At 38.4% G+C, this 230686-nt stretch carries 218 protein-coding genes, 1 other RNA gene, 5 pseudogenes and 1 riboswitch (2 of these 225 cut by a window edge); of the genes and pseudogenes, 46 read left to right on the forward strand and 178 right to left on the reverse strand.

Features of this window, described 5'->3' with window-relative positions:
- The 25 genes and pseudogenes from dnaX to J3U91_RS07415 all read right to left on the reverse strand — a co-directional run.
- A protein-coding gene (gene dnaX, locus J3U91_RS07295; protein WP_002820792.1) for a DNA polymerase III subunit gamma/tau crosses the window boundary here: on the reverse strand, positions 1-1145 show its 5' portion. It extends 640 nt beyond the left edge of the window; the window shows 1145 of its 1785 coding nt (coding positions 1-1145); it begins with the start codon at positions 1143-1145; its stop codon lies beyond the left edge, outside the window.
- A gap of 20 nt (positions 1146-1165) precedes the next feature.
- Positions 1166-1261: signal recognition particle sRNA small type (gene ffs / locus J3U91_RS07300), an RNA gene on the reverse strand.
- Positions 1262-1284: 23 nt separating this feature from the next.
- Positions 1285-3672, reverse strand: coding sequence for a Xaa-Pro dipeptidyl-peptidase (locus J3U91_RS07305; RefSeq protein ID WP_002820793.1), 2388 nt, complete (start codon positions 3670-3672; stop codon positions 1285-1287).
- A 65-nt stretch (positions 3673-3737) separates the two neighbouring features.
- On the reverse strand, positions 3738-6479 hold the full coding sequence (locus J3U91_RS07310) for a cation-translocating P-type ATPase (RefSeq protein WP_002820794.1): 2742 nt from the start codon (positions 6477-6479) through the stop codon (positions 3738-3740).
- A gap of 148 nt (positions 6480-6627) precedes the next feature.
- Positions 6628-7098, reverse strand: a complete 471-nt coding sequence (locus J3U91_RS07315; RefSeq protein ID WP_002820795.1) for a nucleoside deaminase — start codon at positions 7096-7098, stop codon at positions 6628-6630.
- Positions 7073-7687: a class I SAM-dependent methyltransferase gene (locus tag J3U91_RS07320; RefSeq protein ID WP_002820796.1), complete on the reverse strand. Its 615-nt coding sequence runs from the start codon at positions 7685-7687 to the stop codon at positions 7073-7075. Before J3U91_RS07320 ends, J3U91_RS07315 begins: the two co-directional genes overlap by 26 nt.
- Entirely contained in the window at positions 7680-7916 is a 237-nt protein-coding gene (locus tag J3U91_RS07325) for an acyl-CoA carboxylase biotin carboxyl carrier protein subunit (protein WP_002816842.1), read from the reverse strand. Before J3U91_RS07325 ends, J3U91_RS07320 begins: the two co-directional genes overlap by 8 nt.
- Positions 7917-7994: 78 nt before the next feature.
- Positions 7995-8360: a 50S ribosomal protein L7/L12 gene (rplL, locus tag J3U91_RS07330; protein WP_002820797.1), complete on the reverse strand. Its 366-nt coding sequence runs from the start codon at positions 8358-8360 to the stop codon at positions 7995-7997.
- A gap of 34 nt (positions 8361-8394) precedes the next feature.
- Entirely contained in the window at positions 8395-8988 is a 594-nt protein-coding gene (gene rplJ / locus J3U91_RS07335) for a 50S ribosomal protein L10 (RefSeq protein WP_002820799.1), read from the reverse strand.
- Positions 8989-9180: 192 nt separating this feature from the next.
- Complete coding sequence (gene rplA / locus J3U91_RS07340; protein WP_002820800.1) at positions 9181-9873, reverse strand: 50S ribosomal protein L1; 693 nt, start codon at positions 9871-9873, stop codon at positions 9181-9183.
- Between the two features lie 173 nt (positions 9874-10046).
- Positions 10047-10463, reverse strand: a pseudogene (rplK, locus tag J3U91_RS07345) (50S ribosomal protein L11); the annotation flags it as partial.
- Between the two features lie 121 nt (positions 10464-10584).
- The gene (locus tag J3U91_RS07350; RefSeq protein WP_002820802.1) at positions 10585-12084 is read right to left on the reverse strand and encodes a gluconate:H+ symporter; all 1500 of its coding nucleotides are present in this window, start codon (positions 12082-12084) and stop codon (positions 10585-10587) included.
- A 34-nt stretch (positions 12085-12118) separates the two neighbouring features.
- Positions 12119-13675: a gluconokinase gene (gene gntK / locus J3U91_RS07355; protein ID WP_002820803.1), complete on the reverse strand. Its 1557-nt coding sequence runs from the start codon at positions 13673-13675 to the stop codon at positions 12119-12121.
- A gap of 309 nt (positions 13676-13984) precedes the next feature.
- Positions 13985-14542, reverse strand: a complete 558-nt coding sequence (nusG, locus tag J3U91_RS07360; RefSeq protein ID WP_002816367.1) for a transcription termination/antitermination protein NusG — start codon at positions 14540-14542, stop codon at positions 13985-13987.
- Between the two features lie 71 nt (positions 14543-14613).
- Positions 14614-14790: a preprotein translocase subunit SecE gene (gene secE / locus J3U91_RS07365; protein WP_002816368.1), complete on the reverse strand. Its 177-nt coding sequence runs from the start codon at positions 14788-14790 to the stop codon at positions 14614-14616.
- Between the two features lie 128 nt (positions 14791-14918).
- Entirely contained in the window at positions 14919-16637 is a 1719-nt protein-coding gene (gene argS / locus J3U91_RS07370; protein ID WP_002820804.1) for an arginine--tRNA ligase, read from the reverse strand.
- Between the two features lie 252 nt (positions 16638-16889).
- Positions 16890-18323, reverse strand: coding sequence for an arginine-ornithine antiporter (gene arcD / locus J3U91_RS07375; protein ID WP_002820805.1), 1434 nt, complete (start codon positions 18321-18323; stop codon positions 16890-16892).
- Positions 18324-18979: 656 nt separating this feature from the next.
- A complete protein-coding gene (arcD, locus tag J3U91_RS07380) occupies positions 18980-20407 on the reverse strand; it encodes an arginine-ornithine antiporter (protein ID WP_002820806.1) in 1428 nt (475 codons plus the stop codon).
- A gap of 485 nt (positions 20408-20892) precedes the next feature.
- Positions 20893-21834, reverse strand: coding sequence for a carbamate kinase (arcC, locus tag J3U91_RS07385; protein WP_002820807.1), 942 nt, complete (start codon positions 21832-21834; stop codon positions 20893-20895).
- A 109-nt stretch (positions 21835-21943) separates the two neighbouring features.
- Entirely contained in the window at positions 21944-22999 is a 1056-nt protein-coding gene (argF, locus tag J3U91_RS07390) for an ornithine carbamoyltransferase (RefSeq protein ID WP_002820808.1), read from the reverse strand.
- A 16-nt stretch (positions 23000-23015) separates the two neighbouring features.
- Positions 23016-24263: an arginine deiminase gene (gene arcA, locus J3U91_RS07395; RefSeq protein WP_002820810.1), complete on the reverse strand. Its 1248-nt coding sequence runs from the start codon at positions 24261-24263 to the stop codon at positions 23016-23018.
- Positions 24264-24364: 101 nt separating this feature from the next.
- Positions 24365-25054 carry a Crp/Fnr family transcriptional regulator gene (locus J3U91_RS07400; protein ID WP_002820811.1) on the reverse strand — a complete coding sequence of 230 codons (690 nt, stop codon included), beginning with the start codon at positions 25052-25054 and terminating at the stop codon, positions 24365-24367.
- A 244-nt stretch (positions 25055-25298) separates the two neighbouring features.
- Complete coding sequence (locus tag J3U91_RS07405) at positions 25299-25700, reverse strand: competence protein ComX (protein WP_226489933.1); 402 nt, start codon at positions 25698-25700, stop codon at positions 25299-25301.
- Positions 25701-26015: 315 nt separating this feature from the next.
- Positions 26016-26717, reverse strand: coding sequence for a 23S rRNA (guanosine(2251)-2'-O)-methyltransferase RlmB (gene rlmB / locus J3U91_RS07410; RefSeq protein ID WP_002820814.1), 702 nt, complete (start codon positions 26715-26717; stop codon positions 26016-26018).
- A gap of 28 nt (positions 26718-26745) precedes the next feature.
- A complete protein-coding gene (locus tag J3U91_RS07415; protein ID WP_002820815.1) occupies positions 26746-27150 on the reverse strand; it encodes a Mini-ribonuclease 3 in 405 nt (134 codons plus the stop codon).
- 69 nt (positions 27151-27219) lie between these two features.
- On the opposite strand from J3U91_RS07415, the gene J3U91_RS09950 reads away from it, so the two are divergent.
- From J3U91_RS09950 to J3U91_RS07430, 4 genes are read left to right on the forward strand one after another with little or no spacing between them, the layout of a single operon-like run.
- Positions 27220-27696, forward strand: coding sequence for a transporter substrate-binding domain-containing protein (locus J3U91_RS09950; RefSeq protein ID WP_004164912.1), 477 nt, complete (start codon positions 27220-27222; stop codon positions 27694-27696).
- Entirely contained in the window at positions 27684-28073 is a 390-nt protein-coding gene (locus J3U91_RS09955; RefSeq protein WP_004164913.1) for a type 2 periplasmic-binding domain-containing protein, read from the forward strand. Before J3U91_RS09950 ends, J3U91_RS09955 begins: the two co-directional genes overlap by 13 nt.
- Entirely contained in the window at positions 28073-28768 is a 696-nt protein-coding gene (locus J3U91_RS07425) for an amino acid ABC transporter permease (RefSeq protein WP_002817325.1), read from the forward strand. The genes J3U91_RS09955 and J3U91_RS07425 overlap by 1 nt, the downstream gene beginning before the upstream one ends.
- The gene (locus tag J3U91_RS07430; RefSeq protein WP_002817324.1) at positions 28761-29525 is read left to right on the forward strand and encodes an amino acid ABC transporter ATP-binding protein; all 765 of its coding nucleotides are present in this window, start codon (positions 28761-28763) and stop codon (positions 29523-29525) included. Before J3U91_RS07425 ends, J3U91_RS07430 begins: the two co-directional genes overlap by 8 nt.
- 39 nt (positions 29526-29564) lie before the next feature.
- Here the strand turns inward: J3U91_RS07430 and J3U91_RS07435 are convergent, their stop codons facing one another.
- From J3U91_RS07435 to J3U91_RS07460, 6 genes are all read right to left on the reverse strand, one after another.
- A complete protein-coding gene (locus J3U91_RS07435) occupies positions 29565-30557 on the reverse strand; it encodes a tRNA dihydrouridine synthase (protein ID WP_002820816.1) in 993 nt (330 codons plus the stop codon).
- Positions 30558-30560: 3 nt separating this feature from the next.
- Positions 30561-31808 (reverse strand): NlpC/P60 family protein, encoded by a 1248-nt coding sequence (locus tag J3U91_RS07440; protein ID WP_002820817.1) that lies wholly within the window; start codon positions 31806-31808, stop codon positions 30561-30563.
- A 65-nt stretch (positions 31809-31873) separates the two neighbouring features.
- Positions 31874-32986 carry a COG3942 and LysM peptidoglycan-binding domain-containing protein gene (locus J3U91_RS07445; protein WP_002820818.1) on the reverse strand — a complete coding sequence of 371 codons (1113 nt, stop codon included), beginning with the start codon at positions 32984-32986 and terminating at the stop codon, positions 31874-31876.
- A 304-nt stretch (positions 32987-33290) separates the two neighbouring features.
- Positions 33291-34196, reverse strand: a complete 906-nt coding sequence (locus J3U91_RS07450; RefSeq protein ID WP_002820821.1) for a S1C family serine protease — start codon at positions 34194-34196, stop codon at positions 33291-33293.
- Between the two features lie 88 nt (positions 34197-34284).
- On the reverse strand, positions 34285-34869 hold the full coding sequence (locus J3U91_RS07455) for a nucleoside/nucleotide kinase family protein (protein ID WP_002817319.1): 585 nt from the start codon (positions 34867-34869) through the stop codon (positions 34285-34287).
- A gap of 73 nt (positions 34870-34942) precedes the next feature.
- Positions 34943-36514, reverse strand: coding sequence for an ABC-F family ATP-binding cassette domain-containing protein (locus J3U91_RS07460; RefSeq protein WP_002820823.1), 1572 nt, complete (start codon positions 36512-36514; stop codon positions 34943-34945).
- A 50-nt stretch (positions 36515-36564) separates the two neighbouring features.
- Here J3U91_RS07460 and J3U91_RS07465 point away from each other — a divergent pair, with 50 nt between their 5' ends.
- Positions 36565-36885: a VOC family protein gene (locus J3U91_RS07465; protein ID WP_002820824.1), complete on the forward strand. Its 321-nt coding sequence runs from the start codon at positions 36565-36567 to the stop codon at positions 36883-36885.
- Here J3U91_RS07465 and pta read toward each other — a convergent pair.
- Both pta and J3U91_RS07475 read right to left on the reverse strand, forming a co-directional pair.
- On the reverse strand, positions 36882-37871 hold the full coding sequence (pta, locus tag J3U91_RS07470; protein WP_002820825.1) for a phosphate acetyltransferase: 990 nt from the start codon (positions 37869-37871) through the stop codon (positions 36882-36884). The genes J3U91_RS07465 and pta overlap by 4 nt on opposite strands.
- 45 nt (positions 37872-37916) lie before the next feature.
- Positions 37917-38597 carry a uracil-DNA glycosylase gene (locus J3U91_RS07475; RefSeq protein ID WP_002820826.1) on the reverse strand — a complete coding sequence of 227 codons (681 nt, stop codon included), beginning with the start codon at positions 38595-38597 and terminating at the stop codon, positions 37917-37919.
- A gap of 33 nt (positions 38598-38630) precedes the next feature.
- Between J3U91_RS07475 and J3U91_RS07480 the strand changes: the two genes are divergently transcribed.
- A complete protein-coding gene (locus J3U91_RS07480; protein WP_002820827.1) occupies positions 38631-39155 on the forward strand; it encodes an LURP-one-related/scramblase family protein in 525 nt (174 codons plus the stop codon).
- Here the strand turns inward: J3U91_RS07480 and smpB are convergent.
- The 3 genes from smpB to helD all read right to left on the reverse strand — a co-directional run bounded on the left by smpB (position 39149) and on the right by helD (position 44182).
- Complete coding sequence (gene smpB / locus J3U91_RS07485) at positions 39149-39616, reverse strand: SsrA-binding protein SmpB (protein WP_002817314.1); 468 nt, start codon at positions 39614-39616, stop codon at positions 39149-39151. The two genes, J3U91_RS07480 and smpB, sit on opposite strands and share 7 nt — an antisense overlap.
- Complete coding sequence (gene rnr, locus J3U91_RS07490) at positions 39616-41796, reverse strand: ribonuclease R (protein WP_002820828.1); 2181 nt, start codon at positions 41794-41796, stop codon at positions 39616-39618. Before rnr ends, smpB begins: the two co-directional genes overlap by 1 nt.
- A 97-nt stretch (positions 41797-41893) precedes the next feature.
- On the reverse strand, positions 41894-44182 hold the full coding sequence (gene helD, locus J3U91_RS07495) for an RNA polymerase recycling motor HelD (protein WP_002817312.1): 2289 nt from the start codon (positions 44180-44182) through the stop codon (positions 41894-41896).
- Between the two features lie 70 nt (positions 44183-44252).
- On the opposite strand from helD, the gene J3U91_RS07500 reads away from it, so the two are divergent.
- Positions 44253-44948 (forward strand): histidine phosphatase family protein, encoded by a 696-nt coding sequence (locus J3U91_RS07500; RefSeq protein WP_002817310.1) that lies wholly within the window; start codon positions 44253-44255, stop codon positions 44946-44948.
- 16 nt (positions 44949-44964) lie between these two features.
- Here J3U91_RS07500 and J3U91_RS07505 read toward each other — a convergent pair whose 3' ends face one another.
- From J3U91_RS07505 to rfbD, 4 genes are read right to left on the reverse strand one after another with little or no spacing between them, the layout of a single operon-like run.
- Positions 44965-46233, reverse strand: coding sequence for an aminoacyltransferase (locus J3U91_RS07505; RefSeq protein ID WP_002820829.1), 1269 nt, complete (start codon positions 46231-46233; stop codon positions 44965-44967).
- A complete protein-coding gene (locus J3U91_RS07510) occupies positions 46233-47087 on the reverse strand; it encodes a class A sortase (protein WP_002820830.1) in 855 nt (284 codons plus the stop codon). The genes J3U91_RS07505 and J3U91_RS07510 overlap by 1 nt, the downstream gene beginning before the upstream one ends.
- Positions 47084-48103, reverse strand: coding sequence for a lipid II:glycine glycyltransferase FemX (locus tag J3U91_RS07515; protein ID WP_002820831.1), 1020 nt, complete (start codon positions 48101-48103; stop codon positions 47084-47086). Before J3U91_RS07515 ends, J3U91_RS07510 begins: the two co-directional genes overlap by 4 nt.
- Positions 48103-48933 carry a dTDP-4-dehydrorhamnose reductase gene (gene rfbD, locus J3U91_RS07520; protein ID WP_002820832.1) on the reverse strand — a complete coding sequence of 277 codons (831 nt, stop codon included), beginning with the start codon at positions 48931-48933 and terminating at the stop codon, positions 48103-48105. Before rfbD ends, J3U91_RS07515 begins: the two co-directional genes overlap by 1 nt.
- Before the next feature lie 130 nt (positions 48934-49063).
- Between rfbD and J3U91_RS07525 the strand changes: the two genes are divergently transcribed.
- Entirely contained in the window at positions 49064-50011 is a 948-nt protein-coding gene (locus tag J3U91_RS07525) for an AEC family transporter (protein ID WP_002820833.1), read from the forward strand.
- Positions 50012-50243: 232 nt separating this feature from the next.
- Here the strand turns inward: J3U91_RS07525 and rfbB are convergent, their stop codons facing one another.
- Genes rfbB through rfbA form a run of 3 tightly spaced genes read right to left on the reverse strand, consistent with a single transcriptional unit; the run spans position 50244 to position 52683 of the window.
- Positions 50244-51233, reverse strand: a complete 990-nt coding sequence (gene rfbB / locus J3U91_RS07530; RefSeq protein WP_002820835.1) for a dTDP-glucose 4,6-dehydratase — start codon at positions 51231-51233, stop codon at positions 50244-50246.
- 4 nt (positions 51234-51237) lie between these two features.
- Positions 51238-51807, reverse strand: a complete 570-nt coding sequence (rfbC, locus tag J3U91_RS07535) for a dTDP-4-dehydrorhamnose 3,5-epimerase (protein WP_002820836.1) — start codon at positions 51805-51807, stop codon at positions 51238-51240.
- The gene (gene rfbA / locus J3U91_RS07540; RefSeq protein ID WP_002826699.1) at positions 51808-52683 is read right to left on the reverse strand and encodes a glucose-1-phosphate thymidylyltransferase RfbA; all 876 of its coding nucleotides are present in this window, start codon (positions 52681-52683) and stop codon (positions 51808-51810) included.
- A 181-nt stretch (positions 52684-52864) separates the two neighbouring features.
- Here rfbA and J3U91_RS07545 point away from each other — a divergent pair, with 181 nt between their 5' ends.
- Complete coding sequence (locus tag J3U91_RS07545; RefSeq protein ID WP_002820837.1) at positions 52865-54097, forward strand: Fic family protein; 1233 nt, start codon at positions 52865-52867, stop codon at positions 54095-54097.
- Positions 54098-54099: 2 nt separating this feature from the next.
- Here J3U91_RS07545 and J3U91_RS07550 read toward each other — a convergent pair whose 3' ends face one another.
- Positions 54100-54972 (reverse strand): glycosyltransferase, encoded by an 873-nt coding sequence (locus J3U91_RS07550; protein WP_002820838.1) that lies wholly within the window; start codon positions 54970-54972, stop codon positions 54100-54102.
- Between the two features lie 117 nt (positions 54973-55089).
- Positions 55090-55953, reverse strand: a complete 864-nt coding sequence (locus tag J3U91_RS07555) for a glycosyltransferase family 2 protein (RefSeq protein WP_002820839.1) — start codon at positions 55951-55953, stop codon at positions 55090-55092.
- Between the two features lie 159 nt (positions 55954-56112).
- Here J3U91_RS07555 and J3U91_RS07560 point away from each other — a divergent pair, with 159 nt between their 5' ends.
- A complete protein-coding gene (locus J3U91_RS07560; protein WP_002820840.1) occupies positions 56113-56382 on the forward strand; it encodes a hypothetical protein in 270 nt (89 codons plus the stop codon).
- A gap of 533 nt (positions 56383-56915) precedes the next feature.
- On the opposite strand, the gene J3U91_RS07565 is transcribed toward J3U91_RS07560, so the two are convergent.
- Both J3U91_RS07565 and J3U91_RS07570 read right to left on the reverse strand, forming a co-directional pair.
- On the reverse strand, positions 56916-57356 hold the full coding sequence (locus tag J3U91_RS07565) for a helix-turn-helix domain-containing protein (protein WP_226489934.1): 441 nt from the start codon (positions 57354-57356) through the stop codon (positions 56916-56918).
- Complete coding sequence (locus J3U91_RS07570) at positions 57266-58090, reverse strand: hypothetical protein (RefSeq protein WP_004164918.1); 825 nt, start codon at positions 58088-58090, stop codon at positions 57266-57268. The genes J3U91_RS07565 and J3U91_RS07570 overlap by 91 nt, the downstream gene beginning before the upstream one ends.
- 144 nt (positions 58091-58234) lie before the next feature.
- On the opposite strand from J3U91_RS07570, the gene J3U91_RS07575 reads away from it, so the two are divergent.
- From J3U91_RS07575 to J3U91_RS07595, 5 genes are read left to right on the forward strand one after another with little or no spacing between them, the layout of a single operon-like run.
- Complete coding sequence (locus J3U91_RS07575; RefSeq protein WP_002817298.1) at positions 58235-59311, forward strand: ABC transporter ATP-binding protein; 1077 nt, start codon at positions 58235-58237, stop codon at positions 59309-59311.
- 3 nt (positions 59312-59314) lie between these two features.
- Positions 59315-60271: a carbohydrate ABC transporter permease gene (locus tag J3U91_RS07580; protein ID WP_002820842.1), complete on the forward strand. Its 957-nt coding sequence runs from the start codon at positions 59315-59317 to the stop codon at positions 60269-60271.
- Positions 60271-61101 (forward strand): carbohydrate ABC transporter permease, encoded by an 831-nt coding sequence (locus J3U91_RS07585; protein ID WP_002817296.1) that lies wholly within the window; start codon positions 60271-60273, stop codon positions 61099-61101. The genes J3U91_RS07580 and J3U91_RS07585 overlap by 1 nt, the downstream gene beginning before the upstream one ends.
- Positions 61098-62471 carry an ABC transporter substrate-binding protein gene (locus J3U91_RS07590; protein WP_002820843.1) on the forward strand — a complete coding sequence of 458 codons (1374 nt, stop codon included), beginning with the start codon at positions 61098-61100 and terminating at the stop codon, positions 62469-62471. The genes J3U91_RS07585 and J3U91_RS07590 overlap by 4 nt, the downstream gene beginning before the upstream one ends.
- A 28-nt stretch (positions 62472-62499) precedes the next feature.
- On the forward strand, positions 62500-63189 hold the full coding sequence (locus J3U91_RS07595) for a glycerophosphodiester phosphodiesterase family protein (protein WP_002820844.1): 690 nt from the start codon (positions 62500-62502) through the stop codon (positions 63187-63189).
- A 212-nt stretch (positions 63190-63401) separates the two neighbouring features.
- Here the strand turns inward: J3U91_RS07595 and J3U91_RS07600 are convergent, their stop codons facing one another.
- Genes J3U91_RS07600 through J3U91_RS07625 form a run of 6 tightly spaced genes read right to left on the reverse strand, consistent with a single transcriptional unit; the run spans position 63402 to position 69795 of the window.
- On the reverse strand, positions 63402-64313 hold the full coding sequence (locus J3U91_RS07600) for a nucleoside hydrolase (RefSeq protein ID WP_002817293.1): 912 nt from the start codon (positions 64311-64313) through the stop codon (positions 63402-63404).
- A complete protein-coding gene (locus tag J3U91_RS07605) occupies positions 64310-66013 on the reverse strand; it encodes an adenine deaminase C-terminal domain-containing protein (protein WP_002820845.1) in 1704 nt (567 codons plus the stop codon). The genes J3U91_RS07600 and J3U91_RS07605 overlap by 4 nt, the downstream gene beginning before the upstream one ends.
- Before the next feature lie 15 nt (positions 66014-66028).
- Entirely contained in the window at positions 66029-67093 is a 1065-nt protein-coding gene (locus tag J3U91_RS07610) for an ABC transporter substrate-binding protein (protein WP_002823575.1), read from the reverse strand.
- Positions 67094-67115: 22 nt separating this feature from the next.
- A complete protein-coding gene (locus J3U91_RS07615; RefSeq protein WP_002826701.1) occupies positions 67116-68168 on the reverse strand; it encodes an ABC transporter ATP-binding protein in 1053 nt (350 codons plus the stop codon).
- 14 nt (positions 68169-68182) lie between these two features.
- Positions 68183-68971 carry an ABC transporter permease gene (locus tag J3U91_RS07620; protein WP_002817287.1) on the reverse strand — a complete coding sequence of 263 codons (789 nt, stop codon included), beginning with the start codon at positions 68969-68971 and terminating at the stop codon, positions 68183-68185.
- Positions 68968-69795: an ABC transporter permease gene (locus tag J3U91_RS07625; RefSeq protein ID WP_002817286.1), complete on the reverse strand. Its 828-nt coding sequence runs from the start codon at positions 69793-69795 to the stop codon at positions 68968-68970. The genes J3U91_RS07620 and J3U91_RS07625 overlap by 4 nt, the downstream gene beginning before the upstream one ends.
- Positions 69796-70198: 403 nt before the next feature.
- Here J3U91_RS07625 and J3U91_RS07630 point away from each other — a divergent pair, with 403 nt between their 5' ends.
- The 4 genes from J3U91_RS07630 to J3U91_RS07645 all read left to right on the forward strand — a co-directional run bounded on the left by J3U91_RS07630 (position 70199) and on the right by J3U91_RS07645 (position 74223).
- Positions 70199-70891, forward strand: coding sequence for a GntR family transcriptional regulator (locus J3U91_RS07630; protein WP_002820847.1), 693 nt, complete (start codon positions 70199-70201; stop codon positions 70889-70891).
- Positions 70892-70900: 9 nt separating this feature from the next.
- Complete coding sequence (locus J3U91_RS07635; RefSeq protein ID WP_002817284.1) at positions 70901-71899, forward strand: ADP-ribosylglycohydrolase family protein; 999 nt, start codon at positions 70901-70903, stop codon at positions 71897-71899.
- A 75-nt stretch (positions 71900-71974) separates the two neighbouring features.
- Positions 71975-73333, forward strand: a complete 1359-nt coding sequence (locus J3U91_RS07640; protein WP_002817283.1) for a purine-cytosine permease family protein — start codon at positions 71975-71977, stop codon at positions 73331-73333.
- Positions 73334-73347: 14 nt separating this feature from the next.
- Entirely contained in the window at positions 73348-74223 is an 876-nt protein-coding gene (locus tag J3U91_RS07645; RefSeq protein ID WP_002820848.1) for a carbohydrate kinase family protein, read from the forward strand.
- Between the two features lie 128 nt (positions 74224-74351).
- Here the strand turns inward: J3U91_RS07645 and J3U91_RS07650 are convergent, their stop codons facing one another.
- The 11 genes and pseudogenes from J3U91_RS07650 to J3U91_RS07700 all read right to left on the reverse strand — a co-directional run bounded on the left by J3U91_RS07650 (position 74352) and on the right by J3U91_RS07700 (position 86193).
- Positions 74352-75890, reverse strand: a complete 1539-nt coding sequence (locus tag J3U91_RS07650) for a TIGR03766 family XrtG-associated glycosyltransferase (RefSeq protein ID WP_002820849.1) — start codon at positions 75888-75890, stop codon at positions 74352-74354.
- 69 nt (positions 75891-75959) lie between these two features.
- Positions 75960-76329 (reverse strand): annotated as a pseudogene (locus tag J3U91_RS07655) (6-carboxytetrahydropterin synthase).
- Positions 76330-76352: 23 nt separating this feature from the next.
- Positions 76353-77672 (reverse strand): TIGR03111 family XrtG-associated glycosyltransferase, encoded by a 1320-nt coding sequence (locus J3U91_RS07660; protein ID WP_002820851.1) that lies wholly within the window; start codon positions 77670-77672, stop codon positions 76353-76355.
- A complete protein-coding gene (gene xrtG, locus J3U91_RS07665; protein ID WP_002817279.1) occupies positions 77669-78271 on the reverse strand; it encodes an exosortase family protein XrtG in 603 nt (200 codons plus the stop codon). Before xrtG ends, J3U91_RS07660 begins: the two co-directional genes overlap by 4 nt.
- Entirely contained in the window at positions 78271-78984 is a 714-nt protein-coding gene (locus J3U91_RS07670; RefSeq protein ID WP_002820852.1) for a Firmicu-CTERM sorting domain-containing protein, read from the reverse strand. The genes xrtG and J3U91_RS07670 overlap by 1 nt, the downstream gene beginning before the upstream one ends.
- Positions 78985-79326: 342 nt before the next feature.
- Entirely contained in the window at positions 79327-80463 is a 1137-nt protein-coding gene (locus tag J3U91_RS07675) for a glycerate kinase family protein (RefSeq protein ID WP_002820853.1), read from the reverse strand.
- A gap of 28 nt (positions 80464-80491) precedes the next feature.
- Positions 80492-81793, reverse strand: coding sequence for a GntP family permease (locus J3U91_RS07680; protein WP_002820854.1), 1302 nt, complete (start codon positions 81791-81793; stop codon positions 80492-80494).
- A gap of 156 nt (positions 81794-81949) precedes the next feature.
- Entirely contained in the window at positions 81950-83989 is a 2040-nt protein-coding gene (tkt, locus tag J3U91_RS07685; protein WP_002820855.1) for a transketolase, read from the reverse strand.
- Positions 83990-84025: 36 nt separating this feature from the next.
- On the reverse strand, positions 84026-85396 hold the full coding sequence (locus J3U91_RS07690; protein WP_002820856.1) for a PTS ascorbate transporter subunit IIC: 1371 nt from the start codon (positions 85394-85396) through the stop codon (positions 84026-84028).
- Between the two features lie 18 nt (positions 85397-85414).
- Positions 85415-85714, reverse strand: coding sequence for a PTS sugar transporter subunit IIB (locus J3U91_RS07695; protein ID WP_032821233.1), 300 nt, complete (start codon positions 85712-85714; stop codon positions 85415-85417).
- Positions 85711-86193: a PTS sugar transporter subunit IIA gene (locus J3U91_RS07700; RefSeq protein ID WP_002820858.1), complete on the reverse strand. Its 483-nt coding sequence runs from the start codon at positions 86191-86193 to the stop codon at positions 85711-85713. Before J3U91_RS07700 ends, J3U91_RS07695 begins: the two co-directional genes overlap by 4 nt.
- Positions 86194-86301: 108 nt before the next feature.
- Here J3U91_RS07700 and J3U91_RS07705 point away from each other — a divergent pair, with 108 nt between their 5' ends.
- Complete coding sequence (locus J3U91_RS07705; protein WP_002826703.1) at positions 86302-88368, forward strand: BglG family transcription antiterminator; 2067 nt, start codon at positions 86302-86304, stop codon at positions 88366-88368.
- A gap of 33 nt (positions 88369-88401) precedes the next feature.
- Here the strand turns inward: J3U91_RS07705 and J3U91_RS07710 are convergent, their stop codons facing one another.
- The 38 genes and pseudogenes from J3U91_RS07710 to J3U91_RS07890 all read right to left on the reverse strand — a co-directional run bounded on the left by J3U91_RS07710 (position 88402) and on the right by J3U91_RS07890 (position 127393).
- The gene (locus J3U91_RS07710; protein WP_002820861.1) at positions 88402-90723 is read right to left on the reverse strand and encodes a GW dipeptide domain-containing protein; all 2322 of its coding nucleotides are present in this window, start codon (positions 90721-90723) and stop codon (positions 88402-88404) included.
- Between the two features lie 158 nt (positions 90724-90881).
- Positions 90882-92399 (reverse strand): amidase family protein, encoded by a 1518-nt coding sequence (locus J3U91_RS07715; RefSeq protein ID WP_002819275.1) that lies wholly within the window; start codon positions 92397-92399, stop codon positions 90882-90884.
- Between the two features lie 41 nt (positions 92400-92440).
- On the reverse strand, positions 92441-93109 hold the full coding sequence (locus J3U91_RS07720; protein ID WP_002819276.1) for an APC family permease: 669 nt from the start codon (positions 93107-93109) through the stop codon (positions 92441-92443).
- A gap of 14 nt (positions 93110-93123) precedes the next feature.
- Positions 93124-93753 carry an APC family permease gene (locus J3U91_RS07725; protein WP_226489935.1) on the reverse strand — a complete coding sequence of 210 codons (630 nt, stop codon included), beginning with the start codon at positions 93751-93753 and terminating at the stop codon, positions 93124-93126.
- 237 nt (positions 93754-93990) lie between these two features.
- Complete coding sequence (locus J3U91_RS07730) at positions 93991-94632, reverse strand: energy-coupling factor transporter transmembrane component T family protein (RefSeq protein WP_002819279.1); 642 nt, start codon at positions 94630-94632, stop codon at positions 93991-93993.
- On the reverse strand, positions 94629-96005 hold the full coding sequence (locus tag J3U91_RS07735; RefSeq protein WP_002820862.1) for an ATP-binding cassette domain-containing protein: 1377 nt from the start codon (positions 96003-96005) through the stop codon (positions 94629-94631). The genes J3U91_RS07730 and J3U91_RS07735 overlap by 4 nt, the downstream gene beginning before the upstream one ends.
- Complete coding sequence (locus J3U91_RS07740; protein WP_002819281.1) at positions 96002-96301, reverse strand: thiamine-binding protein; 300 nt, start codon at positions 96299-96301, stop codon at positions 96002-96004. Before J3U91_RS07740 ends, J3U91_RS07735 begins: the two co-directional genes overlap by 4 nt.
- Positions 96298-96876 carry an ECF transporter S component gene (locus J3U91_RS07745; protein WP_002819282.1) on the reverse strand — a complete coding sequence of 193 codons (579 nt, stop codon included), beginning with the start codon at positions 96874-96876 and terminating at the stop codon, positions 96298-96300. Before J3U91_RS07745 ends, J3U91_RS07740 begins: the two co-directional genes overlap by 4 nt.
- A gap of 160 nt (positions 96877-97036) precedes the next feature.
- A riboswitch (TPP riboswitch) is annotated at positions 97037-97126 on the reverse strand.
- A gap of 437 nt (positions 97127-97563) precedes the next feature.
- Entirely contained in the window at positions 97564-98421 is an 858-nt protein-coding gene (locus tag J3U91_RS07750; protein ID WP_002819284.1) for a M55 family metallopeptidase, read from the reverse strand.
- Positions 98418-99506, reverse strand: coding sequence for a M42 family metallopeptidase (locus tag J3U91_RS07755; protein WP_002819285.1), 1089 nt, complete (start codon positions 99504-99506; stop codon positions 98418-98420). Before J3U91_RS07755 ends, J3U91_RS07750 begins: the two co-directional genes overlap by 4 nt.
- 42 nt (positions 99507-99548) lie before the next feature.
- Positions 99549-101210, reverse strand: coding sequence for a peptide ABC transporter substrate-binding protein (locus tag J3U91_RS07760; RefSeq protein WP_002819286.1), 1662 nt, complete (start codon positions 101208-101210; stop codon positions 99549-99551).
- Between the two features lie 455 nt (positions 101211-101665).
- Entirely contained in the window at positions 101666-101923 is a 258-nt protein-coding gene (locus tag J3U91_RS07765; protein ID WP_226489936.1) for a hypothetical protein, read from the reverse strand.
- Between the two features lie 19 nt (positions 101924-101942).
- Entirely contained in the window at positions 101943-104531 is a 2589-nt protein-coding gene (locus J3U91_RS07770; protein WP_002819288.1) for a glycoside hydrolase family 38 N-terminal domain-containing protein, read from the reverse strand.
- Between the two features lie 5 nt (positions 104532-104536).
- Complete coding sequence (locus J3U91_RS07775) at positions 104537-105478, reverse strand: PTS fructose transporter subunit IIC (protein ID WP_226489937.1); 942 nt, start codon at positions 105476-105478, stop codon at positions 104537-104539.
- The gene (locus tag J3U91_RS07780) at positions 105468-105665 is read right to left on the reverse strand and encodes a hypothetical protein (protein ID WP_002819293.1); all 198 of its coding nucleotides are present in this window, start codon (positions 105663-105665) and stop codon (positions 105468-105470) included. The genes J3U91_RS07775 and J3U91_RS07780 overlap by 11 nt, the downstream gene beginning before the upstream one ends.
- Positions 105666-105678: 13 nt before the next feature.
- On the reverse strand, positions 105679-105999 hold the full coding sequence (locus J3U91_RS07785) for a PTS fructose transporter subunit IIB (RefSeq protein ID WP_002819294.1): 321 nt from the start codon (positions 105997-105999) through the stop codon (positions 105679-105681).
- A complete protein-coding gene (locus tag J3U91_RS09875) occupies positions 105996-106283 on the reverse strand; it encodes a PTS sugar transporter subunit IIA (RefSeq protein WP_002819295.1) in 288 nt (95 codons plus the stop codon). The genes J3U91_RS07785 and J3U91_RS09875 overlap by 4 nt, the downstream gene beginning before the upstream one ends.
- Positions 106284-106318: 35 nt before the next feature.
- Entirely contained in the window at positions 106319-106456 is a 138-nt protein-coding gene (locus J3U91_RS09880; RefSeq protein ID WP_002819296.1) for a PTS sugar transporter subunit IIA, read from the reverse strand.
- On the reverse strand, positions 106450-108390 hold the full coding sequence (locus J3U91_RS07795; protein WP_002819298.1) for a BglG family transcription antiterminator: 1941 nt from the start codon (positions 108388-108390) through the stop codon (positions 106450-106452). Before J3U91_RS07795 ends, J3U91_RS09880 begins: the two co-directional genes overlap by 7 nt.
- A gap of 807 nt (positions 108391-109197) precedes the next feature.
- A complete protein-coding gene (locus J3U91_RS07800) occupies positions 109198-110481 on the reverse strand; it encodes a glycoside hydrolase family 1 protein (protein WP_002819299.1) in 1284 nt (427 codons plus the stop codon).
- The gene (locus J3U91_RS10010) at positions 110444-110539 is read right to left on the reverse strand and encodes a family 1 glycosylhydrolase (protein ID WP_129559113.1); all 96 of its coding nucleotides are present in this window, start codon (positions 110537-110539) and stop codon (positions 110444-110446) included. The genes J3U91_RS07800 and J3U91_RS10010 overlap by 38 nt, the downstream gene beginning before the upstream one ends.
- Before the next feature lie 30 nt (positions 110540-110569).
- Positions 110570-111748 (reverse strand): PTS sugar transporter subunit IIA, encoded by a 1179-nt coding sequence (locus tag J3U91_RS07805; RefSeq protein ID WP_002819300.1) that lies wholly within the window; start codon positions 111746-111748, stop codon positions 110570-110572.
- A gap of 160 nt (positions 111749-111908) precedes the next feature.
- Positions 111909-112196: a hypothetical protein gene (locus J3U91_RS07810; RefSeq protein WP_002819301.1), complete on the reverse strand. Its 288-nt coding sequence runs from the start codon at positions 112194-112196 to the stop codon at positions 111909-111911.
- Positions 112197-112399: 203 nt separating this feature from the next.
- Positions 112400-112609 (reverse strand): hypothetical protein, encoded by a 210-nt coding sequence (locus tag J3U91_RS07815; protein ID WP_002819302.1) that lies wholly within the window; start codon positions 112607-112609, stop codon positions 112400-112402.
- Positions 112610-113418: 809 nt separating this feature from the next.
- The gene (locus J3U91_RS07820; protein WP_226489938.1) at positions 113419-113865 is read right to left on the reverse strand and encodes a hypothetical protein; all 447 of its coding nucleotides are present in this window, start codon (positions 113863-113865) and stop codon (positions 113419-113421) included.
- Between the two features lie 64 nt (positions 113866-113929).
- The gene (locus J3U91_RS07825; protein ID WP_002819304.1) at positions 113930-114187 is read right to left on the reverse strand and encodes a hypothetical protein; all 258 of its coding nucleotides are present in this window, start codon (positions 114185-114187) and stop codon (positions 113930-113932) included.
- A gap of 796 nt (positions 114188-114983) precedes the next feature.
- Entirely contained in the window at positions 114984-116516 is a 1533-nt protein-coding gene (locus tag J3U91_RS07830) for a lipopolysaccharide biosynthesis protein (RefSeq protein ID WP_002819305.1), read from the reverse strand.
- A gap of 373 nt (positions 116517-116889) precedes the next feature.
- Entirely contained in the window at positions 116890-117744 is an 855-nt protein-coding gene (locus J3U91_RS07835) for a glycosyltransferase (protein ID WP_002819306.1), read from the reverse strand.
- On the reverse strand, positions 117745-118047 hold the full coding sequence (locus J3U91_RS07840) for a hypothetical protein (protein WP_226489939.1): 303 nt from the start codon (positions 118045-118047) through the stop codon (positions 117745-117747).
- Positions 118048-118739: 692 nt separating this feature from the next.
- Positions 118740-119939: a glycosyltransferase family 2 protein gene (locus J3U91_RS07845; RefSeq protein WP_002819310.1), complete on the reverse strand. Its 1200-nt coding sequence runs from the start codon at positions 119937-119939 to the stop codon at positions 118740-118742.
- 1 nt (position 119940) lies between these two features.
- On the reverse strand, positions 119941-120942 hold the full coding sequence (locus J3U91_RS07850; protein WP_002819311.1) for a glycosyltransferase family 2 protein: 1002 nt from the start codon (positions 120940-120942) through the stop codon (positions 119941-119943).
- A gap of 123 nt (positions 120943-121065) precedes the next feature.
- Positions 121066-121785 (reverse strand): glycosyltransferase family 32 protein, encoded by a 720-nt coding sequence (locus J3U91_RS07855; protein ID WP_235043612.1) that lies wholly within the window; start codon positions 121783-121785, stop codon positions 121066-121068.
- Between the two features lie 8 nt (positions 121786-121793).
- The gene (locus J3U91_RS07860; protein WP_002819313.1) at positions 121794-123212 is read right to left on the reverse strand and encodes a hypothetical protein; all 1419 of its coding nucleotides are present in this window, start codon (positions 123210-123212) and stop codon (positions 121794-121796) included.
- A gap of 24 nt (positions 123213-123236) precedes the next feature.
- Positions 123237-123719 carry a glycosyltransferase gene (locus tag J3U91_RS07865; RefSeq protein WP_002819315.1) on the reverse strand — a complete coding sequence of 161 codons (483 nt, stop codon included), beginning with the start codon at positions 123717-123719 and terminating at the stop codon, positions 123237-123239.
- Positions 123719-124192, reverse strand: coding sequence for a PssD/Cps14F family polysaccharide biosynthesis glycosyltransferase (gene pssD / locus J3U91_RS07870; protein WP_002819316.1), 474 nt, complete (start codon positions 124190-124192; stop codon positions 123719-123721). Before pssD ends, J3U91_RS07865 begins: the two co-directional genes overlap by 1 nt.
- A 2-nt stretch (positions 124193-124194) precedes the next feature.
- Positions 124195-124773, reverse strand: coding sequence for a sugar transferase (locus J3U91_RS07875; RefSeq protein ID WP_002819318.1), 579 nt, complete (start codon positions 124771-124773; stop codon positions 124195-124197).
- 113 nt (positions 124774-124886) lie between these two features.
- Positions 124887-126692: pseudogene (locus J3U91_RS10015) on the reverse strand (polysaccharide biosynthesis tyrosine autokinase).
- Entirely contained in the window at positions 126692-127393 is a 702-nt protein-coding gene (locus J3U91_RS07890; protein WP_002819322.1) for a YveK family protein, read from the reverse strand. The pseudogene J3U91_RS10015 and the gene J3U91_RS07890 overlap by 1 nt, the downstream one beginning before the upstream one ends.
- A gap of 127 nt (positions 127394-127520) precedes the next feature.
- Here J3U91_RS07890 and J3U91_RS07895 point away from each other — a divergent pair, with 127 nt between their 5' ends.
- Positions 127521-128633, forward strand: a complete 1113-nt coding sequence (locus J3U91_RS07895) for a helix-turn-helix transcriptional regulator (protein ID WP_002819323.1) — start codon at positions 127521-127523, stop codon at positions 128631-128633.
- Between the two features lie 44 nt (positions 128634-128677).
- Here the strand turns inward: J3U91_RS07895 and J3U91_RS07900 are convergent, their stop codons facing one another.
- The 6 genes from J3U91_RS07900 to gnd all read right to left on the reverse strand — a co-directional run bounded on the left by J3U91_RS07900 (position 128678) and on the right by gnd (position 140277).
- The gene (locus J3U91_RS07900; RefSeq protein WP_002826706.1) at positions 128678-134596 is read right to left on the reverse strand and encodes a SpaA isopeptide-forming pilin-related protein; all 5919 of its coding nucleotides are present in this window, start codon (positions 134594-134596) and stop codon (positions 128678-128680) included.
- Between the two features lie 315 nt (positions 134597-134911).
- On the reverse strand, positions 134912-136378 hold the full coding sequence (locus J3U91_RS07905; RefSeq protein WP_002819328.1) for an amidase: 1467 nt from the start codon (positions 136376-136378) through the stop codon (positions 134912-134914).
- A 93-nt stretch (positions 136379-136471) separates the two neighbouring features.
- Positions 136472-137365: an LppW family protein gene (locus J3U91_RS07910; protein WP_002819330.1), complete on the reverse strand. Its 894-nt coding sequence runs from the start codon at positions 137363-137365 to the stop codon at positions 136472-136474.
- Between the two features lie 59 nt (positions 137366-137424).
- Positions 137425-138306: a DegV family protein gene (locus tag J3U91_RS07915; protein ID WP_002819331.1), complete on the reverse strand. Its 882-nt coding sequence runs from the start codon at positions 138304-138306 to the stop codon at positions 137425-137427.
- A gap of 1 nt (position 138307) precedes the next feature.
- On the reverse strand, positions 138308-139195 hold the full coding sequence (locus J3U91_RS07920; RefSeq protein WP_002819332.1) for a DegV family protein: 888 nt from the start codon (positions 139193-139195) through the stop codon (positions 138308-138310).
- 176 nt (positions 139196-139371) lie between these two features.
- Positions 139372-140277, reverse strand: coding sequence for a phosphogluconate dehydrogenase (NAD(+)-dependent, decarboxylating) (gnd, locus tag J3U91_RS07925; RefSeq protein WP_002819333.1), 906 nt, complete (start codon positions 140275-140277; stop codon positions 139372-139374).
- Positions 140278-140368: 91 nt separating this feature from the next.
- On the opposite strand from gnd, the gene J3U91_RS07930 reads away from it, so the two are divergent.
- Entirely contained in the window at positions 140369-141217 is an 849-nt protein-coding gene (locus J3U91_RS07930) for a MurR/RpiR family transcriptional regulator (protein ID WP_002817598.1), read from the forward strand.
- A gap of 82 nt (positions 141218-141299) precedes the next feature.
- On the opposite strand, the gene J3U91_RS07935 is transcribed toward J3U91_RS07930, so the two are convergent.
- From J3U91_RS07935 to J3U91_RS07950, 4 genes are all read right to left on the reverse strand, one after another.
- Positions 141300-142523 carry a DUF2075 domain-containing protein gene (locus tag J3U91_RS07935; RefSeq protein WP_002819334.1) on the reverse strand — a complete coding sequence of 408 codons (1224 nt, stop codon included), beginning with the start codon at positions 142521-142523 and terminating at the stop codon, positions 141300-141302.
- 131 nt (positions 142524-142654) lie between these two features.
- Positions 142655-143020, reverse strand: a complete 366-nt coding sequence (locus J3U91_RS07940; protein WP_002819335.1) for a hypothetical protein — start codon at positions 143018-143020, stop codon at positions 142655-142657.
- Between the two features lie 55 nt (positions 143021-143075).
- A complete protein-coding gene (locus J3U91_RS07945; RefSeq protein WP_002819336.1) occupies positions 143076-143999 on the reverse strand; it encodes an alpha/beta hydrolase in 924 nt (307 codons plus the stop codon).
- A 104-nt stretch (positions 144000-144103) separates the two neighbouring features.
- Positions 144104-144754, reverse strand: coding sequence for a DUF6198 family protein (locus J3U91_RS07950; RefSeq protein WP_222101850.1), 651 nt, complete (start codon positions 144752-144754; stop codon positions 144104-144106).
- Positions 144755-145004: 250 nt separating this feature from the next.
- On the opposite strand from J3U91_RS07950, the gene J3U91_RS07955 reads away from it, so the two are divergent.
- Positions 145005-145433 carry a helix-turn-helix domain-containing protein gene (locus J3U91_RS07955; RefSeq protein WP_002819342.1) on the forward strand — a complete coding sequence of 143 codons (429 nt, stop codon included), beginning with the start codon at positions 145005-145007 and terminating at the stop codon, positions 145431-145433.
- The gene (locus tag J3U91_RS07960; protein WP_002819343.1) at positions 145423-146220 is read left to right on the forward strand and encodes a hypothetical protein; all 798 of its coding nucleotides are present in this window, start codon (positions 145423-145425) and stop codon (positions 146218-146220) included. Before J3U91_RS07955 ends, J3U91_RS07960 begins: the two co-directional genes overlap by 11 nt.
- On the opposite strand, the gene J3U91_RS07965 is transcribed toward J3U91_RS07960, so the two are convergent.
- From J3U91_RS07965 to J3U91_RS07980, 4 genes are all read right to left on the reverse strand, one after another.
- Positions 146207-147073: a fructosamine kinase family protein gene (locus J3U91_RS07965; RefSeq protein WP_002819344.1), complete on the reverse strand. Its 867-nt coding sequence runs from the start codon at positions 147071-147073 to the stop codon at positions 146207-146209. The two genes, J3U91_RS07960 and J3U91_RS07965, sit on opposite strands and share 14 nt — an antisense overlap.
- A 265-nt stretch (positions 147074-147338) precedes the next feature.
- Positions 147339-148583, reverse strand: a complete 1245-nt coding sequence (locus tag J3U91_RS07970) for an ABC transporter permease (protein ID WP_002819345.1) — start codon at positions 148581-148583, stop codon at positions 147339-147341.
- Positions 148576-149505 (reverse strand): ABC transporter ATP-binding protein, encoded by a 930-nt coding sequence (locus tag J3U91_RS07975; protein WP_002819346.1) that lies wholly within the window; start codon positions 149503-149505, stop codon positions 148576-148578. The genes J3U91_RS07970 and J3U91_RS07975 overlap by 8 nt, the downstream gene beginning before the upstream one ends.
- Positions 149506-149615: 110 nt before the next feature.
- Complete coding sequence (locus tag J3U91_RS07980; protein ID WP_002819347.1) at positions 149616-150050, reverse strand: hypothetical protein; 435 nt, start codon at positions 150048-150050, stop codon at positions 149616-149618.
- Positions 150051-150178: 128 nt separating this feature from the next.
- Between J3U91_RS07980 and J3U91_RS07985 the strand changes: the two genes are divergently transcribed.
- Together J3U91_RS07985 and J3U91_RS07990 are read left to right on the forward strand one after the other, a co-directional pair.
- Positions 150179-151573 carry an MFS transporter gene (locus J3U91_RS07985; protein WP_002819348.1) on the forward strand — a complete coding sequence of 465 codons (1395 nt, stop codon included), beginning with the start codon at positions 150179-150181 and terminating at the stop codon, positions 151571-151573.
- A 44-nt stretch (positions 151574-151617) separates the two neighbouring features.
- Entirely contained in the window at positions 151618-152295 is a 678-nt protein-coding gene (locus J3U91_RS07990) for a YczE/YyaS/YitT family protein (protein WP_002819350.1), read from the forward strand.
- A 13-nt stretch (positions 152296-152308) separates the two neighbouring features.
- Here J3U91_RS07990 and msrA read toward each other — a convergent pair whose 3' ends face one another.
- From msrA to purR, 6 genes are all read right to left on the reverse strand, one after another.
- A complete protein-coding gene (gene msrA / locus J3U91_RS07995; protein WP_002819351.1) occupies positions 152309-152851 on the reverse strand; it encodes a peptide-methionine (S)-S-oxide reductase MsrA in 543 nt (180 codons plus the stop codon).
- Positions 152852-152862: 11 nt separating this feature from the next.
- The gene (locus J3U91_RS08000) at positions 152863-153699 is read right to left on the reverse strand and encodes an energy-coupling factor transporter transmembrane component T family protein (protein ID WP_002817612.1); all 837 of its coding nucleotides are present in this window, start codon (positions 153697-153699) and stop codon (positions 152863-152865) included.
- Positions 153696-155384, reverse strand: coding sequence for an ABC transporter ATP-binding protein (locus J3U91_RS08005; protein WP_002819352.1), 1689 nt, complete (start codon positions 155382-155384; stop codon positions 153696-153698). Before J3U91_RS08005 ends, J3U91_RS08000 begins: the two co-directional genes overlap by 4 nt.
- A 5-nt stretch (positions 155385-155389) precedes the next feature.
- A complete protein-coding gene (locus tag J3U91_RS08010; protein WP_002819353.1) occupies positions 155390-155956 on the reverse strand; it encodes an ECF-type riboflavin transporter substrate-binding protein in 567 nt (188 codons plus the stop codon).
- Between the two features lie 99 nt (positions 155957-156055).
- Positions 156056-157336, reverse strand: a complete 1281-nt coding sequence (locus tag J3U91_RS08015; RefSeq protein WP_002819356.1) for a bifunctional UDP-N-acetylglucosamine diphosphorylase/glucosamine-1-phosphate N-acetyltransferase GlmU — start codon at positions 157334-157336, stop codon at positions 156056-156058.
- Positions 157323-158177 (reverse strand): pur operon repressor, encoded by an 855-nt coding sequence (gene purR / locus J3U91_RS08020; RefSeq protein ID WP_002819357.1) that lies wholly within the window; start codon positions 158175-158177, stop codon positions 157323-157325. The genes J3U91_RS08015 and purR overlap by 14 nt, the downstream gene beginning before the upstream one ends.
- 121 nt (positions 158178-158298) lie before the next feature.
- Here purR and J3U91_RS08025 point away from each other — a divergent pair, with 121 nt between their 5' ends.
- Positions 158299-159678 (forward strand): aspartate kinase, encoded by a 1380-nt coding sequence (locus J3U91_RS08025; protein WP_002819358.1) that lies wholly within the window; start codon positions 158299-158301, stop codon positions 159676-159678.
- Here J3U91_RS08025 and thrC read toward each other — a convergent pair.
- Positions 159675-161138, reverse strand: coding sequence for a threonine synthase (gene thrC, locus J3U91_RS08030; protein ID WP_002819359.1), 1464 nt, complete (start codon positions 161136-161138; stop codon positions 159675-159677). The two genes, J3U91_RS08025 and thrC, sit on opposite strands and share 4 nt — an antisense overlap.
- Before the next feature lie 54 nt (positions 161139-161192).
- Between thrC and J3U91_RS08035 the strand changes: the two genes are divergently transcribed.
- Both J3U91_RS08035 and thrB read left to right on the forward strand, forming a co-directional pair.
- Positions 161193-162491 carry a homoserine dehydrogenase gene (locus J3U91_RS08035; protein ID WP_002819360.1) on the forward strand — a complete coding sequence of 433 codons (1299 nt, stop codon included), beginning with the start codon at positions 161193-161195 and terminating at the stop codon, positions 162489-162491.
- Positions 162484-163374 (forward strand): homoserine kinase, encoded by an 891-nt coding sequence (gene thrB / locus J3U91_RS08040; RefSeq protein WP_002819361.1) that lies wholly within the window; start codon positions 162484-162486, stop codon positions 163372-163374. Before J3U91_RS08035 ends, thrB begins: the two co-directional genes overlap by 8 nt.
- A 25-nt stretch (positions 163375-163399) precedes the next feature.
- Here the strand turns inward: thrB and J3U91_RS08045 are convergent, their stop codons facing one another.
- The 6 genes from J3U91_RS08045 to J3U91_RS08070 all read right to left on the reverse strand — a co-directional run bounded on the left by J3U91_RS08045 (position 163400) and on the right by J3U91_RS08070 (position 167756).
- Complete coding sequence (locus J3U91_RS08045) at positions 163400-163654, reverse strand: Veg family protein (RefSeq protein ID WP_002819362.1); 255 nt, start codon at positions 163652-163654, stop codon at positions 163400-163402.
- A gap of 69 nt (positions 163655-163723) precedes the next feature.
- Complete coding sequence (rsmA, locus tag J3U91_RS08050) at positions 163724-164602, reverse strand: 16S rRNA (adenine(1518)-N(6)/adenine(1519)-N(6))-dimethyltransferase RsmA (RefSeq protein ID WP_002819363.1); 879 nt, start codon at positions 164600-164602, stop codon at positions 163724-163726.
- The gene (gene rnmV, locus J3U91_RS08055; RefSeq protein ID WP_002817622.1) at positions 164595-165149 is read right to left on the reverse strand and encodes a ribonuclease M5; all 555 of its coding nucleotides are present in this window, start codon (positions 165147-165149) and stop codon (positions 164595-164597) included. Before rnmV ends, rsmA begins: the two co-directional genes overlap by 8 nt.
- Positions 165134-165934 carry a TatD family hydrolase gene (locus tag J3U91_RS08060; RefSeq protein ID WP_002819364.1) on the reverse strand — a complete coding sequence of 267 codons (801 nt, stop codon included), beginning with the start codon at positions 165932-165934 and terminating at the stop codon, positions 165134-165136. Before J3U91_RS08060 ends, rnmV begins: the two co-directional genes overlap by 16 nt.
- Positions 165935-165958: 24 nt before the next feature.
- Positions 165959-166903: an L-lactate dehydrogenase gene (locus J3U91_RS08065; RefSeq protein WP_002819366.1), complete on the reverse strand. Its 945-nt coding sequence runs from the start codon at positions 166901-166903 to the stop codon at positions 165959-165961.
- A 1-nt stretch (position 166904) separates the two neighbouring features.
- Positions 166905-167756: an aldo/keto reductase gene (locus tag J3U91_RS08070; protein ID WP_002819367.1), complete on the reverse strand. Its 852-nt coding sequence runs from the start codon at positions 167754-167756 to the stop codon at positions 166905-166907.
- Between the two features lie 52 nt (positions 167757-167808).
- Between J3U91_RS08070 and msrB the strand changes: the two genes are divergently transcribed.
- Positions 167809-168234, forward strand: coding sequence for a peptide-methionine (R)-S-oxide reductase MsrB (gene msrB, locus J3U91_RS08075; protein ID WP_002817626.1), 426 nt, complete (start codon positions 167809-167811; stop codon positions 168232-168234).
- A 14-nt stretch (positions 168235-168248) separates the two neighbouring features.
- On the opposite strand, the gene J3U91_RS08080 is transcribed toward msrB, so the two are convergent.
- The 11 genes from J3U91_RS08080 to J3U91_RS08130 form a co-directional block, all read right to left on the reverse strand.
- Positions 168249-169226, reverse strand: coding sequence for a lipoate--protein ligase (locus J3U91_RS08080; RefSeq protein WP_002819368.1), 978 nt, complete (start codon positions 169224-169226; stop codon positions 168249-168251).
- A 29-nt stretch (positions 169227-169255) separates the two neighbouring features.
- The gene (locus J3U91_RS08085; protein ID WP_002819369.1) at positions 169256-169480 is read right to left on the reverse strand and encodes a hypothetical protein; all 225 of its coding nucleotides are present in this window, start codon (positions 169478-169480) and stop codon (positions 169256-169258) included.
- Positions 169481-169508: 28 nt separating this feature from the next.
- On the reverse strand, positions 169509-170303 hold the full coding sequence (locus J3U91_RS08090) for an alpha/beta hydrolase (protein ID WP_002819370.1): 795 nt from the start codon (positions 170301-170303) through the stop codon (positions 169509-169511).
- Positions 170304-170370: 67 nt separating this feature from the next.
- Complete coding sequence (locus tag J3U91_RS08095; protein WP_002819371.1) at positions 170371-170838, reverse strand: HAD family hydrolase; 468 nt, start codon at positions 170836-170838, stop codon at positions 170371-170373.
- Positions 170839-171228, reverse strand: a complete 390-nt coding sequence (locus J3U91_RS08100; protein ID WP_002819373.1) for an HAD family hydrolase — start codon at positions 171226-171228, stop codon at positions 170839-170841.
- A complete protein-coding gene (gene cysS, locus J3U91_RS08105) occupies positions 171225-172628 on the reverse strand; it encodes a cysteine--tRNA ligase (protein WP_002819374.1) in 1404 nt (467 codons plus the stop codon). Before cysS ends, J3U91_RS08100 begins: the two co-directional genes overlap by 4 nt.
- Before the next feature lie 12 nt (positions 172629-172640).
- The gene (locus tag J3U91_RS08110) at positions 172641-173459 is read right to left on the reverse strand and encodes an SDR family NAD(P)-dependent oxidoreductase (RefSeq protein ID WP_002819375.1); all 819 of its coding nucleotides are present in this window, start codon (positions 173457-173459) and stop codon (positions 172641-172643) included.
- Between the two features lie 37 nt (positions 173460-173496).
- Positions 173497-174318, reverse strand: a complete 822-nt coding sequence (locus J3U91_RS08115; RefSeq protein ID WP_002819376.1) for a D-alanyl-D-alanine carboxypeptidase family protein — start codon at positions 174316-174318, stop codon at positions 173497-173499.
- A gap of 99 nt (positions 174319-174417) precedes the next feature.
- Entirely contained in the window at positions 174418-174891 is a 474-nt protein-coding gene (locus J3U91_RS08120) for an S-ribosylhomocysteine lyase (protein WP_002817632.1), read from the reverse strand.
- A 77-nt stretch (positions 174892-174968) separates the two neighbouring features.
- A complete protein-coding gene (locus J3U91_RS08125) occupies positions 174969-175913 on the reverse strand; it encodes an AEC family transporter (RefSeq protein ID WP_002819377.1) in 945 nt (314 codons plus the stop codon).
- On the reverse strand, positions 175913-177538 hold the full coding sequence (locus J3U91_RS08130) for a malolactic enzyme (RefSeq protein WP_002819378.1): 1626 nt from the start codon (positions 177536-177538) through the stop codon (positions 175913-175915). Before J3U91_RS08130 ends, J3U91_RS08125 begins: the two co-directional genes overlap by 1 nt.
- 82 nt (positions 177539-177620) lie before the next feature.
- Between J3U91_RS08130 and J3U91_RS08135 the strand changes: the two genes are divergently transcribed.
- Positions 177621-178514 (forward strand): LysR family transcriptional regulator, encoded by an 894-nt coding sequence (locus J3U91_RS08135; protein ID WP_002819379.1) that lies wholly within the window; start codon positions 177621-177623, stop codon positions 178512-178514.
- 8 nt (positions 178515-178522) lie between these two features.
- Here J3U91_RS08135 and J3U91_RS08140 read toward each other — a convergent pair whose 3' ends face one another.
- From J3U91_RS08140 to J3U91_RS08150, 3 genes are read right to left on the reverse strand one after another with little or no spacing between them, the layout of a single operon-like run.
- Positions 178523-179104, reverse strand: coding sequence for a PH domain-containing protein (locus tag J3U91_RS08140; protein WP_002819380.1), 582 nt, complete (start codon positions 179102-179104; stop codon positions 178523-178525).
- A complete protein-coding gene (locus J3U91_RS08145) occupies positions 179101-179991 on the reverse strand; it encodes a PH domain-containing protein (RefSeq protein WP_002819381.1) in 891 nt (296 codons plus the stop codon). Before J3U91_RS08145 ends, J3U91_RS08140 begins: the two co-directional genes overlap by 4 nt.
- Positions 179984-180451 (reverse strand): PH domain-containing protein, encoded by a 468-nt coding sequence (locus J3U91_RS08150; protein WP_002819382.1) that lies wholly within the window; start codon positions 180449-180451, stop codon positions 179984-179986. The genes J3U91_RS08145 and J3U91_RS08150 overlap by 8 nt, the downstream gene beginning before the upstream one ends.
- Before the next feature lie 190 nt (positions 180452-180641).
- Between J3U91_RS08150 and J3U91_RS08155 the strand changes: the two genes are divergently transcribed.
- Entirely contained in the window at positions 180642-181190 is a 549-nt protein-coding gene (locus tag J3U91_RS08155; RefSeq protein ID WP_002819384.1) for an SOS response-associated peptidase, read from the forward strand.
- A 126-nt stretch (positions 181191-181316) separates the two neighbouring features.
- Here the strand turns inward: J3U91_RS08155 and J3U91_RS08160 are convergent, their stop codons facing one another.
- The 4 genes from J3U91_RS08160 to J3U91_RS08175 all read right to left on the reverse strand — a co-directional run bounded on the left by J3U91_RS08160 (position 181317) and on the right by J3U91_RS08175 (position 186382).
- Positions 181317-183530 (reverse strand): glycoside hydrolase family 3 C-terminal domain-containing protein, encoded by a 2214-nt coding sequence (locus tag J3U91_RS08160; RefSeq protein ID WP_002819385.1) that lies wholly within the window; start codon positions 183528-183530, stop codon positions 181317-181319.
- Between the two features lie 90 nt (positions 183531-183620).
- Positions 183621-184832, reverse strand: a complete 1212-nt coding sequence (locus J3U91_RS08165) for an MFS transporter (RefSeq protein WP_002819386.1) — start codon at positions 184830-184832, stop codon at positions 183621-183623.
- Between the two features lie 110 nt (positions 184833-184942).
- A complete protein-coding gene (locus J3U91_RS08170; RefSeq protein WP_002819387.1) occupies positions 184943-185842 on the reverse strand; it encodes an alpha-L-arabinofuranosidase C-terminal domain-containing protein in 900 nt (299 codons plus the stop codon).
- Positions 185843-185878: 36 nt separating this feature from the next.
- Positions 185879-186382, reverse strand: coding sequence for a hypothetical protein (locus J3U91_RS08175; RefSeq protein WP_002819389.1), 504 nt, complete (start codon positions 186380-186382; stop codon positions 185879-185881).
- A gap of 155 nt (positions 186383-186537) precedes the next feature.
- Between J3U91_RS08175 and J3U91_RS08180 the strand changes: the two genes are divergently transcribed.
- Positions 186538-187701, forward strand: coding sequence for a helix-turn-helix transcriptional regulator (locus tag J3U91_RS08180; protein ID WP_002819390.1), 1164 nt, complete (start codon positions 186538-186540; stop codon positions 187699-187701).
- 122 nt (positions 187702-187823) lie between these two features.
- Here J3U91_RS08180 and J3U91_RS08185 read toward each other — a convergent pair whose 3' ends face one another.
- Both J3U91_RS08185 and J3U91_RS08190 read right to left on the reverse strand, forming a co-directional pair.
- The gene (locus J3U91_RS08185) at positions 187824-188735 is read right to left on the reverse strand and encodes an alpha/beta hydrolase (RefSeq protein WP_002819391.1); all 912 of its coding nucleotides are present in this window, start codon (positions 188733-188735) and stop codon (positions 187824-187826) included.
- 55 nt (positions 188736-188790) lie between these two features.
- Positions 188791-190002 carry an MFS transporter gene (locus J3U91_RS08190; protein WP_002819392.1) on the reverse strand — a complete coding sequence of 404 codons (1212 nt, stop codon included), beginning with the start codon at positions 190000-190002 and terminating at the stop codon, positions 188791-188793.
- 243 nt (positions 190003-190245) lie between these two features.
- Between J3U91_RS08190 and J3U91_RS08195 the strand changes: the two genes are divergently transcribed.
- Positions 190246-191130, forward strand: a complete 885-nt coding sequence (locus tag J3U91_RS08195) for an AraC family transcriptional regulator (protein ID WP_002819393.1) — start codon at positions 190246-190248, stop codon at positions 191128-191130.
- Positions 191131-191199: 69 nt separating this feature from the next.
- Positions 191200-192048 (forward strand): YihY/virulence factor BrkB family protein, encoded by an 849-nt coding sequence (locus J3U91_RS08200; protein WP_002819394.1) that lies wholly within the window; start codon positions 191200-191202, stop codon positions 192046-192048.
- 60 nt (positions 192049-192108) lie between these two features.
- Here J3U91_RS08200 and J3U91_RS08205 read toward each other — a convergent pair whose 3' ends face one another.
- From J3U91_RS08205 to fabZ (J3U91_RS08290), 18 genes are read right to left on the reverse strand one after another with little or no spacing between them, the layout of a single operon-like run.
- Positions 192109-192891, reverse strand: coding sequence for a tyrosine-protein phosphatase (locus J3U91_RS08205; protein ID WP_002819395.1), 783 nt, complete (start codon positions 192889-192891; stop codon positions 192109-192111).
- Between the two features lie 45 nt (positions 192892-192936).
- On the reverse strand, positions 192937-193566 hold the full coding sequence (gene upp, locus J3U91_RS08210) for a uracil phosphoribosyltransferase (RefSeq protein WP_002819396.1): 630 nt from the start codon (positions 193564-193566) through the stop codon (positions 192937-192939).
- A 29-nt stretch (positions 193567-193595) separates the two neighbouring features.
- Positions 193596-194609 (reverse strand): L-threonylcarbamoyladenylate synthase, encoded by a 1014-nt coding sequence (locus tag J3U91_RS08215; protein ID WP_002819397.1) that lies wholly within the window; start codon positions 194607-194609, stop codon positions 193596-193598.
- Positions 194610-194613: 4 nt separating this feature from the next.
- Positions 194614-195441 carry a peptide chain release factor N(5)-glutamine methyltransferase gene (gene prmC / locus J3U91_RS08220; RefSeq protein WP_002819398.1) on the reverse strand — a complete coding sequence of 276 codons (828 nt, stop codon included), beginning with the start codon at positions 195439-195441 and terminating at the stop codon, positions 194614-194616.
- 15 nt (positions 195442-195456) lie between these two features.
- Complete coding sequence (gene prfA / locus J3U91_RS08225; protein ID WP_002819399.1) at positions 195457-196530, reverse strand: peptide chain release factor 1; 1074 nt, start codon at positions 196528-196530, stop codon at positions 195457-195459.
- A 41-nt stretch (positions 196531-196571) separates the two neighbouring features.
- Positions 196572-197342 carry a carboxyltransferase subunit alpha gene (accA, locus tag J3U91_RS08230; protein ID WP_002819400.1) on the reverse strand — a complete coding sequence of 257 codons (771 nt, stop codon included), beginning with the start codon at positions 197340-197342 and terminating at the stop codon, positions 196572-196574.
- Complete coding sequence (locus tag J3U91_RS08235; protein WP_002816346.1) at positions 197332-198201, reverse strand: acetyl-CoA carboxylase carboxyltransferase subunit beta; 870 nt, start codon at positions 198199-198201, stop codon at positions 197332-197334. Before J3U91_RS08235 ends, accA begins: the two co-directional genes overlap by 11 nt.
- Complete coding sequence (gene accC, locus J3U91_RS08240; protein WP_002819401.1) at positions 198198-199580, reverse strand: acetyl-CoA carboxylase biotin carboxylase subunit; 1383 nt, start codon at positions 199578-199580, stop codon at positions 198198-198200. The genes J3U91_RS08235 and accC overlap by 4 nt, the downstream gene beginning before the upstream one ends.
- Before the next feature lie 10 nt (positions 199581-199590).
- Positions 199591-200028, reverse strand: coding sequence for a 3-hydroxyacyl-ACP dehydratase FabZ (fabZ, locus tag J3U91_RS08245; protein ID WP_002819402.1), 438 nt, complete (start codon positions 200026-200028; stop codon positions 199591-199593).
- Positions 200025-200531 (reverse strand): acetyl-CoA carboxylase biotin carboxyl carrier protein, encoded by a 507-nt coding sequence (gene accB / locus J3U91_RS08250; protein WP_002819403.1) that lies wholly within the window; start codon positions 200529-200531, stop codon positions 200025-200027. The genes fabZ (J3U91_RS08245) and accB overlap by 4 nt, the downstream gene beginning before the upstream one ends.
- Positions 200532-200533: 2 nt before the next feature.
- Entirely contained in the window at positions 200534-201766 is a 1233-nt protein-coding gene (gene fabF, locus J3U91_RS08255; RefSeq protein WP_002819404.1) for a beta-ketoacyl-ACP synthase II, read from the reverse strand.
- Positions 201767-201793: 27 nt separating this feature from the next.
- Positions 201794-202525 carry a 3-oxoacyl-ACP reductase family protein gene (locus J3U91_RS08260; RefSeq protein ID WP_002819405.1) on the reverse strand — a complete coding sequence of 244 codons (732 nt, stop codon included), beginning with the start codon at positions 202523-202525 and terminating at the stop codon, positions 201794-201796.
- Positions 202526-202548: 23 nt separating this feature from the next.
- On the reverse strand, positions 202549-203496 hold the full coding sequence (locus J3U91_RS08265) for an ACP S-malonyltransferase (protein WP_002819406.1): 948 nt from the start codon (positions 203494-203496) through the stop codon (positions 202549-202551).
- A complete protein-coding gene (locus J3U91_RS08270) occupies positions 203477-204433 on the reverse strand; it encodes a nitronate monooxygenase (RefSeq protein WP_002819407.1) in 957 nt (318 codons plus the stop codon). Before J3U91_RS08270 ends, J3U91_RS08265 begins: the two co-directional genes overlap by 20 nt.
- Positions 204434-204438: 5 nt before the next feature.
- Positions 204439-204690, reverse strand: a complete 252-nt coding sequence (locus J3U91_RS08275) for an acyl carrier protein (protein ID WP_002819408.1) — start codon at positions 204688-204690, stop codon at positions 204439-204441.
- 52 nt (positions 204691-204742) lie between these two features.
- Positions 204743-205714: a ketoacyl-ACP synthase III gene (locus tag J3U91_RS08280; protein ID WP_002819409.1), complete on the reverse strand. Its 972-nt coding sequence runs from the start codon at positions 205712-205714 to the stop codon at positions 204743-204745.
- On the reverse strand, positions 205701-206171 hold the full coding sequence (locus J3U91_RS08285) for a MarR family winged helix-turn-helix transcriptional regulator (protein WP_002819410.1): 471 nt from the start codon (positions 206169-206171) through the stop codon (positions 205701-205703). Before J3U91_RS08285 ends, J3U91_RS08280 begins: the two co-directional genes overlap by 14 nt.
- Before the next feature lie 57 nt (positions 206172-206228).
- Positions 206229-206672: a 3-hydroxyacyl-ACP dehydratase FabZ gene (fabZ, locus tag J3U91_RS08290; protein ID WP_002819413.1), complete on the reverse strand. Its 444-nt coding sequence runs from the start codon at positions 206670-206672 to the stop codon at positions 206229-206231.
- A 260-nt stretch (positions 206673-206932) separates the two neighbouring features.
- Here fabZ (J3U91_RS08290) and J3U91_RS08295 point away from each other — a divergent pair, with 260 nt between their 5' ends.
- Together J3U91_RS08295 and J3U91_RS08300 are read left to right on the forward strand one after the other, a co-directional pair.
- On the forward strand, positions 206933-207922 hold the full coding sequence (locus J3U91_RS08295; RefSeq protein ID WP_002819414.1) for a biotin--[acetyl-CoA-carboxylase] ligase: 990 nt from the start codon (positions 206933-206935) through the stop codon (positions 207920-207922).
- Positions 207915-208448: a biotin transporter BioY gene (locus J3U91_RS08300; protein ID WP_002819415.1), complete on the forward strand. Its 534-nt coding sequence runs from the start codon at positions 207915-207917 to the stop codon at positions 208446-208448. Before J3U91_RS08295 ends, J3U91_RS08300 begins: the two co-directional genes overlap by 8 nt.
- Before the next feature lie 36 nt (positions 208449-208484).
- Here the strand turns inward: J3U91_RS08300 and J3U91_RS08305 are convergent, their stop codons facing one another.
- A complete protein-coding gene (locus tag J3U91_RS08305; protein ID WP_002820885.1) occupies positions 208485-209123 on the reverse strand; it encodes a thymidine kinase in 639 nt (212 codons plus the stop codon).
- A 27-nt stretch (positions 209124-209150) separates the two neighbouring features.
- Between J3U91_RS08305 and J3U91_RS08310 the strand changes: the two genes are divergently transcribed.
- Together J3U91_RS08310 and J3U91_RS08315 are read left to right on the forward strand one after the other, a co-directional pair.
- Positions 209151-210512: a MurT ligase domain-containing protein gene (locus J3U91_RS08310; protein WP_002819417.1), complete on the forward strand. Its 1362-nt coding sequence runs from the start codon at positions 209151-209153 to the stop codon at positions 210510-210512.
- The gene (locus J3U91_RS08315) at positions 210512-211246 is read left to right on the forward strand and encodes a type 1 glutamine amidotransferase (protein ID WP_002819418.1); all 735 of its coding nucleotides are present in this window, start codon (positions 210512-210514) and stop codon (positions 211244-211246) included. The genes J3U91_RS08310 and J3U91_RS08315 overlap by 1 nt, the downstream gene beginning before the upstream one ends.
- A 108-nt stretch (positions 211247-211354) precedes the next feature.
- Here J3U91_RS08315 and J3U91_RS08320 read toward each other — a convergent pair.
- From J3U91_RS08320 to J3U91_RS08335, 4 genes and pseudogenes are all read right to left on the reverse strand, one after another.
- Positions 211355-212430: pseudogene (locus J3U91_RS08320) on the reverse strand (FAD:protein FMN transferase).
- 176 nt (positions 212431-212606) lie between these two features.
- Positions 212607-213380 (reverse strand): annotated as a pseudogene (locus J3U91_RS08325) (SDR family NAD(P)-dependent oxidoreductase).
- 196 nt (positions 213381-213576) lie between these two features.
- A complete protein-coding gene (locus J3U91_RS08330) occupies positions 213577-214275 on the reverse strand; it encodes a type I pantothenate kinase (protein WP_002819424.1) in 699 nt (232 codons plus the stop codon).
- A gap of 52 nt (positions 214276-214327) precedes the next feature.
- Positions 214328-215161, reverse strand: a complete 834-nt coding sequence (locus J3U91_RS08335; RefSeq protein WP_002819425.1) for a metallophosphoesterase — start codon at positions 215159-215161, stop codon at positions 214328-214330.
- Positions 215162-215509: 348 nt separating this feature from the next.
- Between J3U91_RS08335 and J3U91_RS08340 the strand changes: the two genes are divergently transcribed.
- The 4 genes from J3U91_RS08340 to J3U91_RS08355 all read left to right on the forward strand — a co-directional run bounded on the left by J3U91_RS08340 (position 215510) and on the right by J3U91_RS08355 (position 220342).
- The gene (locus J3U91_RS08340; protein WP_002819427.1) at positions 215510-216595 is read left to right on the forward strand and encodes a BMP family lipoprotein; all 1086 of its coding nucleotides are present in this window, start codon (positions 215510-215512) and stop codon (positions 216593-216595) included.
- Between the two features lie 65 nt (positions 216596-216660).
- On the forward strand, positions 216661-218244 hold the full coding sequence (locus J3U91_RS08345; protein WP_002819428.1) for an ABC transporter ATP-binding protein: 1584 nt from the start codon (positions 216661-216663) through the stop codon (positions 218242-218244).
- Positions 218244-219389, forward strand: coding sequence for an ABC transporter permease (locus tag J3U91_RS08350; RefSeq protein WP_002819429.1), 1146 nt, complete (start codon positions 218244-218246; stop codon positions 219387-219389). The genes J3U91_RS08345 and J3U91_RS08350 overlap by 1 nt, the downstream gene beginning before the upstream one ends.
- A complete protein-coding gene (locus J3U91_RS08355) occupies positions 219386-220342 on the forward strand; it encodes an ABC transporter permease (RefSeq protein ID WP_002819430.1) in 957 nt (318 codons plus the stop codon). Before J3U91_RS08350 ends, J3U91_RS08355 begins: the two co-directional genes overlap by 4 nt.
- 35 nt (positions 220343-220377) lie before the next feature.
- Here J3U91_RS08355 and J3U91_RS08360 read toward each other — a convergent pair whose 3' ends face one another.
- Complete coding sequence (locus J3U91_RS08360; RefSeq protein WP_002820887.1) at positions 220378-221979, reverse strand: peptide ABC transporter substrate-binding protein; 1602 nt, start codon at positions 221977-221979, stop codon at positions 220378-220380.
- 179 nt (positions 221980-222158) lie between these two features.
- Positions 222159-222857 (reverse strand): ribose-5-phosphate isomerase RpiA, encoded by a 699-nt coding sequence (rpiA, locus tag J3U91_RS08365; protein ID WP_002816560.1) that lies wholly within the window; start codon positions 222855-222857, stop codon positions 222159-222161.
- Positions 222858-223057: 200 nt separating this feature from the next.
- On the opposite strand from rpiA, the gene rbsK reads away from it, so the two are divergent.
- The 3 genes from rbsK to fucP are packed head-to-tail and all read left to right on the forward strand — an operon-like array spanning position 223058 to position 225826.
- The gene (gene rbsK, locus J3U91_RS08370; RefSeq protein WP_002820888.1) at positions 223058-223993 is read left to right on the forward strand and encodes a ribokinase; all 936 of its coding nucleotides are present in this window, start codon (positions 223058-223060) and stop codon (positions 223991-223993) included.
- 57 nt (positions 223994-224050) lie between these two features.
- A complete protein-coding gene (gene rbsD, locus J3U91_RS08375) occupies positions 224051-224446 on the forward strand; it encodes a D-ribose pyranase (RefSeq protein WP_002819433.1) in 396 nt (131 codons plus the stop codon).
- Between the two features lie 33 nt (positions 224447-224479).
- Positions 224480-225826: an L-fucose:H+ symporter permease gene (gene fucP / locus J3U91_RS08380; RefSeq protein ID WP_002819434.1), complete on the forward strand. Its 1347-nt coding sequence runs from the start codon at positions 224480-224482 to the stop codon at positions 225824-225826.
- A 182-nt stretch (positions 225827-226008) separates the two neighbouring features.
- Here the strand turns inward: fucP and J3U91_RS08385 are convergent, their stop codons facing one another.
- The 4 genes from J3U91_RS08385 to J3U91_RS08400 form a co-directional block, all read right to left on the reverse strand.
- A complete protein-coding gene (locus tag J3U91_RS08385; RefSeq protein WP_002819435.1) occupies positions 226009-227799 on the reverse strand; it encodes an oligopeptide ABC transporter substrate-binding protein in 1791 nt (596 codons plus the stop codon).
- A 117-nt stretch (positions 227800-227916) separates the two neighbouring features.
- A complete protein-coding gene (locus tag J3U91_RS08390; RefSeq protein ID WP_002819436.1) occupies positions 227917-228864 on the reverse strand; it encodes an ABC transporter permease in 948 nt (315 codons plus the stop codon).
- A gap of 13 nt (positions 228865-228877) precedes the next feature.
- Positions 228878-229837 carry an ABC transporter permease gene (locus J3U91_RS08395; RefSeq protein ID WP_002816400.1) on the reverse strand — a complete coding sequence of 320 codons (960 nt, stop codon included), beginning with the start codon at positions 229835-229837 and terminating at the stop codon, positions 228878-228880.
- A protein-coding gene (locus tag J3U91_RS08400) for an ABC transporter ATP-binding protein (protein WP_002819438.1) crosses the window boundary here: on the reverse strand, positions 229837-230686 show its 3' portion. 119 nt of this gene lie beyond the right edge of the window; the window shows 850 of its 969 coding nt (coding positions 120-969); its start codon lies beyond the right edge, outside the window; its stop codon occupies positions 229837-229839. Before J3U91_RS08400 ends, J3U91_RS08395 begins: the two co-directional genes overlap by 1 nt.

Genomic DNA, 230686 nt, shown 5'->3' on the forward strand with positions numbered 1-230686 from the left:
GCCATGCTTTCTGCCGAGCTTGCATTGCTATTAACAAGCACAGCCGAAGAACTCATCTCTGTTTTCGCTGGCGATGGAGTCTGAGCTTGTATGGCTTTCTGATCGACTTTTTTTAAACGAGAAGCGATTTTAACGGCAAGAATTTCCAAATATAATTCAGGACGAGTTGTTTGCTTCATTTTCATTAAATTATCGGAAACATCGTCGATTGCCTGTTCGAAAACTGAATTAGAAAACTCTTTGGATAAATTTTCAATCTGATTAAAAGCATTTTCAGAAACCAACTCCGGTGCGATTTTAATCAACATTAAATTCTTCAAGAGAACCAGTAAATCTTCCGCGAAACGAATCGGATCTTTACCATCCAATAATAATTTGTGAATATCTTTAAAGGCTTTGGCTGTTTGTTTCTCCAAAACATGTTGCAAAAACCCAATTTGTTGATCGATTGGACTGGTGCCGGTTATTTTAAAAACGTCGTCTAATTCGACACGGCCGGTTTTTGTGATTGCAACTGCCTGGTCAAGAATAGAAAGTGCATCGCGCAAACCGCCATCAGAGGCGTTGGCGACTATTTTCAAAGCCGCCGGATCATAAGCGATTTTTTGATCATCCAAAACGAATTCAAGCCGCTTAACGATTTGGTCGACATCGATCCGATGAAAATCAAATCGTTGAACCCGGCTTAAAATTGTTGCCGGAATTTTTTGCGGTTCGGTAGTTGCTAAAATGAATTTCACCTGGGCCGGAGGTTCTTCTATTGTTTTCAAAAGGGCATTAAAAGCTCCCGTCGAAAGCATATGTACTTCATCAATGATATAAATTTTAAATTGATATTCGATCGGTGCGTAATTAGCAGCATCGCGAAGATTTCTAATTTCGTCGACTCCATTATTCGAGGCGGCATCAATCTCGATAATGTCGGAAAAACTTTCACGATTATTGTCGTCCGGGATTCCCTCGATCTCGCGAGCAAAAATTTTTGCAACCGAAGTCTTCCCAGTACCACGCGGTCCGGCAAACAAATAAGCGTGCCCGACTTTATTAGACTTGAGAGCATTTTCCAGAGTTTGTGCAATAACTGTTTGGCCGACCAAATCACTAAAAGTACGCGGCCGATATTGTCGATAAAGTGCTTTATACATTATTAAAATTCTAACATTGAGATAAAACAAAAACGAGCACAATACCTGACTAGCTTAAGGCTGCTACATTCCTGTCCTGACCTGATTCACTAGTGGCATCTGCCCGCTTCTATATTGTAACGAATTTTACAAAAAACTGTCAAAGAATGGGCAAAATAATTTTGCTTTCTTTTAAATCAACAGTATATTCCTGGATTTTTTGAGGATGCAATGTATATTGCATATCGCTGGCAAAAATAAACAAAACTATTTTCGAAGATGCTGTTAAACGATATATCGTTGGCTGAAGCAATAGCTTTAAATCAAGAAACTGATTCTCATATACCTGATTAACAATATTTGGTCCCTGAATATTTTGCAAATTAATGTGGCCGTTAGTAATCAGGTGCTCGTCTGTTTTTTTGGAATAAAAATCGCGTAAAGGAATCGCGTGATCCTCAAAATTAATCTTAAAATTACGGTTTAAAACAATTTTGGTAACTTTGCTGGAATGTTTCCCGGCATTCATTTCGACCAGAGCCGCTGTTAAAAGACCTGTCCGGGAATTTGTTTTAATTCTTAAATTTAATTGAATGCGCCCATTAATTGTCGAATCAGCGATTGTCGGTAAATTTATTTTTAAAAGGGAATTATCGAAAATTTCCTTAGCAGAATAAAAATCCTTCTCGTAATTTTCATAGTTTGAATAATGATTATGATAAATTTCTGTAAGATTATCTTTATAACTGGCCAGTTTTTCACCGGCTAATCTGGCTAAATTAAATTCACTTTTGCGTTCTGTTTGAGTCCAGTCGGACTGGCCATGCCAAATTTCCGGATCGATATTATCTTCGACAATGACTTTCGGAAGGGTCTTTTGAATAGAATTTTCCAATCCAAATAATTCATGAGTCAGCCAGGCGTTGCAAATATCAAGATAGTCAAAAGAACGAATATCATGGGGACTGATATGTTGTCCTTGATGAAGAATTACATTCACGCTTTGACCACTATGCTTCGATAATTTGGCAAGAATATTAAAAACATTTATCGGTTTAACATTCCAATCGTTTAAGCCATGGACGTATAAACAATCAATCTTGATTTTTTCTGCTTGATTTAAATAATTTCGTTGATCCCAAAATTCGTTGTAATTTCCGGTTTGGCGGTCTTCGGCCTTTTTCATTTCCGACAAACTTTTTTCAAAAATCGATTTAATTTTAAAAAACTGTGATCCATCAAACCAACGAGAAAAGGTATCCAAAGCCAAAACGTCCGCATCTTCGCCCTGAAATCCTCCCGGAGCAACTACCAAACCGTTTTCACGATAATAATCGTACCAAGAAGAAATCGCCGACTCGGAAATAATCGTTTTCAAACCAAGTGGATTACGAGTGGCGCAGGCCGTTGCGAGCGTGCCAAGATAACTTCGGCCAGTCATGGCAACCGACCCGTTTGACCAGGCTGCCCGAATCGAATTAGAGGCAGCTTTATCTGTAAATGCTAACCTGTGCCCGCTTAAATACTCAATTGCCGCACAACAAGCCGTTGTCTCATCGGGACCGCCAGATGAACGCAGTCCATCTGAACCACGAGTTCCCAAACCACCATAATACGCAACCGCAAAACCACGAGCCAAAAAATAATCGTTTAACGGAAAGGTCGACGCGCCGGTCTTACTGCTTCTTTTAAAAGATTCTTCCTCAATGACTTCTTGTTTTTTTAAAGCCGGTAATTGCTTTTCGGTCTCGGACGAACTGCCAATTTGAAAATTAAAATCGTCTTTAATCGATAAATCTCCTTCTGGGCTGTGAACATCTTCCTGCATATCATTTGTTCCGTAAAAATAGGGATTGGCCGTCAAAATTACCGGAACTTTAAAATCGGCAACTTCCTTTTTTGGTCGGCTAATCGTCAATAAAAGCAGATCATTTTTCCGATCTTGATCTGTGTCGATTCGTGTATCGATATATACCCTTTCATGAAGAAGATCTTTTTTCTGAAAAACTGCCAATGATTTACCGGCAAAAAAGAGTGGTTTTGGAATTTTATTGGCAAAACTTTCGATCAAAAAGCCATCGCTGACTAAATTATCAATCAAACTTAAACCGTTCGCTGATCGGAGAATCAAAGCATTAAAAAGAAAATCGGCCAAATTAGTCGAATCGATCTTCACTGCTGACAAAACCTGTTGGCCACTGTCGATCAAGAATTGCTTCCCACTGCCAAAATCAATTTCCAAACCCAAATTAAAATCAAGTAATTGATCTATCACTAAATAAAAATCTTCAGCCGAAATCGACTGGAAATCTCTTTCCAAATAAGTTGATAAATCATTTTTCCCGTTAACTAAAATTGCTTTTTCTGCTTCTTTTTTAGCTTCAAAAGAGTGACAATTGGGAAACATTCGCTTAAAGAAAATTTTCAAATTATCATGAAAACTATTTTCAAAAAAACTATCATCAAATAAATTAATTCTCTTCAATTCATCAAAAGGATCAAAAAAAGAATCATCAGTAAAAGCATTGTATTTAAAATTATTTTTCAAAACATCATTCCTTTTATTTAATGATTTAAGTATAGTGAAAACTAGATAATTAGCATAATTTTAAACTAATCATGCTTTCTAACCCAGGCTTTTCGCCCTTCTTCGAGCAAAATCATTGGTAGCGGAACACAGGCCAGAAGAAGCCACTCAAGCGGTTTTAGAGGGGCTGTTTCAAACAAATTCTGCAAAAAAGGAACGTACATTAATACAATTAAAAGTAAAATTTCGAAGAAAATCCCAAAATCGACATGGTGATTGGAAAAAATCCCAATTTTAAAGACTGAAATTTTTTCCGTCCGGGCATCAATTGCAGCCGAAATCTGAAAGAAAACAATTGCTGCTAAGGTCATCGTTGTCGCTTCACGATAATTTGCCCCGGAGGAAACAAGTGCTTGCCCAGGCCAGCCAAGTGTCCAGTTAATAAAGAAGTACGCGGCGGTCGAAATAATTGACCCCCAAAGTCCATACCAGCCAAAAGCTTTGACTAAAAGATTTTTTGTTAACAAGTGGGCCTTGCGATCCCGCGGCGGCTGTTCCATGACGCCAGCCTCGATCTTCTCGGCTCCCAAACCCAAAGCCGGCAACATATCGGTTCCGAGATCAACCGTTAAAATCTGCATAACCGTTAGTGAAAGCGGAATAATTCCTCCGGAAAGCAAGAACAAAACCGACGGAATGGCTTCCGGCATATTAGAGTTCAAAATATAAAGCAGGAATTTTTGAATATTGGAATAAACCGCTCGTCCTTCTTCAATCGCTGATACGATCGAAGCAAAATTATCATCGGTTAAAATCATATCAGCAGCATCTTTAGCAACATCAGTCCCGGAAACACCCATTGCAACACCGATATTGGCTTGTTTTAAAGCAGGAGCATCATTCACTCCATCACCGGTCGAAGCAACGATATGACCCATCGATTGAAGAGTTGTGACAATTTGATATTTTTGTTCCGGAGCGACCCTTGCAAAAATAATCTCACCGCTAAGGGCTTTCTTCAATTGATCGGTATTCATCCGGCTGAGTCTCTCTCCGGTAACAACCTGCACCTTTTTTGATACCAATCCAATTTTCATAGCTACCGACTTGGCCGTCAGTTCTGAATCACCGGTTACCATAATAATCTTGATTCCGGCTGAATGAGCCTTTTTAACTGCCTGATAGACTTGTGGACGAGGTGGGTCTGACATTGACGCCAGGCCAACAAAAATTAAATGTTCTTCCGTATTATCAATTTTGTATTCTTTTGGATCAACCTTATTATCAGTCTCGCGATAGGCAAAAGCCAAAGAACGCAGACCATCGCTGGCATATTTTCGATTGGCATCGAGGATTTCTTTTTTATCGTTTTCCGTGATCGAACGAACTTTTCCATTATCTAAAATTCTATCGGTAACTTGAAGAACAAAATCCAAAGCCCCTTTCGTAAAAATAACCCTTTTATTGTCAGCAAGTTGATGAATGGTACTCATTCTTTGACGACGAGAATCAAAGTGAACTTCGTGAATTCGAGGCATTTTCTTTTTCAAAGCAACAAAATCGATTCCTGATTTTTCAGTCAAAATCGTCAAAGAAGCCTCGGTAGGAGTGCCAATTATTTTCGGACTGTCTTTTAAAGATTTTGGTGCTTGAACTTCTGTGTCGTTATCAAGACTGGCAATTTTAATTAATTGTTCTAAAGATGAATGTTCACTTAAAACAACCGGCTTGTTTTTCTCCCGAATTTCACCATTATTAATGTAGCCTTCGCCCGAGACCTCATATTCGGATTCTTTGGTCCAAATATGATTAATCGTCATCTGATTCTGCGTTAAGGTACCGGTTTTATCTGTCGCGATAACCGTTGTTTCACCCAGGGTCTCAACCGAATTAAGATTCTTAACCAAGGCATTTTTATGAGCCATCCGTTGAACAGCTTGTGCCAAAGAAAGTGTGACTGTCGGTAAGAGACCTTCCGGAATAAATGCAACAATCATTCCCAAAGAAAATATAAAGGACTTGGCAATTGGATTTTTAACCAAAAAGACGGCAGCGAAGAAAAAGACAACTCCGATCGAAATGGCAATGATTGACAACTGCCGAGTCAAACGATTCAGTTCGATCTGCAGAGGGGAATCAACCCGTTTAGCTGTCTGCGTTAATTGGGCAATTTTTCCAAACTCTGTTTTCATGCCGGTTGACAAGGCAATTGCCAAACCAGTTCCAACGGAAACAGTCGTTCCGGCATATATCAGATTTCCGTAAGCAAACTTGCCCTGCCCTTTTGAATAGTCGGGCGATTTACTGATAAGTGTCGATTCGCCAGTTAGTGCTGATTCGTCGACTTGCAATTCATCAGTTTCGATCAAACGAGCATCGGCCGAAATTGAATTGCCAGCCTGTATCGAAAAAATATCTCCCGGAACCATTTTCGTTGCTTCAATTTTTGTTAATTTTCCGTCGCGATAGACGCTGGCATATGTTGGGAGCATTTTCATTAAAGAATCAGTTGCTTTTTTAGCAGCGAATTCCTGCCAGAACGAAAAAAGGCCGTTTATAACGTTAACAGCCCAAATAGCAATTCCCAGTTCGGTAATTCCGGCAAAAATCGCAATAATACCGGATACCCAGAGCAAAATTGCCATCATGCTGCTAAAAGATTTAAAAAAAGTTTTTATTTGAGATTCACCGCGTGCGCGGGTAATAATATTTGAACCGAATTTTTTTAATTTTTGTTCGGCCTGCGATTGTGTAAGACCGTTCTTGTTCGAATCCAGTTGCTTGTATAACTCTTTTAAATCGATTTCAGCAAAATCTTTGTCATCCATATTAAATTAAAACTCCTCAAACAGTAAAGACTATCGCTGCTAATAATAGATACCAAAATGAGACAATTTATCGAGATCAGTATTCAGCTACATTATATATCTCTTCCAGGGAATGGATTCTTTCAATCAACAATGCAGTTCTGCTTTCTTATTGATTTTTTCTTAGCTTTCTGAAAAAATCCTGCATTAAATTAGCCGATTGTTTGGCCAAAACATCCGGATATACCTCGACAAAATGATTTGAGCGACTATCTTCCAACAAATGATAAAGTGAAGAAACACCACCAAATTTCGGATCGGCGGCTCCATAAAATAATCTTGGAATTCGACTTTGAATGATAGCTCCACAACACATAACGCAGGGTTCGATAGTCACGAATAAGGAGCAATCATTCAAACGCCAGTCACCCAGAGAACGATTAGCCCCTTCGATTACTAATTTTTCGGCATGAGCCGTAGCAATTCCGGATTGTTCTTTTCGATTATGGTCGGCTGCAATCACTTGGTTATCTTTAACCAAGACCGCCCCAATTGGGACTTCTCCTTCATCAAAAGCCGTCTGGGCCTGCTTTAAGGCCAATTGCATGAATTCTTCAGTCATTGATTGATTGTAAGACATAGTAACCTTTATTGCGTTTTAGAATTTCGACATTTTCAAATGTATTTTTAAGATTCCTTTCGGCTGAAGGCGCTCCCTGCTTTTTCTGGAGAACAGCTAAAATTATGCCTCCGTTGATTAAATGCTTTTTACTTTCTACAAGCATTTTGGTAACAACGGTTTTCCCGGCTCTGATTGGTGGATTAACAATGATCGCTGCGTAACTGCCAGTAACATTTTCATAAATATTGGACTGAAAAACATTCGCTGAAAAATCATTCAGTTCCAAATTATTTTTTGCCAAATTTAAAGAACGCTGATTGACATCAACCATATCAATCTTCAAATCTGGCTTAAGCGCTTTGAGACTGATACCGACTGGTCCGTAACCGGTACCGAGATCGAGAATTTTTCCGTCTGGAAGTTCTTGAAAATGGCTATGAATAGTTTCCAAAAGAACCTTCGTACCAAAATCCACTCTTAACTTTGAAAAAACACCGGCATCTGTTTTGAAAATAAGTTCCCTGCCGGCAAAATTAAAATTAATTGTATGCAAATCATGTGCCGAAGTCGGCTGATTTGTAAAATATTGTTCCTGTTTTTTATTCATCGCTCGCTATTTCAAACAAAGTATCGGTTGCAATTACTCGATCTCCAACATTGACATTAATTGAAGAAATAATCCCGGTCGTTTCACTCAATATTTCGTTTTTAACATTATTAACACTCAATGTGCCAATAACATCACCAGCATTAACCTTCTCTTTTTGCTTAACTTGAATATCAGTAATTCTGCCTGCAACCGGAGCCAGAATTCTAATCGATCTTTCTTCTTTCATATCTCTTCATTATATCCTGAGGAAAATTGAAATTAAGAGACAAAAAAACCGCTTAAGCGGTTTTAAAAAAATCTTAAATTACTTAAGGGTAACAGTAGCGCCGGCTGCTTCGAGCTTTGACTTCAAGTCATTAGCATCAGACTCGTTCAAGTCCTTTTTAATAACTGATGGTGCACCGTCAACCAAGTCTTTAGACTCTTTTAAACCAAGGCCGGTTGCGTCACGAACGGCCTTAATAACACCGATCTTAGCCTGTCCTGGTTCAGTTAACTCAACATCGAATGAATCTTTAGCTGCAGCATCGTCGCCAGCAGCGCCGGCTGCTGCGACTGGAGCAGCAGCCGAAACACCGAATTCGTCTTCGATTGCCTTAACTAAGTCGGCTAAATCGAGGATTGAAGCTTCTTTCAAAGAAGCGATAATTGCATCTTTATCAAATGCCATGTTTTTCCTCCAATATGCAGATTAATTCTGCGCTTTATTTGTTTTCAGTAGTCGAAGCATCGGATGCTTCAGCCTTTGTAGATTTTGAATCGTCACTAGCTGTTTCCTGTGCTGGAGTCTCAGTTGTTTCACCATCTGCTTCGCGCTTTTCGGCAACAGCTTTAACTGCGTACATAAAGCTGCGGAGCGGTGACTGGAATTCGGCAAGTAATTGCTGGAGCAAAGTCTCCTTGGAAGGCAATGCAGCATAACGATTAATTGTGTCAAGATCCGCAACTTTGCGATCGATGACTCCACCTTTTAATTCCAAAGCATCAGCAGTACCACTGAATTTCTTTAAAATTCGAGCAGGGGCAACCACATCCTCTTTAGAAAAGGCAATTGCTGAAGGTCCCTTGAACAAATCATTTAACTCTTGGTAACCAGCTTTTTCAGCTGCACGAGTTAAAATCTTGTTTTTGATAACCTTGAGTGAAACGCCTTCGTCACGAAGCTGGGCCCGCAAATCATCAGCCTGGGCAACAGTCAAACCACGCACGTCAGCAACAACCGCCGATACGGAATTTGAAAACATATCAGCAACTTCGTCAACTTTTTGAGCTTTGACTGCAATCGTTTTTTCGCTCATGAGATATCCTTTCCGTAAATAGTTCTACACATAAGAAAACCGCGCAATAGACGCGGCCATAAAAAAGCTTAGCTTTCCTCGGCAGGAATTACACCTTACGGCAACCGACGTCTTAGGTAAAAACGATATTTACTTTAATGATGATACACAAAACGACTCGATTTCTCAAGTCGTTCGGAAAATACTTGCTAATTATAATGAAGAAACATCAAGTTCAACACCAGGTCCCATTGTTGAAGCCAAGTGAGCACTTAATACATAAGTTCCTTTAACAGTGCTTGGACGAGCGCCAAGAATCGTTGAAGAAACACTTTTGATATTTTCAGCTAACTTATCACTATCAAAAGAAACTTTTCCAACCGGAACGGCAACATTACCATTTTTATCAGTCCGGTAAGTTACTTGACCACCCTTGGCATCACTAACGGCTTTTGTAACATCCATCGTTACAGTGCCTTCCTTAGGGTTTGGCATCAGGCCTTTAGGACCCAAAGCGCGACCAACTCGACCGACTTTGGCCATTTGATCAGGAGTTGCGATTGCAACATCGAAATCAGTCCAACCGCTCTGAACTTTTTGGATCAAATCATCAGTACCAACGAAATCAGCACCGGCTTGAGTAGCATCTTTGGCTTTTTCACCATCGGCAAAAACAACAACCGTTTTTGGATTACCAGATCCATTCGGCAAAACAATTGCACCACGTAATTGTTGATCCGCTTTAGTTGTATCGACATTTAAATCAAATACAACTTCAACATTGGAATCAAAATTGGTAAATGAAATATCTTTTACCAAAGTTGCGGCATCGACAAGTGAATACTTTTTGGAATGGTCGATTTTCTCGGCGGCAGCTAAATATTTTTTACTGTGTTTCTTAACCATTATTCAGCGCTCCCTTCCGCTGGAGTATCAGTTGCATCAGCATCTTCATCATCTTTTTTGACCGTAACGCCAGCTTCGGCAGCAGCACCTTCAGCTTCAGCTTCAGCTTCGGCTTCGGCAATTTCAGCACCGGTTGCCAGACGGGCAGCACCTTGATCAAGGGATTTGCCATCAACAAGAAATCCCATTGAACGAGCCGTTCCCTTAACAATGTTAATAGCTGCTTCAAGGCTGCCGGCATTCAAGTCAGGCAGCTTGGTCTTAGCAATTTCTTCAATTTGTGCTGAAGTCACGTTAGCAACTTTCAAAGTATTCGGTTGTCCCGAACCTTTGTCGACCTTAGCTGCTTTCCGTAATAAGTCAGAAGCCGGTGGGGTCTTTAATACAAAAGTGTATGAACGGTCTTCGTAAACCGAAATTACGACTGGAACGATTGATCCCACCATATCCTTTGTCTGTGCATTAAAACTCTTGGTAAATTCACCAATATTAACACCAGCTTGTCCTAAAGCTGGTCCAACCGGTGGGGCTGGAGTAGCTTTAGCGGCTGGAATTTGTAATTTAACAATTTTTACGACATTTTTTGCCACGATAATGTCTCCTCTCATAAATCTAGCGGTGGAAACGTAGCCGTGACGCTACTTCCGCACATGATCGTTTAAAACATGCAGAGTTAATAATACGCTGACTTGATAATTTAATCAACAATAATCAGTGGAAAATCGTCGACAACAAAAGAACCATTAATAATCCAACTACGGAAATCAAAGTCTCCAATACAGTCCAGGTTTTCAAAGTTTCTTTAACATCCAAATCAAAGAATTCCTTGAACATCCAGAAACCAGCATCGTTAACATGGCTGGCAGCTAGCGAACCGGCACCGATAGCCAAAACAACAAATGCCGGGTTAATAGCTGTTTGCGAAGCTACAATCGGAGCAACAATACCAGCTGAAGTCATTCCGGCAACAGTCGCCGAACCAACTGAAACACGAATTATTACAGCAACCAACCAGGCAAACAGAATCGGCGACATTGACGAGTGAGCAAAGGCCTGAGCAATTGTGGTTGAAATTCCACCGGAAGTCAGGACACCTTTAAAGGCAGCTCCACCACCAATAACCATCAGCAAATTCGCAATCGATTTGATAGCATCGGTTAATGTATTATTAACATCTTTAATCGAACGCCCCTGAAGCGGTCCCATTGACCAAAGAGCAAACAATAAAGCAATTACCATCGCAATTAAAGGATTGCCAAGAAAAGCAATGATTTTCTGAAAAGTTGTTGGATGAAGCAGATAACCTTTTTGGTCCGCAGTTCTCATTGCCTTCCATGCAGCATCACCGATCGTACCGGTGTAAACCTGTTTTCCACCATTAACAACCATCGTAATAATTGTTGTAATAACCATAAAGATAACTGCCATCAAGGAAGTCAAAATAGAAATTCCAAATGACGGGGTATCCTCTAATTTAAATTCCTTAACTGTTCCCAAAGCGTCTAGATGCTTGGTAATTTTAAAAGCTTTTGGTACATATTTTTGGGCTATTCTCGTAAACACAGGACCAGCGATAATCATCGCCGGAATTGCCACGATAATTCCATAAATCAAGACCATTCCCATGTTGGCACCAAGAAGATTGCTGACCGCCGTCGGTGATGGTTGAGGAGGCAGAAAGCCTTGGGCCGCCGACAAGGCGGTCGCCATTGGAATACCCAAATAGAGCAAAGGAACATCGGCTTCCAAGGCGATCGTAAAGACGATTGGAATCAAAACAACTAATCCAACTTCAAACAGCAGGGAAATTCCAATAATAAACGAAGCAAAAGCAACCGCCCATTGGAGCCTTTTCCGTCCGAATTTAGCAATCAAAGTTTTGGCAATTCGATAAGAACCACCGGAATCGGAAACCAAGCGGCCGATCATAGAACCAAATCCGAAGACAACAACCAATTCGCCCAAGGTTCCACCAATTCCGTTTTGTATTGCCGCAGCAATCCCGGCCGGATTCATTCCCAAAGCGAAAGCAACAATAATTGAAACAAGGATCAAAGTAACAAAAGTATTGATTTTAAATTTTAAAATCAAAGTTAAAAGTAAAGCGATTCCTAAAACTAAAATCAGGAAAGGCCAAATATTAAACCCGTTAACCAGCCAAGAAAAAAAGCCGGTTTTCGGATCGACAGTAATAGCTGCAAGTGACGACATATTTCCTCCAAAATCCAAAAAAATTAATAAACGATTACTTTTCCGTTAGTTTAATGTGAACATGTTCACGCTGGAAATTAGCAATGTTTTCGTATTCCGTCTGTAATTGACGACTCAAGCGAATAAAAATTGGTGTAAGTTCACGATAAGTCTCGTAATTTTCTGGATTTGGTTTGTACGTTTCAGCACCGCCAAGCATGCCAGATATGTTTTCAATTTTGTCCGTTAAGCCTAAAGCTTTTTGTCCAACAACCGTCGCTGCCAAAGCACCGGATTCGATCTCCTGCGGAACGGTCACGGATTGTTCGAAAATGTCGGCCAGCATTTGCCGCCATAAAGCCGAATGAGCGAATCCACCAGTTGCCTGAACCGATTTCAACTCGCCAACTACTTCTTCCAGGGCTAAGGCGACCATATAAATATTGAAGATAATTCCTTCAAGGACCGCCCGTACCATATGAGCACGAGTATGATAATGCGTCAGGCCAAAAAAGGATCCGCGCGCATTGGCATCCCAAATCGGTGCTCTTTCACCACCGAGATAAGGATGAAAAAGCAAACCATCAGCACCAGCCGGAACTTTCGAAGCTATTTCAGTCAATAAATCATAACTATCGATACCTAAAAGCGCAGCCGTTGATTTTTCGGCATCAAAAAGATTGTCGCGAGCCCAACGAAAGACATCACCGCCATTGTTAACCGGACCGCCGACAACCCAATGATTGCGATCAAGGGCGTAAGTAAAAGTACGTCCTTTTGGATCTATTTTTGGTTTGTCTGTAACAACCCTGATCGCACCGGAAGTACCAATCGTAACGGCAGCAACCCCTGGCTGAATAGCATTCACGCCAAGATTTGATAACGGACCGTCACCAGCGCCATAGATAAATGGAGTATCAACCGGAATGCCGATCACCTTAGCGTATTCTTTGCTCATACCACGTTCGATTTCATAAGGTTCAACCGGAGTTGGCAACTGATCTTTAGACAGTCCGGTAATTTGTAAGGCCTGTTGATCCCAATCCAAATTGAAAATATTGAAAAGGCCGGTTCCTGAAGCAATCGAGATATCCATTTTATTTGTTTTAAACAAACGATGGAATATATATTCCTTGATGCCAAGGAAATGCTTGGACTTTTTATAAATATCCTGTTGTTCGTTTTTGAGCCACAAAAGTTTACTCAAAGGTGCCATTGGATGAATCGGCGTGCCGGTCTTGCTGTATATTTCCTGGCCGACGCCGCTTTCTTTTAATTGTTCGGAATATTTAAAAGCTCGTCCGTCGGCCCAAGTGATCACGCGAGTTAACGGCTTCCAATCTTTATCAAAAGCAATCAGCGAATGCATTGCAGAACTAAAAGAAACGCCGAGAATCTTATCGTCATTCTCTAATTTTCCAGCGCGAACAACATCCGTGAGAGAATCAATCAAAGCTTCAAAAATTTCGACCGGATCTTCTTCGGCCATATCCGGTTTGTCGCGATAAAGCGGATATCCCTTACTCGAAGAGGCGATTATATGGCCCTTTAGATCAAATAGTACCGACTTTGTACTAGTTGTTCCGAGGTCGACGCCAATCATGTAATCCATATCTTCCTCCTAATTTTTCAAAAATAATCTAAATTAAAAATTTGAAACTATTTTCATTGACGCAAAGCAGTTAAAAAAGATTCAAATTATTAAAAGGAAAACCGGATTCCGAAAGGACGATCAAACAAGAAATCCATTGTAGCGATTCACTCGGAAATATTTTGGTTAAATTTTCATAATCAAGTTTAAGAAAAATCGTCAAAATAAAAACTTGCAAGCAAAGATTATAAGTCGATGACTGAAGTTTTATGTAATTTGAAATTATTTCTTCCTTTGGCAGGAAAACGGTTTCCTTAATTGATTATACTATCAATATATTTTATCGATGTCATTAAATGGAACTTCTGTTTCGGTTTCACGCCCAAACATGTCGACAAGTACTTGGACTTCTTGCTTTTCCCTATCAATGGCAGTAATTTTACCTTCCATGCCATTCATGGCGCCACCGATAATCGAGACAGTTTCTCCGACTTTAACATTAAGATCATCGACTTTGCGCTCAATCAAGCCCATTCGATGCATAATCCGATCAATTTCGTCTTTTGTAACAGGATTTGGTTTTGACCCTTGACCATGGGAGCCCAAAAATCCGGTTACTCCCGGAGTATTACGAACAACGTACCAGGACTGATCGGTCATTACCATTTCCACCAAAACATAACCAGGGAAATCATTTTCAACAACTTTTTTTAATTCGCCATTTGGGCCAGTTTTGATCTTTTCATTTTCAGGCACGATAACTTGAAAAATAAAATCAGTCATTCCCATCGATTCACGACGCTGTTCCAAATTTTGTTTAACTCGATTTTCATAACCTGAATAGGTATGAACAACATACCAATCTTTTTGTGGTTCTTCTTCAGCCATAATTACCTCTTTTAGTTCAAAATAAAAACCGCGGTCCCCCTCGGTTTCTCTATACTCAATATAACTGATTTCTATTTATTCATCAAGAACTTTATGCCAATACCAACTAATAAATCAACCAAGGCCAAAAATCCCGAAAAGAATAAAGAAGTAATAATGACATAATTAGTATCCCGGCTGGTCTCATCGCCATTCAACCAAGTAACATTTTTCATTTCTTCGATTGTACCTTTTATATAACGAATCATACTGCCAATATCTTAACAGATTTAAGCGGTAGTGTCATTGTCATTTTTTAAACCATAAATAATGATTTTTCCAACAAAGCATAGTCACTCTAAATTAAAAAAACATAAGAGACCGTAAAAAAATAATTTCACATCTGATCAGGGGCTTGTACATCAAGCAATTCAAGACCTTTTTTTAAAACAATTGCAACTGCATCAACAAGAGCTAAGCGTGAACTCAATTGTTTGTCTTCTACCAAAATATGAACTTTAGAATAATAAGAATTAAATTCATGCGCTAAATTCAATAAATACTTCGCAATAATAGATGGTTCGCGCAAAATCCAAGCACGTTTGACAATATCAGGATAAACTGAGAGTTTTGAAACAACAGCCCAAGAATCATTATCAAGTAATTTTATTGCATCATTTATATCGATTTTTATGCTAGATTTACGCAATATACTAACAGCCCTTACATGAGTATATTGAACATAGGGTCCAGTATCCCCTTCAAATTTAACTATTTGATCTAGATCAAAATCAATAGACAGAGTTCGATCGTTCATTAAATCATTAAATATTACTGCACCAGTACCAACTTGTTCAGCGACCTTATCGGAATTAGATAAATTAGGATTTTTTTCTGCAATCTGATTTTTTGCTAATTTATGAGCTGAATCTAAAACTTGTTCAAGCTTAACTACGTTGCCCTTTCGTGTAGACATTTTTTTACCATTGAAAGTAATTAAACCAAAATATATGTGTTCCATATCGTCTGACCAATTGAACCCAGCAAGTTTCAAAATGGCTTTAATTTGTTTAAAGTATTCCTTTTGTTCGGCACCAACCACATACAAACATTTGTCAAAATGATAAGTAGTTTGACGATAAAATGCAGTTGCAAGATCGCGGGTAGCGTACTGAGTAGCACCATCCGAACGTAAAATGATTGAAACCGGAAGATTATAAGCAGGCAATAAGCTCGGTAAATCTACAATTTGTGCACCCCGGGATTCTGTTAAAATACCTTTGTTTTTAAGAAGATCAATTATCACACTCATCTTATCTTGATAAAAAGATTCGCCATTCATAGAATCAAAAGTGACCCCAAGGCGTTGATAAACTTTATTAAATTCTCTTAACGAAACATTTTTGAACCACTTCCAAAGTTCTCTGGCTTCTGGATCCCCGTCCTCAAGTTTTTTAAACCAAGATCGTCCAGCCTCAGACAATTCAGGATTAGTCTCAGCTTCTTTATTTATGCGAACATATAATTTGACCAATTCATCAACTGGATTCTGCTCAATGATATCTTTGTTTCCCCACAATTTATATGCTTCAATCATTAAACCGAATTGAGTTCCCCAATCCCCTAGGTGATTAATTTTAATTGTTTTATAACCATTTTCATTAGCAATTCTGCTTAGCGATTCCCCGATCATTGTCGAACGTAAATGTCCCATTGACATCGGCTTTGCAATGTTTGGAGAAGATAATTCAACAATAATAGTTTTTTTATTTCCAGCATTATTTTTGCCATATGAATCGTTGTTAATAATGTCTGATATTAGTGTTGAAGCCTCTCTTTTCCTGTCCAAAAAGAAATTAATATATGCACCATTATGTTCAATTTTTTCAAAATTGGTATCGCTTTTATTCAGTCTGTTATAAATAGAAAAAGCAACTTGGTCAGGAGAAAGATGAAAAATTTTAGATAAACCAAAAACCGGAAAAGCATAGTCACCATTTTTGAGCATCTTAGGTTTCTCGACCAATTTTTTTAAATTAAAATTCATCGGTAAATCATAACCTGATTCCTTAATTGCAATTGATAGTTCATCCACGATTTTTTCTTCGTTAGTCATAATACCCTAATTATACAAAGACTAGAGTAATGGAATCCTTAAAAATTAGAGTTCAAGTAAAAATATAATATTGATTAAACAAAAATTTAATAATTAATATTCTTTAACAATTCAATACTGTTTTGCTATGTGCTGTAGAGATTTGCACTGGCTTCCACTAATAGGTGTCTATGCATAAGCCTTGTAAAAGAATTTCAATCCCTCATAATTTTCCTGGTCTCAGAAAATTATAAATTTCTATTTTCTATTTTTTCAAGTTTTAATAAATCCAAGTGCTAATAATCCAATTGCCACAAAACCAAAAAAAACAATTAGAGTTGCAATTTTTTTTTCGTTATTAGAAAAACCGTATTTCCCTTGTTCTTTCCTTGCTCTAACATAGCAATATATACCAGGAATATAAGCGATTAGACACAATAACAAATACTGAATTCCAGCCAAAATGATTACGTTAACTTGAAATACAAAAGCAATAATTCCATAAAAAAACTGTCTCTTATTATTTAACTCTTTGTCCAATAAAGAAAATTTTATTTGATAAGCCGCTACAAAAACGTAGGTAACAATCGTTGCAACAGTACAAAGCGAATATGCAAAAATATAAGCTTTGTCTGTTACAAGGAGAGTAAGAAGAAACAACTGAAATAAACACTCAGTAGAGAATAAAGCAAAAGTTGATGCGTTACGTTTATTCGTCCTTCCGAAAATTTTCGGTAACAAGCCTTCATTTGCCATATCGCTCATTGTTTGAGCTGGAATCATTGTCCAAGACAACCACGAACCTGTAATCGATATGACTACTCCCAAACCAATTAAAGTTCCGCCCCATTTTCCAACCATGCGTTGAAAAAGATATTGCATAGAAGGGCTACGCAATTGAGAAAGCTTAGCTTGGCTTAGTATTCCATAAGGCAGAATTGAAACAAGCACATAAATTGCAAGCAAACATGATAGTCCGAGTACTGTAGCGAGGCCGACATCTCGCTTAGATTTAGCGTGTTTCGCCATCACCGAAGCGCCTTCAATCCCCACAAAGACCCACATGATAACCATGAGACAGCCTCTAATTTGATTTGCTACATCACCAAAATGAAAACCAGAAGAAATGTTGCTATTAAACGTACTCCAAAAATCGGAATCAAAAACATTAAATTTAAAAAGAATAAAGGAGAAAGTAATAAAAATAAATATAGGTATTAATTTGCAGATTGCGATAAATGTGTTTATAAAAGAAGCCGATTCAATTCCCCGATTTACAAGAACGGTTAAAACCCACGACAAAATAGAAGCAGCTACAACCGAAGGAAGGTTCTGTCCGTTACCAAACACTGGAAAGAAAAACCCAGTTGCTGACATTAGCATCGTAGCAAAAGCAATATTGCTTAGCCAAGAAGATAGCCAATAACCCCAGCCAGAAATAAAACCAGCGAATGGCCCAAAACCTTCCTGAGCATAAACGAAAATACCATTCAATTTAGGTTTCTTTAATACCAAATTATTAATCGAGAGAACAAGCCCTAGAATGCCGATACCGCAGATCATCCAAGCTATAAGTGCTGCTCCTGGAGAGGCAGAACTTGCAATTCCAGAAATTAAACCAAAAATACCTGCTCCAATAGATGAATTTATAACAATAGCAATTAAAGAAATTAAGCCAATTCCAGATTTTTTTGTCCTTTTTTTCATAAATTAATGCTCTTTTCCTACTTACAAATAAAATTGTCCTTGTAAATAGATTACTTTTAATTTCAACAAACTAATTTGCTCAACTAATTTATAAATTGAAATCTAAGATTTAGCTAATTAATAATTCTATAAAGATTCTCAATTCAGTCTAACCACAGTTATAAGTAATAACGAATATTACATAATATTTATATTATGTAATTAAAAATTTTTGCAAAGTACTTTCGATTACAGTAAATGGCTTTGGCCACATAGAACTCGGCCAAAGCCATTTAAAAGGTTAAATCAATTTAAAAATATCTAAATGTCAACGTATATACATCTACTCTAATGATCTTATAATTTAGATTGTTCAAAACATGCTAGTTGAAAAAACAACACATTAAATTATTTTTTGCCTCAAATAATCATATGCACAAAAAAGTTCAAACTTCGTTGAGTATTTAATTTCAAAATGCAATTAAAGCAATAAAAGTTGCACTAGCAAATACACACAATAAAGAATTGAAAAATTTATAGTACTCCTTCGTTATTAATATGCTACACATTAAATTTTCAAGTTAATTATGATCATTATTTTTGAGTAAACGATTAAACAAATATGAAATCTAATTATAATAATTTTCATTCAAAAAATGCTTACATCTATAGCAAAATTAAAAAGTAATCGAACCAACAATTAAACCATAAATAGCATAGATGGCAGCTAGAACTGTCAAACCCGCAACAGCTAATTCAATAGGACCAAAAACTTTAGTATGATTGTCGTGCTTCTGTAGATAACAATAAACAGGAATTCCAGCTGCAAATAAAAGCATTAGTAAAAGAAGATAATTTTCACCAGCTGCAAACACAAGCCAACAAGCATATATACTGGCAATTACTCCAATTACGACGTTCCTGCTACGTCCTGGATCATCTTTATTTTCATTAAGCGAATATTTAAGTTGATAAAATGCTGAAAAAGCATATGGAATTAAAATTCCAGCACTAGAAATTGAGTAAAAGAAATTATAAGCTGAAGCAGTAATTAAAAAGGAAAACATAAAAAGTTCTACACAAACATTCGTAAAAATAAGTGAATTTATTGGAGCACCATTTTTATTTTCTTTTGCGAAGAGTCTAGGAAATGAACCCTTTTTCGCAGCTTCGTATGGTAATTGACCGGCAAACATGGTCCAAGAAAGCCAGGCTCCTACAACCGAAACAATTAATCCTAAATTAACAATCATTGCTCCCCAAGAACCAACAACGCTCTTTAATAGATAAGCCATTGCTGGTTGGCTTAGATTAGCTAAACCGCTACGACGCATAACACCTAAAGATAGCAACGTGACTAGCATGTAAATTAAAGTAACAATAATAATGCCTAAGACAGTTGCTCTGCCAACATCTTTGCGACGATTTGCTCTGCTTGAGAAAACAACAGCTCCTTCAATTCCAATAAACACCCACACCGTAACAAGCATCGTTGAACGAACTTGGCTCATAACGTCTGTAAACTGAAATTTTCCATTTGGAGTGTACCAGAAACCATGCGTGAAAATACCCATTTTAAAAGATATAATCATGATGACCGTAAAGATAAAAATTGGAATTAACTTTGCAATCGTTATAATGGTATTCACAAATGATGCTGATTTTGCACCATGCAAAATCATAAAATGGCATCCCCAAAGAATAACCGAGGCCATAACTATAGAAGCGAGATTTTGTCCATTTCCAAAAACTGGAAAAAAATACGCTGCAGCACTCATTAAAAGCGTTGCATAACCAACATTTCCTAACCAAGCAGAAAGCCAATAAGCCCAAGCTGAATCAAATCCCATATAACTTCCAAAACCAGCTTTCGCATAACTATAAATTCCAGCATCAAGATCTGGCCGCTTCATTGTCAAATTCTGGAATGTAAATGCCAACATAATCATTCCGATAGCGGTAATTATCCACCCAATAATTATGGCTCCAGCTCCAGCTCCAGCAGCCATATCATGCATTAAGTTAAAAATTCCACCACCAATAATTGAGCCCACCACAAGACCGATTAATTCTATTAGGTTTAATTTGCCCTTTGAATTGTTCATATAAAATCACCTCTTTTCATTAAATACTAAGTTCACATAGACTAATAAGGATAAAATCGTTTACAAGTGCAAATTAACAACATTTCATTAAGCAATTAAGCTATTACACAAACAAGTCATAACAGTTTAGTAACCAATGGGATTACCAAATATGAATTAATCAGAATTATTGAGGAATCATTATTTAATTAGAGAAGTAAAACCTTGTTCCCGATCTATGTATTGATATTTATAAGAAAAAACTTGAATTCCTAACATTACTAAATTTGAGAAAGATATTTAATATTCTTAATAATTTAAAAATTTGTTTTATTTAAAAATTGTATCCATATTCATCTAAGAAAATTTAAACGCTTGTTTAATTAAAATCCTGGTTTGGAAGTATTTATTTTCTAAAATTTGTTTTACCGAAACGTATATTAAATATTCCGTTAAACAAACAATTGCAAAAATTTTCAATATAAAATAAATGTATAGAAAACAAGCTACTTTGTGATAATCGTTCCTGAACCTTTTTGCAAAAAGTTATTAATATTTTTAAGCGAAGTTACCACAGCCTCTCCACAACCATTATTCACAAAATTAATTGCAGCTTGAACTTTCGGTAGCATGCTGCCCTTTGCGAATTGGTTTTCATTAATATAATTTTCGAGTTCTTCAACGGTTACATTTTCCAATTTCTTTTGATCCGGCTTATTAAAATTAATATAAACATTATCAACAGCAGTTAATATAATTAATAAATCAGCTTTAATAAGTTCTGCCAATTTTTCAGAAGCAAAGTCTTTATCAATTACAGCTTCGCACCCAATCAAATGATTTCCTTCTCTAACGACCGGAACGCCTCCTCCACCAACAGAGATTGGAATCACGTTATTGTCTACTAAGCTATTAATGACTTGATATTCTCTAACATTAACTGGTTTAGGTGAAGGAACAACTCTACGGTAACCTCGACCTGCATCCTCAACGTAGATATATTCGGGATGTAATTCCCTTATTTTATTAATATCTTCCTTTTCGTAGAAAGGACCAATTGGTTTACTTGGATTTTGAAAAGCAGAATCATTTGCATCCACCTCAACTTGTGTGACAACGGTTGCAGCACTTTTATCAATTCCTTCGTCTTCCAATACGTCATCCATGGCATTTTGCATCCAGTAGCCTATACTTCCTTCAGTCATTGATACAGCTGTATCAATCGGCATTGCAGGATTACTTTTTGTGCTACCAATCATTTGTTGCAATAGCAAATTACCGACTTGAGGACCATTTCCATGAGTGATAATTAATTTTTCATTTTCTTTTACCAGACTGACTAACGATTTTGCTGTTTCACGTAAAGCTGCCTGTTGAGCTTCAGCTGAGGCATCTTTGGATAAGATAGCATTGCCACCAAGCGCCACCACAATTTTTCTATTTGCCATAGATCATAATCCACCTTTGAATTTTATTGCTTAACAAAAACAGTTAATTGAGAATGCCAATTTTTGCTTTATTTTTTATCGCAATCATTATTTTCTATATTCAAATTAATTAAACATGCGGAATAAACAAATTTCCAAGAGTAGCTGCCATGATAGCTTTAATACTATGCATACGATTTTCTGCTTCTTCAAACTGTCGAGCGTATATAGAACGAAAAACCTCATCGGTCACTTCCATTTCTTTTATTCCATATTTCTCAAAAATTTCGTGCCCATAATCAGTATTAATATCATGAAAAGCAGGTAAACAATGCATAAAGATTAATTGATCATCAGGGGTAGAAGTTTTCCTTATTGTCTCCATATTCACCTGATAAGGTTTCAATAATTTAACTCGATCCTCCCAGTCACTTTCTCCCATCGAAACCCAAACATCCGTATATAAAACATTAGTTTTAGAAACACCCTCATCGATATTATCTGTAATTAAGAATCTTGAACCAGATTTCTCAGCAAATTTTTTTGCTAGTTCTGTTGTTTTTTCAGATGGCTGTAATTCTTTTGGAGAAACAATACGAATATTAGCTCCAAGCATTGACCCTGTTATAAGTAAAGAATTAGCTGTGTTATTTCGTCCATCTCCCATATAAGATAAGTTAATATTTTTAATATGACCGAAGTTTTCTTTGATTGTCATAAAATCAGCTAACATTTGAGTCGGATGCCATTCATCAGTTAAGCCATTCCAGACTGGGACACCAGAATATCTTGCAAGATCATCAACTACACTTTGTTTGAATCCTCTAAATTCAATTCCATCAAACATCGATCCAAGGACCCTTGCTGTATCTTCTACCGATTCCTTTTTCCCAAGTTGAATATCATTTGAGCCTAAAAATTCTGGATGAGCACCCAAATCAATTGAGGCAGTTGTAAAGGCAGAGCGGGTACGTGTAGATGTCTTTTCAAATAGCAAGGCTATATTTTTTCCTTCTAAGTATCTATGAGATATTCCCAATTTTTTTAAAGCTTTCAAATGTAATGCGAAATCTATCAAATATTCTAATTCCATAGGAGTAAAATCTTTTTCAGCCAACAAACTTCTACCTTGAAAAACTGAATTAACTACATTTTTCTTTACCAAATTTCCTAACTTTTGTTCCATTTAATTTTTGCCTTTCCTATTTTTTAATATCATCACGATAAATTGGCATAGTCATACAACGCGGGCCACCACGGCCACGAGACAACTCACTTGAAGGAACTTCCAAAACCTTTATCCCGTGTTTTTTTAAAGTGGCATTCGAAACATAGTTCCTGTCATAAGTTACAACAACACCTGGCGCAATAGCTAAAGTATTAGATCCATCATTCCACTGCTCCCTAGCAGAGACAATTGGATCTCCGTTTCCGGTGGGAATTAAATCGAGTTCGCTAAGATTTAATTGGTCTTTTAAAACTGCTTCAAGATTATGATAATTTTCAATTCTTATTTGATTATCTTTATCCTTGTGCAAAACAAAAATTGGAATATTTCCACCAGCTCCCATGATTCCTGGATGAACTGTAAACTGGTTTAAATTAATCATTGTAAAAACAGTATCCAAATGCATCATAGCGTGATTATGAGGTATTAGAACAGTAATAATCGTGTCATAATTGCTATCTTTAAATAACTTATGTGCAATATCTTCAATAGCATCAGCCTGAGTTCTTTGAGAAATTCCAATAGCAAGTACATGATCATTTAAAATAAGTTCGTCTCCACCTTCAATGTGAGTAGAGTGATTTCGGTCGCGCCACACATGCAACTTTTTGTTTGCAAAACGCGGATGATAATTAATAATTGTTTGCATAAACAATGATTCACGCTGACGAGCCTGAAATGTCATGCGATTAATACTAAGCCCTTCGCCAATTGACGCCTGAGGATCACGTGTAAAATAAAGATTCGGCATCGGGTCCAAAAAGAACTGATAATTCTTTTCTTCAGAAAGACTAACTAAGCCTTTTTGTACAAAATTAACTTCCTTTTTTTGAACACCCTCAATAATTTTATTAACCATAGATTTGGTATCAAAATCTAGCAAATATTCTTTTAAAGCGTCATGAACTATGCCTGAAGCATACCCAGATTCTGTTAACATTTGTTTTACAAATTGATCTTTGATCTCACTGCCACCGGTATCAAGCGCTTTTACTACAAGATCTTCTAGGTATAAAACTTCTGCACCATTTTTTTTCAATGTTTCAGCAAAGACATCGTGCTCATGTTGAGCAACTGGTAAGTATGGAATATCATCAAATAACAAACGTCGCATACTATCTGGTGTTATATTCTCAATTTCATGTCCTGGACGATGGAGAATTACAGTTTCTAATTTTCCAATTTCAGAATACACATGAATTGGAACTTTCTTATCCATCATTTTTTACTCCAATCCGTAACTATCATTGAGCTACAGTTTTATCTTAGAATAAAAAAAGAAATCCCTTATATTTAAAATAAACACTAAAAAAGTGATATTTATCACATCTTTTTTTCAAAATGAAAATGTGTGACAATCACTCCATCATGATTATGATTTATATAACCATTAATAAATCTGCTAGCTGTTTCACGAGTAGTACCAGATAATTTGGCAATTAAAAATATCGGAATTTTATAAGGAATTACAATAAATTCATTTTCAGGGCCATTCGATCTACCTAATTCACAAAAAAGCCAGGAAATTGTTTTTCTAATACGCTCGGATGCATTAGTTTCAAGAGAAATACTTAGTTGCTTTTCATAACGATTCATAGATTCGCTAACATGTTTAAGAATCCCTAACGCAAATTCATTATTTTGACGTAAAAGCTGTTCAAAATCTTTCCTTTGAAAAGTCACAAAAGAAATATTTGTAATAGCTTCGACTGTATAATTAAAATAAAAATTTTTATCTAACAGCCTATAAAGGGGGAATAATTTATGTGCGGAAATTAAATTAACATATTCTTGGCCATCCTCGTCAATCCTAGTGGCTTGAACCAAACCAGATATAACAAAAAAAAGACGCCATGCTGTGTCCCCTTGTTCAAAAATAATCTGTTTTTTGGTTGCAGTTCGATACTTCATATTTTTTGTCAAAAAAATAAATTGATCATTACTTAGCGATTTAAAAATTTCTGATGCATGAATTTCTAATAATATATCAGATTCTACTTGATCAAAAAGCATTTTAAGAAACAGCCTAGCCTTTCTAATTCATAGAAACGAAATTGTCTGTATATGAATTACTAATAAGAACGCTTACATAATCATGTTAGTTCTTTTTTGGCATTACAAAAAATAATTTAAGAAGTAGTTTTTAATTCCTTTAATTACTTAAAATAATAAATTATGTCGCAGGCGTTTTAACAGATTTAAGCGGCAGTGTCATTGTCATTTTTTAAACCATAAAAATATTTATAGGTCTCATTAATCAAACGTTTTTGCCGATAATCCAAAGAATGTGCCTTGGTTTGTTTCTCAATTTTTCAGATAGTTCGGCATTGCCAAATAAGTGCTGAACGGCCATATTTTCCTGCTTGCAGCTATGAAAATTCGTTTGGCTAATCGCATCTTCAAAATCCAGCTTTGTTTGTGCATGGTTCCAACTATGGCCAACTGGATCAAAACCATCAATTGCCAGCTTATCAAGTGAAAGATGCTGGCGTCTACTTTGTTCTTTTTTTGAATAAGTCTTTCTTAAAAGATCCATTGCTTTATGTTGCAAAGCCGAAAAATAGTAAGTGGTAAATTTACTGTCGAAATTATTTTGATACTTATCGACCGAACGCATTAGTACATCCAAGGCTTCGCTCTTCCACTCGTCAAAATCCAATACACTCTTTAAATAGCGATTATGTATTTTTCTAAGGAAACCTTCGGTTTCTTCTATTCAGAAATAAATAACCCATTGATCCCCTTTTTTAATCATTTTCAAAGCTGATTCGGCCCTCATATTTCCTCCACTAATTTATCAAACAGCTTATAGTGCTTTATTTTCGAAAGATAGCGAACATATGTTCTTAAAATTTAAAAGATATCAAATATTTGTTTTGAGATAAAAAAATCCACATATATCAACGATTTGACTCAATTGAAATAAATATGGATTAAAGATAAAAAATATTTTATAAAATATACCAAATATTCTTTATTTATTTTTTAAACGACGGCTGTTAAAACCCTGGTAAATCAATAAAGCCGCTGCGACACTAGCATTCAATGATTGAACATGACCAACCATTGGAATCGTCAGCATTTGATCAACTTTTTTTTTGGTTTGAGCCGAAATTCCTTTTCCCTCATTACCAATCACAATTGCTACCGGACCATCAGCATTCCAATCATTATAGTCTGCCCCTTTCATATCTGTACCAAAAATCCAAAAATTTGCTTTTTTTAATTTATCGATCGTATTGTTGATATTGACCACTCGCGCAACCGGAACATATTCAATCGCTCCAGTTGAAGTTTTGGCAACCACTTGGGTCAATTGAACGGCTCGTCTTTTAGGAATAATTATTCCATCGACGCCGGTTGCATCTGCTGTTCTCAAAATCGAACCAAGGTTATGTGGGTCCTCTATTTCGTCCAAAATAACCAGAAAAGGGTCATGGCCTTTGATTCCATTTAAAATATCGTCAAGTGGGACATATTCGTAGGCGGCAATCGAAATAGCGATCCCTTGATGATTGCCGTGATTTGTCAATTCGTCGAGGCGTTGATTATCGACTTCCTGAACGACAATTTTATTTTTTTCGGCTGTCTGCCTAAATTGCTGAGCTCGATTTTTTGCCAACGACTTGCTTAAATAAAGCTTATTGATTGTTTGATTATTTTCCAGAGCTTCCATCGAAGCATGGACTCCATAAACTATTTCTTCACTCACGCGTCTGCCCACTTTCAACTTTCTCAATCATCCAATCAATAATTTCATTCAAACGACTGCTTTCTTTATTTAAATAAAGGTAACCCAGCAAAGCCTCCACCCCAGTCGATATTTGGTAAGTTGCAATATCGGTGTTTTTAGCTTTGGTATGAGGGTGAGAATTACGGCCGCGCTTAAAAATATTGCTCTCCTCTTCGGTTAAAAATCCTTCTTTTTCCATCAAAAAAAAGAGTTTCGCATGAGCCTTTGCCGAAACGAATTCTTTTGAACGACGCTGGAGATCGTTAACTTTCGTCAAACCCGTCGACAACAAATAAGTCCGAATTTTTAGTTCATCAACCGCATCCCCGATAAAAGCCAAAGAAAGTCCATTAAAAGTCTTGACATCTTCAATCATGCTATATATTATAGTTTGCAATTCACTTAAAATCTGTGAAGGATAAATTATTTAGGAGAAAGTTTCAAAATGAAAAAATTGATAAGTAAGTTTTTTAGTGGTTTAGTGTCGGCAATTGCAGTAATTGCTATTTTCGCGATAACCGGAAATCAGGTTCAAGCAGCGGGAAATAAGCAGGATGTGCTGTACTCGAAGATTAAAGCCCAAGGAAAGTTAATTGTTGGTACATCTGCTGATTTCCCGCCGTATGAATTCTTGATTTCAAAAGATGGAAAACAGACTCCAGTTGGAGCCGACATGTCTTTGGCGAAAAAAATAGCCAAGAATCTTGGAGTAAAACTACAAATTAAGAACATGTCTTTTGACTCTCTGCTGGTTGCTCAAAAAGCCGGCAAAGTTGATATATTGATAGCCGGAATGGGCTCAACGCCGGAACGTAAAAAAGAAGTCGATTTTTCTGTACCATACTACACCGCCAAAGAAACCCTTGTAATTCGGTCCAACGAAGCAAAAAAATCAAGTCCTATAAAAACTTGGCTGGTTTAAAGGTTGGTGTCCAAACGGCTGCTCGGCAAAAAGATTTAGTTAAGAAATCTCTGGCAAAATTAGGTAAAAAAGCTCAATACAGTCAAATGCAGGCAACAAATGACTTGGTTTTGGCTCTAAAAACCAACAAAATTGACGCAATTGCTCTTTCAGGTGGTGTTGGCCAAGCCTATGCCAACAGTGTTTCCGGACTGAAATATGTCTATGCGGATTATCCAAAGGGCGTTCAGGATGAAGAAGGAATGTCGGTTGTCATTCCAAAAAACCAAAAAACCTTAAAAACAAAAATCAACAGTACTATTAAAAAGCTGAATAAAACAAAGACATTTGCATCTTGGATTAAAAAAGCCGGGACACAGGTTAAAAAGGCCCAATAATGCAATCGATAATTTTAGACGTAAACCTTTGGAAATTTCGTTCCGAACTTATTTCCGGAATCGAAGTCACTTTGCTCATATCCATTTGCGCTGTTGTTTTAGGTTCGATTATCGGCCTGTTTATTGCAATCATGCACATGTCCAAAAAAAGAGTGGTCAATGTGATCGCTACAACCTATGTCGAAATTCTCAGAGGGACACCGCTAATAGTCCAACTGATGTTTGTCTACTATGCTGTTCCATTGATTCTCCAAGCGATTCTTAGCAATTTCGGATCATCGATTGAAATCAATATCCCAACGATTCCAGCAGGAATTATTGCTGTTGCCATCAACTCATCGGCCTATGTTTCCGAAGCAATTCGGGCTGGTTTCAATTCAATCGACAAGGGCCAGACTGAAGCGGCCCGCTCGCTTGGTCTTCCGAAAAAATTGACTATGCGTTACGTAATTATTCCCCAGGCTTTAAAGAATATATGGCCGGCTTTAGGCAATGAATTCGTTGCCCTAATCAAGGAGTCATCGATCGTACTGGTTATCGGAACTCCTGATATCATGTACCAAATCAATAATATTAGAGCAGTGACCTTTGAACCAGTCGCTCCTTTGATTCTGTCAGCAGTAATCTATTTTGTGCTAACTTTCGGTTTGACCAGAATAATGAAACATTTCGAAGGGAAGATGCAGCATGACTAAAAAAAATAGTGAAGACATCATCATTGAACTAAAGGGATTAACGAAAAAATTCGATGAAAACCTTGTTCTCGATCACATTGATGCCAAAATAAATCGTTCAGAAGTAATTACCCTAATTGGCCCTTCCGGGACCGGAAAGTCGACTTTAATCAGAAATCTAAATATGCTTGATACGCCGACTTCCGGATCGGTAATAGTCGAAGGTCAGGATATTACCAAAATAAAAGACAAACAGCTTGATTCGGTCAGAGAAAAAATGGGAATGGTTTTTCAATCCTTTAATCTTTTCCCACATTTAAACGTCGAGCAGAATATCTCTCTTGCCCCGATAAAACTAGGCAAGTGGAAAGAATCGGAGGCCCGAAAAAAAACTGAAAGTCTGCTGGAAAAAGTCGGTTTGACTGAAAAAATCTCTGCTTTTCCAAAATCTCTTTCAGGTGGGCAGGCCCAACGTGTCGCTATTGCGCGGGCTTTGGCCATGAATCCGGATGTAATGTTATTCGATGAACCAACTTCGGCCTTGGATCCGGAAATGGTTGGCGAGGTTTTAAAAGTCATGCAGAAACTGGCAGCTGAGGGAATGACAATGGTTGTCGTAACCCACGAAATGGGTTTTGCAAAAAATGTCGCTGATCGGGTTTGGTTTTTGGACGAAGGAAAGATTGCGGAGGATGCAAAGCCCGAACAATTCTTTTCACACCCGAATAATCCGCGAGCTCAAGAATTCTTGGGCAAACTACTTGAAGTTAACGTTTAAATTAAAACCGCCTTTCGGCGGTTTTTTTAATACGATAATTCAGTTGTTTAGCGTTCTTAATTCATTGATAATCTTTCGTGCCTCATCGGTTGAATGGGTATTAATTAAAAGATCACGATACTTGGCAGCATCTCGAATACCACGGATATAAATTTTGAAGAAACGTCTCAAAGTCTCAAAACGTTTTAGGCCAACTTCCTGAACATACTGATCGTAAAGATCCAACTGCATTTCAAAGAGATCCAGACAATCATTCAGTGAATGAGTTGCCGCTTTCGTTTCAAAGCAGTAAGGATTTTCAAAAACGCCGCGGCCGATCATGATTCCATCAATACCCGGATGTTTCTTTGCCAATTCAATTCCTTCACTGCGATTTTTAATATCGCCATTGATTTGCAATAAAGTTTCCGGAGCAATCTGATCCCGCATTTTAATTATTTCATCAATCAATTCGAAGTGAGCCGGAACTTTACTCATCTCTTTTCGTGTGCGCAAATGAACTGTCAATACTTGAAGATCCTGTTTTAAAAGCCAAGGAAGCCAATCATACATCTCATCGATTTTTGAGAAGCCAAGCCGGGTTTTTGCCGAAATCGGCAGTCCCGCTTCTTTGGAAGCTTGAATAACTTCGGCAGCAGCACTTCGGTGACGAATTAAATCGGAACCTCCCCCATTTTTAACTACGGTTGAATCTGGACAACCCATATTAATGTCAATTGCCTTAAAACCTTGGTTTTTAACCGACAAAGCAGCTTTGGCAAAGTCACTCGCATGATTGCCCCAAAGTTGAACAATCGGCCTCTGTTCGTCCTTTTTAACATATAAACGGCCCATAACCGAGAACTTGGCTTTAGGATGTGTGACACTGATGGCATTTGTAAATTCAGTATAAAAAAGATCTGGAGGAGCTGCTTTAAAAACAACCCGCCGAAATACACTGTCGGTCACGGCTTCCATTGGTGCAAGACTAAAAAAAGGTTCTCCCTTTTTTTGTGACGCATCTTTAATTGACTTCCAAAATTCACTTATCATAGATTAAAAAATAGCCTCGTAAGCAACCGGGGAACCAGAAATTGGCTGAATCGCAACTTTACTGTCAGGTCCCTTTAAACCGATGTATTGACCACCGCCAATATACATGGCGACCTGGAATTCAGCCCCTCTTTGGCCCCAAAAAAGTAGGTCTCCCGGCAAAGCTTGTGAAATACGCGCCTTTAATTTGCCGGCCTGTCGCAATTTGGCAGCCTGAATATAAACTTTATCACCAATTGCTGTCAGACCGGAAATTGCCCGTAAATACTCGATAAATCCCGGTATATCAAATCCTCTTTCATCATCGCCACCCCAAACAAAGGGTTTTCCAATCAAAGATAAAGCATTAGAAATAGTACGTTTGACCGAGATTGGTTGATTGGTCATATATTTATTAGGTAATTTTATTTGTGCTTTACGAACAGAATGATACTGATCAGAACTGGATCTTGCATCGTCTTTTTTGATCTGTTGAAGATTTTTAAAGATATCGGCCTTGTGTTTAAGGGTTGCCAGCGTCTGATTGGAAACGTGATTAAACAAACCACTAATTTTTGACTGCACATCAAATCCATTTACTTTATCCAGTTGAGCGGCGCCAGACTTTTCCCAATTGTCAAAGTCAGTCGTCAAGCTAACCGCCAAAAAACTCGGTGATTTTTCTGCCTCTATTTTTCTGATAATCAATTCCTGATTATTTAACTCATCGATATAAGGTTGAGCCAATTTAAAAACATCGGACGGCTTTCCAGCTAAACCGGTTTGTAGATTACGAAAATTAAGAAGGTCGTCGGTTCGAGAAAAGTAATAATTAATCTCCTCAAAACCGCTCACTTGATCATCAAGCCATTTACCGTGTTTAACCAAATCAATGATTGACTGATTACGAAAAATCTGGAAAGTATAACTTAAATTCCTACCTCGACTGCCGTCCTCATTCTCAAAAGGAATAATACCAATATTCAGAGCAAAAAGCGCCTTGTTGTCAGCATACTGGTCCCGACTATGACGCCATTTTTTTTCATCCAACATTTTTTTTGAAAGCAGTTTTGTCAGCTCATCCAAAGCTGATTTAACGGTTGAAAAATGTTTTTCGCGTGCTCTGATCGTATCAATCAATTCATCGGAAATAAAACGGCCCTGAAACTGAAATGTTCTCATGTCTGGAAAAAACTGACTAACCTCGCCAATAGAAGTATTTGGAGAAAACAGCCATTTATTTTCATTTGTAAAATAATTACGAAATTGCATATCTCTAATTTACCGTAAAAAAAAAGACCGGAGTCTTAATTTCCAAAACTAATTTATTTAATTTATTACGCGTGGATATATTGATAACTTGAAGCAGATGTAACAGTTCGAGTGTTTGTTGCAAGACCGGCGTAGTTCCCTTCAGAAATACGGATAGATCCGTCGCCATAAACAGCAGTAACAACAGCAACGTGACCCAGGCTACCGGCATATGCCTGACCAGCTTGGAAAACAACAACTGAACCAACAGTTGGAGTGTTATTGACAGTATAACCTTCGGCTGCAGCTGCAGAGGCCCACTGATAAGCATTCCCTAGGCCATTTGGAACCCATGAAAGCATATTCTTAACATACCAAGTGCATTGGCCATAAGTATATGTGTTAGTACTGGAAGAGGTTGTTGCATAATTGGAAGAAACTCCGCTATTGCTAGTGGTACTTGAACTCGAAGATGTCGATGTAGTTGGATATGTGCGACGAGTCGAATATGAAGTAGCACTGCTTGAAGCTTGAGAAGTATAAGAACTTGAAGCTACAGAAGAAGCAGTCGAAGCTGGCGCGCTAGTAGCTACGGAACTCGTAGCAGAACTCGCTACAGGTGCTTGGCTAGAAGCTACAGAAGAAGCAGCTGAAGATACAGCAGCCGATGAGGTAGTCGTTGCGACAGCAGGACTAGCAGTCGTTGCTGCAGCACTGCTTGTGGTTGTAGCGGCACTAGTTGTCGTAGTGGCTTTCAAAGAAAGTTTCTGACCAGCAACGATAAAAGTAGATCCATCGTTATTGGCAATCAAAGTTGAAACAGAAACACCATAGCGTTCGGCAATTCCGTAAAGGGTATCGCCGGAAGCAATCGTAACAGTTCCATCAGCATTCTCAGCAGAAATACTCGTAGCAGCTGTTGTAGAAGCCGAAGAAGCTGTCTCACTAGTAGTTGTAGCAGCAGACGAGCTTGAAGGAATGTTCAAGCTGGAACCACTTAAAATCAAAGCGGGATTTGATAATTTATTTGCCTTAGCGATCGCACTAACACTCGTATCGTACTCTTTAGCTAAGGCCCAGACACTGTCACCCTGCTTAACGGTAACAGTATCAGCATTTGCAGAAACGGCACCTACCGCAAGAGCGGCAGCGGCACCGGTAGAAATAAGAAGCGCATTTTTAACAGTTTTTGTAGTCATTAATAATTCTCCAACGTGCAAAGTATCCGATTTTTTAAAAATCTATAAGGATTTCTAAAGCACGGTTTCTACAATAGGGGGCTTTCTTGACAGCATAATTAATACTTTTTTAAGGTTATTTTACATTGTTACAAAAAGATTACATAAATAAATTAAAAGCCCGGTATAACAGCCTTTATAGCAGCCTTCACCGAAGCTTTAAATGATTTTTTTTATTCCATTAATTGAAATTTTGTAAAAAAGAATTTGATTTGAAAAGCACTTTTCTGTTTAAACCATCTTATATATTTCTTAAAAACTTCCCTTAATTCCCGGAAGCCGAACTAATGATTGATTTAATCGTTGCAACCACTGTATTGGAAGGAATTGAAAAACTCATTCCTTCGACGTCCTCGCTGCCGTCCTCAGTCGAACTGATTTTCATCGAATTTATGCCGATAACTTCACCAGCCATGTTAATCAAAGGGCCACCCGAATTACCGGGATTTAGTGCAACATCGGTTTGAATAGCCGACAATTTGATTGGGCTGTCATCGATTTGCCGATTGGTTGCCGAAACAATTCCGGAAGTTAATGAGCTGGCATAATCCGATCCCAAAGGAGAACCGATTGCCAGTACCTGCTGACCAGCCTGAACTTTGCTGGAATTAACAAAAGTTCCCGTTGTCGTGACGCTTGCCGAACTGATCCTTAAAACAGCAATATCTTTAGTCGCATTTTTCCCAATTAATTTTGCTTTGACCTTAGTACCATTGGCCATAATTATTTCAATTTCGTTAGCCCCTTTAATCACGTGATTATTCGTAACAATATAAGAATAGTTCCCGTCTGTTTCGTAAATCAATCCGGTCCCTTCGGCCGCCAATTGATCCTCTGTCGAAGAACTGCTGCTACTGCTGCTACCACCGGACTGGCTGCCGAACCATTCAAAAAAATAGTCGCTGGCCTCGGTAGACGGTTTCTGATAATTCTCTACCGTTACAACCGCATTCTTAACTTTGTTGTAAGCTTTGGTGGCTTGAGAGCTTGAAGTCCCGGTCAGATTGACAACTTTCGTCATGCCGGCTGCAATTGACGAGCTCTTCGCCGCTTTATTTTGTGCCGGTGCCAAATAAAACAGATAAAAACAACCCAAAACAACCGTCGCTCCGATGATGGCACTCAACAGCCCAATTAAAAAATACTTGAAAATGTGGTCTTTATTTTTCATGCTTATATTATTATCTCTAAAAATAAAATTAAAGTTAACTATTTATTTCAAAAAGCAAAAACAAGCCTTGTTTCAAGCTCTTTAAAAACTACATGTAAAATAGTTTATTAATAAATTTATCGGCCCCTTCTTGAGTCAATTGCCAATTATCGTTAATAATGACTGTTGCTCGATTTTTAAGTTTTTCAGGAAGATGCATATCGCGCTCGAAGTCGTTGGAACTAGTTCGTTCGACGACACGTTTTGGATTATCTCCACGCGCAATCAAACGATTTCTCAAACCAGCGACATCACTAACTGTTACAAACCAGATAATCGCTTGGTCTTTTAAGGTTTCCTTGTATGTGATTGCCCCAATCGTATCAACAACCAGGCTTATAACACCCGGATGATTCGATCGTTTCGACTTGGCCCAGGCCCGTTCGAGTCCTTCATAAGAGGAACCATACTTGTAACCAGAATAATTAACCTGTTCAATAAAGTGATTCTTGCCCCATGAATCTTCGGTTTCAAAGTAATAGTCGACACCGTCGATTTCACCTTCTCTTGGCTCGCGGGTTGTATGAGTGATCACCCGCGGAACACTGTATTTAGCACGAAGATAACGAGCAACTGATGTCTTACCAGCTCCGGAAGCCCCAGTGATTACGATTACGCGATTTTCGTTTTCCATATTGATTAAATATTATAAACTGAATTAACTTTTTCAAGTTTAAAATAAAATAATTCCCAAAAATATTCGGGAATTATTCTTCAACTTCTCCGGGCTGCATATTCGACATAGAGGCGATATCAATAACCTTATCAATCCAGCCTTCATAAAAACTCCGTTCGTGAGTGACAAGAATCAAACTTCCGTCAAATTTTTGAATCGCCTTTTTCAAAGAATTTTTGGTTGCTTCATCCAAATGATTGGTCGGCTCGTCTAAAATCAAAAAATTCGACGGTGTTAGTTCCATTAAGGCTAATTTAACTTTCGTTTGTTCCCCTCCAGACAATAAACACATTTGTTTAGTCGCATTGTCGGCATTAATCCCGGCCGCGCCAAGCCTTTGACGCAATTGTTTTTGTTCTTCCAAAGGATAGGCCGCCTGCATAATTTGTAAAGGAATCTTTTTATCATCATCCCAAATCAGATCCTGGTCAAAGTAATTTGTCTTTGCCGATGGCGAAAATTTCGATTTACCGGAAATAGCCGGCAGAATGCCAAGCAGAGTTTTAATCAAAGTCGATTTACCAGCACCATTAAAACCCGTAAAGACGATTTTATCGCCCGAAGACATGCTGAAAGTAATCGGATTCAAGACGGGTTTTTTAGGATCGTAACCAACGACTAAGCGTTCCGCTTTCAAAGCATCGGTTGACTGCGATTCGATATAAGGAAATTTAAAAGTAGCCTTCGGATTTGTTTGTGGCGGCTCGATAATATCCATATGAGCCAGCATTTTCTCCCTCGACTTGGCTCGTCCGGTTGTCGAGGCTCGTGCTTTGTTCTTTTGGATAAAAGTCTTTGTTTTTTTGATAACTTCCTGCTGCTTGTTATAGGCCCGCAATTGCTGCTCGGTTTTTTCCGTTTTCTGCCGCATCGCTTGGTCGAAATTACCACGGTATTTTGTCAAAGTATTAAAGGATACATCCAAAATGACATTGGCAACATTATTTAGAAAATCAAAATCGTGACTGATGATCAAAGCAGCTCCATCGTAATTTTGCAAGTATCCTTCCAACCATTTAATGTGGGAAACGTCGAGATAATTGGTCGGTTCGTCAAGAATAATAACGTCATTGCCCTCTAAAAGCAGCTTTGCCAAAATAATCTTCGCCCGCTGGCCACCCGACATCTCGGAAATAATATGGTCGCGGCCGATCGAATCCAAACCCAATCCGGTGATAACTTGCTCGACATTGTTGTCAATCGAATAAAAATCGGCTGCATCCAATTCGTTTTGAAAACGGGTTGCCCGTTCCAACAACTTGTCATCGACAAGCTCGGCGTACTTCGAGTATAAATCGGTCATCTTCTTTTCTTTGTCGTAAAGATCGCTATAAGCGGTATGCAAAAAATCGATCAGACTCATTCCCGACGGTATATCGGCGTACTGATCCAAATAACCAATCTGAATTTTTTTCTTCCACTCAACCCGACCGGCGATTGGTAAAACTTTCCCGGTCAGAATTTTAATCAGTGTCGATTTACCGGCACCGTTTTGGCCAACAATCCCTAAATGTTCTCCTCGTTCCAGTGTAAAACCGGCATCCGTATACAATTTTTTATCGGCATAGGCCATCGTTAACCCAGTCACATCTAATAAAGCCATCAGAAACAGTCTAGCATGTTAGAATATTTGCTGAAATGAAACCTCGTAAAATGCGTCCAAAAATAATTCCGGCCGATGATACAAAACGTGCTTATCGCTTTTACCGGGATGTTTTCGAATTCCTTCGTAATCCAAAGGACCAAACAACATTAATTGTCGACGGCCAGCCAATAAAATTTATCAAGAGTTCGAAAAGAATCGAGCTGGAATTGCTGGTACGCGATCATCTTCATGAAATCCGTGAACATTTAGCCAACAATTTTTTAACTGAAATAGCCGAACCAGAACATCGTTTTAATAAAAAAATTGCCCTGAGAATCCATGATTCGGAAGGCAATACGGTTATTATCGAAGGAAACGAAGATAACTAATTTTTTAAAGCCTGAGCAGCAGTAATAATTGCAACTTTATATACGTCTTCTTGACTTGCTCCACGCGACAGATCGGAAACAGGTGCTGCCAATCCTTGCAAAATAGGACCAATTGCTTCGTATCCACCCAAGCGTTGGGCAATTTTATAACCAATATTTCCTGCTTCCAAACTTGGAAAAATGAAAACGTTCGCATGACCGGCCACTTTTGATCCCGGAGCTTTTAATTTGGCAACCGATTCGACAAAAGCTGCATCGAATTGTAATTCACCATCAATATTATCAGCTAAATCCGGTGCCATCTCCTGCGCCAGCTTAGTTGCCTGAGCAACTTTATCGACCAATGCATGTTTTGCCGATCCTTTGGTTGAAAAACTCAGCATGGCAACTTTTGGATCGATTCCAAATATTTTAGCCGTATGGGCTGATTGAACGGCAATCTCAGCCATGGTTTGTGCATCAAGTTCGATATTAATTGCCGAATCGGCAAACAGATAGCGTTCATCATTTTTTTGCATAATAAAAGCACCGGAAATACGACTGACACCAGGAGCTGTCTTGATAATCTGCAAAGCGGGACGAACCGTATCGCCGGTTGGATGAACAGCACCGGAAACCATTGCGTCGGCCTTGCCGGTATAAACAAGCATGGTACCGAAATAATTTACTTCCTGCAGCCACATAGCTGCCGTTTGCGGGTCAGTTTTCCCTTTTCGTCGGGTAACCAGTTTATCGATCAATTGATTGAACTGCTTCTCATCGAATTTAAGCGGATCGATAAGCTTGATGCCACTCAGGTCGAAATGATTATCTGCAGCTGTCTTTTCGACCGCTGCCTGATCTCCCAATAATATCGGCGTTAGTAAACCATCTTTTTTTAAACGGATGGCCGCCCCCTGGACTCTTGAATCATCGCCTTCCGGAAAAACGAGTCTCAGTTTTTTTTCCTTAATTTTATCAGCCAACTCAGTAAATAAATTTGTCATTTTTCCTCCAACCCCGTTATTATAGAAAGGGTTTTCATTTACACCTTATTTTAACCAATCAATTGCTGTTCGGTCGTGTGAAAGCAACCAGCTGTTCGTCTGACTGAAAGGTTTGCTGCCAAAAAAGCCTCGATTTGCCGAAAAACCCGAAGGATGAGCCGATTGAATTATCAGATCCTTTTTTGGATTGATTAAAACCGCTTTTCTCCGAGCAAAGTTCCCCCACAAAATAAACACCTTCGGCTGGGGTTCGGCGCTCGCCAGTTGAATGACTGAATCGGTAAATTTTTCCCAGATCATTCCGGCATGCGAATTTGCTTTATGTTCTTCAACTGTCAAAACAGAATTCAAAAGCAGAACACCCTGTTTGGCCCAAGGTATCAAATCATGTGAGTTACGCGTTTTTCCAAGATCGCTGGCAATCTCTTTATGAATATTTTGAAGGCTGCTTGGAGCAGGAAAATTGTCTGGAACACTAAAACTAAGACCCTGTGCCTGGCCTAATTCGTGATATGGATCCTGACCAACAATCACAACTTTTGTGTTCGCCAGGCTCGTATAAAGCATTGCCGAAAAAATCTTGTCCTCCGGCGGAAAAACCCGAAGCGGTCCAGTATAAGCCTTATTAAGAAAATCATTAATCTGATTTAAATAGTCTAAACCCAGAACCGGTTTTAGATGTTGATACCAATCAGTCTTTTTTAAGTTAACCAAATAATCTTTCACGGTTAAAATTATAGTATGAGTCGCTACTTTTTAATGCAACAACATAATACAAATCAACGAGAAAATCGAGCTTATAACGAAGATTTTTCGATTGCTTTCAATATTTCCGGAAAAATCGGAAGCAAAAACGACGTCCTTTACGTATACGATACCCAAGGTGTAGAACAATCGAGAATCAGACAGGTATCTTATGGAATATTGCCGCGTTTTCAGCTGCTCTATCAGGACAAATACGTTGGTTCAATCGGTTTCAACTTTGCCGGTTTCAACGATGTGATTTTCGTTCGTTATTTAAATTGGGTAATTACCGGCGAAATAGTTTCGGGAAAGTACCGCATTAGACACGGCCGAAAAAAACTCCTGGAAGTCAACCCGGTTGAATTTCCCGATGGTCTTTTTTACCAACTAGATGTGCAAAACGACGCTCAAGCTTCTGTTCATGTCGCAATCGCCGCTCTTTTGGATCGTTGGGGAATGAAAAAAAATCGTAGTCTCTTAAAGCTGCCGACCAGATCGACTAAATATAAATACAAGATGGCAACAAGAATTAATCAATGAAAATTCTTCAGATTCTTGCCTAATTCCCGTTTTAAATCACGTTCTTTGATTGTTTGCCGTTTATCATAATTTTTCTTACCGGTCCCAATCGCAATTAATATTTTGGCGAAACCTTTAACAATATATACCCGTAAAGGAACGATTGTTTTTCCTTCTTTGGAAACGGCTCGATCCAGTGCAAGGATTTCTTTTTTGTGCAAAAGCAGTTTACGCCGTCGCAAGGGATCGACATTAAATTGATTGCCTTGTTTGTAGGGAGAAATATTCGCGTTGTTTAAAAAGGCCTGTTGGTCGCGAACCGTAATATAAGCATCTCCGATCGTAATTTGGCCAAGACGAACCGATTTAATTTCGGTACCCGTAAGCTGAATGCCAGCTTCGTAAGTTTCTCCAATAAAATAGTTGAAAGATGCCCGCCGATTTCTTGCCAGGGCATCATCATGTTTGTCTTTTTTGGCCATTAACGACGTCCTCCACGCAAACGATATTTGCCGGTTGATTTATAAGCTCCCTTTTGATGACGATTGTTTTGCCGATTTTCCTGATGCTGGTGATTATGGTGGTCCCCATTATGGTCATGATGGAAACTGTGCCGTTCCGGTTCGGCAGCTAAACGAATCTTGGTTACCGGCGCTGATTGCGGATCGATTAACTCAAAATCGATCTTGCGGGTTTCTTTATTGGCATTGATAACCCGTACCTTAACTTTCTGACCAATCGCGAAAATCCGGTGCTTGGTCCGGCCGATCAAAGCTTGACGGGTTTCATCATATTGATAAATATCATCTTTCATGGTACTTATGTGAGCAAGTCCTTCGATTGTGTTCGGTAAACTGATGAAAAGGCCGAATTTCAAAGCTGAATTAACAACTCCGTCATAAATATCACCGATATGATCCTCCATATATTCGGCAAATTTCATATCGTTAGTCGCTCTTTCGGCGTCCACAGCTCTACGTTCCCGCTCAGAGGTATCGATCCCAATTTGCGGTAGTTTTCCCCGCACAGCGTCAGTTGAAGAAGGACCAGTCCCGAATTTGGCATAATGTTTGATCAAACGGTGAACAACCAGATCGGGATAACGACGAATCGGCGAGGTAAAATGAGTGTAAAATTTTGCAGCAATGCCAAAGTGTCCAATTGGTTGCGGTGAATAATGAGCTTGTTTGGTTGCTCTAAGCATCATCGTTTGGATCATCATTTCTTCCGGCAACCCGGCAACCGCATCCAGCGCTGCTTGAAAGTCCTTTGGCCGCAGATTTTTCGGATCGGCTTTGATCGGATGGCCGATAGCCCGCATAAATTCGAAGAAATTAACAACCTTATCACCTTCCGGCACTTCATGAACACGGTACAAAAAAGGAACGTGCAAATGATCAAAATGCTCGGCAACCGTCTCGTTGGCAGCCAGCATAAAGGATTCAATCATTCGTTCACCAATTCCACGATCGCGAACCAACACATCAGTCGGGTGTCCTTTGGCATCGACGATAATTTCCGCCTCATCGGTTTCAAACTCGATTGCTCCACGTTTTTTTCTCATTGCCGCGAGAATTTTGTGCAAATCACCCATCTGATGGATCATTTCCGATAAATCAGCATATTTAGCTGTTTCCGCCTGATCGCCGTCTAGAATTTTATTAATCGAATCATAAGTCATTCGTGCATGCGAACGAATAATGCTTGGTTGTATCTTATGTTTGACAACTTGTCCTTCTTGATTAATTTCCATTTCACAGGACATTGCCAAACGATCTTCATTAGGATTCAAAGAAGCAATCCCGTTGGATATTTCCGTCGGCAGCATTGGGATAACCCGGTCAGTTAAATAAACCGAGGTTCCACGTTTATAAGCTTCGGCATCCAAAGACGTTTTCAAAGGCACGTAATTTGAAACATCGGCAATATGAACCCCTAGATGATAATTGCCGTTTGGCAGTTTCCAGACAACTACCGCATCATCGATATCCTTCGTGTCGGCTCCATCAATTGTAATTAAGGGCTGATCGCGAAAATCCGGTCGTCCCTCTGCTTCAGCGGCCTTTACATCAATCGTTTGTGGAATATTTTTTGCCTGTTGGGCAGCATCTTCCGGATAGTTGCTGGGAATTTTCAAGCTGTAGACAATCTCCAAAATATCAACTCCCGGAGCATCCGAACGGCCGATAACATTAGTAACCGATCCAATTAACAGATTTGGACGATCGCTGGTTGGAAACTGACTGGTTGTCGCCGTGACCGAATCGCGGTCCTGGGGCTGCAAACCTTTTTTATCAACGAGGTATTTGTATTCCTGAAGTTTTTCATCGTTAAAGGTGATCGTGCCGATGTAGTCATTTGGATTTAAATTACTTCTATTCGGCAAGTCGTTTTCGTTAACACCGGAACGAAAAATACCAACTACCTCTTGATTGGCATGGCTAAGGATCTTTTCGATTTTTCCTTCCGGAACCCGACCATCTTTGCCCGGGTGAATAATTGAAGCAAGAACTTCATCGCTTTGCATGGCCAAATTGGTATTGCTGTGACCGATGAACAAGTCATCCTGGCCTTCATCAGTTTTGACAAAGCCGAATCCCTTTGGATTAGCAACGAAGGTACCGTTAATAAAATTTTCAGAAGCGAATTGAGTAGCAGACATACTAATAATTATATCGGTTAATAAAAACGCCGCGATAATTAAATCGCGGCGGGTAGGTAGATAGATAAACTACCTCAGCTGGTCGCCTACCATTATATCAAATATTTTCATAAAGTTGCTGATCGATTTGATCAAACAGGCTGCTGAATGAATCGTCGGCAAGAACTGTCAAACGGTGCATAGCACGACTGGCGATTGTGTACAATAATTCCCGATCGTCTTCACTACCGTAATTTCGATTGTCGGCCTGCCAAAGAATAACAGCATCGAATTCGAGCCCTTTGGCTAAATAACCGGGAATAATAATTGTCCCGGGAACCAAACGCTGGTTTTCCAAGGTAATCAAGGTCGCTTGATAATTCTTTTTTTGTAGTTCTTCATAAACATTTTTTGCCTGAGCGGCCGTCTTCGTAATGATAGCGGTCGTTAAGTCAGCTTTAAGGTTGCGAGATAGACTATCAGCAAGATTTTTCAAGGAATCGCCACTTCGAAAAAGCGGTTTTTCACCCTCGCGGGCAAAAGCTTCGATTGTTTCAGAATCTTTCAGCAGAGCACTTGTAAAATTAGTGATTTGTTCGGTCGAACGGTAAGTTTTTGTTAATTTGATCGTCTTTGATTTCTTTGGATCGAACAACTCATACATTGCCGATTGCAAAGTTCCCGCATTTGTTCGGGTAAAAATCGCCTGATTCAAATCACCCAGCAGGGTAAATTTGGCTTTCGGAAATGAAAACTTCAAAAAAGCCAGTTGGAAAGCCGTATAATCCTGAACCTCATCAACGAATAGAAAACGAATTGTTCGATCCCCATGATGTCCATTGACTAAATCAAATAAATACAAGTAAATCGCCGTATCGTTCAAATTAAGTTTTTGAGTACTTAAATCAGATTTTGATCCTTCAAAAGCAGACTGCCATTCCTGATCGGAAATATCGAAATCGGCGAGATTGATTAATTGAGGTAGTGATTTTAGAAAACCCAAAAACAATTTGTTTGGATTCATAAAAATTCCATGACGGATTCGTCGAATAATTGGTTTTAAAGCATTCCGAACAATTATTCGTGCCAGTTCATTACGCTCTTTTTTCTCCGATTCGTATTGGCGTTTATCAGGGTCGCCAAGCATACTTTCCAATTCATCGGCTTGGAGATTTTGAATCGCAATGTCAACCCAGTCTTTTTTCATTTCTGAAGAAATTCGGCCGAAAACTTTTCTTAATAAAGCCTGTTTCGTTGCTTCTAAACGCTGATTGAGCGAATAATTGTCATTGAATGAATAATAGATTTTTTCGATATCTTCGCTTTTAAAGAAAGGTTCTCCCCGAAAAGCGAGACTGCGAAAACTCATTCCGCTGCGGCTAATTTTTTGAGAATAACGACCAACAGCCTTGAAAAAAGCCAAACTGCCCTTTAAATTGGTCATTTTAACCGATTCCGGGTCGTTTTCACTCTCGAATCGCTCGGCAAGGGTCTGCACTTGAATTTTTGGCAAACGATAATTAGCGTACTGATAAAAAGTCATCTGGATCATGTTATTTTCACCAAGATCCGGCAAAACTTCATTCACATAATCGTTAAACACCTGATTGGGCGAAAAAAGGACTACCTGTCCAGAAGTTATCTTCCCGCGATAACGATACAAAAGATAAGCAACCCGCTGTAAAACAGCTGCTGTTTTCCCAGATCCGGCCGCTCCTTGAACAAACAACAAATCCGAATCGGTATCCCGAATAATTCGATTTTGTTCATGTTGAATCGTAGTGACGATCGATTTCATTTTTGTCGAAGAATCAGAAGACAGAGCATTTAGCAAAAGCTTATCGCCGACCGCTTCTTCGGTATCGAAAACCGTCAGAATAATTCCGTCGGCAATTTCGAACTGACGCTTTAATTTAACATCCGCCGTTTGTTTGCCGACCGGAGTCTGATAATCAATTTTCCCAAGGCCGCCATCATAATATATTGAAGATATCGGAGCCCGCCAGTCATAAACATAAAAATGACCATCATTGTCGGAAAAAGATGCCAAACCGATATAAATCGTTTCTGTTTGGTTGGACTGATTACTGATATCGGTAAAATCAATCCGGGCGAAATAAGGCCTTCCCCGCAATTTTTGCAATGTCTCAAACTGGACTTCAGCCTGAGACATATCACGCTCTTTTTGTGCCAAGACCTGTTGCTGTGCGTGAACCGAAGCTCCAGTCTCGACCACTGCATTGAAATCAGAGAATTTAACTCTAATATCGCGCCAGCCCTTTTCAGCTTCTTTTAAATTGTCATTGGCCCGGTCGATCCGTCCTTGAGTTTCGCTAATTCTTTCATCAAGTTTTTGCAAAACCAAATCGAGATGCCGCTGTTCTTGTGCCTTAATATTATCTTTCATAAATCGTCATAATATTATACGCCAGATTTTTGCGATTAGATAGCGTTCAGCTGCGTGCTAGAATTAAAACATGACACAAAAGGGTATTAATGTATTTTTTGTTCGACACGGACAAACTTATTTTAATTTGATGAATCGTTTTCAAGGCTGGTCGGACATCGATTTAACAGAAAAGGGAATCGCCGATGGACAAGCGGCTGGTAAACGCTTAAGCAAAGTTCATTTCACCGCTGCCTATGCCTCCGATTTGCCAAGAGCTTATAAAACAGCTCAATTCATCCTTGATGAAAATGAAGCTGCTTCCCCGGCCAAGGCAACTTTAAATCGGGACTTTCGAGAGATTTTCTTTGGCAGTGCCGAAGGATTGACGATCAAACAGATCGCCGAGGATTTCGACCATGATATCGATACTTCAATGGTTGACGGGGCAATTGGTTATGGTGACACAATTAAAAAATATGGTTTTGACGGCCTGATGGATTTATTCAAGAAAAATGATCCATTGAGCCTGGCTGAAAATGCCGATGAATTTAATTCTCGTTTACAGCATGGCCTGAATATGATTCGCCAAAACTATGAGATTGGCGATAATGTTCTCGTTGTCACCCATGGAAGCTTAATGCGAGCCTTGGCAAACAAATACAAGTCCCCGGAATTAGCCTCCAAAAGCTTATCAAATGGCGCTGTTTCAAAACTTACTTTCGAAGCAAAAAAAGATGGCGATGTAACAATTGACCTATGGAACGATACAGAAAAAGTCTGGTAAATATAACCAGACTTTTTTATTGGCGATGAAGAATTTTTTTAAATAAACGATAAAAGTAATATTTTGTTTTCTGGACCGGGAAATCAAAGCTGCCGACCATTTCTCTCGTATAACCATTGAAGTGGGTCTTAAAACCAAGAACCCCATCAGATCCGTCGAATTTACCGCTGACACCGTAAAAATTGTAAAGAGGAATCCTCTCTTTAACCGCTTCGGTAATCATCGTATCCTGAATTTCGTAAGGAGCAAAAAGATGTTCGTATTTCTCATCGCTGCCGGAATAAAGATAGACAACTTCTTGATTTTCAATTACAAAAAGCGCAACCGAAACCAACACGATGTCGTGTTTAGCTTCTTGGTGCATTTTTTTGGCTTCCTGCAAACGCTTCTGCAAAGCCGTTTCGGTTTTTATCCCCTCGGATAAATGCCGCTTGGCAGAAGCGGAAAAATCACTTAAATCACTTATATTATGGTAATCCGCTCCAGCAATTTCAGTTAATTTTTTTTGAATATCGTTTAAATCCTTTTCAATAGATTCTGAGTATTCTTTAAAATTAATCTCGGCAAAAATAAATTTTGCTTTTTTGCCATATGTATCGAACAAAGTTTCATAAAAGTCTAAACTTTTATCGTGATAATGCAAACGATCAGCGGTTTGTTGAGTAATTCTCTTAAAGGCCGGCAGTTCATCCCTGCCGATTTTACGTAATTTAATACAAAACTGTTTATTTTTGTTCAAATGGTACTTCGCCTGTCGGTTATAAGATTTGACGACATGTTCTGGATCAACTTCAGTCAAATCTTTAACAAATTGCCATTCCGGTTCAGAAGAGGTTGAAAAACCAATTTGTGGTAATTGATGATCAGCCGCCAATGAATTTAATTTTTCGACAAACGTGGTATTTTTATCGCCAATCAGTTTGCCTCTCTCTGTGTATTTAGCATAGGCGATATTCGGACGGATTCTGATGAATAAGCCATCACGCTTTTTAGAAAAGACTGTTAGGCCACTGATAAAAGCTTTAATAAGCTGTTCATTTGAATAATCCAGTAAAGGGCCGCGTTCAATTGAAAATAAATTCCCCAATTTTACTTTCGCCCAAGTCACTAGCGCACCGGCAACAACTTTTCCAGTATCGTCTTTCAAACCAACCAGAGCAGCATTTTCGCCGCGCTTTTCCAAGAGACTCTTCTGTTCGGCCGACTGGACAAAGTTCCCTTGTGGATGATTATTCTCAAAATTTGCATACTCTAAAACAGATAACTCGCTGAAACGATAATTCATTAATTCTTAAATCCTCCCATAGCTCCATTTGATCCTTCTTCTTGTCCGGGATTCCACCAATTGACATGCGCATTGGTTTGATTAATTCGCATATCAAAAACTTTCAGCAAATCCTTCGGAGCTTTTAGGACTGGATATTTAACCAATAATGTTGCTCTTGTAATAATTCGATAATTAATATTAGGAAACAAACAGGAAATAATCGTCAGCGTCGGCTGGCCATTAATCGTATTGTTCGAGTCCATAACAGATACTTTTGTTTTATAAACGGTATTTTGAACTTTTACTTTATAAACATACAAATATTTTTTATCAATCGTGTAAACTTTCGTATTTTTCAGTGCCTGAACACTGTGAGTTCCACTCGAGGTCAAATAAGGCGCGTTTTTGTTCTCGGTGAGCTGCAGAGCAGAAAATCCGGTTACATGATTATTAAAATTATGAGCTGCCAAAGTGAAGTTCGTCGCCTGTCCCATTTTTTCGCCCTTAATCGAAGCGGCGCCTAAATTCAAAGTACTGCTGCTGTATGGATTGACGTAGATCGGCAGTAAAATATGACGGCTCGGAATACCGACATAACCGATTTTCGTTTTGCCTTGATCAGCGTGAGGATTCCATTCAACCATTTTTAAAATATCTTTTGCGTAGTCTGTGTCACTTTCGGACTTTGATATTTTTGAAGAAGTTTTTTTAGGCTGGCAAACTTTTAAAGGTTCGACTTTGGCAAGAAGCTCTTGATAATGCTGATAGCCCCAATAACTAAGCAGGCCGATCGAGAGCAAAAACAGGCTGATTGTAATTAGCCAATGTTTAAAAGAACGCTTCTTGTTAACTCTGGTTTTCTTTTTGCTCATTTATTAAATGTTAGCAAATATTTATCATAGGCATCTTTATCAAGAACTTTATCAACCTCGCCAATATATTCGCGCGGTGCGTCTTTGTAAGTAAAACCGTGTTTAAAACGATAAAGACCGTCAGAAGGATCAAAAACGCCAACACCACCAAAATCATATTCGGCTTTTTGTAGAGACAGACCCCACTTTGTCATTTCCCATTGCAACAAATAAGGCCCATAGTGTTTGGAATATTTCCGGTCGGAACCGGCATACATATACCAAATTTCATCCCCATGAGCAAAACCGATTCCCGATGCAACGATGTGGCCTTGAAAGTGGGCCAAAAAAATCTTGAACAAACCGGTTGAAGCAAATAAATCACTCATCCGATAAAAATATTCTTTTGGACGATAAGTAATTTGTTGGGCGTTGGCCATCATGACATAAGTCTCGTAGAAATCATCGACAAATTCACGCGAATGGCCAAAATCAACCGTCATACCGTCTTTAATCGCATGACGAATCTGAGTTCGGTAATTACGCTTGAAATGAGTCATCAAATCATCCTCATTTTTTATATCCTTATAGCTTAGGACCATATTTTTCCGCGGTTGAATATTTCCGTGCATGCTTTTAATCTGGACGTTTCTCGTTTGATAACCAGCTGCCTGATATCTGTCATTTAGATCCTGATCGTAAATAACCTCTGGATCCATCCGCAAAAGAAAAACATTATTCGGCAGGGCTTCAAGTGCCTCATTAACAAGGCTGTCAACAAGCTCGATATTTTCAAAATCGGCAATTGGCCCCCGCGGCGAATAAGCCAAAAGTTTTCCGGGAACCGCTTCAATTGTCAAAACGGCCATCGCGGCATCAATCTGGCCGCTTTCATTCTCATGGTATACGTAAAGGTGTCCCCAATTGGCCTTCAAAGCGCCCCAGAGAGTATCTTGGGTTGCTTGACCACGCCAGTTGGTCCGCACGAAATCGTTATACTTTTTTACTGCTGCTTCATTGTTTAAATCTAATATCATTACTTATCTATCATACCCGACATTTTCAAAGCTTCCTGCCAAGTTGGGATTATAAAACCTGTTTGTTGAGATTTTTTTAAACTTAAAACCGAATGCCGCGGGCGATAGGCTTTTTGAGGAAACTGATCTGAATTAACCGCTTTTATTTCAAGCGAATAGTTGTTTAAAATTTCTTTGGCAAAATCATACCAGCTGGCCGTTCCCCGATTAGATAAATTATAAGTTCCGTAAGCTGCCTGATGATCGATTAAATAGAGTATGAATTCAGCTAGTGTTTTTGTCCACGTTGGTCTTCCGACCTGATCGTTAACAACCGTTAATTTTGGATGCGTTTTAGCTAATTTTTGCATCGTATAAACAAAATTATTTCCGTATTTTCCAAAAACCCAACTGGTCCGAATAATATATGCATCAACAGCAGCATCCAAAATCGCTTTTTCACCGGCTAATTTCGCTTTACCGTATTCGTTTTTAGGATTAGTCGGGTCATTCTCTGAATATTCGTCGCTGGAAGTACCATCGAAAACATAATCAGTTGAAATATAAACCAATTTACTGGCAAAAGCTTTAGCTGCTTGTGCTAAATTCTTACTGCCATCTCGATTAACCTGCCAGTTGATCTGTTTTCCCTCGTCTTCGGCCGCATCGACTTTGGTATAGGCTGCTGCATCCAAAACAACATCCGGTTTTTGAGCTTCGATTGCTTCAAAAACCAATTGTCGGTTAGTTATATCTAAAGTTTTTGAATCGTAAGCAACAAAATCAAGACCACGATCCTCTAATAATTCATGGAGTTCTTGACCAAGCTGCCCATTAGCGCCGGTAATCATATATTTCATATTTCTAATCATAATACTGAAAACAGGCAAAGCTCTTTAATGAATAAATATTTTTCCATTGAGTTATAAAATAGTGCTAAGTTAGAGATTAAATAATTCTTTTTAAGGCGGTTTATTTTTTATGCAGGTTTTCCTTGAAAGCGGTTCAGGCATTCTAATGATTATTTTGATGGTGGCGGTCGGTTATTTTTTGGCGACACGCGACTGGTTTTCCGAGGATTCAACCAAGCTGATTGCTAAATTGGTCACCCAGGTGGCTTTGCCTCCCTATATGATTTCTTCGATTACAAGCGACTTTTCTAGGCAAGAACTTTTGAACATTCTCCCTGATCTCCGTTTTCCGATTTTATCAATGATGATCCTTTTTATTATTTCGATTATGATTGTTCGCCTGATTAAAGTTCGTCCAATCCACAAAGGACTTTTTGAGTCGATGTTTTTTAATTCAAACACGGTCTTTGTTGGTCTGCCGATTAATTTGGCGATTTTTGGATCAAAAAGCCTGCCTTACGTGCTTGTTTACTACATGGCAAACACGATGATTTTTTGGACTTTAGGTGTTTATTTAATTCAAAGAGATGGCGAGACGGCCGAACGTATGAGCCTCCAAGCAATTATTAAGAAAATTTTTTCGGCTCCTTTAATCGGCTTTATTATTGGAGTTGTTTTGGTTATTCTTGGAATTCATCTGCCTACTTTTTTAATGGAAGGCTTTAGCTATATGGGTGGATTAACAATTCCGCTTTCAATGATTTTTATCGGCATCTCAGTTCATACAGCCGGAATTAAAAATATGGAATTAAATCGTGATAGTCTTGGGGTTTTGTCTGGACGTTTTATTTTTGCCCCACTTTTGATGATGCTTTTGGTTCTGCCATCATCAATGCCAATCCTGATGAAACAAGTCTTTATTCTGCAATCTTGCATGCCGGTTATGACAAATGCTCCGGTAGTTTCGAAAATTTACAAAGCCGATGCCAATTTCTCATCAATCATGGTAACCGAGACTACTTTGCTGTCCCTATTGATCGTTCCGATTATGATGGTCATCATAACTCATTTGGCTTAAAATTTTTTTGGAAATTGTTTGATAACTTTTAACCTGATTTTTGTGGTCACGATTTAGTCTCGTGAACAAATATCAGTTCCCATTGGAACCACCTCGTTTCTTTCTCAATCAGTTTTAATTTTCCTAACTGACTATGGAAGAATAATATAGGCGTATTCGATTAAAAGGAATATAAATAGAAATTAAGTAAAAATAAAAAGCATTCCATTTTTCGGAATGCTTAATCGATATTTTACTTCAGCGCTGCCTTACTTTTAAGTGGCTTCCACCAGTCTTCGTGTTCCTTATACCAATCAATCGTCTTGATAATTCCCTTATCAAACATAATCGTTGGTTCCCAGCCTAATTCACGTTTGATCTTGCTTGGATCGATTGCATAACGACGATCATGACCAAGACGATCCTTGACATATTTGATTCGGTCTTTGGAAAGACCAAGATTTTCGACAATCAAATCAACAATCTGGTTGTTGGTTTTTTCGTTGTGGCCACCGACATTGTAAATTTCACCAGGTTTTCCTTGGTGAAGAACCAAATCGATTGCCCGACCATGATCCTCGACATACAACCAATCACGAATATTTTCGCCGTCTCCGTAAATCGGCAGATTCCCCCCGGTCATTCCATTGGTAACCATTAAAGGAATTAACTTTTCCGGGAACTGGTAAGGACCATAATTATTGGAAGTACGGGTGATATTGATATTCAGGCCATAAGTCTCGTAAAAAGCCCGTGTTTCCAAATCAGCCGCCGCCTTAGAGGCCGAATAAGGAGAATTGGGTGCCAAAGGAGATTCTTCGTTAAAATACCCTTCCTTGCCCAGACTTCCGTACACTTCATCGGTAGAGACCTGCAAATATTTTTTGATGCCATACTTTCTAGCTGTTTGCAATAGATTTACCGTGCCTTCAACATTGGTCTGAACAAAAATTTCCGGATGAAGAATCGAACGGTCAACATGCGATTCAGCGGCAAAATTGACAACTGCATCGAAGTCGTAGGTCTTAAATAAATAATCGACCAATTGCGCATTGCGGATATCACCGTGAATAAAAATATGGTGTGATTCATTTTTAATATCATCAAAATTATGCAGATTACCGGCATAAGTCAACAAATCAAGATCGATTAAATTATAATCCGGGTGTGCTTTCAACATATAATGTACAAAATTAGAACCAATAAAACCGGCTCCACCCGTAACAAGAATATTCATTGCCATTTAATCAAATCTCCCCATAAACGAAATTATTTTCAGCATCCTTGAGCAGTGGATGCTTTAAATCCTTATCGGACATAATTGCATGTTCGACATTGGTTGGCCACTGAATACCAACATCGGGATCATCAAAAGCAATTCCTCGGTCGGCTTTTGGCGCATAATATCCATCAACCTTATAGACAAAATTGACATTCGGAGTCAATGTCACAAAACCGTGGGCAAATCCCTTTGGAACCAATAATTGACGATGATTATATTCGGAAAGAATGTATCCTTCCCATTTGCCGTATGTCGGTGAACCTTTGCGCATATCAACCAAGCAGTCCCAAACAACTCCGGTAACAACCCGAACAATCTTCGTTTGCGCGTATGGCGCCAATTGATAATGCATGCCTCTTAAAACACCTGCTTCGGCCGAAAGAGACTGATTATCCTGAGTAAAATCAAATTTTAAACCAAGTTTTTCAAACTTTTCTTTCGTCCAGGTCTCCGTAAAGAAACCCCGTTTATCACCAAAAACCTCTGTTTCAATCAACTTGACATCCTGCAAGCTCGTATCGATTAATTTAACCATTCATTTATTCTCCTCATCGGCAATTCGTAAAAGATAACGACCATAATCATTTTTTTTCAATGACTGGGCTAATCCGCGCAACTGCTTACTATTTATATAACCCATTCGAAAAGCGATTTCCTCAAGAGCGGCAACCTTCAAATTTTGCTGTTTTTCAATCGTAGCAATAAAATTAGCCGCATCGAGCAAAGAATCGTGCGTGCCTGTATCAAGCCAGGCAAACCCTCGTCCCATGACTTCGACTTCCAGGCTTCCGCGCCGCAAATATTCGGCATTGATATCGGAAATCTCAATCTCGCCACGACTGGAAGGCTTGATTCCCTTGGAGATTTCAACAACATCGTTGTCATAGAAATAAAGTCCTGTCACGGCATAATGTGATTTCGGCTTTTTCGGCTTCTCGACAATCGAAAGCGCCCGTCCATCTGCATCGAAATCAACGACTCCAAAACGTTCAGGGTCCTTTACCCGATAGCCAAAGACCGTCGCGCCATTCTTCTTTGCTGCAGCTGTTCGCAAAAGCTTTGTTAATCCGGCTCCGTAATAAATATTATCCCCAAGCACTAAAGCAACATTATCATTGCCAATAAAATCAGCTCCCAGAATAAATGCTTCAGCTAAACCATTTGGTTTTTCCTGAACCTTATAGGAAATATTCAAGCCTATCTGCGATCCGTCGCCAAATAGCGCTTTAAATTGATCAACAAACTCCGGAGCACTAATTAAGAGAATATCTTGAATACCGGCTAACATCAAAACCGACATTGGATAATAAATTATCGGTTTATCGTAAATCGGTACCAATTGCTTGCTGGTGGCTTTCGTAATCGGATAAAGCCGAGTACCGGAACCACCCGCTAAAATAATACCTTTCATAAAATTCCTTTCATTTATCTAACAATAATTAGTATACTAATTTTTTTGAATATATAGCTGTTTATGCAAAAATTATAAAGAAAATGAAATTTTAATTTTGTAATTTATCGTATTTTGAGCAAATATAAATGATACTATTATGTTGATTTTTAAAATTTATTGAATTTTGGGAAAATAGAAAATGCCGTATAAAACGCTAAAAACAATTGACTATGAAGCACATCACGACAGCAAAACAGTCGGAACAGAATACGAACGGCGGATTCACAATTATGGTATTTTCAAAAGCGGTCTTTATCCTTTTCTGATCGATCATCAAGAATTGTCACAGGATCGTCGCGAGCTGTTCATCACCCCTTTAAGAGAGATTGCAATTGCCTGTGAACGAATCGAATATAATTCGGCCGAATTGAAATCCAAGCTAAAAGAACTTCCTCCAATTGCCGAAGAACTATATTTAAAAAAATCCCTCATTAATGAAATAACTACCAGCAATCGCCTATCAGGAATTGCAGTTAGAAGAACGGAAGTCAAGGCAGCCCTTGACTCGATCAATAAAGACAATCAAGAACAGGTTCGCTTTGCCCCGATGGCAAAAATGTATAACAAAATTCTTGAGGATGACTTCCAAAGAATCGAAAGTTTTGTCGACCTTCGAAAGGTATACAATCAGCTCCTCTTCGGTTTAATTGAAAAAGAACAAATGCCGGACGGTGCCTTCTTTCGTAATCGACCGGTTTCGATCAAAAATGATCAACAGAAAATTATTTTTCAACTGCCCGGCAACGAAAACGATCTGGAACAACGGCTGAGTAATTGGTTGAAATTTATTTCCAACAAAAATATTCCTTTCATGATTAAAGGATTATTGGCTCATGGCTATTTTGAGAATATTCATCCATTCTATGACGGAAACGGCCGAACAAGCCGCTATATTCTTTCTCTTTACTTGGCCAGAAAATTAGACCTTGTTACCGGCTTGAATGTTGCCCAGGCAATTTACGAAAATCGGGAAAGTTATGAGAAGGCTTTGCTTGCACTCGGTGATCAGGGAAATTTCGCCGAAGGAAGTTTTTTTATCAATGATTCACTTTCGATGATTGAAAATCGGCAGCGCAAGATCATCGAAGATCTCGATGTAAATATTAAACAGTTGTCCCGAACCAATAAAAAAATCCAGCAAATTTATCAAATAAATTCACCGGAGTATTTTGTTTTAAATCTTTTATTACAATCGAAAATATTCACTGATAATCAAGCAGACGGACTCCTTGATCGTGAAATTGTCGAAATTTCGGAAAACAGCAAGCATTCCAAACGGGCGATAAACCTGGCGATCAAATCTTTAGAGCAAAAAAAACAAATTACTACCCTCAAGAAAAATCCATTCCAGCATTCAATCGATATAAACTAAAATCAAACAGGATTGGCTAAAAGATCAATTTCTTCGGCAATAACTTTCTCTAATTTCTGCTGTGCCTGCTTTGAAAAACGGGAATAAGAATAACTATGTAAGAGAAAGTTCTGAATTGATTTTAAAAAGACAATATAGTTCGGTCCTTCTTCAGGCAGGCCAACGAAAAGACTGCGGTTATTTTTCCTAACCGTTTGCCAGGTACTGTCCAAATGAGCTCGATGAACCATTAATGGTTGGTTTACATGATAAAGAGACTCGCGCATTAAACCCGCCAACCAGGTTGCTTGATCGTGAGCCTGGTCCAAACCGTTCGAATCAGATCTGATTCCCGCATAAACTTCTTCAAGCGGTCCAATAATTGATTTCTTAAAAGCCATTGAACAACCGTCACGACGAATAATCAGATTATGGAGGTCAGGAATAACTTGGCCTACATCCCCATTTCCGACTTCGTCAATTGTGTCTTTTGGAAGGATCTTTTGATCAGCCGGAAGGAAATTGTAATCGGATACCAAAACTTCCATATCATCGTTTTCAGAAAAACATTTCATTGATTCAGAAATTTTGTTTTTATTCCAAATGTCATCTTGGTCGGCAAAAAAGACAATATCGGTATCGGTTTGATCAACCATATCCATAAAGTTGTCCCGCCAGCCTTTCCTTTCGGGATTAACCTGAAAATCCCAGCTATTCTGTAAATCATGTTCAAAAATAAAATTTTTAACAATTGTTTCCGTATCATCGGTTGAACAATCATCGCGAATAATTACTTTTGTCGGTTTAAGCTTTTGATTGGCAATCGAATCGAGTTGATCGTAAATATATTTGGACCCGTTGAATGCCGCCATAATCACTGTTGATGTTAATTTCATAACCACCCCCTAATTTAATTGTAATTTTTTCTGACAAAAGTACAAATCAGGGTTAAGTTTGTGCACTCATTAAAAATAAATCGTATTTAAGTGTGCATTGAATATCAGAAAATGAATTCAAGATAGTTCATCAACTGAAAAACTGCGAATTTTATTCTTGATTTCTTCTTGAAAATTCCGCTGTAGGAAATATGGATAGGACTGATTGCCGGCAAAAAATTTTTCAACTGCCTTCAAATAAACAACGAAACTAAGACTGTCACCATATAAATGATCTTTATGCTGCTTTTTTTCAGTTTGCCAAGTGCTGTCTGAATGAATCCGTCTAATAAACAAAGGCTGGTGAAGATGATAAAGCGTTCCGCGGGCAACTGCCGCCAACCAAGCAGCCTGGTCGTGAGTCTGGGCAACCGCATTAAAATCGACTTTTACACGACGAAAGATTTCGATTGTCGAATCAATAATCGACTTTCTTAAAGCCATGCCGCACCCAGGACGGTATACGGCCAAATTCGTCAGTGTCAGATCGACTTTATAGAGTTGACTGGAAACAGGTGTCTCTTCAAGTTGACGAACAACCAACAAATTTTGTTCTTTGGGAATAATTACATAGTCGGAAACCAACACTTCCATTTCCTCTTCGGCCTCAAAGGCAGTTAAAGTAGCTTCCACTTTGTTTTCCTGCCAAATATCGTCCTGGTCACTATAAAAAACGACATCGGTTTCAGTCTGCCTCAACATTGAAATAAAATTTTCCCGCCAGCCTTTTCTTTTTTGATTGACTTTAAAATCCCAACTAGCTCGCAAATTATTTCCGTCAATAAACTGGTTGACAATTTCAGCCGTATCATCACTTGATTTGTCATCGCGAATAATAACTCTGGTCGGCAAAATACTTTGATTAAAAATTGATTGAAGCTGATCATGAATATACTTGGAGCCATTGAACGTTGCCATGATCACAGTGGACGTTAATAACATATATCACCTCTTACATACATTGTAAAGCGTTTTCAAATCTTCTGCTGAGGTAAGACTTTCCCAATCTACTGGAGATCCTTTAAAATTCAAAGTAGAATGACTGTATCGTAAAAATTGTCATAGTAATATAATTTAAGTCATAAAGGAGAATAAACGAATATGAGCTTAAATTTGGGTGCCGGCGACTTAACAAAAGCTACCAAATCAAATTATGATTTGGTAGTCGAGAAAACAAGCATTCTGGTTCAATTTAAGGAGGCTGCTTACACAGGGGAAGGAAACAACAATCTACTCATATTAAAAACATCTTTTAGCAATCTGAGTTTCGATGACAAAATTATCGACGGCATTGAAATCTTGATTGGTAAAATTTCCAAAAAGCAGGAGCCAAGTTTTCAGGGATTAAAACAGCGGCTTACGAGGCATTAATTGATTTCGGGGAAGAAAAAAAGAAAACTTCGATTCTGCCCCTTGTCGTAAAGGCCAGGGAAAGCAAAACGGTCTTTCTCATTTTCGAGCGAGCAAATGGATTGGACGAGTGGCCAAGAAAAGCAAACCATTACCATTTCCTCGTTTCAATTGATTATAAAAAATATAAAAAAGTTTATTTGGAACTCCAAGAAGATCCAATCAGTCTTAAAGAATTCAAGAGCAGAGAGGGATTAGTTATTTGAATCAATTCAATAAAAAAACGCTTCAATAGGAGCGTTTTTTTATTATAAATATTAAAAGTAAGAACCCTTCTGAAAAAATCGAAAAATAACAAAAATCAAACAAGCCAACAATTTATTCTTTTTTAAGAACCCTCTTCTTTGATAAATAGAAGGAATTAATTTTCTTAAAAACTGATCTCATAAAGAATAAAACGGCTATTGTGATCATATCTGTCCCCTCATAGCAGAGAACATCGTAATTCATAAAGGATGCCAAAAATATAAAGAAAGAAAGTAATGGTATAAAAACTATTTTTTATCAAAAAGTTCATGGCGATATTTATTTGGAGTAACACCGGTTATCGAATGAAAAATTTTTACAAAATAACTTTTATCAACAAAGGACAAGTAATTGGAGATTTCCTGCAGATTTTTCTTATTATCAGCCAGCATTTTTTTCGCTAATTCGATTTTCTTATTATTCACATACTGTTTGACGGTCACGCCATACCTTTTTTTGAAAATTGGATTAAGGGTTTGTTTAGAAACATTTCCCTTTTCGGCGATTTCATGTAAGGTTAGCTTTTTTTCAAGGTTGCCATCAATGTAGTTGCGACAAATAAAAGCAACACCGGCGCCGTCTTCGCGATTATGGTTTTTCAGTTTATCAAAATATGCCCAAACAATTTTTTTGATTTCACTATAAAAATTAACAATCTGCTGCTGATATACCCGATTGATAAGTTCCATTCTAATTTGGCAGATTCATTCAGCGACAAACCAGAATCAATCGAATGATCGGCCATGCTGCAAATAAAAGAAATTAACAGTTCCTTTAAATAACTCTGATCAGCCGGGACGATCAATTGATTTTTCTGATGTTGATAATTCGGAAAAAGAGATTTCAACTCATTCATATTTTTGATGATATTCTTTTGATCCAAGGCCTGTAAATTATTCGCAATTTGTTCCTGGTAAAAAAAGAAAAGCGATTCTTTGGAATCTTTTTTAAAATTCAGATTTTCAACCTGTTCCACAAATTGTTTTTGTTCCAGCCAATAAACCATAACTTGGCGGGTCGGCGGTTTCTTTTGCGTATAAAGAGAAAAAACAAGTTCAGCAAGTTGTCCGGCATCAGCAATCGAGTGGACATCGCTTTGGGACTTGTCACTAAAATCTCTTTGAATATATTCATTTGGAAGCAACAAAATATGCGTTTCCAAATTAATCGGCAATTCGATCATGACCTTGCCTGCTCCGCGAATCAGAACATAGTTGCCCAAGTTGGCCAGGCGAAAAACCCGCTGCAGATCGTCTTTCCCAATTGCCGGTAAAACAAATTTATTGGCGTCGAATAGAAAATCGAGGCTGCCTTTTTTTACAAAAAAAATCTCCTGATCGGAAATATCACTGAAAAATTTGAGTTGTTGATTAGATTCATTCATATCGCAGACAAAAATAGAAACAAAAACAACTTTATACAAATTAATTATAACGTTACATAAATAAAAGCTTTCAGTTGCTAAGATACGGGCGTTTATTAAAAAAAAGAACGGGGATGATTAATTTTTTAAAAAAGAAGTTGGAATTTTTAATCGAAAAATAAGGGAAATTTACGGAGAACTACTTTGTCAATCGAATTTAAGAATATTACAAAAACTTATGATCAAGCACCGGTACTTGAAAATATCAATGCCGAAATTGAAAACGGTGAATTCTTTGCAGTTGTCGGACCATCAGGATGCGGAAAGAGTACCCTTCTAAGAATGTTGGCTGGCCTGATCGATATAACCGACGGAATTATAAAGATTAATGGAAAACAAATTAATGGACTGGCCGCCAAAGACAGAAATCTGACGATGGTTTTTCAGGATTATGCGCTTTTTCCTTTTCTCAATGTCGAGGACAATATCGCTTTTGGATTAAAGGCCAGAAAAATGCCCGAAGAGGAAATTAAAAAGAGAGTTGCTCACGCGCTTGAAATGGTTGATCTTTCCGATTATAAGGAAAGAAAACCGAGGGATCTTTCCGGTGGCCAAAGGCAAAGAGTTGCATTGGCCCGGGCAATCGCCAGCGATGCCAAAATATGTTTAATGGACGAGCCTTTATCCAATCTGGATGCCCAATTAAGAGTAAAAATGCGTTCCGAAATTCGCGACTTGCAGCAAAAACTAGGTTTAACGCTTATTTATGTCACCCATGATCAAATCGAGGCAATGACGATGGCTGATCATATCATGGTTTTAAACGACAAACATGTCCAACAAATCGATACGCCGTTGGGAATTTATAATCAGCCGGCTAACGAATTTGTTGCCAATTTTTTTGGCTCCCCAAAGATCAATATTCTGTCAGGAAATTATCAATCGAACAATCACGAGATTACAATCGACAAATATTTAAAAATAAAAGTCAATAAAAAACTTGATAAGAACGACTATGTGGTCGGAATTCGACCGAATCAAATGGACTTTGAAACAATTGATAATTTAAAGGAGGGAAATGCAAGCGTAAAAAATGTTTCCAATTTAGGTTCGCAAACGATTGTATCGGCTTTACTGGATAATGGCCAAACAGTCAGAATCGTAAAAGAAAATCAGCTATCGATTGCCCCGGGAGAAAGAATAAAAGCCACTTCAAGAGGCGACGCTTTCGTTTTCGATCCTGAGAAAAGAAACTTGGCTGCCATCAGCGTGGGAGTTTAATCAATGGAAGAGGAAAAGAATTTACTCGATGCAAAAAAACAAAATATTCTTGAAAATTCAAAAAAATCAATATTGGCGAATAAAATCAGCGTCAAAAAAAATGACAAATTTTACGCACTGCTGTTTTTAGGGCCGTCGCTGCTCCTTCTAATTCTTTTTATTTTTTATCCAATGCTGAAAACAATCTATCTAAGCCTGTTCTTGACGAATGGGAATGGACAAAACACAGTCTTTGTTGGTTTGGAAAACTATGTTTCCCTTTTAACATCCAGCACTTATCTTGCCAGCTTAGGATCCACTTTCGTTTATGTTATTGGTGTTTCTGTTTTGACGATTTTTTTAGGTCTTTTACTAGCAAGTACAGCCAGCAAAAACGTTAGAGGGTCCGGTTTTTTTCGAACAATTTTTTCTTCGACGATGGGCGTTTCCATATCGGTCTCGGCAATCTTTTGGCTATTTATTTTTAATCCTTCAATTGGAATTTTAAACCAGGTCGCAGCCTTCTTTCACCTGCCGATTCTAAACTGGTCAACCGATCCGAACTTGGCGATGATTTCCGTGATAATTTCAACTGTTTGGATGAATTTGGGCTTTGCGTTCCTGGTACTTTTCAGTGCCTTCGAATCTTTGCCGCTAAGTCTCTATGAAGAAACAGCAATTGAGGGAGTTGGCCCGGTCTACCGATTTATGCACGTGACAATTCCACTCATCTCACCAACTCTTTTCTTCGTTTCTATCATTACATTAATCGAATCATTTAAAAGTTTCGGCCTAATCGATCTAATGACAGCTGGTGGGCCAAACAATGCAACCAATATGCTGGTTTACCAAATTTATCAAAATGCTTTTTTGAATGGTAATTATTCGCAAGCCAGCGCTGAATCGGTCATCCTAACGATTATTATCGCTATCTTAACCTTTATTCAATTCAAATATTTGGAAAAGAAGGTCAGCTATTAATGGAAAATCTAAATCAGTGGACCGGAAGCAAAAAAACTTGGCATTACCTGTTGCTGATAATTTTGTCGCTTCTAATCCTTGGTCCTTTTATAATCGGCCTTTGGACAAGTCTTCTACCGACTGCCGACATTTCAAGCGGAAAACTGTTTATTGACAATATTTCCCTGGACAACTATTGGGCAGCCTTGACGCAAACACCAATAATTCGCTATTTGTTCAACAGTTTGTTTATCTCGATTTTAACAATGATCTGTCAGGTATTTTTCTGTTCCCTGGCTGCGTACGCTTTTGTCTTCATTGATTTTAAGTATCGGAATTTTTATTTTTATCTGGTTCTTTCAACAATGATGCTGCCATTTGAAGCAGAAGTAATTCCTAATTTTCAAACAATCAAATCATTAGGATTACTGAACAGTTACTTGGGAATGGTCATCCCCTTCATGACTTCGGCTTTTGGTATTTTTATGCTGCGGCAGTCTTTTATGCAAATGCCTTACGAATTAAAGGAAGCCGCCGACGTTGAAGGGTTGAGCCATTGGCAATTTTATCTAAAAGGAGCTTTGCCCTATAGTAAATTAAGCGTTTATACATTAGCAGCCTATAGTTTCCTTTCTGCTTGGAATCAATATCTCTGGCCCTTGTTAACAACTTTCAGTGACGACTACCGGCCAGTTCAAGTAGGCCTGCGCGAACTTCAATCCCAGGAAACTTTCAACAACTGGGGGATGATCCAGGCGAGCGCGGCAATTATCGTCATTCCAACCCTGATCGTTCTATATTTTGGTCAGCATTACTTTAAATCGGGTCTCAATGAAGGTGCCGTCAAATGAAAAATCAGAAGAGAGTTATTTATAACTTAATCATCGTTCTTACGGTTGCGTTTTTATCTTTGCTCCCAGTTAGTTTGTTGGGCAACAAGCAGGCCTCTGCAGCCGACAATTCCAAAAGAATTAAAATTGTTTTTTGGCATGAGATGACCGGACCGGCACAAACGCAACTCAACGAATTCGTCAAACAATTCAATAAATCGCAAAGCAAATATCAAGTCGTTTCTCAATTTGAAGGAACTTACGAAGAAGCCGTTCAAAAAATCTTAAACACACATGGAAGCAATACTTCTCCGGCCGTTTTTCAATCAGCTGATATTTCAGTCAGCCAACTTTATCACAGCGGCTATATCACGAAGGTCCAAAAGTTCATCGATAAAGACAAGAGTTTTAACGTAAACGATATATCCTCGGTTGCCCGAGCCTTTTATAGTCAAAAAGGAGAGCTATTGGGGATGCCCTTTAATACATCGCAACCAGTTCTTTACTACAATGCGTCGTTATTAAAAAAATATAATATCACTCCGCCGCCAATGAATCCAAGTTATAGCGATATCACTCGCGTGGCAAAACAGCTCTATCAAAGATCAAACAAAAAAGTCAAAGGAATGACAATGGAAGTTTATGGCTGGCTATTCGACCAATTGATTGCAAATTCCGGCAACTATAGCGTTAACAATCAAAACGGTCGTCTAGCAACACCAACAAAAGCTTCTTTCATTAATTCCGGTTCGCTGAAAGCGATGGAATGGATCCAAGAAAACGTTAAAAGCGGCGACTTTATAAATTACGGTTCCGGTACAAACGCCTCAGCCAATGAAATGGCAGCCTTTTTATCCGGAAAATTGGGTATATTCATGGAATCATCAGCCGATATCGGCCAGTTGATTCTCGGCATGAAAAATCAAAAACTTGGTGTAACCTACTATCCTCATGCTGACGGCCAAAAAGCCAACGGCGTCGCAATTGGTGGTGCCGCTCTTTGGATCAGCAACGATAAAAGCTCAGAAGTCCAGCAAGGCGCCTGGAATTTTATTAAATACCTGGAAAGCGCCAAAAATCAAGCTACCTGGCAAAAAGCAACCGGCTATCTGGCTTTGAATAAGAACTCGAAAAAGACAAAAACTTTGAAAAATCTTTATAAAAAGAATCCAGCGCTAAAGGTTCCCAGCGAACAATTAGCCAAGACCGTTCCAAACAATTCCAACTCGGGAATCTTTGTCGAAGGAATTGTCCAGGAAAGAATAATTCTCAACACAGCCCTTGATCAAATTTATAACGGCAGCAATATAAAAAGCTCTTTGACTCAGGCTGAGGAAGCTATGAATAGTTACATTAAAAATAATAATCGAGCCAACGGTTGGCGTTATTAAAATCATCATTTAGGGAGTATATAAAGAAATGTCAGATCAGAAAACTTTAATTTTTGCCCATCGTGGAATTCCAGCCCGCCTTCCGGAAAATTCATTGGCAGGTTTCCAATATACAATTGACCATTCGGCCGATGGAATTGAATTCGATGTTCATTTAACCAAAGACCGGGTTCCAGTGGTCATGCATGATGAAAGAATAGATCGAACAACAAATGGAAACGGCTTTATTAAAGACTATCAATTCGCTGAACTTAAAAAATTCAAATTAGCCGACGGGCAGACAATCCCTTCTCTAAAGGAGCTTTTAAAATTAGTCGAGAATAAATCAATTAGGTTAAATCTTGAGTTTAAGACCGATTTATTCCACTATGAAAATATCGAAGCCATCGTTATGGAAATGGTCAAAAAAACAAATCTCAAATATCAAATTATCTATTCGTCTTTTTATCTAAACTCTTTAAAAAAATGCTATCAAATGGATAAGAATGGCCAATACTGTTTTTTGACTCCTAAATACCTTCATAATGCCCACCATTTTATGAAGATTAATCATTTGGCTGGTTTGCACTTAAAGCACTATCAAAAATTGGCAAACACAACCGAAAGAATCTGGACAATCGATGATCCATTAGAAGAGAAAAAACTGTTAAAAAAGCATGTTGCCGGCATTTTTACGAATAATTTTCAAAAAGCCGCCGAAATATTGAACGAACAATAGGCAAACTGTCAATTGCCAAGATTGCAATTTTACCGATAAAGATAAGCAGAAATATTCATTTTAGAAACAAAATAAAATCTTTTAAATTTATTCAGTATTCATTTTTCAAAGTGCAGAATCATTAAATAATCAAATATAGGAATATAAGAAAAGAACGTTGAATCATTCAACGTTCTTTTTTATGCCCTATGAAAAAATCCAAATATTGAATTCTACCATTGCTTTTGAAACCAATTGGAGAATGCTTCAACATCGACCTTCTTTGCAACTTTGGCATTAAAAGGTTGTTTTAATTTACCACGATCATCAATAACTGTAGCGCCACGCGTATATTTGCCGCCAATTTCGACAGCAACAAAGGCCGACGCAAGCGTAAAGAATTCCGGATGAAGCAAATAAGAAACCGTCAGAGCATCGTAAATATTAAAAGTATTCCTATCAGGACCACTATGGTAACCGCCAAACATTAAGGATATGGAATATCCAATTATTCCAGAAGCTTTAATCGATGTTATCGTGTTCTTGTTTATCTGTGCCATCCGTCCAATTTCTAAAGGAATAATCGTTAATGGTATCGTGCTTTGAAAGATAATGTTTGCTGCTTCCGGGTCATTAAAAACATTAAATTCCGAAAATATGCCAGCGTTTCCTCTGCCCCAAGATCCACCCATCATAATGATCTCTGATATTTTTTTTCGATCTTCCGGATATTCTTTTAATAAAATTGCTAGGTTTGTCAATGGTGCAATCGCCAAAATTGAAATCTTGTGATCAGAGTTACTTAACAATTTATGAATGGAGGAAACTGCATTTGTATTTAAAAGCAGTCCTTTGTCTGGAGCAGGAAACTTCGCATCTCCAAGACCATTGTTTCCATGGACCGATCGCGCCTCAAAATTCCTTCCCAATAGAGAAGCTTTGGAACCAGCGGCAACGGGAACTTTTTTACCCCAAAATGTTAACAATTTTAGCGCATTATTAGTAGACTGTTTAACGCCAATATTCCCATGAACAGTTGTGATTAAATCGATCTTTAAGTTGCTGTTCCTAAAAGCAAGCGCTAAAGCCAAGGCATCATCAACCCCCGGGTCGGTATCTACAATTAGCTCTTTGAGTTTATTCATTCTTCCCCTGCCAGCAATAAAGGTATTTTAGTTTGAGTTTTAACATCAAAAATACCTTTATCTGATACCTTAATCGAAGGTGACACCAATAAAGAAAGAGTCGACAAAGACATGATTTCATTGGTATTGACATATCCCAAATCTTTCATTGCCAGTCTTACCTTTTTTAATTTATGACCAATAATATCAATGGGTTCATCACTTATGATGCCTGCTATCGGCAGTTGGACATTGGCGACAATTTCTTTATCCTTAACAACTAAATAACCACCCTGCTGACTAGCAACTTTATCGTAAGCAATCGCCATTGAATCAGGATTCGTTCCCAAAACCATCAAATTATGGTGGTCGTGAGCCCAAGTCGTTGCTATTGCGCCACTTTTATTAATAGATTTAGAAACCAAAGCAAGAGTCAATTGACCTGTTTTGCCATATCTTTCCTGAACAGCTAATAATGCCAGACCAGCTTTTTGCCAGTCGACAATACCATCCTTAACAAGCAACTCTTTTTTGACTGCTTTCGTAAATGTTCCTTTAGCAGCTATTTCAATAACATTAGCAGTAATTTTTTTTAGATCTTTTGAAACTCTAAGTGTAAAATCTTTAGCTGATCGATTAGGAACATGAATCGAATGATACTCTTCACTAGCAAACGGTTTCTCATCATCAATCGACAATTTATCTATTGGGACGCCTCTCTTGTATACATTTTTGATAGAGAAACCATCTAAGTTGTTTAAAACGACAAAATCAGCAATTTTGCCGGGAGAAATCACGCCACGATCTTGAAAATGCATGTGCTGCGCGGGTGTATAAGTTGTCATATATATTGCCCACTCCAGCGGTAAGCCACATTTCACTGCCAGTTTGATAATAGAATTAAGGTGACCGTTGATCAAATCGTCGGCCATTGTATCGTCGGTAACCAGGGCCGAATAATCGTAGAAATGGTTCTTAACGATTGTTTCTATATTTTCCTTATTGAGAGATTTTTTCTGGAGCTGAATAAACATGCCATTCTCAATTTTCTCTTTAATTAAGGCAGGCGTTTGCTGAGTATGATCAGATAAAATACCGGCAAAAATGAACTTAGCCAAATCTTCTTTACTAATGTTTGGTACATGGCCTTCAAGGGGCATTCTTGGACGTTTCTTTTGACATAAAGCAATAATTTTTCTGATTAAAGAATTAGGCTCAGAAGTGATTCCTTTAAAATTCATCGCTTCTCCCAGACAAATAATTCTAGGATCTGCCAATAATTCCTTAACTTCCTCTAAATCAATAATTCCACCTGTTGTTTCCAGTTCGGGATTTGTAGAAGGAACAGAAGAAGGAATCGCGAAAAAAGTATCTATCAAAGAAGGCTGATCCATAAAACGTTTAAGGCCTTTAATGCCGCTCGTGTTAGCTATCTCATGAGCATCGGCAATAACGGTTGTCGTTCCAAAACGAATCGCAGTTTCGCTAAAATTAGTTGGCGTGGCCATAGAACTTTCAATATGCATATGCGAATCAATCAAACCAGGAATAACATAAGAACCTTTGAGATCCAGTATATCTTTAAATTTAAAATCATCGGATAGTTTATCTGCTATTTGAAAAAATTTCCCATCGACAATCGCAACTTCTTTTGCAGCGAACTGACGTGTAAAAGTGTTATAAATTTGGCCATTGATTATTTTTAGATCAGCTTTAATCAATTTATTGTTGTCTCCTTAATTATTAATCAGCGAATTCCAACGGGTAATCCAATTCTTTAAATGAGCGTTCACATATTTAAAATCAATTGTTTTAGCCCGATCGGCAATTTTTCCATAAGTTTTATTTTTAGCATTAGCTGCACTTAATTTGACTTTTGTATTTACTGGTGCATTGTTAAGGGAACTTGTTTTAGCGACTTTTTTCTGAACACTTTTAGAAATACGGTAATCCAAATACTTATAGGCGGCTTTCAAATTCTTGGTTCCTTTAACAATCGAAACTGTATCATAGTTTGCATAAGTACCACTGTTGGGCACAACGTAACGAAGATTAGAATTAGAAGTTTCCAACATTCCAACAGCATAGTCACCGACAACGGCAGCTTGAATTTCCCCAGAATTAAACATATTTGCCAAATCAGATGACTGCGTATATGTTTTAACTAGGTTTGGCTTTAATGATTTCAAAGCAGAAAAAGCCGATGCTCCACTTTTGCTAGTGATGCTCTTTCCGGAATCATCTGCCGCAATATATAACATCGCCGGACCAAAGGTTGTTGTAACATCAGGAATCGAGATTTTGTTTTTTAATTTAGAAGACCACAATTGATTCCATGATGTTATTTTGCCAACCTTTTTTGCATTGTAGACAATTCCAACACTATTGATCGTATAAGGAATACTGTTAGTCTCTTTGGCCAGTTTTTGTTCACTTTTCGATAAATATTTAAAGTTTTTCAATTTGGAAAAATCCAATTTCTGAAAGACTTTCTCGTTATTTGCAGTTAATGCATTATTTTGCGATAACTCAACCACGTCAACGTTACTGTTTTTATTTTTTTCAATCTGAGTTAATCTAGTAGCACTATCGCCAAATTGGGTGTTTATTTTAACATTTGTCTTTTTAGAAAACGGAGTTAAAACATCGCTCTGCATTTGTTTGGTACTTAATCCAAAAGTCGAAACCGTCAAACTTCCTGAACTTTTAGCCTGTACATTTGTGTTTATTAATGAAACAAATGTTAATAAGGCTCCGGTAATAATTGCCGCACGCATAAAAATACTTTTTATTAATCCCATTTTAATTCCCTTTTAAATAAATTTATTTGCTAAATCCCAAAACCTTTTGGCTGGGAAAGTTTAAAACAATCGACTGTCCGGAAAGATATTTTTTATCCGTTCCAGAAACCGCAATCACAATCCCTAAAGGTGTATCAATTTGATAGCGATAGCTATCACCCAGATAGGTGGAAAATAATATTTTTCCTTCTAATTGATTATGATTATCCGAATTTTCCGTTTCTTTTTCGATTATTTCGATATCCTCTGGACGAATCGTCAAACTGATCACATTCGGAGATGAGTCAGCCGCTGTAAACTCAAGATTATGATCTAATAAATATTTTTGATTTTTTAAGAACTTTTTTACTTGGAAAAAGTTTTCATAACCAATAAAATGTGCAACGAACTCCGTTAAAGGATGATGATAAATAGATTCTGAACTGTCAAATTGCTCAATCACGCCCTTATTCATCACAGCTACATGATCAGAAATAGCAAAACATTCTGACTGATCATGTGTTACGAAAAGCATTGTTAATTTTAAGCGTTGTTGAATTTCGCGAATCATTTCTCTCATTTCAACCCTTAACTTCGCATCAAGATTACTTAAAGGTTCATCCAACAGAAGAAGACTGGGATGGGTAACTAAAGATCTTGCTAATGAAACACGCTGCTGCTGTCCGCCGGATAATTGGCTTGGAAATCTCGCCGCGTAATCCAAAAGACCAACTATATCCAACATTTCATTTACTCTCGAACTCAGATCGGGCTCACGAATATGCTGATTTTTAAGACCAAAAGCAACATTTTCTCTCACCGTCAGTTGCGGAAAAAGTGCATAACTTTGAAAAACCATCCCAAAATTCCTTTTATAAACCGGAATCCTACTGATATCTTTTCCCTCAACCAGAATTTGACCCTGGTTGGATCGAATAAGCCCTGCAATTGATCTTAGAGTAGTTGTCTTCCCACATCCGCTTGGTCCAAGAAGCGAAACCAACTCACCATCTTCAATCGTTAAATTTATATCATTCAATATTTTATTTTTTCCGTTATAGCTTACTGCCAAATGTTTGACATCTAATCTAGCCATCTGATCCCCTTTTTTTAATTGATTAAGCTTTTCAGGCCTAATTTCTTTTCAGCCATCAGCATGAATATAAGTGTTAGCAACATCAAGCAGGTTGAAATTGCCGAAACAGTCGGATCGTAATTGTTTTGCAGATAATTTAGAATTGACGTCGGCAACATATTCACGTTTGCTCCGCTTAAAAATACAGATACCGGAATGTTATTAAAAGAATTGATAAAGGACAAAAGAAATCCGGAAATAATACTGGTGGAAATATTTGGCAAAACCATTTTGAAAAATCCAGATAAACGAGAAGTTCCCAGAACCCAACTTGCCTCTTCTATACTTGAATCAAATTGCTCCAAACCGCCAATAAGCAGCCTAATCGTATACGGCATACAAATTAGAAAATGTCCAAAAAGGAGGCTGAGAAATAATGGAAAACGGGCATATATAACAAGAGACGAATACAAGGAGAAACCAAGAACAACCTCAGGAACCATAACCGGTGCCAAGAAAACACTTTCTAAGAAATGACTGAACTTTGTCTCACCCCTTGTCAAAGCATAAGCAGCTGGAAGGCCAACCAAGGCAGAAGCAAGCGATGCCAATAATGCAATCACGACACTGGTTATAAAACCTTGAGTAAAAGAATCCTGAGAAAAAATGTTTGCATACCAAGCAAAAGTAAAGCCTTTGATTGGAAAAGAAATAGTTGGTTCAGTTCCAAATGATGTTACGACTATCAAAATCAGTGGAAAAACAAGGAACACAATCGTCACAATCCCAATTATTTTCGTAAGTAAGTGCTTATTCGTTGTCACAATGTTTTCCTCTTATCTACCTTTTTTTGAAATTTCCTTAACAGAAATGTCACAAACAAAGCAATAACAATCATTATCGTTGCGATAACGCTCGCAGCTTGCCAATTCCCGAGGGTCATAGCCTGCTGATACAAAAGTGTCGACATCACCAACCGCTGATTACCTCCCAAAATTTGTGGTGTTGTATAGGCCGTTAACGCTCCGACAAAAACCAGAGTTACTCCAGTAATAATCCCAGTTGTCAATTGAGGAATGGTTACTTTCCAAAATATTTTTGCCGGTCGAGTGCCCAACATCAAAGCTGCGTTGTCCAACTCAGGATCAAGCTTTTCGGATTCGCCAATTAGAGTAATTATCATAATTGGCAAAAATAGATAAACAATTCCGGCAATAATAGATCCATCAGTATAAAGGAAAGACAAAGGACTATTAATAATATGTAGAAATTTCAATAAATTGTTTAAAATTCCACTATTCCCCAAGATCGTAATCCAAGCGTAATTCCGGACAACACTATTGGTTAGGATTGGAAAGACAACTAAAGTCAGTAGAAAAGTCTTTTTGAAACCGGATAGTTTAGAAAGCCAAATGCTGGTTGGGATCCCTAAAAGTACAATAATAAAAGTTGAAACCAAAGCAATTGATACCGTTCTTAAAATTACCAGTTGATTTTGTTGATTGGATAAAAATCCAAAATAACTATTAGCCGAATCTTCGCTGGAAGAAAAAGTCGGCAATACCATCATTATCAAGGGGTAAAAAAAAGTAATAAGCAGAACAACAATCCCAGGAATAATCAATCCGAATTTATTTTTCTTCGACAAAGAAATACCAGCCTTTCAATCATAATTTGCGTCCCTCCAAAATGACGACTAATTCATAATATCACTATTTTACGAACTATATTAGAGTAATTTCCATAATCATTCATAAAAAAGTATTAAAAAAGCCTTAAAAAATATTTTTATTCGTTTTTGTTCGTCTTTAATCGTGATTTACTTGTTTTGTGATTTATGCTTGTAAGACAATTTTTTAAATCCATCAAAATAAAAAGCATCGATGCTTCCAATGATAAATTTTTATTAATATTTTTTTGATTCTCAATATCTATCTGAAATAATTTATAAATAAATAGTTCCCATAAAAATTATGTAATCGCTTGCAAATATTACCATAAAGATTTATTATCTACTTGAGTACTCAAGTACTCAAATTAGGAAATTATCTATGGAATCTTATAAAGGAAATAAAACAACTAGAAAACAAATTGTTTCTAGCATTCAGATGGACATTATAAAAAATAGAAAAATTGGAGAAAAACTGCCATCAGAAAGTGAGTATGCGAATCTCTTTGGAACAGCAAGATCGACAGTGCAAAAGGCTCTAAGAGATTTGGAAACAATGCAGTTAATCGAAAAAGTTCAGGGAAAGGGATCGTTTGTGATATTTAAACATCCAAAAATAGAGATGTTTAATTTTAAAGGATTTTCAGAGTATGCACATCAAATTGGGGCAACTCCAATAACAAAATTAATTAAAAAAAAGAAAATTGACAATGGCCACAAAATGCTTCTCAAGCGCTTACGCAGTATCAAAATCAATGATGAGATAGCTCCTTTGACATTCGACGAATCGATTTTGAGTTTAGATGATTTTCCAGGATTGGATCAATATAATTTTGAAAAGGGTTCTTTATATGACGTCCTAAGAAATAAGTACAACACTTATCCAGCGATAGCTAATCTTGAAGTCATACCAGTTGCTCCAGAAGAAGAAATCAGTAATTTATTGAGGGTCTCAAAAGGTAATCCTTTATTGAAAGTAAACGGTTTTGTATATGACTCCAATTCTGAAATCATGGAAAAAGTCGGCATAATATACAGTGACCAAGCGCGCTTTAAATTCACTCTTGGAATTTAGGAGAAATCGATGAGAGATAAAGACAAAATTTTAGGAACATTATACGGTCAGGCAATCGGTGATGCAATGGGAATGCCGTCTGAGCTATGGCCAATTCAAAAAATTAGAAAAAAATTCGACGGAAAAATAACTGATTTCATGGATGGCACACAAGATAATGAGATTGCGCTGAATTTCAGTCGAGGTGAATACACCGATGATACAAATCAAGCCTTTGCGATTCTTGATGCTTTAATAGAAGCACATTGGGAACCCAAACAAGAAATTCTGGTTAAGCACATTATGGAATGGGCTAATAAAGTTGGGGCGTGGAAAAATAATATTCTAGGACCAAGCAGCAAAGCCGCTCTCACTCTAATTAAAGAAGGAAAAGATCCAACTGAAGTTACAAAAAAAGCGTTGACTAACGGGGCTGGAATGAGAATAGCTCCAATTGGATCTCTTTTTGAAACAAATCAAATAGATAATTTGGTAAAAATGGTATATCAAGTCACAAAAATAACTCACTCAAGTGACGTTTCAATAAGCGGAGCAAGCATGATCGCTGGTGCAGTAACAGCCGGAATTGCCAATTATTCATGGGATGACATTATCAATTATGCAATTAAAGCAAACAACAAAGGACTAAAACTTGGGTCCCCCACTTGGGCTGCCAAAAACAAAAATCGTCTGGAAATAGGAATTGATATAGCGGACAAATATGCGAATAACGAAGACGAATTCAGCAAACAAATCTATGAAACTTTAGGAACTGGGACTATGATTTCGGAGAGCATTCCAGCAGCAGTTTCAGCGGCATATTATACAAAAGATGTTCAAAAATGTGCGATCCTATGTTCAAATCTTGGTGGCGATACAGACACAATCGGAGCGATGGCCACAGCAATCTGTGGTGCTAAAAATGGAGCGTCAAGCATTCCAATTGAATGGAAACAATTGATAGACAAAAAAAATCCGCAACACAACATTGAGGAACTTAGCGACAAAATAATTTCATTTAAAAACTAAATAAAAAAATTTTTTATGAATAACAGCGCAAGAATTTTTGAAATTATTTTATAGATTCCGAAAAGGAGCTAGAAAATGAATGAAGATTCAATCAGGATACAAAATTCAGAAAAAACACTCACGCCGGGTAAGCTTTTTTACAACTGGTTTGCTGCGAACATCGGAATATTAGGATTCGTCTACGGAGCTATAATTGTTAGCTACCATTTATCATTTATACAGTCAACTATTGCAGCTTTAATTGGAGCCCTCTCATTCACAGCACCTGGTTGGGTGGCAATGATCGGGCGAAAAGAAGGAATTACAACTTTTAAACTTAGTCGGGCCGCCTATGGGACCCGCGGAAACAAAATTCCGAATTTCATCGCCTGGATAAATATGATTGGTTGGGTTTCGGTGAACGTTTTAACCGGAACGCTATTACTTACGGCTATGTTCAAAACAATTAATATTCCTAAAACTACTTTGTCTGATGCAATTGCTTTGGCTATCTTTGGTGGATTAGTCATTGCTTCGGGTCTTCTTAAAGAAAACGTCTTGGCCAAAATTCAAACTTGGTTAAGTTGGATTTTTGGAATATTAACACTAGTTATTTTATTTATATTCCTCTTTAAAGCTAATTGGAACGAAGCTTTTCAACTACCATCAGGAAGTTGGGTCAAAGGTTTTTTGCCAGCGATAAGTATCGTAGCTGCAGGATCAGGCATTTCTTGGTCTATGGCTGCAGCTGATTGGGGAGCCTATGTAAAGACTAATACTAAACCTTCCGCCACATTTTGGAATACAACTTTAGGTGGATCAATTCCACTTTTTATCCTAATGTCCGGAGGCGTCTTATTAAGTACAATTTCCCCAAACTTAGCAAACGCAAGTGAACCATTTTCAGTTATGTATAACGTATTGCCAAGTTGGTTCGGTTTTACTTATTTTCTTGTTGCAGTGGGTGGTTTGATCCCGCAATGCATAATATCGCTGCGCTCAGCAAGAATTAATCTATCAACCGTCGGAATAAATATATCTCAAAGATCATCACTTGTAATCCATGGTGCGATCGTTATATTAATTCCGATTTATGTTTTATTTGTTTCCGGAAATTTTCTCAGCAGCTTCGAACTCTTCCTTAATTTCCTCGGTATTTGTTTGGCATCTTGGGTTGCCATATTCTTGTGTGACAGCGTTATGTATAGAAAAAAGGGATATGACATTAAATTAATGGAAAACCGTTCACCAATACATTATAAATGGGATGGAATAATTTCTTGGATTTTGGCTACTCTTATAGGGCTATTATTCACAAATAATGCAATTTGGAACGGGCCGTTCGCGAAAGGTATATTCCGAAATAACAGTTTGGGAGTATTCATTTCCGGAATTACTGCAATTTTATTTATGTTTATTTTTTATTTACTTAAAAAGATGAACAAACGTGATTAGAAGGAGCGTTAATTATGAATAAAACACTAGTAATTGGAGCAGCTTTCGTCGACGTAATAGTTGATGTGCCAAAATTGCCAAAGACAGGTGATGACATTCCTGGAAAACTCAAATCATATGTAGTAGGTGGTTCGGCATTTAATGTTTTTGGAACTCTAAAGCACGAAAAAATTAATACTGATTTATTTGTACCTGTTGGTGAGGGAAATTATGCAAACCAAATCAAAGAAAAAATGAGAGAATTAAAAATTCCAATAAAATTACCAGTTAGGGGAAATGACAATGGATGGGATATTTCCTTTATTGAACCAGGAGGAGAAAGAAGCTTTCTAACAATACAGGGCATTGAACAAGATTGGAAAACGGAATGGTTCAAGACAATTAATATTAATGAATACAAATATTTTTATTTAAGTGGATATGAAATGGAAAATGAAAACGCAGGCAAGGTAATTCTTAAAGAACTGCAGAAACGTATCCCAGAATCATTACTATTATTTGATGCATCCCCTCGCATCTCTTCCATATCTAAAACAATAATTCAAAAAATAATGAAAAAAAACGTGATTATAAATTGCAACAAAGAAGAAGCAAATTATTTCATGCCCAAAGGCCACTCACTAGAAGAAAAAGCGAGAAGGATTTATGCAAAAACAGAAAGTCCCGTTATTGTAACTTTGGGGTCAAACGGAAGCTATTATTATGATGGAAATGATCACATAATTCCTTCTGAAAAAAAGGATAAGATAATCAACACAATCGGAGCTGGCGATACTCATTGTGGCGGTATTTTAGCGGGGTTAAACAAAGATATGTCATTCAAAGATTCTGTAATACTAGCAAACAGGCTTTCCGGTTTAGTAGTTGAAAAAGAGAGCGGCAGTTTGTAAATATAAATATAATTAGGTTCTTTAATTTAAAGTGATAAAAAGGAAAACAGCCCAAGATTTAATCAAATCAGAATTGAATCTTAGTTGTTTTTTAATTTATTTCATGAAAAAAATAAAGTTCTATAAAATCACTCTTCCTTCAGCCAACTCATTTTTTCTCCAATCATTTCAACAACATCGTTTAAAGCAAGTGAAGCAACGATTATGTAGACTGGTAAAAATTGGATCATGTATCTGCTTCTTCCTCCTTCGAAAATGAGCAGGTACAAAAATCCACCAACGATTGCCAACCGCAGCACTTGTGAAAACTTTGTTCTGTATCGCCATCCAAAAGCTATTATAAAGAGCCAAATTATCCACCAAAATTGCGCAATATATCTAAAATCCGCTAAATGTTTGCCATTCGGATATACAAAACTTTGAACAAAAGCCTTAAGACCCTTAGAAGCAACCTTTGCTGACATAAAATGCCCTTCTATCAACCAAGCAAAACTACCATCGGATGAGTTCTTATTTTGTTTATGAAATAAAAACTTTATATATCCAAAAATACCCATTCTTGCTAAACGCTGATTAATCTTTCTTTTAGAGTATTCAACTTTTTCCTTTTTACTTGGTCGAGCAGCCATGGCCAAATTATCCTCTTTGTTATAGCCGCCATCTCCAGCCATCCCCATGCTAATAAAATGAATTGCCGGCATCGTCCTGCTTCTATCTATTTTCATATAGGTTTCAGAATTATTTGCATTTTGCAGATAACGGTAAGTAATTCCAGTTGAAACAATGAAAAAAAGAGAGGAAATTAAAATAATAAACGCGTATTTTTTCTTTCTTCGATCATCTTTTTTAAATAGATAAAGTATTTCAACAAGGAAAATAGCAATAAAAGGAATAATAGCCGACGGTTTGATAAAGTATGATGCACTTAAAACACTCCCGCCAATAATCGCTAAAAATACTCGAAGGATACCATTAAATTTTGAATGGAAAACAATACAATAACTCAACAAATAAAGCGAAACAAATGGCAAAACCCAAGTATCAGAGTAAGGAACCAAGATCATTGGAAATAGAGCCAACCAAATCGACTGAATATACAAAACATTGCTTATTTTTCTTCTATCCAGAACCGCGACAATCAAAGTGTTGAAAACTGCCGATAAATCAACCAAAAAGAGATTAATATTATCAAAAAGCAACCATGAACTATTGGAGAAGAATTTCGCAAGATAGTGTTGCTGTAGCATCAAATTAATGTTGTTCGTGCTCAAACTATAATAGGCTTGTAGTTCTCGACTTTTAGTATCCGTCAATGCCGAATGAATGGCACCTGCATCGAAACCAATCGAGGGATGAGTCAGCTCGACAAAAATAATTTGCAACAGGATCACTAGAACAAAAATAACAATCGAACTGAATAAAGCGCGTTTGATAAAAATATACCGAAAAACATTGCGTAACTTTTCATTTACGAAAATCGCAAGACTGATTGTCAACAGAAAAAGTAAAAAGACAACTGAAATCCATGTCGTTCGATTTCCGGCAGGAGTATCGCCAAGTGTTAAATTGGGAGATGCGATAGCAAAATAGAGCGTTAAAAAAATAAAAAAATTGAAAATATAAAAAATAATTCTATTTCCCAAAGAAAATAGTCCCTTTCTTTTCATCAATTCATCTCCTCTTTAAGCAATTCCACGATAGGAAAATTAACCATACTTTTCCCGCTTTCTTGATAATCAATCTAAAGATATACAGTAAAAACGTGTCGGGGATTCTCCTACTTCAATTCTTATCAATTTACAGTTTATTTTTTTCAAGGAATCAGTGATCATATCGAAGAGATAATTTGTTAAATTTTCCAGTGTCGGATTGATTTTGTCGAAAGGGGCGATTGTATTGAGAAATTTGCCTGATAAGCCACTGATTGTCTCAGTAATAACTTCCTCAATATCTTCAAATTTAATCATATGATCATTAGAACTAACGATTTCACAAATTATCTCCCAAGTGTGGGGGGTGCTCAGAACCAATCCCGGCCTCCCAACGAATTGCATGGCTGGCATTAATGTAAGATCTCATTTTGTAAGTATATTTTTTACGTGTCATTTATTTGTTTCCCTTTTTGTCTTTCATTCCCTTAAAATCACTCCGAACAACTTTTTTATATCCGCGCATTCTTCTTTAAACGTTTTGGATTTCCATTTGATTGGTAGAGTGATACTGTTTATAATTCCAATTAGCCTGATAAAAGAACAGATTAAGTTGTATAAAGGCATCGTAAACATAATCCACCATTTTCTGCTATAGAACGATCGCTCTTCGTCAAATTTTTTTAGAAACATTCTAACGTTGATAAAATTCAGAAATGAATCAAAGACGTATAGCAAATACATAAAAATAACTGATAAAAGCAAAACAATTGGTGAGTAACCAAGGTAGGCCAAAACAAAAATTCCGAACATCCAAATCATTCGTGGAAAAACAAAGGTGTGGTCAATCATTAAGCGTCGAACCATAAAATTTTTAAAAAACTTATCGAGATGCAGCTGGTCGCTCATAAAGGAACGCGAGACTTCGATTTCGCCACGCTGCCATCTTTGTCTTTGAATATACAGCTGATCGAGACTTTCAATCGGGTCTACGTAGAAAAAAGAATCAGTACACAAAGCCACCCGCCCTTTTAATTTACTGCGAATTTGAAAAGTCATATCTGTGTCTTCACCCACTGTTTGAGTATTGTACATATAGGTTTTTAATAATACTTCTTTTCTAAACGCCGAGAAAGCACCCGACATCGTGAAGAGCCTATTAGCCGATGATTCGATACTTCTTCCTGAAAGAAAAGCCTGAGCGTATTCGAAATATTCATTATTTTGTAATAATCTCAATAACGGTTTTTTGTTATTTTGAATAATTGCTTTTTCGGTTAAAATGGTGCCAGTCATTGCATCAATATCAGAGTTATTTTCAAAACCAAGAACCATCCGCATTAGTGCATTCTTTTCCAAAACACCATCACTGTCCAAATTAATAATATATTTGCCAGAACTATTATAAATAGCCGAATTCAAGGCAGATGCTTTCCCTTTATCGGTGTTCATCCATTGAAGCCTCAAATTGGAGAAAGACTGTTGAACCTTATTGAATACTTGAAAGCTATTATCAGTACTTTGATTATTAGCAACGATAACCTGCATAAGTTTGTTTGGATAGCTTGAATCACTGATTGATCCAAGGCATTTAAAAAGTGTCTCCTCGGAATTATAAACAGGGACAATAATCGAAATAATCGGCAATTTCGCCGGTTTCTTTAAGTCGTTTTTTTTTCTGCTTTCAAATGTTAATTTGACAAAGTAAAGACATTCCGGGACTATCTCAAAAATAATCGGTATCAGCATCCAAGTTATCCAAAAACCCATTTGAGCAAATGCTTGATCCAAGAAACTCATTTTTCGTCTCCCTTATATATCAACTTTCCTGTAAAGTTTTTTATAATATGAGCACGGGTAAAAACATTGTAATATAAGGCTATAACCAAAATATAAAAGAAAAGTCTTCCTAAAACAGAATGCGCCAGGAAAAATATTTTATTTCCGTTAAAAAAGACAATTGTCGCGACAACAAAAAGACGTAAAATATTTGCAGCATAGATCCACAAAGCTCCAGCGACGCCTATAATAGTTCTTTCTTTGCGACTGTAAACAGGGTAAAAAGCTATCAAACTCCAAAAAGCAGTCGTTTCAATGATTCCGGAACATTCATAATCGACAAACATCAGAATTGTATCGTGAGTATTTTGTATCTCGATTAAATTTTCTCTGTAAAAAGCAGTAAACATTCCACTTAAAGACCCGAAAAGACCAATGCCTCTTGTCACAATCGTTGAAAAAAGCCAGATTCCATATGGCCGGCTTAAGGCCATCAAAATTAAGAAAAGACCGACGCTTCCAGTTATAAAATAGAAAGCCGATAACTTGGCGCGTTTTAAAACTGACAGGATATAAACCCATATAATGGTCCCAATCAAAATTATTGTCGTAATCAGCATTAATGAAATCCAATCTTTTCGTGATTATTTTTCTTCTTATAAGTAATTCCAAAAAATCCAAACAAAGCAAGCAAAAAACCAATTCCCACAATAATATAAGGTCCCGTGCTAGTACCTTCAATCGTAATATGTTGATAACCCAAATTCGAATTAGCAAGTGTTATCGATTGACCTGAAATTGTGCTGAGATTGAAATCCGTTATGGGAATTTTGACTTCAGCTACACTATTGGTATATGTTCCTTTTCGATATAAAGATGTGTCTGCAGGGAAAGTCTCACTATATGCGTTTACATAGCCCACTCCGTTGGTTTTATATGTGTAACTTGTCTCATCCCACACACCTGCACTGAAGCTGGCCGTCTGACCAGCTGATAAGTTGCCTGGAACATTAAGAAAACTTATATCGTATTTCTTATTGCCGATAGTAATAACATATCCAGCAGTTTGTAGACCGGATTGATGTCCGCCGTAAGGAATCATATTAACGTATAAATACAGGTATTGATCGTCTGACAACATAGACAGCTTATAAGTAACGTTTCCATTCGTTCCTTCTTCGTAAAAATCCGTCATCGGCTTACCAGACCAATCGTCGAATTTTCCATCAATTAAAATTCCAGAACCGCTCGAAATACTGTCAGCGTGAACTACTACAATTGGAAGCAAAAAAAATCCGAAAAAACAAGTTATCAATACAATAATTTTTTTCATATTTTTTCTTTCTCGTATATAAATAAGATAATTTTTCCTACAGGAAAAGAACTTAATCTCTATTTTCTTCTATTGAGTCTTAACATATTAATAATTTTTTGTCAATAGTTAATAAATAATAATATTTCATTGTCTATTTTCTTAAACAAAACTTATGAGTCAAAAAAATCAATTATTAAGATAAATTTCATAAAAAGCTACAACCGGATAATAATTTTATATTTAGTCAAATAGGGATCCTTTTTAGCCTAAATAGTATTTTCAAAAAATAATTAACGATATTAAAAAACGCCAAACTGATATTTTGGCGTTTTTTATCTGCTTTTTAATGTGATACCTGGATTATTGTTGGCTGATTAACCGACCGACATTTTCTGCGGTTTGCGTTAAGTTTTTCTTGGCATTCTTAATTGCCTGATCCAAGCTGACCACCCCCGGCAAAATACAAAAGATCGAATCAATCCCAAGTTGATACAATTGATCGATTCCATCGCCGACATTCCCGGCTAAGGCAACCACTTTCACATTGGGAACAGCTGCCTTAACAGCCTGTGCAGTTCCCATCGGAGTTTTGCCGTACTGAGTTTGAGAGTCGATTGCTCCTTCGCCAGTAATAACATAGTCTGCCCCTTTGGAACGTTCTTTTAAACGCGTCATTTCGACAACAATTTCAACTCCTTTTTCCATTTGAGAATTGGTGAAGGCCAATAAGCCGGCTCCCAAGCCACCGGCGGCTCCGGCTCCAGGAAAATCAGCCAATTTTTTGCCAAGATCATGTTGAATAATATCGGCATAGTGTTTTAAATTTTTATCCAAGATTTCGATTATTGATCTTGTTGCGCCTTTTTGCGGACCGAAAACCCTAGCTGAACCTTTCGGTCCAACCAAAGGATTTACAACATCCGAAGCGATTCTGATTTTTGTTTGAGCAACCAGTGGATCGACTTTGGAAAGATCAATATGGTCGAGTTCAGCCAACCCAGCTCCACCGCGCTTGATTGGATGACCGTCTGCATCCAGAAATTGAACCCCGAGTGCCTCCGCCATTCCTTGTCCGCCATCGGTCGTTGCACTGCCTCCAATCCCGATAATAATTTCTCTGGCACCCTTATGCATGGCGTCCAGGATCATCTGACCCGTACCAAAAGTTGTTGTGATCAAAGGATTTTTCGTCTCCTCATTAACAAACTGAATACCACTGGCGGCAGCCATTTCAATTACAGCTGTTTTTTGATTACCGAATAAGCCATAATGAGCTTTTGCCTTTTTTTCCAAGGGATCCAAAACGTCAATCGTCTCAAAATCGCCATTGGTCGCATCAACCAAGGATTGAACCGTACCTTCGCCTCCGTCGGCCATTGGAATAATTTCATATTCGGCATGGGGAAAAATGCGCAGCAGTCCCTCGTGAATTGCGTCTGCAGCTTCCTTTGCCGTTAGACTTCCTTTAAATGAATCTGGTGCGATTACGAATTTCATGTTTCACCTCACGCTTATTTAATATTTTTTAAAAAAATCCATATATCAAAGTACCGACGATTGTCATTGTCAAACCGACTGCCGTTTCATAAGGAACCGAACCCATTCGTTCCTTTAAATTCATATTCATCGCATTGGCAGTAACATGAAAATAATTTCCTTGAGGAAGATGATCGATAACTGTTGCGCCAGTATGGACCATTACAGCTGCTGCTAATGGAGCTGTTCCAAACGAAAGGATTGCTTTACTGAATGATCCGGTAGCGAGAATAACTCCTGTCGAAGTCGAAGCGGTCGCTGCGGCCATTAAAATCCCAGAGATCGGGGCAAGGAAGGTCCCAGAAATGCCCGACACTTTGATCAATGAAACAATCTCAGCCGGCAGCGTCGAAGAAGTTATCAAACCTCCGATAGCCCCGGCACCAATCAAAATCAAAACAACATCGGTCATTCGCTCCATTCCGGCTTTTGTATACTCCAAGACCTTATTGCCTTTATGCATCGCCAGCATGCCGACGATTCCGGCAAAAGGAAGAATGTACATCGCGTCGACTTGAAATTTTTCTAAAAAAGAAACATGCAAAATGCTGCCAATCGGATTTATCAATAACAAAATAACCGCCAGCAGTGGAGCGACAATTGCAGAGCGGAGCGAAGGTGTTTCAAGCTTAGTCTGGCCGGTCTGCTTTTGATTGACTTCAACATCAGCCATACTGGCAATCGCCCCTCTATGTCTGAGAAAAGTCGCCAACAACACAGCCATTGCCAAACCGAAAAGTGCCGGAATAAAATCAGCCACCATTAATTGGCTAAGCTCTAAATTAAATCCCCGAGCAGCGGCAATTGTATTAGGGTTCGGTGAAATGATATTACCAGCTTTGCCACCCCCGGACAGAGCAACCAACAATGCCAATTTAGAAATTTTCATGCGGCTGCCAACCTCAAGAGCAATTGGAGCAACAATCAAAACGGCAACCGGAATAAATACTCCGACAGCAGTGATGATCATTGTTGCGAGCGCCAGCGATAAAATTGCCCATTTTTCACCTAATTTGGTAACGATCGCCCTTGCAATGGCATTCGCGGCTCCCGATTCCATCATGACGCCGGCCAAGACACCGGCTGCCAGCACTCTAACAACCGTCCCCATTACACTTTGTGTTCCGGCAACAACTATATTAACCGTTTGGCTAAGACTGGAGCCGCCAATAATGGCACCAAAAATAGTTCCAAGCAATAATGAATAAACTGGATTTAATTTCCATAAAATTAATCCAATTGCCAGGGCTAAACCCAATAAAGCCCCGACCCAACTAACTGAATTTGACATTCTCTTTCCTCCCTTCCAAGAAAATTCAAATCTATCCTAATTATAAATGATGGCTATAATCGAATTACTATTGCAAACAAAAAGGCGCCGCAGCTATTAACCGACGCCTTTTCAATATCACTTTTCATAATCCGACTGTAAGATTGAAAAATAAGTTTATTTGACTATTTGCAAGTTTTTATTTTCGTCGATCATCTTTTTGACCATCCGGGATATATGGGCAAGATTGAAACCGTAATCGTCGATTACATCATTTGCCTTGCCAGATTTGCCAAAAGTATCGACGGCAAGATTCTTTCCAAAAATTCCGGTATAGCGTCCCCAAGCCAAACTCGATGCCATTTCGATCGACAAACGGTTAACGACCTGCTTGGGCAGGACACTTGCTTGATATTCTTCACTTTGCCTTTGAAAAGCCTCCATGCTGGGCATCGAGACAACTGAAAGATCGTAACCTTCTTTTTCAAGTTCTCTTTTAGCTTCCAGAGCCAAATGGAGTTCTGACCCGCTGGCAATCAGAATCGCATCGGGAAGATCTTTTTTGGCTGAGGAAACAATGTAGGCTCCTCTTTCTACTGGAGCGTCCTTTGTTTCTCTTAATACAGGCAGCTTTTGTCTTGAAGTAACCAAAGCCGTTGGACGATTCGTTGTTTTGGCAATGGCCTTCCAAGCGGCCAGGGTTTCGTTTTGATCGGCAGGACGATAAACATCGATTCCCGGCGTGGTCCGAAGCGTCTCTAACTGTTCAACCGGTTGATGAGTCGGCCCGTCTTCGCCGACAGCTAAGGAATCATGAGAAAAAATGAAGATCGAAGCGAGTTTTTGCAGGGCGGCCAAGCGAATGGCCGGCTTCATATAATCGCTGAAGATAAAGAAGGTCGAAGCAAAGGCGCGACTATTGCCATGGAGGAGAATGCCATTGGTAATTGCGGCCATCGCAAATTCACGAACTCCATAAAAAACGTTTGAACCCTGAGGCGTTAAATCGGTAAAATCGCCTTGATCTTTCAGATAGGTCTTGTTAGATGACGAAAGATCGGCCGAACCGCCCCAGAAAGTCCTGTTTTGATCGGCGATTTGTTGCATGACCTCAGAACTGCTTACACGGGTTGCTAGTTCTTGATCATTATTTTCAGCCAATTTCAGATTATCGGTATTTAAAGTCGAATCATTATTTTCCAGCTGCTCTGCTAATCGAGGAAAAGCTTCGGCGTAAAGCTGAAAGGATTCTTGCCAACTTTTATAATACCGGTCTTTGGCTTGATGACTGTCGTTAAAAAGATCGTAAACATCTTTTGGAATTTCAAAGGGCTGATAGGGCCAGTGATAGAAATCCCTGGTCTTGGCCACGTTCTCTTCGCCGATTGCCGCCCCGTGGACTTTGCTGCTGCCCTGAAGCGGCGTGCCGTAGCCAATGATTGTCTTTATTTCGATAAAGGATGGTTTGTCGCTCTTTTTCGCTTCTCTGATTGCTTCATCAATATCAGACAAATTATTGCCATCGGCGACAAACTGGTAATCCCAGCCGTTGCCGATAATCCGATCCTGAATCTTTTCGCCGGTCGAAAGCTTTAAGGGGCCATCTAAGGAGACATCGTTGGAATCAAAGAGAACGATTAATTTACTTAATCTTTTCTCACCGGCAATTGCCATTGATTCTTGACTGATCCCTTCCATTAAGTCCCCATCGCCGACGATCACATAGGTCTCGTGATCGAAGATGTTAAAACCAGGGCGATTATAGATGGCCGAAAGATGTTTTTCGGCCATCGCCATGCCAACAGCCATCGCCAGCCCCTGACCCAAAGGACCGGTTGTCGCATCGATTCCCGGGGTGTGTTTCCACTCCGGGTGACCCGGGGTTAGTGAATCCAACTGACGAAACCGTTTTAGATCATCGATCCCGACTTTAAATCCGTTCAAATGAAGCAGGCTGTAAAGCAGAGCCGAGCCATGGCCGGCACTTAAAACAAAACGGTCCCGGTTGATCCAATATGGATCGCGATTGTTAAAATTAAGGAACTTTTGAAAAAGCGTATAGGCCATCGGGGCAGCGTCCAAGGGCAGGCCCGGGTGGCCGGAATTAGCCTTTTGGATCATATCGAGACTGAGAAAACGGATCGCATTGACTGCCTGCTGTTCGTCTTGACGGTTCAATTCTTTAAGTGGAATATTTTCAAATTGAGTATCGATCATTTGTCCTCCTCTTTAATAGATTGATTATTTAAAAAATTATTTAGCAGGAACCACTTTTGAGCGGTCCTTTGCATTTAATACGATTGAGGTCAAAACAACTACAAGCAGGAAAATCAATATTCCGGAAACAAGTGTTATTGCTCCATAGCTACCTAATTTACCGACCAATATTCCTGGAATCAGGTAATCCGTATCGGCAAAAGTCGATGCAGCTAATTTGAGAGTTCCAAGAACCGGAAGAATAAATAGTGGTAACCAGGAAATCAGCAAACTATTAAATGTTGCTCCCAAAACAGCCCCACGTCTTCCGCCAGTTGAATTTCCATAAATACCTGAAGCTGCTCCACAGAAAAAGTGGCCAACAACTCCTGGAATAATAACAGTCGTTCCAAGTGCAATCATTGCAAACATACTTAGAGTTCCAACAAAAAAGCTGACAAAGAAACCTATCAAAACAGCATTTGGTGCGTAGGGAAAGATAATCGGGACATCAAGTGCAGGCTTTGAATTTGGAACAAGTTTCTTGGCGATTCCCTGAAAGGCAGGAACAATTTCTCCAAGAATCATACGAACACCTTGTAAAACAACAACGAACCCGGCAGCAAATGTTCCTGCCTGAATAATTGAATAAACAATGTAGTTAGTGCCACCACTTAATTTGCTTTCAATATAGCTCGGACCGGTGGCAATTGCCAAGATTACATAAACAACACTCATTAAAAGAGCAATCGAAACAGTAGAATCTCTCAAGAACCCTAAACTTTTGGGAATATTAAGATCTTCAGTACTCTTACTTTTATCCCCAAAAAGTTTTCCAATCAATCCAGCTGATGCATAGCCGATATTACCGGTATGGCCCATCGCAACTTGATCACTTTTTGTAATCTTGCGCATAAAAGGCTGGCAAAGAGCTGGTGTAATAGTAAGCAATGTTCCTTCGAATATTCCACTGAATAAAATTGTTTGCCAGCCATCACCCATACCTGCAGAAATTAAAATAACTGCAGATAGGCAAGACATATAAAGCATCGCTTGACCGGTCAGGAAAATATATTTAAATCTTGTAAATCTGGCTAACAAAATATTCACGATCATTCCTGTTAGCATAATTAAAGCAGTTGGAGTTCCGTATTTTACTAAAGCAATCGCAACGACTGCTTCATTGGACGGAACAACACCTTGAACATGTAGGGCGAATTGAAACATTTTTGCAAAGGGTGCCAAGGCAGTTTCCAAAATAGTTGCACCACCGGTTAATACAAGAAAACCGGCGAAGGTTTTAATTGTACCTGCGACAACTTCATTAGCCTTTTTCTTTTGAAGCAACAATCCAACCATTGATATCAAGGCAACAAGGATGGCGGGTTGGCTCGCTATTGATACAAATAATTCCAGTATTTTTTTCATGATTAACGACTCCTGTTTTTATTTATGATTAATTTTGTTTTTATCAAGGATTTCATTAACTTTTTGTTTGGTTTCGTCTGCATCGATAATGGATTTAAGCAGAACTACTTTCTCCTTTGGCAAATTTCCCAAAGCCGTTTCAAGTGTACTTTCGATAAAAAAGTAATCCGCCGAATCAGGTGTTGCTGAACCGACATCCATATGGGAAAGCTCGAAATTGCCTGTATCGACCCCCTCATCATTAAGTACATTTTGAATATTCATCTGTACCATAAAACTAGTACCCAGACCTGATTGACATACAGCGACAAGTCTCATTTTTTATCCTCTTTTCTTTTGACAGCGAAATTTAAATCGACATTCTTTATTACATTGAGAAGATCACAAACACTATTGGCGGATAGTAGCTTTTCAACATTATTTGGATCAGTCAATAACTTAGTAAGTTCCTTGATTGATTCCAAATGACTGTTAGAATCAACTGCAGCCAAGACAAACCAGATGTTTATCATGTGGTCTTTAGAAGTCAAGGCAATTGAATCTTTAGTCTTTAATAGCGCCATACCAACACGATTAACAAAACCATTCGGTTGAGCATGGGCTAATGCAATTCCCGGTCCGATATTTATGTAGGGACCCTCTTTTTCAACAACATCAATCATTGAACTTACGTAGCCATTTAGAATCGTTCCATCCTCTAAAAGCGGTTTTGACGCTTCTTTAATAGATGTTTTCCAATCTAATTTTTTTCCATCAGCGATTCTAACTGTTTTCTCATTCAATAAATTAGAAAGCATATATTCACCTCTCTTCCCAAGAAATAAGACTATATCTTGCTGTAAGCGCTAACAAGTGCAAAAATAGCAATATAGGCAGTGCAAAAAGTGCACCAAAGGAATTAAGCGATGTACACTTCGAAAAATAAACGTGTTAACCAGATGTTGAACTTGTTTCTTAGTTCAAAAGATCTAATCACAATCCCGGAACTTGAAAAACAGTTATCGATATCCCGTCGATCTGTTTATTATTCAATCGAAAAAATGAACCAATTTCTGGATGAAAAAGGTTTCGACAAAGTAATTAACGTTAAAAATTTGGGATTTTATTTAAACCAAGAAACAATATCCGCGCTAGAAAAATCAAAAAGATTTAATAACGAAAAAAATGAAGAATTTTTTAATTTCTCGGGAAAACAAAGAATTGAAACTATTATTTGGTTATTAATCAACAGGGAAAAAGTCTCGTTGACACTAATCGAAACAAAATTCGATGTAAGCAGAAATACAGCCGATAAAGATTTTAAGAAAATCAGTTGTATTCTAAAGGATTATCAGCTTTCTTTATCGAAAAACAGCGGCGGCCATACGATCAATGGTCCTGAAATTCAAAAAAGAAATTGGATATACGAACAGTTCTCAAAAGGAAATCCAATTTTATTTTCTTTACTTGCAAAGCGAGTCAAATCAGTTCAAAACATCAACCCTCTTTTAAAAGAGTTTGAAAGAATGACCGGGAATTTTTTTACTGATGATGCTTTTATTTGTTTGAGTGCCTATTTGGATTGGTATATCGACAGAATTCAAAATCCGGTGAATAGATTGGAAAATACAAATGTTATTCCGAGCAATCTAATTGCTTTGGAATGGGCACAAAAATTTTTATTTAAAAATCATGTCGTCAATTTGGGCGAAGCAAGTTACTTGATCAATACAATTCATTCAAGCCAATTCGATAAAGCAAATAAAGAGTATGGCGGAATTCAAGAGATATTGCCAATCGCAAAGAAAATAATTTTCCGTTTTAATCGAATAGCCGGTGTTAACTTAAGGCTGGATTCTCTGCAGGTTAATCTTTCGACTCATTTATTAGCCACCTATTATCGAATAAAATACGGTATATCCTACAAGCACCCAGATTTGGATTTAATCAAGCAAAAATATGAACAGCTATTTTCTTTTACAAGGTTTTCCGTAAGACCATTTGAAGAGTTCGTCAAAAAAGATATTCCGGATGATGAACTTGCTTTAATCGCACTTTACTTTGGAGGTGAAATTAAAGCAATCGAAGCCGAGAATTTAAAAAAACAAAAAAACGATGTCATGATTGTCTGTTCGAGTGGAATTGGAACATCACGAATATTAAAGCAGCAATTAGATGACAGATTTCCCGAAGTTGCTTTCTCAAAACCCTACAACACATTAAGCTATGAGAATTCATCTCTGGAAGATATTAAACTAATTGTTTCAACAATAAAAATTAAAAATCGTAAAGGAATTAATGTTTTAAAAGTTTCAGCAATCCCAGGTAAGCAGGATTGGAAAAATATTGAATCGGCTTTAAAAAAAGAAGGCCTGGTTAAAACAAAAAATCCCAAGATGAATATCGAGGGACTTTTAGACATTATTTCCGAATATGCAAGGATTGAAAATGTTAACGAACTAAAAAAAGCTTTGAAACAATACATTGAAAATTCTTCAACGAACTTTCTGAACAATAAAAGCAAAATTACAAACAATTCGCATACTAAGCTTGAAGAGATTTTTACTAAATCAAATATATCTTTTGTAGATCACGCAAATAATTTTAGAGAAGCGCTGTCTTTAGCTTTCGAGCCCCTAATAAAAAACAGATCGATTGAAACAAAATATATTGATAAAATTGAATATCTGACAAAAAAATATGGGCCTTATATGATGATTGAAAAGGGCGTTCTACTAGCTCATGCAAAACCTGGGGATGGAGTAAACAAAACGGATTTCTCATTTTTACTTTTAAAAAAACCGGTTCATTTGGTCAATAATAATGACAGTGAGGCTATAAAAATAATTATTGGTTTCGCAACCGTTGACACGAGCAGTCATCTGGAAAAATTAAACGACATTATGAAAATATTGCAAAATGGAAAGGCAATGAACAATATTTTATCCGTTTCCAAAAAAGAACAATTGCTAGAAAATAGTTTGATTAATTAATTCAAATGAATAATTATTGACAAATATCTACTTTTAATTTTCCGGTTCAAGAGAGATTCCATTTATAGTACTTGTCAACAACTCACCAGTGGTCAAAGTAATTGTGCCCGTGGAATTATCGCCGTGGCCAGTACCAAGATCCAAACTAACAGTACCATCATCGGTATACAAATAACCCTCTCCCAATACATCTGCTACTTGATAGTTTCCAGGCCGAATATCAACGCCGACTTCATAAATTCCTGCACCAAGGTCTTGAAAACTACTTGGGATTGGACTTTCAGGATCAATCAGGCTGGTCGCTGGTCTAGTTGAAAGAGCTTCTAAATGAAGGCCTTGTCCAGCTGCGGCATCGGTACCGTTATCCTGCATCTCAATCACTTGTCCAGCTGTCAGATAAGCTTGATAAGAAGATATTTCTCCAGCAGAGCTGTCACTACCAAACCAAGCTCCACTAATGTCATTGGCCAAGGGAAGATCTGAACTATCACTTCCTTCAACATTTAAGACAATATTATCATCTGTTCCCAGACCGATTGGCGTTATTTTGTACCAACCAGGTTGAACGTCAGTACCAACGACCCAACGATTACTATCAGTATCTTGGCCTTGGCCACTAATCAAGTCAGTGGTTGTTGCAGTACTTTTTTCATAGATATAAGTGATAGTTTGTGTGGTTGAGGAATAAGTTAAATCGATTGAACCTGTTTTTGCCAGATCAACACTATATCCAGTAATTGCTTTAGGCTCAGGTTGATAAGTTGATCCAATCTTACCAGTATATTCAATTGGGCTTGCAAGTTGATTGCCATTTTCATCTTCAAAGTTAACCATAATAGCACCTGAATAAGTACTATTATTCAAAGCTCTAGCATCGACCCAATAGGTCTTGCCGTTGTAAGCGATCTTGGCATATTGATAAGTATTGCCGTTAGAAGCTCTTTTAGTTGTATCGATTTCTAAAATCGTAACCGTTTGGCCATCAAGATCTTTAGCCGAACCAGTTGAAGTTAAAGAACTAGGACTGGTTAAAGCTGGGGCATTATATAGGCCATCCGAACGACTGCCTTCGTTAATCGTGGCTGTTTCATTAACTGTCTGTTGATTGGTAATGCTATCAAAGTTATAAGCTGTCACAGCACGGCTATCGATCCAGTAGGTATTACTGCCGTCTTTTACTTCCAAGTAAGTGTACTGGCTGCCATTAGACCTCGTCGTAGTATCTAAAGCAATCACTTCTACTTGATCGCCGTTAACTGTCTTAGCTAAAGCCGAAGCCGTTAGAGTCGTAGGACTGGTTAAGGCCGGTCCATTATCATAGATACCGTCCTTTCGATTAGCTTCGTTAATATAAGCCGAATAGTCTTCGGTCTTAGAACTAGTGATCTTGGCAAAACCGCTGGTATTTAGAGCCCTAACATCTACCCAGTAGGTATTAGTACCATTAGTAACTTTTGCATACTGATACTTTTGGTCGTTGGAATTTCTAAAAGTCGTATCGATCTCAAGGACCTCAACAGAATCTTGATCAAAGGTTTTAACTGAACCCGTCGAAGCCATCGAAGCTAGACTGGTTAAAGCTGGTTCCTCGTATATACCATCATTACGATTAGTCTCGCTAATTGTTGCATAATAGTTCAAATTAGTCTGTTTACTGGTAATCGAATCAAAGACGGCCCGAGCATCGACCCAATAGGTCTTGCCGTTGTAAGTGATCTTGGCGTACTGATAGCTAAGACCAGTTGAAGCCCTTTTAGTCGTATCGATCTCAGATACCATAACGGATTTTTTGTTTAAGGACTTGCTGTAAGCAAGTGGTGTTAAAGAACTGGATGTTGTCAGAGCTGGGGCACTATACAGACCGTCGTTTCTTGTATTGCCATTGATATAGGCTTGGAAGTTAACTGTTTGCGTAGAAGTTATCTGAGCAGAGTCATTCAAAGCTCTAAGATCAACCCAATAGCTTTTATTGTTATCGGTGATCTTGGCATACTGATAGCTAACGCCGGTTGAAGCCCTTTTAGTCGTATCGATCTCGGATACCGTTACCAAATGTCCGTTTAGGCTTTTAGCCGATCCGGTTGAAGTCATCGAAGCAACATCAGTTAAGGCCGGAGCCGAATATAAGCCATCGTTTCGGTTGTTTTCATTAACATAAGCCGAATAATTAACGGTCTGTTTATTGGTTATCTTGTCATAGCTAACTGCCTTAGTTTGACTACTAGTAGTCGCACTGGCAGTCTGCTGGTTTAGGCCAGCCGAATAAAAACTCAAGACAGCAGCTGATAAAAGCAGTGCGGCAACCCAATTTTTGCCAGACTTGTATAACTTCTTTTTGCCCTTTTTTAAAAACATCTCTCTACTCCCACAAAATATCTCAAACGAAAGGAAAAAATCATTTCGAAACCTTCTGAATTATTTCACTAAATTATTGAAATAACAAGAAAAAAAGCCATGAAAATATGACTTTTAAAAAGATATTCAGAAAAAATTAGAATAAAATCGCCCCTTACTCAAGCTATCATTCTTTCATAAGCATAAGCAAAATCAAGTAGCTGTTGATCTTGGCCAAAAGGTGCGACCAGCATCATGCCGATTGGCTTTTGTCCTTCATCTAATTTGCAAGGGATGCTAATAGCTGGGCAGCCAATAATATTAAAAGGGTCATCGTTATGACCAGCTCCAACGCCACTATCTATCTGTTCTTTTATATCAGCTTTAAGCGGCGGTAATTTTCTTGCAGTGAAAGGAACCGTTGGTAGAGCCAGAATGTCAACCTCTTTAAAAGCCGCTTCAAAAGCTTTTTTAACTAGCGGGATCATATTCTGAGCACGACCATAGTAATCTTCAATTTGGCCATCCGCCATTTCACCGCCGTATAACATCAGTTGAACAAGCGGCGCTAAAGATGTGACCGTTTTACTATTGATCCTGCTTTTAAAGGTCTCGCTAAGATCAATTGGATAATAAGTATCAGTTCCAAAACTGCTGCCACCATATCTAAGCTGCTGTCGAGAAGTCCCGAGTGTGTTAATAACATCAGCAATGTTTCTCGCTAAATCGAATTCAGGAACAGATATATCTTGAACCGAAACACCGAGTTCTTTGAAATAACCAACATTCTTTTGAACTGTTTGATCAACCTCAGGATCAGAAACACCTTCAATCCTAAATCCTTGTTGGAGAAGACCGACTTTTTTACCGGAAATTTCAGAAGACAGTTGTTCAGCAAAGGAAAAACTCTGCCCCATGCTCAACCAGGCTTGACGACCGTCCAATCCATCTTTACCGGCGATTGCATCTAAAAGCAAAGCCAGATCAGAAACCTTGTTAGCCATTGGTCCAACAGTATCAAGCAATTGATCGACCGAACCGATTCCAGTGTAGGGAACCAATCCACGCGTTGGTTTGAGACCATAGATACCACACCAGGCACTTGGAATTCGAATTGACCCGGTTTGATCGCAACCTAAAGCCATATCAACTTGTTGGCTGGCAACCAGAGCACCCGAACCACTCGAAGAACCACCAGCTGAATATCCTGGTACTTTTGGATTCTCGACTGGACCGCTGTCGGCTGTAAAACTGCTTCCGGAACAGAATAAATTTTCACTAACGGATTTTCCAAGAATATCGGCTCCATGATCCAAGAGTCTGCTAATAACAGTTGCGTCTTCCTTTGGCTTATAACTTTCCAGCAGTTTCGTTCCCATACTCATTGGTACGCCGGCAATCGAAATATTGTCTTTAACAGCAATTTTCTTTCCTAATAAGGAGCCACTTTCAGCGTGCTCGATTTTGGTTTTGACATACCAGGCATTATATCGATCGTCAGCATAAGGCCGGCTTTGGAAAGTTCTCCTATAGACCGGCTTTTTTACCGGCGATTGGTAATGTTTAGAAAGCTCTTCAAAAGAAGAGAAAAAACCATTCGAGAGCTCTTTCCAATAAACAGTTTTCTCTTTTTCCGTCAGATCAAAATCATTAACAAGCTGATAAAATTCTTTTTTGTTTAAAATTTCTCTCGCCATAGACCCATCCAATCTAAAAATCTACAAGTAATACAAAGCAACTACAAATTCAAATCTATTGTATCGGCTTTTTTAAATAGGGAAACATAAATAAAAGAAACCGCCAATATAACCAAAGAAATTAACAAATTAATAAAAGTTTGTCTAGAAAGGACATATACAGACGCAACGATCGTAATAATTGGTGCCATGATACCAAAGGTATTTTTATATGGGAAAGAAACTTTTTTACTGCGAGCAATAATATCGCAAATTCCAATCAACGCATAAAGCAAAACAACCAAGACAGATGTAAAGGAAATCAGATCGCCAAGATTGGAAACGAAATTTAAGAAAATATCAACTACGCCAAGAAAAAGGGTTGCCTTCCAAGGAGTTTTGAATTTCGGATGAATGCTTTGAAGAAAATGATTAATTGTTTTAGGCCACATATTATCCCTTCCACTGGTATAAAGGACACGGGAAAACTGCAACAAAACTGAAATCGTGCAGGCAAACATTGCTAAAGATATTCCCAAACTTAAGAAATCATGCATTGTCGGCCCAAGAACATCATTAGACACATAAAGAATTGGATTCGATGATTTCAAAAAACCTTTTAAAGACGGTGCTGCCAGCAATATAACTGCTAAAGGAATCAATTGGGCTATAATTCCGATCGAGGCCGCACCAAATACTGAACGGCCGATGCTTTTTTGATTCCCAGACATTTCTTCAGAAAAATTTAAAGCAGAATCAAACCATTAAATGAAAAAAGCATTACGGCGATAGTCGAAAAAATGGTTGGCCAAGACACATTTGAAAAAGAATTTCCATGAATAACTTGTGTTGAAAAAAGTACCGAAACCGGCTGCTTTAGATTTAGCAAACAAGCAATTGTAATTGTGAGAACAACTAATAATTCCAAAGCAAGCAAAAAAGTCGTAAATTTTCCAGTCGAAGAAATATTTGCAATTGAAATAAGCATTGCAATCAACATCAATGCCGGCGCAAGCAGATTAACTTTCAACGCTGGAATTACTGCAGCTAAATAAGTAGCAGAACCCATCGATGTCACAGCAGGGATAAAAACTCCCTCGACTAAATAAGCGACAAGTGCGAGGAAACCAATTTTCTTACCCATAACTCTGTGGATTACCGAGTAAATTCCACCAGATTTAGGAAAAGCCGAACCGACTTCAGCCATAGTAAGAGCAACACAAACTGCAATAATTCCGGCCATTAAAGAAACTAAAAAAGAACCGGTTCCGACCATTACAATCGCAACCGGCATATTTAAAAAAACACCCGAAGTAGGAGAAATATCAGAAGCAGCCAGTGAAACCGTTTCAACAATATTTAAAGTCTTCGACAAATGCATCCCTGAGCACTCGAAACCGAAACATCCCTATTTTTCATTACAAACCCCTCCAACTATTATTAAGACCAGATTAAAACTTCACATTACAATTAATTTAAAAATGTCAGGAAAGATGACAAATTTTTGTGACATTATTCAGCTATCAAAAATGGGGTTTCTATATAGTTGGTTAGATCGTGACATTATGTTTATTAATATTCAAGAAATTAAATATGATAAATTCAAGAAAACTCAAAAAAATAAAAGAGAGAACTGCATCAAAAGAATCAAGATACCGGCAATAAAGATATCGCTCTTTTTAATTGATATCTCTTTAAAATGAGTCCGTGGTGCATTTTCGGTAAAGCCATGGGAGATCATCGCCGTTGACAAACGTTCGGACCATCGCAATGAAATCAGAATGGATTTAAGAAATAATTGCGGCGAGTAAGGAGCTATCTTGACGACACGCATCAAGGCCGCAACTCGAATCGTTTTTATTTCCTGCTTGACTCGGGGCACAAAAGAAAGAGCTCCGCGCAGACCATAAATAAAAACAGTCGGCAAATGAAAATTTTGTTCCAAAGAATCCAGCCACAAATCCATATCAGTTGTAAAAGAAAAAGCGGCGCCAAGATAAATATAGGAAAGGATTCGGGTAACCATAACCCAGGCAATCCCTGGGCTACTGAAAGTATTAAAAGAAGTCCAGGCGCCAAGCATCGGAATCACAGGAAGAAAAATCAGCAATAAATAACGACGCCAAGATAGCTTTGATAGCAAAAGATAGATAAATGCACATCCGGCAACTAATAAATTAACGCGATAATCCAAAACAAAAGTAATTTCCAAACTGACAAGCAAAATTAAGATAAATTTTATACTGGGATTCATAATAAATGCTCCTGATACTTTAAAGTCTGATTTTCCAAACGTAGATAAAAATCGACTTTAGGCAATAAACGATCAAGTTGATGGCTGATAATTACAAAACGTTGACGTTTGCGATCGGCGATTTCGCGTAAAATCTTGGATACCTGCTCAACAGACTGAAAATCCAGGCCAGCCAAAGGTTCATCGAGTAATAAGATCGGTGTTTCCATAATCAGCATCACAATTAACTGCAATTTTTTCTTTTGCCCACCGGAAAGTTGATAAATAATCTGATCACCGAGCCCGAACAGGTTGAGGCGCTGCAAATATTCATCAACCACTTCTGCTGGCCAGTCTACTGGATGACGAGTCTGTTCCAGACTCAAGGCCAGTTCCTCACTAACTGTCATACGCAGATATTGTTTTTCTGAATTTTGAAAAACGAGCGCCACTTCCTTCATGTATCGGGGAATCTTTAATTTAGAAATATCTTTACCGATGTAAGCAATTTTGCCTTCATAATCCTTTAAACGAGTCAAGGCACTAAATAAAGTCGATTTGCCAGTGCCGTTATCTCCGGTTAACAGAGTGATTCCAGATTCCGCCAAGGACAGGTGGTTAACGGAAAAAAGTTTCCTATCTCCAACCTTGATCGTTACATCATCACAAACGAGTCTGCCTTTTTTAGGAATCGCAAAATCAAAACTTTGATGAGTCGGTAAACGTTTTTTAAACTCTTCCTCGCTGATCGGTTTAATTTTTCTGTCTGCCATCAACCAAACCTGGTCGGCCAGTTTTTCATAAGCGGATAAATCATGGTCAACGACTATAATTGTCGTACCGCTTGATTGAAGCTGCTTAAGTTTTTTCAGTAAATATTCTCTCGATGCTTGATCGATATTTGCAAAGGGTTCATCAAGAAGGAGTAACTTACTTTCCATTGCCACAATCACAGCCAGAGCGACCTTTTGCTTTTCGCCACCCGAGAGATAATTTATTTTTGAATTGGAAAATTGATTAATCCCAACGAAATCGATTGCTTTTTGAACCCTTTCTCGAATTTCGTTTCGGGGAGTCTGCAAATTTTCCAAGGTAAAAACAAGTTCCTCAAAAGCCGTCGTCATGACAAATTGAGTATTTGGATCTTGAAACAGAAAACCAACATATCGAGCCCGTAGATTGGCCGGCAAACTATCAATCGCGTTATCAGCAACAATGACTTTTCCTTTTATTTGCGGATAAAACCCGGCTAAAATTCGTAAAAAAGTTGATTTTCCAATACCTGAAGGACCAATCAATAAATTAAAACTAGCATCTTGAAACTCGATATTGAGATCATTGATAATTTTTTTGTCGCCGTAAGAAAGGCTGACATGACACAAACTCGTAGTCATTTATCCCGATATTTATCCGTTTTCTTTGCGATCGTCAGAACATCTGATTTGGTTGCCATATTGATTTTGCTATAAACCATCACCGGAATATCCGAGATTTGGGCGGCAACTTTTGGCAGTTCTTTTAAAATATTCATCAACTGATCATAGTCCCCTTCCAAGGATGATTCGAATGGACCTACTTGGTAATTAACACCACTTTTGTCGATATAAGCAATCACATAATCAACAATTCGAATTACTTCGTCCGTATCCGTGGTCATGGGTAATACTTGAACTGCAATACTGGAAATCATTTAACTACCTCCGATTTATTATTTGAAAGGATCGCTGATTTTGAAATCAGTTTCTCTGTAAAGTAAACAATCACGCCGGAAAATACAGTCACTGATATCAATCGAGTGATAAACAAAGCAATCAAAAGCAAGAGTGTGTAATGTGAATAACCATTTCTGAACAAATCCCAAATGAAAGTAACAATTGTAGAAGTCAGAACCGATAAGGAAAGACTTGTCTTATCCCAACGACGATACCTAAAAGCAGCAAAACCAATTTCTGTCCCAAGTCCCTGAATAGCTCCGGCAACAATATCCATGATGCCCCACTGGGAACCAAAAACCATTTCAACAATTCCGGCAAGCGTTTCTCCGATGATCGAAGCGCCTGGACGGCGCAGGATATATCCTGCCATCGGCCCGGCCATCAACCAAGGACCAAGCGTTGCGTCGTTGGCAAAAGGACTCAAACCGAGTGGAGTGAGAACGGCCGCAATAGCGTTATAGGCAAATGCCCATATCCAAAAAATAAAACCAAAGAAAATACTAATCAAAGCCAAAAAAATAAAATCAAGCAAAGACCATTTCGTGTGCATAAAACACCCTCCAAAAATATATTTTTAAACATCTCCAAGGGGGCACGCCATTAAAAAAGCCAGTCCCCGTGAGGAAACTGGCTTGAAAAAAATCTATTACTGCCGAACGCAATATATTCATAAATCCGAACAACGGATGCAATATAAATAATAAATCGACAAATCTCTCAAGTAATCTCCCTACGCTAGTACGAACTAGATCAGGTTATGTGGGTATAGTCTCAGCCCTTGGGCACCCCAGATTTTGATGTTTGGTTATTTGTAATCAAATAACACTAAAAGTGTAGCATAGCTAATTACTACAAACAAACAGTAAATACGTCAGAGATCTTTTAATGTTTTAAGTTTTTATAACTGCGAGGACCACAATTCTATACTCCAAGAAAATTAGGCCAGATCTCCGGCAACACGTAATTTGACACGAGTCGTATTAATAGGTGCATAAACTAATTAAATCTCTTCAACATCGACCATCTCGCTTGAACCTGACTTAGCTCCAACGGTAATAGCTTTTTTAACCAGGATCGTGACGTCTGTTATTACTTTAGTTCTATTAGCTGCTATCCTTGGTCCCATACTCAACAGAAATAAAATTAATTAATAAAGATTCATCAATAACAATAAAATGCTATTTCACATAAAAATGATAATTTATACAGCATTTGATCATTTAATTTTACTAATCCATTAAGCACCATTAAAGCGTCCTTGAGTACCACCTATTGCTACAATTGCTAAAATCTCGTTCATTAGATCATGTATAGAATTAGCTGTCGTTTCGATAGTTCTACCATCTATTCGATTGATATCCTGTAATTGGGATATCGCATCGGCTTGGGCGGTATTGTACACCTGTACTTTAAGCCTAGCCGGCAATTTAGGTATCGGAAGTGTCGAGTAAGGCGCAGGATTTTGTAAAACTTCTTTAACAGCGTCAATCGTAGCTGTACGAACTTTTTTTCTCGGAAAACTCAAAGCGGCATACCTAGCTAACGATTTTTTTGTTGTGACATATTTAGGGGAATCAAACATATGCTCATCAATTAATTGCTCCTTAAGTGCAGAATCACCAATCACTAAAGTCACCGGAACACCTACCTCAGAAGCATAAGCCACATTAATCGTTGTCTCATTTTGATATTTATTGTTGATCCATATTTTATAGGCGGATCTCGCACTATATCCGTGATCCATATTGCCGCCCTGCTTACCGATACCAGCATGATAACCAACAAAGACAACCTGATCGAAACTATTATCGAGGCAACTCATCATATAATCTTCTCGCGGCCATCCACTCAGCAAGCTAATGCGATCATCAAAATCTGACAGTCTATCATAAGACAAATTGTTTCCTTTAGCATGTGAGTCAACCAAAAGGATATCCGTGATCTTTTCATTAACCGAAGATTTTTGTATACCTTCCAACACCCATTCTAATTGTTCGTTATACAAGTTACGGAATATTTCTGTGTCACCACTTTCCATATCCCAGTCGACAATACCTGCCAGCCCTTCGATATCGGTAGATATATATATTTTCAATGTGTTTGCCCCCTAAAGCTCTTAATAGTTACCATATCCATCTTTTCAATTATTTTTGTAACCAATTTTACAGCATTTTGAAAATCTTCCAGATTAGCCCAATTGTAAGCCGTGTGTTCATAACGAACTGGAATTCCAACAACAATCGTCGGCGCGCCTTCGTAATATTCCACTACTGCCCCATTGACACCACCACCAGTTCTGACAGAACGAGTATGCGGGATCTGATATTCATTAGCAATAGCATCAGCGAAGTTCTCAAAGATCGGATTGGCGATAAAAGAAGTATCCATATCCCGAAGCATAGGTCCACGTTTTAAACCAGTTTGTGCCAACCAGTCAGGATAAAAAGTATCATCACAGGGGCAACCCTCAAAAACAATTCCCAGATCAGTGTTAATTTTTCTCGTAGTAGCATGTACACCTCTCAAACCAACTTCTTCTTGCGTTGATAAAGCTGCAACCACGTCCACGGACAATGGAAGACTGTCCAAATTATCTATCATATTCACTAGTGCAGCAGCTCCCAAACGATTATCAAAATCTTTTCCAAAAAACATTTTGTTTTTCGGATTATACTCGCATTCTACGTCTGGCACAATTGGACATCCGGTATCGATCTCAAATTCATTGATGGTCTCCTCCCTACTAAGAGAACCAATATCAATAGACATATCTGAAATAACCGGCAAAGCTTTTTTCTCGAAATCAGTCATAAAATGTGGAGGTTTCGTTGCAACGACACCGGTCACATACTCGCCATGCTTATTACGGACACGTACTTTCATGGCCGGAATATTGGTTGGAATCCAACCACCCAAAGCTACAAATTTTAACAGACCATTTGGTCGAACAGCTTGAACAATAAAACCGACTGCATCCGCATGAGCATCAAGCTGAACAACTGGCCGATGACCCGTATTGCTCTTCAAGCTTGCATAGGAGTTAAAAATACCATCAATATCCGTGTCACTTTTCGACGATGTTTTATTAATAAACAAATTAGCAACTTCCTGTTCAAAACCAGGCGCACCATTTGCATTAGAAAAGTCCTTAATTAAATCAATTTGATCTTTATCTTTCAAAAAAACCTCCTTATTTTATCCAATTATTTTAATTAAATAATTTTATTTAACACGATATGCATGCATATAGTAATACCAGACGCCAGAAGAGAAATATTGGACTCCTTTAACTTTAGGATTAGTTAAGGTCGCGGCATTCATCCAGTAAATTGGATCTATAGCTGAATCCTTATATAACAGTTTTTCAGCTGTAATTTCATTGTCCGTTCTTGCTTTATCGCTAAGGGCATTTTTGTTGGAAGCAGATGCGATCAATTTATCATAAGTTTTATTGGTATATGAACCATCGTTATTTCCACCGCCACTGATGAACATGTTGAGGAATGTCAATGGTTCAGCATAATCTGCGCTCCAACCACCCAAGACAACTTCGAAACTGTGATTCTCCTGGTCCTGCATGCGCTGCTTAAAAGGAACGAATTTTTCTTTAACAGTCAATCCGGGAAGTTCTTGCCAAGTTTGTTGGAGCGTATCAAGGGTCGGCTTTGAAGCCGAAGAATCAGAACTAGCCTCTATTGTCAAAGTCAATTTCTTTAATCCAATTTCCCTCAATCCTTGAGCAAACAGTTTTTTAGCTTTCGAAATATTGTAGCTGTAACCTGTTGATTTGGAGGCAGCTTTTGCAAAATCCTCACCACTTGAAGTTTTCGAAAGACCAGCAGGTGTTATACCACTGGCAGGTGAATCTAATCCTTCAGAAACCTCTTGAGAAATCGTGCTGCGATCAGTAGCCAAATTTAAAGCCTCTCGAATTTTTTGATTGGTCAATCCGGCAACTTTTCCTGTTTGATTGTATTCAAGATAACTAGTTCCCGATTCGTTATATATTTTTAAATTTTTCGAATTTTTATATTTCTTTATTTGTGCATTCGTACTTAATGTCGTCTGGTCAAGTTTCTTTTTATTATACAAACCTAAACCAGCGATTGGATCAGTAACAACTTGAAAATTAACACCGTCATTTTTAACGGCTTTTTTATTCCAATAATTCGAATTTGGTATTAATTTAAAGCTTTTATTGGAACCATTCCACCCAACAAGTTTGTAAGGACCGTCATAAACCTGATCAGCAGCACTAGTACCAACTTTTTTGCCCAATTTACTTTCAAATTTTTTATCTTGAGCAAAAAACGCAGGCGTAGCCATTAAATTCTCAAATTGGGGCATTGGGTGTTCCAATGTAATCACAAGTGTGTGAGAACTAGGTGCTTTAATTCCTAAAGAACTTAAGTCCTTATTCTTGCCGGAATTAATTGCATCAGCATTTTTAATACCAGAATAGAGATAGACATTCTGGCTTCCTGTTTTTGGATTAACAGTTCTTTGCCAGGCATAAACGAAATCGGAAGCTGTTAAAGAATCCCCATTTGACCATTTAAGACCCTTTCTTAAATGAAAGGTCCAGGTAAGTCCATCCTTTGAATGAGACCAAGATTTTGCCAAGCCGGCTTTAGCTGTTCCACTTGCAGTCCTTGACAAAAGCCCTTCTTGGACATTTCCTGCAATTTGAGACGAATATTCATCAATAACCTGAGACAAATCCTGCGTTGTTAGATCAGTTGCCAATGGCTCATTTAAAACGTTGCTACTCGAAGATTTGCTACTTAATGTGTCATAAGCGGCAAATCCACCAGCCAAAATAACGACAGCTAAAACTGTAATACCAATCCTTTTGCCTAAGGAAACCTTTCTCTTTTTTACCATAAAAAAATCACTCCTTGTCCCTTTCAATTGATCCCACATCAACGAAAGTAAATTTAGAGTAATTATAGAAGCTTTTATCTACTAAAATCAAGAAATTAATGAATAATATTCAATAATTTTTTGAAATAGTTCGTAAATTAGAGAAAAATTCAACAATATTTGTTAGATAAGTCTATATCAGTGTCCAATTATTCGTAAAAACGAAATTATATTTTTAAAAATGCTTTACTCAAAAAAATCCCCTTAGTCATTCCCATAAGTATTTCGTCATTAATTTTTAACAAATTTATTTGTACTTGATGACATCTATTTTTAATATTAGAATAAATATCTCTTATTTAGTCGCAATCAACTTATTTTTGTAAAAGTCAAAGATTGATAGATTGAAATAATAACAAGATTGTCTTAAAATGGCTACTCACGGATTTCACTACGATTTTTTTAACCAATAAGCATTAATTCTGAGGTATCTTGGCAAGAATTTTCGCCTGCTTCTTGTCCGATATCAAGAAATTGCTTCCGAATGAAACAACTTCTTCCAAGAGAATCGTTTCCGTAATTATTTTTTCAAAAGCACTTCCTCTAACATAGTGAAAAGTAATAGGCAGATTCCCCAGATAAGTCCAGGAAAAAATCCGACAACTAAATATGACATGTTTAATGAGACCTCGCTTTATCAAAAAAAGATAGGCCACTTGAGACCTATCTGTCATTTCAAACGTAGCTTAAATATCAAAATTGAATTTTAATTGATAACAAATCATATGCAGCAATAATACCGTGATACTCTCGCGAATCTTCCAAAGCGTTGACAGCTTGAGCACCTGACGGTAATTTAAAAGCGACTGCTAATTTGCCAGGATTAAATAACCGTAATATCGTTGCATTGTTTCCAAAATAAGACGGGTAACAGGCACTAACACACAAGCCATTCGGAAGATCCATTAAATTAAATTGAGTTGGAAGTCCGGCAATCGGGACTAAATCATCCTGTAATTTATTATCGAGGCGATTGAGGAACAGATTTTTGTTTTGAATTTGATAACTCATCGCCTGAAAATTGATCTTCTCCTGAATCTTTGCAACGACTAATTTATTAAAAGTTTTAGCAAAATAGATTTGTACATCATAATTGTGTTTGCCAAGCAATTCGGCTCCAGGAGTAGGTATATAGGGATGACCCACTTTGGTCGTGTCGCCAGATGCTCTACCCGGTCGATTAATTAAATCAGCCTTACCAAGTTGATCTGTACTTGCTAATAAAGTAAATAGCAAATATTTGCCATGTTGCTGGTATTCTTTGATCATTTTGGAAAAAATAGTGATGCTATATTTTTTATTTTCTACTGTAACGTTATTGTCGAGTGGCCAAATAGATACAGTTTTTTCAACAAAATGTTTCTGCCAGTCCTTTACAGATTGCTGGCTGCGCGTTAAATATCCAAAAGGTACTGAAGCAATGTTCTTATCATTAACACTACCCGTGTTAATAGCCAGAACAAGTTTATGATCGAAGATTTGATTGTCCACGCTAACGTGAATCTGCAGCAAATCAGCAATATAGCTGATAGTCATTGTAAAACGGTATTCGGTATTAGATTCACCATTTCGACGATCACTCAGGGTACGTGGCAATTTAAACTGTCCTGCTAACTTCATTTCTTCATAATGTCCACGTTTGAAAACACTTGCAGATCGGAATAGCATTGTGACGGCCCGGTCCTGTTCAGGCGGAGAATAATCATAGGTATCACCTGCATTGCCACTATCTTTAAGACAAATAAAATCATGAATAACCGTACCATCATTTAATTTCAAATCAACATGTCCTGAATCGAAAACCACGGTGAAATGTTCAGTTTGCAATTGTTTGATTGGGGTCGTTTCCAATTTCAGTTCTGAATCAGCACGAAAATTCAAAATCTTATAACCCATGGCAGGTAGTGCCATCTTAACTAAATAATCGCTGATAAAGTATCCGGGCTCGTTAGTCTGCTGATCGCCACTTCTGGTTTGTTGCAAAAGATGATCACGACCATGAATTCGTTTATTAGCAACAAGGGCACTGTCATCAACACCATCGAATGCGACACTCTCTGTAGGACTAACAATTCTGACTGAACAATAATCAACGGTATTTCTTGGTAGAGGATTGAAAACAACAACCTGATTCGAGCTTAGCTTCAGTCTTAAACTGATCAAACGTTTTATCGTGTTTAAAATACCATCAGCTAATTCATTGCCTTCCTTCAATCGATGCAAAATATCTTCAGCAACCGAATCAACAACGCTACCTGCGAGACTATCATGTGCTTGACTATCCAACAGTTTCTTCCAAGCATCAGTCAAAATACAATCTCCTAAGTTGATGGCAAATTTTCTGCCAATAACCATTAGAGGTTCCACCTGATGAACTAATTTATCTTCCAATGCCGTAGCTGCCAATTTAATATCCATTCGGCTTGAGCCACAAGTTCGATGAACCCGGGCTAAGACTGGATCTAAAAATTCTCTCATATAATCAGACAATGACGTTTCATGAGAAATTTTCTCTATAAAATCTTCGTAATTACTAATCTGATAATGATATTTCCCAATTTCATTTATTTTCGCCACTTGATCACTGAAGTTAGTGATAATACTCATCTGATCATTGCCCGTAGGAATTAAGATATTTGGTTCAAAACGGTTTGATTGATCCTCAATAAAGGTAACTGCAGGATCTAATCGCTGATTTACATATTGATTTGAAGCATCCAGCAGCATTCCAATACTATATCCCTGCGGCATATTAACAGCGATAACCTTTCGACTATTGCCTAAACTATGACAGATAAAATAACAGCTACCGGTTTTCTTTATGTCAATGCCTCGCCAAAACACGAAACTTTTTAATCCAAGTTCATCAAGAATAAATGGTAGTTGACTATTAAATCCAAACGTATCTGGCAAATAGCCTACAGACATTGTCTTGCCATACTTTCTACTCAACAATATGCCAATCATGCCATTGCGTAATAACGAATCTCCCTGTACATGCAACGCGTCAGGTTGGGTATACCACGGCCCAATCTGAAGTTGATTCTTACTAACTAAATGTTTAATCCGTGCCTTTGTTTCCGGGTGAACGGCAACATAATCGTCCAGAATCGATATCTGGCCATCTAGCGTAAATGATGCTTCCGGATGTTTTTCCAATTCCTTAATCATATTTGTGAATAATAAATCGCTTAAAATCAAAGAATCCCGATGAGAAAAATACCATTCTCTATCCCAGTGGGTGTGATTAACCAGATAAACATTTACTTTTTTTAATGGCATTTAAATCAGTTCTCCCATTGATTTTCTGTAAAATATGAATCATCTGTCGTTTGTTGGTCGCTTGGTGTTTCCGTCTCTTGAATAACCGGTTGCTGTTTTCTAAATAATAGTGTCAATCCAGTGACAGTTAATGTACCGACAAGAATGCCCAAAACATATACCCACCATTTTTCGACAGCCAACCAACCATAAAATCCAGAAATTGGGGCACGGTTAACGGCTCCTAAACCAACTGCTACAGAGCTGCCAATCGCCGAACCAATCACGTTTGCTGGTATTACTCGCAGCGGAGACTCAACAGCAAATGGAATTGCACCTTCGCTGACACCTATTAGCCCCATGACCAATGCAGCATTACCAGCTTCCTGAAGTTCTTTATTAAATTTTCTTTTATTAATAACAGTTGCCAACCCCAAACCAAGTGGTGGGATAATGATGGCAACTTGGGCAGCGGTATTTGGATCATATACACCACTCGTCAATAAAGCCATTGCAGTTGTTACAGCAGCTTTATTAACGGGACCTCCCAAATCAAAACCTACCATGCCGCCGACGATGGCGGCCAATAATATCTTATTAGTTCCGGTTAATCCCTTTAACCAGGAAGCCAATCCAGTGTTTAGATCAGCAAAAGGCACGCCAATCACATACTGTATTAATATCAAAGTAATCAAGGATCCAAGAACCGGCACGATAAAAACAGGCAATACGGACTTAGCCACATTCGGAAGATGTATATGTGCAATCATAAATTTAACTGTGTATCCAGCTATTAAACCAGAAGCCAATGCTCCTAGAAAGCCAGCATTCATATTCGAAACTAACATTCCACCAATAATCCCTGGTGCAATCCCGCCTTTATCGGCTATGGAATAAGCTATATACGCCGAGATAACAGGAAACATTAGCCCCAAAGCTGTTCCGCCCCAGCCGTCATCAGTATTCAAAAAAACGAATGATAACATTGGCACTTTTTGCCCATTTAACATCCCAAATATTTGAAATACCATAAAATGATGCGCCTACACGACTTATAGCCATAAGTACCGCTCCAGCAATCACAATTGGAATCATATAAGAAATCCCGGTCATCAGATGCCGTTCAAGCTCTCGGCCAATTTTTTTCCAATCCATAACGAGTGTCTCCTTAATTTGTATCAGTCAATGCCAAAGCATTGTTGATCACTTTTTCTGCATTCTTAATTGGATCGCTAACACCCACTTGAAAAATTTTTTTGCCATCAAAACGATCCGAATCACGTATTTTTGTATCGGTAGCCAAAATCACCACTTCACCAATTTGCACATCTCTTGGAGTTAAATAATGTCCAATGCCAGTAGCCCCTTGAGTTTCTACTTTTATTAAAATGTTCATTTTCTTTGCAGCTTGTATTAAGGCTTTTTCCGCCATATATGTGTGGGCAACGCCAGTCGCACAAGCTGTAACTGCAATTAATTTTCTTGTCATATTTCATTACCTCGATCTTTGAAAATTGCTTGAATATCCTTAGCCGACTTAGATTGCTTTAATTTCAAGCGCACATCATCATCCATCAAAATTCCTGCCAGCTCTGATAGTAATTTCAAATGTTCAACATCTCCACCCTCTGGAATTGCCAGTAAAAAAACATATTTTACTGGATTATTATCCAAAGACTGCCATACAACCGGATTAGACAATTCTGCAATAGCAACTGCTGATCGAGTAACAGATTTTGATTTACCATGAGGAATTGCAATACCCGCTCCCACACCAGTAACGCCTTCCTGCTCGCGACCATCAACAGCTAAGATGTATTTTTTTTGTTTGTAACAATGCCATTTCTAACATACAAATCGGCAAGTTGATCTATAACTTCATCCTTGTTGTCGACTTCTAAATTAAATTTGATTAAATTTGGTTGAACAATTTCATTTACTACCATTTATTGATTGCCTCTTCTATTTTGTTAAATAATTCATCATTAGAAGTACATTTAACCAGCGAGTTCAGTGTTTGCTGATTATGCACAATACCGTAAAAATCATCAAAAATTAGATCAATCTTTTTCTGGTTAATATTTTTTGTCATTGCCAAAAAGAAAACTATTGATACAGCATTGTCTCCCCAATCAATCGGGTTATCCAAAGTACAAACCATAATAGCCGGTCTTTTAATTAACTCCGGTGAAGCATGAGGAACAGCATAACCGCCAAAGCTCGTATAAGATTGCTCTTCACGTTGAATAGCACTTTGCACGACACCGGAGATCGCATAATTATACGCAATTAATTTTTGACCCATCATGTCCAAAAGCTGAGGCCATTCTGTCAAAGACGATTTTGCTATTGTTAATTTAGGGTCTATTAAACTCAGAAACGCTTCATGTGGATTCTGTTGGCCACGATATCTTTTGTGGATTGCATGCTTGATAAAGTCAATCTCGTTATTTCTTAATAAAGGCGATACAACTACCGTGTGCACGCCATTAATCTGGATTTGAATCTTGCTGATAATCAAATCAATATTTTCCAGATGCTGGTGCTTCAAATCCTGTAATGACCAAATTCCGATGATATTAAATTGTGGAAACTCTTTGCGAACTTTAGCTGCCAATAACTGAGCCGAACCCAATCCGGTACTGCAAACAATGCCAATGTTGATTTTTTGCAAATGCATTCTCCTGCGTTCCAAATAAGCTTCCAAGTACAATGCAAAATAAGAAATCTCATCATCGTTCATTTGAATGTCATATAATTTTGCATAATAGTTACCGATTTGCAGTGCTTTGTCGAAAGCTTGCGTATAATTTTGCTTAATGCTTTTAGTGTAGGGATTTGCGATCGTTGCATTTAATTTCAAACGTTCGATCGTCGATTGTAGATGAATTGTCAGCCCCGACAACAATTCTTGGTCTGAACCAAAATCCGATAATAGTTTTTGTAATGGTAAAGAAATTTCCTCATAGTCCTGTTTTAAATTCAAATTTACTTGCCCAGCTATCGCGGCGATAAGATGAATTTGAATATAGGCAATTTCGCTACTTGGAAAATGAATATCAAATTTTTGTTCAATCATTTTTGTTAGAAATTCAGCATTATTCAGTTGTTGTTGGCCTATATCTTGTAATAAATATGTGTTCGATGAAATAACGTTCCCTTTTTTCACTCGCTGAATAACAATAGCCAAATGAATAACCAGTGACTGGAATGAATAGTCGCTCAACTTAATTTTTCTTTTCACGGCAAATTTATTTACTAAAGGAATTAATTGGTGAACAGTTGAATCAGAAAGAAGCGAATTACTTTGGATACCCTGATAGCGAATCGCATCTTCTGGATCAGCATAATCAGCAGACCAATTGTCATTCCAATAATTATTCAGTAACAAGAAGAGCATTTTTCTTTTTTGGTCTTCGCCTGCCCTTAAGCACACTCCTTCTCGTGCACGGCGTTCGATCTTTATGTGATACGCTGCAAGATATTTGCTAAGTTGTTTGATGTTTCCTTCTACTGTCTTGACACTAATAAATAATTCTTGAGCAAATGTCGAAATCTTATAAAAATCATCAGTTTGCAAAAGTTTTGTAAGGATAAAAATAATACGATCTTGGTCTTTGTCAGGTATCGGCTGATGTTGTAAAACATTTTTAATTAATCCTTGAGCGTTTTCAGTATTTCCCTGCAAGGAAATTCCGATTCGCGGTTGAACCTTGATCGTTAAAAAAGATTCCGCTAAAACCGGTCTAAGAATCTGTAAATCGTGATAAATGGTTTTGGCAGAGACACCAAATTCGTAAGCTAAACGATTGGCAGTTGTTTTATCAACATTAAGTAAGGTTTTGACAATTGCTAATTGGCGAGCATTTAAATTATTCATAACCGGCCACTTCCTTTCGGACTTTAGCTTACAACTTCAGTATAATTCTAAAGATAACGCTTACATTTTCTATTATGTATACATTATTGTGGAAGAAATTTCGTTCAATCACGTTCAATTCTTTATAACTTAGCTTGGATAATGCAGCTTGAATCCAGGAATTTTATCTGAGTAATGCCATTGATCATTGGATAGCGATACTTAAACAACAACTATTGATATAGCTGATACAGTTCTTTAAAGCCAGGTGTTTTTCTTTAAACCCAATCAATCATTTGCACTTTCTGAAAAAATCGTTTGAAGAAAACCATTTTCACAAAAAACGTTGCCTGTCAAAACATTTTTATCTTTTCGCTTGAATGGCTGGATGATATCATATCCATGAAAATTAACTCAATTTAACTAAATATGTTCATCTAATACACAATTTCGATATTAGTAATAATTTGGTTCAAGTTAGTGCGATTCGATTCTTTTAACACGAAATCTATTTCTCGTAACCCGTAATTAGTATGTAAAAAACATTCTTCCGACAATAGCGTTTACCGAGGCTCTGGCCACATTGTTGGAAAAGATTAAAAAGTTTTAATCACTCTCTCAATTTCTTTAAAACTAAAATAAAAAAAGTTTGGAATATAAGAAACTGCAAGCTGTTTTTTATTTGGCTGTGGAATAAAAAACTAATTAAGGTCAATATTACAAGTCATTACCGTTTGTATTAATAACTTTTTGGTACCAATAATAGCTAGCTTTTGGTATTCTTCTTTTTGTTCCATCTCCTAAATCATCAATATCAACATAGATATACTACCCATACCTTTTACTCATTTCCGCTTGGGAATAACTGACAATATCTATTGGTCCCCATGATGCATAACCTAAAATGTCTACACCGTCTTTTAAAGCTTCCTTCATCCGTTTAATGTGTTCGCTTAAATAAGAAATTCTATAACTACCATTAATTTCCCCATTTTCGATTTTATCAACGGCACCAAGACCATTTTCAGCCACGAATAAAGGCAAATGATATCTATCCCAAAGAACATCGAAAACATATCTGAAACCTACAGGATCATCGGCCCAACACCAAATAGATTTTTTAAGCGAGGGATTAGGAATAACTGTATATGGATGTCGATGATCAACAATTGCACTGTAATAATAACTAAATGAAAGATAATCAATAGTATTCGATTTAATTAGGTCCAATTCGGCCGGGGTTGTATCTATACTTACATTATTTTCACTGAAATATCTAAGCATATAACCAGGGTATGATCCAGTCGATAAAACATCTGAGAAGAATAAATCATGAATTCTCCATAAATAGTAAGCCGCGGCGGCATCTTTTGGATTGCTAGAAGCACCGTACAAAGGTGTCATACCAAGCATTCCACCTATTTTCAAAGACGAATTCATTTCGTGGGCATACTTCACTATCATGGCATTAGCGACAAATTGGTTATGAACAGCTTGAAACTTTTTTGACATATTCGTTCTGGAATCATCTGTTTTATTTTTAAGAATTCCTAAACCGGCAAATTCTCCCCAATCATAAACGTCATTTATTTGATTAAACACAATCCAATATTTAACCTTGTGTTGGTAACGTTTTAGTAATGTTTGAGCAAAACGATAAAATAGAGAAATAATTTTTTTATCCTGCCATCCGCCATATTTTAAAATTAAATTAATTGGCATCTCGTAATGAGAGATAGTCATAATCGGTTCCATTCCAAGCTCAAGCATTTTATCAATCAACTTGTCATAAAAAACCAATCCTTTTTCATTAGGCTCAGTTTCATCACCGTTTGGGAAAATCCTGCTCCAGCTAAAGGATGTTCTAAAACACTTAAAGCCCATTCGACGCATTAATTCTAGGTCTTCTGGATAAGTGTGATAAAAATCAATACCTCTTCGTCGAGGATAATTCCCCTGCTTATCATTTAATGCTCTTATGATATCTTGGCTTGTAACGTTTGCGCCAAACGAACCAAGCCGGCTATATTTCTCAGGCAACAGCATAATATCGGCTTGGCTTGGTCCCCTCCCGTCAATAATTCCAAGCACCCTCTGCCTGGTTTGCAGCAATAGAACCTCCCCATAAAAAATCATCGGGAAACTTATTTAGTGTTAGTGATTTTAGCATAATTATTTTCCTTTCATAAAAGGTATTAAATTAATCGAAAGACTTATTTTTCATTAAATTGACAATCTTGGTATAAAAAATATTGTAATTATTACTGTTAATCAAAGATTGAACGTTTTTTCTAATAGACAATTCATCGATCAATGCCTGCAGTAAATCTTCAAAGATATCCCGATCATTTTTGTTAACAGAAATTAAAATAATAAGTTGGCTTTTGTTATCTACGGACCACTTAATTGGTTTGTTATTTATCATGACTACCATTTGCGATTTTTTGGCATTTAACTTCAAAGAATGCGGCATTGCGACAGTGTCAAAGAGAGTTGGCGCCATTCTTTCCCTTTCGCAAATTTCATTTAAAAAATCCTTACCAACGTATTGGTATTGAAGTAATTTATCCGCTGCGTAAACTAAACATTGTTTCTTATTTTTAAAATTTAGATCATTAAAAAATAAATTTGGCGATGTAAACTCGTGTAGAAATTTAATTATTTTGTCTGTTTGTACATCATGCCTAATTTTATTTATCATCTTTTTAATTTTTATAACGTCAGTATCCGTTAAAAACGGAGTAATTTTTACAACATAGTTATTATCTTTAACATCGATATTATCTTCCGTGGTTAGAATTAATTTGGAATTAATATCTTCATTACTGAAATTTGTTTTTATTTCAGAAATGCTAATGTCGTCACCAAAGTGTTTAGATAAACTCGTTAACAACGAATCTGCATTATTGTAATAATTTACTGTAATAATGACTGTATTTATTAAATTCTGTTTCCTGCTTATTAAATACGATCCAAAATGCAACAATAGATAAGTTGTTTCCGTATAACTTATCGAAATATTCAAGTGTTTGCTTAAATCTTCAGCTGTATATAGTGACAGGTCGTAAATAAATGGGTATTGCAAGGCCAAACCTGTCAGCATGGTATCTTCTGTTTCCTGCTTGGAAAATTTCACTCGATCAAATAAATTATTAACATGAATGATGAACCGGACCAAAAAATTGGGGTCGTTCAAAAATAATTTGTAATCATTTTTAATATCTTTAACCGTTTCCAAGCATGCTTTAAAAACTTTGTCCGGAATAAAAGTCTTCAAATCGGAAATGTTTAACTTACGAAATTTTTTCGTAAATGTTTTTTCAATTAAAGCTAAAGTTAATGCTTGAATTTCGAAGTCATTGAAATATATATTAGACAACTTGGATATTTCTTGAGTAATTTTCTGGGTTATTTTATATTCTGGACGTTTTTGAATATAAGTACCATTAAGGGAGGACTTATAGCTATTCCCTTTTAAGTTAATTGTCTAGACAATAAAAATCGTCCAAAAAATCAAAAAAATAATTGTATTTCTTTTTTCACATGAAAAACATTTTTCGCAAAAACTGCACGAATTTATCCAAAAAACAGCCAGGAATAAATACCTGTTCGCTATTCATGATTCTCGGAAAAGCAGTCAATAAGATTGTAAGGAGCTCCATTGAATCGAAAAAAACTAGTAGATTAAATATTTGATTCCAAAAATGCTCCTTTTTTATCGCTTGATAATCATCCACCCAATTCGGATTATTTTTTCGGCTCTTATAAAAATCCCAAGCGTGTTCGCTCCCACTAGTCGGTGATTCATACAATTTCCCAGATGGCATTCGATCCCTCTCCCATAAATTGAGATAATTATATTGCAAAAATTAATAAAAATTACTTTAATACAATAAAAACAACTCGATTTAAGTCTTCTAATTAAAGTTGACCTTTTCGAATGACTTTTATCGATAAACACTATCAGTATTTTAATAAGTAAAAGCTTTAATGATGGTGATTTAATTATTTCAGAAACGCTGTTTTATTATCACTCTTGTATATCTGTTTTCCGATCTTCAGGGTGACTGTCATAGTAACGACTGAGAAGCCAGATCTTATCCCTGTCTTCAAGTTGGTGGATACCTGAAGAACGAAATCGAAGAGCTTCAATATTCGATATGGTGAGATTTGTGGCGGCTTCAATTATTTCAGGCCTTTCATTAATCAAAACATCTTTAATTTTTTCGGCTGCGTTCATATCGATGTTAATTTCCTTTCAATTGATTATCTTAATAGGATAACAGAAAATAATATGACATATAGAGACTTAAAAATATTTAAAAAAATGTCTTGAAACGCCATTGTTTCAATAGCAATCCTTTATTAGAAGGATCGATAATCACATATAAAAAAACGACCAATATACTTGTTGGTTCTTCAAAGGCAACGATTTCATAAAAAGATCATCGGATAATGTATTAGATAAATTATCATGAAAGGTATCATTACGATTTTCCCTAATTTATTTAACTATTTTAAGAAACTAGCTCTTGCATACAGAGACTCGTTTCTCTTCAGGTACAAACTGGTAATAGTATTTGATAATTTGATCTATAGAGGGCACTCCATGTGGAACTAATCCATTTTTTAAGCTCGTCAAATATTTTCTCATTGATAAGTCCATTTACTAGAAAATCTTGTACAATATATATCTCTTCAGAAAAAGTCATCTAACACATCTTTATTCTAAAATCGAAATAATACTTAAAAATAATTTTCGAAGGCATTATTGAGAACAATAATAGACTCACAAATTTTGTCAACTAATAAATAATTTCTCATGATCATTACCAACATCAGACAAATATTTTTTAGTTGGTCTATTTTTTATCATGCCTCTTACAAAACTTGAGCTTTAGTCTTTATCAAGCTGAATTCCACATGAAAAATTCTTCTCAAACTCAATTAGAATTATATAGAAAATACTGTCTTCAGTGACAAAAATAAAGTTAAAAAGCTTTTTTGATATAAGAAAACGACCAGACTTAGATGGTGGACATCACTCAGTCACTCCACAGACACAATCGCCTTTTGTGTTTCTATGATCTGCTGGCCGTCAGCCCGCATTGTCTCGGAGAAAACCTTGATCAATTTTTTACCCATGGGATGAAAAGTCAAAAAAGTCAGGCCGCCGGAGGCGATGCCGCCAATAATCGGAACCGTCTTAGTAACCAAGCTGGAAGCTGTCTTTTTAGTCACCTGCAAGCCAATCGCAGTGCCGATTTTTTTCATCAGCGGATACCAGGACGTCTTGGTCAAAGCTGCCTGCATGATTTTTTTACCCGCAGTATCGGCCAAAACTCTCGATACAAAAATTAAGCCCGAATTGGCTGCGGCGACCCCCAGCATCGCGCCTAGATACAGCATCACTTCTCGTTCTCCGGCTTCGGTTAAAACACCATCCTCATCAAAAATGTTCGGCCGGCCAAAAACATAGGCTACTTCTTGAGCCATGCGGATGGTAAAAGCAAAATACTGCAGGATGTCGGCCGTTGCCGTTCCAGCCATCATCACAGGGTTAGACGGTAAACCCAGCAGCAAAAGAAAAAGCCGTACTTTTTTCTGTATCATTTAATACCACGCGGTTAGCGATTTTAATCAAGTACTTAGTTTGATACAAACTTTGTGGATCTTGATCCACAAGTTGCGCCAGCTCAGCACTCTTTAGATGATTAAAAATCTTCGCCAGAAAAGCCTTTCGAGCTACTTTGACTTCCGGTAGTTTAATCGCTTTTGAAACAATCTCAGGTAAAAGCCTGTCCTCTTCCTCGTCCATTACTCTCTCCAAATCTTTCATTGAAACTAAACTTAAAAAAATATGTAACAAAAAACTCCTTATTCACGAAGTTTTGCATAAAATAAAATTCACTTAGTTAATAATAATGGAATTGCACAATTGCCTAATATAATTAATGCACTATCTGAAACATGTAGAAGCAGGCAGTGTGAATGGTTCCCATTCATTTTATTTAGAGAACTCTCAATACGTCATCATCTTGGGATTAAAACAGGTTGTCGGAATGTTGACAGAAAAGTCAACGTTTTTCTTAAAATTATTTGCATATGTATTGTGCAGACCATGCCACACAAAAACAACTACCCTGACAGTTTCGAATCATTTGGCACTGCCCAAAATCCCTCACTGTATCCATTTCAATGCTGGCTGACTTTAAAACTTTCGTTTCAAGTGCCTGACACAAATGCTGGTAGGAACTGCCCTGGGCCTCTTGAGATCCAATTTGCTCAGACGAGAAATCTTTCTAGTGGCATAAACCGTTTTTATGATCCTCTTAACCCTATAGTTTTCATAACATAGATCTGGGTAAAAAGAAATCGATTTCAGGAACGCAGGGCAAATTTGCTTAACCAAGACACTCCATGCTGACGCAGCACGAAGCGCACCAATACCAGCATTAACGGCTTCGCCGCCTCCCTGTCTCCTCATCAAGAGGCTGTTAGAACAAAGACTAAGGCTACTCATCTCATTCTGTGTAGTTTGTAAATTCTCTTGGGCGCTAAAGGCATTAATCATTTCACCCTAGTGGGCATAAAAATCAACTCGTTCTAGCCCTCTAGATTTTCTTTAGTATGCGCATTAGCAGTTCCAACAAAAAAGCAAACTCTTTTTTGTGCCAAAATAGAAGCACGAAAATAAAAATATTGGCCGTCAAGGAAACTGCCGCGATCAAGAACAAACCAGCAAAGCCATGCCAATCCAAAACGGTTGATAGATAAAAATTTGATGTCAAACTCAAGCACAATACCATCATGTATGTCAAGTAATCTTCGAGGTATGAACCAGGCTTCTTTCCGATAGCATATTTTAAGACGAGACCCGGTTCCCACCAAGCATTAATTAGCACATTAGTCAGAATTGTGCCTAAAAGTGTGCCTGCAATACCAAATTTCAGCACAGCAATAAAAAATACTGAGAGTAATAAGTTAAATAAAGCTTCTATAATTGATTTCCAACCAATCTTGCGATACAAGCCGTAAGCGGCAATGAAATTCAGCGCCGGTTGCCGCATCTGATTGATTGCAAAATTAATGATAATGACAAAAACCGTAGTCATCGACAAAAGGTATCGGCTGCCAATCCAGACTTTAATAAATGGATCGAGACAACTTGCCAGCATTGAAACAATAAAAAAAGTCAAGGCAAAATTTAGGAAAACGTAACGTTGAAAAATTTGGTAAACATGTTCTTTTGACCCATTTACGGCCAAATTACCTAAGCTCGCTGTGACTGCACCCCCTGCTTTATTTAAAATACCGCCGAGGGCATTAGTAATAAGCGAATAATTAGTATATAAACCGACCGATACCAAACCCAGAAAGCTAGAGATCAAAAGGTTATCAGTTCCAAAGACAACAATGCCACCGATTTGAGATCCAATCAGGCCCATGGTGTTGTGTACAATATCGTCTAAATCTTTTTTTGGGAGCCTTCTAGTCTTGGACAAATTCTTCAAGTAAGGATAGCGACTATTCACCTGCATAGAAATCACAAGATTGGATAACAGCGTACAGATAACTTGGATTATCAGAAAAAGAAAATAATTTTTCCAAACAAGAAGAACCGCAACCTGCACAATTGACTGGAATAGCATGAATATAAACTGATTGGTTAAATTCACATAATCTTTTTGGTCAGCTGTAAGAACGGACCGCTTATAAGCAAATAGATAGCTGACGATGGTATTGGCTAAAAAGAGACAAAAATAGATTCTAATATATGGCACTGAGCCATTCTTAATAAATAAATCAATAAAGGGCAGAATAATGAGCCCAAGTATACTAACTGTAGCTGCAATACAAAAATAAGCTTTTCGGTAAAAACTCAGCAAAGCAGCAATTTCGCCTCGTTGGTCTGTTGCCAATGGCCGGTACATCGAAAAAACAATCGCCGAACCCAAACCTAGTTCGCTAAAAGAAAGTAGCATCAAAATATTGCTAAATAAACCATTGATACCCAAATAATTCAAAGCCAGTTCATGAATAAATGTAGTTTGTACAATAAATTTGGCCAAAATGGTTGCCAGTTGAGTTAAACTAGCAACGCTTGAATTGAGAATCGAGTTTTTTAATCGGCTTGGTTCTTCCAATACGCTGGCCTCCTAAATATAAGATGATAATAATTTACTATTTTTCTGGCAAAGAATTGACAGAATTATTTCAGAAAAACTAAACGTATTTATTTAGCCGCATTCATAGCAATTTCAACAACCTGATTTTTGTTGAGTAACTTCCGCTAGCCATTAAAATTTATTGAACAGATACATCTTCTAAATACTAACAAATAATACGAATTACCGAACTATTTTTTCTTACCTATTCCTCAAGTTTTGTTATGTCTCAAACATTGCCTAATGAATAATAGTATCAATTGGGCGTTGCAATAACATTTGGCAATTCCTCGTTTTGTTTTCCATGAAATCATACAATTTTCCTTCGAGGATTTGATCAAAAATGATAGGCTCAATAGTCTACTGTGTTAAGCTTTTCCAACAATCTATTCCATTTCTCCATAATCTTTGTAGGATTGAAGTCTTTAGCTCTTTTCAAAGAAAGTCGTTGATACCGCAGCAATTTTTTATCATTATTCATTAATTGATTGACCCTCTTCGCAAATTCTTGAACCGCGCCTTGTTCTATAATACAACCATATTTCCCGTTGTCGAGCAAGTATCTAGCGCCCGCGGTAGAAAAGGCCACAATTGGAAGCCCAAGTGACATCGCCTCAAGGATTGTTAAGGAAAAGGATTCAGATCGAGATGTCGAAATAAATAAAGAACTATTCACATAGTGATGTAATAATTCTGCATCATGAAGTGGCCCTTCCAAGATAATTCTATTCGAAACACCCTCATTTTTTTCTATTCTATTAAGTTTTTTAATCTCTTTTTCCGAACCAGAACCCGCGAATGTAATGTTGTATTTGGAGGAAATAAATTTTGCAGTCTCGACAAGAACATCAATTCCCTTGATCCCAAGAAAAAAACTGATTCTACTTGTCGCCGATATATTGCGACTACTTAAGTCAGAAATTTGACTATTGCCAGGCAAGTGAACAAAATTAGGTATCAGAACACAATTGCTATTTAATTTAGAGAAATAGTTATAACTATCTTGGGTAAGACAAACGATACAGTCTGCTTCTTTAATGCCTTGATTAAATAATTTCATGTAGTTTTTCGAAGTTTTTTGGAGGGACTCATATGACTCATGAATCCAAAGAACCACTTTTAAATTGGGATTTCGCTTAAATATATGTACCGCAGCAAACTGATAATCTGAAGTAAGTATCAAAATCCTCGTTTTTTTCTGCAACATCTATTTCGACAAGTCCCGTATAAAGTTTGATTGAACAAAGTTGATGTTGTACTGCTGTCCCCCGAGGGCAGCAAGATGCTTATAAACTTTTTTAAAAAAAATAAAAAAATTATTATCTTTCGCATGGCATAGAATATGATCCCGTTTTTTAACTGACCAAAACGGGGCAACATTCTCAATCGGATAATAATAGACCTCATTATCTTTACCGAGAGATTCTCCAACAAGCGTCACAATTCTCGAAACCCCACCCAAACCGAAATTACCTAAGCAAAAAAAAATCACCACAGCGCGTGCCTCCAACACAAATTATATCATTTTCAATTCTTCTCACCCAAGAAAAGGTCAAGGCATCCAAAACCTGAATCGGACATGATCGTATCCTATTTTCTTATTTCCAATTAGAAAATATCCGTCGGGACTCGTTTTATCTGAATTTCTTGCTTCAATTGGAAGATTCAAAGAATCTTCATTTTTTTCTCTAAATTAAATGTTTGTCAAATAGTAAATCTTGATATGTGAGTTTTTATAGTTTAATTTAAAAAATTTCCATAAGTTACAAAAGTTTATTTGGAAATTTCATTAATTAAATTACCATATTTGACCAGATTTTTTTACATCGAAATTCGAAGTATTAAAGTCGAATATCTGTTTAAAATGTTTGTTCTTTAAGGCAGATACAAGTATTTTAATCAAGTCCATTTTGAGACAAGGTATGACGCAACACTGTATACGGACAAAATGAATGAAAAAAGATCTCATTTTCGTTATCATTGGTTCTATTCACAAACTCATTCTCCTTCAAAAATTTGTACCCTATATAATATTGGTAAAATATATTTTTTGATTAAAAAATTTAGCTCGAACTTCTTCTTTGAAAACAGTACCGAGATTCACTTACTAATATTTTCATTTTTTCTTCTCATTCACCATAAAGTAGGGCATCAGAACCTATTTATCCTATTTTTCGATCAATTTCTACAGTACCACTGAGATTAGATTCGTAATTTAACCAGTAAATTCCACACTTGAAAATTCTGTAACGTGAACACATGGAAAATGAAGCGGTCCTGCCTCTTTATTTGGTCCTGATGTAAATACTTTTTTACGATAAAAGAAGCGTAAAGAAAGGCATAGAACCGAATATCCTCAGGCAGGCTATTCAGCCTCGACATTCTAGCCGAAAGCTGAAACAAAACCAAATGACTATACTTAACGTCAATACTTATTTTTCTTGCCGTAAGTTCTTTGAGCATATACTCAACTATATATAGTGTATCCAAGTTCTTTATTTTACCCTTAGAGGATTGAGTGATACCCTTTGGGTTTACCAAGTACGCATAACAAATCTCATCCACAGCTGCATATACTTTAACCTTAGGAATTATAAAAAAATTAAGAATCGTATCTTCAAACCAATAATTTTGTGGAAAATAAATATCTTTCCACAGTTCTACTTTCATCACTCTCCCCCATGCATAACCTAGTACGATATCTTCGTTGCTGATACCGTTTTTTTTAATTACATGATTGAATTTGTGATAAGACTTCTCGTATCCTCTGATTTCTGCATAACTACCATCGACTAAATCTGCATTTACCCTCAAAGCCTCGGTAAGTAGGCAGTCGATGGAATTATTGGAAAATAAATAATCATCACCATCTAAAAAAAATAAATATTTTGCATACTTTTTTGCTAATTGGATTCCAATATTACGAGCACCAGAGAAACCTTGATTTTTTTGTTTGATAAGAAAAAAATTATCAAATTTTTTAAACTCTTCCAGTGTCTCAGCGCCGTGATCTGTTGAACCATCATCAATTGCCAGAACAATAAAACTAAAGGTTGTTCGTTGTGCTAAAGCACTGGAGACACATTTTTCAATAAAGGCAGCCTCATTGTAAAACGGTACAATAATAGCCAATTCAACTTTATCACGTAAACTTAATTTTATATCAGCACTATTTTGAACAAATTTCTTTTTGCTTGATGGAGGGCTGTAAATGTTGAAAAGTTTAGCTCGAACTTCTTCTTTCTGTATCAATAAACTAGGACTTTTTTTGAAGATATTTGAAAATTCAAAATAGATATACACAATCATACAAAGCAGAAAGAGGAAAAAATCAGCTATCCATTTGGACAAAAAAACAGGGAAATATATGCTACGAAACTTCTTAAAAATAAAATTGTGCATATCAATCACCGCCTATTAATTTCAAATAATATTTGAAATTAATTAAACCCTTTTCAAGCCTTGAAAGTATATAAATTCTCCGAGTCTTCAACATTGTTAATAAAATCAAGTTATCAATAGGATTTTTTAATTGTAAGTATTTTCTGTGTACGTACAAATTATCTAATATTTTTTGTATTTCTTGGTTATTTAGCACTATATCTCGTTTCTTCATCTTGTTTATAATCGACATGGTGGTTTTTGCATATCGCGAAAAAGCTAGTGGCTTCATTTCTTCATCGTCTTCTGCTAAACGAATCATTGTGTATACATAATCTAATGATTCGAGATCCGACTTCTTAAAACTTCGATTTACCGAACTATTAGCTCTTTGCCTATAATGATACAAACTGGCCGCCCGATAAGAAAGAATATGAACTTTGACAATGATTTGATTGATTAAAAAAATGTCTTCCATATAATCTGTATGAGCGAACTTAATATGACAAAAAAGTTCTTTTTTAAACATTTTGTTCCATAAGAAACCCCCTATAGCATCACAAGACATCCATGCTTTCAGAACATCTTTGCCTTCAATAATAGAAAAAGAACCCTTAGTATTCATCTGGACAAATTTGCGTTTACCATTCCTTTTAACAAAGAGCAAATCAAACCCTACAGCCGACATATCGGCGTTACTAGATATTAAATCATCTACTAAAGTAGCTAACCATTGAGAGGCAACAACGTCATCACTATCAAGAAACGCTAGATACTTTCCTTTCGAGTGGTCTAAGCCAATTTTACGAGCCCTCGACTGGCCAACATGTGTAGTCTCATATACATGAAATCTGACATCACTTGAAACAAAATTATTAATTATATCTGAACTGTGATCTACAGATCCATCATTAATTAAAATTACTTCAAAATTCTGTAGGGTTTGCTTCGACAATGACTGCAGACACTCAAACAAATAATCCTGCATATTATGTATAGGAACAATCACAGAAACCAAAACCATTTTCGTCCTCCTAATTCTATTAAAACCCAACTGTAGTTATCCCAACCGAACTAAATTAATGAACATCAAGTCATCGAATTAAATTTTGTCTTCAGCCCAGGTCTACAAACCAAAGCATCTAAACTAGAGTCGTTTTCTTTTGAGTGCTTCAATTAATTTTTCACCAAAAATAAAATTTAATATCAAAAGCAAGAAATCTTTGAATTTTGCAGCAGGCGTTTTCCAACTCCCAGCATAATGATGAATAGCAATTGTTTGACTAGAGCGTGTTCTCTTGTGAGTCGCGAAATTAATCGGGGAAAAATACGTGGACGGCAACAATAGAACATCGTTAACTGTTTGTGGCCTGAGATATTTGGAGTTCTGGAATCCGTATGCATGCTCAAAAAAATAGAGAATATACTTTGAATTTGGAGTCTTGTCGATAATGCCATTCTCTTTTCGGAAAACTCTTCGATGATAATCCGTTAAGAGGTCCTTCAGCCAAGGCAGATGAGCCTCACTTGCGATTACCGCGGTACTAAATGCATACTGAGATTCTCTTCCAATAAAAGCTTTGTGACTTAATAAATCATCAAAAGAAGCAATCAATTCTACATCAGTATCTAGATATATTCCACCTTCTTTATTCAAAATATCAAGTCTCACATAGTCACTCACGAAAGCCCACATTTTAGTTGCCACGGCCTGTTGAACATATTTAGATTTCACCCGTGTTAAATCATAATTTGTCTCATTCCATTCTTTTATTTGATAGTCTGGCAACATTTTTTGCCAACCCATAATTTGTTTAGTAACTTGAGATGGTTTTGCTTGTTTTCCGAACCAAATATAATGTATCACCTTAGGTATCATATTGAGCGTCTCTCCTTATTGCGACTATCAAATCCCGCTAAACTACCTGCAATAAACATAAAGGGTACTATAGCCTGGGGTGTATAAGTATTTAATTGAAAAAGGGAAACGGCAAATAGAGCAAATGGAATAAATCCCAAAACCATATGCTCTTTATCAAAATAATTGGAAATAGTCATTTTAGTCATTTCGTAAAAGCATAAAAACAAAGCTATTAGACCCTGTATACCTAATTGATATCCAAAACTCATTAGTGCCGACTCTGCTCCAGTACTCTCCATATCCGAAAAACTCGCATCAGTTTGATCAAATCCTCCTTGTGCAAGGCCATGCCCAAAAGGTTTTTGAACAATGGTTGTCCAAGTCTGGCTTATAGTATCAAAGTGTGCCGCTGAAGGACCAGCATATTCTTGCCCATAAAAATTAGAAAAAACCCCAATAATTAAGAAAGATAAAAAAGCAGCAAGCCAAAAAGACGAAATCATTCTAAAATGTATAAATTTTGATGAAAATATTTTAAAAAACAAAGTAGAGATAAGAACAGAAGCCAAAACAAGCATGCCCCCTTTACCACCAGTTAGTAGAATCGCAACCCCCATCAACAGTGTCATGGTAACTGACAAAACTATAGACTTAGTCCACTTGATAATATACGAACATACAAAAGCTGCTGAAAAAAAATAGCTTAATGTTACAGGTTCAAAATACAAAGAACCCATACGAACTATAGGAATATTAAAAATATCAGTCGTAAATCTTCCTGGCATCCCCGTTATTCCTTCATTGGATAATCCCTTGGCAAAATATACGTTTCTAATACCAATATAACTATACAATTGAAAACCACCAATTAATAAAACTATGCCGCTTAAAAACATAACTATAGCTAAAATCAAAAACATTCTAATAAATTTTTTAAGCAAAAGGGGAGAATCTAAAGAATATCTTCCAACTTCAAAAGCGAAATAAAAAGTTGTCAAATTTCTAACTTGCAATACCATATTTGACAATCCACCGCCTTCTGTCGCAGCAAAAAGAACTGTAAGTAATAATAGTCCAATACAAATCGTTAATTTTGAAAAAAATATTTTTCTTTTTAATATCAGAAACGAATATGTAAAAAAAAGAAATAAGAAGGGTACTTGAGTCAAAATTACCAAACTCTCAAATTGATTGCCTAAATGTCCAAAAATACCAATGATTAAATTTTGTAAACTTAAAGATAAAAGAATGGAAAAAGCTATGTATTGCTTATTTACATTAATTTCCGTAATTAAAAATGCACCAATAAAAGCTCCAAATATACCAAAATAATTAAAACCCGTCAAAGAGGCAATGGAAAAAGTTCCTAGCAAAAAGAATAAGCATGCTATGTATTGAAGTGGCTGAGCTGATCTATTATCGTAAGAAAGCATTATTTCCTCATCAATCTAAACAAACTAGAACAAATCATGCACAACATTCTCAAAACTATCCATAAATTGCGAATTATGTGATTTATAACTTTCAGCATGTTTATCATATTGTTTTATAGTATCTCCAAGATTATCTATTGGATTAACCAATTTTATGTCGTAACCACGATCTATCAGTTGTTGCACAAAAATCAATTGATGATCATTCACATGTTCATGAAACTCTGAGAGTCTGGGAACAACGATTGGTGTTTTCCCTTGAGACATAACATTTAAAAAACTAGCCGGGCCACCATGACTAATAACTATGTGGGAACTAACAATCATTTGATCCATTTGGTCATAGGACAAAAAACTTTTCCACTCAGCATTTTTAGGAGTATATTTAGAAAACCCTGTCTGCATAATAACTTTTTCTGTTATCACTTTTTTTTCAATCAACTTATCAACTTCTCTTAATAAACGATCAAACGGTTGTTCATGCGTTCCAACGGTAACGAAAATCATTAAAAAATCCCTCCCAAGTTTATAGCTTTAGGATAAATCTTTTTCATTTCTGGCCATTGAACGATAAATTTATCTGTAACCGGATAAACTAATTTTCCAGTTAGAGTTGGTCTATCTATACGGTCAAAAACTTCAATATAAATTGTCTTAGCTCCAAACAGTTTCCCCAAATAGAAAAAAGGAACAGCAACGGCCGCACCGGAAGAAATAATAATATCCGGTTTTTCTCGTTTAAGAACCTTAAAGGCTAAAAAAGTATTTCTAATTAAATTCTTTATATTACGATTAGTCGGATAAAAAGCCGGAATCATTCTTTCATTTTTCAAAACGCTTTGTGCGTCTTCTTTATTAAAAGTCACCCAAAAACGGTCTTTGTCTTTCCAAAATGGTTTGAGTAGATACAGATGAGTTAAATGTCCACCACTAGAACCGACTAATGCGACTTTTAAATTCTTTTTATTTGAAATGTTCATTATTAGTAAGCCCCCGGATCTTCACTAAATAAAACTATTCCAATTGTTTTAAAACAAATTTTTAGATCCATTTTAATTGAACGCTTTTCTATGTATTGCAAGTCCAATTTAATCATGTCGGCAAAATCGAGATTTGATCGGCCAGATGTCTGCCAAAGTCCGGAAATTCCCGGTTTAACCAATAGACGCTGTTTATCATGTTCCGAGTATTGAGCTAATTCTCTTTTCAGGCAGGGACGCGGTCCGACTAACGACATATCTCCCTTAACAACATTCCAGAATTGTGGTAGTTCATCCAAAGAATAATGGCGAATCGTTCGACCAATTTTTGTCACGTGAGGATCTTCTTTTATTTTAAACAGGCCGCCATGCAATTCATTTTTCTCCAACAATGTGTCTTTTAAATCATCAGCATTCGTTACCATACTGCGTAATTTATACATTGTAAAAGACTTACCATTTTTCCCAATTCGTTCTTGGGCATAAAAAACCGGTCCACCGTCTTTTTTAATTCGAACTGCCAAAAAGATAATTGGAATTATACTGAGAATCAAGCCAAAAAGACCGCCAAAAATATCCATGATTCTTTTATTTATACAATAAAAAAAAGATTTACGATGAAACCCATTAAAATCGTTCCCATTGCATTCGTCAAATCTCATCATCTTCATTAATAACTACCCCCTATTACTAATTAAAACTCTCTGATTGTCGTACCGTCCACTGGTTCTCCCTTAACAATTCGAACCGCATTCTGTTTAATAATATTTGTCTTACCCTCGCCGATTAATTTGTTGGCAATTGAATAAGCGTCCACTAAATGATAATGCTGATCACTAGTAATTCCGTGAGTTTCGCTAGCAATCGTTGTCACAAATCCTCGTCGCAGCATTGCTAGTGAAAAATCAGCAATTTGTTTGCCAAAAAAACCATTAATTGAAGAACTAGTTACTTGATATAAAGCTCCCTGCCTGGCTAATCGATTCAATTCTTTTGGGTCATTTAAAAAAGTCAAGTTACGTTCTGGATGAGCGATTATTACCGTAATACTGTGTTCTCTCAATTTACTAATCACCTGATTAATAATTTCAGGAATAGAATTATTGGGTAATTCAATCAACATATATTTCTTTGAATTTGCCAATGTCAAAAGGCGTCCCTGATCAAAGGCTGGCAGAAATTGGTCGGAAAGATGAATTTCCTGACCGGGCAGGATTTTAAGATCAATTTGAGCTCTCTTTAGAACGTTATTGAAATCTTCAACATCTGAAAGAACTTTATCGGCATCATTGATATAGCGCCCATCCATTTGATTGGGAGTAGCAATAATTGTATGAATACCCTCTTTAATGGCTTCTTTGGCCAGCTGCAAAGAGGTCGTCATGGAATCTGAACCATCGTCGGCTCTTGGCAGCAGATGAGCATGAATATCAACTAAATAAACTTCTTAAGCGCCGCTAGGCCCAGGCTTCTCAGTCTCCTTTGGAATCTCTGATTTTTCAGATCCACTACTTGTATAACTAAAACTTGACCAAGAAGCCTGTGGTTTTTTAACTCGCGGTGCCCTTGGAGTCTCTTGAACGGTTTCTTTATTAAAAAAACGTCCTGATTTAGGAGCTTGTGCTTTTGGAGATGGCGAAGATTCCTTCGCCGCCGCATGCTTCAATTGTTCGGTATTTTTTAAACTAGTTGATTGAGTTTCCGCTTTTACTGGGGTGGAATGACGCGAAGCATCTTTGGAAACATCATCCGTCTTCATCATGTTGGTAGAAGCATAATCATAGCGGTAGTTATATCCATAGCCCTTATCAGCCCGATGAGGATCTCTAGAAACGACACCGAGAACATTTGCTTTGGCTAATTTAAGGATATGAGCAGCTGAAGCCATGCTTTTTCTTTTAGTCTTGCCAAGCATAGCAGTTAAAACAATTCCGTCAGAACGAGGAATTAAAGCTTGGGAATCGGGAACCAATAAAAGTGGAGTCGAATCAATCACGACCATTTCAAACTGTTCTTTCATCCAATTAATAACTTTCAACATCTTATCAGAGGATAATAGTTCTGAAGGATTGGGCGGCATCGGACCAGAAGCCATCACATAAAGATTAGGAACTTCAGTCGAATGAATTAAGGAAGCTGGTTGATCATGCATCGCTAAAACAGTTGTCAGGCCACGCTCATTGGAAATAGCAAAAGTCTTATGTACAGTCGGACGGCGAAAATCGGCGTCTAATAAAAGAACCCGTTTACCATTTTGGGCCCAAGCAACCGCTAAATTTTGAGCGACAGTTGATTTACCATCAGACATTTCCGCGCTGGTAAAAAGAACTGTTTTGAAATTTTTTAAGGAAGCTGCGGCAAAGTCAATGTTTGCTCGCAAAACCCTAAACTGTCCGGCGACAACATCTTGTGGGTCCTGAACAGTAATCAAAGGAACTCCATAACGAGAAGACCTTAAATCGTTTGCTGATAATTTTTGCGGATTTTTCTTTGAAAACATTAATTATTTCTCCTTTTATGAAAGGCTGCATAATTAACAGTCCCAAGATTATTAAAACCGAGTTGGTCAATGTAGTCCGGTTCACGGTAAGTGTTATCGGAAAGTTCCTTAATTAAGACATAAGCAACTGCCAAAAAGCCGCCAATTAGAAAACCTGCCAAAGAAAATAACTTAGTATTCGGGAAAACCGGCGTATTATCTTTAAGGCCACTAGAGACAACTGTTACGTTGGAAATCGTTTTACCCATTAGTTTAACGGCTTCATTTTTAAAAACCGAAGCCGTCTCATTAGCGATGTCCTTGGACTCTTGCGAATTAGTCGAACGGACGGCAATCGAAAAGATTTGCGAATTGGTAGTACTGGAAACGGTAATCATTTTCGACAAAGCGGTCGAAGTCAAACTTGGATAAGTCGATTTCAATTCTTTGGCAACTTTATTTAAAATAACTGGTCGGGTGACCAGATCTTTATATGTATAAATCAACTGAACATCGGCTTGCTGATCGTTTAGAGCCGTGGCAGCCGTATCATCCTGACTACGATTAACCAATAAAGCAGTCGTCGATTGATATTGAGGCGTAATCACAAACTTGCAGACTGCAAAAGCCATAAGCGCAAAAATAAGCGCCGAAACAAGCATAAAGAAAAAGTTCTTCTTAAACAGTTGCCAAAGGCGTTGATAAGAAATCGTTGTATCCATTTAATCTCCTAAAAATAACTTCCATATTGGTTACCTAACATAAGGATATCGTCTATTCAATGTTATCACATATAACATTTAACAAATACAAATTAAATTAATAGATCATAGATATAATGAAAAGCATATGTACGAAGATAAATTAACTTTTTTAGAAAAAACTGCTTCAGTAGATATTTTTAAATACAGCAAGCAGGGAATTAAAACAATTTTGGATAGTCCAAAGCATTATAATCACGAACTAATGATCAGAGCCGGCAAATTATCCAAAGAAGGCTTTTATTCTCTGGTTAAATATAATGGTGGCTACATGCTCTTGGTGCCATTAACAAAAGATGAAGGATTGATATTATCGCCAAAGATCGATAGTTTAAACAACTCGGAGAATAGTTTTTCGAATATAGATTTTATTAATCATTCAACAAGTTTGGCGAAGCTGACCTATTTTCTCTATACAATGAAATCCGCACCAAATTGGAATTTAGTCATTTTCAATCTTAACGAAATCAGTGATCCAGTTAAACAGATTCAACCAATGAAAAATCTCAGTGATTTTCATCGCTTTGCAAATAAAATGGTTGATTTCTTTGCCCGTTTAGATGAAAAAAATTTTAAGATCTACATTAATAAAATGAAAAAATGCCAAGTCTTTGGCAATGCCCTTACTACCGATAATATAATCCGTGGTGAAAAAGATATTTTGATAGATATTATCAGTAAGCTAACTGATCGAGCGGCAAAAGAAGGTCTGCCCTTTGAAAGAGACGTCTATATTCAATCAATTTCGGTTCAGAAAATAGAACTACAAGCAAATATTTTGAACTTTAATGGTTGGTTAGAAGAAATACCATATGCCTATTTCAACGAATTAAAAAAATGGCGTGAAAATTTATTCATTGATAAAGCCGATAAAATCGAGCATTATTTAAAAATCAATTCCAGAGAAAATATTAAGTTAAAAGATATTAGCAGTGAATTAGAAATATCAGAACAAAGTTTGAACGCGATTTTTAAAAAGAAATACGGCACAACAATCAAACAATATTTGACCCAATTAAAAATCGAAAATGCCAAGGAACTTTTAACAACAACTCAATTAAAGATTCATGACATATCCGAATATTTATCTTTTGTAGATGAAAGCTATTTCATATCAACTTTTAATAAAGCATGTGGAATGACGCCTTCCAAATATCGCCAAAAATACATTGAAAAACTTCTGAACAAAAAAAGCGTATGAATATTATTCATACGCTTTTAAAATAGCTGAATTTATTTAATTATTTATTTATTTTCGCGCTTACGCTTGAGAATAGCTGTTCCAGCTGCTGACACAGATACAATCGTCCCAGCCAGAGTCGAGAATAACAGAATACTCTCTCCGGTATTCGGTAATTCTTTATGACCATTTTTATATCCGGAAGCACTTGCTCCCTTATGATGATCTGCATGCCCATTCTTATTGGCAGATGCAGAAGCTTGACGATGGTCGGTAACCTTAACTGTTTGAGATTGTTTTTGATTACCAATTTCAATCGCAAAATTATAATGCTTATTTCGATCAAAAAGATATCCTGCCGGAGCTTTAGTCTCGACAAAGTAATAACTTCCCGGCTTCAAGCCACCAACGAGAATTGTGCCGTTTTTGCCGGTTACAAGACCTGTCTTAAGCCTATTCCCATTGGCCTTGTAAAGGTCAAAGACCGCGCCGGCTAACTTTTTACCAGTATTAGCATCTGTTTTTGTCAGAATCACTGAACCGGTTTTTTCCGAGTTTTCAGCCTTCACCACCACCGGAGTCTGTTGATTGAAGATAACTGTGAAAGCGTATTTCTTTCCAGAATTAAAGTTGTAACCATTTGGAGCCTTACTTTCAACAAAGTAATAACTTCCCGGTTTCAAATCACTAACCTTAATCTGACCATTGGCATCAGTCGTTAGATTCGAAGCTACTTTGGTTCCGTCTGATTTATAAAGATCGAAGACAGCCCCCTGCAAAGGATTTCCGGTATCAGAATCTATCTTGTTAAGAAGAACCGAACCAGTAATCTCTTGATCGCTTACGGCAACTTTAACTGAACTTTCAGAATTCATCGAAACCGTAAAGTCAAAGTGCTTGGTTGAAAGCTGATATCCTTCTGGAGCTTTAATCTCGACAAAGTAATAGTCTCCAGCTGTCAGATTTTGATTTTGATACTCGATCTGACCATTGGCATCGGTTGTTAGATCCGAAGCTACTTTGGTTCCGTCTGATTTATAAAGATCGAAGACAGCCCCTTGAAGGACTTTGTTAGTTGAACTATCACTATCGGTCTTGGTTAGAACAACGGCGTTTTCTTGATCATCAGCAGCAACCGTCACCGCTGAAGTTTGATTATCAATGATAGTAAAGTCAACATGTTTTGTTGATAACTGGTAGCCATCAGGCGCGCTGGTTTCAACAAAGTAGTAATCACCAGGTTTCAAGCCTTTGTAATTAATTTGTCCATTACTATCAGTCGCCAGGTCCTTGGCAACCTCGGTTCCATCCGTTGAATAGATGCTGTAAGTAGCTCCTTGAACAGGATTCTTGCTTGATGAATCACTATCAGTCTTGGTTAGAACAACTGAGGTTTCTGTATCACTGGTGCTTACAGTAACAGCACTTTGAGAATTACTTGTGACTGTAAAGTCGTAATGCTTGCTGGATAATTGATATCCATCCGGAGCTTTAGTCTCGACAAAGTAGTAATCACCGGCCTTCAAGCCCTGACTTTGATATTCGATTTGACCATTAGCATCAGTGGTTAGGTTGTCTTTAACGAGTTTCCCATCGCTGGTATAAATACTATAGACAGCGCCTTCCACTGGGCTGTTATCTGAGCTATCGCTATTAGTTTTCGTGAGAACCACTGCGTTTTCTTCATCATCAGCGCTGACTTTAACCGTCGACTGAAGATTCTTCGAAATCGTAAAGTCATAATGCTTGCTGGATAGTTGATAGCCATCCGGAGCACTGGTTTCAACGAAATAATAATTACCCGAGGTCAAATCCTGACTTTGATATTCGATTTGGCCATTAGCGTCAGTCGTTAGGTTATCTTTAACAAGTTTCCCGTCGCTAGTATAAATGCTATAAGTAGCACCCTTAACAACACCGTTAGCGGAACCATCAGTTTTCGTTAAGGTAACTGAATTTTCCTGATCACTCGAGTTGACCTGAACAGTCGCCTGTTGATTATCAGAAACCGTAAAGTCATAATGCTTTGTTGACAATTGATAACCATCTGGGGAATCGGTCTCGACAAAGTAGTAATCACCAGCCGCCAGGTCCTTGTTTTGATATTCGATTTGGCCATTAGCGTCAGTCGTCAGACCAGAAGCAACTTCTGTCCCATCGCTGGTATAGATACTATAAGTAGCTCCTTGAACAGGATTATTGTCGGAACTATTGCTATCGGTCTTTGTCAAAACAACTGAATTCTCATCATTGGAAACATTAACCGTTGCGCTGATGTTATCAGAATCCAAAGTAAAAGCGTATTGTTTGTTCGGATCGAAATGATAACCAGCCGGAGCACTGGTTTCAACAAAGTAGTAATCACCAGCATTCAATCCACTATATGAGAGTTCACCATTTTCGGTAGTTAAACCTGATTTAACCAAAGTGCCATCTTTTTCATATAGGGAGAAGACCGCACCATCAAGTTGGTTACCAGTCGAACTGTCGGTCTTTTTCAGAGTTACACTGCCCTGTTGGTTTGTCTCGACATCCGCAACAGTATCATTATCGGCAGCACTACTTTCAGATAAGGTAATTTGTTTGCCAGCAGCCAAAGTCGGTGAAATGATATAACCGTCGGGAGCTTGTGTTTCAACAAGAATGTAGTTTCCGCTCTTCAAGTTCTCCCAATTAATTTGTCCATTAGAATCAGTCGTCCCAGTGCGAAGCAATTGCCCTTTTTGCCCATTAGAGACGGAGTACAAAGCAAATTCTGCTCCAACGATAACTTTTCCGGTACCTTGCTCATTCTTTTGAATTACCAGATTCAGATTGCTTCCAGTTGCAGAACCACCGTTATTAACGACTTTCGTCGATGAAGTAACATCTTGATTAACTGTTTTTTCTCCATTACCTGTGATCGAAACAGTATTGCTTAAGGTATCGTTAGTCAGCGAAGAATTAATAAGAGCCTTGTAATCAATCGAATAGGCTGCCGAAATCTGATTTAGGAAACTAATAGTTAAGGTTTGGTCGCCAGTCGTTTGATTAGTATCCAAGTTGACTGTGTAATCAGTTCCTTCAACTAATTTATCCGCAGTGTTTTCAGTAACATTACCCTTAGAATCAATCGTTGTGCCATAAATAACTATCGAGTCCGGATCAACAATTTGGTTGCTGGAAGGCTGATCAGTCACAACAACATCCTTTAAAGTTGATTGAGATTTATTAACGACAATATTCCAATCAGCATAGGCAGAATTAGTAGGATCCTGCTCGCCTGACTTAGTGGCAAAACTTCCACTATTCGGAACACTGACAGAAGCAGTTAGATCCTGCTCTTTAGAATTATTTGTATATTTAGCTGTATTTGTATAACTGCTTTGATCAATGACTTTGCCAGCCAGACTAGTTTCATAGGTCAGGACATAAGCTTTCGTACTGCCTTCCGGCAATTTCGCTGTTAAAGTATTCGAGTCACTGTCGAAAGTAATATCCGGAGAACTGACTTGTGTACCCAAACTATAAGAACCATCAGAATTGATCGTTGCTTCATTAAGTTTTGCACTACCGGAAACATAATCCTGGTCACCGACAATTTGATCGGAAATTGTTGCATCAGTTAATGTGCGTTGATTGTAATTGGCAACGACTGTCCAGGTAATTGTTTTATTTGTGGCATTGTAACCGCCTGATTTGCTACCATCGTTGTCAAATTCAACTTTTGGTGTAAAGTCGGCGCTTCCGCTATTTTCATGAGAATCGCCATTGACATCGGTCCATGTCGCTTTGGCTGAATTTGTCCAAGTACCATTGGAAGGAAGTTCATTAGTATCAAAACTGGTCTTATAAGTTAAAGTGTAATAATCCTTGGCACTTGTTTTCAAAGCACCGATAAATTCAATCTTAAAACCAGTACTCGTCTCGGTAATCTGATAATCGGTTCCCTGCACCAAAGTCTGTTTAGTATCATTATCAGTTAAAACAAAGGAACTAGGATCAAGTGTCAAGCCATTTGGAATCGTATCATTAAGCACCCAATCCGACATGGCTTGTCGGCCTTCATTTATATCAAGTTTCCAAGCTACTGTCTTCGCGTTGTAGTCTACAGCACCAAGTGATTTTGTTAGGCCTTCTTCGTCGACTGATCCACCAGCGGTAGTCGTTTTATCATCACTTTCGACAGTATTGTTCAAATCAACCTTGCCGTTGATAGGCGAAGTGACTTGAGAATCATAATTAATCTTGACACCCTGATCAAGCCCATCAGGGAAAGTAATCGTCATTTTCTTATTAGTAGAATCATAGGAAACAATGTATGAACTGGCAGGGACAGTCGAACCATCTTCGTAAGTCAAAACCGGATCACCGGAAAATACTTGGCTGCCGTCCAAAGTATCGGTTATAGATGTACCGGCAGGAAGACTTTTTTCACCAAAATTATAATCAAGTTCCCACTTATATTTCTGGCTGCCACTACTATCCGCACCGAGAAAAGACTTGTTTAGAAGTTTGCCATAACTCGCTGTAACAGTGGCACTTGCTGGTGAAGTCTTGCCATCATTATCGAGTGTTGCCGTATTAGTAAAGGTTACATTTCCGCCATCATCAGGGATTGCATCAGCATCGATATTCGTCGTGTACTCTACCTTAAAGGTTTGGTAAGTATCAGCATATTTGCCGATTAAAGTGACTGTACCATCACTGTCAACTGTATAATCGGTTCCTTCAACCAAAGCTGCTCCGGTAGCAGTAACATTTCCGGACATATCAATCGTTAACGGATAAACAGCCGTACTCGCCAAAGTTGTTCCGGAAGGCATTGAATCAGAAATTTTTGCGTTCTTTAATTCGTTGCCATTGGTATTAACAGTTACATCCCAAATAACTTGCTTAGGATTCGAACTAGAGGAAGTGTGTCCGACTTTAGAAATATCGTCACCACCGGTTGGGTTAACAACTATATTAGTTGTTACCGGGCCCTCTTTGGTTGGAATCACAATAGTTGTTTGTCCAGGGGTCGTGACATTAATTTGCGTCTGATTATAGTAGAAATCTCCGGAAATATCGTCATGATCGGTCACATTATCATTAAAAGTAAATGTAACTGTTCCATCGGCAGCGATCGAATAAGTTCCATAATCTCCTAAGCTGCCAGTTCCTGGACGGTAATTAACATTCGAGGGCAATTGAAAAGTAAAGTAATCTCCTGCTTTAAGTTGATAGCCATCTTCTAAATCATTTGGAATCGACCATTTGTAATCAAAAGAAATATTTGTATCTGCAGTCACTTGATCAGGATCAACCGTATTACCATCCTGGTCTGTGAAAGTAATATCAGCACTGTCGATGATTGTGCCATTATCTGAAGACGGCAAGTATTGCGAGATATCGTTGCCAGTCGTCGTATCATCTGCAGCAACAGCCGCCTTGATCGTCGACTTCGTCGTCGTCTTTGAAGAACTTGAACTTGCCGCACTCGAACTTGAAGAGCTGGAAGATGCCGAAATGCTACTTTGCGCCGAAGACGAAGAAGCAGATGCTGAGGATGCTTCTTGGGCAATATCTGCCGAAACAGCCTGATTTTCATAAGTCAATTGAATCTTATTAGTTTGACCAATTTTAGAACTATCCAAATTTAACGAAATTGAAATATCGTTATCGGCACCAGATTTAGCGTTAATTTCAATATCCTGTTGTTCAATAGTATAATTCACTAAATCTGTTTCTTTACTTTGTTGTTCAGCAGCAGTTTTAAACTCCAGTGGACTGTTTAGAGCAATTTTATAGTTGCTATTGCTGTCTGCCGTAACATGAACTTTTAAAGTAAAGTCATTCGTACTGTTACTACTGTCGGTAGCTTTAACACTCTCCAATTTAAGGCTATTGCCTGATGAATCCTCTGTAGTGGAAGAGAATGCTTGCGCACCTGCAGCAACGTATTGCAGAGAAATGGTCAATGCCATTAAAACCGCAAATAATCTTCGAAACCATTTACCCATAATATTTTAAATCCTCCGAATAAAATATCCTCGCACGTACAACAATTTTTATTTGCGATAAAAATGTAATGTTCTCAATTAATCCCAATAATTGCGTCTTAATGAAACATTTCCGTCATAAAAAAAGTCCAACTACGTGAAGCTATACCGAAATATATCATTTTAGAGAACGCTTGCAATGTAAAAAAATAGTAGTTTTATATAATTTTCTAATAAAATTTTTTTTTTGATAAATATTTCGATATTATCAATAAAAAGCCAATTGATGTAACACCAATTGGCTCAAAAAATTGTTCAAAAAATATATCAATTACCTCAAAATACTGTTTTATGCAGGAAATGGAATAAATTATGTTTTTCAAATAGACGGGCAATTCTTAAAAGATCAATCTCGCGACCTTTTGCTGCTTGAAATTGAATACCAAGCGGTAGGCCGGCCGCGGTCAAATGAGTCGGCAAAGAAATGGCTGGTTCACCAGTCAAATTAGCTTGTTGAGTGAAAGGGGTTAAGGCCAGACTCGGCAAAAAAGCATCATAGATCAATTGTTGACGCTCAAACGACGAATTCAGCGAAGTGACTTCTTTCATCCGACCGAGCAATTCCGGACTGACCAACTCATCCGTTAATTTAGGCGCCGGATAAGCAGTTGTCGGTGTTAAATAAAGATCATAGTTTTCGTGAAACTGATTCATTTGGTAACTGGCTATATCCCATTTACTAAGGGCTTGACTGTATTCTCCAGCGGTGACGAGTTTGCCGGCTTGATAAATAACCCAGGACATCAATTCCATATCCTGCATATTTGTAGGTCGTCCAATCCCCTCTTCGATGTCGGCAAACATTGCAGCCGTTTCCCCGGCATTCATTAGATAATAAAGCTGCATAATTTCTTTTCCGTCCAAAGGATTTTCCTGTTCTTCAACCTGAAAACCTTCCGAGCGAATAAAGTCGACGGCGTTTTCAACTGCTGTTTTTGCTTCATCGCTAACCTCTGTTCCGACTGGAGATTTAGTCGTATAAGCAATTGTCAGATTTCTATCAAGTTGATCGATCCCGGCAAAAAATCCTGCTTCATAAAGCGGCGTAGTAAAAGCTGCTGCTGGTTGAACCGTTTGGATGGCGTCAAGTAGCCGAGCATTGTCCCGAACCGAACGCGTCAAGGCAAAACTAATCGAGGCCCCCTGCCAGGTTCGCCAGTCAGTCGGGCCAACCGGAATCCGTCCGCGGGTCGGCTTCAAACCAATCAAAGAAGAAAAGGAGGCCGGAATCCGAATCGAACCACCGCCGTCACTTCCGCTGGCAATGCTGACAAAATCAGCCGCCATGCTGCTGGCCGCGCCTCCCGAAGAACCACCAGAATAATAATCAATATTCCATGGATTGCGTGTTGGCCCATAAAGAGTCGGGTCAGTGATATTTTTGAAACCGAATTCCGGGGCATTGGTTTGCCCAATAACAATGAAACCGGCTTTTTGTAAAGCTTGAACATAAAAATCAGTCTGGTCGGCAACAAGTTTCTTTAACAAACGCGAACTGGCAGTCGCCGGTTCACCAGCTAATTTTTGGCCAAGACCTTTCAATAAAATCGGAACTCCAAAAAAAGGCTGACCATGGTCGTTTATCCGTTTTGCTTCTTCTAACGCTCTGTCGGCTCGCAAATAAGTAACCGCATTGAGCCGGGAATTACCTTTTTCGATTTTGTTTAAGGACTGTTCGACCAAATCACTACTGCTGGTAATACCTTCTCTCACCAATTCAGCTTGTCTGCTTGCATCTTCCATGTTTGCTCCCCGAATTTCTAAAAATATTTCTTATTTAATTCTAAATTTAAAAATGAATATTTTAAATAATAAAAAAACAATCAAGCCAACAGCCTAATTGTTTTTACTTTTTGGAATAATATAACCGGCAATCTTGCTGACAAGCGCTTCGCCGCTATCCTGATCAGTGTTGTTCCTTGTCAAGATCGCAACCAGGTAGCGTTCGTGATCCGAGTAGCCAATCGTGTTAACATGCCAAGTACCATTATCAGCGTTCAACCAACCGTTTTTAAAGGCCGGGTCTTTCATCACACCGATTCCAAAACGCTGGCTAGAAGTAATATTGGACATCAGATTTAAGATATAATCCTTGTCGCTACTCGGCATCGTCAAAATATATTTCAGTAATTTTATTTGATCAGCAGCTGTCGAGGTCGACAAACCAAAACCTTCAGTATTGGCAACCGTCGAGGTCATCCCCAAGTTCTTCCACAGCGACTCAAGTGCCGGATAACCACCAATATCGTCAAACAAATCAATCGCTGATTGATTGTCGGATATTTCAACCATTTCCGTTGCTATGTCATTCAAGTCGCCCGTTAAAGGGCCATCGTCTTTGACAATCTGTGTCAGGATTGAAGCCTTCACAGAACTGGCCAGCCAGAAATCCTTATTGCTATTTGAATAAGTTAGTTTGGCTCCGGTTTTTGTATCCAAAACATAAATATTGGCCTTGGAATTACCGATAATTGCATTAATTTTTTTCGTAAATTCAGCCTGAGAAATCATCGGGCTGGCATTGCTTTGCGTTGTCGTATTCGTACTGCTATTCGTACTGCTGGAAGTTTTTTGATTAAATATTTTACTCCAACCTTCTTTGAAGTCTGTTTGAATACTTTTGAAAGAGGTTTTTTTTGAATTCGTTGCGGTGGTTTTACCACTGGTATGGTCACTCCAAACGAAAAATACTAGGCAGACCGCTGCAAGAGAAAAAAATATTAAAAACAACCTCTTACTTCTCATTAGTATATATAGTAACAATTCAAAATTAAAATAATATTAATATTTTAATGATGGCGAGCGATATCTTTCCAATCATCCATATAAACGAAGCCAACCGCTTTCTCACCAGTGTGAACGCCGATTAATGGCCCAATTGGAATAAAATCGGTAATGACATCGGGATATTTTTCATGGAAATCAGCCTGCCAATTTTCCGTTAAAGCTCGATTATTCGCATCGGCGAACAGGACTCTGATTGGCCGATCAAAGTCGGGAGCATCAATAGCATACTGTTTTAAAAGCCAGTTCCAGGCACGTTTCATTTGTCGTTCTTTACCAATCGCGACAATTTTCGATGCCTTATTAAAAACCAGAATCGGTTTAATATTTAAGAGGCCGGCAACCAAAGCCGCTCCTCCGGCCAAACGGCCGGTGCGTTTCAAATGACTAATATCGTCAACGACAATAAAGACTCTTGTCGAATCACGAAGCAAAGCCACTTTTTTCATAATCTCCTCACGCGTAATCCCTTGAGCCAAAAGCTCAGCTGCCAGTAAAGCCTGGACTCCGGAAACCATTAAAGTAAATTTGGAATCCCAAACCTGAACATCAAGTTCCTGATAGTCGTTGGCCAAATTAACCGCCATGTTGTAAAACCCGGAAATACCGCTGGCCATCGTCATCAAAATCGCCTGTCTATATCCATCGGCCCTAACTTGCTCAAAAGCCTTTAAAACATCAGCCGGACTAGCCATTGAAGTCGAAGGCATTTTTTTTGCAGAATTCATATCCTTGAAAAACTTGGCTGCCGAACTCCAATCGGAATCATACTTGATCCGCCCGTTAAAAATAATTGGAGTCGGAATGACATAGATATTGTATTTTTGCTGTTCTTCTTTGGGAATATAAAAAGAACTGTCGACGATCACTGCAACATTTTTTACCATTTCAATCCTCCAATCTTTTATAGTCCTCTGCCCAGATCAAACCAACTGCTTTCCCACCAATATGAACACCGACCAAAGGACCTATAATACCACGTTCAAAAATAATTTCCGGCCAACGCTTTTCGGCCCTTTTAAGCCAAGCATCGGCCAATTCAGGATTATCCGCATCGAGAATCGAAACACGCATCGGCCAGCCGGCTCGTTGGTAGTTATCCGCGATTTTGGCAAAGTGTTTTTCAATATAGCGCCAAGCGCCGGACATTTTGCGTGTTTTGGCAACTGCATCGATTTTCCCTTGTTTATTGGTATTGATATTCAGAATCGGTTTAATATTCAAGAGGCCAGCAACCAATGCCTGGCCACCTGACAAACGTCCGGTTCGTTGTAAATGGCTAATCGAATCAACCACAAAGAAAACACCGGTCCGACTGCGAAGAATCTGTAATTTACTCAAAATCTCGTCAATGCCAATCCCTTTTTCGGCCAAATAGGCGGCCAAAAGGGCTTGGTTCCCAGCACCAAGGCAGGCAATTCTCGAATCCCAAACATGAATATCGATATCGGAATGACTTGAAGCAATCGCGCTTGTATTAAGGAAGGTCCCGGAAAAGCCGGAAGACAAAGTAATGACAAGTGCTTGTTTGTAGCCATCGTCCTTGGCTGCCTGGAAGGCTGCTTCAAAGTCGCCGGGAGCTGGTTGGCTTGTTGTTGGTTGGATGGGAGTAGTTGCCATCTGCTGATAAAAATCCGCGTTGACCGGCCAATTAAACTCATGATAAATAGTTTCTCCAAAAATGATTGGATTGTCAATAACATAAATATGATGTTTTTTTAATTGGTCCTTAGGAATGTAACTCGAACTATCAACGATAATGGCAATTTTGCTCATCTAAAACAACTCCGTCCTGACAATCACCGCACCCGCGCGGTACTGGGTTGATTTAAAACCAGTCAATCCATATTTTATCTTACTATAGAGAAGTTTTAGCCAATGATAGACAAACATAGGAAAATAAAAAGACAGTCCACAAAGATCAATTGTTAAACTGCCCAGTTGTATTTAATTTAATTGTCGCATTTGTCGACGGCATGGCCACCAAATTCATGGCGGAGTGCTGCAACAACCTTACCGGTAAAAGTGTCATCCTGCATCGAACGATAACGCATCATTAGTGAAAGAGCAATGACCGGTGTTGGAATCCGCATGTTCATCGCCTCTTCGAGTGTCCACTTACCTTCTCCGGAAGAATGCATTCTTCCGGCTATCTGATCAAGTTTTGGATCTTTGGAAAAGGCATCCTCCGCTAATTCCATTAGCCAACCACGGATAACAGAGCCATGATTCCACAATTTTGCAACAGCTTCATAATCATAGTCGAATTGTGAACCTTCCAAAACTTCAAAACCTTCGGCAATCGCTTGCATTTCGCCATATTCAATACCGTTATGAACCATTTTAAGATAGTGACCCGAACCAAGTTTGCCGGTATAAAGATATCCATCCTTTACCGAAATAGCTTTAAATAATGGCTCGATTGTTTTCCAGGCCTCAGGGTCATCCCCTCCAACCATGAAGTTTCCGCCTTCCAAAGCTCCTTCCATTCCGCCAGAAGTACCAGCATCGAAGAACTTGATACCGGCAGCCGTCGTCCGCTTATTTTGTTCGAGATTATCCTTATAATTCGAATTTCCACCATCAATCAAAATATTACCGGCATCGAGTTTTTCAATCAAATCATCGATTGTTGAATTGGTTGGTTTTCCAGCAGGTACCATTACCCAAACAATTCTTGGCGAATCGAGTTTGTCAACCAAATCCTGAGTATCAACAGCAGTTTGCGCACCATAAGAAGCTGCCTTATCAATGGAATCACTATTTAAATCAAATCCCACCACTTCAATTTTGTTGTCGATCATATTTTTTACTAAATTAAGGCCCATTTTACCGAGGCCGATCATTCCAACTTTCATCTCTGCTCCTTCTTAACGTTATTATTTTATGTAATTTTTTTACTCATATCAAGTTTTTACGTGTAAAATATTTACATAGAGGTAAATCCTAGTGCAAAACGTAACAGAGACAATCAGATCATATTATGAAAAATTACATCCCGGAGAAAAAAGAATCGCTGATTATATTCTTTCCCATCAAGATTCAGTAATGGATGCAACGATTCAAAGCCTGTCGGATAAAATCGGTATTTCAACAGCTTCGATTTCCCGTTTTACCCGGCACCTCGGTTATCCAAATTTTCGTGATTTTCTGATCGCTTTATCGGCTAGTAAAAAAAACAGCAGTTCGGATTTCTTCACGGAAATCAAACAAAGCGACCAAAGTGAGCAAATCGTTAAAAAACTTTTTTCAGCCGGCATTGCCGCCTTAACCGCAACAGCTGCCAACCTTAATATGAAAGATTTGGATCGGGTCGTTGACTGGCTGGTATCGTCAAACAAGATCGGCTTTTTCGGGATTGGTGGTTCGTCAATCGTGGCCTTCAATGCTTACCATAAATTCTTGCGAACTAATTTAAATATTGTCAGCCACCCGGATTACGACATCCAAATTATGCAGGCGGCTCATCTAACAAGTGAAGATCTAGGAATCGTTATCAGTCATTCCGGTCGAAATCAAGATACCCTTTTGGTTGAAAACAAACTACGAGAAAATGGATCAAAAATTGTGGCGATCACGGCTTTTCCGGAATCACCAATTGCGAAAAATGCCGATATTGTTTTGAATTCTTATTCCGAAGAAGTTAATTTTCGTCAAGAATCAATGAGTTCCTTAGTTGCACAAATTACAATTATTGATACTCTATTTACTTTAGTTGGGCATCGTCTGAACGAACAAACTGACCAGGTTATCAATTCAATGCGGCGGGTAATCGAACAAACTCGTGTGAGAAAATAATTTTCAACAAAAGAATAATAAGAACACGCAAAAGAAATTATTCGAAAAATAAAAAAACCTAAGAAGGTCTTTTTTACATAAATTAATCATTAACAATTGTGACTTGTGCCAAGCGACGACGCAGCTTTTCATCACAGGCGTATATATACAAGCCCTTGCGGCCGCGTTTTAATAAAACATTCAAAGCATTCAACATAATTCGTTGTTGATCATCGGTAGAAATATCGCGGTCTTTCGGGGTGCGAAAAGCAGCGTGGTCTTCATAGCCGCTAGGATCGACAGTCAACTCTTTTTTTCTTTTGTCATAAGAGATTGAAGGGCCAATAATCAAGCCGACATAATTCAAATCAAAGCCCTGGATTGTATAAATTGAGCCAACTTCGTTAATTGTTTCATCGCGTAAAGCCCACGGTTCGTTGCCAACGTCCAATTGATCCCAAGGAAGACGAAAATCTCCTGCTTGAACGTACCAAACTCCCTTGCCGACTGTGTAAGGAAAATCGGTTGTTGCCAACATTCGAGAAAGACCAAATTGTTGATTATGCAATTTAATTTGTTGAAACATCAATCGGGGATTTTCAAAAAACTTCAAATCAAAATGTCTGCTTTCAACCGAGGGAACAATTTTGCGTTTTCGCGTCAATTGGTTAATCCAGTTTGCCAGGCTATTCCCAGCATCCTCAATTCGATATTGCTGCTGTAAATGAAAAATTTCGTGCGGATAAGCAGCTATTAAATCAGCTAATTTCCCTCTGCTCCAAAGACTCTTGAATTTAAGAACCTGATAAGGATCGAAGACAAGTACAAGAATACGACTGCGTTTAATGATTTCCAATAATTGATTGTTCTGATGAAATTTATTGTAATTATCACTTTGGGTCAACAACAAGTGAGCTTCATCAATCAAAACGATATCGCCATTCCGTTGAAGTTTGTCCGATTGGTTGATATAAGAGGTCGGTTTCATGAAACTATTTTTCTTTAAATGAGGATTTTCTCCGGCCAACTTACGATAAATTTTTAGCATCTCAGCATGATTAACCAGCAAAAAATTCTTTGTCCGATATAGAGGAGACTGACGATCCTCTTCAGCTATTTGCTGGATTTTTGTGAAAGCTTGCTGAAGAATCAAACTTTTTCCAGTTCCGGCATCTCCCTCGATTACCAAAATGCTCGTCTTGTCTGACGAAATATTTTCCTGACTGAAAGTAATGATTTTTTCAATCAGTCTTTTTTGTTCTAAAGAAAGTTTTTCGTCTTTATCAAGCAAAAAAGTTCCTTTGCTTGAAATTAAATTTTGTTCCAATGCAGATCCTTTCGTCTTTTAAATAATCTTTTATATGGTAAATATTTAAAAATAAAAGTGCAAGTTTTATCCAAATATACAAAAAAACACCCGCAAAAAAACAGGTGTTTTTAAAATCTCCAAATCATTAATTAATAGCTGCTTGTACCAGAAGATGAGCTTCCACTAATAAATAGAGAAACCAATGAGAAGATTACCTGATACATAATGAAGTAACCACTCAAAATCCACATACCGATGTAAAGCCAAGCATATGCCTTGTATTGACCCTTAATCTTGGTAACAGTCTTCACAGCAGCCTTGGCAGCTGTTTTGGCCGTCGTTTTAGTAGCTGGTTTCTTGTCTTTAACATCGCTTGTTGTGTTAAGCAGACCGCCGAGACCGTGATTCTTGATGAAAAAGCCTCCCCAGATCAACATGACACTCAAAGCAAGGAATAAGATTTGTTGAAGAATTACGTAAACGTAATCCAAAATTTCTAACCATAAAGTAGACATTTATTATTTTCCTTTCGAACAACTTCTTTATTCTAACAAACAAATGAAAAAAATATTACTTAAAATATAGATTAAGAAACTTCTTAATCTGAGCCGTATAAGCACTTGGATGGTCGCCGAAGCCTTGTACATGACCAGAATTTGGAGCTATCCAAAGCTGTTTTTCCGGATCTTTATCGGCATTATAAAGCTGATAAACCATTTTTGTCGGTACATAACTATCGGCCCCGCCATGCATAAAGAGCATCGGTCGGGTGTTTTTCTCAACCTGTTTTATAGAGCTGGCCTCGGTATATGAATAACCAGCAAATAATTTTGAAATTAAGCTAACGGTTGATACAAAGGGTTTTTGCGGCAAATTATACATTGCTTTGGCCTCATAGGTAATCTCTGCCTCGACGCTGGTGTAACCAGAATCTTCGATCAAAGCTTTGACGTTCGAAGGCAAAGAATCTCCCGACATCATCGCGACGGTCGCTCCACCCATTGAAATACCAAAAGGAACGATCTCGACATTTTTATTCTTCGAGATCAGATAACGGATCCAAGCTTCAACATCGCCTTTATCCAACCAACCAAAACCGACATAATGGCCCTGAGACTTCCCATGACCACGATTGTCGACTGTTAGCGTATTGTAGCCTAAATTGGCGAACATATCGGTATAAGCTTTCATGCCGGTTTTGTTACGACGAAAACCGTGAATGATAATAACCGTCTTATTGGTGGCCTTTCCAGCCGGCAAATAATAAGCGTCCAATTTCAAACCGTCATTTTTAATTGTCACTCTTTCGCCGGAAGCCTGATAGCGTTTTTGAAAATCCTTCACATAAGGCTTGAGGCTAGCCGGAACACCGGTGTAAGTATAATTTTTATCGTTTTCGGAATTCCGAAGCTCGGCAACACTAAAGAAATAAGCGCAGGCTGCCAAATAAACAACAAGGATAAAAACAACAATTCTAATTAACCAACGCAACATCTTTTTTAATATACCCTTTCTTCGAATTTTTTGCTCCTGAAAATTTGTCAAAAATGTAAAACAAAAAATAAGTCAAAAGGATAAGTTCGGAATAATCCAAAAAGTTATGTTCTAAATTTATTTATTGCTTGGGGACCGACTTTTTGACGAAAATTATGTTCCAAATGCGGCCAAAGAAATTCGTCGGCCGTTCGAATAATGAAGCCGTTGAATAAAATCGAATATAGAGTCGCGATGCCAACTGAATAAAGATGCCGAGTAAAAATAAAGGAAACGATCATGACTAATATAGGCGGAACAAAATCAATCAATTGAGACCTGGTCGCGCTCCCTTTTAAATATAGAAAACGAAGAATATTAGTCGTGTCGTCATTAGGATGCATAACAATATTTGCACGTTGATATAAAGAAATACCCATACAAAAAAAGGTAATTCCCAAACAGGAGATGGCGGCTCTTAAAATGATTGGCAAACGGCCGATACCAAGAAGATCAAAAATTTGAACGAAGAAATCAATAAAATAACTGAAGAAACATATGAAAATCATTTCATTCAAAAAACGTTTCCAATCAAAACGACGAATCAAAACTTGATTGGTCAAGGCATTTAAAAACCCATTAATAAATAAAAAGATTCCAATACTAAGTCCGGTCCATTTACTTAGATTAACGGCAGAAGCCGTCCAAACTCCGCTCCCCATGTTTCCGGAAACCGATAGTGCATTCCCCAAAGCATTCAAGAATAATCCCGATATTAAACCGAACCAACGTTCGATCGATGTATTTTTAATTTACAAAGCCTCCGCGGAACTGTAACAGTTTTACTTATACATATGTAGAATAGCACTGGGTAATCCCGAAAATTGGCAAAAGCAATTGAAAATAGGAAGAAAGATTTTAGAAAACTGTTTTAAAAAACTTACTATTAGATTAAAAATCATTTTAAGCAAAAGACGAACAGAGGTGCGCGTTTAATAAAATCCTCGTTCCTGATAAGATAGAGGCATGTTTCCAGAGAGATTGAGGGCATTACGGCGAGGCAAGGGAATTACTTTAAAACAACTTGCCAAAGCTTTGAACAAAAACATATCAAGAGGCGAAGCCAAGAATACCGAATCCCAGATCGGTAATTGGGAACGCGGCGAACGAAACCCAAATTATTTAGAGGTCAAGAAATTGGCCGATTATTTTGATGTTTCAATTGATTATTTAGTCGGACGTTACAATAATGATCAAGTCGATTTGGCCAAGGCAATGATTACTTCGTCAAAATTGACTTATAACGATACTCCTTTGGATAACAATGACAAATATGAAATACTTCAATTAATTTCCGGTTATCTGCATGCGAGAGGACGTCGATCGACTGGTGATTTGATTAATATCAATCATCAAGAATCACTCGATCTTTTTAATAATCAAAATGACTTTTAATCTCGAAACCTACATTCCCCGCTTAAAAGCCTGCCGGGATTATTTTGCAAAACTTTATTCAGTCAGCGATCTAATTGATGCGCTGCTTTTTTCTGATCTGGCAATCAGCAAAAAACGATTGCCAGATAAGCTGCCAAAACTGGAGCTTTCCGATTCAATGATTATTGAAATTCAAGATTTTTTGTCCAAAGAAATCAGACCGGGGATGTCTGAATTGGAAATTCAGCAAAAAGTCCGTCCGGCCGAAGAACTGGATGGACTTTTACACGATTACCGCGATTACCTGATTGAAAAATATGGAATGTTTGCCTATATCTCAAAAGAATGGGTTCGTGATTTATTAAAATTTTTGAATGGGCGGCCAACGCTTGAAATCATGGCTGGAAACGGCTTTTTAACGGCTGGGATTCGAGAACTAAAAAAAGGCTACCCGATCAAGGCGACTGATAACTTCGATTGGCAGGTCATGAACCATCCGCTATCGCCAGTCACAAAGGTTGTTAAGATGGAAGCCAGCGCCGCGATTGAATATTATTTAAAAGATATTGAGGTTGTGTTGCTGGCCTGGTCGCCACAGCATTCTAACTGTGACTGGCTGATATTAAATTATTTGCGCGTCAATAAGTTTTTCGAGCATGGTGGCCAGTTGATTGTGATTGGCGAAAAAAACGGTGCTACCAACTCAAAAAAATTTTGGAAACAGGCTGAATTATCAGCAGCAAAAAATTTAAATAAGAATTGGTCGCGTTTTGATCTAATAGAAGATCAAGTCTTTATTGTTGAATGATTTGTGCAAGCTTCCCACGATAAGCCTGAATATAAGAACCGGCAAACAAATGAGCATGAACCATCAAATAATAAAGCTGATAAAACATTAAACGTCTTTCGGCACCGGATTGAAAGGGCTTGGTACTCTGATAACCAACATAAAAATCTTGATTGAAACCACCAAAAACAGTCGTAATTCCAATATCAAACTCCGGGTCGCCATAATAAACATCCGGATCGATAAATATCGGTTGGCCACTGTCTGCATCAAACATAAAATTCCCTGACCAAAAATCACCGTGAAGCAGACTTGGTCGACTGTCATGTTTTTCCATTAACGATTGAAAAATTTCAATCGCTTTTTTATAATTTTGGTCATCGTTCCACTTACCTTCATTGATCAACAGCTCACGTAAAACATTCAAACGCTGTTTAACAAAAAATTCGTACCAGCTGGATTGCCAGGTATTTATTTTGCTGGTCTTTCCAGCTTTAAAATCCTTATCAAAACCGAACTGCCCGTTAGGACTTGTAATCGAATGAATTTTCGCTAAATCCTGACCAAGCGAATATTGATTGCCATAATTCGTCGCATTTAAATACTCTAATAAAAGCCATTGGTCCTGGCCAACGTGGCCTAATGCAATAACTTTGGGAACTCGAGCCGCCTGACCAAGCAGTTTCAAGCCATCAGCTTCGTGTTGAAAGAAAGCCAGGACAGAATTAGGCTGAACTTTTAAAAAGTATCTCCCGCCTTGAGCATCGGTTAGCGAATAGGCTTTATTGATATCACCGCCATGAACCTCATGAAAATCCGTGACTTCGGCATTCGTTGGAACTTCTTTTAAAAAAGCCTTCGTTAAATTGAACATACTTTCATCTTAATCGTTTTTGAAAACAAAAAAAGAACGGCTATGAGGTCGCTCTCAGTTTGGCTTTGCAACTTTTACGTTAGTTGGCTAACGGCAACTGTTACCAATTGCGTCCACGTACCAATAGTCTGGCAGTCCGGGAAGTTCCACAACGACCCAAACGACAGCGGAAAATGCGTTCCCTGAGATTAAACTCAGCTGTCCGTGTTTAAAAACGCGCCGTAGCTGACGTTTCCTCGACTCATCGCATCAGCTACTAAGTATATCACGAATTTTTACTTTGAAAATATTTTAGAAGCTTTTTTAAAGGTTTCCCATCGCCATAGTCCAAAGAATTTCTTGCATAGATACCCGAAGCAAATTTAACCAATAGAAGAATTATCAAGATTTGCAATGCAAGAGCAATCAAAGCATCAAAGGTTGTTGCCGAAGAAACTGCCATCCGAATCGGCATTATTGATTGACTGATTAGAGGGATAAAAGACAATACTTTGAAAACCGGTGCATTGGCCGAAGAAGCAACAGCAAAGCTGAGAAAATACGGAACCATTGCAATCCACATGACTACCGAAGTTGATTTGGCAACATCTTCTTGCCGACTGACCATCGAAGCAAAAACCGCTGCCAAAATAATATAAATAATGATTGCTCCTAAAGTTATCAAGGCAGTTAATACAATGAAGGAAGTTCCCAATTGGGACCAATCAACCAAATTCAAATATTTTGAATAATTAAATGGTTTCGCCAAAGCAAAAGCTATCAGAGCAATGAAAATATAGGCAATCAATTGAAAAATAAAAAGTCCAACAATCGCGATAATCTTACCGGGAAAATGCTGACGGGCTGGCACAGCGGCAAGAATACTTTCAAGAATTCGCGAACCTTTTTCGGTACCGATTTCACTACCTGTCATTTGAATATAAATAGCCAGGAACATAAAAATTATAATTGTTGCTCCCTGAGCGAAAAGATAACGAACGCTGCGACCACCATTGTTGCTGTTTTGGCTGACTTTTTTATTCTCGACCGAAACATACTTTGTTTTGACACTGGCTGGCGCAGTGATACTTTTAACCTGTTTTGCCGAGAGACCCAATTTCGCGACGGCAGACTCTGTCTTCAGGCTACTAATAATTTGAGAAATTGAACTGCTGTCGAAATTAGCTGAAGACTTCGAATTAGCGACAATTTCCGTTTTTGTATAACCGGCATTGGTCTTAACATATGCATCAATTTTTTCGTTACTTAATGCATTTTTAGCTGCTTTTAAGCTGCTCTCGGACTTAACGCTGGCTTTGGATTTCAAAGCCGTCTTAAGAAGGGAAACCTGTTGAGGCTGACCAACGATTCCAATTGTCGGCTGATTCCCGGAAACAGCTTTATTAATAAGAAAACTGGCACCGATACCAATTAAAACAAAAACAAAGGGAGCTAAAAGCATCCAATAATAAGATGGACTTTTTAAATTTTTTAAGAAAACATGTTTGGCGACAATCCAAGTCTTATTCATGGGTTAATCCCTCGCTTTCCGCCTCTTTGATTGCATCGGAACCGATCTTCATTCTAAAAATCTGGTCAAGGGTCGGTGGTTGTTGATCGAAGGCCGTAATATAACCGTTTTTGGTGGCCAATTTAAAAATCTGTTCGCCAACCTTAGGATCACTCAAAGAAATTTGAAGACCACCAGCAAACTTTTCGACTTTTTCCACACCTTCAATTGCCGATAATTCAGCGGCAGTCAAAGGCGATTCCAAATAAACTCTAGTTCGACCAAAGGATTGACGGACTTGGTTCGTTTGACCATTCAAGACAACGTGGCCACGATTAAGCATGACTATTTTGTCGGCAATCGACGAAACATTATTCATGTCATGAGAAGAATAAATAATTGCTGCTCCCTTTTCTTTTTGCTCAACAATAATATCCAAAAGAATTTGTGCATTAACTGGATCCAAGCCACTGAAAGGTTCGTCTAAAATAATCAGTTTCGGCTCATGAATCAAAGCAGTGATCAATTGAACTTTTTGCTGATTTCCCTTTGACAACTTCTTAACTTTATCGTTAAGACTTCCCTTAACGTCGAAACGATCCATCCAGTCTTGAAGTTTCGGCTTAATTTCGGCCTTTGAACGACCATGCAATTCGGCAAAATACATTATCTGATTGCCAACCTTAACATCCGGATAAAGCCCGCGCTCCTCCGGCAAAAAGCCAATCATATTCATTGTTTGATTATCGATCGGCTTTTGGTTCCAGGTAATTTGTCCGGAATCGGTCTCGATAAAATTTAAAATCAACTTAAAAGTCGTCGATTTGCCGGCACCATTCTGGCCAATTAACCCCAAAATTTGGCCTTCATCCAATTGCCAGGATTCGTCGACAAGTGCGCGAAGATTATCGAAACTTTTGCTGACATGCTCGAGTTTTAACATATACTTCTCCCTTTTCTCCCCTGCTTCTTTAGTAACTATTAAAGTTAATACAAGAAGTTTTAAAACACTTAATCAATTTTCGCATACTCACCAAGCAATTATAAAAACCTTCACTTTTTCGTGGAGGTTTTTGCATCTTTTTCAATTGTTTTATTGTCTTCTTCTGGAGCTTTCCAATTTTTTTCAATCTCATAAAAGTTTTGAATTTGTGAATCCAAATCCTTTAAATCCGGAAGCTGGACAATTTTCAGTTTGGATCGGCTGATTTTATTTGATTCAAAGATCAAATAAGAGAAAACTTCAATCTGCTGATCGACATGAATTAACTTTTTATATTCATTGATATAACGAAGGGGCAAAGGATAAGGGGCCAATTCCAAAGAAATGGTCTGGCCATCATTTTCAATCCCGCCATTAATCTTAACTTCGCTGCGATTAATCTTGCCTAAATCAAAATTTCCTTCCAAAGTATCAGCTACTGCTTGAGAATACTTTTCGGCAGGAAAACTTGCCAGCGGAAAATTTTGATCGACAATTTGATCCAATATTGTTTGTCCTAAAATTTCAGTCATCCAACTTATACTAACAAAATGTTAGAATGTTGGTTGTGCAAAATTCAAACTTTACAAGTTCAAACAAATTAGATAGAGATCACATATGGATATTAGTCGCTTTGGGCATGCTGACTTTTATGAGCGTCCTTGACGGTTCGATCGTCAATATCGCTCTGCCCTCAATTTCAAAAGACTTAAAAATACCTTTAAACCAGGCAACTTGGACTGTCATCGTGTACTTGATTGTTATTTCTGGATTATTGCTTTTGTTCGGTCGTATGGGCGATGTCTACGGGAAAATTAAAATCTTCAAAATCGGAACAATCATTTTTACAATTGGTTCCTTTTTAGCCGGGATTTCCAAATTTGGTCTAATTTTCCTCTTGGCATCCCGAGCAATTCAGGCCGTCGGCGCCTCGATGGCGATGTCAACAAGCTTTGGCATCACCACTTCAAATTTCGCGCCGAACATTCGTGCAAGGGCGATGTCTGTAATCGGAATGTTCGTCTCTCTCGGAGCGATTGCCGGACCAGCCCTCGGCGGAGCTATTCTAAATTTTCTCAGCTGGTCATATATTTTTTGGGTTAACGTACCAGTTGGGATTTTGGCAATTTTTATTGGCTTTAAATATTTTCCGAAAGATACAATTTCCCAACCTGATGGAAAAATAGACTACATCGGCTCAGCTTTGTTTTTCGGTTTCATCGCCTGCTTTTTCCTGGCGATCAATGCAGCCGAATCAGTTGGTTTTGGAGACTTCTGGGTAATCGCCGGTTTGATCATTTCCATCATTCTCCTAGTTGCCTTCCTAAAAGTCGAACCAGCCTTTAAAGAACCGATGATCAAACTAGAAATTTTTAAAAATCAATTATATTCGATTTCGTTGATAACCGCCTTTCTGGTTTTTGCAATTAATTCCTATACAAACATTTTGATGCCCTTTTATCTGCAGGATTTGCGCAAATTAACCCCCGGTCAGGCCGGTCTGATTCTGATGGCCTTTCCAATTACCAACTTCATTTTTTCGCCAATTTCAGGTTGGGCTGGAGACAAATTCGATAAAGAAATGATTACTTTAATCGGTTTAGCCGGTTTAACGCTCAGCCAAATCGGTTACCTTTCGATCGGTGGTAAATCGCCTTATATACTGCTGATAATTACCCTGATTGCCAATGGGTTGGCATCAGCTGTTTTCCAATCGCCAAACAATGCTTTGACAATGAGCACTGTGCCAAAGCCATTATTGGGAATCGCCGGCTCGGTCATGGCTTTGGCGAGAAATGTCGGCTTCATTGTTGGAAATACTTTCGCAACAACCATGCTTTTTCTCAGTATGAGTCGCTTAGCCGGCCGGCAGGTTGTCAATTATCTGCCAAGCCATCCGGAATACTTTATTAAGTCGATGCATTTCTGCTTTATTTTCGCCGGTATTCTCAGTTTGATCGGACTGATGCTGACTTTGTATCGAATGCTCAGACGTCAGGTTTTGAGCAAATATATCGCCAAGAATTAATTTCTTGGCTTTTTTGAATAAATGATTAGTGCTTTAATAGAAATATGTATTATTTGAACGGGGAATATTTTGAGCTGACTTTAAAACAGAAAATCACCTACTTCTTTATTTCCCTGGCAATTATTTCTTTTGGAAACGGATTATCGATTGCTGCCCAATTGGGAGCCGCTCCCTGGTCGGCATCGGCTGTTAATCTGGCCAATGTAACCCATCTGCCGACAATGCTTTTTTTAGCGATTGAAGCAATTTTAGCGGCTGTTATAAATCTGTTTATGGTCGAAAAAATCAATTGGCGGCGAGCAATCGGAAATGTAATTTTTGGTCTGTTGTTCAGTCTTTTCGTCGCTGAATTTGCCAATTTGTTCCATCCCCTGCTTGCACCACTTAGTTTGATTCCCAAACTGATAGTTGATTTATTTGGAATCTGGTGTATCGGGATCGGAGTATCGGTCATTCAAAGGGCTAATTTCGTACTACACCCGCTCGATAATTTGACGAACGTCGCTCGTTTTAAGTTTTTTCGCGGTTCGGCACCACTTGGGCAACTTTCCAATTTCATCTTTGCCGTTACTATTTCTTTAATTTGCTGGGCATTTTCCGGAAAATTACTGAGTTATGGAATTGGAACAATATATTGTTTCTTTTTGCAGGGAAACAATATCGCTTGGGGGGATAAACATCTTTTTAAGCATCTATTGCATATCGACCCAACAAAAATATAAAAAAGCTGATGAATTAATCATCAGCTTTTTGTTTGTTCCAATGTTCCTTGATAAAATCCTCGCGCGGAGCATCTTGAACTTTCATTCGTGCTTGGTTGTATTTATAAAAGTCCTGGTGATAATCTTCTGCTTCCCAGAAAGTCTGAGCCTTTTCAATCTTGGTAACAATTGGGTCTTCTCCGAAAACCCCCGAATCAAGTAACTTTTGTTTTGACGAAAGGGCTGTCTGGTACTGGCTATCAGAGTTAACGAAAATAACCGGCCGGTAATTATCGCCACGATCCTGGAATTGACCGCCGGCATCAGTCGGATCGGTCACCTGCCAATAAAGGTCAACTAGTTCGGCATAAGATATTTTTTTTGGATCAAACCAAATTTTCACTGCTTCGGTATGCCCGGTTTGATGTGATGAAACCTGCTCATAGGTTGGATGATCGACATGGCCGCCCGTATATCCGGAACGGACCTTAATAATTCCGGGAAGCGAGTCAAAAGGTTCGACCATACACCAGAAACAACCGCCTGCAAAGATTGCTGTCTGTATTTCATTTGCCATAATAAACTCCTTTAATGGATGAACGGATTCCAAAAACGTCCACCATTAACCACCAATAGAATAACCCCGCCAATCATAATTAGCAAGACTATAAACAAGACCAGCCAATCGACAGCTTTGAGTTGTTCTGCAAAATACCAGCTGCGTTTTTTCTTGGCCCCAAATCTCCTTAATTCCATGGCCTGGCTAACCGATTCGATTCGATCAATCGAACTGAGCAGTAAGGGCACAAGAATCGCAGCAGCACCCCTTAAACGTTTAAAAAAGCCTGCTTTTTTAGAAATCTCGTTGCCGCGTGCTTGTTGAGAAAGACTGATTTGCTGATACTCTTTTGTGACATCAGGAATGTATCTAAGAGCCAAAGAAACTGCGTAACTGATCTTATAAGAAATTCCGATCCGATTCAAACCGGAAGCAAATTCCGAGGGATTTGTCGTCAACAAAAATATCAAGGCCAAAGGAACCGCAACAAAATATTCGAGCGAAATATTAACCAGATATAATAATTCCTGTTTCGTCAAAGCATAAGGACCGCTACCAAAAATAATATCCTTGGAGTGATAAAGCTGAGCACCATAACCAGGTGCCAAAACATAAATCATCAACAGATTGATAATCATAAAAAAGACGACCAATTTAATCAAAAAAGAAACTTCGGAAAATTTAACTCTACTGATTTTTAAAACAATTAAAGAAAGAATTACGAGGAAAATTAAAAAACGGGTATCTAAGACAATCATCGAAATACCGGATAAAAATATAAAAGCTAATAGTTTGGTTGCTCCACTGGCCCGGTCCAACCAGGTGCCACGATCCCGATAAGCGAGATTAAAAGAATTGTTATTCATAAATCGGCCTCGCTTTCAACAAGTCTTTCCGATAATTTAATCGGATCGACTTGACTGAATCGGGCCAGATTATAAAGGCTGGTCGGAGCCAAAGAGGCTTCTTTTAAAAGCTCCAAGTTGCTCAAAAGCGCGGCTGGACGATCATCAGCAAGAATCTTGCCGTCAACCAAAGCCAAGGCTCGATCAGCGTATTCCAACATTAAATGCATATCGTGAGTGATGACAATAATCGAAGTATGATGCTCACGATTAAGAGAAGCAACAAAATTCATGATCGAACGATAATTCAGATAATCTTGTCCAGCGGTAGGTTCATCCAATAAAAGAATTTGCGGTTCCAAAACCAAAACAGAAGCAATCGTCACTCTCTTCTTTTGGCCGAAGCTTAAAGCCGAGACCGGCCAATGACGCATCGAATCAAGACCAGAGATTTTCAATACTCGTCGAACTCTTGTTTTGATCTCTTCAGGATTAACTTCGCGTAATTTCAGTCCGTAGGCGACTTCGTCAAAGACAATATTTTGGCTGATCATTTGATTTGGATTTTGCAAAACGTAACCAATTTTATCAGCCCGCTCTTTGACAGACAGAGAGTCCAAGCTTTGACCATCGAAAAAAATCTGGCCGGAATCCTGTTTTAAAAAACCGGTTACTAAATTTGAAAAAGTTGATTTTCCGGAACCGTTCTTACCAACAATCGCCGTAATCTGACCAGCATAAAAATCCAAATTGAAATCTTTAAAAACGCTTTGTTTCGGATAGGAAAAAAACAAGTTTTTAATTGATAAAATCGGTTGACCAGGATTTGGTTTTTTAACAGAAATTTGAGTATTAAGCCAATTCGAGATTTTTTTGCTAACCAATTCTTGATTCAAAGAAGAAAGATCTGTCAAATGTTTCTCCAAACTCAGATCGAAACCGGCTTTCTTTAAAGCGGTCAGATAAAGCGGTTCACGAAGTCCGACTTGAGAAACAACCCCGCTTTGCAGGACCCGATCAGGCGTATCGTTGGCAATGATTTTTCCTCGACTGACAATCACCAGTTTATCGGCCTGAATTTTAAGTGCTTCTTCCAAACGGTGTTCGATGATAATAACCGTTAAATTCAACTTTTTCTGTAGTTGGGAGATTAATTGAATTGCCGCTCTCCCAGCAGCCGGATCGAGATTGGTCAATGGTTCGTCAAACAAAAGAATCTTGCTGTCCGAACTTAAAACACCGGCCATACTGACTCGCTGCTTTTGTCCACCGGAAAGTTCTTGGGGATGATGATTCTTAACCGATTGAAGATTCAGTTCCGTTAACCAATGATTTGTTTTTTTTAATAGTGTTTGATGATCGATATTTTCATTTTCAAGCAGAAAAGAAACATCTTCAGCAACTGTCATGCCGACAAATTGAGCATCGGTATCTTGCAGGACAGTCGCGACGGCAAAAGATAAATTGAAAATATCCAATTTAGAAACATCCTGATCATTAACCAAGATCTGACCATCGAGATTCCCGGGAAAACTTTGTGGAATCAAACCGTTAATTAAATGGCCAATCGTGGTCTTACCGGAGCCGGATGGCCCGGCAATAATAATTTTCTCCCCATAATCAAAAGCAAAGCTGACATCATGCAATGTGGCTTGGCTTTGAACGCGATATTTGAAATTAACGTTTTTAAATGTAACAGCTGGCATAGAAATCAGTCTTCAGACTTTAACGATCCCGACCTGGTTCTGGTCTTACTGTAAGCAACTAATAAAATTGTTCCAACGATCGCAATTGCAACGATATTTCCGATTCCAGCCCAAATACCCTGTAAAAATACTTTAGCAGCGGGCTGTTTGTAAACAACAATGTCTCCGAGCGGAGCAATCAAAAACCAGGCAATTGCGTTGGAAACAACCTGCCAAATATTGAAAAAAATAATTTTTTTCTTCGTTAAATGCTCGCTTTGCAGTTTTAGGCGAGATTTTGTTAAACCCAATAACAAGCCAAGAACTCCATCAGCAAAAACCCAAGTCCACCAAACGCCCCAGCCAGAGGCTGTGTCATTCAAAGCATGGCCGATAAAACCAACCAAAAAACCAACAATCGGACCAAAGATAGCTCCAATTAAACTAAGCCAGGGTTCGCCCAAATTGATCGTCGTATTCGAGACAGGAGTCGGTATTGCCAAAAAACGCATGAGAACAAAAAAGACCGCTGTACCGATTCCAATAGCAACAACATCTCTGACACTAATAAAACTCTTTTTATTTCCCCACATAATCTCTTCCTCTCATTTTTCAAATCTTTGTTTTTCTAATTTTAAAACTTTGAACAAAAATAATATCCGTTTTAATTGCCTAAAGAAACATATTAGCAATCAAGGCTGGCCATCCCTTTGATCGTGTTTAGCATCATATTCGGTCGCAAAATCCTCGTGAGGCATTCGCTGCCAAAAATCACTTTTATTCGTTTGCCGTTGTCGAGCAATGCCCATGGCGTGCCGATCAACATTATCGGTAATTGTTGATCCGGCAGCTGTAATCGCTTCAGAAGCAATTTCAACCGGAGCGACCAGCTTGCTGTTGCTGCCAATGAAGGCCCGGTCGCCAACTTTGGTCATATGTTTATTTTTGCCATCGTAATTAACAAAAATTGTTCCTGCACCTATATTGACCGCTTGGCCAACCTCGGCATCGCCAACATAAGTTAAATGGCCAATATGAGTATGATCACCAATCTTGGCATTTTTTGTTTCGACAAAATTTCCAATATGAACATCAATACCGGTCACAGTTTTTTCACGTAAGTGAGCATATGGACCAATCTCATTTTCAGCTCCGATCACCGAATCATGTTCGATGACTGTACCCGGCTTAATGATGGTTCCGGTTCCAACCAGAACATTGGCATCAATATAGGTTGTCAATGGATCGATCATTGTAACGCCGTTGGCCATTATTTGATCGTTAATTCGTTTACGGGCAATTTTGCTAACAGCTGCCAATTGTTGTTGAGTGTTGACACCAAGAATATCCTGCCAATCCGCAACTTGAACAATTTTGGCACCGGGCAAAGCATCAGTCAAATAATACTCACTTTGAGAATTATCGGTCGTCACATTGTTGATAGCACGTTTAATATAGTCGGCACGAAAAAGATAAACACCGGCATTAACCAAATGCAATTTCTCCTGGTCGGCAGTTGCATCCCTTTCTTCGACAATTTGTTCAACAACATTACGTTCGCCAACCGGTATAACGCGGCCATAACCAAAAGGCTTTTTAAGATCGGCTGTCAGCAAAGCTGCATCGAAGCCTTCTCCTTTTTCAACCAGATCAACCAAGGCGTTCTCGGTCATTAAAGGCATATCAGCATTAATAACAATCAGTTTTTCAGCATCGATTTTTGGAAAAGCGCACCGCAAAGCATCCGCAGAACCCAACTGCTCTTTTTGAACGACCGTTTCATCGACATAAGAAGAAAAATCTTCGTCAGCTCCCTGAACGGCAATTATATTTTTCGGATTAAATTTCCTGACTGCCCGGCAAATCCATTCAAGCATCGGCAGGCCGGCAACTTTATGAAGCGGTTTGGAAAGATCGTCCTTCATACGGCTGCCCTTGCCGGCCGCTAAAATAACAACATCAACTTCTGACAATCTTATTTTCCCTTCCCCGAAAAATGTTCTGTTTGTAATTTCCAAACTGAACTTTGATTACTTCTCCGGAATCAAGATTGGTATCAACATGCAGTAATGAAGTAAAATCGTCGACTTGGCGTTCCTGAGCCCGGCCCTCGGCAAAAATCGCAACACCTTTGACATCGAAATCAAATTCTTTTGCGAGTGTTTTCATACCATTAATCGTGCCGCCAGCCTTCATAAAATCGTCGACAATTAAAATATTCAAACCGGTTGGCAGACTCCGCCGCGATAATTCCATCTTTTCAACATGCTTGGAAGAACCAGTTAAATAATTGACCGAAACAGTTGGGCCCTCGGTAACTTTGTTTTCCCCGGAACGAACAATCACAAAGGGTACATTTAATTGTTCTGCAACGGCTGCAGCCATTGGAACACCCTTGGTTGCGGCAGTCATAACCGCTTGGATATCAGTATTTAAGTACTCTGTTGCAACTAAACGGCCGACTTGGCGCAAAACCGATGGTTTGCCCAAAAGATCGGAAAGATAGACATAACCGCCTGGCAAAACCCGCGTCTCGTCATTAACCTGTTTGAGCATATCATTGACGAACTCGTCAGCTTCTCTTTCTAAAATATAAGGATAGAATTTGGCCCCGCCGGCAGCTCCGGGAATTGTCTCCAAGAGTCCAACGCCACGCTCTTTTAAGGTCTTTTTTAGAATTGTTAAATCTTCGGAAATTGATGACTTAGCCGAAGAATAGCGGTTAGCAAAAAAAGTCAACGGTACAAGTGTCCGCGGCCTTTCCACAAGATAGTGGGTCATATCTACTAAACGTTCAGCTCGAGGTGTTTTCATAAATGTCCTTTCGCTAATATTCTACTAAAAAAAAGGATTAATACCAGCAAATTCCGAACATTCGTCAATTATTCAAAATACTTTCGATGCAGTTTCATATAATTCGGTTAGAATAAGGCTTATGAAAATTGTCAAATTCGGCGGAAGCTCGTTATCCAGTGGCGTGCAAATCAGAAAAGTTTTTCAAATTGTAAAAAGCGACCCGGAAAGAAGAATCGTCGTTGTTTCAGCACCGGGAAAACGTTTTAAGGGCGATGTTAAAATTACCGATCTTCTCCTAAAATTGGCCGAAGCAATTTTAAACGAGGAAAAAACAGCTCAAATTTATGAACAAATTTTTCTGCGCTATCAGGCGATTGGCGATTTCTTTAAAATCCCAAGGTCGGGAATCGAGCAGCTAAAAGAACACCTCTATTCAGTTGCCCAGGCAGATTACCCGTCCAATGATTTTTTTAGAGCCGCTTTATCAGCCCAAGGCGAAAATATGTCAGCCCACCTGATAACACTTATCTTCAAACAGCTTGGGCTAAAAGCCCGTCTTCTTACACCAAAAGAAGTCGGCTTAACAGTCAGCGGCGAAGCAAGAAAAGCACAGATTCTGCCGGGTTCCTACGCAAAAATCGCCAAAACAAAATTCACCGATAACGAAGTACTTATTTTCCCGGGCTTTTTTGGTATCACGAAAAACGGTTTGATTAATACCTTCTCACGTGGGGGTTCCGATATTACTGGAGCAATTTTGGCTCGCGGGTTTGGAGCGGATTTATACGAAAACTTTACCGATGTTGATTCGATTTATGCCGTTAATCCTGGTTTGGTAGCCGATCCGGCACCAATTAAAGAGATGACCTATAACGAAATGCGGGAACTAAGTTATGCGGGTTTTGCCGTCTTTCACGACGAAGCGATTCTGCCGGCAATTCAAGGAAAAATTCCAATCTGCGTAAAAAATACGAACCGTCCGGAAATGCCCGGAACAAAGATTGTTCCGCGCGACAAGGTTTCCCACAAAAATAAAATTACTGGGATCGCCAGCTCGCATCATTTTCAAGCCATTTATCTTCACCGTTATTTAATCAACCGGGAAGTTGGTTTTACCGCTAAAATATTAAAAATCATGGCCGACTTGAATATTTCCTATGAGCATATGCCTTCGGGAATCGATGATTTGACGATTATTTTGGATAAAAACCAGTTAACAAATGGTCGCAAAGAAAAACTGACGCAAAGAATTAAAGACGAAATTCAACCGGACGATCTTCAATGGAGAAACGACTACGCAATCATTATGGTTGTCGGCGAAGGTTTGGTTAATCGAGTTGGCGCAATGGCCGACATCGTTGATCCGATCAGAGATGCCGGAATTTCTTTAACGATGGTTAATCAGGGATCTTCGGAAATTTCCATTATGCTTGGCGTTCGTCCGGAAGACGAACAAAAAGCCGTTAAAGCAATCTATAACGATCACTTTGAAAACGGCCATCCTAAAAAAGAGCTTTAAATTCCGAGAGCTTCATTCAAATCGGTTAGCAAATCTTTGATTGCCAATTTTTTTGTATGAATAATTTTTTTATCGAAAAGTCCGCTAATCGCCAAAGGAACTCTTTGGCCACTCAAATCAGATATGAGATTCAAATTCATTTGTGGATCATTGTCGGATTCTTTTCCGAGCGCTTTTAAAACAGTTTCGGAAAACTTAAAGGGACTGGCTGTTGCAACAATCAGTTGTTGCCTATTGCTTGGAAAATCTTTGTTAACAGAAACAGCAACCGCTGTATGAGGGTCCAACAAATAATTATTCTGCTGAAATGTTTCCTGAATTGTTTGAGCGGTTGTTTTGGAATCGGCAAACGCCGCATTAAAAGAATCCTGAAGTCTGCTCAAAGAAAAATCATCGAGTTGATATCGACGCTTGTCGGTCAAGTCTTTCATCCAAGCGGCGACCGCTTTGGAACCGGCAATGTCAAATAAGAGCCGTTCCAAATTACTGGAAACAAGAATATCCATTGCCGGACTGCTGGTAACTTGAAAGGAGCGATCGGCATCGTAAATTCCGGTTGCAAAAAAGTCGGTCAGAACATGATTGGCATTAGAAGCAACGGTCAATTTTCCAATTGGGACACCAAGTTTTTTGGCCCAGTAAGCAGCCAGGATATCACCAAAATTACCAGTCGGAACGCTTATATCCAATTTCTCACCAGCCGATAGGCGATTATTCTTAACTAATTGAGCATAAGCATACACATAGTAAATGATTTGAGGTACCAAACGACCGATGTTAATAGAATTCGCAGAGGAAAAACCAAGCGAAGCTGCTGACATTTTTTGAGCCAACCGATGATCCGTCAAAAGATTTTTAACCGCTTTTTGAGCATCGTCAAAATTGCCAGTAACAGCAACCACGTGAGTATTTTTTCCGTCAGCTGTCGTCATCTGTTGACGTTGTAATTTGGAAACACCAACCGACGGATAATAAACAACAATTTTTGTCTGCGGGACATCATTGAAACCCTTTAAAGCCGCACCACCGGTATCACCGGAAGTTGCCGTTAAAATAACCATTGTCTTTGAACTGCCGTTTTTTTTGACAGCCGCAGTCAATAAATAAGGTAGAAGGGAGAGCGCCATATCTTTAAAAGCCAAAGTCGGTCCATGAAACAATTCCAATAAATTTCGTTTGTCATCAAGCTGATGGATTTCAACAATTTTTGAATCATCAAAATCCCGATAAGCCGATTTCAAAAAATCAGTTATTTCGTTATTTGAAAATTCGTCAAAAAAAGTCGAAAGAATTAATTGACCAATCTGAAGATAATTCTCATCCTGCAATTTTTCCCAATCAAAATCAATTGTTGGAAAAACAAGCGGTACATAAAGTCCGCCGTCCGGTGCCAATCCGTTGATAAGGGCGTCAGCCCCATCAACAATCGCTGCTTGTCCGCGTGTACTTTGAAATTTCATATAACCTCTGCCGACATAATAGCAGAAAGCGAGCCGGCGTGTTAACATTTGTTCATGAAAAACTATCGAATTGGAATTTTCGGTTTGGGAACAGTCGCCAGTGGGTTGATAAAAATCCTAAAAAAAGAAAAAATCAACTATCAAAATAGATTCAACGTTAATTTTGAGCTTTCTCAAGTAGTAGTTCACGATCTCCAAAAGAAACGCGCTCCTGAATTCGATGGATTAAATATTTCCGATGATCCGGCTAAAATTATCGAAGATCCGGCTATTGATATCGTAATCGAACTTATCGGCGGCAAGACAGTGGCTAAGAATATAATTGAAGAATCGCTTCAAACCGGCAAACACGTTATCACAGCTAATAAAGATTTAATCGCCAGCGAAGGACGAAAATTAAGTCGACTTGCCAAAGAAAAGCATGTCGGTCTTTTTTATGAAGCAGCTGTTGCCGGTGGGATCCCGATTTTAAGATCTCTTTCCAATAGCTTAGCTTCTGATGAAATCGAACAAATCAACGGCATCGTTAACGGAACTTCCAATTTTATTCTTTCACAAATGCGCCAGAACAAAATTTCTTATGCGGCTGCCCTAAAAACAGCTCAAGAAAAAGGTTTTGCCGAAGCAGATCCAAGCAACGACGTCGACGGAATCGATGCTGCTTATAAGCTGCAAATTTTAGCTGATTTTGCCTTTGGAAAACAAATCAATCAACGAGATATTCAAATGGGTGGAATTCGTACGATTACTCAAGCTGATTTGCAGGATGTTACTGATCTTGGTTATGAAATAAAACTTTTAGCCAGTGCGACAGTTATTTCCAACAAATTGGAACTATCAGTTGCTCCGACGCTTGTCCCTAAAGGGCACCCGTTAGCTTCGGTTCAAAATGAAAATAATGCCGTTTTCGTTAACGGACGATATTCAGGTGGTCTGATGTTCTATGGACCCGGTGCCGGCGAATTCCCAACAGCCAACTCAGTTGCCGCTGATTTAATAGAGCTGACTAAAAAGATCGACCAACCGGAAAGCTTCAACACGAATTTTTCTTCCGATTTGACGCTGGCAAAACCAAAAGATCGAATTGCCAGTCGCTATATCGTTTTCAACGTCGCTAATCGTCCAGGAGTGATGCACAAGCTATCGGCTTTCTTCCTAATGAGCGATATCAATTTTCGCAATATTCGTCAATACGATCCGGTTGGCGACAATACCCGTGTTGTGATCATTACCTATCCAGCCTCGGATGCCCAATTGAATCCGGTTAAAACAACAATCAGAAAGGCTCGGGGTGTTGAGATAATTCATGAATTCAAGCTCCTAATCGAGCAAAAAGAGGTTACCAATGCCTGAAATAATAGTTCCGGCAACCAGCGCCAATATGGGCCCGGGTTTTGATTCGCTCGGCCTCGCAGTCAACTTGTATTTAAAGGTCAGAATTTCCAAGCAAAGCGATCAGTGGATAGTCCATCATCCTTTTGATAAAAGGGTTCCCACTGATGAAAAAAATATGATAGTTTTATCAGCTCTAACCGTCGATGCCAGCATTCAGCCACACGAAATTTTTGTTGAGAGTGAAATACCACTGGCTCGCGGCTTAGGCTCATCGTCTTCGGCAATCATCGCTGGTTTAATGTTGGGAAACGAACTGTCCGAATCAATTAATCTAATCAAGCAACAAATTCTTGATCGCGCAGTAAAAATAGAGGGCCATCCGGACAACGTTTCACCAGCAATTTTTGGCGGCATTGTGGTTGGTGGGCCTGATCCACAAAAGAAAGGAAACTTTTTAACTTATCAGATTGATACACCTGATGATTATTTGCCAATCGCAGTAATACCGGATCGCGAATTAGCAACCAGCGAATCGCGTGAAGTTCTGCCGACTAGTTTGGACAGAAGAAAAGCCGTCAGAAATAATGCCGAAAGCAGTCTTTTACTGGCAGCCCTCTTTAAACACGACTGGGATAATGTAGCCAGGCTCTTGGAGTCCGACCAATTTCATGAAGTCTATCGAATAAAGTTGGTTCCCGAATTAAAAACGGTTAGGAATCTTTGCCATTCAGTGGGAATCTTTGGCAGTTATCTGTCCGGTGCTGGGACAACCGTCATGATAATTGCAAAAAAAGATCAAGCAGATTTTCTGCTTGATCAGTTGAATAAAACGGAAAAACTGAGAGGTTGCAAAATCAAATTATTAGAATTTAATTTAAGCGGTGCAAATATTTCCGAATAATAAAAAAACTCCTTTTAAGGAGAACTTAGGCGGTTTTGACTTGTTGCTGCCTAAAATTAACATCAATATTTTTTGTTAGGATATCAGTATAACTATAGGAAACACGTTCGAAGGTCCCTTCCGCCTTGTCAAGCTCAACAATGAATAGGGACGGATAAGTCTCAATCAGGACACCTTTACGAGTAGTCGTCTTCTTTCGACCAGCCTGGGCAATCACTGTAATTGGACTGCCGATTTTTTCATCTAAATTATCTTTAATATTCTGTAATGCTTCTGGCATACTACCTCCTCGTATTATGAGACTATCTAATTTTAGCAGATATCACGATTTTTTACAAGGTTTAACAGTTCATTCTTTAGAAAAAATCATATTTTCAGACAAATTATTAACTAATTGTTCGTAATTTTCCAAAGTTAAACGTTCTCCTCGAATATTTAAATCGAAACCAGTCTCGGAAATCGAACGTTCGATTTTTGTTCGATTTTCATCGTTTTTTCCAAAATAATAAAGCAAATTATTAACAAGTGATTTTCTACGATGAGCGAAAGAAGCTTTAATAATTTTAAAAAGGGCCTCCTCATGTGGAAAAGACTGAAAATTTTCTTTTGGAGTTAATTGAACAACAGCTGAATCGACATTCGGTGACGGCATGAAAGATTTTCGAGTTACGGGAAGAATTATTTCGACATTAACACGATACTGAATTGCTAAACTCAGCTCCCCATAATCCTTGCTTCCAACACCGGCCTGCAGGCGAGCCGCAACTTCTTTTTGCATCATCACGGTAACTGACTTAAAATTCAGCGAACTATTAAGTAAATAAAAAAGAATCGGTGTCGTAATATAGTAAGGCAAATTGGCAACGATTTTCAAAGACTGATTTTTCGCAAAAATCGAGAAATCAGCTTTTAAAATATCTCGGTTGACAATTTTAACGTTTTTATAAGGTCGCAAAGTTTCCGATAATATCGGGATTAGTTTTTTGTCGATTTCATAAGCGACTACTTGCTTGGCCGCTTTTGCCAATTGTTCAGTCAGAGAACCGATTCCGGGACCAATTTCGATAACCGTGTCGTCCGGCCCGATCGCTGCTCCCTGAACAATTTCTTGCAACACATTTAAATCAATTAGAAAGTTTTGTCCAAGACGTTTGCTGGCATGCAAATCGTACTCATTTAAAATCGCCCGCGTTCTGATCGGACTGCCAATTGCTGGAATATCATTCAAGGTTTTTAATCGCTTCTTTCAATTCTTTTTTAGTGATGCCAAACATTTGTAGCCGCTTAAGAAATTGTTTGCCATTTGTATTTCCCAAGTGTAATTGATCCGATATCTTTTTTCTCAAAACAGCTGAACCAGCACCATCAATCAAACCAAAATCAACCAAATCGGAACGTTGAATCTCTAAAGTTGGAGAAAATTCTTTGACATACTTGCCAAGCAGTTTTTTTAAAAGTTTCGGATCAGCGTGTTCGACCCCCAATGAGCCCTTGTGATTGGGCTTACCATCGATTTTATTCAAAAAAAGCTGCTTGATGTTGGGGACCCTTTCAAGAACTATCTTCCTGATTCTCTCTCCTTGGAAATCGGGATCGGTTAATAAAATCAATTCGTGATCCCTAGCACTTTGCTCTATCAGGTCCAAAACAGCGGACCTGATTTTGGAACCACCGGTTTCAATTGTTTCGATCGAATCTCCAAAAGCAAGTCGCAGACGAGCTGTATCATTCTTTCCTTCAACAATAAAAATCGTTTTTTTCAATTCTTGGGCCATAAGCGATGCGCGTTTTCTACTGTTATTTTTGCCAATTGGTTTCGGCCGATTTCAAGGACCTTTGCCAAACCATCGACGACGAATTTAGCCCAGGCCGGTTCGTTGGTTTTTCCACGATTTGGAACCGGTGCTAAATAAGGAGCATCGGTCTCAACCAGGATCCGATCAAGTGGAACCACCTTTGCCGCTTCATGAATTTCTTTAGCGTTTTTAAAAGTGACCATCCCGGAAAAACTAATATAGGCACCAAGATCGACTAATTTTTCCGCCTGTTCGGGTCCACCGGCAAAAGAATGCATTTCAAATTTGCTAAGCCGACGCTCTTTTAGAATTCGATAAAGGTCCTCAAAAGAATCACGCATATGAATAGTCGTTGGTAAATCAAACTCGGCCGCTAAATCAAGATGCCTTTCAAAAGAATTAATCTGAGCATCTCGGTCAAAACCTTTCCAATGCCAATCAAGTCCTGTTTCACCAACACCAATTACAACTGGATCAGATAATTGTTTACGCAAAACTTCTTCAGCCGACTGATCGAATTTATTCGTATCTTCCGGTTGGAAACCAACAATCGCACGAATCCCTTTATCAGAAAAATCGTGAGCAATTTGGATCGCCCGCTGGTTCCCTTTTGGATCATAGCCGACTACATTCATTTCCATCACGCGGAATTCGCGTGCTCGTCCAACATAAGCGGCAACATCATGATACAAAGCATCGTCGTTTAAATGAGTATGGGTATCGTAAACATCCCCGGGAGTTTTAGTTGGATCGTAAATTGCCATGTTTCCAGTATAAAAGAAAAACACTTATTCAGTGTTCTTTTTTAGAGCCTCTTTGGTTTTATCCTTAATAAAATCAGCCGATTGTTTCAACTTTGTCCGCTCGTCTACACTCAGATCCAATTGAAGCTGCTCAATGATTCCCTTGCGACCAATGATAGCCGGATAGCCAAGATAAGTGTCAAGCGGCTGATAATAATTTGAAACCGGTAATTCCTCATGGGCATCGTTCAAAACAGCTTTCAGCAAACGAAGCGCCGCGGCTGAAATACCGTAATTGGTGTAATGCTTGCCAAAGAAAACAATATGGCCACCCATCTTCGAATCATGATCGATTCTTTCCAAATCAGCATTTGGATAGGCTCCCTCTTTTAAAATTTTTTTAATCGGTTTCCCCAAAACACGAACCGTCGACCAGGCAACAAATTGCGAATTTCCGTGTTCGCCCAAACTATAGCCAATCACGCTGCGGGGATCTATTTTCAAAGCAGCCGCTGTTGCCCTCTTCATTCTCGATGAATCAAGCAGAGTTCCAGTGCCGATAACTTGATCCTTCGGTAGTTCTGTTATTTTTTGAAAAATCGAAGTAATTACATCACAAGGATTGGAGACAACAATCAGGACACCCTTAAAAGCACTTGCTTTTAGACGTGGGGCGGCTTCTTCAACATACTTTTTCGTATAAGGAAACTCAGCGAAACGATCAGTAGGCGTTTCCCAAGCTTTGGTAATATTACCAAAGGCACTGATGACAACATCGGCATCGGATAAAGCCGAATAATCGTTAGCGATCAGCTTAGTATGATAACTCAAATTAACTTGAGCATCTTGGAAGTCCAATAGATCGGCTGATAATTTGTCTCGGTCCGGATCGATCAATACTAACGTATCGGTGATCCCTTCAATAATGATTTGGTGAGCAATCGTTGAACCAACATGCCCACAACCTAAAATTCCAATTTTTCTCGTCATTTTAACCCTGAGTAGAATTGTGGAAATGAGCTGGCGCAGCATCCGGCATGGAATTTAAGGTTCTCATATCATCATCATTAATTGTGAAATCGAGTTGGGTATTCTCTTGAATATGTCTCTCACTAATAGCTTTCGGGAGAGTAACGGTTCCGTTTTGAAGTGTAAAACGCAAGGCCAGTTGGGCAACACTGACGTTATACCTGCCAGCAATTTTGCGAATTGCTTCAGAATTCAGAATGTCGCCAGTCGCTAATGGCGAATATGCCTCGATACGAATATCGTGCTCTGCGGCAAATTTGGAAATTTTTGGTTCGGTGAAACCAATATAATATTGGATCTGATTGACAACCGGTTTAATTTCGGCAATTTTCAGGATATTCTCCATATCGTGAACATCAAAATTGGAAATTCCGATCGATTTAACACGTCCGGACTTTTGCAATTCTTCAAGAGTTTTCCAAGCTTCAGCGTTTTCCTCATCAAAGTGCTTGCTACCCGCTTCTCCCCATGGCCATGGAGCGTGAATCAAATATAGATCAACGTAATCAAGCCCGAGACGAGAAAGAGAACTCTCGAAATCAGCCAAAACAAGATCACGAGTCTTATCTTGGGAAGGCAGTTTAGTTGTTACCCATAAATCTTCTCTTTTAACATCTGAATCGGCAATGGCTCTGCCAACCGACTTTTCATTGCCATAAATTTTAGCGGTATCGATATGACGATATCCAAATTTTAAAGCCGAAGAAACCGCTTGATAAGCGACATCCCCGTCAGGCGTTTGCCAAGTTCCAAAAGCGACCTTGGGAATTTTTGTTCCGTTATTCAGAGTATATGTATCTGTTAGAATTGACATAAGTTCCTCCTATGAATATAATTATCCCACTTGAATATGGGAAAATTAGGTTATGGCAGATAAAGACTTATCACATTTAAGTAAAGAACAATACGAAGTTACTCAAAAGGGAGCTACCGAACGTGCTTTCACCGGTAAATATGATGACTTTTACGAAGAAGGGATTTACGTCGACGTTGTTGATGGTACACCGCTATTTTCCAGCAAAGATAAATACGATGCCGGTTGTGGATGGCCAAGTTTTACAAAACCAATCGAAAACCCAAGTATCGTAAAAAAAATCGATCAATCTTTGGGAATGACAAGAACCGAAGTGCGCAGTAAAGATTCCGGCAGCCATTTAGGCCACGTTTTCGACGACGGTCCCGATGATAAAGGCGGTCTGAGATATTGCATCAATTCCGCTGCTTTGAAATTCATCCCGGTTAAAGAGCTGAAAAAAGCTGGTTACGGCGAATATCTAAGTTTATTCAAATAATTTATTTCGCAGTTTTAAAATAGGCTCTCAAGATCTTCAAGCGATATTTTGTCTCCAAAATAATTTCTAAGATTTGTTTTTTGTAGAACCCCTTTAACTGCATCTTTCGTAAAGAGAACTCCTTGCAGAAGTTTTTCTAAATCAGTGATATCACTGATTCCCAAAAAGTCTCCCTGAATTTTGATTACAGTAATTTTTCCTTGAGAAACGTTGGCATGTATTTCAACACTTCCACCGGCAAAACGCTGCCAATTGTTAAATTCGAATTTGGGCGTCCTGCCCCAGTTCCAATTCCAAGTAGAAAATTTATTATCACGCAATTCCTGGACACGTTTTAAATCATGCTCTTCTAATTTTAATTCGTCGTCGCCATTGGAAAGTTCTTTTGTCAACTGATTTTTGAAATCTAGAATCGTAAATCCCTCAGGAAGTGAAGATTTTATCAAACCAACTCGACTTTTCACAGATTTGGCTGCTTTTGAAATAAATTTATCTTTAGCCGGCGTCAAAACCCGGCTCATAACTTCCATATTGATATCAAACAATAAGGTTCCATGATGCAATAAGCGTCCATTGGCATAACGTTGGGCACTCCCGGAAACTTTTTTTCCATTGATAATCAAATCATTTCGGCCATCGGTGACAACCGGAACTCCAAGCTTATTTAAAGCGTCGACCATTGGCTGAACAAATTTTTTGAAATTAACTTTGGCCGGATCGCTAACTGGAAGAACAAAAGAAAAACTAATATTGCCTAAATCGTCATAAACGGCGCCGCCACCGGTTTCTCGACGCGCTACTTGAATGCCGTTTTCTTTTGCAAATGCCTGATTAACTTCGGCGAAAGTATTTTGATTTTTGCCGACAATTACAGCATTGCCATATTGAGAAAAGAAAAAGACCGGTTCGGTCAAAGGATATTCTTCAAGCAAATAATGTTCCATCGCAACATTATAAAAAGCATCAGTATTTTCATAACTTATATATTTCATGTTTTCTCCTAGAAAACAGATTCAAAAATTCATGCGCAATCGTAACTAGGTTTCTCGCCCTTGTAGACATCGATAATTTTGCCATCCGGTTGGACCGTAATTTCATCATATTCGTCAAAAAGTTCGTCGTAGTTCTCATTAGTCGGAAGATCCTGCAATTCCATATGGTTGGCAGTCTCACCGGAAACAATCAATTTTTCAACGGAAGATCCATCCAATAAATCTTTTTTATCAAAAATCCCATATTCGTTCATAATTCGCAATACCTCCTTTTTTCGATTTTTATGATAGACGTTCTTCTTTAATATAATCAATCGGAAGCCATTCTAACACCTTTTCAATCTGTTTGTTCCAGTAATACCATTCATGGCGACCATGCGATGTTTGATAATTAACCTCATATCCAAATTTTCTAAAAGTTGGAATTGCAAATTGATTAGCCGGATAAAGTGAATCTTCTAATCCAATCCAAGCAAACAATTTTGGTAATTCTGCTTTCCCTTCGGACTGTTTTTTTGCCAAAGCAAATAAATCGTTTTTCGAACCGACAACTTTGTCCAAGTCGCCAAAAACACCCTGCCAATATTTTTTTGGAGCCATTTCAAACATTTGTGGAAAATTAAAATCATGCATCAAAGCACCGGATAACGAAGCGGCATAAGAAAAATAATCAGTCGACATTGCCAGTTTAAAAGCACCATAACCGCCCATTGAAAGACCGGCAACGAAATGCTTTTCGCGTTTTTGGGAAATTTCCGGAAACATGAAAGCGACTTTTTGAAATAATTCAGCCGTTAAAGCATCGAAATAGTTTAGGCCATAATCCGTATTCGTGTACCAACCAAGACCAGTATCTGGCATCACAACCGCCAAATTGTTTTTCATGAGCAAACGTTCGATATTAGTCTCGCGCTGCCAGGAAAATAAATCATCACCCATACCGTGGAGCAAATATAAAACGGGGATGTCCCTTCTTTTATTATTATTATTATTAGTATCCAATTCAGGAAGAATAACATTCATCATCGTGGCCTTGCCCAACACATGCGAATGATAATTTATTTGTAAAAAAGCCATTGGTTTTTTCCTCTTTTTCTATCTGGAAATTTATGTTAAACGAAAAGCTCATACAACTCAAAGCAGTCTAATCATCAAGCAGTTTTAAAATTGTATCCAAAACACCGTCGTGATTATTGTCGGAAACTGTGTATTGGTCTTGATTAAAATAGCTTTTCAATTCGTCTTGCGAATTTGGCATAATATATGGATGACCAACATATTGCAACATTTCCAAATCATTCAGCCCATCGCCGAAAGCAGCCATCTCTTCGGGTTTAATTTGCAGTTCTTTGGCCAACAACTGTAACCCGGAAGCCTTATCGGCATTTTTATTTACAATATCGATTGCTCCAAAACCCGAAATTGGGCTTCTTAAACCGGAAAGGATCGGATCGCTGTTCAGCAAATCAAGAAAACCCTGACCGCTGTCATTGGTCCAAGAAAGCGAAATCTTATCAATTGGAACGTTGATTTCTGCAAAAGTTTTGATCGGAACCCAATTAGGATAAAAATCATCAATTGTTCCAGCAAAAAAAATTCGTGTGCCTTCCACCTAAACCGATTCCTGCCAAGTAGGAGCAAAAGCGGCATCCTTTCCGGCAAAAACCACTAAAGTCGGTCGAGGATTCAAAGTTGGCAAAAGATCGTAAATCCGTTTGGTTTTGATCGGATCAATAATTGATTGATGCAACAAATTTTGACCATTTTGAATAAAAGCGCCGTTCTCAGCCACCATGGAAATTACCTGGCCATCCGAATCAAAAGGAAGAAACATCTTATTAATGCGAATCGTCTGATTGCCAGTAGCAATCACAAATTTTTTCTGCTGGCGCCGTAAAATGCCAATAACTTCGGCAAACTTTCGCCGATTAAAGGCATTGTCATTATCGAGCAGCGTTCCATCCATATCAGCCGCAAAAAGTCGCAGATTTGTATTCGTCATATTTTCCTTACCTGTTGTCCATTTGACGAGTCGCTCACTTTATAACCGAGTGAAAAAATTTCGTCGCGTAATTGATCAGACTGCTGCCAATTTTTGTTAATTCGAGCAGTTTCACGCTTTTTTAACAGAAGTTCAATTTTCTTTGGCAGGGACTCTTTTTTTGTTTCCAAACCACTGATTCCAAAAACTCCGATTAATTCAGCAATTTGTCTAAGAATTTCTTGAGCGCTTTTATCCTTCACATCGCCGGAATCAACATAAGAATTGGCCAAACGGACCAATTCGAAAATGGCAGCTAAAGCATTGGCAACGTTAAAATCATCGTCCATTGCCTCAACGAAAGCTGCGGTCTGTTTTGAAACGAGTTGATCAATTTGTGGATCATCGCCGATTTTAAAATCGGCGTTTTTCAAACGGCGATAGGCAGTTCGGATTCGGTCTAATTCGACCCGTGCTCGTTCTAATTCGGAAGAAGAGTAATTAATCGGCCGACGATAATGAGTGGCAGTCATCAAAAAACGAATTGCCATCGGGTCATCATAGGAACTCAATAATTCGTGAACCGTGGTAAAATTTCCCAACGATTTGCTCATTTTCTCGTTGTTAACATTAACAAAGCCATTGTGAAGCCAATAATGCACGAATTGTTTGCCAGTATGTGCTTCGGATTGAGCCATTTCATCAGTATGGTGTGGAAAAGCCAGGTCAATACCGCCGCCATGAATATCAATTGTGTAACCCAGATATTTAGTCGACATAACCGAGCATTCAATATGCCAGCCAGGTCGGCCCTGTCCCCAAGGAGAATCCCATTTAATAACCTGACGCGGTTCGTTCTTCCAAAGAGCGAAATCGAGAGGATCCTCTTTTAAAGCAAGCGCACCATCATCCAAACGACCAGAGGCGCCAACCTCTAAATCCTCCAAATTTTCATGAGCCAGTAGACCATAATTCCCAGCCTTTCTGACTCGGAAATAAACACCCCCCTGAGATTCATATGCGTAGCCTTTATCAATCAAGTCACTCACAAATTCAATAATATCCGGAATTACTTCGGTTGCTCTCGTGCGAGTAGTCGCTGGGATAATATTTAACGGTTTGGTATCTTCATAAAAAGCTTTGATATACTTCGATGCAATTGCGTTTTCACTAACTCCCTCTTCTTGAGCACGATTAATTATTTTGTCGTCGACATCGGTAAAATTAGAAACAAAATTAACATCATAGCCTCGATAGAGCAGGTAGCGGCGAATCGTGTCGAAAGCAATCGAACTACGGGCATTTCCAACGTGAATGTAATTATAAACGGTTGGACCACAAACATACATGGTAATTTTCCCCGGAACGATTGGTTTAAACTCTTCTTTTTTTAAAGTAGCAGTATTGAAAACTTTCAGCATGTCTTCATTTTACTATTTCATCAATTTCTTAATAACCATATCGGTAAGACTATAGGGCAAATGACGGAAAGCCCAGATTACTGTTCGGTTGGAAAAGCCATCGGCGTAACGAGCTTTCGGATGTTCGACAGTTGCCGCTTGATAGAATAATTCTGCTAAATCCTGACTGCTTCGTTTCGATGACATTGGTGAAAACATTTTATCAAAAGCGTCGATCAAAGAATAATAAATCGAATTTTTTGGCGTATTTTTTCGAGCATTTTTCAAAGCTGTCTCCAGCCATTCAGAGCGGGTTCCGCCTGGTTCAATTAAAATCGCCTGAATACCAAAGTTTTCCGTCTCCAGACGCAGGGTATCGGTTAAAGTTTCCAAAGCATGTTTCGTCGCGTCATACCAACCTCCCAGAGGAGTGTAGAGAAAACCAGCAATCGAGGAGATATTGATAATTCTGCCCTTATGTTTTTTTCGCATAAACGGCAAAAGTAGCTGGGTCAACTGCATCGCGGCAAAAACATTAACTTGGAATTGTGCACGCGCCTGTTCGATTGGAGTATCCTCAAGACTGCCATATTCTCCATAGCCGGCGTTATTGATTAAAACATCGATATCATCGTTTTTTTGTAGAACCTGCCGAAAAAAAGTTTCAATTGAGTCATCCTTAGAAAGATCAAGAAAAAAAGTTTCAACACCGAATTTTTTTAATTCTTTCATTCGTTCAAGTCGACGAGCACCAGCGAAAACCTGCCAACCGTGTTTAGAAAATAATTCTGCCGCAGCGAAGCCCATACCGGAAGAAGCCCCGGTGATAATGACGGTTTTTGTTTTTTTCATAATGCATTCTTTAATAAAAAGATAAAATTATCAGTTATTATTTGAGTACCGAAGACAACATTTTTTCTGATTCAACATAGCAGTTGCGTCCCTTTGGCTCGAGAAAATCAATTTTGGCAGCAAGATATACCGTTACAAATTGTTTTTGATCAGATTGAACAATTCCGACAAAAGATTCCGTATCGGGTGAAGTTCCTGTTTTCAAACCAATCCATTTGTGCTTGGTAATTGCTAGGAATTTAAAACGGTTTAAATAAGGATATTCTTGCCGATTACTTTTAAAATTAAATTTCCATTCTTGGGCAATCTTCAAAACTTCCGGAAAACGATCGACAATTTTTTCGGTAATTATCAGGACTTCTTTGGCCGAAAAAAGCGGTTCGTAAGAATCGGTCATCTCGGGGTCTTTATAAGTTTCCAGATCTTGATTGGAAAGACCAGCCGGATTGGGAATAATCGGGTTATTAATACCCCAGGATTCCAAAAGAGCAATCGTTTTTCGATGCCAATTGGTCAAGTTTTTAAAAAGTTTTTCTGCGAAAACAAAGGCGAAAGTATTTTCCGATAAAATCAAAAGTGCATCAAGGGCATCCTTGACCGTATAAGTTTCGCCTTCGGTTAATTTTATTTCAGCAACAACTTCACCCTTTGTAAATTCAGCAATTCTTTTTGTTGTAGTTAATTGATCGGTCCAATTAAGCTGATGCCTTTCAACAGCTGCATAAAGTTGATAAATAATAATTAATTTCGTAACCGAAGCAATCGGCACTCGCTGATGGGCATTCTTCTCCGCTAAAACAGATCCATCAAGTTCGGCAACCAATGCCGACGCTGCCAAAACTTTCAATTGTTTCATCATTAACCCCTTCTGTCTGCTTTGTTTTATCTAAAAATTCTAATAATAAATTATAAAAAAACACAGTCGTTTAAACTGCGTTTGAAAAAATTTTTAACTGAATCAAACAACTTTTCTTTCAAAAGGATCGCTGCTGATACCTTCATCCAAAATAACCTTTGCCCAGTTTTTAGCGCTCCACAAAGAATGGTCCTTGAAATTACCACAAGTTTTTTCAGAGACACCAGGAATATCCGAAAATTCAATACTATCGCGAATTTCCGTTAAGGTCTCTTTCAATGCTTTTGCAACTGTTTCAGTATCGTAGGTATACCAACTAATCATATGAAAACCAGTTCGGCAACCAAAAGGTGAAATATCAATAATTCCATCAAGCCGGTCCCGCATCAAAGAAGCAAATAAATGTTCCAGGGTATGAAGACCGCCTGTTTCAATCGAAGTTTGGTTTGGCTGGGCCAAACGTAAATCATAATTGGCGATTGTGCCACCCTTTGGTCCTTTCTGTTCTTCAATCAAACGCACGTATGGTGCTTTAACTTTTGTGTGATCCAATGTAAAACTTTCGACTTCTGCCATTTTTTCCTCCTACCTGATTAAAATTGTACAAGAAAAAAAGACTTACGGAGCGTAAGTCTTTCAATCGTAAATTATCATTAGACAAACTGCATCAAGATCGGCACAACAATCACGAAGAGCACCGTTGAAGTCGTAACGACATTTGTTGCATATTCAACGTCACCATGATTTTGTCCAACCAAGATCGGCAAAACAGCCAGCCCAGGAGCAGCTGCTTGAATAATCAGCGTTGAAGATTCAAGCTTTGGCATTGATCCGCCAAACAATTTTAAAATTATAATCATAACCGCCGGAACAATGATGAAACGGCCGATTAAGGCTAAAATCGAATCGCGATCGAAATGAATCGATTTCAATCCAGCATCAGCCAAAATAATTCCGATATATATCAGAGACATAGGCGTCACAATTCCGCCAACCATGGAAAAAGTCGTGCTAACCCATCCGGGAATCGGGATTGCCAAAAGCAGAACAACAATCGAAATCAAGAAACCAACTAATGGCATTGGTAATAACTTTTTCCAATTAAAACTTTGTTTTTCCGTCTTATCCCTCGTTGGATCATCGGATGAAAAAAAGAAGATGCCAATTGCCCACGTCGAGATTGTATTCATAACATAATAAATTAAGAAATAAGGCATAGACTTCGCACCGAACAAAGCCGAATTTAGCGGTAAACCGATAAAAATCGTATTAGCGTTAACAAACATATTGATAAATGTTCCACGACGACCAACCCGAATTTTAAAAATTTTTGTGATCAAATAAGCGAGCACGTAGCTGACAGCAAAACTAGCCGCAGCGAAAACCAAACCGCCAGACAGACTAACTAATTTATCACGGGTCAAATAAGTCAGCACGCTAACAAAAATCGACAGCGGCAGGGCAATATTCATAATCAAATACGAGATATTCCCTTTAAAAGAGTCGGCTAATTTACCCGATCTCCTTAAAACATAACCTAAAGCGATCACTAGAATAATTTCTACGACACTCTCAACACTCGTAATAAAAGCATTCATTAGTATTTCGGCTCCCACTTCAAATCGTCGACGGCCTTTTCAACATCATCAATCGGCTGGCGATTAAGACCTTGTTCAACAGCTTTTTTAGCGACAGCGACAGCGACTGTACGCGAAAAGTCGGCTAATTTTGAAACTGGTGGCAAAACAGCAGCACCAACTTTTGTTGTATCAACGATTCCTCCAAGACTATGGGCAGCAGCAGAAATCATTTCAGGCGTAAGCAGCTTTGATTGAGCGGCAATGGCACCAAAGCCAAGACCTGGATAGATCAAGGCATTGTTGGCCTGACCGATTTGGTAAGCGTTGCCCTCATATTCAATATCGTCAACTGGAACACCAGTACCGATCAAGGCTTTTCCATTAGACCATTTCAAAACATCTTCGGCTTTTGCTTCGGCTAATTTTGTTGGATTGGAAATTGGAAAAATGATTGGTCTTTCAGTATAACCAGACATATCTTTAACAATTTCTTCAGTAAAGGAATTTGGATGTGTCGAGGTTCCGACCAAAATGGTCGGGTGGACAGCTTCAACAGCTGCTTGGAGATTGGTCAATTGATTAGCATTTTTGAAATCACTTCGTTTAGCAGCGAAAGGCTTTTGCTCTGGAGTTAAATCCGGATCATCGTCAAACAAGAGGCCTTGTTTGTCAACAAGGAAGAAATGCTTTTTAGCCTCTTCGTCGGAAAGACCCTGTTCAACCATTTCTTCATGCAACTGTTTAACAATTCCCATTCCAGCAGTTCCGGCACCGAAGCTCATGTAAGTTTGATCAGTTAATTTCTGACCGGAAATCTTCAACGCTCCAAGAACGCCGGCAAGAACGACGATTCCAGTTCCTTGAATATCATCATTAAAAGTAGCAATTTTATCTTTATAGCTGTTTAAGATATTAGAAGCATTCGAACGGCCAAAATCTTCCCAATGCAAATATAAATTAGGAAAAAGCGATTCGGCATGATTAACAAATTTGTCGATAAAATCATAGTACTTATCGCCACGAACACGATTAAATTTATTTCCCAAATACATAGGATCTTTCAAAAGCTTTTCGTTATTTGTTCCAGCATCAATAACAACTGCAAGAACTGTTGATGGATCGATTCCGGCCGCAACTGTATAAACCATCAGTTTGCCGACAGCAATATCAACACCCTGGACACCCCAGTCTCCAATCCCAAGAATACCTTCGCCATCAGAAACGACCAGCAGCTTGATATCGCGGCCATTAGCAGCATTTTTCAGAGTCGATTGAATGTTTTCCGGATGATTAATATCCAAAAAAGCGGCACCTTGCGGTTCAACAAATAATTCCGAATAATTTTCAATTGTATCAGCAATTGTCGGGTCATAAACAATTGGCATAAATTCAACAACATGTTGAGAAAAAAGCTTATAAAACAACACGTGATTCGTATTGAATATTTCCATTAAAAACAATCGTTTTTCGAGATTTGAAACCTTGCTTTGAAATTGAGCATAAGTCTGATCAACTTGCTCTTGTAAAGCCTGAACCTTGGCCGGTAATAAACCGTTTAAACCAAGCTCCTCTCTCTCCGCTTCCGTAAAAGCAGTTCCTTTGTTAATAAAAGGATCATTTAAAATACTTACTGGATCTGTCATATTTCCTCCTTAAGAACCAGACTATTATATTCCATTAGGATTAATATAGTCAAAACTTATAAAAGAGATAAAATTATCTTATATGAAATTCACCGATATCGAACACTTCGACAAGTTATCCGAACTTGAATCCTTTTCAAAAACAGCTATTTTTTTCAATGTCAGTCAACCGACAATTTCCTTTGCCATTCAGCGTTTAGAAAACGAGATGAAAAAAACTCTAATTAATCGCAATCGGTCGCATGGCGGGATTTCTTTGACGGAAGCTGGAAAAGTTTTTGAAAAACACGCCAAAAAAATTCTTCAAGAAGTGGTTGCCGCCCACGAAGAAATTGACCGAATGAATCAACCAACAATTGAATTCGGTTTGCCGCAAATTATTGGAAATTATTATTTACCAAAATTAGTCAAACATTTTGTCGGCAATCCCTTTTTTCAAAATGTTGCGACTAATGAAGCCGGCTCCAACCTACTTTTAGGGGCTTTAAAAAATCACCGGCTGGATTTGGCAATTATTTCTTCGGTTGAACCGGTAAAAATTGAAGGTTTGGAAACAATTGAAATCGATCGAAAAAAATATTCGATTGTTGTCAATAAAGATAATCCTTTAGCTAAACAAAAAAAGGTTTCTTTTGAAGATCTCGCCGACGAGAAATTTGTCTCCTTAAAAGAAGGTAATGTTCACCCAATTGCTTTTCGTAAATTGGAAGAAACTTACAATGTTTACCCGAAAATTATTTACGAAACACCGGATATCAATATTTTAAAGAAAATGATTGCTGAAAAAACCGGGATTGGTTTTATCGCTGAGATAGCAGTTGAAAAACAGGATAATTTGGCAACCCTGGAATTGAGCAACGAAAAAGTTCCGGAATTTATTATCAGTTTTGTTTATAAAAAAGATTTACAAATCCCTGGAATTAAAAGGATAGTCGAAGAATTAAGAAACAACAGCGTCTTCGATCAGGACAGATAATTGAAGTATTAAGTATTGGATTTATTCAAATAACAATTATAAATCCGACGAGCTTCCTTTTCTGGAAGATAGCGAATCTGAACTTCATGATTAGAATTAGCGTGACGAATACTGATAGATAAATGAACTAAATGTTTGCGAGCCATCCAAATAGTTTGCCGATAACTGACAGATTGTATTTTATTTTGCTGAATCAAATAGAGCTCATTAGTCCAAAAACGACCGCTTTGAAATAAATAACGCCCACCGGGGATAATTACAAAAGCCATATGGCGGCTTTTGTAGTAGCCAAGACTGATAACCAGAGGAACAATCAGCAATGAAAAACAACCCCAAAAATGATAGAAATATATCAAGGCTACGATCGGAAGCAAGCAAACCAGAATAGCATTACGGATAAAATACCAACTCTGAAAAGTCGGTAAGTGGGTTAATTTAGGCATTTGTTTAGGAAAGTAGGAAATAAATTTCTGAACTTGTTGAAAAAGCTGTTGTTTTTCAATAACAGGAAGAATAACCAGATCGCCGGCATCCTTCTCGTTTTTACCGGCATCCGAAGCAACGATTGTTTCAACAGTTGCTAATTTCAACCACTGACGTAAAATACTTTGCTTGACAAAAACTGCTTGGATTTTTTTAAGGGCAAACTAACAACATATCTTTGAAAAAAACCACGAATCGTCGTTAACTTATGCTCACTCTTAATCAAAGTGAAGTGATAATACTTTTGGACAGTGGTCAAATAGGAGGCAAGCAAACTGAAAAGCAGGATCAGGATTAGGATAATTAAAAATTCCTGTGCGACCAAACTGTTAATTGTCGATTCAACCGGCTTCTTAATGCTTTGCGGTAAATAATCATCAACCTGAGAAAAGAATCCAACAAAACCCAAAAGGGTTGGAATAATGCCGAATGAAGTCAAGGCATATTTTGATAAATCATGAAAATTTATTTGATAGTTGCTATCAATTTTTTTATTTTTGGCTTGTTGGGGAACAACTTCCGACGAAACGTCTTCCAGACGAGACTGTTGATTTAGTTTTTCAATAAAATTGGAAATTTTTAAAGGAATAACCGGCAAAATCGCTTCGGCTTTTCCATCATTATGACCGGCCGTTTCGATTGAAAGCGATTCAAGACCAAAAGGCTGCAAGAAAAACCATTGTTTATGCTGAATTGTTTGGATCTTATTAAACGGAATGTGTTCATGATGACGGACAAAAACTCCAGAATCAATCGTTAAACTGTTTTCGTCAAATCGATAAGCAAAAAATATATATCTAAATAAGGCATCTATAAAAGAAAAAATCAGTAGAAGAATTAATGATCCATACAGTAATAATCCTGAATGGCGGTCCCCAATAATTTCAAAAAATAAAAAAATAATAAATAAAAGATATCTTTTCAAATTATTGTATAAAAAAACAAAAAAGGCCAATGGATGCAAACGACTATTTTTATTCATAATCTTATTCATCGCGGGCCTCCAAAGCCAAGTGCATAATCTGATCACGCAGCCGCCTTGCGGTATCGTCTTTTAAACCGTCAATCTTATGACTACTGGAGGCAGTTGCAACGACCACTTTCTCCGGTTTTTGCCATTGAAGTACAGGGCCGGCTGATAAAGTGACGTTTTGAACCCGGGCAATTGGAATCGCCACCCGGTCACGAAAAATAAAACCGGACTGTATTTCAACTGAATCATTGGTAATTTTATATTGCCAAAAACGATAACGATAAGGAATTGAAAGCAGTTCAAAAGAAATAATCAATAAAGCTAAAACTAAGGCTGGATAGATCAACCAATCGGCCAGTTTCCAATAATGAATGGCAAATTCCAGCAATACCATACCGATGACAAGTAAAAGCAAATTCCCGAAAACGTGAATTAGCCAAATGAATTTGATTCTTGATGGCAATTGTTCGATTTTATTCATTATGTCTCTCCAAAGTGATGAAATATTCTTACATAAGATATCTTACTTCGAAATATATGTCAAACGTTTTAAAAATAAAATTGTTTTTAAAATTCATGCAAGAAAGAGTTTTAGCAAAAGTCAATCAATTTTTCACTAAGTTTTGCTTGCTGTTAGACTAAAAAAGGGGTGTAAAATGTGTGGGCGTTTTATGTTTAAACCAACGGATAGTCCAGAAATTCAACGAATCTATCAATTGGCTCTTGATAATGGATATCAACTAAAAAGTGGAGAAATCTTTCCAACAGATCAAACGGCACTGATTGTTGCCGGCAAAAAACAGGTCAGAATCGTTCAAATGCCTTGGGGTTTTCCCGGTTTTAAAGAAAAACAAATAATCATCAATGCCCGTGCAGAAACGATTATGAATAAGGAAATCTTTGCCGATGCTTTTATCAAATATCGCTGCGTTTATCCGACAAGTGGTTTCTTTGAGTGGACCAAGGATAAACAAAAAATCTATTTCAACTATCAAGAAAAGCCGAGTGCACTCTATATTGCCGGTTTTTATAACTTTTTTGATGGCCAAGCAAAATCGATTTTGATTACGACTGTGCCTAATGCTTCCGTCGCTCCGATTCATAATCGAATGCCTTTGATTCTAAAGAAAGAAGAAATCAATCGTTGGATTTATGATTCTAATTTCGCAAAAAATTTATTGGCAAAACAAATGCCGCTTTTGACAGCAAAAAAAATTTAATCGGATAAACCTAAAAAAATACAGAAGATATGGATTTTAAATATTTAAAAAAATCTGCCGTTTCAAATAACGACAGATTTTTAATAGAAGATGAAAATATATAAAATAATTAGAGTGCTCTACTCTTTAACTTTGATTGGCGAGTTTAATAAATTGTTGAATTTGATGATTGGAAACGCCCATCATCATCAAAGCTCTCAGAGGCATATTGGTCAAAATTGCTTGATTATTCTCATCGCCGGCCAGTTGTTCCAACAATTTATCCAATCCGCTCTCTTTCAAAGGTGCTTTAAAAGCCTGCTCCTTTAAAATATCACTCAGATAACTGTCAGGGCTAAGTGCCTGCACTTTATTCTCCGACCAATCGATAAGCAAATTCTTGGTTAAACGAATATCGCGACTGGAGGCAGCCAACTGTATTTGGTAAGAGCCATTGTCAACCTGCCATTTATCAGTCTCAGGATTGTACCAGCTAAAAGATCTTTTATCCAAGACAATTTCGACTTGTTTTGTCTGTCCCGGATTCAAAGAAACTTTGGCAAAACCTTTTAGTTCCTTCAGCGGTTTTTCGATTTCACTAGTCTGATTGGAAAGATATATCTGAGCTGTTTCTTTGCCGGCAACCGAACCGGTATTTTTAATTTCAAAACTAACAGTTACTTCATGATCGCTTTTTAAAAGTTCCAGTTTTCTATATTCGAAAGTTGTATAACTCAGTCCATGACCAAAAGGAAACAGGACTTCCTGTTTTTTCTTGTCATAATAGCGGTAACCAACGAAGAGACCTTCATGATAATTCTCATTTTTCCGATCTGCGTTAAAAGTCAAATAAGTCGGATTATCGGCCAATTTTATAGGAAAACTTTCGGCCAACTTGCCTGACGGGTTAACACGACCAAATAGAATATCCCACGTAGCCTCGCCAACGGCCTCGCCAGCCAAATAGGTCTCGACGATTGCTTCTACCTGTCCAACCCAAGGCATTTCAAGAGCCGATCCGTTCTCTAAAACAACGATTATTTTTTTATTAACAGCAGCTAATCGTTCGATTAAATGATTTTGATTATCAGGCAAACTAATCGTTTTCTTATCAAAACCTTCCGATTCATAAGAACTTGGAAAACCGGAAAAAACAACTACCTGATCGGCTTGCTTTGCCAGATCGACTGCCGCTTGTTCGGCCTGCTGATCGATTTGATCAGAGTCTATTTGATAACCCGCTTGATAAGCAGTCTTCGGCAAAATATCCTGAACAACTTTTAGCGGAGTAGTGGTATTAAAGGCATTGACATGAGCACTGCCGGACCCCTGATAACGTGGTTTTTCAGCTAATTGTCCAATCACAGCTAAAGACTGATTAGATTTAAGCGGTAAGAGCTGTTGCTCGTTTTTTAATAGAACAATACTTTCACCGGCAAGCTGGCGAGCAAATCGATGCTGTTTTTCCAGATCATAAGAGATAACCGTCTTATTTTCCGGCTGCCATTTTTCAACCATTTGGATAACTCTTGAGGCAGCCCGCTCCAAAACTTTTTCATCCAGTTGACCTTTGTTAACGGCTTCGATAATCTCACTAGTCGACTCGTTTCCCTTGCCAGGCATTTCCAAATCCAAACCAGCTTTTAAGGCCGCAACATGATCACTGACAGCGCCCCAATCGGACATCACAAGTCCTTTGAATCCCCATTCTTCTCTTAAAATTTGCGTCAACAAGCGTTGGTTTTGGGAATTGAGGGTTCCGTTAATCGCATTATAAGAGCACATGATTGTTGCCGGTCGAGCCATTTTAACAGCCTTTTCAAAAGCTGAAAGATATAATTCATGCAGACTGCGTTGATCAATATTGGAGGAAGCTGTAAAACGCTGGTCCTCCCGATTGTTAGCGGCAAAATGTTTTAGGCTGACGCCGACACCACTTTCTTGAACACCTTGAACATAGGAACTGGCCAATTCACCAGTAAGATAAGGATCTTCAGAAAAGTATTCAAAATTACGTCCGGCCAAAGGACTTCTTTTTAGATTGATACCGGGCCCTAATAAAATCCCGACTCGTTCAGCCTTGGCCGCCTGGCCAAGATTTCTGCCCAATTCCTGCAGCAGAGCACGATCAAAGGAAGCAGCCGTCAAAGACGAAGAAGGAAAATTAACTGCAACGACGCTTTTGTTCAGGCCCAAAGCATTGGAAGCATCAGCCTGTTTTCTCAGTCCAGACGGTCCATCGGAAACCATCATTCTATCTAAACCGGAAACTTGAGCGGTAAACCAAAAATCTTTGCCGGAAACAAGATCGGCTTTTTCTTTTAAAGATAATCCTGAAATAATTGAAGTAATCTTAGACAAGTTAGACTCCTTTTAAAATGAAAATTTTTGTTAAATTGAATATCAGTAGAAAATTTAACAAATTTCTAAATTGGCGAATAAAGCAAGTATTTAATTATTTCCATCGATTGCTTTAGTTGTGTTTGATCCGATACCCTTTTTGAATACCGGAAAAACAAAGATAACCGCTAAAACACCATAGAACAAGACGGACATTGATAAGCCCTCTTTAGCGCTACTGTTGCCGATTGCATTCGATATAATCGACACGATATACGGAGAAAAGAAGGCCTCTAAATTACATGCAACCATCGCTAATGATACAGATATATTTTTCGATGCAGCGTTAACATTATCGAATATCACTCCGTACAAATAAGATATAAGCATACTGTAACCGATATATACGAGTGAAGTTCCAACCGTAAAGAGAATCATTTCGCTACTATAAGCGACGCCGGCAAAGCCGAGAGCAACAACCGCGCTGGAAAAAATAGGAGTTATATTTTTCAGATGGACATAAACTCTTCCATATAGGAAACCACTCACAGCACCTAACAAGCCGCCAATTGTTAATGCAGTACCAAGAAAAGCAGCATTTTTAATATTTTGTTCGGTGAGAAATTCACTTGTTTTCGTGGCTATATTCATCAGAAAAACAAACATGAAGAACATACTAACAACCGATAAAATGACAGTTGAATTAAGTTTTATTTTATTTTTTTCCTGGGCATTCAAGGCAGAACTATCGTTAGCAATTTTTTTGCTTGGTTCAGGAACATTAAGGTAGAAAACGAGCAAAATCGGAATCGACAAAGCATAAACCAAATATGCGTAATGCCAATCATAACTTACTAAAATTCCGGCTAGAAAGGTTGTTAAGGCCGACCCGATTGCCGAGGTAGTCGTTTGAAAACCTAAAAGTTTTTTCTGTTCGACTCCGGTAAAAAAGTCGCTAATCAAGCCAACGGCAAGTGTGTTGTAGGTTCCAACTCCGGCACCCAACAAAAATCGGCAAAAAATAATAGCTGGAAAGCTCGTAACAAAAGCAGGCAAAACACCTCCAATAAATGCCATAGAGAGTCCCAACAAAACAGTTTTCTTTTTTCCAATCAATCTAATAACAAAATTGCTAAGCAAAATAAACAACAACATTGAAAATGATGGAATCGTTACAAGGGATTCGACGGTTGTCGCACTGATATTTGAAAAAGTTGCTTCCATCGGTGCAACGGTAACCGAAATTGCTGTGGCGTCGCTTATTAACAAAGAAGTTGCCAAGATGCCAAGCTTTAAACCCAAATTATTTGTTTTTTTGTCCATGGTTATATACCTCTAAAGAGCAGTTCTCAATCAATTGTTTTTATATGAAAAACATTGACTGAAGCTGGTGACAGCTCTAAAGTTATTTCTCCTTTACTAAAATCTTTAACTTACGTTTGCTGCATCCTAATCAAGTCGGGATTATCGGACGAATTAAAATCGGTAGGACGATCAGATTGCAGAAAATCTTTGCTAATACTTTCAATTTCCCTGTTTAATTCAACTGTCAGCTTGACCTGATCGTTTAAATTAGCGTTAATAACATCGAGAATAATTTCTCCATCTTTTTTCGAAGCAAAAGTATAAACGTTTTTTTGATCCTGATTAGTCTGAATTTTCAAAGCAGAATTGCCTCTATGTGCCTTATACATCATGAAAACATCATAGTTCGGCGTCAGAATTGTCTGGTCGCCTTCAGTCAATATCAGGGCGTTTAAAACGTTAATTGTTTGAGCAACACAAGCCATCGTTACTTTATCGGAATTTTTCTGCAAAATATCCAACATGAGAGCCGTTGAAATTGCATCCCGCATCGTGACCTGCTGTTTTAATGCTGGTTTGGCAGTAAAAGCAGTTCTATGCCAATTGCCCCATTCGCCAACCACCAAATCAATTCGATCAAGTCTGTGGTCCAGCGATGATTCGGGTTGAGGTATATTTTGCAAACCCTCTTTAATCAAATCAGCCTGTTGATTGATAATCTGATCTAACTCCCGAGTCCCGTTGATAACTCGGTACCAGTCATCTTCGCCAAAATCCGTCGGCGTATCGGATTCGTGTTCAATGTTCCAGTTATAAAAGTGCAGATCCATAGCGTTAATGCCCGGTTGCCGATAAAAGGAAAAAGCCTTCAAGAAATCTTTTGTCCACTTAACACGTTCTATCGGCTTATTGCCATCGGGGCCGCTTGCAATTTTATAGATTGGGTTCTGATCAAAAATGCTTTTTTGGAAGGTCGGCATCGCCGATGCATATTCCCGATACTTGTCGGCATACATTTCCGGTGTCATTGATCCGCCACCGCCCCAAACCTCATTACCAATTCCCTAATATTTAACAGCATATGGTTCAGCGTGCCCATTATCTTTTCTTTGATTCGATAACGAGGTTTTTTCACTGCGATTGCAATACTCCATCCAATCCTTCATCTCCTGGACACTAGCGCTGAGCATATTTATATTGAACCAGGGCTGGGCACCGATTAATTCACAGAATTCCATAAATTCATCCGTGCCAAACGAATGTCGATCTCTTTGATAGGTTCCAAAATTTTCATTGAAGGAAATCGGTCGATCTTTCTGTGGACCAATACCGTCTCGCCAATGATAGGTGTCGGCATAACATCCACCAGGCCAACGTACAACTGGTGGAGCAAGTTTTTTTAGGGCATCGACAGTTCCTTTTCGCATCCCGTCGATGTTGGGAATTTTGGAATCCTTGCCTACCCAGATTCCTTCATCGATGCAATTTCCTAAAAATTCAATAAATTGACCATGCAAATTCGGATTAATTTGTCCGTAACTATTTTGGTCATTAATATTTATCTTCATAAATTTGTTGCCTCCTTACGAAATCTATTGTAATAATAATGTAAGCGTTTTAATATAAGAATTTTAAACAGATTAGCAAATTTTTATGCTGAATTATTATAAAAATTTGCTAATTGCAACTTAACTAGATTTAAATTCTTAAGAAGGCTCAGTCATTGAAAACCGCATTGGATGCCATTTTGAATCATCTTATAAGAGTCCTCCGGGTCCCGATTCGCTTATTTCAGCAGGATCGTTTAATTCAGTACTGGGGGCATCCTCCACATTCAGACAAATTAATCGATAATCGTGAATTGATTAATCAACTATTGCTCGATTCGAGTAAAGATTTTCCATATTTAAAATATTTGTCGGCACAAAAAGTGATTGCCGTAATTTCCGGTAAAAATATTAAATACCTGATTGGTCCGGTTACTATTAATGATTCATCTGAGAAAACACCCGTTTTCGCTCAAACCGACGATTCTACTTATTCGACAGAATTTTTATTCGAAGAATTAAATTTGCTGCAAAACGCAATTCATGGAAGCGATCTTCAAAATTCGGACATTTTTATCAATAATCACTTGAGCGAAAATAAAATTAGAAACAACGATGCACAAATAGCCCGTTATTCCAGTGACAACCAAGAAAACGAATTTGTTCATAATCCATACGATCAGGAAGTAAGAGAGCTTCGCAGCGTGACGGAAGGTAACTTATCGGCCCTGAAGGAAAGTATCCACGAGTCATACGAAGGGAGTTTTGCTACACTTGGACCAACCAAATTGCGTTCTTTGAAAAATCTGGCAATTGTTGATTTGGTCTTGTTAGCACGAGCCGCCATTAAAGGCGGAATTGATTATGAACAATCTTTTACAATCAATGACCAATATATTCGATCGGTTGAACAAGCCAATAATGTTCAGGACGTAATTGCTTTAAGTTTGCAGGCAAAAATCCAATATACCGAGTTGGTTCATAATATTAATTATCCAGTCGAAAAGACAAAGACCAATTTAATCATCAAACGCTGCAAAAAATATATCCAAACTCATTTGCACAATAAAATTCATCTTGAAAAACTCGCCAAATATTGTAATGTCAGCGAACAATACTTATCCAAAATATTTCACGATACTCAGCAAACAACTGTAAATGAATATATTCAGAGGGAAAAAATCGAAGCGAGCAAACGCGATTTGATTTATACAGACTTGCCGATCAATACGATTGCACTCAATTTTGCTTATGCATCGACAAGTCACTATGGAAGTGTGTTTAAAAGAATTATCGGCATGACACCACTAAAATATCGCAATACATTCGGCAAGGTCTGAGAAAACTTAGTAATAAACATGTTCATAAAAAACTTAATTGGGATAATAAAATAAAAGAATTCTCTTTTAGAATTCTTTTTTTGAATATAGCTTATATAAAAGCCCTATTAAAAATGAAGTAATCATTCTACTGATCTATTAGAACTTTCATAAATGTTGCGGAAAAAATCGGCTTCAAGATCATTGCATTCTTTTGCCAATTCATCTCTTTGATCAAGTTGGAAATCATGCCCTCTTGGATGCTGGTCATCGCTAAATACCCGTTGTTGAACATTAACGCCGACCTTTTTAAGTTTTTCTGCCAATTGGAGCGACTGATGTTTTAAGAAATCGTCTACAGCAGTGACAATATAAACTGGTGGAAAATCTTTTGTCAGATACTCCTCCGTCCGTAGTTGTTGTCCCCATTTTTCCAAAGCATTTTTGCCAAAATAGGCTTCGACTTCACTGTCCTCCGGCATGCTTTCCGGATCAGCCAGACAAGAAAGAGCGGAATTCAGACCGGTCGCCAGAATTCTTAGTTTGGGTGAATTGTAATCAAACAATTTTTTAAAATCCGGATTGCTGAGAATCGTCAAATATTGTTCAGCCAATTGCCCACCAGCACTGTCGCCGACAACAAAGACTGATTGTGGATCCAAACCATAATCCCGGACATGATTGCCGAGCCAATTCATCATTTCGTTAACATCTTCCAAAGCGGCTGGATAGGGATGATCAGGCGCTAAGCGATAATTAAAATTGATAACTCCAAAACCGCGTTGAGCCATGCCCAAACAATAGAACTGATATCCTTCTTTATTTCCATAGAAAAAACCGCCGCCGTGAATGCTGATAAGCATTGGAATCGGAAGATCATGATCCTCCGGTAGATATATATCGAACAAATTATCCTTGCCATGGGGACCATAGCTCAAATTATCATAGCGTTTAATACCTTTTGGCGAGGTTGATAAGCCTTCATCGCGTTTTGCATCGGCTTTTCCCCATTCCTGCTTAAACTTTTCGATTTTTTTTAAAACTATTTCTGACATATTTAATCCTGATTTTTATTTTATTTATAAGAAATTTAAATTAAAAACATTCAATTTAAACAATTTCTTTCTTGTTTCTCGTTTTAAAAGAAAATATTGAAAAAATTGATATCACGAACATAACAATAAAAGCGATCATCGCGACCAGCATGCTCGACTGAGCGCCGGCTGTCCAAAATAATCCTCCGAGAAAATTCAAAATTGTCGGGCAGGCAAAAACTCCAATATTAGTAGTAACTAATAAAACAGTAGATGCCAAATTTTCCGAATTCTTTGGTGCAACCTTAGCCATCCAGACATAAATCGACGGTACCATAAGTCCAAAACCAACACCGGAAACAATTGCGCCTAAACCAACGATCAACAAATCACTGCCAAAAGCAATCAGTGAAAATCCAAGGGCAGCAAATAAGAATCCTGCAGATAAAGTAAGGTTCTTTAGGAATTTACTTACTTTGCCATAAACGGCTCCAATCGGAATACCAAACAAAGTTGTAATTCCGTTTAAAACAGATACCTGGCTCAAACTACCAATTCTTTTAGCCGTTACCAAGGCTGGAAGCTGTAATTGGGAAGCCAGGAAAAACGCAAAAACCAAAAAAATCAAAACCGACAGTCCCCAAACCGGAAGATTGATTGTTTGTTTACCGGAATTTGAAGATACTTGTTTTCCTGAAGAAGAAACACTTTTACCTTCATTTAACAGCTGTCGTGGAATACAGAAAATAAACAAAGCCATAATCGGTAATGCAATTAGATAAATCAGAAAAGTCTGGTGCCAACCCAAAGTAACCAGCCAGCTTACAAGGAAGGCTCCCAAGGCGCCTCCAAGCGATCCAGTCGCCCCCTGAAAACCCATCATCGTCGATAATTCATCACCCTTATAAAATCTCGCAATAAGACTGACGCACATGGAATTAAAAAGACCGATTCCGGATCCCAAGAGAAATCTGGAAACAAAAACGAGTGCATAATCGTTCGAAAAAACCGGAATTATACCGGCAACGAGTGCAAGCAATAGACCAAAAATCACTGTGTTTTTTCCTCCAATTAGTTTAATAACAAAAGTACTCAAGAAAAGGAAGACAATAATACCAAAATTCGGGACCGTTACCAAAGTTTCCACAGCCGTTTCCGTTTCCCCTTTAAAAGATCCATACATCAAGGGTAAAGCTGATGAAATAGCCGGAGCGATCATCGTCATCAAAGAGATTGAAAGAATTGATAGTTTGAATAAAGGTCTGTGAACTATATTCTCTTCTTGCATGTTTTATACCTCCAAATTAATTTCGTACAAGTATTTGCTTAATAATTATTTCTGCCGGCAAATCACTAAATTCTTTTTAAGTTAAATCCCTGTACAAAGTTAGGTTACAATGAAAGCGGTTACTTTAAGAGCGAATTGCGACCCTCTTTTCAGTCTTTTTATGACATCTTTTTCTTAAGCGAACAATATTTATATTCTGAATTTTAAAAAAGAGCTCTTCAATCATTATTGAAAGTAAAACTTATGTATTATCATGAATCAATCGATAGCAAATCCAAAATCTTTCCAGTCAAGATAATTCTGCATGATAAGGCAGTTAATGTTCCAAAACACTGGCATCATTCTTTGGAAATAAGTTATACCTATCAGGGCAGCATTCCCGATTTCACAATTGCCGGGAAACACTATTCAACCCGACCGGGAACGATTTTAGTTGTTAATTCCAATGAGATTCACTCGGTGTTTTTCCCGAAAACAAAAAAACGGCAAGATAGTTTGGCTTTAAGTTTAATATTCCCTTATCCTTTTCTAATGAAAATAGTTCCTAATTATCGCTATCGTCGATATGAAATTCCCGATAAGGAATTATTAACAGCAAATAATCAACAGAATTTAGCAGAATTGGAAGGGATTTTAAAAAAATTCTTCCAATTTGCTTCCCATCAAACAAATTCTTTGGATGAGATCAGCAAAACTTCGCAAATATTACAGATTCTCTACCTGCTAACAAAAAATTTCTCCAGTATCGTAACGACGCCAAACGATCTTGCCACAACCGATAAACCATTTGAACGTTTGGATGAAATAATCATGTTTATTCAAGAACACGCCAAAGAAGCTTTGACAGTTACAAAAATTGCCGATCATTTTAATTTGTCTACTAGTTATTTTTCGAGAAATTTTAAGTATTATATGGGCAACTCGGTAATTGAATATTTGAATCTGGTTCGTCTTCATGAAGCATATCAGCTACTAACAAATACAAAAAAATCAATCCTGGTAATTTCTACTCAAGTTGGATTTCCGAATGAAAAAGCTTTTACGAGAACTTTTAAACGAATCTACAAAGTGACGCCAACCGATTATCGAAAACGACTGAGCGGAAAAAATAGAACGAACATACTTTGATGGATACTTATATAATTAAGTTGAGTTATTCGGGTTAATTTTCTTTTTCGATAAATTAGGGGGAGCTCAATGAACAAACATAAATTGTTGAACAGTTTTCTTCGTTGGGCTAAATTATTTAAAAAATATTACCAACAGGGGAATGTTAATAATAATGCGATAATCTTGTCTTACTATTTATTGCTTTCCCTACCACCAATTATTTTGATACTTGGAAATTTGCTGGCACATCTGAAAATCGGTGTTAGGACGATTCTTAATTACATTATTCAAATCACACCGTCTGATATGAGTAATATTATCAAACCGATTATCAATTCCTTTCTGACTAACGGCAGCAATAGTAGTTTGTCAATTGGAATTTTAGTTACAATCTGGTCGGCATCCGGATTAATTGCGACGCTTCGACGCTGCTTCAATCAGATTTACAATTCTTCGAGCAAACAAAATGCCATTGTAAGCAGAATTCTTTCTTTTATCCTGCTCTTACTGGCTTTTCTATTGTTCGCTCTTCTTCTATCAATAATGCTGTTTGGCCAATACCTTCTCAAATTACTGAAAAATAACTTTGGCACGTCTCTCGGTTGGCTGACGAGTCTGCTTGGAGCAAAAAATTTAATTGGTTTGGTCGGTTTATTTTCTCTCCTGATATTAATTTATTATTTCGTACCTCAGGCCAAAATAAAATGGCGCTACGTCTGGATTGGCGCAGTATTTACGTCTTTGGGCTGGCTATTACTGGCTCAGGGATTTCAGCTATATGTTGAATATTTTGCCCAACGGGTTTCTTCGTATCAGACAATCGGAAGCTTTATATTATTGATGTTTTGGCTTAATTTTTCTAGTTCCATTATTCTGATCGGTGGAGTAATAAATGCCAGCTGTCAAAATTATTTTGAAAAAGTGGTTAAATTTTAAAGCAAAAAATAGCAGAAAATACAAAAACCTGTTTTAGCAAAGGAAAAAAATCAATAAAAACTAAGACAAGTACTTATTCCGTAAAATTTGAATCTTTTCATCACTAAGGCCAAGGTATTTTTTTAAATAGGCCTGGGGGCTTCCAGCGATTTCATCCATAGCAGCGAAAGCATTTTCGAGATAGTTACGATCTGTCAGCAAAAAATGTTTTACATTATCTATATCGTCATCGTCCTCTCCTCTTTCAACCATCCGCTCTAACTCAACCTCTGTCTGTTCATGATTATAAGTATCCGTCAACAGGTAATCCTGAAAAATAGTTTTTTTGTCAATGCCAACGGCCAAAAAAAAGAGTGCCGTCGCAATACCTGTTCGATCTTTTCCTTTCGTACAGTGAAATAAAATTGCACCATCGTCCTGATTCAACAAGTAATCAAAAAATTGCCGATAGGCTTGTTGAGAAAATTCATCAGTGATCAAACGCCGATAAGTATTCATCATTTGCTTATATGCAAAACCGTTACTGTGGGATAAGCGATGAAATTCTTCCGGAGTAATCGTCGAATAAGTCGTGTCCTGGTCTAAAACTGTCAATCTTATATCATTGGAGGTCTCTGGATAAATATCAGGATCATTTAAGCTCTCGTCAAGACTGCGAAAATCAATAATCGTATTGATATGGCGGCGCTTTAGAACCCGAAGATCATGATTGGTAAAATTGTTCAGTGCAGAACCGCGAAAAAGCCTGCCCCAAAGAATTTTTTTTCCGTCATGGGTCTGATAACCGCCAAGGTCACGAAAATTAGAACCACCTTTTATTTTTAAAACACGTTTTTCAAACATAAGACTCCAAAAAGAAAGACCGCTAAAAAAGCGATCAATAGTTATTTACTTCGTGCCGAATAAACGATCGCCGGCATCTCCTAGACCGGGAACGATATAACCATTTTGATTTAAATGATCATCAAGTGCTGCTGCATAAATATCGACATCCGGGTCAGCTGCCTGAACAGCCTTAACACCTTCCGGTGCAGCAACAAGCACCATTAATTTTATGTATTTCGCGCCACGCTTCTTTAGGGCGGCTATCGCATCTTTAGCAGAACCACCGGTTGCGAGCATTGGATCAACAACAATTACTTCTCTTTTTTCAATATCTTCGGGCAATTTAATGAAATATTCGTGCGGTTCGAGCGTTTTCTCATCACGATACATTCCAATATGGCCAATTCGAGCGGCCGGAATTAATTTAACGACACCGTCGACCATCCCTAAACCAGCTCGTAAAATCGGCACAACAGCGACCTTTTTACCAGTTAATTGTTTAACTGTCGCATGGGCAACAGGTGTATCTATTTCGACATCTTCCAGCTGCATATCACGGCTGACTTCGTAAGCCATCAGCATCGCGATTTCATTAACCAAGTCGCGAAAGTCTTTCGTACTAGTATTTTTATCACGTAAAATTCGTAATTTGTGTTGAATCAATGGATGATTGATTACAGTAAATTTAGACATGTTTTTAATAACCCTTTTCTATACTATCATTACAATCCGAAATGTTGGCCGCCAGCCGATTTTTCCAGACGATTCATATAAGCTTCTCCAATTCCTTCACTAGGCAGGGACTCAACATAAATTGTTTGAATATCTTTTTGATCGTCGAAAAACCTTAAAGCGGAAAATAATTCTTCGGTTGCCGAATCGGCCGTTTCACCCAGAGACCAGGAATGCCGGCGATCAAGTTTTAATTGATTCAAGCTGTCTTCTAAAGCGACAACGGCATCATTTTTTTTAAGCTGCTGTTTTAAATCTTTTAAGTCGGTTTGATTGAAAATCACGACTGCCTTGCTGGGAGCATAATGACGATATTTCATTCCGGGAGCTTTTGGAGCGATGTTCGCAGCAAGCGAGATTGGTCCAGTCGGATCAATTACTTTTTCTCCCAACACAGAAGAGACCTGATCGGCCGTGACTGCTCCTGGACGTAAAATGGTCGCTTGTTTGACTGACAGATCGACAATTGTTGATTCAACGCCAATCTCAGTTGGGCCATCGTCGATGACAGCATCAATCCTCCCATCCATATCATGGAGAACATGTTCGGCGGTTGTCGGAGAAGGTTTGGTCGATAAATTAGCTGAAGGGCCAACGATAGGATTATTTAACAAGGTAATCAAATGACGAGTCACATCGTTTTTTGGATTTCTAAAAGCCGCCGTTAATAGTCCGGCGGTAACGTTATCCGGCAGAATATCCTGATCAATTAAAGGCAAAATCATTGTTAAAGAACCAGGCCAAAAATTTTCAATCAATTTTTCGGCACGCCAATCCAGTTTAGCAAAACGAGAAGCCATTTCAGCATTGGATACAGTTACGATTAAAGGATTGTCGTGCGGGCGCTTTTTGGCAGCAAAGACCTTTTCCACTGCATCACGTTTAGTGGCATCAGCACCAATCCCATAAACAGTTTCAGTCGGGAAAGCAACAACCCCTCCGCTGGCCATTATATTGGCCGCTTCGGCAATTGCCTTTTCACTTGTTTTCAATACCAAGGTCATACTTCTAATTCCTCCATGCGATAAAACGATCCAATCCGGAAATATCTTTAAAAATTTCTATCTGGGCTTTTGGAAAATTCTTTTTAATCAAAGATTTGATTTCATCACCCTGACGATAATCCATTTCAAAAATTGCATAACCGTCCGGTTTTAAATGCTTAACAGTTTCCGGAATCATTTTCCTAAAAACATCCATACCATCGGCACCGGCATAAAGAGCCTGATGTGGCTCAAAATCAACAACCTGTTTGTCAATTTCTTTTTCACCAGTCTTAACATAAGGCGGGTTGGAAACAATCAAATCAAACAGGCCATTAACATTCTCCAAAAGATCGGAACGAATGAATTTAACTTCGGTAGCCGACAAATTTTGCGAATTTTTTTTAGCCAGGTCCAAAGCATCCTGACTGATATCGACAGCTAAAACATTTTTCGCTTTCAGTTCCAGCGCCAAAGTAATCGCCAGATTTCCACTCCCGGTACCGATATCCAAAATTGAAAAATCATCTTCCAAGGGCAGCAATACAGCGTTCTTAACGTGGTCAATCAACTCGGCTGTCTCAACTTCCGGAATCAAGACCTGTGGTCCAACCGAAAAATCCCGCCCATAAAAATTGGCAAAGCCGAGTACATATTGAACAGGTTCACCGGCTTGGACTTTGTCGAAATCCAGTCTGAGCTTGCTTTCGGTTCGTGCCGGAATTTGTTCGGAAAACCTTAACAAAAGTTCGGTATTGTTAATTTTCAATTCTCCGCGCAAAAAAACATCGATCGTTTCAAAGTCGACTGATGTTTTAAAAAAATCATTTCTAATTTGCCGTAAAGTGGTCATTAGCCTTTATTATAGTTAAATCATTTCCTCTAAGCGCTTAGTTTGATCAGCAATTATTAAAGCATCAATAATTTCTTCCAAATCGCCGTTAATTACCTTGTCCAGTTTATTCAAAGTGAAATTAATTCGATGGTCGGTAACTCTATTTTGAGGAAAATTATAGGTACGGATCCGTTCCGAGCGATCGCCGCTGCCGATTTTTGTCCGTCGCTGTTGATCGTATTGTTCACGGTTTTCCTGGGCAAAATGATCATAGACCCGCGAACGAAGAATCTGCCAAGCTTTACTTCGATTTTGTTGTTGGGAACGTTGCTCCTGCATTTCGACTTTGATTCCGGTTGGGAGATGGACAAGACGGACTGCCGAACTGGTTTTATTGATATGCTGGCCTCCAGCACCTGAAGAACGATAGACATCCTCACGAACGTCCTTCGGATCGATCAGGCCCTCTGTATCAATATCTTCAAACTCAGGCATAACTCCAACAGTTGCAGTACTGGTATGAACACGCCCCTGAGTCTCTGTAACGGGAACTCTTTGGACCCGATGAGCTCCGGATTCAAACTTCAGTTTGCTATAAACATTTTCACCAGAAATATTGATAACCGCTTCCTTAAAACCACCAGCCTCGCCGACTGTCTGGTCAACAATCTCAAAACTCCAATTCTGCGATTGGGCATAATGGGCATACATGTTCAGCAGATCACCAGCAAACAGGTTGGCTTCATCTCCACCAACAGCACCACGAATTTCCATGATAATATTCTTATCGTCATTCGGATCCTTTGGGATCATCAGAACTCTGAGTTTCTCTGATAGTTCGGATTGTTCCGGTTCCAATTCAGACAATTCTTTTTTTGCCAAAGAAGCCATTTCTTTATCATTTAAAAGTTCTTTGTCATCGTTGATTTCATTGGTTAACTGTTGATATCTGCGATAATTTTCGACAATTGGCGTAATCTCACCAAGTTCTTTGGCATAACGAGTATATTTGCCGCTATCAGAAGCCACATCGGGATCGGCCAGCAGCTCGTTAAGTTCATCGTAACGATCAACTACGTTTTGAATTTGTGCAAAGATTTTGTCCACTTATCTATAATAGTTGATTAACGTTGACAAAATAAAACGATTTAAAACTTCCGAAAACGTTGATAACGCTGTTCAACCAAAGCATCAGGCGTCAAAGCGAATAATTCGTTAAAAGCTGAAAACAATTGCTGACGAAGTCCGACCAAATCCAAAGGCTCCGGTAAAATTTGTTCAACAACGCCAGCATCCAATAAAGCGGCCGGAGTCAATCCCATGACTTCAGCGGCTTCCGAAGAACGCTTGGCATCTTTCCACAAAATCGAGGCAAATCCTTCTGGAGAAAGTACGGCATACTCACTATGTTCAGTCATCCAGACACGATCGCTGCTGGCCAAAGCAAGCGCTCCACCACTACCTCCTTCACCGAAAATAAGCGAAATAACCGGAACTTTTAAATTCATCATTGTAGCAATACAAGATGCAATCGCTTCGCCCTGGCCGGCTTTTTCAGCGTCCATCCCCGGAAAAGCACCCGGTGTATTAATCAAAGTAACGACCGGACGACAAAAAAGTTCGGCCTGTTTCATGAGTCGGATTGCTTTTCGATATCCCCAAGGCTCCGGGCTGCCGAAATGGGTTGCCAATCTGTTCTCGACATCATGGCCTTTTTGAGTAGAAATCAAAGTCACCGGTCGATCCAAAAGCCGACCGATTCCACCGATAATGGCCGGATCATCAGCACTATTGCGATCGCCATGAAATTCACGAAAATCAGTCAGCAATTGCTTAATCATTACTCTACTATCAGTTTTATTATCACTACGAGCTCGTTTAACGACTTCCGCAGCTGAAACTTTTTCCTTATTTGTCATGATTGGCTCTCCAAGCGTTTGATTGATTCATATCCAAAAGAAGTTTCAATTCTTCGGTCAAATGTTCACGCGGGACTATTTCGTCAACGAAACCATTTTTTTGTAATTGCTCGGCACTTTGAAAATCGGCAGGCAATTTTTGTTTGACAGTCTGCTCGATAACACGCCGCCCGGCAAAACCGATTAAAGCTTTTGGTTCGGCGATTGTAATGTCAGCTTCCATCGCAAAGCTGGCTGTAACACCGCCAGTCGTTGGATCAGTTAGAACAACAATATACAAAAGTCCTGCCTGGCGATGACGATTAACGGCCGCTGTGACTTTGGACATTTGCATTAGAGAATGAATTCCTTCCTGCATACGGGCACCGCCGGAAGCTGTAAAAAGAATCACCGGCAATTCATGAAGAGTAGCCCGTTCGAACAAACGAGCCAGTTTTTCACCGGTAATCATTCCCAAACTTCCCATAATGAAATAAGGATCCATGATCCCCAGAGCAACCGATCTTTTATCCAAAAGAGCCAGTCCTGTCCATACACTTTCATTCAATTTAGTTATTTTTTGAGCCCGCTGCAATTTTTCCGAATACCCAGGAAAGGAAAGCGGATCTTTAGTAACTAAATCAGCGTCCCATTCAACAGCATCCTTAGTGAGCATTCTCAATCTTTTGCGGGCTGTTAAACGGAATCCATAACCACATTCGGGACAAACATCGAAATTTCCAAAACGACGATAATAAAAACGCGAATGGCATCTTGGACATTCCCGCCAAATCCCAGAAGGTATTTGAGTTAAATATCGGTTAAGCAACTTGTCGGTTTGTTGTTTGGAATAGTCTTTAAGTCGGTTAAACCAGGTCATCCTACCTTCTCCTCAGACAATTGGGCCTGCCAATAGGGCAAAAATTCTTTTTCAATATAATCAGTCGTTGTATTGCCTTTGATGACAGCCGGGGAATGAAGAAGCCTTTGTTGAAAATCCAAATTACTTTTAACTCCAACAAGCGACATCTCATCCAACATACGATCCATAATTGCCAAAGCCTCCTTTCTATTCGACCCGTGAGCAATTAATTTCGCTATCATCGAATCATAGAAAGGCGGAATTGTACTCCCGTTTTCAATAGCCGAGTCGACGCGTGCACCCGGACATCCCAGTGGAAAATGAACAGATTTTATTTTTCCGGCTTGAGGCAGAAAATTATGAACCGGATCTTCGGAGTTGATTCGGCACTCAATTGCCGTTCCATGAATTTTAATATCGCTTTGTTTCAAAGAGATCTTTTCTCCAGAAGCAACGCATATTTGCATTTTGACTAGGTCGATACCCGTTACCATTTCTGTAATCGGGTGTTCAACTTGCAGACGAGTATTCATTTCCATGAAATAAAAATGATGCTGGTCATCCATCAAGAACTCAAAAGTACCGGTATTCAAATAATTGATTGCCTTGGCAGCCTTGGCGGCAACCGACATCAAGTATTCACGTTCTGAAGGGTTAATCAAAGGACAAGGACTTTCCTCAACCATTTTTTGATGGCCACGCTGCAAAGAACAGTCACGCTCGGGAAAAGCCAAGATGTTTCCAGCACTATCTCCCATTACCTGAACTTCGACATGCTTGGGGGATTGGATAATCTTTTCGATGTACATATCGTCATCGTCAAAAGAAAGTTTCGTTTCCCGCTGTGCGTCAGGAAATTTTTTAATCAGATCTTCCCGATCTTTAATAGCACGAATTCCTTTACCCCCACCACCAGCTGCCGCTTTTAACATAACCGGATAACCGATTTGATCAGCGATTTCGAGTGCAGCATCGATATTTTTAATCGATTGATTGCTGCCGGGAACAACCGGGACACCATGTTTTTTCATTGTGCTGCGAGCATTGGACTTATTACCCATTAATTCAATTGTCTTGGCCTCCGGGCCAATAAAAATAACGCCGCATTCAGCGCAAACTCTTGCAAACTCGGCGTTTTCAGACAAAAAACCAAAGCCAGGATGAATTGCGTCGGCTCCAGAAAGAACAGCCGCACTGACGATGTTCTGAATGTTTAAATAAGAATCGGCCGGCTGCGGCCCACCGATACAAACGGCGATATCTGCCAATTTAACAAAAAGACTATCGCGATCAGCCGTTGAATAAACCGCAACTGATTCGATCCCCATCTCACGAAGGGCGCGAATAATCCGGACAGCAATTTCACCACGATTAGCAATCAAAACACGTTTAAACATTTATTTCACCTCACTTGATCAAAAAGAGCAAATCCGCAGAACAAGCTTTTTCTCCATCAACGGTTGCCAGAGCATGTGCACTACCAATGTTGTCTTTTAATTTGTCCAAAGTCACATTCAAGGTTAGAGTATCGCCGGGACGAACCATTCTTCTAAATTTGACCTTATCGACACCACCAAAATAAGGTGTTTTGCCAGCAAAACGATCCATTTTAAGCAATGCAATCGCGCCAGCCTGGGCAAGTGCTTCAACAATCAAAACACCCGGCATAACCGGATTCCCAGGAAAATGCCCCTGAAAAAATTCTTCGTTAATTGTGACATTTTTTTGGGCCAAAATTCGTTCACCAGATACTAATTCCAAAACCCGATCAACCATTAACATCGGATAACGATGAGGTAAAACTTTCTGAATCTCAGTCGCTGTCATTACAATTTGTTCCGTCATTTCTTTGCCTCCGTGTGTACTTTAATTAAAGGCTGATCATAATCAACCATTGATTCGTTATCAATTAAAATTTCGGCAACTGTGCCGCTGACCGAGCTTTTAATTTCAGTCATCATTTTCATTGCCTCGATAACACAGACAACATCGCCAGCCTTAACCTGATCGCCAACTTTTACGTATGACTCTGCATCTGGATTGGCCTGCAAGTAAGCCACTCCAACTAAAGGAGAGTTAATAGTGCTCGTATTTTCGTCATCTTGTTGTTTGGCTTTAGCTTTTCCTTTGTCTGCCTCGGAAACTTCATCATTAGAATCGGAGTTGTTAGAATCCAAAGGAACTTGTGCCGAGGAAGCTGGTTTATCAGCTGTTTTAGAAGTTGAACTTTCACGATTATTTTTGTTTTTCGACAAATATAAACGAACCCCGTCAACAGTTAAATCAAATTCACGAATCGAACTTTGATTGATCTGTTCAATTAGATCTTTAATAGTTTTTTCGTCCACGCTTAATCACTCCATTTTTTAAAGGCCAAAACAGCGTTATGGCCCCCAAACCCAAAGGAATTACTCAAAGCATAGTCAACTTTTGTTTGAGCATTCTCTTCAGTAACTAGATTAACTTGACATTCCGGATCCTGTTCAGTAATCCCGACGTTGACTGGCAACTGCCCATCACGCAATGCGCTAACAGTCGCAACTGCCTCGATCGCACCAGCTGCACCAAGCAAATGACCGGTCATTGATTTAGAGCTGCTGACCAAAACCTGCTGATCTTTAGAGAAAACTTGATTAATTGCGGCAGCTTCAGCGAAATCATTGCCATGAGTAGCTGTGCCATGAGCATTTATGTAACCAATTTGTTCTGCTTTTAAGCCAGCCTCTTCAATTGCCAATCGCATAGCTCTAGCTGCTTGAGTTCCAGCCGGGTCGGGACTTGTAATATGGTAAGCATCTTCGCTGGCACCATAGCCAACTAATTCGCCAAGAATTTCAGCGCCACGTTTTTGGGCGTGTTCGAGCGACTCTAAAATAAGTGTTCCGCCTCCTTCTCCCATCACAAAGCCGTTACGGTTTTTATCAAAGGGTAGAGAAGCTTTTGTTGGATCAGTTGCTTTGGACAGAGTCGAAAGAGCAGCGAAACCACCGATTCCAATTTCATTAATCGAAGCCTCAGAACCACCGGTTAGCATTATATCGGCTCGGCCGGACTCGATTGCTCGAAAAGCTTCGCCGATCGCGTTTGCGCCGGAAGAACATGCTGTTACGATCGTCATGCAGATATTTTGTGCATGAAAACGGATCGCCAAATTTCCGGCCGCCATATTCGCGATTGCAGTTGGAACAAACATTGGCGAAACGCGATCAGCACCAAGATCGTGCATTCTAATAACCTGTTCTTGAATAGTTGTTAAACCGCCGATTCCAGAACCATAAATTACTCCAAAACGTTCGGGATCGGGTGTTTGATCTTCCAACCCAGCTTGTTGATAAGCTTCCAAAGCCGAATAAACGGCAAATTGCGAAAAGCGATCCATTCTCCGCAAATCTTTTTTGCTTAAACGAACCAAAGGATCAAAGTCTGCTGCTTCACCAGCTAAAGTCACGCCGGTTGCGCTTGAATCAAAAGTCGAGATCGGTCGAAAACCAACCTGTTGTTTTCGCAAGCCGGAAACAAATTCATTAACCGAACTTCCCAACGGCGTTACGGCACCCATACCAGTGATTACTACTCGTGTCATTAAATACCTCCATCTTGTCTAAATAATTCAAGCCATCGACAAACCACCATCAATGGTGATTACTTGACCTGTAACATAGTCATTTTCCGCTAAAAAAACCGCCGCTTGAGCAACTTCGTCAGGTGATCCAAAATCACCTAAAGGAATTTGTTTTTTTAACTGTTCTTGATTTTTTTCAGCCAGAGCAGAAACCATATCGGTCGAGATCATGCCCGGCGCAATTGCATTACAACGCACATGACGACGAGCAGCTTCTCTAGCAAGTGTTTTTGTCAAACCAATTAAACCAGCTTTACTGGCAGCGTAATTAAGTTGGCCAATATTGCCTATCAAAGCAACAACACTGGAAATATTGATAATGCTGCCTCTTTTTTGATGGTACATCGTCTTAAGCGCCGGCTGAGTGACATTAAAACTACCAATTAGATTAGTTTTAATCGGAGCTTGAAAATCTTCTGAAGACATCCGATTAGCCAACATATCACGATTGATACCAGCGTTGTTAACCAACACATCAATTTGATGAAAATGTTCTATCGTTTGCTCGACTATATATTGAGCTTCTTTTTCATCGGCAACATCTCCAATTGCAGAAAATACACGATTGTTATCGGGGAATTGCTTCAATACTTCTTCAGGAATTGCATGTCGGCTGTTCAATACAATATTGCAACCACGTGAATAGAAAGCTTTTGTAATTGCTAAGCCGATTCCGCGAGTACTGCCAGTGACAAGTACGGTTTTATCTTGTAAATCCATATAAACTCCTTTAATTTTCAAACTTAGGCTGTTAAGGCAGCTAGAGCTTTCTTCAAGGAAGCTGAATCATTGACAGCATAATATCCATCAAGTTTTAGAGTTTTCTTGGCAAAAGAAACCAGCGAATGTCCAGGACCCAATTCAACAACAGAATCAACACCAAGATCCCGTAATTCAAACAAGCAGTCGGTAAAACGAGTTGAACTGATCATTTGTTTGCTGAGAGTCTCGCCGATTGAGGAATCCGTGAAAACTTTTCCGGTAGTATTGCTTACAACTGGAATGATCGGGTCTTTGAACTGAATCTTTTCCAAATCCGGTAAAAATTGTCGATTGGCTGATTCCATCAAAGGAGTATGAAAAGCTCCACTAACCGGCAAATCAACAATTCGCTGGACACCGGCTTGATGAAGAGCTTCAACTGCTGTTTTAACAGCATCCACTTGGCCACCGATGACGGTCTGTTTTGGATAGTTATAATTAGCAATCTGAACTTTTTGGCCACTTGATTGAAAAACATCTTGACATACATCTTCAATCAATTTTGTATCTTGGCTCATAACCGCAGCCATGGCACCGGGAAACTCCTCACTGGCTTGTTGCATTAACTGCCCACGTTTTTCAATTAGTTTCAAACCCTCTGAAAAGTCCAAAGCATCACCAGCAACCAAAGCACTGTATTCACCCAAACTCAGACCGACAAGAGCACTTGCCTGTGGCAGTTCATTCTTTATGGCGCGATAAAGAGCCGTACTTAAAACAAATATTGCCGGTTGAGCAAAACGCGTTTCTGCCAAACGTTTGTCCCCGCTTTGCCAAAGGTTCCATAAATCAACTCCCAAAAGCGATTTTGCTTGATCGAAAGTTTCACGAAAACTGCTCGATTCAAGGTAAAGTGACTGGTCGAGTGGCTCGATTTTTCCACCCTGACCGCTAAATAAATAAGCGAGTTTAATTGCCGTAACCTCCAAGTAATTTTGCAGCCTGATCAGTTACTTCCTGTAGAATTTCAGCAACTGGTTGTTCTTTAGTAACCAAGCCGGAAATTTCTCCAGCCATGTAAGAACCCTTCTCTACATCGCCGGTTTCAACCGCCCTACGCAAACTTCCATTGCCTAATTCTTCAACTCCGCCAAAATCAGGATTTTCCTTTTGAGCCTCTGATTTTTCCTGACGAATAAAATTAACAGCCATCTTGTTTTTTAAAACACGTGCCGGATGACCAGCAAATTTACCGGTTACCAGCGTATCGATATCTTTTGCTTTTAAAACCGACTCTTTATAACGCGGATGAATATGACATTCTTCAGCAACCAGGAATCTTGTTCCCATTTGGACGCCTTGAGCTCCAAGCATGATTGAAGCAGCCAAACCACGACCATCACCAATTCCACCGGCAGCAATAACCGGAATGTCAACAGCGTCAACAACTTGAGGTACCAAAGCCATCGTTGTCATCCGGCCAATATGCCCACCAGATTCCATTCCTTCGGCAATCACAGCATCTACGCCTTCGCGAGCCATAATTCGGGCCATCCCGGTCGAAGGAACAACTGGAATCACACGAATATTCGCTTTTTGAAATCCCTCCAGATATTCAGAAGGATTGCCGGCTCCGGTTGTGATTAGAGCGATTGAATCTTTTTCTTCTAAAATAACTTTCACAACTTCTTTAACATGCGGCGATAAAAGCATTACATTAACGCCAAAAGGTCGAGATGTTAATGATTTAGCAACTTCGATTTCATGACGAACAACATCTGCCGGTGCATGACCGGCGCCAATAATTCCCATTCCACCAGCATTGGAGACTGCTGCTGCGAGCTTGCCGTCAGCTACCCAAGCCATTCCACCTTGAAAGATTGGATAACGTAAGCCCAGTGATTTAAAAAATGGACTTAATTCCATAATTATTATTCTCCTTTAGCGTTAGCCAATTGTTTGTCGACAAAGTTCACGAGATCGCCAACCGTATCCAAGCCCTCTTCGACTTCGATTTTGACATTCAATTGATCTTCGATTTCATTCATAACTTCAAAAATGTCCAAACTGTCAGCGTCCAAATCATCTTTAATATTTGTGGTCATAGTGATTTTTGAAGCGTCTTCGCCAGTCTGATCTGCAATAATATCTTTTACTTTGTTGAATAATTCTTCTTTTGACATTTTTATGTCCTCCAAAATTTAATAAATTAATTGATTTGATGTTTTTGTTTTTTTAATACTTGTAGACTATGCTTCCAACGCTGAGGCCCGCGCCAAAACCGCTGAAAGTTAATAATTGTCCGGATTTAACAATATTTCCTGTAACCATTTCATCCAGTAATAAAGGAATGCTGGCAGCGGAAGTATTGCCATATTTACTCAGGTTACTAAGAAAACGATCTGCAGGCTGCTTTAATAAATCAGCTACCTTGTCAATAATTCGCTGATTGGCCTGATGAAGCAAAAAATAATCTGTATCACCGATATCAGCAGAAATTTTTTCGAAGGTTCTTTTAATCGAAGCCGCTACCTGCCTAGTGGCAAAAGAATAGACCGCGTGGCCGTCCATTTGAAAATAGCGACTTCCCTTTTCCGGCTGATTCCAAGTTGTCGATGACCACAAATGTCCAGCTGTTAAGGATTTCGCCTCTTTGCCAAAAGTTTTCAGATCAGCCGCCAACAAACGTTCAGGCCCATCGACAGCTTCAACAAGAACTCCGGCTGCTCCATCTCCGAACAGGACGGCTGTACTACGTTCCTGCCAATCAACCAGTTTGGAAAGCGTCTCAGCCCCAATTACAACTCCATAATGAGAACCCAAAGTATTGACCAGGCCATGAGCCAAAGTCAAGCCGTAAACAAAACCGGAGCAAGCAACATTGATATCCATGGCAAAGGCATTGCTTAAACCAGCCAACGCAGAAGCCTGAGCGGCCGTCGATGGTGCCATCGAATCCGGACTCATTGTCGCAACAAGTACAAAATCGATTTGATCGGCAGAAATTCCACTCCCTTTTAATAATTTTTGCAAAACAGAAGCAGCCAACGAGGCAGTCGTTTCATCAACAGCAATGTGCCGTTTGAAAATTCCGGTTCGACTGCGAATCCATTCATCCGATGTGTCCATCATTCCGGCAAGATCGTCATTACTGACAATTTTCTCAGGAAGTTGGCTTGCCGTTTGAATAATTTTAATCGTTCTCATTGGAATCACCCTTCTCGTCTGCAATTTGCAAAAACGTCTGCAGATTAAGCAGCGAATGTTCAATAATGTCAACTTGTTCGAGATCCATTCCATTAAGGAAGCTCTCGGTCATTTGTCGGTGGAAAGATTGGTGAGCTCGATAAATCAAGCGGCCTCGTCGGGTTAAACCCAAACGAATAACCCGTTGATCGTCTTTTGACTGCAAACGAACAACGTATCCTTTTCGAACCAATTTATCGATCGAAGCAGTGACGGTCCCGGGCGAAAGCCTCAACTGTCGAGCAACAGCGGTCGTCGTTTTATGGTCATACATCGTAATTGCATCTATCGTATGAACCTCTTTAACGGTGATATCACGGAATTGAGTGGTCCGCAAATATTTATCTTCAACTTGCATAATGCCGTTGTAAACTTCGATCAGCAAAGCGCTGATTTGTCTGATTTTGCGATCAGTCATATAGCTACCCTTTTATTTTGATATTTAAATATCGAAATACTCCAGATCGACATTCTTTTAATCAACGGCCGGTTCCTCCGGTGAAACGACAAATAATAGCTGGGCATGGCAAATTTCTTCTTCTCCAACTGCAGCGGTGCAATCGACGACTCCCATGTTTTCGCGAACTTTAGTCAGTAAAATTGATAATTCAATCTTTTCTCCGGGTTCAACCGATCTTTTGAAACGGGCCGAATGAATCCCACCGAGATATGCGGTTTTGTGTGCAAACTTAGGCGATTTAAGGATCAAAATCGAAGCCGCTTGAGCCAACATTTCAATGAGGAATATATTTGGAACTACTTTTTCGTCTTTTCGTCCCTGAATGAATCGTTCATTGATTGTCACATTTTTGAAAGCTGTGATTGATTGATCGGGAATAAAATCCGTTACGCCGTCAATCCATGCAATCGGATATCTGTTGGGAATTAAATCAGCAATCTGCTGAACATTTAATAACACCAGCCAACCTCCTTAAATTTATTTCAAACATCAAAGTGTTTGTGCTATGTATACTAACAATTGGTATTTTGCTTGTCAATTATTTCGCAATTCAAAAAAACGTCTAATCCTAAAAAAACGCCTTAAAACGGGTCTTTTCACTGAAAAATTACAAATTAATCCTTCCTATAAGTTGCAAATAATTTACTTCGAATATCAAATAAAATCTTGACATTAGTTAACGTTAAGGGGTAAATTGGTTAACAAATGGAGGTGAAAAAATGTCAACCAGCCAAAAACTGCTGACTTTCTTGAGTTCCTATCCGGAAAAATGGTTCTCCGGAAATCAATTGGCTTCCCAATTAGAACTTAGTCGGACGGCAGTCTGGAAGGGAATTCGTTTGTTGGAAGAACAAGGGTACAGCCTTGAGAGTCGGCATGGGCTTGGCTATCGGTTAATGATCGACAATCAACTAAATGCCGCCTTAATTTCCCAGGAATTGAGACTGGACCATCAGCCAAGAATTGTTGTTTATAACAAGGTTTCTTCAACGAACACAATCGCCAAACAAATGCTGTTTGAGGACTTGAAAAAACCAGCAGTAATACTTGCAAATCAGCAGACAGCCGGCCGTGGACGTTTCGACAGAAAATTCTATTCGCCGGCTGCATCCGGTATTTATATGAGCATTGCTTTGCCGCTGTCAATTGATGAAAAAGTAAATCCGGGTCTCTTGACAACGGCAACTGCTGTCGCCGCCGGAAGAGCAATAAAAAAAGTCTTTCATCGACAGGTTAAATACAAGTGGGTAAATGATCTAATTCTAAACAATCGAAAGTGTGGCGGAATTTTGACTGAGGCAATAACCGACTTGGAATCTGGGCGAATTGCTTCGTTGGTGATTGGAATCGGGCTTAATCTAACTCTGGATACAAAAAAAATGCCAACCGAATTACTCGGCAAAGCCGGAGCAATCAGTAAAGGCGACAGTTCGAAAAGAAACCTGTTAATCGCAGAATTTATTAACTTTTTTTTCGATATTTACAGAAATTATCGCAGTGGAGATTTCTTGGAAGAATATCGTCGGCATTCAATTGTGTTGGGTAAAAAAATCGCCATAGTTGTTAATCGAAAGAAAATAATCGGAAAAGTTGAAAAAATTAATAGTCAAGGAGCTATTCTGCTAAAAAATGATAATAATCAATTATTAACTATTAGTAGTGGAGAAATTATAAAACTTAATCTTTTAGAAGGAAAATATCATGAATAAACAAACTTTAAAAAATTTCGGACTAAGTCTTGTCCTGGCCATTTTCTTGGCGCTTAGTTCTCAAATCACGGTCCCTTTGCTTTTCGTTCCAATCACTTGTCAAACGTTGGCGATTGGATTAATCGCAACAATGTTTGGTCTAAATATTAGTTTGGAATCAATTAGTTTATACATTTTAATGGGCGCTTTTGGCTTACCAGTCTTTGCCGGAGCTCATTCCGGAATTGCAGTTATTTTCGGAACAACCGGTGGCTATATTTGGGGATTCTTGATCTACGCATTTTTGGTCAAGTTCATGCTTCATAATTCGAAGGCCACTTTAAAAATCGGTGTTGCTAATCTAACCGCCGCAACACTGCAACTATTTATCGGGGCCGCTTGGCTAATGTTTGTGGCTCATTTAACCCCACAGGCAGCAATCGCAAACGGCGTTTTGCCTTTCTTGGTACCAGGAGCTATTAAAATAGTCGCAATCGTAGCCGTTGCTCGCTTGTTTGCCCAACGAGTCCCAGTTCTTTACCGTTAATTTTTATCCTCACTAACAAAAAAGTATCGGAACAAATTACTGTTTCGATACTTTTTTGTTTGCCGGAAAAAATTCTTTCAACTTTTTGAGATCTGGGTTTTTCCAATGTTTTCGGCAAACCGGTATATAAGTTTCGTCTCCGCCAATAAAAACCTGGCTGCCTTGATACTGAGGCTTGCCATCAACGACACGTAACTGAGTAATTGCCTTTTTTTCACAAAAAGTACAAATCGTTTTCATTTCTTCAAGTTTGTCAGCGATTTCAAAAAGCCGTTTCGACCCAGGGAAAAGATGATTGAAAGCATCCTGGCGCAATCCAAAAGTCATCACCGGAATATTAAGCTTATCAACAACATCAGCCAGCTGGTCAACCTGAAATGGTTCTAAAAATTGGGCTTCATCAATTAAAACGGCAGCAAGTTCTCCATCGACTCTTGAAACCTCCGTAAATAAATTGTCCGTTTTATGAATAGCAATCGCTTCTCTTTTCAGACCGATTCGGCTGGAAATAACTCCGATACCTGCCCGATCGTCAACCGCCGGAGTCATTAACAAGACTTTTTTGCCTTGTGACTCATAGTTGTGGGCAACTTTTAAAATTTCAATAGTCTTTCCGGAACCCATCGCACCGTACTCAAAAAATAGCTGTGTCATGCCCCTAATTATATCAATCATCTTTTTCGGCTAGTCTATAATTTGTTTATGACTATTAGAAGCAAATTTGCCTTGTTTGCCGGCTCAAGCAGCTACATACTTTTACATAAAATTCTCCATCGCGGTGGTACTTCGCTTCCGGGCAAGATCGCTTATCGGATTGATCCAACTTTTCTTGAAGAATTTCGCGATCAGATTGAAACGGTAATTGTGAGCGGTACAAACGGTAAAACGTTGACAACTGCTCTTTGCGCAAGAGTTCTTAAAAAAACAAATCGTGTCGTTGTAACAAATAATTCCGGTTCAAATATGATTCAAGGAATTGTCGCCGCTCTACTTTCCCAGAAAGACAAAATTAAAAAATCAATTCGTCACGGCACGATTCCGATTGCAGTATTAGAAGTCGATGAAGCCAATGTAAAAGAAGTTGCAAAAATCTTACAGCCAACTCATTTTGTTTTGACAAATATTTTTCGCGACCAAATGGATCGATACGGCGAAATATATACAACTTACGAAAAAATAACAGACGGAATCAAAACTGCACCAAAAGCAAAGGTCGTTGCCAACGGGGATTCACCAATCTTTGCTCGAAAGCCCTATAAAAATCAAGCTGTTTATTTTGGTTTCGCCCACAAAAAATCAGCTGGCGACCTGCGTGCTCCAAATAATACCGATGGAGTACTGGCACCGACTAACGACCAGGTTCTCCACTATCATTACTTAACATATGCCAATCTTGGAGATTATTTCACAAAAGATGGTTCTTTCAAACGGCCACAACTCAAATACTCGGTGAACAAAATTAATTCATTAACTCCATCGAAATCGGAATTTGAAATAGCTGGAAATAAATTCACATTACCGCTGGGCGGTCTTTATAATATTTATAATGCTTTGGCCGCTTATTCTTTAGGACGGGAATTCCAAATTTCCGCTGAAGATATTTTCAATGCTTTAAACGAAGATTCAAGAATTTTTGGTCGTCAGGAACAATTAACAATTGGCAGCCACTTGGTTACGATTGTTTTGATAAAAAATCCGGTTGGAGCTAACTCTGTAATCGATATGATGATGACCGATCCGGAAGAATTCAGTTTGGTAACTTTACTAAACGCTAATTATGCCGACGGTATCGACACAAGTTGGATCTTCGATGCTGAATTCGAAAAGCTACACCAGACGGCCCTGAAAAAAATTATTGTAGGCGGACAGCGTTATAAAGACTTCAGTGTTCGACTAAAAATGGCAGGCTTTAAAAATCAAATTGTCGAACAGGATTTTGCCAAGTTAATCGACCGAATCAAAGAGTTGCCAACCAAAAACGTATATGTCGCTGCAACTTATACAAGTATGTTGATGTTTCGTGAAGAATTGGCCAAAGCCGGTTTGGCGAAGGAGAGTTTTTAATGGAAAATTATCAACTGAGAATTGCTCATCTATATGGGGATTTGATGAATACGTATGGTGATTACGGAAATGTGATTGCGATTAAATATTATGCCAAACAAATTCAGGTTGAAACCGATTACCATTTAATTTCACTTGGGGACTCCTTTAAAGCCGACGATTACGACTTTGTTCTTTTCGGTGGTGGCCAAGATTATGAGGAATCGGTGACTGCAAAAGACCTGCCCAGCAAATCGGATGAAATAAAAAAATATATCGAAAATAATGGTTCTTTGGTTGCTGTCTGCGGCGGCTTTCAGCTGCTTGGAACAACAATGGAATTTGCTAACGGAAAAATAATTAACGGAATTGGAGCAATGAGCCATCATACAGTTAATTTGAATTCTTCCGAATTGTTTGATAACATGCGCGGGAAACGCTTGATTGGCAATATCCAAATCAAAAACAACGAAAGCGGCGAAACTTATCACGGCTTTGAAAATCATCAGGGAAGGACTTTCCTTGGCAAAGGCGAAAAAGCTCTGGGAACGGTCGTATCCGGCAATGGCAATAATGGCGACGATAAAACCGAAGGCGTTATCTATAAACAAGTCTATGGGACTTATTTTCACGGTCCAATTTTGACGCGCAACGGTAATCTAGCAAAAAGAATTTTAAAAAATGCGCTTCTTAAACGTTATCCGGATATCGATTGGCAGGCAAAACTCGATGGAATTCCGACCGAGAGTTTTTAATTTTTTGATTTGGCAATAGTAAAGAATATAAATAAAAAAATAATCAGTTTCTTTTAGGATTTAAAAAACAGCTGCTATTAAACAACTGCTTAAAGAAGAATATTTTATTTAATTACCCATTTTAAATTTATGGTTGGTTAGTTTAAAATTATTTTTTAAACCATTCGTAATGTATATTTTTTTATCTTTTGTAATAAAAATAGCTTGAATGTTTTGCTTATTTTTCTTGTTCATATATTTAAGACCTTTTTTAGACCTTTGTCGAAAGCTGCATTCGATAATGCATCCCCATCAACAGATTTCTTGGAAATAATTGTCACTGAAACCAAATTATTTTCATATGGATAACCGGTTTTAGGATTCATCAAATAAATATATTTATGACCATGAGAAATTAAATACTGCTCGTAAGTACCGGCAGTCACAATCGACATATCGGACTCACGAACATAGCCAACACTTGATCCTCTTGATTGATTGGGATTTTGGATGCCGACATTCCAGTCTCTTGTTCCAGAAGTTGGATGGCTCTTACCAATCACATAAATATTACCGCCCAAACTGACAATTGCGCTTGTAACATGATTTTTTAAAAATGTTTTCTTAACCTGATCCGCAATATACCCTTTAGCGATTCCCCCAAAATCAAGTCTCATGCCCTTTCGGGTTAGATAGACAGTATGTTTTTTCTTATTCAAAATTACATCGTGATAATTGAGCAGGGGCAGGGCGGATTTAATTTCGGAATCCGAGGGAACGCGTGCCCCAGGGAGACCAATTTTCCAAAGATTTGTCACCGCACCGATTGCCATATCAAAACTTCCATCGGAGTTCTTAGAAAAATACATGGCCTTCTCAATCAAGGGCCAAAAATCATCGGGAACCTTGACCGGTTTGATACCGGCATTTGCATTTATTTTATCAAGAACAGAACCTTTTTCCGTTAAAGTTGCTTCTTTGTCAAAGTGACGGATCGTAGCCATTCCTTTGTTCAAGACAGCTGATTTTCCCTTATCGTAAATCGTCAATGTACAAATCGTTCCCATAAGGAATTCATTTTTTTGATAAGGAACATCTGCATATTGAACAGCCGATTTCTGTTTGTTGCTAATGTAGAAATAGGCAAAAATTGCAGACAAAGAAAGGACAATTAGAACTAAAAAGACCCAAATTTTCTTCTTCATTATTATTTACCCCGATTATTATTTACCCCGTTATCCCTTGTGATTTGAAAGTTGAAGATGAATATTTTCTGAAAACAGTATTCGTTTTTGACAATCAAAAAGTCAATCAAGCCTTTTTCAGCCTAACTGACTCTTTCTTTTAAACAAGACAAATTTTAATCTTCCATTCCTGGCAATTAAGAAAATTTAATTCCACCATCGACCGCGATTGACTGACCGGTAATATAATCACTTTCATCGCCGGACAAGAAGCTGACCAATTTAGCAACATCTTCAGGTTCTTCACCACGTCCCAATAGAATTCCATCTATAAATGCCTGGCGTGTCGATCCAACGGGGACGTTTTTACGCTCGGCAAAACGGGCATCGATTTCATCCCACATTGGTGTCAGAACAATTCCTGGGTTATAGGCATTGACGCGAATCTTGTCGACGGCCAATTCTTTTGCTGCCGCTTGAACCAATCCGCGAGTTGCAAATTTAGTCGCAGAATAGATTCCCAGCATCTCGAAACCTTCCATGCCGGCAATTGATGAAGCCAAAACGATTGAACCTCCATCGCCACTTTTTCGCATAACTTTCGGCGCCGTTTGCAAGGCCCAAATTTGCGATTTCAAATTAATATTTATTACATTATCTACTTGGTCTGCCGGTGTTCCCTCGATAGTATCAACCCAATCGATTCCGGCGTTGGCTACAAAAACGTCCAAACGTCCAAATTAGGATTCGGCTTTTTTTTCTAACTGCTCGTTAGCAGACTTGCTTGAGACATCTCCAACAAAAGTAATCACCTTTCCGTTGTTGTTTTTGATCTCCTCAGCAACTTTGTCTAGTTTCTCCTGAGTTCTTCCATTAATAATCACTGAATATCCGTCTTTTGATAGGCGCAGAGCGATTCCACGGCCAATTCCCTGAACACCACCGGTAACAATTGCGACTTTATTTGTCATAATTTACACATCCTTTGTATGTTAATTCACAATATAATTGTACTATATTTTTCATAAAATGGCTTACATAATTCACAAGGCAAAAAATAGGCATTCATTATTTTTATCGTAGGACACAATTCAATTAAATGGCTTAATAAGAAAATCAATTCTTTGATTAGAAAAACAGCAACATCTAAAAACTTAAAAGCGATGTCTAATTGACAATAATCCTGTCGATCCGGTGTCCCTTTGTTTTATGTATGACCATATCAGCCTTCTTTTTCATCGGTTCGATAAATTCGGTCAGGTTCCTTAAATCGGTCTGTTCCCAAGTTTGATTAATCGCTGGCATGATTTTAGGGATCGGCATCTTTGAAAACTGATAATAAAAATTGTTCGGATCATCTTTACTATTCCTAATAAAAGAGAGCGTCCGTTTCAAAAACCATTGGTAAATCAGTTTTTCATCGGCATCGACATAAATCGATAAATCATAATTATCGATCCTAAAAGCGCAAACCCCTTCAACTATCAAGATTTTTGGTTTTTTAATTGTTTCGAACTCACCTGCAGCAATATTGTTGATCGCCTGAGAGTAAACGGGAATCTTAATCTCGTTAGAACCGTTTTTTAATTCAAATAACGCTGCCGACAACGCTTTTAAATCATAGCTTTTAGGGAAACCTTTTTCAGAAAAAATTCCACGGGATTTCAATTCTTCATTAGAAAAAATAAAAGAATCGACAGAAATAATAGCGGTTGTTACGCCGGGGAAAGATTTCTTTAATTCATCGGATAATTGCTGAGAAATCGTTGACTTCCCCACCGACACCGAACCAGTCAGGGCAATCACAAAAAAATTTTCCCACCCTGCTTTATATCTCTTCAAAACTTCGTCAACCACTTTTCTCATTCTTTAATTATGCAGCTAGACTGATCCTCTTGTCGAAAAAATTTCTTGCACATTAAGCGAGTAAGCGATCCCGGCGAATCTCTTTTCCTTCTTTATCTAAAATCAAAATATTCAAAGCCGCTTCGATATCAGCCGAATGAGAACCGCCGTCAATATCATAGCGGGAAAAATCATTTTGATTATTTCTCATTTCGACAATTGGATTTGACTGATCGGCTGACAAAAAATAACTCGGTGTATGCCCGGCAACAATTACTTTGTTGCTAGTATTTCTGTGCCAAGCCTTATCTACAATTGGTCGTTTAACAGGATCATATAAAGATGCCGCTGAAAAATTACTGAAAAAATATTTTTCGCGAATCCAGATCAAATCCTCAACTGCTGTATCGTGGTAATTATTCTTAGTCCAATCAATACCCGCATGAACGAATAAACGCTTTTGGTCTTCAATAGCGTAAGGAATTTCATCAAGAAAATCGATATATTCGGAATATTTCTCGTTCAATTCATTTTTTGTTAATTCGATATTAACATCGTTAGCTGTTAAACCCAATAATTCCTGGGTTTCTAAAATTCCATTGTTTCCCCAATTAAAAAATTTGTCAGAATCGCCGATGGCTGTACCATAGAGCATGTCATCGTGATTTCCATGAATTGCCAAAGCGCCATGATTCTTGACCTGATCCATAATAAAATTAATCACTTTAATAGGCTCATGCAGATTAGAACCATTGGCATCAGTATAATCACCGAGAAAAACCAGAGTATAGTCGCTTTTTCCATATTCCGGCAAATCAACGATTTTTTTTAAAGCCTGCCAATTTTCATGAATATCGGAAACAAGAATTACTTTGTCCAATTGTTCGTGAACTTCAAATTTATTCATTATAAGTATCTTAGTATTTTAAGCCGGTTTTTCCGAACTTTATTTCCTATTCAAGCAATAAAATCGATAAAAAAATAAGTAAATTATTATCCAAATAGAAATAAATAAAATTATCTTTTTTTAAAGCAGCAATTTTAAGCTCTTTAATTAACAAAAATAGCAAAATTTAGAAAATAAAGACGATATTCCTTTATCCAAAATGTAATATTCTAATTTTCAACGTTCGTGTATTTATAAGCTATTGTACTTTTAGGCTATTTAGTAACGCATTTCAGGGGATATTCCGAATGATAAATCGAAGACTCTCTGAAAGTGTGGGCTTTTAGCTAATTAAGTTAGGAGAGATTTATGAATCGTTTTCGTTGGACTATCGTAGCAATAGTCGTAGTGGTCATTGCAGCAGTCGGTGCTTATTTCGGTCTGAATGGTGGGAAAAAAACTTCCACTAATGATTCGGGGAAAAAATCAGTCGCGATTATCACCGATACTGGGGGAATCGATGATCATTCCTTTAACCAATCTGCATGGGAAGGTTTGCAGAAATATGGTAAAGAAGAAGGTTTATCCAAAGGAAATAATGGATATAACTACTTCCAGAGTAATGATGAGTCTGATTATAAACCAAATATCAACTCTGCTATCCAAGCAAAATTTAAAACAATTTTCGGCATTGGATATGATCTGGAACCGGCTGTCAAACAAGCGGCCAAACAAAATCCAAAAACCAATTTCGGTATTATCGATGACACAATTCCAAATATTAAGAACGTTGTCTCGATAACATTCCATACCGAACAGTCTTCTTATTTGGCCGGTGTTGCTGCCGCCAAAGCGTCGAAGACACAAAAAATCGGCTTTGTCGGTGGTGTCAAAGGCGACATTATCGATACTTTCCAGGCCGGTTACGTTGCCGGAGCCAAATCCGTCAATAAGAATATACAAATAAATGTTCAATATGCCAATTCATATTCTGATGCCGCTCAAGGAAAAACAATCGCTTCAGCCATGTATGCTGATGGCGACGATGTGATCTTTACCGCCGCCGGTGGAACCGGTAATGGTGTTTTCGCTCAAGCAAAAGCCTTGAACCAAAAACAAGCAGCTGACAAAAAAGTTTGGGTTATCGGTGTTGATCGTGATCAAAAATCCGATGGTAATTACACAGATAAAAACGGCAACAAATCAAACTTCACTCTGGCTTCAGCAGTGAAAGAAGTTGGTCAAGCCGTAATTGATATCTCCAAAAAAGCTCAAGCCGGAAAGTTCCCTGGTGGAAAAACCGTCAGCTTTGGTTTTAAAGAACATGGAGTTTATCTAGCAAAAGATTCAATGAGTTCCAGCGTTTGGTCAGCTGTTCAAGCTGCAAAGAAAAAAGTTGAATCCGGAAGTATCAAGGTTCCGATCCATCCAAAATCTTATGCTTCGGTACAATAATCTTAACTGCTCACCTGCCTAATGGCGGCGAGCCTACATAGTATGGAGAGACTTGAGGAAAAATGATGGAGCAAATAAAAGAAAAAATTCCGGCAATTAAAATGGAACATATAGTCAAAAAATTTGGCAATTTTGCTGCCAATGATGATATTAATCTCGAGGTAAAAGCCGGTGAGATTCATGCATTGCTTGGTGAGAACGGCGCCGGAAAATCAACTTTAATGAATATCTTGTCGGGCTTGTTGCAACCAACATCCGGCGAGATATTTTTGCGAGGAAAAAAAGTCAAGATCAAAAATCCGGCGGCAGCTTCCAAGCTTGGAATTGGAATGGTCCATCAACATTTTATGCTGATAGATGCCTTTACAGTGACGGAAAATATTATGCTTGGTGCCGAAAAAACCAAGGGGGCATCGTTGGATATCGAGACTGCAAAAAAGGAAATCCAAGCCCTTGTCGATAAATATAAATTAAAAGTTAATCCAGATGCTTTGATAACCGATATTTCAGTCGGTCAACAACAACGTGTTGAAATTTTAAAAACTCTCTATCGAAAAGCCGATATTTTAATTTTCGACGAACCGACAGCTGTTTTAACTACCCAAGAAATTCAAGAATTGATCGCGACAATGAAGAATTTGGCCGCCGAAGGAAAAGCGATCATTTTAATAACTCATAAACTCGAAGAAATTCGTCAGGCAGCAGATCGAGTTACCGTTATCCGATCAGGAAAATCGCTTGAAACTTTTAATGCAAAGAATGTTTCTGCAATAACTTTGGCAGAAAAAATGGTTGGCAGAAAAGTTTCTTTTACAACTGAGAAAAAAGCAGCCAAAACAGGCAAAGATATTTTAAAAATCAACGATCTTGTCGTTAAAGACGCAGAAAATGTTACTAAAGTCGATCACCTCTCTCTCGATATTCGTGCTGGCGAGATTATCGGTATCGCCGGAATCGACGGCAATGGTCAGACAGAATTGGTTCAAACAGTTACCGGCTTAACACACTCACAATCCGGAGAAATTATTTTAGACGGCAAGAATATTACCAATAAGACACCAAGAAAAATAATCAAAGCCGGTACTTCCCATATTCCAGAAGACCGCCTGCGTCATGGGTTAGAAATCAATATGCCGCTTGCTGACAATATGGTGATTGAAAATTTCTACGAAAAACCATATGCCAGAATGGGAATTCTTCAGGGAAAAGCAATTGCCGATCATGCCAAAAAATTAATTAAACAATTCGATGTCAAAATGACTTCGATCGATGAACCAGCTGGATCCTTGTCAGGCGGTAATCAACAAAAAGCCGTCGTCGCAAGAGAACTTTCGCGTGATTCCAAACTGATTGTTGCTGCTCAACCGACGCGTGGTCTTGACGTCGGAGCCATCGAATACATTCACAAACAATTAATTAAACAGAGAGATCTTGGAAAAGCAGTTATGCTCATAAGCTTCGAGCTTGATGAAATTCTGGATCTGGCTGATAGAATTGCGGTTATATCGTCCGGAAAAATTATCGGCGTTGTCAACACCAAAGACACAACCAAAGAAGAACTTGGTTTGATGATGACCGGGGTCGGCTTGAAGAGTGCTAGAAAAGAACTGGAAGCAAGCAAAAACAAAAATAAGGCAGGAGTTAAATAATGCAATCAAGAAACAACAAAACGATCATTGCCATCTGCTCTGTTGTCTTCGGCCTGATCGCCGGAGCAATCATTATGCTCTTTTTCGGATATAATCCTTTTTCCGGCTATGGTTCTTTAATCAGCACCGCTTTTGGGACGCCACAAAACATTGGTGAAATTTTCTCGCAAATGACTCCTTTGATTTTGACCGGATTATCTTTTTTGATTGCTCAACAAGCAGGGTTTTTCAATATTGGAATGTCTGGTCAACTTTTCGGAGCTTGGGTCGGTAGTGTCTGGTTCGCACTGACTTTCCCCCATTTACCTGATTTTTTGATAATCATTGGCGCAACAACTTTCGGAGTTGTGATCGGCGCAATTTCCGGTTTCATTCCCGGTTATTTAAGGGCCAGGTTCGGAGCTTCAGAAGTTATTATCACAATAATGATGAATTATGTAATCTTATACCTTGGTAATGATGCCATTACAGCTGTCTTTCCTAACTCGATCAAACAAACGGTTGATTCCAGCAATCAAGTCGGAAATCATGGTGGAATCGGTTTGAAATGGTTATCGGATCTAACCAACCAATCATCGATTTCGGCCGGAATTTTTATCGCTCTGATTACAACTCTTTTAATCTGGTTTGTGATGAAGAAAACGACTTTAGGCTTTTCGATTGATGCTGTTGGAAAAAATGCCGATGCAGCCAAATATGCCGGTATTAATGAAAAAGCCACGCAAATTTGGGCGATGACTTTATCCGGAGCCTTGTCGGGCCTTGGCGGTGTCACAGAAGGATTAGGACATTATGGGAATGTTTTTGTCCAGAATTCAACCCCCGAGACAGGCTTCAATGGTATGGCGGTTGCCTTATTAGGATCGGGATCCTTTATTGGAGTCATTTTAGCCGCCGCTCTCTTCTCTGCTTTAACCGTTGGAGGAGCGGGAATGCCAAATATATCAGGCGTTCCTACCGAACTCGTCGCGATCGTAATTGCGTTGATTATTTTCTTTGTTGGAACCGGATATCTAATCGATTTAATGATCGAAAAAATAAAATCAGCCGATCAAGCGTCTTCGAATAAAGGAAAAGGCCCCGGCGCTGGAAAGCAGCAACAAAAAAAGATTAGCAAAAAAGAACAAAAGGAGTTGGAAGCATGAGTTTTCTATCAATTCTCGCACTATTAATCAGCACTACGATTATTTATTCCGCTCCACTTGCTTTTACAGCTGTCGGCGGTGCTTTCTCGGAACATGGTGGTGTTGTCAACGTTGGTCTGGAAGGAATTATGACCATGGGTGCTTTCAGCTCAATCGTTTTTAATCTAACCTTTGCCGATCAGTTTGGAAGTTTAACGCCATGGATTGGCCTATTGGTCGGAGCGCTGATCGGGCTGGCAATTGCCTGGGTTCACGCTTTAGCTACTGTTACCCTGCGAGCAGACCACATCGTTTCTGGTACGGTTATCAACTTGATCGCCCCAGCTCTTGGTGTTTTTTTAATCAAAGTAATCTACGGAAAAGGTCAGACTAATCAAATTAATGAGAGCTTTGGTTATTCCGATATTCCTCTGTTGGATAAAATTCCAATTCTGGGAAAACTCTTCTTTCAAAATACAAGCTATCCAGCGCTGCTGTCAATCGTGGTATCGATTCTCGCTTCATATGTGATTTATAAAACTCGTTTCGGTTTACGTCTTCGTTCGGTAGGCGAAAACCCACAAGCTGCCGATACATTAGGTTTGAATGTTGCTCGTTTGCGTTATCAAGGCGTATTGATTTCAGGTTTCCTTGGAGGAATCGGTGGCGCGCTTTACGCCGAATCGATTGCTTTGAACTTCGCCAATTCAACAATTGCCGGCCAAGGTTTTATTGCAATGGCAGCAATGATTTATGGCCGTTGGAACCCAATTGGAGCCATGTTGGCTTCGATGTTTTTCGGCCTTTCGCAATCATTATCGGTAATCGGGACTCAAATTCCAGTTATTAAAAATATTCCTGCCGTCTGGTTGCAAATTTTCCCTTACGTTCTAACAATCATTGTTTTGACCCTCTTCTTTGGAAAAACAAAAGCTCCTAAAGAAGACGGAATTAATTACATTAAATCGGAATAAAAAAACGAGCTTCAATTTAGAAGCTCGTTTTTTATTTACTTAAGATAATCATATTTATAATAGAATGAATCACCAGAATTAAAATTTTGTAATCCTTTTAACTTCGGATTAACCAAACTTGGATAAGCATTCCAGTAAACCGGTGATGCTCCAGCATTTTTAGCAAGAGCAACTTCGGCACTGATTTCATCTTTCGTCCGAGCTTTGGTATTCAAAGCATCTTGGTCCATTGCTCGATTAAAAGCATTCGTATAAGCTTTTGAAATCCATTTGCCATCATTATTGGTTCCGTTATTAGTAAATAAAGTCAGAAAACCAGTCGGTTCGGCAAAATCAGAGGACCAACCAGCAACCATTACATCGAAATTTTGGTTCTGTTGATCCTGTAGCCTTTGCTTGAATGGAACGAATTTTTCCGTAACTTTTATATTACCGAGTTTCTGCCAAGTTTGTTGAAGATAATCAACTTCAGGCTTCGACACAGGACTTTCAGCGGTTGCTTCAACCGAAATCTTCAAACTTTTCAAACCAGCCTCTTTCAAACCGGTCTTGAAAAGTTTTTTGGCTTTTTTCATATTGTATTTATAATATTTCCCAGTATATTTTTTGGCCGCTTTTGCAAAATCCTCACCAGTTGAAGTCTTGCCACCGGCACCTTCCGGAACGAGACTCGTGGCCGCTGTATACATACCACCGGATATCTCGTTAGCAACGGCCTTCCGGTCAATTGCATAACTTAAGGCGAGCCTGATATTTTTGTTGGCAAGTCCCTTATTTTTGCCTGTTTGATTATATTCGAGATAATAAACCGCATCCCCAGAATACTTTTTAAAATCAGACCGTTTTTTATTAGCTGTAACCGATTGTTGAGAACTCAATGGAGCTAGATCCAATTTTCCCCTTTTGTACAAACCAATTGCAGCCGTTGGTTCTTTGACGACCGTTTCAACGACTTTATCAGTTTTAACATGTTTTTTGTCCCAATAGTTTTCGTTCTTGACCAAGGTAAACTTTCCGTTAGTACCATTCCAACCGGTTAACTTATAAGGGCCATCGTAAACCTGCTTATTAGAGGCCGTTCCAAGCTGTTTACCATACTTTTTAGCGACCTTTGGGTCTTGAGCAAAGAATGATTGAGAGGCCATCTCCAATTCAAATTGCGGCATTGGATGATCCAGCGTTACCACTAAAGTTCGATCATTTTTTGCCACGACTCCAAGTGAACTGACCTTCGCTTTCCCGGCCTGAATCTCGTCGGCATTTTTAATTCCAGAATATTTGTAAGCCGCCTGACTGGAAGTTTTCGGATTAACGACTCTTTGCCAAGCATAAACAAAATCCGAAGCAGTCAGTTTGTCACCATTTGACCATTTAAGACCTTTTCTCAGAGTAAAAGTCCAAGTTTTTCCGTCAGAACTATGTTTCCATTTTTCAGCCAATCCAGCCTTGACTTGGCCTTTGGCATTTCGACTGAGTAAGCCTTCCTGAACATTAATCGCAATCTGGTCGGCATAAGCATCGGTCATTAAAGCCATATCCATCGTTGTCAAATCAGTCGGCATCGAGAAATACAGTGTCGGATTTGTTTTGGCACTGGCCACAGTCGGTATAAATAGACCATTTCCGATACTAGCCAAAAGCAAGCTTCCCAATAGCAATACGTTTGTCCGTTTTTTAAAATTAATCAATCCCAGTGTTTTTTAATCTCCTTCCTTCTCATTTCATAAAATGAAAATTAAATTGCATAATTATACACACAAAAGAAGACGAAGATTAAACAAAAAACAAAAAAATATATAAATACTTTTGGCTTTGATTATTTATCGGGATTTTCCAGAATGAGGGGTTGGCCTTTTTTGCCAACAACAACCTTATCGACTACATTTAAGAATAATCCATGCTCAACCACGCCAACTGTATTAATCAATTGATTGGAAAGCTTGGCCGGATCAATAATCTGATTTAAATGCAAATCGATAATATAATTTTGGGAATCAGTCATGACTTTCTTTCCATTTTCCGTCAATCTCAAAACCGGATTGAGATTGAGCTCTTCGAATTTATTTAAGACATGTAAAGCACCAAAGGGAATAACTTCAACCGGAAGCGGAAAGCTTCCAATTCTGTCGACCAGCTTGGATTGGTCGACAATCCAGATATTTTTTTTAGAATTTGTGGCAACGATTTTTTCCCACAGCAAAGCGGCTCCCCCACCCTTGATCCCATTGAAATTATTATCAACCTGATCGGCTCCATCGATCGTCAGATCAATCCGTGGAATTGAATCAAGACTGACAATCTTAATTCCCAAAGACTCCGCTTGAGAAGCAGTTCTCTTAGAAGTAGTCACTCCGGTAAAGGATAAATTTTCTTCTCTAACCTTCCGTCCCAACTCATCAACCAAAAACTTGACTGTTGATCCAGTACCTAGGCCAACAACAGTATCGTTTTCAACAAATTCAGCTGCCCGAATGGCGGCTTCTTTTTTAAGTTCGTTCTGTAAATTTTTCTCCATACAAATATATATACACCTAAATTTTTAAAAAAATCAGAGACTCAAATAATCCAATCAATAAATTGATTTATATTTTACCGAATTAAAAAAATTATTGAAAACACTTTCAAACAATGCTAGACTATTTAATTGATAAAGTTAGTAAAGCGTTTTACTTAATTTTTACGAATTTCATCTTGGATAAGAAAGAGGTTGATCTTGTGAATAAGGTAATAGTTTTAGGCAGTTTAAATGTTGATACTATTCTAAAAATAAAGCGTTTCCCAAATCCTGGAGAAACACTAGAAACTTTAGATAAAAGCTCTGCTGCCGGCGGAAAAGGAGCAAATCAAGCCGTAGCCGCCGTCCGTTCAGGTGCTCAAACAACAATGATTGGGCAAATCGGTCATGATGATTTAGGAAAATTCATGATTGACTCGCTTCAAAATGATCACATCAATGTTTCGCCGATTACGGTCAATGACACAGTAGGAACTGGCACAGCAACTGTTTTATTAGACGAGAATGGTCAAAATTGCATTTTAGTATATGGAGGCGCAAATCAAAAAATAAGTCCAGAAGATATTAAAAAAATAAGCGACAACATCAAAAATTCGGATTTTTTAATATCTCAATTCGAGACCCCGCAAAATGCTACTAAAGCAGCTTTCGAAATAGCAAAAGAAAATAGTCTTACAACTATTTTGAATCCTGCGCCGGCGTCCAAAATCGATTCTAGTTTATTAACTTTAACCGACTTAATCGTGCCAAATGAAACAGAAAGTACAGTTTTAACCGGCATAAAAATTACCGATGAAAAGTCGATGATTGAAACCGCAAAAGCATTTTCAAAAATGGGTATCGATAATTTAATTATCACAATCGGCGATAGAGGGGTCTTTTATTCTACAAAAGAAAAAAGTGAATTAGTATCCGCATATCATGTCAAAGCAGTTGATACAACAGCCGCCGGAGACACCTTCATCGGCGCACTAAGTTCGCAGCTGAAAAAAGATTTGTCAAACATTAAATCCGCTATATCATTTGCTCAATGCGCCAGTTCAATAACAGTTCAGCGACTGGGAGCCCAACCTTCTATTCCAACTCTAAACGAAATTAGAATTGCAGAGAAGAACTATGAAAGTGTTAAAAACTGATTTAAATTTATTCGGTCATTCTTTAAAAAATAATTAAAAAGGAAATTGAAATTCAATATGAAAAAAACAACAGTTATTAATTCAGAGATATCAAGTGTAATTGCCGGAATGGGACACATGGATTGGCTGGGAATCGGCGATGCCGGAATGCCGGTTCCGCTTGGAACAAAAAAAATCGATTTGGCTCTGACGAAAAATTTACCAAGTTTTATCGATGTTTTAAAGAACGTGTTAACAGAATTAGAAGTCCAAAAAATCTATCTAGCAGATGAAATAAAAACAAAAAATCCGGAACAATTGCAGGCAATCAAACAACTGATGCCAAATGTCGAAATAGAATTTGTTCCTCATTCCGAATTAAAAAAAGATCTTGCCAAAACGCATGCCTTTATCAGAACGGGAGAGATGACAGCATTTTCAAATATTATTTTGGAATCCGGCGTAGTCTTTTAATTCAACTTAAAAAAATCATGGAGGTTTAAAATTATGGAATCAACAGCAGTCGAAAAAAAACATGGATGGATTCAGTTATCCGATGGATATTTGGATAAAACACCCATTTTCCAATTCGTAATCGTTTCTCTTATATTTCCGCTTTGGGGAGCGGCAGCATCTTTAAATGATATTTTAATTACCCAGTTCAAAACTGTTTTCCAACTGAACGATGCTTCGACAGCTTTTGTACAAAGTGCTTTCTATGGAGCCTACTTCTTAATTGCAATACCAGCTTCACTAATCATCAAAAAAAATAGTTATAAATTTGCGATCATGACCGGTTTGGTATTTTACATTGTCGGCTGTGGATTATTTTTCCCAGCATCGAACATGGCAACATACAGCATGTTTCTCGTTGCTATTTTCGCGATCGCAATCGGTCTAAGTTTCTTGGAAACATCCTGTGATACTTACAGTTCGATGCTTGGACCTAAAAAACAAGCAAATATCCGGCTGAATATTTCTCAAACCCTGGTTCCACTGGGCGATATGATGGGAATTATTTTGGGAAAATATTTGATCTTCGGTTCCGTCGGAAACTTGTCAGAGACAATGAAAAATATGCATGGTGCTCAAAGACTGGCTTATGGCGAAAAGATGCTTCAGCTAACGCTGGAACCCTATAAATACATCCTGCTTGCTTTGGTTCTGATGCTCGCTATTTTGGCTTTCACACCAATGCCGAAATCAAAAGCAATCAGTACAAGTAAAGATAAGAAAAGCAGCCCGAGTCTAAAAGAAACGCTAGTATATCTGGCAAAGAATTCTCGCTTTAAAAAAGGTGTCATGGCACAATTCTTTTATGTCGGCATGCAAACGACAGTTTGGTCATTTACAATTCGTTTGGCACTTGATCTGAATCATTCGATAAGCGATAGCGATGCCAGTACCTTTATGATTTACAGTTACGCCGTTTGGTTCTTCGGAAAAATCGTTGCCAACCTACTAATGAACCGCTTTTCCGTAACAAAAGTTTTGACTGTTTTTTCCGCTCTCGGTACTATCGCTTTGCTGATAACAACTACGGTTACAAACATGACTGCTGTCTATGCGGCAATTGCAACAAGTTTCTTTTTCGGACCAGAATGGCCAACAATCTATGCCCACACTTTGGATACAGTCGAGGACAAGAGATTTACAGAAACAGCTGGCGCCTTTATAGTAATGGCAATCGTTGGTGGAGCCGTTATCCCGGCAATTCAGGGGCTGGTTTCCGATATCAGTGGTTCGATGCAATTATCATTTATCGTTCCAACAATTTGTTATGTAATAGTTACTACTTATTTTTATTTCGAACACCGCTTGGATATTTCCAAACAAAAATTAGCAATAAAATAAATATTCAATCATTTGAATCTTTACTTAAAAACTCCCGATTAATTAATCGGGAGTTTTTAGGCTAACTTATAAATATAAAAAAATTCAGATAAAAAGACGAGAACTACGTTCTCGTCTTGCATCTAAACTTATATCTTTTACTTTATCAATAATTGTAAACTATCGAATTAATGCTCGGCAGCTTACTTAATCTTAGACGAAGTAAGTGACAAATTACTCCAGAATTCGTTGTTAGAAGGACTGACATTGTATCCTTTAACACGATGGTTAACAGGAGCCCATGTATAACTAAAGCTGCCTGGAGCATAAGCGGCTTCTTTGTTCATATATGCCTGCCACTTTTTGAAGACTTTAACTCGATAACTTTCAGTCCAAGCCTTGCTTCCATTCATTTCATTCATTAACTTGGTATTTTCCTTTGAAACAAAATGACCCATGTTATAAGGTGCATCCTCACCGTAAATTTGTGTTGGTGTCGGTTCGGAAGATAGGCTCCAAGCTGCGGCATAAACATCGATTTTACTTTGTTTTGGTTTTTCCAAAGTATCATAGAAACTATTCATTTCCATTTCTTTGCCTGTAGCCAATTTGACATTCAGACCAATTTTATGCCATTGCTGCAAGTAATCTTGATATTCGGCTTGTTGAGCGGAAGTTCCCTGCATTGCACCAAAGTAAATTGTTAATGGTTTTCCGTTAGGGCGTACTCTCCACTTGCCCTTTTTCTTATAACCAGCCTTATCAAGCAATTCATTGGCTTTTTTAATGTTCAATGGATAACCTTTAGCTGATTTATTATAGTATTTGCTAAAGACTGGTGGAAGGAGTGTATTGGCACGCCAACTAACACCATAACCAAACTTCTTTTCAACCGCATCCAAATTCAAAGCATACATCATTGCCTGTCTGAGACTGCGATTTGCCATTTTACTGTTTTTATCCATGACATTCTTTTGTGTCTTAGTATCGTAATGGCCGACATTAAAACCAAAGTAATCGTAACCCAATTCCGGCAGACCGATGACTGAATAATCTTTAAGATTTTTCAGTTCTTTATAATCGGTTCCGTGCATAACGCCATTAGGTGAAGTGAAATCATATTTCTTTGACTGGATAGCCTTGTCAACGTTGCTAGAAGAAACGACACTAATTACAATATGCTTGATTTTTGCCTTTTTGCCAAAATAGTACTTGTTAGGAGACCAAGTTGTCGATTCTCCTTCAACTACTTTGTCGAGCTTGTAGGCACCAGTAAAAATAGGGTTCTTACGTACTTGACTTGACGAAGCCAGTTTTGCAATTGAAACATTTTTGATGTATTCATATGGTTCAACAGAATCCCAAATGAAAGAATTACCGGCATATTTCATGCTTGGGGACATCTTGGTAAAGTGAATTACAACTTGTTTACCATTCTGTCCATCCGGATAAGTGAATCCGGAGATCGTTTTAGCTTTGCCGGCGTGGTAAGCAGTCATACCTTCGATGGTCGCAAAATCAGAAGAATATTGTTGTGAAGTAGTATTCGGATTGGCGATTACTTCGTATGCATATTCAACATCTTTCGCTGTCACGGCCATTCCATTTGACCATTTAGCATTTTTGCGGATCGTAATTGTTGCCGTCTTGGCCTTTCGGTCTAATTTTAAGTTGGCAAGTCCGCCATTAACTATTTTATAGTTCTTATCGTTAAAAAATAACGTATCCAATCCACCAGGTGCAAACACATCGGCATCTTCTGCATTTGATGCTAATACCGGATCAGAAATTCCCTCAAAAGGCGAATCGTTAGGTTCTGCAACCTTTAAGGTACTTTTATTATTGGCACTTTTACTGGCAGCACTGGTGTTCTTATATGCTGACGGAAAACTGACTGTTCCAGAAGTGCTCTTAGCGCTGACCGGATGAGCGGCTAACGCAACAGCCGATAAAACTGCCATTGCCGAAAGGGTAATTTTTTTAGATTTACTCACTATTACCTCCCACAAATATTTTTTTATAAGTAAACTAACTCTTCAAAATTATGTTGTAAATTGACTCATTTTTAAAAAACTTTTCAGCTGGCATCATCTCCTTAAATGACAGATTTTTCATTTGTTGCTTTTGCGTTGCGAAGAATCAGCAGCACGTCTGGCAACTTGGCCAATATAGCTAATTGCCAAACACAAGATAATGATCTCTAAAGCTGCAGGAAACCAAGTCCACCAATATTCGGTAATATTGTTCGGATCATTGGCATTCGCAATCAAAGTTCCCAAGGAGGGTGTTTGAGCCGGTAACCCAAATCCCAAATACGAAAGACCAGTTTCAACCCCAATGTTTTCGGCGAAAGATAAAGTCGTATCGACAATAATCAAAGAGGAAATATTCGGCATCACTTCTCGAAAAATAATTTTCCAAGGATTCGTACCAGAAGTAATCGAAGCAGCAACATAGTCTTTTTTAGATTCTGCAAGTGTTCGCGAGCGAATCAGTCTGGAAGTCCCCAACCAATAAAAGCAGGAAAAAATCAATGTCAAAGTTACTGCATTGTAGTTATTGATTATTGTCACAATGACAATAATCATCATCGTCATTGGCAGCATCATCATAAAATCATAGACACGCTGCATGCCCCAATCGACAAAACCGCCAAAATATCCGGAAATAAGCCCCCAAGCAATTCCGAAAGTCGAGGAAATCACAGTCAACCCCAAAGCGATTCCGATTGAATTTCTCGAACCGACAATCAATTGTTGGGCAATCGAACGACCACCGGCATCAGCTCCTAAAAGAAAACCATCTTTAAAAGGAGCATCGAAATAATCCAAAATATTGGTTTCCATCATTTTTGATGTATTGATAAATAAAGATGCAATTACAACAAAGAGAATAAAGGCCACAACGATTACCAAGGCAATCAAAGCCGGACGGTCGGCTTTGAATTCATTCCAAATTATTCGTCCAGCCGATGGCGCTGCCTCTTTTTCAGCTTGTTTTGATAAGCGTTTTAAATCTTCAGTTGAGATTTCTTCATAATTTTCACCAGTTTGTTTCATCTCCTTTACCCCCTTATTCGATCCTGATCCGAGGATCCACTATGCTCAAAATTATGTCTGATAGAAGGGTCCCAAAGATATTAAGAATTCCAAATAGTAATACCAGTGCAGTTATTACCGTGTAATCACGATAAGAAATAGAATTTACAAATAATAATCCCATTCCAGGATAGGAAAAAACACTTTCGGTAAAAATAGCGCCGTTTAACAATCCGGTAATCGAGTAACCAGCAAAAGCTGCAATCGGTAGTAAGGAATTCCTAAAAATATGGTGCCGATATATATCGTTGATCGGAACTCCTTTCGCCCGTGCAGTCCGAACGTAATCGGAGGATTTAGCATCGACAACTTCAGAACGCAAATACTGAACAATGTTGACTGTTCCAAACAAAGCTCCCAGTATGCCAGGCAAAAGCATATGATAGAATCTTGATCCGATCGTTGCAAAAGTGCCATTAGCGGTCGGAGAAACCGATCCAGTTGTTGGGAACCAACCTAAAACATAGCCAAAAATCCAGATCCCCAAAACCAGGATTACGAAAAAAGGAATGCAATAGGTCACATAAGTGTAAAAACGGATAACCGTATCCGGCAATTTTCCTTCATGACGTCCGGCATAAATCCCCATCGGCAAAGCAATTAAGTAAGTCAATACCACCGTGAACAAAGATAGCCATAAAGTATTGACAGCTCTTTGACCGATTATGCGTGTGACAGGTTCGTTATATTGATAACTTTCACCCAGATTTCCATGGAATAAGTGAACGACCCAATTCCAATACTGTTGGTACCAAGGATCGTACAAACCGTTTACTTCCATCAAATGATGAATTTGTGCAACTCCAGCGCGCGGGTTGATTGATCCGGTAAAGGGATCTCCGGGCATTGCTTTAGCAAGCAGGAAAACAATAATACTTAATATGATAATTTCCGGTATCATTATTAAAATCCTGCGTAAAATTGTTTTCCACATTATACTTCCACCTCTTTTTCTGAATATTTCTTGGCTTCCTGAGGTGGCAAAGCAACACTATGCATAGAAGAAACTTTAACTAGTGGATAAGCCAAACCATTTTGATCATAATATTTCGAGGACTGTTCCTGATATATTTTTTCAATCTGAAGCCTTTTTTCACGGTGCTCTTCCCGATGATCAACATCGATTTGGGGAATTGCAGCCAGTAGTCGTTTCGTGTATATGTGTAAAGGATGATTATAAATATCATCACGACTACCGACTTCGACCAGCCTTCCCTTGTTCATGATTGCGATGTTATTGCACATATGGCGAACAACACCCAAATCATGAGAAATGAACAGGTATGTGATTCCGAATTCTCTTTGAATTTTTTTCATAAAATTTAAAACTTGGGCCTGAACAGAAAGATCCAAGGCAGAGACTGGTTCGTCAGCAACGATCAATTTTGGATTTGTAGCTACGGCTCTGGCAATACCGATTCTTTGTCTTTGTCCACCGGAAAACTGGTGAGGATATTGATACAAGGCGTCTACACTCAAACCAACGATGTCGAGTAAACGAAGGACACGCATTTTTTCTTCATTCTTGCTCAAATGCTCAAAATTTCTTAATGGTTCGGCAATAATGTCCTCAATTCGTTTTCTTGGATTCAAACTTGAAAGAGAATCCTGAAAAATCATTTGTACATCGCGGTTATAATTCAATTTTTTTCGGTTTTTTTCACTGGTAATATCGACGCCGTTGTAGAGAATCGAACCGCTAGTAACTTTCTCAAGACCGACAACTGATTTCCCGGTTGTCGATTTTCCCGATCCTGATTCGCCGACTAGACCATATGTTTGC

The sequence above is a fragment of the Oenococcus oeni genome (genome assembly GCF_020510245.1).
GTDB lineage: Bacteria > Bacillota > Bacilli > Lactobacillales > Lactobacillaceae > Oenococcus > Oenococcus oeni.

What these genes read in the sequence shown, in the direction of transcription:
- J3U91_RS07310 (WP_002820794.1), bottom strand. Translation starts at nt 6,479, where the DNA reads ATGGATGACAAAGATTTTGCTGAAATCGATTTAAAAGAGTTATACAAG.
- J3U91_RS07315 (WP_002820795.1), bottom strand. Translation starts at nt 7,098, where the DNA reads ATGTCTTACAATCAATCAATGACTGAAGAATTCATGCAATTGGCCTTA.
- J3U91_RS07320 (WP_002820796.1), bottom strand. Translation starts at nt 7,687, where the DNA reads ATGAATAAAAAACAGGAACAATATTTTACAAATCAGCCGACTTCGGCA.
- J3U91_RS07325 (WP_002816842.1), bottom strand. Translation starts at nt 7,916, where the DNA reads ATGAAAGAAGAAAGATCGATTAGAATTCTGGCTCCGGTTGCAGGCAGA.
- rplL (WP_002820797.1), bottom strand. Translation starts at nt 8,360, where the DNA reads ATGGCATTTGATAAAGATGCAATTATCGCTTCTTTGAAAGAAGCTTCA.
- rplJ (WP_002820799.1), bottom strand. Translation starts at nt 8,988, where the DNA reads ATGAGCGAAAAAACGATTGCAGTCAAAGCTCAAAAAGTTGACGAAGTT.
- rplA (WP_002820800.1), bottom strand. Translation starts at nt 9,873, where the DNA reads ATGGTTAAGAAACACAGTAAAAAATATTTAGCTGCCGCCGAGAAAATC.
- J3U91_RS07350 (WP_002820802.1), bottom strand. Translation starts at nt 12,084, where the DNA reads ATGTCGTCACTTGCAGCTATTACTGTCGATCCGAAAACCGGCTTTTTT.
- gntK (WP_002820803.1), bottom strand. Translation starts at nt 13,675, where the DNA reads ATGGATTACATGATTGGCGTCGACCTCGGAACAACTAGTACAAAGTCG.
- nusG (WP_002816367.1), bottom strand. Translation starts at nt 14,542, where the DNA reads ATGGCTGAAGAAGAACCACAAAAAGATTGGTATGTTGTTCATACCTAT.
- secE (WP_002816368.1), bottom strand. Translation starts at nt 14,790, where the DNA reads ATGATTCGTTATATAAAAGGTACAATCGAAGAAATGAAAAATGTTACT.
- argS (WP_002820804.1), bottom strand. Translation starts at nt 16,637, where the DNA reads ATGACTAACGAAGAAAAAATCGTGGATGAACTATCAATTGCAATTAAG.
- arcD (WP_002820805.1), bottom strand. Translation starts at nt 18,323, where the DNA reads ATGAAAAAAAGGACAAAAAAATCTGGAATTGGCTTAATTTCTTTAATT.
- arcD (WP_002820806.1), bottom strand. Translation starts at nt 20,407, where the DNA reads ATGAACAATTCAAAGGGCAAATTAAACCTAATAGAATTAATCGGTCTT.
- arcC (WP_002820807.1), bottom strand. Translation starts at nt 21,834, where the DNA reads ATGGCAAATAGAAAAATTGTGGTGGCGCTTGGTGGCAATGCTATCTTA.
- argF (WP_002820808.1), bottom strand. Translation starts at nt 22,999, where the DNA reads ATGGAACAAAAGTTAGGAAATTTGGTAAAGAAAAATGTAGTTAATTCA.
- arcA (WP_002820810.1), bottom strand. Translation starts at nt 24,263, where the DNA reads ATGATGGATAAGAAAGTTCCAATTCATGTGTATTCTGAAATTGGAAAA.
- J3U91_RS07400 (WP_002820811.1), bottom strand. Translation starts at nt 25,054, where the DNA reads ATGCTTTTTGATCAAGTAGAATCTGATATATTATTAGAAATTCATGCA.
- rlmB (WP_002820814.1), bottom strand. Translation starts at nt 26,717, where the DNA reads ATGGAAGCTCTGGAAAATAATCAAACAATCAATAAGCTTTATTTAAGC.
- J3U91_RS07415 (WP_002820815.1), bottom strand. Translation starts at nt 27,150, where the DNA reads ATGATTGAAGATGTCAAGACTTTTAATGGACTTTCTTTGGCTTTTATC.
- J3U91_RS09950 (WP_004164912.1), top strand. Translation starts at nt 27,220, where the DNA reads ATGAAAAAATTGATAAGTAAGTTTTTTAGTGGTTTAGTGTCGGCAATT.
- J3U91_RS07425 (WP_002817325.1), top strand. Translation starts at nt 28,073, where the DNA reads ATGCAATCGATAATTTTAGACGTAAACCTTTGGAAATTTCGTTCCGAA.
- J3U91_RS07430 (WP_002817324.1), top strand. Translation starts at nt 28,761, where the DNA reads ATGACTAAAAAAAATAGTGAAGACATCATCATTGAACTAAAGGGATTA.
- J3U91_RS07435 (WP_002820816.1), bottom strand. Translation starts at nt 30,557, where the DNA reads ATGATAAGTGAATTTTGGAAGTCAATTAAAGATGCGTCACAAAAAAAG.
- J3U91_RS07440 (WP_002820817.1), bottom strand. Translation starts at nt 31,808, where the DNA reads ATGCAATTTCGTAATTATTTTACAAATGAAAATAAATGGCTGTTTTCT.
- J3U91_RS07445 (WP_002820818.1), bottom strand. Translation starts at nt 32,986, where the DNA reads ATGACTACAAAAACTGTTAAAAATGCGCTTCTTATTTCTACCGGTGCC.
- J3U91_RS07450 (WP_002820821.1), bottom strand. Translation starts at nt 34,196, where the DNA reads ATGAAAAATAAAGACCACATTTTCAAGTATTTTTTAATTGGGCTGTTG.
- J3U91_RS07455 (WP_002817319.1), bottom strand. Translation starts at nt 34,869, where the DNA reads ATGGAAAACGAAAATCGCGTAATCGTAATCACTGGGGCTTCCGGAGCT.
- J3U91_RS07460 (WP_002820823.1), bottom strand. Translation starts at nt 36,514, where the DNA reads ATGGCTTTATTAGATGTGACTGGGTTAACGATGGCCTATGCCGATAAA.
- J3U91_RS07465 (WP_002820824.1), top strand. Translation starts at nt 36,565, where the DNA reads ATGCGTCCAAAAATAATTCCGGCCGATGATACAAAACGTGCTTATCGC.
- pta (WP_002820825.1), bottom strand. Translation starts at nt 37,871, where the DNA reads ATGACAAATTTATTTACTGAGTTGGCTGATAAAATTAAGGAAAAAAAA.
- J3U91_RS07480 (WP_002820827.1), top strand. Translation starts at nt 38,631, where the DNA reads ATGCAACAACATAATACAAATCAACGAGAAAATCGAGCTTATAACGAA.
- smpB (WP_002817314.1), bottom strand. Translation starts at nt 39,616, where the DNA reads ATGGCCAAAAAAGACAAACATGATGATGCCCTGGCAAGAAATCGGCGG.
- rnr (WP_002820828.1), bottom strand. Translation starts at nt 41,796, where the DNA reads ATGTCTGCTACTCAATTCGCTTCTGAAAATTTTATTAACGGTACCTTC.
- helD (WP_002817312.1), bottom strand. Translation starts at nt 44,182, where the DNA reads ATGAAAGATAATATTAAGGCACAAGAACAGCGGCATCTCGATTTGGTT.
- J3U91_RS07500 (WP_002817310.1), top strand. Translation starts at nt 44,253, where the DNA reads ATGACACAAAAGGGTATTAATGTATTTTTTGTTCGACACGGACAAACT.
- J3U91_RS07505 (WP_002820829.1), bottom strand. Translation starts at nt 46,233, where the DNA reads ATGAATTATCGTTTCAGCGAGTTATCTGTTTTAGAGTATGCAAATTTT.
- J3U91_RS07510 (WP_002820830.1), bottom strand. Translation starts at nt 47,087, where the DNA reads ATGAGCAAAAAGAAAACCAGAGTTAACAAGAAGCGTTCTTTTAAACAT.
- J3U91_RS07515 (WP_002820831.1), bottom strand. Translation starts at nt 48,103, where the DNA reads ATGATATTAGATTTAAACAATGAAGCAGCAGTAAAAAAGTATAACGAT.
- rfbD (WP_002820832.1), bottom strand. Translation starts at nt 48,933, where the DNA reads ATGATTACCGGCGCTAATGGGCAGCTTGGTCAAGAACTCCATGAATTA.
- J3U91_RS07525 (WP_002820833.1), top strand. Translation starts at nt 49,064, where the DNA reads ATGCAGGTTTTCCTTGAAAGCGGTTCAGGCATTCTAATGATTATTTTG.
- rfbB (WP_002820835.1), bottom strand. Translation starts at nt 51,233, where the DNA reads ATGGCAATGAATATTCTTGTTACGGGTGGAGCCGGTTTTATTGGTTCT.
- rfbC (WP_002820836.1), bottom strand. Translation starts at nt 51,807, where the DNA reads ATGGTTAAATTAATCGATACGAGCTTGCAGGATGTCAAGTTGATTGAA.
- rfbA (WP_002826699.1), bottom strand. Translation starts at nt 52,683, where the DNA reads ATGAAAGGTATTATTTTAGCGGGTGGTTCCGGTACTCGGCTTTATCCG.
- J3U91_RS07545 (WP_002820837.1), top strand. Translation starts at nt 52,865, where the DNA reads ATGCCGTATAAAACGCTAAAAACAATTGACTATGAAGCACATCACGAC.
- J3U91_RS07550 (WP_002820838.1), bottom strand. Translation starts at nt 54,972, where the DNA reads ATGAAATTAACATCAACAGTGATTATGGCGGCATTCAACGGGTCCAAA.
- J3U91_RS07555 (WP_002820839.1), bottom strand. Translation starts at nt 55,953, where the DNA reads ATGTTATTAACGTCCACTGTGATCATGGCAACGTTCAATGGCTCCAAG.
- J3U91_RS07560 (WP_002820840.1), top strand. Translation starts at nt 56,113, where the DNA reads ATGAGCTTAAATTTGGGTGCCGGCGACTTAACAAAAGCTACCAAATCA.
- J3U91_RS07565 (WP_226489934.1), bottom strand. Translation starts at nt 57,356, where the DNA reads ATGGAACTTATCAATCGGGTATATCAGCAGCAGATTGTTAATTTTTAT.
- J3U91_RS07580 (WP_002820842.1), top strand. Translation starts at nt 59,315, where the DNA reads ATGGAAGAGGAAAAGAATTTACTCGATGCAAAAAAACAAAATATTCTT.
- J3U91_RS07585 (WP_002817296.1), top strand. Translation starts at nt 60,271, where the DNA reads ATGGAAAATCTAAATCAGTGGACCGGAAGCAAAAAAACTTGGCATTAC.
- J3U91_RS07590 (WP_002820843.1), top strand. Translation starts at nt 61,098, where the DNA reads ATGAAAAATCAGAAGAGAGTTATTTATAACTTAATCATCGTTCTTACG.
- J3U91_RS07595 (WP_002820844.1), top strand. Translation starts at nt 62,500, where the DNA reads ATGTCAGATCAGAAAACTTTAATTTTTGCCCATCGTGGAATTCCAGCC.
- J3U91_RS07600 (WP_002817293.1), bottom strand. Translation starts at nt 64,313, where the DNA reads ATGAATAAACTCAAAGAGCTAATTGTAGATACCGACCCGGGGGTTGAT.
- J3U91_RS07610 (WP_002823575.1), bottom strand. Translation starts at nt 67,093, where the DNA reads ATGGGATTAATAAAAAGTATTTTTATGCGTGCGGCAATTATTACCGGA.
- J3U91_RS07615 (WP_002826701.1), bottom strand. Translation starts at nt 68,168, where the DNA reads ATGGCTAGATTAGATGTCAAACATTTGGCAGTAAGCTATAACGGAAAA.
- J3U91_RS07630 (WP_002820847.1), top strand. Translation starts at nt 70,199, where the DNA reads ATGGAATCTTATAAAGGAAATAAAACAACTAGAAAACAAATTGTTTCT.
- J3U91_RS07635 (WP_002817284.1), top strand. Translation starts at nt 70,901, where the DNA reads ATGAGAGATAAAGACAAAATTTTAGGAACATTATACGGTCAGGCAATC.
- J3U91_RS07640 (WP_002817283.1), top strand. Translation starts at nt 71,975, where the DNA reads ATGAATGAAGATTCAATCAGGATACAAAATTCAGAAAAAACACTCACG.
- J3U91_RS07645 (WP_002820848.1), top strand. Translation starts at nt 73,348, where the DNA reads ATGAATAAAACACTAGTAATTGGAGCAGCTTTCGTCGACGTAATAGTT.
- J3U91_RS07650 (WP_002820849.1), bottom strand. Translation starts at nt 75,890, where the DNA reads ATGAAAAGAAAGGGACTATTTTCTTTGGGAAATAGAATTATTTTTTAT.
- J3U91_RS07660 (WP_002820851.1), bottom strand. Translation starts at nt 77,672, where the DNA reads ATGAGTTTCTTGGATCAAGCATTTGCTCAAATGGGTTTTTGGATAACT.
- xrtG (WP_002817279.1), bottom strand. Translation starts at nt 78,271, where the DNA reads ATGCTGATTACGACAATAATTTTGATTGGGACCATTATATGGGTTTAT.
- J3U91_RS07670 (WP_002820852.1), bottom strand. Translation starts at nt 78,984, where the DNA reads ATGAAAAAAATTATTGTATTGATAACTTGTTTTTTCGGATTTTTTTTG.
- J3U91_RS07675 (WP_002820853.1), bottom strand. Translation starts at nt 80,463, where the DNA reads ATGAAATTCGTAATCGCACCAGATTCATTTAAAGGAAGTCTAACGGCA.
- J3U91_RS07680 (WP_002820854.1), bottom strand. Translation starts at nt 81,793, where the DNA reads ATGTCAAATTCAGTTAGTTGGGTCGGGGCTTTATTGGGTTTAGCCCTG.
- tkt (WP_002820855.1), bottom strand. Translation starts at nt 83,989, where the DNA reads ATGATCGATACTCAATTTGAAAATATTCCACTTAAAGAATTGAACCGT.
- J3U91_RS07690 (WP_002820856.1), bottom strand. Translation starts at nt 85,396, where the DNA reads ATGAAAAAAATACTGGAATTATTTGTATCAATAGCGAGCCAACCCGCC.
- J3U91_RS07695 (WP_032821233.1), bottom strand. Translation starts at nt 85,714, where the DNA reads ATGAGACTTGTCGCTGTATGTCAATCAGGTCTGGGTACTAGTTTTATG.
- J3U91_RS07700 (WP_002820858.1), bottom strand. Translation starts at nt 86,193, where the DNA reads ATGCTTTCTAATTTATTGAATGAGAAAACAGTTAGAATCGCTGATGGA.
- J3U91_RS07705 (WP_002826703.1), top strand. Translation starts at nt 86,302, where the DNA reads ATGTACACTTCGAAAAATAAACGTGTTAACCAGATGTTGAACTTGTTT.
- J3U91_RS07710 (WP_002820861.1), bottom strand. Translation starts at nt 90,723, where the DNA reads ATGTTTTTAAAAAAGGGCAAAAAGAAGTTATACAAGTCTGGCAAAAAT.
- J3U91_RS07715 (WP_002819275.1), bottom strand. Translation starts at nt 92,399, where the DNA reads ATGGCGAGAGAAATTTTAAACAAAAAAGAATTTTATCAGCTTGTTAAT.
- J3U91_RS07720 (WP_002819276.1), bottom strand. Translation starts at nt 93,109, where the DNA reads ATGTCTGGGAATCAAAAAAGCATCGGCCGTTCAGTATTTGGTGCGGCC.
- J3U91_RS07730 (WP_002819279.1), bottom strand. Translation starts at nt 94,632, where the DNA reads ATGAATCCCAGTATAAAATTTATCTTAATTTTGCTTGTCAGTTTGGAA.
- J3U91_RS07735 (WP_002820862.1), bottom strand. Translation starts at nt 96,005, where the DNA reads ATGACTACGAGTTTGTGTCATGTCAGCCTTTCTTACGGCGACAAAAAA.
- J3U91_RS07740 (WP_002819281.1), bottom strand. Translation starts at nt 96,301, where the DNA reads ATGATTTCCAGTATTGCAGTTCAAGTATTACCCATGACCACGGATACG.
- J3U91_RS07745 (WP_002819282.1), bottom strand. Translation starts at nt 96,876, where the DNA reads ATGCACACGAAATGGTCTTTGCTTGATTTTATTTTTTTGGCTTTGATT.
- J3U91_RS07760 (WP_002819286.1), bottom strand. Translation starts at nt 101,210, where the DNA reads ATGGTAAAAAAGAGAAAGGTTTCCTTAGGCAAAAGGATTGGTATTACA.
- J3U91_RS07765 (WP_226489936.1), bottom strand. Translation starts at nt 101,923, where the DNA reads ATGACAGATAGGTCTCAAGTGGCCTATCTTTTTTTGATAAAGCGAGGT.
- J3U91_RS07770 (WP_002819288.1), bottom strand. Translation starts at nt 104,531, where the DNA reads ATGCCATTAAAAAAAGTAAATGTTTATCTGGTTAATCACACCCACTGG.
- J3U91_RS07780 (WP_002819293.1), bottom strand. Translation starts at nt 105,665, where the DNA reads ATGGATTGGAAAAAAATTGGCCGAGAGCTTGAACGGCATCTGATGACC.
- J3U91_RS07785 (WP_002819294.1), bottom strand. Translation starts at nt 105,999, where the DNA reads ATGACAAGAAAATTAATTGCAGTTACAGCTTGTGCGACTGGCGTTGCC.
- J3U91_RS09880 (WP_002819296.1), bottom strand. Translation starts at nt 106,456, where the DNA reads ATGGTAGTAAATGAAATTGTTCAACCAAATTTAATCAAATTTAATTTA.
- J3U91_RS07795 (WP_002819298.1), bottom strand. Translation starts at nt 108,390, where the DNA reads ATGAATAATTTAAATGCTCGCCAATTAGCAATTGTCAAAACCTTACTT.
- J3U91_RS10010 (WP_129559113.1), bottom strand. Translation starts at nt 110,539, where the DNA reads ATGCTAAAATCACTAACACTAAATAAGTTTCCCGATGATTTTTTATGG.
- J3U91_RS07810 (WP_002819301.1), bottom strand. Translation starts at nt 112,196, where the DNA reads ATGCCATCTGGGAAATTGTATGAATCACCGACTAGTGGGAGCGAACAC.
- J3U91_RS07815 (WP_002819302.1), bottom strand. Translation starts at nt 112,609, where the DNA reads ATGAACGCAGCCGAAAAAATTAAAGATGTTTTGATTAATGAAAGGCCT.
- J3U91_RS07820 (WP_226489938.1), bottom strand. Translation starts at nt 113,865, where the DNA reads ATGGCTCAAGAAGTAGCCTATGTTTTTGGCCGGCCGAACATTTTTGAT.
- J3U91_RS07825 (WP_002819304.1), bottom strand. Translation starts at nt 114,187, where the DNA reads ATGGACGAGGAAGAGGACAGGCTTTTACCTGAGATTGTTTCAAAAGCG.
- J3U91_RS07835 (WP_002819306.1), bottom strand. Translation starts at nt 117,744, where the DNA reads ATGTTGCAGAAAAAAACGAGGATTTTGATACTTACTTCAGATTATCAG.
- J3U91_RS07845 (WP_002819310.1), bottom strand. Translation starts at nt 119,939, where the DNA reads ATGCACAATTTTATTTTTAAGAAGTTTCGTAGCATATATTTCCCTGTT.
- J3U91_RS07850 (WP_002819311.1), bottom strand. Translation starts at nt 120,942, where the DNA reads ATGGTTTTGGTTTCTGTGATTGTTCCTATACATAATATGCAGGATTAT.
- J3U91_RS07860 (WP_002819313.1), bottom strand. Translation starts at nt 123,212, where the DNA reads ATGCTTTCTTACGATAATAGATCAGCTCAGCCACTTCAATACATAGCA.
- J3U91_RS07865 (WP_002819315.1), bottom strand. Translation starts at nt 123,719, where the DNA reads ATGATTTTCGTTACCGTTGGAACGCATGAACAACCGTTTGATCGTTTA.
- pssD (WP_002819316.1), bottom strand. Translation starts at nt 124,192, where the DNA reads ATGAACATTTCAAATAAAAAGAATTTAAAAGTCGCATTAGTCGGTTCT.
- J3U91_RS07875 (WP_002819318.1), bottom strand. Translation starts at nt 124,773, where the DNA reads ATGGATATTTTTGGCGGTCTTTTTGGCTTGATTCTCAGTATAATTCCA.
- J3U91_RS07890 (WP_002819322.1), bottom strand. Translation starts at nt 127,393, where the DNA reads ATGGATACAACGATTTCTTATCAACGCCTTTGGCAACTGTTTAAGAAG.
- J3U91_RS07895 (WP_002819323.1), top strand. Translation starts at nt 127,521, where the DNA reads ATGTACGAAGATAAATTAACTTTTTTAGAAAAAACTGCTTCAGTAGAT.
- J3U91_RS07900 (WP_002826706.1), bottom strand. Translation starts at nt 134,596, where the DNA reads ATGGGTAAATGGTTTCGAAGATTATTTGCGGTTTTAATGGCATTGACC.
- J3U91_RS07905 (WP_002819328.1), bottom strand. Translation starts at nt 136,378, where the DNA reads ATGGAAGATGCAAGCAGACAAGCTGAATTGGTGAGAGAAGGTATTACC.
- J3U91_RS07915 (WP_002819331.1), bottom strand. Translation starts at nt 138,306, where the DNA reads ATGGTAAAAAATGTTGCAGTGATCGTCGACAGTTCTTTTTATATTCCC.
- J3U91_RS07920 (WP_002819332.1), bottom strand. Translation starts at nt 139,195, where the DNA reads ATGAGCAAAATTGCCATTATCGTTGATAGTTCGAGTTACATTCCTAAG.
- gnd (WP_002819333.1), bottom strand. Translation starts at nt 140,277, where the DNA reads ATGAAAGTTGGAATGATCGGCCTCGGTAAAATGGGCCTTAATTTAGTA.
- J3U91_RS07940 (WP_002819335.1), bottom strand. Translation starts at nt 143,020, where the DNA reads ATGTCTACTTTATGGTTAGAAATTTTGGATTACGTTTACGTAATTCTT.
- J3U91_RS07945 (WP_002819336.1), bottom strand. Translation starts at nt 143,999, where the DNA reads ATGTTGCGTTGGTTAATTAGAATTGTTGTTTTTATCCTTGTTGTTTAT.
- J3U91_RS07955 (WP_002819342.1), top strand. Translation starts at nt 145,005, where the DNA reads ATGTTTCCAGAGAGATTGAGGGCATTACGGCGAGGCAAGGGAATTACT.
- J3U91_RS07960 (WP_002819343.1), top strand. Translation starts at nt 145,423, where the DNA reads ATGACTTTTAATCTCGAAACCTACATTCCCCGCTTAAAAGCCTGCCGG.
- J3U91_RS07965 (WP_002819344.1), bottom strand. Translation starts at nt 147,073, where the DNA reads ATGTTCAATTTAACGAAGGCTTTTTTAAAAGAAGTTCCAACGAATGCC.
- J3U91_RS07970 (WP_002819345.1), bottom strand. Translation starts at nt 148,583, where the DNA reads ATGAATAAGACTTGGATTGTCGCCAAACATGTTTTCTTAAAAAATTTA.
- J3U91_RS07975 (WP_002819346.1), bottom strand. Translation starts at nt 149,505, where the DNA reads ATGTTAAAACTCGAGCATGTCAGCAAAAGTTTCGATAATCTTCGCGCA.
- J3U91_RS07990 (WP_002819350.1), top strand. Translation starts at nt 151,618, where the DNA reads ATGTATTATTTGAACGGGGAATATTTTGAGCTGACTTTAAAACAGAAA.
- msrA (WP_002819351.1), bottom strand. Translation starts at nt 152,851, where the DNA reads ATGGCAAATGAAATACAGACAGCAATCTTTGCAGGCGGTTGTTTCTGG.
- J3U91_RS08000 (WP_002817612.1), bottom strand. Translation starts at nt 153,699, where the DNA reads ATGAATAACAATTCTTTTAATCTCGCTTATCGGGATCGTGGCACCTGG.
- J3U91_RS08005 (WP_002819352.1), bottom strand. Translation starts at nt 155,384, where the DNA reads ATGCCAGCTGTTACATTTAAAAACGTTAATTTCAAATATCGCGTTCAA.
- J3U91_RS08010 (WP_002819353.1), bottom strand. Translation starts at nt 155,956, where the DNA reads ATGTGGGGAAATAAAAAGAGTTTTATTAGTGTCAGAGATGTTGTTGCT.
- purR (WP_002819357.1), bottom strand. Translation starts at nt 158,177, where the DNA reads ATGAAAACACCTCGAGCTGAACGTTTAGTAGATATGACCCACTATCTT.
- J3U91_RS08025 (WP_002819358.1), top strand. Translation starts at nt 158,299, where the DNA reads ATGAAAATTGTCAAATTCGGCGGAAGCTCGTTATCCAGTGGCGTGCAA.
- thrC (WP_002819359.1), bottom strand. Translation starts at nt 161,138, where the DNA reads ATGAAATTTCAAAGTACACGCGGACAAGCAGCGATTGTTGATGGGGCT.
- J3U91_RS08035 (WP_002819360.1), top strand. Translation starts at nt 161,193, where the DNA reads ATGAAAAACTATCGAATTGGAATTTTCGGTTTGGGAACAGTCGCCAGT.
- thrB (WP_002819361.1), top strand. Translation starts at nt 162,484, where the DNA reads ATGCCTGAAATAATAGTTCCGGCAACCAGCGCCAATATGGGCCCGGGT.
- J3U91_RS08045 (WP_002819362.1), bottom strand. Translation starts at nt 163,654, where the DNA reads ATGCCAGAAGCATTACAGAATATTAAAGATAATTTAGATGAAAAAATC.
- rnmV (WP_002817622.1), bottom strand. Translation starts at nt 165,149, where the DNA reads ATGGCCCAAGAATTGAAAAAAACGATTTTTATTGTTGAAGGAAAGAAT.
- J3U91_RS08060 (WP_002819364.1), bottom strand. Translation starts at nt 165,934, where the DNA reads ATGGCAATTTACGATCCAACTAAAACTCCCGGGGATGTTTACGATACC.
- J3U91_RS08065 (WP_002819366.1), bottom strand. Translation starts at nt 166,903, where the DNA reads ATGACGAGAAAAATTGGAATTTTAGGTTGTGGGCATGTTGGTTCAACG.
- J3U91_RS08070 (WP_002819367.1), bottom strand. Translation starts at nt 167,756, where the DNA reads ATGTCAATTCTAACAGATACATATACTCTGAATAACGGAACAAAAATT.
- msrB (WP_002817626.1), top strand. Translation starts at nt 167,809, where the DNA reads ATGGCAGATAAAGACTTATCACATTTAAGTAAAGAACAATACGAAGTT.
- J3U91_RS08080 (WP_002819368.1), bottom strand. Translation starts at nt 169,226, where the DNA reads ATGAAATATATAAGTTATGAAAATACTGATGCTTTTTATAATGTTGCG.
- J3U91_RS08085 (WP_002819369.1), bottom strand. Translation starts at nt 169,480, where the DNA reads ATGAACGAATATGGGATTTTTGATAAAAAAGATTTATTGGATGGATCT.
- J3U91_RS08090 (WP_002819370.1), bottom strand. Translation starts at nt 170,303, where the DNA reads ATGGCTTTTTTACAAATAAATTATCATTCGCATGTGTTGGGCAAGGCC.
- J3U91_RS08100 (WP_002819373.1), bottom strand. Translation starts at nt 171,228, where the DNA reads ATGACGAATACAAATCTGCGACTTTTTGCGGCTGATATGGATGGAACG.
- cysS (WP_002819374.1), bottom strand. Translation starts at nt 172,628, where the DNA reads ATGCTGAAAGTTTTCAATACTGCTACTTTAAAAAAAGAAGAGTTTAAA.
- J3U91_RS08110 (WP_002819375.1), bottom strand. Translation starts at nt 173,459, where the DNA reads ATGAAAAAAACAAAAACCGTCATTATCACCGGGGCTTCTTCCGGTATG.
- J3U91_RS08115 (WP_002819376.1), bottom strand. Translation starts at nt 174,318, where the DNA reads ATGATGAAACAATTGAAAGTTTTGGCAGCGTCGGCATTGGTTGCCGAA.
- J3U91_RS08120 (WP_002817632.1), bottom strand. Translation starts at nt 174,891, where the DNA reads ATGGCAGAAGTCGAAAGTTTTACATTGGATCACACAAAAGTTAAAGCA.
- J3U91_RS08125 (WP_002819377.1), bottom strand. Translation starts at nt 175,913, where the DNA reads ATGAATGCTTTTATTACGAGTGTTGAGAGTGTCGTAGAAATTATTCTA.
- J3U91_RS08130 (WP_002819378.1), bottom strand. Translation starts at nt 177,538, where the DNA reads ATGACAGATCCAGTAAGTATTTTAAATGATCCTTTTATTAACAAAGGA.
- J3U91_RS08135 (WP_002819379.1), top strand. Translation starts at nt 177,621, where the DNA reads ATGAAATTCACCGATATCGAACACTTCGACAAGTTATCCGAACTTGAA.
- J3U91_RS08145 (WP_002819381.1), bottom strand. Translation starts at nt 179,991, where the DNA reads ATGAATAAGATTATGAATAAAAATAGTCGTTTGCATCCATTGGCCTTT.
- J3U91_RS08150 (WP_002819382.1), bottom strand. Translation starts at nt 180,451, where the DNA reads ATGAATAAAATCGAACAATTGCCATCAAGAATCAAATTCATTTGGCTA.
- J3U91_RS08155 (WP_002819384.1), top strand. Translation starts at nt 180,642, where the DNA reads ATGTTTAAACCAACGGATAGTCCAGAAATTCAACGAATCTATCAATTG.
- J3U91_RS08165 (WP_002819386.1), bottom strand. Translation starts at nt 184,832, where the DNA reads ATGGACAAAAAAACAAATAATTTGGGTTTAAAGCTTGGCATCTTGGCA.
- J3U91_RS08170 (WP_002819387.1), bottom strand. Translation starts at nt 185,842, where the DNA reads ATGACACCGGAAATGTATGCCGACAAGTATCGGGAATATGCATCGGCG.
- J3U91_RS08175 (WP_002819389.1), bottom strand. Translation starts at nt 186,382, where the DNA reads ATGAAGATAAATATTAATGACCAAAATAGTTACGGACAAATTAATCCG.
- J3U91_RS08185 (WP_002819391.1), bottom strand. Translation starts at nt 188,735, where the DNA reads ATGTCAGAAATAGTTTTAAAAAAAATCGAAAAGTTTAAGCAGGAATGG.
- J3U91_RS08190 (WP_002819392.1), bottom strand. Translation starts at nt 190,002, where the DNA reads ATGCAAGAAGAGAATATAGTTCACAGACCTTTATTCAAACTATCAATT.
- J3U91_RS08195 (WP_002819393.1), top strand. Translation starts at nt 190,246, where the DNA reads ATGTATTATCATGAATCAATCGATAGCAAATCCAAAATCTTTCCAGTC.
- J3U91_RS08200 (WP_002819394.1), top strand. Translation starts at nt 191,200, where the DNA reads ATGAACAAACATAAATTGTTGAACAGTTTTCTTCGTTGGGCTAAATTA.
- J3U91_RS08205 (WP_002819395.1), bottom strand. Translation starts at nt 192,891, where the DNA reads ATGTTTGAAAAACGTGTTTTAAAAATAAAAGGTGGTTCTAATTTTCGT.
- upp (WP_002819396.1), bottom strand. Translation starts at nt 193,566, where the DNA reads ATGTCTAAATTTACTGTAATCAATCATCCATTGATTCAACACAAATTA.
- J3U91_RS08215 (WP_002819397.1), bottom strand. Translation starts at nt 194,609, where the DNA reads ATGACCTTGGTATTGAAAACAAGTGAAAAGGCAATTGCCGAAGCGGCC.
- prmC (WP_002819398.1), bottom strand. Translation starts at nt 195,441, where the DNA reads ATGACCACTTTACGGCAAATTAGAAATGATTTTTTTAAAACATCAGTC.
- accA (WP_002819400.1), bottom strand. Translation starts at nt 197,342, where the DNA reads ATGACAAATAAGGAAAAAGTTTCAGCTGCGGAAGTCGTTAAACGAGCT.
- J3U91_RS08235 (WP_002816346.1), bottom strand. Translation starts at nt 198,201, where the DNA reads ATGACCTGGTTTAACCGACTTAAAGACTATTCCAAACAACAAACCGAC.
- accC (WP_002819401.1), bottom strand. Translation starts at nt 199,580, where the DNA reads ATGTTTAAACGTGTTTTGATTGCTAATCGTGGTGAAATTGCTGTCCGG.
- fabZ (WP_002819402.1), bottom strand. Translation starts at nt 200,028, where the DNA reads ATGACGGAACAAATTGTAATGACAGCGACTGAGATTCAGAAAGTTTTA.
- fabF (WP_002819404.1), bottom strand. Translation starts at nt 201,766, where the DNA reads ATGACACGAGTAGTAATCACTGGTATGGGTGCCGTAACGCCGTTGGGA.
- J3U91_RS08260 (WP_002819405.1), bottom strand. Translation starts at nt 202,525, where the DNA reads ATGGATTTACAAGATAAAACCGTACTTGTCACTGGCAGTACTCGCGGA.
- J3U91_RS08270 (WP_002819407.1), bottom strand. Translation starts at nt 204,433, where the DNA reads ATGGAATTAAGTCCATTTTTTAAATCACTGGGCTTACGTTATCCAATC.
- J3U91_RS08275 (WP_002819408.1), bottom strand. Translation starts at nt 204,690, where the DNA reads ATGTCAAAAGAAGAATTATTCAACAAAGTAAAAGATATTATTGCAGAT.
- J3U91_RS08280 (WP_002819409.1), bottom strand. Translation starts at nt 205,714, where the DNA reads ATGAGAACGATTAAAATTATTCAAACGGCAAGCCAACTTCCTGAGAAA.
- J3U91_RS08285 (WP_002819410.1), bottom strand. Translation starts at nt 206,171, where the DNA reads ATGACTGATCGCAAAATCAGACAAATCAGCGCTTTGCTGATCGAAGTT.
- J3U91_RS08295 (WP_002819414.1), top strand. Translation starts at nt 206,933, where the DNA reads ATGTCAACCAGCCAAAAACTGCTGACTTTCTTGAGTTCCTATCCGGAA.
- J3U91_RS08300 (WP_002819415.1), top strand. Translation starts at nt 207,915, where the DNA reads ATGAATAAACAAACTTTAAAAAATTTCGGACTAAGTCTTGTCCTGGCC.
- J3U91_RS08305 (WP_002820885.1), bottom strand. Translation starts at nt 209,123, where the DNA reads ATGATTGATATAATTAGGGGCATGACACAGCTATTTTTTGAGTACGGT.
- J3U91_RS08310 (WP_002819417.1), top strand. Translation starts at nt 209,151, where the DNA reads ATGACTATTAGAAGCAAATTTGCCTTGTTTGCCGGCTCAAGCAGCTAC.
- J3U91_RS08315 (WP_002819418.1), top strand. Translation starts at nt 210,512, where the DNA reads ATGGAAAATTATCAACTGAGAATTGCTCATCTATATGGGGATTTGATG.
- J3U91_RS08330 (WP_002819424.1), bottom strand. Translation starts at nt 214,275, where the DNA reads ATGAGAAAAGTGGTTGACGAAGTTTTGAAGAGATATAAAGCAGGGTGG.
- J3U91_RS08335 (WP_002819425.1), bottom strand. Translation starts at nt 215,161, where the DNA reads ATGAATAAATTTGAAGTTCACGAACAATTGGACAAAGTAATTCTTGTT.
- J3U91_RS08340 (WP_002819427.1), top strand. Translation starts at nt 215,510, where the DNA reads ATGAATCGTTTTCGTTGGACTATCGTAGCAATAGTCGTAGTGGTCATT.
- J3U91_RS08345 (WP_002819428.1), top strand. Translation starts at nt 216,661, where the DNA reads ATGGAGCAAATAAAAGAAAAAATTCCGGCAATTAAAATGGAACATATA.
- J3U91_RS08350 (WP_002819429.1), top strand. Translation starts at nt 218,244, where the DNA reads ATGCAATCAAGAAACAACAAAACGATCATTGCCATCTGCTCTGTTGTC.
- J3U91_RS08355 (WP_002819430.1), top strand. Translation starts at nt 219,386, where the DNA reads ATGAGTTTTCTATCAATTCTCGCACTATTAATCAGCACTACGATTATT.
- rpiA (WP_002816560.1), bottom strand. Translation starts at nt 222,857, where the DNA reads ATGGAGAAAAATTTACAGAACGAACTTAAAAAAGAAGCCGCCATTCGG.
- rbsD (WP_002819433.1), top strand. Translation starts at nt 224,051, where the DNA reads ATGAAAAAAACAACAGTTATTAATTCAGAGATATCAAGTGTAATTGCC.
- fucP (WP_002819434.1), top strand. Translation starts at nt 224,480, where the DNA reads ATGGAATCAACAGCAGTCGAAAAAAAACATGGATGGATTCAGTTATCC.
- J3U91_RS08390 (WP_002819436.1), bottom strand. Translation starts at nt 228,864, where the DNA reads ATGAAACAAACTGGTGAAAATTATGAAGAAATCTCAACTGAAGATTTA.
- J3U91_RS08395 (WP_002816400.1), bottom strand. Translation starts at nt 229,837, where the DNA reads ATGTGGAAAACAATTTTACGCAGGATTTTAATAATGATACCGGAAATT.